Source organism: Tateyamaria sp. LSS28, from assembly GCF_059611725.1.
This window is the reverse complement of record NZ_JCAPFI010000002.1, coordinates 173,015-403,700: the sequence shown is the minus strand read 5'-3', so window position 1 is coordinate 403,700 and position 230,686 is coordinate 173,015. Positions and strand designations below refer to the sequence as shown.

The 230,686-nt window shown below is 58.4% G+C and carries 210 protein-coding genes and 2 tRNA genes (2 of these 212 cut by a window edge); 102 read left to right on the top strand and 110 right to left on the bottom strand.

Features of this window, described 5'->3' with window-relative positions; genetic code table 11:
• From hmuQ to AC53L6_RS06535, 7 genes are all read left to right on the top strand, one after another.
• A protein-coding gene (gene hmuQ / locus AC53L6_RS06565; RefSeq protein WP_299605366.1) for a heme-degrading protein HmuQ crosses the window boundary here: on the top strand, positions 1-107 show its 3' end. 217 nt of this gene lie to the left of the window's left edge; 107 of the gene's 324 nt are visible here — the last part of the coding sequence; its start codon lies beyond the left edge, outside the window; it ends in the stop codon at positions 105-107.
• Between the two features lie 170 nt (positions 108-277).
• Positions 278-2,170 (top strand): serine hydrolase domain-containing protein, encoded by a 1,893-nt coding sequence (locus AC53L6_RS06560; RefSeq protein ID WP_496907254.1) that lies wholly within the window; start codon positions 278-280, stop codon positions 2,168-2,170.
• A gap of 126 nt (positions 2,171-2,296) precedes the next feature.
• The gene (locus tag AC53L6_RS06555) at positions 2,297-3,337 is read left to right on the top strand and encodes a helix-turn-helix domain-containing protein (RefSeq protein WP_496907253.1); all 1,041 of its coding nucleotides are present in this window, start codon (positions 2,297-2,299) and stop codon (positions 3,335-3,337) included.
• A 90-nt stretch (positions 3,338-3,427) separates the two neighbouring features.
• Positions 3,428-4,516: an efflux RND transporter periplasmic adaptor subunit gene (locus AC53L6_RS06550; protein WP_496907252.1), complete on the top strand. Its 1,089-nt coding sequence runs from the start codon at positions 3,428-3,430 to the stop codon at positions 4,514-4,516.
• Positions 4,516-5,226 carry an ABC transporter ATP-binding protein gene (locus AC53L6_RS06545; RefSeq protein ID WP_496907251.1) on the top strand — a complete coding sequence of 237 codons (711 nt, stop codon included), beginning with the start codon at positions 4,516-4,518 and terminating at the stop codon, positions 5,224-5,226. The genes AC53L6_RS06550 and AC53L6_RS06545 overlap by 1 nt, the downstream gene beginning before the upstream one ends.
• Entirely contained in the window at positions 5,223-6,365 is a 1,143-nt protein-coding gene (locus AC53L6_RS06540; protein ID WP_496907250.1) for an ABC transporter permease, read from the top strand. Before AC53L6_RS06545 ends, AC53L6_RS06540 begins: the two co-directional genes overlap by 4 nt.
• 71 nt (positions 6,366-6,436) lie before the next feature.
• Complete coding sequence (locus AC53L6_RS06535; RefSeq protein ID WP_496907249.1) at positions 6,437-7,573, top strand: ABC transporter permease; 1,137 nt, start codon at positions 6,437-6,439, stop codon at positions 7,571-7,573.
• Positions 7,574-7,609: 36 nt separating this feature from the next.
• On the opposite strand, the gene AC53L6_RS06530 is transcribed toward AC53L6_RS06535, so the two are convergent.
• From AC53L6_RS06530 to AC53L6_RS06485, 10 genes are all read right to left on the bottom strand, one after another.
• On the bottom strand, positions 7,610-8,575 hold the full coding sequence (locus AC53L6_RS06530) for an energy transducer TonB family protein (RefSeq protein WP_496907248.1): 966 nt from the start codon (positions 8,573-8,575) through the stop codon (positions 7,610-7,612).
• Positions 8,576-8,613: 38 nt separating this feature from the next.
• Complete coding sequence (locus tag AC53L6_RS06525; RefSeq protein WP_496907247.1) at positions 8,614-9,000, bottom strand: ExbD/TolR family protein; 387 nt, start codon at positions 8,998-9,000, stop codon at positions 8,614-8,616.
• On the bottom strand, positions 9,000-9,386 hold the full coding sequence (locus AC53L6_RS06520) for an ExbD/TolR family protein (protein WP_496907246.1): 387 nt from the start codon (positions 9,384-9,386) through the stop codon (positions 9,000-9,002). The genes AC53L6_RS06525 and AC53L6_RS06520 overlap by 1 nt, the downstream gene beginning before the upstream one ends.
• Positions 9,379-10,032, bottom strand: a complete 654-nt coding sequence (locus AC53L6_RS06515) for a MotA/TolQ/ExbB proton channel family protein (RefSeq protein WP_496907245.1) — start codon at positions 10,030-10,032, stop codon at positions 9,379-9,381. The genes AC53L6_RS06520 and AC53L6_RS06515 overlap by 8 nt, the downstream gene beginning before the upstream one ends.
• Positions 10,032-10,463 carry a hypothetical protein gene (locus AC53L6_RS06510; RefSeq protein WP_496907244.1) on the bottom strand — a complete coding sequence of 144 codons (432 nt, stop codon included), beginning with the start codon at positions 10,461-10,463 and terminating at the stop codon, positions 10,032-10,034. The genes AC53L6_RS06515 and AC53L6_RS06510 overlap by 1 nt, the downstream gene beginning before the upstream one ends.
• Positions 10,464-10,598: 135 nt before the next feature.
• Entirely contained in the window at positions 10,599-12,233 is a 1,635-nt protein-coding gene (locus AC53L6_RS06505; protein ID WP_496907243.1) for an ABC transporter ATP-binding protein, read from the bottom strand.
• A complete protein-coding gene (locus AC53L6_RS06500) occupies positions 12,230-13,096 on the bottom strand; it encodes an ABC transporter permease (RefSeq protein ID WP_496907242.1) in 867 nt (288 codons plus the stop codon). Before AC53L6_RS06500 ends, AC53L6_RS06505 begins: the two co-directional genes overlap by 4 nt.
• Entirely contained in the window at positions 13,093-14,067 is a 975-nt protein-coding gene (locus AC53L6_RS06495) for an ABC transporter permease (protein WP_299706441.1), read from the bottom strand. The genes AC53L6_RS06500 and AC53L6_RS06495 overlap by 4 nt, the downstream gene beginning before the upstream one ends.
• Before the next feature lie 64 nt (positions 14,068-14,131).
• Positions 14,132-15,712 (bottom strand): ABC transporter substrate-binding protein, encoded by a 1,581-nt coding sequence (locus AC53L6_RS06490; protein WP_299605329.1) that lies wholly within the window; start codon positions 15,710-15,712, stop codon positions 14,132-14,134.
• A 117-nt stretch (positions 15,713-15,829) separates the two neighbouring features.
• Positions 15,830-16,762: a LysR substrate-binding domain-containing protein gene (locus AC53L6_RS06485; RefSeq protein ID WP_496907241.1), complete on the bottom strand. Its 933-nt coding sequence runs from the start codon at positions 16,760-16,762 to the stop codon at positions 15,830-15,832.
• 107 nt (positions 16,763-16,869) lie between these two features.
• Here AC53L6_RS06485 and AC53L6_RS06480 point away from each other — a divergent pair, with 107 nt between their 5' ends.
• On the top strand, positions 16,870-18,507 hold the full coding sequence (locus AC53L6_RS06480) for an amidohydrolase (protein WP_496907240.1): 1,638 nt from the start codon (positions 16,870-16,872) through the stop codon (positions 18,505-18,507).
• Positions 18,500-19,363, top strand: a complete 864-nt coding sequence (locus AC53L6_RS06475; protein ID WP_496907239.1) for a CobW family GTP-binding protein — start codon at positions 18,500-18,502, stop codon at positions 19,361-19,363. Before AC53L6_RS06480 ends, AC53L6_RS06475 begins: the two co-directional genes overlap by 8 nt.
• 22 nt (positions 19,364-19,385) lie before the next feature.
• On the opposite strand, the gene AC53L6_RS06470 is transcribed toward AC53L6_RS06475, so the two are convergent.
• The 13 genes from AC53L6_RS06470 to AC53L6_RS06410 form a co-directional block, all read right to left on the bottom strand.
• Positions 19,386-21,233: a V-type ATP synthase subunit A gene (locus tag AC53L6_RS06470; protein WP_496907238.1), complete on the bottom strand. Its 1,848-nt coding sequence runs from the start codon at positions 21,231-21,233 to the stop codon at positions 19,386-19,388.
• Entirely contained in the window at positions 21,230-21,922 is a 693-nt protein-coding gene (locus AC53L6_RS06465; RefSeq protein WP_496907237.1) for a hypothetical protein, read from the bottom strand. Before AC53L6_RS06465 ends, AC53L6_RS06470 begins: the two co-directional genes overlap by 4 nt.
• A 2-nt stretch (positions 21,923-21,924) precedes the next feature.
• Entirely contained in the window at positions 21,925-22,602 is a 678-nt protein-coding gene (locus AC53L6_RS06460; RefSeq protein WP_496907236.1) for a hypothetical protein, read from the bottom strand.
• Positions 22,602-23,045, bottom strand: coding sequence for an ATP synthase subunit C (locus AC53L6_RS06455; protein WP_299206065.1), 444 nt, complete (start codon positions 23,043-23,045; stop codon positions 22,602-22,604). The genes AC53L6_RS06460 and AC53L6_RS06455 overlap by 1 nt, the downstream gene beginning before the upstream one ends.
• On the bottom strand, positions 23,042-24,835 hold the full coding sequence (locus AC53L6_RS06450; protein WP_496907235.1) for a V-type ATP synthase subunit I: 1,794 nt from the start codon (positions 24,833-24,835) through the stop codon (positions 23,042-23,044). Before AC53L6_RS06450 ends, AC53L6_RS06455 begins: the two co-directional genes overlap by 4 nt.
• The gene (locus AC53L6_RS06445) at positions 24,832-25,428 is read right to left on the bottom strand and encodes a V-type ATP synthase subunit D (RefSeq protein ID WP_299706416.1); all 597 of its coding nucleotides are present in this window, start codon (positions 25,426-25,428) and stop codon (positions 24,832-24,834) included. Before AC53L6_RS06445 ends, AC53L6_RS06450 begins: the two co-directional genes overlap by 4 nt.
• Positions 25,406-26,767 (bottom strand): V-type ATP synthase subunit B, encoded by a 1,362-nt coding sequence (locus AC53L6_RS06440; RefSeq protein WP_496907234.1) that lies wholly within the window; start codon positions 26,765-26,767, stop codon positions 25,406-25,408. The genes AC53L6_RS06445 and AC53L6_RS06440 overlap by 23 nt, the downstream gene beginning before the upstream one ends.
• Entirely contained in the window at positions 26,757-27,740 is a 984-nt protein-coding gene (arcC, locus tag AC53L6_RS06435) for a carbamate kinase (RefSeq protein WP_496907233.1), read from the bottom strand. Before arcC ends, AC53L6_RS06440 begins: the two co-directional genes overlap by 11 nt.
• 2 nt (positions 27,741-27,742) lie before the next feature.
• The gene (argF, locus tag AC53L6_RS06430; protein WP_496907232.1) at positions 27,743-28,744 is read right to left on the bottom strand and encodes an ornithine carbamoyltransferase; all 1,002 of its coding nucleotides are present in this window, start codon (positions 28,742-28,744) and stop codon (positions 27,743-27,745) included.
• Between the two features lie 21 nt (positions 28,745-28,765).
• The gene (locus tag AC53L6_RS06425) at positions 28,766-29,995 is read right to left on the bottom strand and encodes an arginine deiminase (RefSeq protein ID WP_496907231.1); all 1,230 of its coding nucleotides are present in this window, start codon (positions 29,993-29,995) and stop codon (positions 28,766-28,768) included.
• On the bottom strand, positions 29,995-31,356 hold the full coding sequence (locus AC53L6_RS06420; protein WP_496907230.1) for an amino acid permease: 1,362 nt from the start codon (positions 31,354-31,356) through the stop codon (positions 29,995-29,997). Before AC53L6_RS06420 ends, AC53L6_RS06425 begins: the two co-directional genes overlap by 1 nt.
• Before the next feature lie 4 nt (positions 31,357-31,360).
• On the bottom strand, positions 31,361-32,761 hold the full coding sequence (locus AC53L6_RS06415; RefSeq protein WP_496907229.1) for a YfcC family protein: 1,401 nt from the start codon (positions 32,759-32,761) through the stop codon (positions 31,361-31,363).
• 186 nt (positions 32,762-32,947) lie between these two features.
• Positions 32,948-34,060, bottom strand: a complete 1,113-nt coding sequence (locus AC53L6_RS06410; RefSeq protein ID WP_496907228.1) for a porin — start codon at positions 34,058-34,060, stop codon at positions 32,948-32,950.
• A 211-nt stretch (positions 34,061-34,271) separates the two neighbouring features.
• Here AC53L6_RS06410 and AC53L6_RS06405 point away from each other — a divergent pair, with 211 nt between their 5' ends.
• The 8 genes from AC53L6_RS06405 (at position 34,272) to repB (ending at position 44,577) form a co-directional block, all read left to right on the top strand.
• Positions 34,272-35,306 (top strand): AraC family transcriptional regulator ligand-binding domain-containing protein, encoded by a 1,035-nt coding sequence (locus AC53L6_RS06405; RefSeq protein ID WP_496907227.1) that lies wholly within the window; start codon positions 34,272-34,274, stop codon positions 35,304-35,306.
• A gap of 140 nt (positions 35,307-35,446) precedes the next feature.
• The gene (locus AC53L6_RS06400) at positions 35,447-36,520 is read left to right on the top strand and encodes a replication initiator protein A (RefSeq protein WP_299206043.1); all 1,074 of its coding nucleotides are present in this window, start codon (positions 35,447-35,449) and stop codon (positions 36,518-36,520) included.
• Positions 36,521-37,027: 507 nt separating this feature from the next.
• Positions 37,028-38,743: a PHA/PHB synthase family protein gene (locus tag AC53L6_RS06395; RefSeq protein ID WP_496907226.1), complete on the top strand. Its 1,716-nt coding sequence runs from the start codon at positions 37,028-37,030 to the stop codon at positions 38,741-38,743.
• A 3-nt stretch (positions 38,744-38,746) separates the two neighbouring features.
• A complete protein-coding gene (gene fabI, locus AC53L6_RS06390; protein WP_496907225.1) occupies positions 38,747-39,520 on the top strand; it encodes an enoyl-ACP reductase FabI in 774 nt (257 codons plus the stop codon).
• Positions 39,510-40,919 carry a bifunctional enoyl-CoA hydratase/phosphate acetyltransferase gene (locus AC53L6_RS06385; protein ID WP_496907224.1) on the top strand — a complete coding sequence of 470 codons (1,410 nt, stop codon included), beginning with the start codon at positions 39,510-39,512 and terminating at the stop codon, positions 40,917-40,919. Before fabI ends, AC53L6_RS06385 begins: the two co-directional genes overlap by 11 nt.
• Positions 40,916-42,091 (top strand): acetate/propionate family kinase, encoded by a 1,176-nt coding sequence (locus AC53L6_RS06380; protein WP_496907223.1) that lies wholly within the window; start codon positions 40,916-40,918, stop codon positions 42,089-42,091. The genes AC53L6_RS06385 and AC53L6_RS06380 overlap by 4 nt, the downstream gene beginning before the upstream one ends.
• Positions 42,092-42,323: 232 nt before the next feature.
• Positions 42,324-43,541, top strand: coding sequence for a plasmid partitioning protein RepA (repA, locus tag AC53L6_RS06375; protein WP_496907222.1), 1,218 nt, complete (start codon positions 42,324-42,326; stop codon positions 43,539-43,541).
• 52 nt (positions 43,542-43,593) lie between these two features.
• Positions 43,594-44,577, top strand: coding sequence for a plasmid partitioning protein RepB (repB, locus tag AC53L6_RS06370; RefSeq protein ID WP_496907221.1), 984 nt, complete (start codon positions 43,594-43,596; stop codon positions 44,575-44,577).
• 27 nt (positions 44,578-44,604) lie between these two features.
• Here repB and AC53L6_RS06365 read toward each other — a convergent pair whose 3' ends face one another.
• Positions 44,605-45,573: a tyrosine-type recombinase/integrase gene (locus tag AC53L6_RS06365; protein ID WP_496907220.1), complete on the bottom strand. Its 969-nt coding sequence runs from the start codon at positions 45,571-45,573 to the stop codon at positions 44,605-44,607.
• A 192-nt stretch (positions 45,574-45,765) separates the two neighbouring features.
• Here AC53L6_RS06365 and AC53L6_RS06360 point away from each other — a divergent pair, with 192 nt between their 5' ends.
• From AC53L6_RS06360 to AC53L6_RS06350, 3 genes are all read left to right on the top strand, one after another.
• The gene (locus AC53L6_RS06360; protein ID WP_496907219.1) at positions 45,766-46,728 is read left to right on the top strand and encodes a DUF1403 family protein; all 963 of its coding nucleotides are present in this window, start codon (positions 45,766-45,768) and stop codon (positions 46,726-46,728) included.
• A complete protein-coding gene (scpB, locus tag AC53L6_RS06355) occupies positions 46,725-47,339 on the top strand; it encodes an SMC-Scp complex subunit ScpB (protein WP_496907218.1) in 615 nt (204 codons plus the stop codon). The genes AC53L6_RS06360 and scpB overlap by 4 nt, the downstream gene beginning before the upstream one ends.
• A gap of 165 nt (positions 47,340-47,504) precedes the next feature.
• A complete protein-coding gene (locus AC53L6_RS06350; protein WP_299605271.1) occupies positions 47,505-48,731 on the top strand; it encodes an ATP-binding protein in 1,227 nt (408 codons plus the stop codon).
• Between the two features lie 881 nt (positions 48,732-49,612).
• On the opposite strand, the gene AC53L6_RS06345 is transcribed toward AC53L6_RS06350, so the two are convergent.
• The 4 genes from AC53L6_RS06345 to AC53L6_RS06330 all read right to left on the bottom strand — a co-directional run bounded on the left by AC53L6_RS06345 (position 49,613) and on the right by AC53L6_RS06330 (position 54,815).
• Positions 49,613-50,809 carry a glycosyltransferase gene (locus tag AC53L6_RS06345; RefSeq protein WP_496907217.1) on the bottom strand — a complete coding sequence of 399 codons (1,197 nt, stop codon included), beginning with the start codon at positions 50,807-50,809 and terminating at the stop codon, positions 49,613-49,615.
• Entirely contained in the window at positions 50,806-51,915 is a 1,110-nt protein-coding gene (locus AC53L6_RS06340; protein WP_496907216.1) for a glycosyltransferase, read from the bottom strand. Before AC53L6_RS06340 ends, AC53L6_RS06345 begins: the two co-directional genes overlap by 4 nt.
• A gap of 76 nt (positions 51,916-51,991) precedes the next feature.
• On the bottom strand, positions 51,992-53,302 hold the full coding sequence (locus tag AC53L6_RS06335) for a polysaccharide pyruvyl transferase family protein (protein ID WP_496907215.1): 1,311 nt from the start codon (positions 53,300-53,302) through the stop codon (positions 51,992-51,994).
• A 1-nt stretch (position 53,303) separates the two neighbouring features.
• Positions 53,304-54,815 carry a lipopolysaccharide biosynthesis protein gene (locus AC53L6_RS06330; RefSeq protein WP_496907214.1) on the bottom strand — a complete coding sequence of 504 codons (1,512 nt, stop codon included), beginning with the start codon at positions 54,813-54,815 and terminating at the stop codon, positions 53,304-53,306.
• Between the two features lie 353 nt (positions 54,816-55,168).
• On the opposite strand from AC53L6_RS06330, the gene AC53L6_RS06325 reads away from it, so the two are divergent.
• The 3 genes from AC53L6_RS06325 (at position 55,169) to AC53L6_RS06315 (ending at position 59,956) form a co-directional block, all read left to right on the top strand.
• Positions 55,169-58,369 (top strand): glycosyltransferase, encoded by a 3,201-nt coding sequence (locus AC53L6_RS06325; protein ID WP_496907213.1) that lies wholly within the window; start codon positions 55,169-55,171, stop codon positions 58,367-58,369.
• 173 nt (positions 58,370-58,542) lie between these two features.
• Positions 58,543-58,791 carry a hypothetical protein gene (locus AC53L6_RS06320; protein WP_299206018.1) on the top strand — a complete coding sequence of 83 codons (249 nt, stop codon included), beginning with the start codon at positions 58,543-58,545 and terminating at the stop codon, positions 58,789-58,791.
• A gap of 154 nt (positions 58,792-58,945) precedes the next feature.
• A complete protein-coding gene (locus AC53L6_RS06315) occupies positions 58,946-59,956 on the top strand; it encodes a glycosyltransferase family 2 protein (protein ID WP_299706347.1) in 1,011 nt (336 codons plus the stop codon).
• Here AC53L6_RS06315 and AC53L6_RS06310 read toward each other — a convergent pair.
• Both AC53L6_RS06310 and AC53L6_RS06305 read right to left on the bottom strand, forming a co-directional pair.
• Complete coding sequence (locus AC53L6_RS06310) at positions 59,936-61,219, bottom strand: glycosyltransferase family 2 protein (RefSeq protein ID WP_472726006.1); 1,284 nt, start codon at positions 61,217-61,219, stop codon at positions 59,936-59,938. The two genes, AC53L6_RS06315 and AC53L6_RS06310, sit on opposite strands and share 21 nt — an antisense overlap.
• Positions 61,220-61,365: 146 nt before the next feature.
• Positions 61,366-61,965 carry a sugar transferase gene (locus AC53L6_RS06305; protein ID WP_496907543.1) on the bottom strand — a complete coding sequence of 200 codons (600 nt, stop codon included), beginning with the start codon at positions 61,963-61,965 and terminating at the stop codon, positions 61,366-61,368.
• Between the two features lie 717 nt (positions 61,966-62,682).
• Between AC53L6_RS06305 and AC53L6_RS06300 the strand changes: the two genes are divergently transcribed.
• Complete coding sequence (locus AC53L6_RS06300; protein ID WP_496907212.1) at positions 62,683-63,798, top strand: glycosyltransferase; 1,116 nt, start codon at positions 62,683-62,685, stop codon at positions 63,796-63,798.
• 17 nt (positions 63,799-63,815) lie between these two features.
• Here AC53L6_RS06300 and AC53L6_RS06295 read toward each other — a convergent pair whose 3' ends face one another.
• From AC53L6_RS06295 to AC53L6_RS06265, 7 genes are all read right to left on the bottom strand, one after another.
• Positions 63,816-65,162, bottom strand: a complete 1,347-nt coding sequence (locus AC53L6_RS06295; protein WP_496907211.1) for a polysaccharide biosynthesis/export family protein — start codon at positions 65,160-65,162, stop codon at positions 63,816-63,818.
• 49 nt (positions 65,163-65,211) lie between these two features.
• Positions 65,212-67,389, bottom strand: a complete 2,178-nt coding sequence (locus tag AC53L6_RS06290) for a GumC family protein (RefSeq protein ID WP_496907210.1) — start codon at positions 67,387-67,389, stop codon at positions 65,212-65,214.
• A 100-nt stretch (positions 67,390-67,489) separates the two neighbouring features.
• Complete coding sequence (locus tag AC53L6_RS06285) at positions 67,490-68,770, bottom strand: O-antigen ligase family protein (RefSeq protein WP_496907209.1); 1,281 nt, start codon at positions 68,768-68,770, stop codon at positions 67,490-67,492.
• A 46-nt stretch (positions 68,771-68,816) separates the two neighbouring features.
• The gene (locus tag AC53L6_RS06280; protein WP_299747986.1) at positions 68,817-69,605 is read right to left on the bottom strand and encodes a family 16 glycosylhydrolase; all 789 of its coding nucleotides are present in this window, start codon (positions 69,603-69,605) and stop codon (positions 68,817-68,819) included.
• Positions 69,606-69,788: 183 nt separating this feature from the next.
• Entirely contained in the window at positions 69,789-70,721 is a 933-nt protein-coding gene (locus tag AC53L6_RS06275; protein WP_496907208.1) for a sulfotransferase family protein, read from the bottom strand.
• Between the two features lie 301 nt (positions 70,722-71,022).
• On the bottom strand, positions 71,023-72,786 hold the full coding sequence (locus tag AC53L6_RS06270) for a glycoside hydrolase family 9 protein (protein WP_496907207.1): 1,764 nt from the start codon (positions 72,784-72,786) through the stop codon (positions 71,023-71,025).
• A gap of 407 nt (positions 72,787-73,193) precedes the next feature.
• The gene (locus AC53L6_RS06265) at positions 73,194-73,733 is read right to left on the bottom strand and encodes a hypothetical protein (RefSeq protein WP_496907206.1); all 540 of its coding nucleotides are present in this window, start codon (positions 73,731-73,733) and stop codon (positions 73,194-73,196) included.
• 582 nt (positions 73,734-74,315) lie between these two features.
• On the opposite strand from AC53L6_RS06265, the gene AC53L6_RS06260 reads away from it, so the two are divergent.
• Complete coding sequence (locus tag AC53L6_RS06260) at positions 74,316-75,410, top strand: MATE family efflux transporter (protein ID WP_496907205.1); 1,095 nt, start codon at positions 74,316-74,318, stop codon at positions 75,408-75,410.
• 625 nt (positions 75,411-76,035) lie between these two features.
• Here AC53L6_RS06260 and AC53L6_RS06255 read toward each other — a convergent pair.
• On the bottom strand, positions 76,036-76,443 hold the full coding sequence (locus tag AC53L6_RS06255) for a hypothetical protein (protein ID WP_496907204.1): 408 nt from the start codon (positions 76,441-76,443) through the stop codon (positions 76,036-76,038).
• 52 nt (positions 76,444-76,495) lie between these two features.
• A complete protein-coding gene (locus tag AC53L6_RS06250) occupies positions 76,496-76,936 on the bottom strand; it encodes a hypothetical protein (RefSeq protein WP_496907203.1) in 441 nt (146 codons plus the stop codon).
• A 673-nt stretch (positions 76,937-77,609) separates the two neighbouring features.
• Here AC53L6_RS06250 and AC53L6_RS06245 point away from each other — a divergent pair.
• From AC53L6_RS06245 to AC53L6_RS06220, 6 genes are all read left to right on the top strand, one after another.
• The gene (locus AC53L6_RS06245; RefSeq protein ID WP_496907202.1) at positions 77,610-79,286 is read left to right on the top strand and encodes a tetratricopeptide repeat protein; all 1,677 of its coding nucleotides are present in this window, start codon (positions 77,610-77,612) and stop codon (positions 79,284-79,286) included.
• A 113-nt stretch (positions 79,287-79,399) separates the two neighbouring features.
• Positions 79,400-80,098 carry a winged helix-turn-helix domain-containing protein gene (locus AC53L6_RS06240; protein ID WP_496907201.1) on the top strand — a complete coding sequence of 233 codons (699 nt, stop codon included), beginning with the start codon at positions 79,400-79,402 and terminating at the stop codon, positions 80,096-80,098.
• A 492-nt stretch (positions 80,099-80,590) separates the two neighbouring features.
• Entirely contained in the window at positions 80,591-81,466 is an 876-nt protein-coding gene (locus AC53L6_RS06235; protein WP_496907200.1) for a lysophospholipid acyltransferase family protein, read from the top strand.
• 1,166 nt (positions 81,467-82,632) lie between these two features.
• Positions 82,633-83,895, top strand: a complete 1,263-nt coding sequence (locus tag AC53L6_RS06230; RefSeq protein ID WP_496907199.1) for an ABC transporter substrate-binding protein — start codon at positions 82,633-82,635, stop codon at positions 83,893-83,895.
• 130 nt (positions 83,896-84,025) lie between these two features.
• On the top strand, positions 84,026-85,066 hold the full coding sequence (locus AC53L6_RS06225; RefSeq protein ID WP_299605197.1) for an iron-containing alcohol dehydrogenase: 1,041 nt from the start codon (positions 84,026-84,028) through the stop codon (positions 85,064-85,066).
• 138 nt (positions 85,067-85,204) lie between these two features.
• Entirely contained in the window at positions 85,205-86,035 is an 831-nt protein-coding gene (locus tag AC53L6_RS06220; protein WP_299205942.1) for a helix-turn-helix transcriptional regulator, read from the top strand.
• A gap of 157 nt (positions 86,036-86,192) precedes the next feature.
• Here AC53L6_RS06220 and AC53L6_RS06215 read toward each other — a convergent pair whose 3' ends face one another.
• The 3 genes from AC53L6_RS06215 to AC53L6_RS06205 are packed head-to-tail and all read right to left on the bottom strand — an operon-like array spanning position 86,193 to position 87,346.
• Complete coding sequence (locus AC53L6_RS06215; RefSeq protein WP_496907198.1) at positions 86,193-86,528, bottom strand: hypothetical protein; 336 nt, start codon at positions 86,526-86,528, stop codon at positions 86,193-86,195.
• 35 nt (positions 86,529-86,563) lie between these two features.
• Positions 86,564-86,899 (bottom strand): hypothetical protein, encoded by a 336-nt coding sequence (locus AC53L6_RS06210; RefSeq protein WP_496907197.1) that lies wholly within the window; start codon positions 86,897-86,899, stop codon positions 86,564-86,566.
• A 24-nt stretch (positions 86,900-86,923) separates the two neighbouring features.
• Positions 86,924-87,346 carry a hypothetical protein gene (locus AC53L6_RS06205; protein WP_496907196.1) on the bottom strand — a complete coding sequence of 141 codons (423 nt, stop codon included), beginning with the start codon at positions 87,344-87,346 and terminating at the stop codon, positions 86,924-86,926.
• A 112-nt stretch (positions 87,347-87,458) separates the two neighbouring features.
• Between AC53L6_RS06205 and AC53L6_RS06200 the strand changes: the two genes are divergently transcribed.
• From AC53L6_RS06200 to AC53L6_RS06125, 16 genes are all read left to right on the top strand, one after another.
• Positions 87,459-88,211: a helix-turn-helix domain-containing protein gene (locus AC53L6_RS06200; RefSeq protein WP_496907195.1), complete on the top strand. Its 753-nt coding sequence runs from the start codon at positions 87,459-87,461 to the stop codon at positions 88,209-88,211.
• A gap of 270 nt (positions 88,212-88,481) precedes the next feature.
• Complete coding sequence (locus AC53L6_RS06195) at positions 88,482-89,540, top strand: S1 family peptidase (RefSeq protein ID WP_496907194.1); 1,059 nt, start codon at positions 88,482-88,484, stop codon at positions 89,538-89,540.
• Between the two features lie 793 nt (positions 89,541-90,333).
• Entirely contained in the window at positions 90,334-91,404 is a 1,071-nt protein-coding gene (locus AC53L6_RS06190; RefSeq protein WP_496907193.1) for a hypothetical protein, read from the top strand.
• Positions 91,405-91,506: 102 nt separating this feature from the next.
• Positions 91,507-92,016, top strand: coding sequence for a DUF6985 domain-containing protein (locus AC53L6_RS06185; protein WP_496907192.1), 510 nt, complete (start codon positions 91,507-91,509; stop codon positions 92,014-92,016).
• Positions 92,017-92,787, top strand: a complete 771-nt coding sequence (locus AC53L6_RS06180; protein WP_496907191.1) for a DUF6683 family protein — start codon at positions 92,017-92,019, stop codon at positions 92,785-92,787. It begins immediately after the preceding gene.
• A 33-nt stretch (positions 92,788-92,820) separates the two neighbouring features.
• A complete protein-coding gene (locus AC53L6_RS06175; protein ID WP_496907190.1) occupies positions 92,821-93,270 on the top strand; it encodes a YrhA family protein in 450 nt (149 codons plus the stop codon).
• Between the two features lie 635 nt (positions 93,271-93,905).
• The gene (locus tag AC53L6_RS06170) at positions 93,906-94,850 is read left to right on the top strand and encodes a Bug family tripartite tricarboxylate transporter substrate binding protein (protein ID WP_496907189.1); all 945 of its coding nucleotides are present in this window, start codon (positions 93,906-93,908) and stop codon (positions 94,848-94,850) included.
• 74 nt (positions 94,851-94,924) lie between these two features.
• On the top strand, positions 94,925-95,365 hold the full coding sequence (locus tag AC53L6_RS06165) for a tripartite tricarboxylate transporter TctB family protein (RefSeq protein WP_496907188.1): 441 nt from the start codon (positions 94,925-94,927) through the stop codon (positions 95,363-95,365).
• A 4-nt stretch (positions 95,366-95,369) separates the two neighbouring features.
• Positions 95,370-96,866 carry a tripartite tricarboxylate transporter permease gene (locus tag AC53L6_RS06160; RefSeq protein ID WP_496907187.1) on the top strand — a complete coding sequence of 499 codons (1,497 nt, stop codon included), beginning with the start codon at positions 95,370-95,372 and terminating at the stop codon, positions 96,864-96,866.
• 2 nt (positions 96,867-96,868) lie between these two features.
• Positions 96,869-98,044 carry an L-rhamnonate dehydratase gene (locus AC53L6_RS06155; protein WP_496907186.1) on the top strand — a complete coding sequence of 392 codons (1,176 nt, stop codon included), beginning with the start codon at positions 96,869-96,871 and terminating at the stop codon, positions 98,042-98,044.
• Positions 98,041-98,952 carry a dihydrodipicolinate synthase family protein gene (locus AC53L6_RS06150; protein ID WP_496907185.1) on the top strand — a complete coding sequence of 304 codons (912 nt, stop codon included), beginning with the start codon at positions 98,041-98,043 and terminating at the stop codon, positions 98,950-98,952. The genes AC53L6_RS06155 and AC53L6_RS06150 overlap by 4 nt, the downstream gene beginning before the upstream one ends.
• A gap of 1 nt (position 98,953) precedes the next feature.
• Positions 98,954-99,667, top strand: coding sequence for a GntR family transcriptional regulator (locus AC53L6_RS06145; RefSeq protein WP_496907184.1), 714 nt, complete (start codon positions 98,954-98,956; stop codon positions 99,665-99,667).
• Entirely contained in the window at positions 99,667-100,671 is a 1,005-nt protein-coding gene (locus AC53L6_RS06140; RefSeq protein WP_496907183.1) for a 4-hydroxythreonine-4-phosphate dehydrogenase PdxA, read from the top strand. Before AC53L6_RS06145 ends, AC53L6_RS06140 begins: the two co-directional genes overlap by 1 nt.
• Positions 100,668-101,537 carry an NAD(P)-dependent oxidoreductase gene (locus AC53L6_RS06135; RefSeq protein WP_496907182.1) on the top strand — a complete coding sequence of 290 codons (870 nt, stop codon included), beginning with the start codon at positions 100,668-100,670 and terminating at the stop codon, positions 101,535-101,537. The genes AC53L6_RS06140 and AC53L6_RS06135 overlap by 4 nt, the downstream gene beginning before the upstream one ends.
• A 31-nt stretch (positions 101,538-101,568) precedes the next feature.
• A complete protein-coding gene (locus tag AC53L6_RS06130) occupies positions 101,569-103,074 on the top strand; it encodes an aldehyde dehydrogenase (NADP(+)) (protein WP_496907181.1) in 1,506 nt (501 codons plus the stop codon).
• Positions 103,075-103,812: 738 nt separating this feature from the next.
• Positions 103,813-104,151 carry a hypothetical protein gene (locus AC53L6_RS06125; protein WP_496907180.1) on the top strand — a complete coding sequence of 113 codons (339 nt, stop codon included), beginning with the start codon at positions 103,813-103,815 and terminating at the stop codon, positions 104,149-104,151.
• Positions 104,152-104,270: 119 nt separating this feature from the next.
• Here the strand turns inward: AC53L6_RS06125 and AC53L6_RS06120 are convergent, their stop codons facing one another.
• Together AC53L6_RS06120 and AC53L6_RS06115 are read right to left on the bottom strand one after the other, a co-directional pair.
• Complete coding sequence (locus tag AC53L6_RS06120; RefSeq protein WP_496907179.1) at positions 104,271-104,900, bottom strand: class I SAM-dependent methyltransferase; 630 nt, start codon at positions 104,898-104,900, stop codon at positions 104,271-104,273.
• Positions 104,897-106,348 (bottom strand): MFS transporter, encoded by a 1,452-nt coding sequence (locus tag AC53L6_RS06115; protein WP_496907178.1) that lies wholly within the window; start codon positions 106,346-106,348, stop codon positions 104,897-104,899. Before AC53L6_RS06115 ends, AC53L6_RS06120 begins: the two co-directional genes overlap by 4 nt.
• Before the next feature lie 85 nt (positions 106,349-106,433).
• Between AC53L6_RS06115 and AC53L6_RS06110 the strand changes: the two genes are divergently transcribed.
• Positions 106,434-106,847 carry an Rrf2 family transcriptional regulator gene (locus AC53L6_RS06110; RefSeq protein ID WP_496907177.1) on the top strand — a complete coding sequence of 138 codons (414 nt, stop codon included), beginning with the start codon at positions 106,434-106,436 and terminating at the stop codon, positions 106,845-106,847.
• Positions 106,848-106,964: 117 nt separating this feature from the next.
• On the opposite strand, the gene AC53L6_RS06105 is transcribed toward AC53L6_RS06110, so the two are convergent.
• Genes AC53L6_RS06105 through AC53L6_RS06095 form a run of 3 tightly spaced genes read right to left on the bottom strand, consistent with a single transcriptional unit; the run spans position 106,965 to position 109,098 of the window.
• Positions 106,965-107,903: a DMT family transporter gene (locus AC53L6_RS06105; RefSeq protein WP_496907176.1), complete on the bottom strand. Its 939-nt coding sequence runs from the start codon at positions 107,901-107,903 to the stop codon at positions 106,965-106,967.
• Positions 107,904-107,928: 25 nt separating this feature from the next.
• The gene (locus AC53L6_RS06100; protein ID WP_496907175.1) at positions 107,929-108,621 is read right to left on the bottom strand and encodes a type 1 glutamine amidotransferase domain-containing protein; all 693 of its coding nucleotides are present in this window, start codon (positions 108,619-108,621) and stop codon (positions 107,929-107,931) included.
• A gap of 42 nt (positions 108,622-108,663) precedes the next feature.
• Entirely contained in the window at positions 108,664-109,098 is a 435-nt protein-coding gene (locus AC53L6_RS06095) for a nuclear transport factor 2 family protein (RefSeq protein WP_496907174.1), read from the bottom strand.
• A gap of 110 nt (positions 109,099-109,208) precedes the next feature.
• Here AC53L6_RS06095 and AC53L6_RS06090 point away from each other — a divergent pair, with 110 nt between their 5' ends.
• Positions 109,209-110,075 carry a LysR family transcriptional regulator gene (locus AC53L6_RS06090; RefSeq protein ID WP_496907173.1) on the top strand — a complete coding sequence of 289 codons (867 nt, stop codon included), beginning with the start codon at positions 109,209-109,211 and terminating at the stop codon, positions 110,073-110,075.
• A 270-nt stretch (positions 110,076-110,345) separates the two neighbouring features.
• Here AC53L6_RS06090 and AC53L6_RS06085 read toward each other — a convergent pair whose 3' ends face one another.
• Positions 110,346-110,783: a MarR family winged helix-turn-helix transcriptional regulator gene (locus tag AC53L6_RS06085; protein WP_496907172.1), complete on the bottom strand. Its 438-nt coding sequence runs from the start codon at positions 110,781-110,783 to the stop codon at positions 110,346-110,348.
• A 133-nt stretch (positions 110,784-110,916) separates the two neighbouring features.
• On the opposite strand from AC53L6_RS06085, the gene AC53L6_RS06080 reads away from it, so the two are divergent.
• Together AC53L6_RS06080 and AC53L6_RS06075 are read left to right on the top strand one after the other, a co-directional pair.
• Entirely contained in the window at positions 110,917-111,378 is a 462-nt protein-coding gene (locus AC53L6_RS06080; RefSeq protein WP_496907171.1) for a (2Fe-2S)-binding protein, read from the top strand.
• A gap of 2 nt (positions 111,379-111,380) precedes the next feature.
• A complete protein-coding gene (locus tag AC53L6_RS06075; protein ID WP_496907170.1) occupies positions 111,381-113,615 on the top strand; it encodes a xanthine dehydrogenase family protein molybdopterin-binding subunit in 2,235 nt (744 codons plus the stop codon).
• Between the two features lie 246 nt (positions 113,616-113,861).
• Here the strand turns inward: AC53L6_RS06075 and AC53L6_RS06070 are convergent, their stop codons facing one another.
• Both AC53L6_RS06070 and AC53L6_RS06065 read right to left on the bottom strand, forming a co-directional pair.
• On the bottom strand, positions 113,862-114,503 hold the full coding sequence (locus tag AC53L6_RS06070; protein ID WP_496907169.1) for a hypothetical protein: 642 nt from the start codon (positions 114,501-114,503) through the stop codon (positions 113,862-113,864).
• Positions 114,500-115,156, bottom strand: a complete 657-nt coding sequence (locus tag AC53L6_RS06065; protein WP_496907168.1) for a hypothetical protein — start codon at positions 115,154-115,156, stop codon at positions 114,500-114,502. Before AC53L6_RS06065 ends, AC53L6_RS06070 begins: the two co-directional genes overlap by 4 nt.
• A gap of 195 nt (positions 115,157-115,351) precedes the next feature.
• Here AC53L6_RS06065 and AC53L6_RS06060 point away from each other — a divergent pair, with 195 nt between their 5' ends.
• Together AC53L6_RS06060 and AC53L6_RS06055 are read left to right on the top strand one after the other, a co-directional pair.
• Positions 115,352-116,869 (top strand): DUF4403 family protein, encoded by a 1,518-nt coding sequence (locus tag AC53L6_RS06060; RefSeq protein WP_496907167.1) that lies wholly within the window; start codon positions 115,352-115,354, stop codon positions 116,867-116,869.
• A 75-nt stretch (positions 116,870-116,944) separates the two neighbouring features.
• A complete protein-coding gene (locus tag AC53L6_RS06055) occupies positions 116,945-117,409 on the top strand; it encodes a hypothetical protein (RefSeq protein WP_496907166.1) in 465 nt (154 codons plus the stop codon).
• A 221-nt stretch (positions 117,410-117,630) separates the two neighbouring features.
• Here AC53L6_RS06055 and AC53L6_RS06050 read toward each other — a convergent pair whose 3' ends face one another.
• The 3 genes from AC53L6_RS06050 to clpB all read right to left on the bottom strand — a co-directional run bounded on the left by AC53L6_RS06050 (position 117,631) and on the right by clpB (position 123,608).
• Positions 117,631-118,182 carry a hypothetical protein gene (locus AC53L6_RS06050; RefSeq protein ID WP_496907165.1) on the bottom strand — a complete coding sequence of 184 codons (552 nt, stop codon included), beginning with the start codon at positions 118,180-118,182 and terminating at the stop codon, positions 117,631-117,633.
• 59 nt (positions 118,183-118,241) lie between these two features.
• Positions 118,242-120,260, bottom strand: coding sequence for an AAA family ATPase (locus AC53L6_RS06045; RefSeq protein ID WP_496907164.1), 2,019 nt, complete (start codon positions 120,258-120,260; stop codon positions 118,242-118,244).
• Between the two features lie 732 nt (positions 120,261-120,992).
• Entirely contained in the window at positions 120,993-123,608 is a 2,616-nt protein-coding gene (clpB, locus tag AC53L6_RS06040; protein WP_496907163.1) for an ATP-dependent chaperone ClpB, read from the bottom strand.
• 442 nt (positions 123,609-124,050) lie between these two features.
• Between clpB and AC53L6_RS06035 the strand changes: the two genes are divergently transcribed.
• The gene (locus tag AC53L6_RS06035) at positions 124,051-124,362 is read left to right on the top strand and encodes an orotidine 5-phosphate decarboxylase (protein ID WP_496907162.1); all 312 of its coding nucleotides are present in this window, start codon (positions 124,051-124,053) and stop codon (positions 124,360-124,362) included.
• Between the two features lie 196 nt (positions 124,363-124,558).
• Positions 124,559-125,275 carry an orotidine-5'-phosphate decarboxylase gene (gene pyrF / locus AC53L6_RS06030; protein ID WP_496907161.1) on the top strand — a complete coding sequence of 239 codons (717 nt, stop codon included), beginning with the start codon at positions 124,559-124,561 and terminating at the stop codon, positions 125,273-125,275.
• Positions 125,276-125,496: 221 nt separating this feature from the next.
• Here pyrF and AC53L6_RS06025 read toward each other — a convergent pair whose 3' ends face one another.
• A complete protein-coding gene (locus AC53L6_RS06025; RefSeq protein WP_299203727.1) occupies positions 125,497-125,931 on the bottom strand; it encodes an NUDIX hydrolase in 435 nt (144 codons plus the stop codon).
• 54 nt (positions 125,932-125,985) lie between these two features.
• On the opposite strand from AC53L6_RS06025, the gene AC53L6_RS06020 reads away from it, so the two are divergent.
• Positions 125,986-127,239 carry a DNA polymerase IV gene (locus AC53L6_RS06020; protein ID WP_496907160.1) on the top strand — a complete coding sequence of 418 codons (1,254 nt, stop codon included), beginning with the start codon at positions 125,986-125,988 and terminating at the stop codon, positions 127,237-127,239.
• 3 nt (positions 127,240-127,242) lie between these two features.
• Here the strand turns inward: AC53L6_RS06020 and AC53L6_RS06015 are convergent, their stop codons facing one another.
• Positions 127,243-128,103 carry an N-formylglutamate amidohydrolase gene (locus AC53L6_RS06015; protein WP_299704611.1) on the bottom strand — a complete coding sequence of 287 codons (861 nt, stop codon included), beginning with the start codon at positions 128,101-128,103 and terminating at the stop codon, positions 127,243-127,245.
• A gap of 149 nt (positions 128,104-128,252) precedes the next feature.
• Here AC53L6_RS06015 and AC53L6_RS06010 point away from each other — a divergent pair.
• A tRNA-Val gene (locus AC53L6_RS06010) sits at positions 128,253-128,327 on the top strand.
• Positions 128,328-128,435: 108 nt separating this feature from the next.
• On the top strand, positions 128,436-128,561 hold the full coding sequence (gene ykgO, locus AC53L6_RS06005; RefSeq protein ID WP_005850168.1) for a type B 50S ribosomal protein L36: 126 nt from the start codon (positions 128,436-128,438) through the stop codon (positions 128,559-128,561).
• A 106-nt stretch (positions 128,562-128,667) separates the two neighbouring features.
• On the opposite strand, the gene AC53L6_RS06000 is transcribed toward ykgO, so the two are convergent.
• A complete protein-coding gene (locus AC53L6_RS06000; protein ID WP_496907159.1) occupies positions 128,668-129,162 on the bottom strand; it encodes a GNAT family N-acetyltransferase in 495 nt (164 codons plus the stop codon).
• Positions 129,163-129,490: 328 nt separating this feature from the next.
• Between AC53L6_RS06000 and AC53L6_RS05995 the strand changes: the two genes are divergently transcribed.
• The 6 genes from AC53L6_RS05995 (at position 129,491) to AC53L6_RS05970 (ending at position 135,983) form a co-directional block, all read left to right on the top strand.
• Entirely contained in the window at positions 129,491-130,810 is a 1,320-nt protein-coding gene (locus AC53L6_RS05995) for a tyrosinase family protein (protein ID WP_496907158.1), read from the top strand.
• An 18-nt stretch (positions 130,811-130,828) separates the two neighbouring features.
• A complete protein-coding gene (locus tag AC53L6_RS05990) occupies positions 130,829-131,137 on the top strand; it encodes a hypothetical protein (protein WP_299601711.1) in 309 nt (102 codons plus the stop codon).
• A gap of 304 nt (positions 131,138-131,441) precedes the next feature.
• Positions 131,442-131,660, top strand: a complete 219-nt coding sequence (locus AC53L6_RS05985; protein ID WP_299203745.1) for a hypothetical protein — start codon at positions 131,442-131,444, stop codon at positions 131,658-131,660.
• A gap of 65 nt (positions 131,661-131,725) precedes the next feature.
• A complete protein-coding gene (locus AC53L6_RS05980; RefSeq protein WP_496907157.1) occupies positions 131,726-132,889 on the top strand; it encodes a radical SAM protein in 1,164 nt (387 codons plus the stop codon).
• Positions 132,886-134,007 carry an aKG-HExxH-type peptide beta-hydroxylase gene (locus tag AC53L6_RS05975; protein ID WP_496907156.1) on the top strand — a complete coding sequence of 374 codons (1,122 nt, stop codon included), beginning with the start codon at positions 132,886-132,888 and terminating at the stop codon, positions 134,005-134,007. Before AC53L6_RS05980 ends, AC53L6_RS05975 begins: the two co-directional genes overlap by 4 nt.
• 221 nt (positions 134,008-134,228) lie before the next feature.
• Positions 134,229-135,983, top strand: a complete 1,755-nt coding sequence (locus AC53L6_RS05970; protein ID WP_496907155.1) for a helix-turn-helix domain-containing protein — start codon at positions 134,229-134,231, stop codon at positions 135,981-135,983.
• A 78-nt stretch (positions 135,984-136,061) separates the two neighbouring features.
• Here the strand turns inward: AC53L6_RS05970 and AC53L6_RS05965 are convergent, their stop codons facing one another.
• The 3 genes from AC53L6_RS05965 to AC53L6_RS05955 all read right to left on the bottom strand — a co-directional run bounded on the left by AC53L6_RS05965 (position 136,062) and on the right by AC53L6_RS05955 (position 139,987).
• Positions 136,062-137,291, bottom strand: coding sequence for a glycosyltransferase family 4 protein (locus AC53L6_RS05965; RefSeq protein ID WP_496907154.1), 1,230 nt, complete (start codon positions 137,289-137,291; stop codon positions 136,062-136,064).
• Positions 137,292-137,336: 45 nt separating this feature from the next.
• The gene (locus tag AC53L6_RS05960) at positions 137,337-138,701 is read right to left on the bottom strand and encodes a hypothetical protein (RefSeq protein WP_496907153.1); all 1,365 of its coding nucleotides are present in this window, start codon (positions 138,699-138,701) and stop codon (positions 137,337-137,339) included.
• Positions 138,702-138,928: 227 nt separating this feature from the next.
• Positions 138,929-139,987 (bottom strand): sodium-dependent bicarbonate transport family permease, encoded by a 1,059-nt coding sequence (locus AC53L6_RS05955; protein WP_496907152.1) that lies wholly within the window; start codon positions 139,985-139,987, stop codon positions 138,929-138,931.
• A 96-nt stretch (positions 139,988-140,083) separates the two neighbouring features.
• Between AC53L6_RS05955 and AC53L6_RS05950 the strand changes: the two genes are divergently transcribed.
• From AC53L6_RS05950 to AC53L6_RS05940, 3 genes are all read left to right on the top strand, one after another.
• On the top strand, positions 140,084-140,947 hold the full coding sequence (locus AC53L6_RS05950) for a LysR family transcriptional regulator (RefSeq protein WP_496907151.1): 864 nt from the start codon (positions 140,084-140,086) through the stop codon (positions 140,945-140,947).
• A 95-nt stretch (positions 140,948-141,042) separates the two neighbouring features.
• Positions 141,043-141,918, top strand: coding sequence for a glutathione-dependent disulfide-bond oxidoreductase (gene yghU, locus AC53L6_RS05945; protein ID WP_496907150.1), 876 nt, complete (start codon positions 141,043-141,045; stop codon positions 141,916-141,918).
• A gap of 222 nt (positions 141,919-142,140) precedes the next feature.
• Complete coding sequence (locus AC53L6_RS05940; protein ID WP_496907149.1) at positions 142,141-142,620, top strand: aggregation factor core; 480 nt, start codon at positions 142,141-142,143, stop codon at positions 142,618-142,620.
• A 193-nt stretch (positions 142,621-142,813) separates the two neighbouring features.
• On the opposite strand, the gene AC53L6_RS05935 is transcribed toward AC53L6_RS05940, so the two are convergent.
• Positions 142,814-143,725 carry an AraC family transcriptional regulator gene (locus AC53L6_RS05935; protein ID WP_299203776.1) on the bottom strand — a complete coding sequence of 304 codons (912 nt, stop codon included), beginning with the start codon at positions 143,723-143,725 and terminating at the stop codon, positions 142,814-142,816.
• A 128-nt stretch (positions 143,726-143,853) separates the two neighbouring features.
• Here AC53L6_RS05935 and AC53L6_RS05930 point away from each other — a divergent pair, with 128 nt between their 5' ends.
• Positions 143,854-144,693, top strand: a complete 840-nt coding sequence (locus tag AC53L6_RS05930; protein ID WP_299704649.1) for a cysteine hydrolase family protein — start codon at positions 143,854-143,856, stop codon at positions 144,691-144,693.
• Between the two features lie 103 nt (positions 144,694-144,796).
• Positions 144,797-144,919, top strand: coding sequence for a hypothetical protein (locus tag AC53L6_RS05925; protein WP_299203782.1), 123 nt, complete (start codon positions 144,797-144,799; stop codon positions 144,917-144,919).
• 78 nt (positions 144,920-144,997) lie between these two features.
• Here the strand turns inward: AC53L6_RS05925 and AC53L6_RS05920 are convergent, their stop codons facing one another.
• A complete protein-coding gene (locus AC53L6_RS05920; protein ID WP_496907542.1) occupies positions 144,998-146,599 on the bottom strand; it encodes an ABC transporter permease in 1,602 nt (533 codons plus the stop codon).
• 204 nt (positions 146,600-146,803) lie between these two features.
• Between AC53L6_RS05920 and AC53L6_RS05915 the strand changes: the two genes are divergently transcribed.
• Positions 146,804-147,160, top strand: coding sequence for a DUF1428 domain-containing protein (locus tag AC53L6_RS05915; RefSeq protein WP_299552172.1), 357 nt, complete (start codon positions 146,804-146,806; stop codon positions 147,158-147,160).
• Here the strand turns inward: AC53L6_RS05915 and AC53L6_RS05910 are convergent.
• From AC53L6_RS05910 to AC53L6_RS05885, 6 genes are all read right to left on the bottom strand, one after another.
• Positions 147,157-148,362 carry a phenylacetate--CoA ligase family protein gene (locus tag AC53L6_RS05910; RefSeq protein ID WP_496907541.1) on the bottom strand — a complete coding sequence of 402 codons (1,206 nt, stop codon included), beginning with the start codon at positions 148,360-148,362 and terminating at the stop codon, positions 147,157-147,159. The two genes, AC53L6_RS05915 and AC53L6_RS05910, sit on opposite strands and share 4 nt — an antisense overlap.
• 5 nt (positions 148,363-148,367) lie before the next feature.
• The gene (locus AC53L6_RS05905) at positions 148,368-148,655 is read right to left on the bottom strand and encodes a DUF6958 family protein (RefSeq protein ID WP_496907148.1); all 288 of its coding nucleotides are present in this window, start codon (positions 148,653-148,655) and stop codon (positions 148,368-148,370) included.
• Position 148,656: 1 nt separating this feature from the next.
• Positions 148,657-149,037 carry a cupin domain-containing protein gene (locus tag AC53L6_RS05900; RefSeq protein WP_299601669.1) on the bottom strand — a complete coding sequence of 127 codons (381 nt, stop codon included), beginning with the start codon at positions 149,035-149,037 and terminating at the stop codon, positions 148,657-148,659.
• Between the two features lie 12 nt (positions 149,038-149,049).
• Positions 149,050-149,874 (bottom strand): ABC transporter ATP-binding protein, encoded by an 825-nt coding sequence (locus AC53L6_RS05895; protein ID WP_299203797.1) that lies wholly within the window; start codon positions 149,872-149,874, stop codon positions 149,050-149,052.
• A gap of 68 nt (positions 149,875-149,942) precedes the next feature.
• Positions 149,943-151,217, bottom strand: a complete 1,275-nt coding sequence (locus tag AC53L6_RS05890; protein ID WP_496907147.1) for an ABC transporter substrate-binding protein — start codon at positions 151,215-151,217, stop codon at positions 149,943-149,945.
• A gap of 90 nt (positions 151,218-151,307) precedes the next feature.
• Complete coding sequence (locus tag AC53L6_RS05885) at positions 151,308-152,384, bottom strand: branched-chain amino acid ABC transporter permease (RefSeq protein WP_299203803.1); 1,077 nt, start codon at positions 152,382-152,384, stop codon at positions 151,308-151,310.
• Between the two features lie 126 nt (positions 152,385-152,510).
• Between AC53L6_RS05885 and AC53L6_RS05880 the strand changes: the two genes are divergently transcribed.
• Positions 152,511-152,840, top strand: a complete 330-nt coding sequence (locus AC53L6_RS05880) for an SHOCT domain-containing protein (protein WP_299203806.1) — start codon at positions 152,511-152,513, stop codon at positions 152,838-152,840.
• Positions 152,841-152,852: 12 nt separating this feature from the next.
• Here the strand turns inward: AC53L6_RS05880 and AC53L6_RS05875 are convergent, their stop codons facing one another.
• From AC53L6_RS05875 to AC53L6_RS05855, 5 genes are all read right to left on the bottom strand, one after another.
• Positions 152,853-153,884: a branched-chain amino acid ABC transporter permease gene (locus AC53L6_RS05875; RefSeq protein WP_299203812.1), complete on the bottom strand. Its 1,032-nt coding sequence runs from the start codon at positions 153,882-153,884 to the stop codon at positions 152,853-152,855.
• 3 nt (positions 153,885-153,887) lie between these two features.
• Complete coding sequence (locus AC53L6_RS05870; protein ID WP_496907146.1) at positions 153,888-154,430, bottom strand: hypothetical protein; 543 nt, start codon at positions 154,428-154,430, stop codon at positions 153,888-153,890.
• Positions 154,427-154,885, bottom strand: coding sequence for a hypothetical protein (locus AC53L6_RS05865; protein WP_496907145.1), 459 nt, complete (start codon positions 154,883-154,885; stop codon positions 154,427-154,429). The genes AC53L6_RS05870 and AC53L6_RS05865 overlap by 4 nt, the downstream gene beginning before the upstream one ends.
• 118 nt (positions 154,886-155,003) lie before the next feature.
• Positions 155,004-155,447 (bottom strand): hypothetical protein, encoded by a 444-nt coding sequence (locus AC53L6_RS05860; protein ID WP_496907144.1) that lies wholly within the window; start codon positions 155,445-155,447, stop codon positions 155,004-155,006.
• On the bottom strand, positions 155,440-156,258 hold the full coding sequence (locus AC53L6_RS05855) for an ABC transporter ATP-binding protein (protein WP_496907143.1): 819 nt from the start codon (positions 156,256-156,258) through the stop codon (positions 155,440-155,442). Before AC53L6_RS05855 ends, AC53L6_RS05860 begins: the two co-directional genes overlap by 8 nt.
• A gap of 82 nt (positions 156,259-156,340) precedes the next feature.
• Here AC53L6_RS05855 and AC53L6_RS05850 point away from each other — a divergent pair, with 82 nt between their 5' ends.
• Positions 156,341-156,505, top strand: coding sequence for a hypothetical protein (locus tag AC53L6_RS05850; RefSeq protein ID WP_299203827.1), 165 nt, complete (start codon positions 156,341-156,343; stop codon positions 156,503-156,505).
• Positions 156,506-156,705: 200 nt separating this feature from the next.
• Here the strand turns inward: AC53L6_RS05850 and AC53L6_RS05845 are convergent, their stop codons facing one another.
• A complete protein-coding gene (locus AC53L6_RS05845; RefSeq protein WP_496907142.1) occupies positions 156,706-158,676 on the bottom strand; it encodes an AMP-binding protein in 1,971 nt (656 codons plus the stop codon).
• Between the two features lie 193 nt (positions 158,677-158,869).
• On the opposite strand from AC53L6_RS05845, the gene AC53L6_RS05840 reads away from it, so the two are divergent.
• From AC53L6_RS05840 to AC53L6_RS05830, 3 genes are read left to right on the top strand one after another with little or no spacing between them, the layout of a single operon-like run.
• Positions 158,870-160,762, top strand: coding sequence for a PAS-domain containing protein (locus tag AC53L6_RS05840; protein WP_496907141.1), 1,893 nt, complete (start codon positions 158,870-158,872; stop codon positions 160,760-160,762).
• Positions 160,759-161,460, top strand: coding sequence for a response regulator transcription factor (locus AC53L6_RS05835; RefSeq protein ID WP_496907140.1), 702 nt, complete (start codon positions 160,759-160,761; stop codon positions 161,458-161,460). Before AC53L6_RS05840 ends, AC53L6_RS05835 begins: the two co-directional genes overlap by 4 nt.
• 27 nt (positions 161,461-161,487) lie before the next feature.
• Positions 161,488-161,709 (top strand): WGR domain-containing protein, encoded by a 222-nt coding sequence (locus tag AC53L6_RS05830; protein ID WP_496907139.1) that lies wholly within the window; start codon positions 161,488-161,490, stop codon positions 161,707-161,709.
• Here the strand turns inward: AC53L6_RS05830 and AC53L6_RS05825 are convergent.
• Both AC53L6_RS05825 and fdhF read right to left on the bottom strand, forming a co-directional pair.
• Positions 161,706-162,893, bottom strand: coding sequence for a hydantoinase/carbamoylase family amidase (locus AC53L6_RS05825; RefSeq protein ID WP_496907138.1), 1,188 nt, complete (start codon positions 162,891-162,893; stop codon positions 161,706-161,708). The two genes, AC53L6_RS05830 and AC53L6_RS05825, sit on opposite strands and share 4 nt — an antisense overlap.
• Positions 162,894-162,994: 101 nt before the next feature.
• Positions 162,995-165,760 (bottom strand): formate dehydrogenase subunit alpha, encoded by a 2,766-nt coding sequence (fdhF, locus tag AC53L6_RS05820; protein WP_496907137.1) that lies wholly within the window; start codon positions 165,758-165,760, stop codon positions 162,995-162,997.
• A 150-nt stretch (positions 165,761-165,910) separates the two neighbouring features.
• On the opposite strand from fdhF, the gene AC53L6_RS05815 reads away from it, so the two are divergent.
• From AC53L6_RS05815 to AC53L6_RS05800, 4 genes are all read left to right on the top strand, one after another.
• On the top strand, positions 165,911-166,954 hold the full coding sequence (locus AC53L6_RS05815) for an AbrB family transcriptional regulator (RefSeq protein ID WP_496907136.1): 1,044 nt from the start codon (positions 165,911-165,913) through the stop codon (positions 166,952-166,954).
• Between the two features lie 102 nt (positions 166,955-167,056).
• Positions 167,057-167,710 (top strand): histidine phosphatase family protein, encoded by a 654-nt coding sequence (locus AC53L6_RS05810; protein ID WP_299601635.1) that lies wholly within the window; start codon positions 167,057-167,059, stop codon positions 167,708-167,710.
• A 24-nt stretch (positions 167,711-167,734) separates the two neighbouring features.
• Positions 167,735-168,346, top strand: a complete 612-nt coding sequence (locus AC53L6_RS05805; protein ID WP_496907135.1) for a glutathione S-transferase family protein — start codon at positions 167,735-167,737, stop codon at positions 168,344-168,346.
• Positions 168,343-169,395, top strand: coding sequence for a saccharopine dehydrogenase (locus tag AC53L6_RS05800; protein ID WP_496907134.1), 1,053 nt, complete (start codon positions 168,343-168,345; stop codon positions 169,393-169,395). Before AC53L6_RS05805 ends, AC53L6_RS05800 begins: the two co-directional genes overlap by 4 nt.
• A gap of 75 nt (positions 169,396-169,470) precedes the next feature.
• Here the strand turns inward: AC53L6_RS05800 and AC53L6_RS05795 are convergent, their stop codons facing one another.
• The 6 genes from AC53L6_RS05795 to AC53L6_RS05770 form a co-directional block, all read right to left on the bottom strand.
• Entirely contained in the window at positions 169,471-169,797 is a 327-nt protein-coding gene (locus tag AC53L6_RS05795) for a DUF3775 domain-containing protein (RefSeq protein ID WP_299203860.1), read from the bottom strand.
• Positions 169,798-170,056: 259 nt separating this feature from the next.
• Positions 170,057-170,794, bottom strand: coding sequence for an SDR family NAD(P)-dependent oxidoreductase (locus AC53L6_RS05790; protein ID WP_496907133.1), 738 nt, complete (start codon positions 170,792-170,794; stop codon positions 170,057-170,059).
• Positions 170,791-171,372 (bottom strand): DUF3833 family protein, encoded by a 582-nt coding sequence (locus AC53L6_RS05785; RefSeq protein ID WP_496907132.1) that lies wholly within the window; start codon positions 171,370-171,372, stop codon positions 170,791-170,793. Before AC53L6_RS05785 ends, AC53L6_RS05790 begins: the two co-directional genes overlap by 4 nt.
• Position 171,373: 1 nt before the next feature.
• Positions 171,374-172,609 carry an MFS transporter gene (locus tag AC53L6_RS05780; RefSeq protein ID WP_496907131.1) on the bottom strand — a complete coding sequence of 412 codons (1,236 nt, stop codon included), beginning with the start codon at positions 172,607-172,609 and terminating at the stop codon, positions 171,374-171,376.
• Positions 172,606-173,367, bottom strand: a complete 762-nt coding sequence (locus tag AC53L6_RS05775; protein ID WP_299749277.1) for a DUF1365 domain-containing protein — start codon at positions 173,365-173,367, stop codon at positions 172,606-172,608. The genes AC53L6_RS05780 and AC53L6_RS05775 overlap by 4 nt, the downstream gene beginning before the upstream one ends.
• Positions 173,364-174,665, bottom strand: a complete 1,302-nt coding sequence (locus tag AC53L6_RS05770; protein WP_496907130.1) for an NAD(P)/FAD-dependent oxidoreductase — start codon at positions 174,663-174,665, stop codon at positions 173,364-173,366. The genes AC53L6_RS05775 and AC53L6_RS05770 overlap by 4 nt, the downstream gene beginning before the upstream one ends.
• Positions 174,666-174,871: 206 nt before the next feature.
• Between AC53L6_RS05770 and AC53L6_RS05765 the strand changes: the two genes are divergently transcribed.
• The 5 genes from AC53L6_RS05765 to AC53L6_RS05745 all read left to right on the top strand — a co-directional run bounded on the left by AC53L6_RS05765 (position 174,872) and on the right by AC53L6_RS05745 (position 180,518).
• Positions 174,872-175,420, top strand: a complete 549-nt coding sequence (locus AC53L6_RS05765) for a sigma-70 family RNA polymerase sigma factor (protein ID WP_496907129.1) — start codon at positions 174,872-174,874, stop codon at positions 175,418-175,420.
• 5 nt (positions 175,421-175,425) lie between these two features.
• Complete coding sequence (locus AC53L6_RS05760) at positions 175,426-176,082, top strand: ChrR family anti-sigma-E factor (protein WP_496907128.1); 657 nt, start codon at positions 175,426-175,428, stop codon at positions 176,080-176,082.
• A gap of 121 nt (positions 176,083-176,203) precedes the next feature.
• On the top strand, positions 176,204-178,018 hold the full coding sequence (mutL, locus tag AC53L6_RS05755; protein WP_496907127.1) for a DNA mismatch repair endonuclease MutL: 1,815 nt from the start codon (positions 176,204-176,206) through the stop codon (positions 178,016-178,018).
• The gene (locus AC53L6_RS05750; RefSeq protein ID WP_496907126.1) at positions 178,015-179,253 is read left to right on the top strand and encodes a DNA recombination protein RmuC; all 1,239 of its coding nucleotides are present in this window, start codon (positions 178,015-178,017) and stop codon (positions 179,251-179,253) included. Before mutL ends, AC53L6_RS05750 begins: the two co-directional genes overlap by 4 nt.
• Positions 179,250-180,518: an adenylate/guanylate cyclase domain-containing protein gene (locus AC53L6_RS05745; RefSeq protein WP_496907125.1), complete on the top strand. Its 1,269-nt coding sequence runs from the start codon at positions 179,250-179,252 to the stop codon at positions 180,516-180,518. The genes AC53L6_RS05750 and AC53L6_RS05745 overlap by 4 nt, the downstream gene beginning before the upstream one ends.
• Before the next feature lie 37 nt (positions 180,519-180,555).
• Here AC53L6_RS05745 and AC53L6_RS05740 read toward each other — a convergent pair whose 3' ends face one another.
• The 4 genes from AC53L6_RS05740 to AC53L6_RS05725 form a co-directional block, all read right to left on the bottom strand.
• Positions 180,556-181,764, bottom strand: coding sequence for a urate hydroxylase PuuD (locus tag AC53L6_RS05740; RefSeq protein ID WP_496907124.1), 1,209 nt, complete (start codon positions 181,762-181,764; stop codon positions 180,556-180,558).
• A gap of 120 nt (positions 181,765-181,884) precedes the next feature.
• Positions 181,885-182,895: a cytochrome d ubiquinol oxidase subunit II gene (locus AC53L6_RS05735; protein WP_496907123.1), complete on the bottom strand. Its 1,011-nt coding sequence runs from the start codon at positions 182,893-182,895 to the stop codon at positions 181,885-181,887.
• A 5-nt stretch (positions 182,896-182,900) separates the two neighbouring features.
• Positions 182,901-184,289, bottom strand: a complete 1,389-nt coding sequence (locus tag AC53L6_RS05730; RefSeq protein ID WP_496907122.1) for a cytochrome ubiquinol oxidase subunit I — start codon at positions 184,287-184,289, stop codon at positions 182,901-182,903.
• A gap of 635 nt (positions 184,290-184,924) precedes the next feature.
• Positions 184,925-185,803 carry a LysR family transcriptional regulator gene (locus tag AC53L6_RS05725; RefSeq protein ID WP_496907121.1) on the bottom strand — a complete coding sequence of 293 codons (879 nt, stop codon included), beginning with the start codon at positions 185,801-185,803 and terminating at the stop codon, positions 184,925-184,927.
• 223 nt (positions 185,804-186,026) lie between these two features.
• On the opposite strand from AC53L6_RS05725, the gene AC53L6_RS05720 reads away from it, so the two are divergent.
• Positions 186,027-187,268, top strand: a complete 1,242-nt coding sequence (locus AC53L6_RS05720; RefSeq protein ID WP_496907120.1) for an MFS transporter — start codon at positions 186,027-186,029, stop codon at positions 187,266-187,268.
• Positions 187,269-187,370: 102 nt separating this feature from the next.
• Positions 187,371-188,129, top strand: a complete 759-nt coding sequence (locus tag AC53L6_RS05715; RefSeq protein WP_496907119.1) for an aspartate racemase/maleate isomerase family protein — start codon at positions 187,371-187,373, stop codon at positions 188,127-188,129.
• Between the two features lie 327 nt (positions 188,130-188,456).
• Here AC53L6_RS05715 and AC53L6_RS05710 read toward each other — a convergent pair whose 3' ends face one another.
• From AC53L6_RS05710 to ectA, 7 genes are all read right to left on the bottom strand, one after another.
• A complete protein-coding gene (locus tag AC53L6_RS05710) occupies positions 188,457-189,875 on the bottom strand; it encodes an aspartate kinase (protein WP_496907118.1) in 1,419 nt (472 codons plus the stop codon).
• Positions 189,876-189,933: 58 nt separating this feature from the next.
• Entirely contained in the window at positions 189,934-191,217 is a 1,284-nt protein-coding gene (gene ectB, locus AC53L6_RS05705) for a diaminobutyrate--2-oxoglutarate transaminase (protein WP_299749314.1), read from the bottom strand.
• A 184-nt stretch (positions 191,218-191,401) separates the two neighbouring features.
• Positions 191,402-191,806 (bottom strand): ectoine synthase, encoded by a 405-nt coding sequence (locus tag AC53L6_RS05700; protein WP_299203914.1) that lies wholly within the window; start codon positions 191,804-191,806, stop codon positions 191,402-191,404.
• Between the two features lie 40 nt (positions 191,807-191,846).
• Positions 191,847-192,116 carry an acyl carrier protein gene (locus AC53L6_RS05695; protein ID WP_299601591.1) on the bottom strand — a complete coding sequence of 90 codons (270 nt, stop codon included), beginning with the start codon at positions 192,114-192,116 and terminating at the stop codon, positions 191,847-191,849.
• Entirely contained in the window at positions 192,109-193,635 is a 1,527-nt protein-coding gene (locus AC53L6_RS05690; RefSeq protein ID WP_496907117.1) for a class I adenylate-forming enzyme family protein, read from the bottom strand. Before AC53L6_RS05690 ends, AC53L6_RS05695 begins: the two co-directional genes overlap by 8 nt.
• Positions 193,632-195,359 (bottom strand): hypothetical protein, encoded by a 1,728-nt coding sequence (locus tag AC53L6_RS05685; RefSeq protein ID WP_496907116.1) that lies wholly within the window; start codon positions 195,357-195,359, stop codon positions 193,632-193,634. Before AC53L6_RS05685 ends, AC53L6_RS05690 begins: the two co-directional genes overlap by 4 nt.
• The gene (gene ectA / locus AC53L6_RS05680) at positions 195,356-195,910 is read right to left on the bottom strand and encodes a diaminobutyrate acetyltransferase (RefSeq protein WP_299203925.1); all 555 of its coding nucleotides are present in this window, start codon (positions 195,908-195,910) and stop codon (positions 195,356-195,358) included. The genes AC53L6_RS05685 and ectA overlap by 4 nt, the downstream gene beginning before the upstream one ends.
• Positions 195,911-196,380: 470 nt before the next feature.
• Here ectA and AC53L6_RS05675 point away from each other — a divergent pair, with 470 nt between their 5' ends.
• Positions 196,381-197,271, top strand: a complete 891-nt coding sequence (locus AC53L6_RS05675; RefSeq protein ID WP_299601583.1) for a LysR substrate-binding domain-containing protein — start codon at positions 196,381-196,383, stop codon at positions 197,269-197,271.
• 239 nt (positions 197,272-197,510) lie between these two features.
• Here AC53L6_RS05675 and AC53L6_RS05670 read toward each other — a convergent pair whose 3' ends face one another.
• Complete coding sequence (locus tag AC53L6_RS05670) at positions 197,511-198,860, bottom strand: aminotransferase class III-fold pyridoxal phosphate-dependent enzyme (protein ID WP_496907115.1); 1,350 nt, start codon at positions 198,858-198,860, stop codon at positions 197,511-197,513.
• Positions 198,861-199,073: 213 nt separating this feature from the next.
• On the opposite strand from AC53L6_RS05670, the gene AC53L6_RS05665 reads away from it, so the two are divergent.
• From AC53L6_RS05665 to AC53L6_RS05655, 3 genes are read left to right on the top strand one after another with little or no spacing between them, the layout of a single operon-like run.
• Positions 199,074-200,081, top strand: coding sequence for an ABC transporter substrate-binding protein (locus AC53L6_RS05665; RefSeq protein ID WP_496907540.1), 1,008 nt, complete (start codon positions 199,074-199,076; stop codon positions 200,079-200,081).
• 20 nt (positions 200,082-200,101) lie between these two features.
• Positions 200,102-200,884: an ABC transporter ATP-binding protein gene (locus tag AC53L6_RS05660; RefSeq protein ID WP_496907114.1), complete on the top strand. Its 783-nt coding sequence runs from the start codon at positions 200,102-200,104 to the stop codon at positions 200,882-200,884.
• On the top strand, positions 200,881-201,642 hold the full coding sequence (locus AC53L6_RS05655) for an ABC transporter permease (RefSeq protein WP_299203937.1): 762 nt from the start codon (positions 200,881-200,883) through the stop codon (positions 201,640-201,642). The genes AC53L6_RS05660 and AC53L6_RS05655 overlap by 4 nt, the downstream gene beginning before the upstream one ends.
• Before the next feature lie 75 nt (positions 201,643-201,717).
• Here the strand turns inward: AC53L6_RS05655 and AC53L6_RS05650 are convergent, their stop codons facing one another.
• Genes AC53L6_RS05650 through puuE form a run of 3 tightly spaced genes read right to left on the bottom strand, consistent with a single transcriptional unit; the run spans position 201,718 to position 204,423 of the window.
• On the bottom strand, positions 201,718-202,209 hold the full coding sequence (locus AC53L6_RS05650; protein WP_496907113.1) for an ureidoglycolate lyase: 492 nt from the start codon (positions 202,207-202,209) through the stop codon (positions 201,718-201,720).
• The gene (locus AC53L6_RS05645; protein WP_496907112.1) at positions 202,196-203,005 is read right to left on the bottom strand and encodes a bifunctional allantoicase/(S)-ureidoglycine aminohydrolase; all 810 of its coding nucleotides are present in this window, start codon (positions 203,003-203,005) and stop codon (positions 202,196-202,198) included. Before AC53L6_RS05645 ends, AC53L6_RS05650 begins: the two co-directional genes overlap by 14 nt.
• Positions 203,002-204,423: an allantoinase PuuE gene (gene puuE / locus AC53L6_RS05640; protein WP_496907111.1), complete on the bottom strand. Its 1,422-nt coding sequence runs from the start codon at positions 204,421-204,423 to the stop codon at positions 203,002-203,004. Before puuE ends, AC53L6_RS05645 begins: the two co-directional genes overlap by 4 nt.
• Positions 204,424-204,485: 62 nt before the next feature.
• Here puuE and uraH point away from each other — a divergent pair, with 62 nt between their 5' ends.
• Positions 204,486-204,845, top strand: coding sequence for a hydroxyisourate hydrolase (gene uraH, locus AC53L6_RS05635; RefSeq protein WP_496907110.1), 360 nt, complete (start codon positions 204,486-204,488; stop codon positions 204,843-204,845).
• Positions 204,846-204,897: 52 nt separating this feature from the next.
• Positions 204,898-205,194, top strand: a complete 297-nt coding sequence (locus AC53L6_RS05630) for a hypothetical protein (protein WP_496907109.1) — start codon at positions 204,898-204,900, stop codon at positions 205,192-205,194.
• Between the two features lie 52 nt (positions 205,195-205,246).
• Here AC53L6_RS05630 and AC53L6_RS05625 read toward each other — a convergent pair whose 3' ends face one another.
• The 10 genes from AC53L6_RS05625 to AC53L6_RS05580 form a co-directional block, all read right to left on the bottom strand.
• Positions 205,247-207,580, bottom strand: coding sequence for a hypothetical protein (locus tag AC53L6_RS05625; protein WP_496907108.1), 2,334 nt, complete (start codon positions 207,578-207,580; stop codon positions 205,247-205,249).
• A gap of 15 nt (positions 207,581-207,595) precedes the next feature.
• Positions 207,596-208,444 carry a SagB family peptide dehydrogenase gene (locus tag AC53L6_RS05620; protein ID WP_496907107.1) on the bottom strand — a complete coding sequence of 283 codons (849 nt, stop codon included), beginning with the start codon at positions 208,442-208,444 and terminating at the stop codon, positions 207,596-207,598.
• Positions 208,445-208,458: 14 nt separating this feature from the next.
• The gene (locus AC53L6_RS05615) at positions 208,459-209,784 is read right to left on the bottom strand and encodes a YcaO-like family protein (protein WP_299601559.1); all 1,326 of its coding nucleotides are present in this window, start codon (positions 209,782-209,784) and stop codon (positions 208,459-208,461) included.
• A 1-nt stretch (position 209,785) separates the two neighbouring features.
• A complete protein-coding gene (locus tag AC53L6_RS05610; protein ID WP_496907106.1) occupies positions 209,786-210,973 on the bottom strand; it encodes a TOMM precursor leader peptide-binding protein in 1,188 nt (395 codons plus the stop codon).
• Complete coding sequence (locus tag AC53L6_RS05605; RefSeq protein WP_496907105.1) at positions 210,963-212,306, bottom strand: B12-binding domain-containing radical SAM protein; 1,344 nt, start codon at positions 212,304-212,306, stop codon at positions 210,963-210,965. The genes AC53L6_RS05610 and AC53L6_RS05605 overlap by 11 nt, the downstream gene beginning before the upstream one ends.
• A gap of 123 nt (positions 212,307-212,429) precedes the next feature.
• Positions 212,430-212,801 carry a hypothetical protein gene (locus AC53L6_RS05600; RefSeq protein ID WP_299601551.1) on the bottom strand — a complete coding sequence of 124 codons (372 nt, stop codon included), beginning with the start codon at positions 212,799-212,801 and terminating at the stop codon, positions 212,430-212,432.
• Between the two features lie 1,279 nt (positions 212,802-214,080).
• Complete coding sequence (locus tag AC53L6_RS05595) at positions 214,081-215,094, bottom strand: sulfotransferase (protein ID WP_496907104.1); 1,014 nt, start codon at positions 215,092-215,094, stop codon at positions 214,081-214,083.
• On the bottom strand, positions 215,081-215,464 hold the full coding sequence (locus AC53L6_RS05590; protein WP_496907103.1) for a hypothetical protein: 384 nt from the start codon (positions 215,462-215,464) through the stop codon (positions 215,081-215,083). Before AC53L6_RS05590 ends, AC53L6_RS05595 begins: the two co-directional genes overlap by 14 nt.
• A complete protein-coding gene (locus AC53L6_RS05585) occupies positions 215,461-215,688 on the bottom strand; it encodes a hypothetical protein (protein ID WP_496907102.1) in 228 nt (75 codons plus the stop codon). Before AC53L6_RS05585 ends, AC53L6_RS05590 begins: the two co-directional genes overlap by 4 nt.
• On the bottom strand, positions 215,676-217,040 hold the full coding sequence (locus tag AC53L6_RS05580; RefSeq protein ID WP_496907101.1) for an arylsulfotransferase family protein: 1,365 nt from the start codon (positions 217,038-217,040) through the stop codon (positions 215,676-215,678). Before AC53L6_RS05580 ends, AC53L6_RS05585 begins: the two co-directional genes overlap by 13 nt.
• A 146-nt stretch (positions 217,041-217,186) precedes the next feature.
• Here AC53L6_RS05580 and AC53L6_RS05575 point away from each other — a divergent pair, with 146 nt between their 5' ends.
• The gene (locus AC53L6_RS05575; protein ID WP_496907100.1) at positions 217,187-217,648 is read left to right on the top strand and encodes a hypothetical protein; all 462 of its coding nucleotides are present in this window, start codon (positions 217,187-217,189) and stop codon (positions 217,646-217,648) included.
• Positions 217,649-217,942: 294 nt separating this feature from the next.
• Here the strand turns inward: AC53L6_RS05575 and AC53L6_RS05570 are convergent, their stop codons facing one another.
• Together AC53L6_RS05570 and AC53L6_RS05565 are read right to left on the bottom strand one after the other, a co-directional pair.
• Positions 217,943-218,074: a hypothetical protein gene (locus AC53L6_RS05570; protein WP_496907099.1), complete on the bottom strand. Its 132-nt coding sequence runs from the start codon at positions 218,072-218,074 to the stop codon at positions 217,943-217,945.
• A 223-nt stretch (positions 218,075-218,297) separates the two neighbouring features.
• Positions 218,298-218,384 (bottom strand) — tRNA-Leu (locus AC53L6_RS05565).
• A gap of 202 nt (positions 218,385-218,586) precedes the next feature.
• Here AC53L6_RS05565 and AC53L6_RS05560 point away from each other — a divergent pair.
• Positions 218,587-219,567 (top strand): complex I NDUFA9 subunit family protein, encoded by a 981-nt coding sequence (locus AC53L6_RS05560; protein ID WP_496907098.1) that lies wholly within the window; start codon positions 218,587-218,589, stop codon positions 219,565-219,567.
• On the opposite strand, the gene AC53L6_RS05555 is transcribed toward AC53L6_RS05560, so the two are convergent.
• Positions 219,564-220,367, bottom strand: a complete 804-nt coding sequence (locus AC53L6_RS05555) for an undecaprenyl-diphosphate phosphatase (protein WP_496907097.1) — start codon at positions 220,365-220,367, stop codon at positions 219,564-219,566. The genes AC53L6_RS05560 and AC53L6_RS05555 overlap by 4 nt on opposite strands.
• Before the next feature lie 212 nt (positions 220,368-220,579).
• On the opposite strand from AC53L6_RS05555, the gene AC53L6_RS05550 reads away from it, so the two are divergent.
• The 4 genes from AC53L6_RS05550 (at position 220,580) to gltB (ending at position 227,906) form a co-directional block, all read left to right on the top strand.
• Positions 220,580-222,022, top strand: coding sequence for an NAD(P)-dependent oxidoreductase (locus tag AC53L6_RS05550; RefSeq protein WP_496907096.1), 1,443 nt, complete (start codon positions 220,580-220,582; stop codon positions 222,020-222,022).
• Between the two features lie 195 nt (positions 222,023-222,217).
• Positions 222,218-222,670 (top strand): GFA family protein, encoded by a 453-nt coding sequence (locus AC53L6_RS05545; protein WP_496907095.1) that lies wholly within the window; start codon positions 222,218-222,220, stop codon positions 222,668-222,670.
• The gene (locus tag AC53L6_RS05540; protein ID WP_496907094.1) at positions 222,667-223,380 is read left to right on the top strand and encodes a hypothetical protein; all 714 of its coding nucleotides are present in this window, start codon (positions 222,667-222,669) and stop codon (positions 223,378-223,380) included. Before AC53L6_RS05545 ends, AC53L6_RS05540 begins: the two co-directional genes overlap by 4 nt.
• Positions 223,377-227,906 (top strand): glutamate synthase large subunit, encoded by a 4,530-nt coding sequence (gene gltB / locus AC53L6_RS05535; RefSeq protein ID WP_496907093.1) that lies wholly within the window; start codon positions 223,377-223,379, stop codon positions 227,904-227,906. The genes AC53L6_RS05540 and gltB overlap by 4 nt, the downstream gene beginning before the upstream one ends.
• Here the strand turns inward: gltB and AC53L6_RS05530 are convergent, their stop codons facing one another.
• Entirely contained in the window at positions 227,907-228,140 is a 234-nt protein-coding gene (locus tag AC53L6_RS05530; RefSeq protein ID WP_299204005.1) for a hypothetical protein, read from the bottom strand.
• Positions 228,141-228,305: 165 nt separating this feature from the next.
• Between AC53L6_RS05530 and AC53L6_RS05525 the strand changes: the two genes are divergently transcribed.
• The 4 genes in view from AC53L6_RS05525 to queG are tightly spaced (at most 60 nt apart) and all read left to right on the top strand, a layout consistent with a single transcriptional unit that may run on beyond the window.
• Positions 228,306-228,956: an SGNH/GDSL hydrolase family protein gene (locus AC53L6_RS05525; RefSeq protein ID WP_496907092.1), complete on the top strand. Its 651-nt coding sequence runs from the start codon at positions 228,306-228,308 to the stop codon at positions 228,954-228,956.
• A 36-nt stretch (positions 228,957-228,992) separates the two neighbouring features.
• Positions 228,993-229,718, top strand: coding sequence for a monofunctional biosynthetic peptidoglycan transglycosylase (gene mtgA, locus AC53L6_RS05520; RefSeq protein WP_299704828.1), 726 nt, complete (start codon positions 228,993-228,995; stop codon positions 229,716-229,718).
• Between the two features lie 55 nt (positions 229,719-229,773).
• The gene (gene fzlA, locus AC53L6_RS05515) at positions 229,774-230,439 is read left to right on the top strand and encodes an FtsZ-binding protein FzlA (protein ID WP_299204014.1); all 666 of its coding nucleotides are present in this window, start codon (positions 229,774-229,776) and stop codon (positions 230,437-230,439) included.
• Positions 230,440-230,499: 60 nt separating this feature from the next.
• Positions 230,500-230,686: the 5' end (the start) of a tRNA epoxyqueuosine(34) reductase QueG gene (queG, locus tag AC53L6_RS05510; protein WP_496907091.1), read on the top strand. Its footprint extends 857 nt past the window's final position; the window shows 187 of its 1,044 coding nt (coding positions 1-187); it begins with the start codon at positions 230,500-230,502; its stop codon lies off the right edge, out of view.

Here is a 230,686-nt window from a genome sequence, read left to right as displayed (position 1 = left end):
CCTTCCGTGCAGCGCACAAGGACGCAGGCAACACGGCCAAGCTGCACGAGGGCGCACCAACGTTCGAAGGCTTCTCAGTGATACAGGAAATCTCGGCAGACGCCTAAGTAAACGCGTCCGCTTTGACGCAGACCGCGTATGCTTTGAGCTGCCTCAACATAAATCGCTTTTTGCGCTTGGGTCCGCTTCAAAAAACGCAGACAGCACCGATATTGGTGACTGCCGGCATTGTTCAAATCTGTCGGCGCAAATCGCCAATACAAATGGGCTCCGTGACATGATCCACCAGCTCTGGCAGAACGTCCTGTCTGCTGTCCTGCGCCTTCTGTTGATCGCACTCGTTTGCGCCAGCTCGGCCGGAAACGCTACCTCGAACGAGCAGTGGCAGGAAACGCTGGAAGGCTTTGTAGATGGGTTGGTAACCACCGGTCTGGATCAGGATGCCGTTGCCGGGGCTGTTGTGGTTGTTGTTTCGGGCGACAACGTCATCCTGTCACGTGGCTACAGGCTGTCGGATGCTAGGTTCGGACGCACGATGACCCCCGAAGCAGACATCATTCCACTGGCATCTGTTACCAAGGTTTTTACAGCCCTGGCGATCCTACAATTGGCAGATGACGGGCGGCTGTCTTTGGACGACCGCATTACCCGACACCTTCCCGGACTGCAACTGAACCAGCGTTTCGGTGATATCACGGTTGCTCATCTGCTCAGCCATACGGCGGGGCTGGAAGAGCGCTACTCGGGATACTTCGCGGTGCATGGCGAACGGGGCAACACACCCGCAATTGAACAGATTTCAAAAATCCTGCCACGGCAGATTCGTCCACCCGGAGATGTCATATCCTACTCGAATGCCAGCTACGTTTTGCTGGGTGAAATCATTGCTCAAGTCTCGGGCCAGCCGTTCGAAGAATATATTACCGATACCATCCTGTCCCCTTTGGGAATTGACAACGCCCGCTTCATGCATGAGCCATCCGAACTTCGAGGGACCAGCCCGTTTCATGTTTGGGACGCCGGTCGCTATGTCGCCATCGATCCAGCCCCTTTTCACGGGATACATTTGAGCTCGGGCGGTCTCGCGCTAACGGCCGAGGCCATGGGCCGCATCATGCAAATGCTACTGTTGCAAGGCACCGGCGATGAAACGCCTGCCGTGACCTCAACCAGCATTAAAAAGATGTACGAACCCGCGTGGCCGGACGCTGCAGAGTTTTCCGGGCGCGCACTTGGGTACTGGACCGAACGCTGGGCCGGTCACACGGTCTACCACCATGGCGGCAGCCATTTTGGGTTCCACACCAATATGGTGCTCGTCCCGTCCATGGACCTGGGGTTCTTTGTTGCCGCAAATGGTCCCAGTGGCAGTGCGCTTACGGGGTTGCCACGCCGTGTACTCAGAGAAGTGATTGCACCGCATGAACGTCCGGTTGCGGCGCGTTCCGACTGCGACACCGCCTGCCTGCGCGATTTCACTGGTCATTACATCCCCACGCGGCGCAACGAGACTGGTCTGGATCGATTGCGTGCCCTCAATTCCCATCGCATGGACCTACAAATCGCCGATGACGATATGCTTCTTTTGTCCGGCCTTGGCCATTCCCGCCTGTTTCAAGCAATAGCGGAGGACCAATTCGAAACGCCAGAAGGCGATTTTCGTCTTGGGTTTCGACGCGATGTATCCGGCGGTGTCATCGGCGCTCACTTTAGCGGCGGGATGCACACATTCGACCGCACAGGGTTTTGGCACAGCGCGGCTTCACTAAACTCAGCGCTTTGGGCGGCTTTGGCCGGTTCTCTGCTGTGTTTGGTGGGCGCAGTGATAACGTGGCGCTCAAAAAGCCGCCTGACAGGTATGGCTTTCTCGCTGGGTGTGGGCTGGATAGTGGGCGTCGGTATTTGCATGGTTGTCCTGGTGCCACTGCTGAATGGTCGAGACCTTTCTTCTCATGCCTCTGCGGGTATCGGTCTTTGGACTCTAACCTGCCTCTATGCGGCTACCGTGGGGACCCTTGTGTGGTCCGCAGCATGGCTTCTACGCCCGCTGCAAAGCGCAAATGCAATGCGAACGGAGCGGTGTGTGGTCTTCGCTGCTATGCCCCTTTTTGCGTGGGCCCTTCTCGCCGCTTGGATTTGGAATTTACCAACCGCCGCCCTGACATGGTGAAACTCAAAAACTCTTTGGCGGTTGGAACAGAAAGCAAACGATGACACGCCCCTAGACCAATGGCGGTGTGTGGCGCATCTTTCGGTCAGATGCAGGATGTAACAGCCATCAGGTCGATATGAGTCCATGATATTTATCCCGCTGCCTTTTGTCGTTGCGCTTCTGCTGGTGCTCCTCTTCCTCAGTTTGGTGCAGCGGAACAATGAACATCCGACAAACTTCGCATTTCTTGCACTCATCGCCTTGGCCGCAATGCAATCCGCTCTCATCGGCTTGCGCTTCGGTTATGGGGTTGAGTGGTTGCGGTTTCTCTCGCCCCTCATTGCAAGCGTGATGGCCCCAGTGGTGTATTTTGGGTCTTTGCATCTCGCCAAGCCAAGCCCTTATGCAAATATCCTGACAGTTGCGCCTCATGGTATTCCACTGCTGCTTGTCTCGCTCTCCATGCTGGCTTGGCCGCTTGCGCTTGATGTCATCATCATCGGCACGTTCACTGTCTACGCAGTCCTGCTGCTGCTTCTTCTGCGGTCGGGCGAAGACTCGCTCAGATTGGTTGCGCTTGAAGGCGTGGGGACCGTTCACCGCGCTCTAGTCTTTGCAGCGCTCGTCCTGCTGTTCTCGGCAGCAATCGACACCCTGATCACCTTAGATATTGCCTTCATGGACGCGCGCCACGTGCCGCAACTGGTTTCGGTTGGGAATGTCGCGACCTTGCTTTTCCTCTCCATAGCCGGTGCTGTTGCAAGCAGAGGCCGAGCACCGGAAGATCACGCACCCCCGCCGGTTCGGATGCAGCCGGAACCAGAGGCCCCGGATGACCCGGTGATCATGAACAAGATCGAAGAGCTGATGACAAAAACCCGTATTTATCGGGATGCTGACCTGAACCTTGATCGGCTCGCACGACGGCTGATCATCCCGGCCCGGCAAGTCTCCGGGGCCATCAATCGAACGACCGGAAAGAATGTTTCGCAATACGTCAATGATTTCCGCATCAGCGAAGCCTGCGAACAGTTACGATCTGGCACCAAGTCGGTGACGGAAATCATGTTCGACGCCGGGTTTCAGACCAAATCGAACTTTAACCGCGAGTTCCGTCGCGTCACCGGCATGACCCCTTTGGAGTGGCGCAAAGCCAAAGGATTGCAACAACAGTTTGAAGCCTGACAGCCACCTGAAGTGACTAAATCGCGATTTTGAACGTCCCGGATCGTGATCTAGGTCGCGGACAAACAGCACGCCGCCGATCCTGGTGGCATGAACACATTCACCGATCACAACCGCCAGATGGCAGAGACATTGCGAGAGCTTTCAATGTCTCCAGTCCCATCACCCGACATGGTGCCAACACCGCTCCGGCGCTTTCCTCTGAAATTGGCCGCCGTCCTCGCCGGTACTGCACTGTTGCTGGCCGGTGCCGCCTTCGGCCTACGATCAGAAGGGACCCAAACGCCATTCCAAAGCGCGCCGGCAGCGAAAGATCAACTTCCACCTTTGTCAGAGGCCTCGCCCTCGGTAGCCGCACCTATGGTTCGGGAGATTACCGGATCAGGTTACGTCATCGCCCCGGACATGGCCGTCATCTACGCCGAACGCGGTGGCACAATCACTGACATCTTGGTCAAACCCGGAGATCAGGTGGTTGCAGGGCAAGCTCTGCTTCTGGTCGAAGAGTCGAATGTGCGCTTCGCCGCCCAAGAGGCACAGCTCGCGCGCACCGCAGCAAAGCTGACGCTCGCAGCCGCACGCATATCCGAGGCGCAGGCCAAGAACATTTTGAACCGGCGGACGGAGTTGCGCCAACGCGGGGTGATCGCTAGCGAACGACTTGAAGACGCAGAACATGCCTTCCTCATCGCAGCCAACTCTGTCGAGCAGGCCAAGACCACGCTCGACGACGCGGAGCTGGCGCTGCAAATCGCCGAAGACAGGGTTGCCGACCTAACCGTGCGCGCGCCGATCCCGGGCACGGTGACCCAACTCTCGGCGCATGTCGGCGACGCAGTGCTCGACCGCGTTGACGCTATCCACGACGGGATCGGCCTGATGACAATTGCCCAACTCGACACCTTGGCGATCGATGCTGATGTGGCCGAAAAGGCAATCGGAAGCCTTCAGGCGAACCTCGTTGGCGAGGCTGTGCTGGACGCCTTTCCAGATCACACCTTCAAATTCGAACTCCACCGGGTCGCACCACACGTGAACACAGCCAGAGGAACTGTCGCGCTGCGACTTGCACCCATCGCGCCGCCGCCGGGTATCCGGCCCGGTATGGCCGCCCGCATCCGCATTGCGCTGTCCCCTTCCTCCTCGCACGACACACAAGAAACCGGAGCCAGAAACTGATGACGACATTAAAAACCGAAAGCCCGTTCATTGCCCTCAGCGGCGTCAGCAAAAGCTACCGAACCGGCAATGAGAGCTTACCAATTTTCACAAATCTCGACATGACCATCCAAGGTGGCGATTTCGTCGCCGTGATGGGCCCTTCCGGCTCCGGCAAATCAACACTTCTCAATTTGCTTGCCGGCATCGACCACGCCGACACCGGCGACATTCAAATCGCCGGCCAAAGACTGGACCACATGGGCGAGACGGCCCGCGCAGCCTGGCGCGCGCATCACCTGGGCATCGTGTTCCAGTTCTACAACCTGTTGCCGATGCTCACGGCGGCAGAGAATGTCGAACTACCGCTGCTGCTCAAACCAATCCCCGCATCCCTGCGGCGTGAGCGGGTCGCCAAGGTGCTCGACCTGGTTGGTCTTGGCGGACGTGGCAAACAGAACCCCACGCGGATGTCGGGCGGTCAACAGCAGCGCGTCAGCATCGCCCGCGCCATCGTGGCCGACCCAAGCCTACTGCTCTGTGACGAACCGACCGGAGATCTCGACCGCAAATCCGCCGACGACGTTCTGGCCATGCTCTGCTATCTGAACCGCGAACTGGGAAAGACCATTGTCATGGTGACCCATGATCCCGAAGCGGCCAACGCTGCCAATCGGACACTGCATCTGGACAAAGGAGTCTTTGTCGAAAAGGAGCAGGTGGCAGCATGACTTTTCTTGGCCTCATCCGAAAGAGCGCGGTGCGCAAACCGCTACGAGGCGGTCTTCTGATCGTTTCCGTCGCCATGGCTTTCCTGATCTACGGGCTGACAGCCAGCTTCATTGCCGGATCACAGGGTACTGCCGCCGCCAGCGATGATCTTCTTGGCGTGATGAATGCGGCTGGTCGGGCACAACCCTTGCCGCTGGCATACTTACCTCGGATCACTGAACTGCAGGGCGTTGCCGCAGTCAGCCCGATAACGCGCCTACGCGGCAGTGTGGGCGACGCACGCAACGTCGTGGCAGTCAGCGCGGGCAACCCAGACAAGTTACTTGCAGTCAGCGGCAAAGACCTCGGGCTGACAGACGCCATGATCGATGCGCTCGATGATGGGCGCGACAAGGTTCTTGTTGGCCGCGCACTGGCCCAAGCACAGGGTTGGAGCATCGGCGACACACTGACCGTGACGGCCTTTCGCACCAGAAAAGCCGATGGAAGCCGAGACTGGCGTTTCGAAATTGCGGGCATATTCGATGGCAAAAGCCCCAGCACCGACACCTACTTCATCCTCGCCCAGTATGATTACATCAACAACGCACGAGGCAAAAACAGGGATACAGTATCCACCTTCGCGCTGCGCCCTGAACCGGATGTCTCCCCACAGCAACTGGCGCCGCAGATCGATGCGCTCTTTGCCAATTCGGCGGCGCCCACGCGCACGCTGTCCGAAAAGCAGTTTCTGAGCGCGTTCCTCAGCCAATACGCCGATGTCAAACGCGTGGTCACGCTGGTTGTCAGCGTCTCATTCGTGACGCTCTTGATGATTGTCGTAAACACGTTGGTTTTTGCGCTCCGCGAGCGCCGCTTTGAAATTGGCGTTTTGAAGGTTTTGGGGTTTCGGTCATCCCGGATCATGATGATGGTTCTTGCCGAAGCGCTCTTCGTGTTCCTGGTTGGCGGCACCATCGGCATTGGCCTGGCCAAGCTGGCCAGCCTTGCCGCCCCACCCGCGCTTGGGCTGGTTCTGGACACAAATGTAGCCCTCCGGGCCTTTGCACTGATTTTCTTGCTTGGTCTTACCTCCGGAGCACTTCCGGCACTTTCGGCCATGCGCACGCCAATCCTGTCAGCTTTCAGAACGAGGTAACACAAATGATAGCTTCCATACGACAAACCATGGCAATGAGCCGGGCCACGTTGCTCAGTGTGCCTCGGCGCATGGCCATCTCGCTCTCGATGGTGGGATCAATCATGCTGGTCGTGTGCGTCCTGAGCGGTTTCCTGTCCATGGCGCGCGGTTTTGAAATCACGCTCCAAAGCGCCGGATCACCCGACGTTGCCGTTATCCTGGGCGGCGGCACGCGCGAGGAAGTGAACTCCGAAATCCCCTCTGACATCGCACGATCCATCATGGCAAAAGGCAATGACATCGGCGTCCTGCGAGATGCGTCAGGCACACCGCTCCTGTCACGTGAACTTGTTGTCCCGGTTGAGTATCGCACGCAGCTCGACACATCGGGAACGACGCTGGCCCTCCGCGGAATGGAGGCCTCTGGTCTGACGATCCGATCAGGCGTGACGCTCTCATCAGGTCGCCTCGTATCACCAGGCGCGCGCGAGATTCTGGTGGGGGAACAACTGGCAACCAAATATCCGGGCCTCAACATCGGAGACGACATCCGATTGGGCCCGGTCGTCTGGACGGTGGTCGGCCGTTTTTCCGCCGGTGGAAGTGCATTCGAGTCCGAGATCTGGGGAGGTTTCGACGCGGTCGCTTCGGCGTTCAACCGCATGGGAGAGGTGCAAAGCCTGCGGCTGAAGCTGACCGAACCTACCACAATCGACAGGCTCAAATTGTCCATGTCCGAGTTTGCCGACGCACAGCTCATGGCCTTCACCGAAGCCGATCTTTACGCCGGGCAATCCGAGGCAACCGCCCAACTGATCCGAATGTTCGGCTGGCCCATTTCGTTGTTGATGGCGATCGGTGCCACCGCGGGCGCGCTCAATACCATGATGAGCTCGCTGTCGGATCGGACGGTCGAAATCGCTACGGTTCGTGCGCTGGGTTTCAATCGCTTTTCTGCTTTTTTCTCTACCTGGCTGGAAGCGTTCCTGCTCTCTGCGGTTGGTGCCAGTCTTGGTCTCACCCTCTCGTGGCTGGCACTGAACGGCTGGCAAACCAGCACGATGGGGGCCAACGGCACCCAGATGGCCTTCCGATTTGTCGTCAACGCCGATGTGATGACGATCACCGCTTTGGTGGGCGTTGCCATCGGAGCGGTAGGCGGGGCTCTACCCGCATTTGCAGCTGCCCGGCTTCCCGTCGCAACCGCACTAAGGGCGCGGGGATAAAGCGTTGTCATTCCCAAACCAACCGCTGCGAACTTCTTATCGCCCCTTGATCTGAATGCTGAACGACCGCTGCGCGCCCGGCGGAGGGGCAGGAAACGGCGCGGCACCCCGGATCACCTGCAAGGCCGCGTTGTCCAGATCGCGAGAGCCCGAGCTGCGTGCCACCGACACGGCACTCAATCCACCATTCGATGCGATGCGGAAGCTGACGGTGGCCACACCACGATCCCCGACACGCGGGCGACGTGCACGTTGCAGCTTTCGCATGATCTCGCCGGGATAGTTCGATGCTGCCGCGTTGCCTGCCTGCGCCGCTCCCGCGTTCCCCGTTGCCCGCGGTGCCGCACGCACCGCCGTGCCGTCTGCCGCCCCAGCGCGCGTGTTCGTCCGCGCCTGATTGCCACGCGGCGCAGGGGGATCAGGGGTTCGGCTTGCCGTCTGCTGTGTTGTCTGACGCGGCGCTGGCGGCGGATCATCCGGCTTGTTGCGCTCTTCAAAGGCACGGCTACGGACCTTGGGCCGCAGCGATTGTGTCACGTCCAGCCGGTCAGGATCCACTGCGGTCAGGGTGTCGGGTGGTGCAGCCGATTGCAGCGCGGGCGGTGTCTCAGGAACAGAGGGCGTGACTGGCAGAGTGGGTTGTGGGACCGGCGTTGTATCAATCGCAGACGCGCTGGCCGTCACCTGATCTGGCTCAACGCGGCGCATTGCGTCATTCACGTCTTGCTGGTCGATGCGCGCACCTGTCTCCGCCGCCGGACTCTCTGCGGGGGGTGTCGGATCGATCCTCTGCTCAGTCGGTTCAGCGGTCTCCACTGTCTGCTCAACCGGGACAGGTTCCGTCACATCGGTGGTTTCGATGCCGGTCAACGTGCCCTGGGCCAGATCGGCAAAGGCATTGCCCAGTGACGCTTCGGTCGCACCGGCCCGCCCGTCTTCCATTTCGACAGGTTTGATAAGGTCCATGCGCATCAACCCACCCACATGAAGGGTGGCAGCCATCAGAACGGCCAGTGCTGCGACGGAACGTGACCCGGCAATCATTCCAGCCCCCGTTCCGTTACGATGATCACCTTTCCAGCACCGGCACGGCGCAAGTCTCGGCCCAAAGCGACCAATTGGGCGGCGGGCAGCGCGCGGTCGGGCACAATGCGCACCTCGTCCCGCGCTTCGGGGTCAAGCCCGGACACATACATCTCGGCATCCGCTTGATCAGTGCCGCGAAAACTCAAAGTCCCATCGGCACGTATGACCAGCGCATCAGGCGGTGGCCGCCCCTCCAGATCGGCCGTGCTGACAAGGGCCATGTCGCGATCCAACGGCGGTGCCAACGTGCCAGCCACCATGAAAAACACCAGCATCAGGAACACGATGTTGATCAGGGCAATGGTCGGCTCTCGCCGCGACCTTGGTGCACGCCCGCGCATCACGCATTCCCCAACACTGTGACGTGCAATCCCTGAACGGCACGCAGGACAACCAGCACATCGGTCAGCCGCTGTGCGGTCACCCCACCCTGCAAGCTGACAATCAGTGGCTGCACCTCTGCCGCAGGCACAGTGTCACGCAACGACGCTTCCAGCAGCGCGATCCCGACACGTTCACCATTCAGCGCCAACATCTCCTCACCGACCTGCAAAAACAGCGGTATTACGTCTGCGGGTGCCGCTGCCTGCCCTGGACCTCCAGCAGTCAACTCGACCTCGGCAAATTTCGAAAAGGTCGACGTAAGCATAAAGAACAACAGCAATAGAAAGATCACGTCGATCAGCGACGTCATCGACAGCCGCCGCACCCGTCGCGTTCTAGCCATGGGCGGGCATCATGTTCGCGCCCGGGTCGGATGCACCCACCCGATTGGCAGGGGCAAGAGCCGTCAGAACGAAGGTGTCGGCCACAACCCGCTCCGCCTCCATCCGCGCCTCAAACCAGGACAGCAACAGTGCTGTCGGCATAGCGACGACCAGCCCGACAGCCGTGGTCAAAAGCGCCACCCATATCCCACCCGCAAGAATAGAGGGGTCCACCTGTGCCCCGGCGGCCTGCAATGACTGGAACGCCTCGATCATCCCCAAAACAGTGCCAAACAGCCCCAGCAGAGGGGCCAATTGCGCCACGGAATCCAAGTATCGGAATCCCCGCTCCAACTGGGAAAAACGCTCCTCCGCCATGGCCAGCAGCCGGTCCTTGTCACGCCCTTCAAATGCTGCGGCCACAACGGGCGCCAGATAACTCTTTGATTGCTCAAGCGCCGTCCGCGCACTTGTCCGATCGCCCGCGTCCCAAGCCGCCACAGCCGTGCGCAACGCCGCATGGTGACCCACATGCGCCACCGAAAACTGCCACAGTTTGTAGAGAACAACAGCGAGGGTGACGACCGACACCCCGATCAGCACCATAACCACGGGGCCGCCCAGATCGAACACGGCCATCAATTGTGCAAAGATCGCATCCAACATCAGCCCAGCACCTCAATCTCGACCCGGCTCGACGGCAGCAGGCCTTTGGCGCAGTCGCCCTGCGCCAGACCCTCGGCCGTGCAGGTATGCAGACCATTGAACAGCACGCGACCCAAGCCCTCGCAGGACAATTCCGGCACGGCAAATTGGCGGACACGCGGGCGACCCACCGGCAAGGCTCCGAAGTCGAACAGGGTCAATCGGTCCACGCGACCGGCGGCATCAAACAGCACGGTTTCATAGACAAGCTTGTCGATATCAACAGGATGGCCGTTGGTGACCATGAAGGTAAGGGTACAGGTCCCCTCCCCGTCCGATACGGTGTTCAACTCGACGGCCACCTTGCCGGTCACGTCGGTCTCTTGGGCAGCACCTGCAATGGGCGCCAGTATCAAGATCAATGCAAAAAGACGTGCAAACGTCGTCCCCATGTCATGCTCCTCGGTCGAGAGTAAGGGCTGACCTGGCAAGCGGCTGGGGACCCGGGTTACGGTCTTAAAACCACTAATATGGCCGTATCGCAATACCTGATTAAAACACTCGGCGGGCAGGACGTTTGCAACCAGTCACTGCGCCGGATGTTCTCTTACACTCTCCACAGATGGAACGGCGGCAAGCAGGTTCCGCGTATAGTCCTGCTGCGGCGATGCAAACACCGCGTTGCGCGTACCGTATTCAACGATATCGCCCATATACATGACCGCCACGTCGTCACACATCTGCTGCACAACGCCAAGGTCATGACTAATGAAAAGATAGGTCAGGCCGAGATCTCTTTGCAGGTCGTGCAGCAGATCCAGAATCTGAGCCTGTATGATCACATCAAGGGCGGACACCGCCTCGTCGCAGATGATCAGACTGGGATTGGTGGAAAGCGCCCGAGCAATGCTGATCCGTTGCCGCTGCCCACCCGAGAACTGGTGCGGAAACAGGTGCATCTGCTCGCGCTCCAGCCCCACCTGTTCAAACAGTTCCGCGACCCGCGCATCACGTTGCGCAACGGGCAGATTGCCCAGATTGTCCATCGGTTCACGCACGATGGCCCCAGCGCGCAGGCGCGGGTTGAGCGACGAATAGGGATCTTGAAAGATCACCTGCACATTCGCACGCGCCTGCCGCAGCGCTTCGCCTTCAAGTGACAGCATGTCCCTGCCTTCAAGCGTCACCTGCCCCCCCTGTGCCGTAACCAGCCGCGCAACGGCAAGCGCAGCAGTCGTCTTGCCCGACCCGCTTTCACCCACGATCGCCAGCGTCTTGCCCCGTTCCACGTCAAAGCTGATCCTGTTCACTGCGGTGAACATCTCGCGCTTGCCCCAGCGTTTCTTGACCGGGAACTGCACCGTCAGGTCGCGGACACTCAGAAGGGGCTGCTCAACCTCTGCCTTCTGTTCGTTCAGGTCGCGCGTTTCCGGCGTCAGATGCGGCACGCTGGCGATCAGCGACCTTGTGTATCCGTGCTGCGGCCGGTTGATCAGGTTGGCGACAGTGCCATCCTCGACCTTCCGCCCTTTCAGCATGACCACGACACGGTCTGCCATTTCGGCCACCACCCCCATGTCATGGGTGATCAGGATCGTGGCGGTCTGCGTTTCGGTTGCCAACTCGCGCATCAGGTCAAAGATTTCGGCCTGCACCGTCACGTCCAGCGCGGTGGTGGGTTCGTCCGCAATCAGGATTTGGGGCCGACACGCCAGCGCCATGGCAATCATCACGCGCTGGCGCTGCCCGCCCGACATCTCGTGCGGATAGGTGCCCGCGCGGCCCTTGGCGTTGGGAATGCGCACGGCATCCAGCAGGTCAACAGCATTGGCCCAGGCTTGTGCAGCCCCTTGGTTCTGGTGATGGCGCAGCACCTCGGCGATCTGTTCCCCGACCGTGTAGACCGGGTTGAGCGAGGTCATGGGTTCCTGAAAGATCATGCCGATCTGGTTGCCACGAATACGGCGCAGGGCGGCGTCCTCCATCTGCGTCATGTCCTGCCCTTCGAACATGATCCGGCCCTGTGCGACACGCCCGATACGGGGCAACAGCCCCATGACCGCAAGCGCCGTCATGGACTTGCCACTGCCGGATTCCCCAACGATGCTCAAGGTCTCACCGGGGTTCAGCCACAGCGATAGGTCGTCGACAACCGGCACCATTCCGCCCCGCGTGGCCAGCTCGATGCGCAGGTTTTTGACGGAAAGAAGCGGTGCGCTCATCGTTCCCTCAGCTTTGGGTTCAGGGCGTCGTTCAGGCCGTCACCCACAAGGCTGATGGCCAGAACGGTGATGAAGATGGCGATACCCGGCACCGTGACGGTATAGCTGGCGTCGAGGATGTATTGCCGGTTCGACCCGATGATCTGGCCCCAACTGGCGACGTTCGGATCGGTCAGACCCAGAAAGCTCAAACCCGCCTCGAACAGGATGGCGGACCCGACCATCAACGCCGCCTGCACGATGATCGGCGGCAGCGCGTTTGGCAGGATCACCCGAAACATCAACCCGCCATTGCGCACACCCCCGGCACGGGCAGCGGTGACATATTCCAGCTCGCGGATACGCAGGAACTCGGCGCGCGTGATCCGCGCTACGGCGGGCCAACTCACCAGACCGATGGCTATGGTGATCATCAGCAGCGACGCGCCGAACAGCGCGACAATGACCATGGAAAACAAAAGCGTCGGCAAGACCTGAAAGAACTCGGTCAGGCGCATCAACACCTCCTCGACCCAGCCGCGATAAAAGCCGGCGAGCGCACCAATGGTGATGCCGATGGTGACGGTGACAAAGGCGGCGGCAAGGCCAACCGTCAGCGACACCCGCGCACCGTGGATGAGTAGGGACAACAGGTCCCGCCCAAGGTAGTCGGTGCCAAACAGATACCCTTCTGTCCCAGGCGGGGTGAACGGAGCCCAGACCATATCAAACGGGTTGCCGGGGTACAGGACCGGCCCGAGGATCGCCACGGCGACAATGGCAAGCAGAATAACCAGCCCCGCCACCGCCGCATGGTTGCGCCGAAACATCTCGAACGCTTCGGCAAAGGGCGACCGAGCCTTGAGTTGCGTTTGCTCGCTCATGCCTTCCCCCTGACCCGCGGATCAATCAGGCGCAGCACAAGGTCCGTCAGCAGGTTGCCAACAATCACCACAAGTGCGGAGAAAAAGAGGATACCCAAAATCGTCGGGGTGTCCCGCGCAAGGATCGAGGTCAGCGCAAGCTGCCCCAGCCCCGGCCATGAAAACACCGTTTCGACCAGCACAGCGCCCGAGATCACGGCCGAAAACTGCAAACCTGCCAACGTCACAACCGGCGGCAGTGCATTCTTCAGCGCATGTTTCATCGTCACGTCACGTGGCGACAGCCCTTTGGCCTTGGCCGTGCGGACATAGTCGGACCCCAATACCTCCAGCATCGAGGCACGGCACAGCCGCGAATAAAGCGCGATGAAGATCGACCCAAGCGTCAGCATCGGCAGCACCAGATGGTGCGCGACCGAAAGGGCTTGGGGCAGGAAGCCCTCAACCGTTACATCCCGCATCCCTGCGACCGGGAACAAAGGAATTTTCAGAGAAAAGGCGATCAGCAGCAGGATGCCTGTCCAGAACACAGGCGCGGCATAGCCGAACAGCGCAAAGAGCGTCACGATATGGCTGAGAATGCCGTTTGGGCGCTGCGCCGCGAACACCCCCAATAAGATACCCACCACAAGGGCAAAAATCTGCGCTGAAAAGACCAGAAGCAGCGTGGCGGGCAAACGCTCAAAGATCATCTCGGTCACGGGGCGATTGTAGAAATACGATTGGCCCAGATCGAACTGGAACACCCGCCAGATGTAGTTGCCCAACTGCACGATAACGGGTTGATCCAACCCGTACTCGGCCCGGATTTGAGCCACCAGCTCGGCACTGGCACCGCCCATATCAGCGGCAATGGTGTCCACCACATCGCCTGGTGCCAGATTGATCATGGTGAAATTCAGCACCAGGACAGCCAGCAACAGCAGCACCCCATAAAGAGTGCGTTGCGCCAGTACGACCAGAAATCCCATGCACCACCACCTCAATGAAAACCTGCCCCGAACATCGGGGCAGGAAGGTCTTTCTCAGGACAACTTACTCTTTCAAGAAGACAAGGTCATAGGGAGAGGAGGATGACCAAATGCCCAGAGGCGGGTTACCGACCTTTTTGTTGTAGATCGTGTGATACGGAAGCGTATTGGTCCAATAGACCGGCAGGTCATCTGCCAGAATCTCTTGGAACTCCTTGTAAAGCGCTGCACGTTTATCGGGGTCAATCTCCTGCCCTGCTGCCGCCATCAGCTCATCGATCCGTTCGTTGGCGTATTGCTGCGTGTTGGACCATATGACGCCTTCCTTGATGTTCTGGCTGTCATAGGTGCGGTGCACCCCGATCACCGGGTCGCCCCAGTTGAACACAGTGTCCCAGGTCATGTCGAAATCGTGGTTCGAAATTTTGTTGGCCCAGGTCGGGAAGTCGACAAAAGAATTCACGCTGACATCAATACCAACCTTGGCCAGCGACGCCTTGGTGAACTCCGCCTGCGGCTTTGTTGTCGGGTTGCCGTGGTCGATGGTCAGTGAAAAGCGGATGCCGTCTGCGCCCTTTTCATACCCCGCCTCGTCCAGCAGCGCGTTGGCCTTGTCGATGTCCAGATCATACCCGTTCACATCCGGGTAGTAGAGCGGTGAACCGGGGTGGATACCCGTCTTCGACTCCTGGCTCAGCCCCAGCATGATCGCATTCAGGATGAAATTCTTGTCGATGGCGTAAGCAATCGCCTGACGCACCCGCTTGTCGGCCAGCGGCCCGTCCGACCCGGTGTTGAACGCCAGCCAATTGATCGGACCGATGGCGGCATAGCCTTCGTCCGTGGCAACCAGATCATCGTTCTCGGACATCCGCTTGATGTTGCGCACGGTGTTCTCGAACGTCGTCATATGCAGCTCACCGTTTTCCATGCCGATGGCACGGGCCGACGCGTCCTTGATGATGCGATAGACAATGCGGTCCAGATACGGACGCCCCTCGATAAAGAAGTCGTCGTTGCGCTCCAGGATCACCTGCTGGTCTGCCGTGAACTCCACGAACTTGAACGGACCAGAGCCAACCACATCCTTCCCATTGCGGGGATGCGATTTCGGATCCTGACCATCGCCGTAGATATGCTTGGGAATGATCGGCATCAACTGCGATGACATGGCCAGGAGCAGCGCCGGGTGCGGCTGTGACAGCTTCAGGATGGCAGTGTGATCATCCGGCGTCTCGACCGCCTCAACCACGCCGAACATTGTCTTGAACGGGTGGTTCGCCTTGATCGTCTCGACCGAGAAGGCGACGTCCTCGGACGTGATCGGTTCGCCATCATGGAAGGTGGCGCCCTGCACAAGGTTCAGGGTCATCGACAGGCCGTCATCCGACCACGCCCAGCTTTCTGCAAGGTAAGGCTGCGGCGTCCAATCCTCATCATAACGCAGCGGCGCTGCGAACAGTTGCGCACCCGGCGCACCCGTGACGATGCCTGACTGGACTGCCGGGTTCAGGTGACGCGGGGTCTGCGGAAGGGTCGTGATCAGGGTTCCGCCGCGCACGGGGTCTTCGGCCATGGCCGTCGTCCCCAGCAGGGCGGCAACCCCCGCGGCAATGGCCAGGTGTCTCAACACAGCGATCTTCATCGGTTCTTCTCCCAGGGTCTCATTTTTTGTTGAGAGAAGGTTAGGCGGCGACCATCATTCGAAAAAATAGTTTTAATACGTGTGAAAGCGCTAAAAAATAGCTCTTATCATCTCAACTCACTCGGCACGTACAGCCAGGTTTTCAAACACCCCATCGTCGCGAAGTGCATGGCAACGCTCGATAAACCGCTGCACGGGATAGGGCAGCGTGACCCGCGATTGGGTCACCAGGCCAAAGCGCCGGGCCGGGATCGGGTCGGTGATGGGCAAAACGGTGATGCCTCGACTGTCGAGCGCCGCGCTTACAGGACGGGCATTCAGAATGGAAAAGCCAAATCCTGAGGCAATCAGCGTACGGATCATCTCGACCGATGACGTGGCATGGGCCACGCGCACCGTCAGACCCGCATCAGCAAACAGGTCCGAATAATAGGTGCCCGACCGCTGCAATTGCAGATTGATCATCGGCTGGTCCTGCAAATCGGCAAGGCTCACCGACGTGCGCTGTGCCAGCGGGTCCTGCGTGTTGACCATGGCATAGTGCGGCAGCTCGACCATCAGGTCAAAATCATGGTGGCTCCCGATCACTTCATCATAGGTAAAGGCGATATCGGCCGCACCCGTGTCCAGGTACTCGGCGACATTGTCCATGTCGCCCTCGACCAGCTCGAACTGCACATTGGGAAACTCCGACTGGAACTGCTTGATCGCAGGAGGCAGGAACGTTGCCGCCGCCGTTGCGAAACAGGCCAACCGGATCGTGCCCGTCACGGCCCCACCAAGCGCATAAAGCTCCGCCTCGAAATCCCTGTAGTCAGCCAGGAAGCGACTGATCAGTTTCAGCGTGTCGGCCCCGCCGGGGGTTTTCTGAATGCCCTTGGCCGGCACCCGCGTGAAAATGCCAAACCCCAACTCCGCCTCAAGCGCATCAATGGCCGCCGTGATCGAACTTTGTGAAATGCTCAGCGCTTCTGCTGCAGCCGCAATTGACCCCAGCCGTCCGGTCGCCTCAACGTAACGCATCTGCTTCAACGTCAGACCGACTGCCATCATTCCCCCATAAAATAGTATTTATGCGGCGATTAAATCCAGTTTTTGGCAAAAAGAAAACCGCCTAGCCTTGCACGACAGACGTTTTCAGCCGCAGGCCCCCACACGTGATCAAAATACTCTCCGCCCGTAAAATCCTGACGATGAACCCGCAAAAGCCGCACGCAACCCATGTGGCCATACGCGATGGCCTCATCCTTGGCGCAGGATCACTGGAAGAGCTTAAGGGTTGGGGCGACTATGAACTCGACACCCAATTTGCAGACAAAGTGCTGATGCCCGGCCTTGTCGAAGGGCACTGCCATCTGCAGGAAGGCGCGCTTTGGTCCCACACCTACGTCGGCTTCTTCGACCGCATGTCGCCCGAGGGGGACATGCAGGCCGGCTGCAAAAACCTCGACGCCGTCCTGTCCAAACTGGCCGCGGCAGAGGCCAAGCTGGACGACCCCGACGCGCCCCTGCCCGCCTGGTCGCTCGATCCGATCTATTTCGACAACCAGCGCGTGGACCGCACGCAGCTCGATACGATCTCGACCACCCGCCCCATCGGGATCATGCATGCCTCGGGCCACATCATGAACGTCAATTCCAAAGCGCTGGAACTGGCGGGCCTGCTGAAACCCGGAATCAATCACGAGGGCGTGCCGCTTGGGCCAGACGGCCTGCCCTCCGGCGAACTGAAAGGCCCCGATGTGATGAGCCCCGTCTCCATCCACGTAGGCTTCGACCGCGACATGCTCGCCTGCGACGAACAGGGCATGTGGCGCTTCGGCAAGCTTTGCGTGCGGGCTGGGGTCACAACGGCAACTGACCTCGCCGCGCGCCTGCCCGAAGAGGCCGTGACGCTGATGCACAAAGTCACCGGCAACACCGCCTACCCCGCCCGCATCGTCCCCTTGCGCTTTCACCACGGTGTCAGCCCCGAGGATCTGATCAAACATGTCGAGGCGCTCGCCCCGCAAAGCACAGAAAAGCTGCGCCTGGGCCGGATCAAGATCGTGGTCGACGGCTCGATCCAGGGGTTCTCCGCACGTCTGCGCGCGCCCGGCTACTATAATGGCGCGCCCAACGGGCTGTGGTACATCGCGCCCGAGCAACTGGCCTACATCCTCGAAACCTCGCTCGCCAAAGGCATACAAGTGCATTGCCACACCAACGGGGACGAGGCGACGCAACTTGTCATCGACACCATGCGCAAGGCGTTGCGCAAAACCCCGTCATCCGATCACCGGTTCACATTGCAACATTGCCAACTGGCCGACACGGCCCAATTCCGACAAATCAAGGAACTGGGCCTGTGCGTGAACCTCTTTGCCAATCACCATCACTATTGGGGCGACCAGCACTACGAACTGACGGTCGGCCCGGAACGGGCCGAACGCATGAACGCCGCAGGCACCGCCGCACGGGAAGGCGTGCCCTTCGGCATTCATTCGGATGCGCCCATCACGCCACTTGGTCCCCTGTTCACCGGGTGGTGCGCCATGAACCGCAAAACCGCATCGGGGCGGACATTGGGCGAAGCGGAAAAGATCACGCTCGATCAGGCGCTGTACGCTATCACTCTCGGCGCCGCCTATACCCTCCACATGGATGGAGAGGTCGGCTCGATCGAAGCCGGCAAACGGGCGGATTTCGCCGTGCTCGAAGACGACCCGGAAGAAATGGGCACCGAACGGCTGAAAGACACACGGGTGTGGGGCACCGTCCTTGGCGGAAAACCCTTCGCAGCCGCCAATGTCTGACACCCTGCCCATGACAATCATTGCCGGCTATCTGGGGGCTGGCAAAACAACCCTGATCAATCGGATCCTGCGGAACGCAAATGGGCAACGGCTGGCCGTTTTGGTCAACGAATTCGGCGCACTGCCGATCGACGCCGATCTGATCGAAGCGCAGGACGAGGACCTGATTGCGCTGGCGGGCGGATGCGTCTGCTGCTCCTATGGCGATGATCTCATGCTGGCGCTCAGCAAGATGCGTACCCTTGATCCCAAGCCCGATCACGTGCTGCTGGAAACATCAGGCGTCGCCCTGCCCGGCAAGATCGCAGCCTCGGTGGGCCTTTTTGGCAATGACATTCAGATGCAGGGTATCGTCGTACTGGCAGATGCCGAATGCCTGCCTGACCACTTGGCCGACAGCTACCTGGCCGACACGATCATCCGTCAACTCGCAGCCGCCGACTTGACCGTTCTGACAAAGACGGATTTGGCCACGTCGGATCAAAGGCAAAACAGCAGGGACATTATCTGCCAACACGCTACGCGCGCGACCCTGCTCGAAAACGGCAGCGAACACTTGCATGAGGTGCTGCTACAGGACACAGCAGTGATCCCCCCCATCCAGCACAACAACGATCCGCACCGCATCGCCCTGACAACGCGGACCATTATACCGTCCGAACCCGTCGATGCACAGGACTTCGCGCAATCTCTGGCCGATCAAAACACCGTTGTGCGGGCGAAGGGGCACCTGATCGCCAAACCGGACAACACAATGCTGACGCTGCAAGTGGTCGGCAAACGGTACAAACTGACCAAGGCGGACGCCACGACAACACCCGGGATCGTGATCATCGAACGACACGACAGCGCGTGAGGCCACAAAAGGGCCTTCGGTTTCACAGCTCCGATATCTTTGCTTCGATCTGCGCCAGCAGCGACTTGTATTCCGGCGTGCCATCCGCCGCGTAGTGGAAGTTCTTAAAGAGGCCGGTGATCTCGGTGAACCAGCTGCGGATCGCACCCTTGTCCTCAAGCGTCATCGTGGCATCCACGACCCGCTGCATCAGCCCGAACACACGTTGCTGCCGGTCAAGCGGCGCGCAACTGTCCACGTCGTCAAACGCGTCTTGTTGAAGAAAGATCATGTCGACGAACAGTGCCTTCTGGAAGGTCACGTAGTCGCCAAGGGTCACACCCTCCTCACCCGTCACCTTCATCATCTGGCTGATCTGCTCGCCCTGCTCCAGCAGGGCTTGCAGCGCCTTCACCCTGCCCGTCCAGCCCGGTTCGATATGGCGGTCATACCAGTCCGCCATCTGGTCCAGATAGCGCGACCACGAAAGAAGCGGGTCAACCGCCGGATAGAAGCGTTTGTAGGCGCGCTCCGACGACAGGCCGAGGAAACACTTCACCGTGGACAGGGTGGCTTGCGTGACCGGCTCGTCAAAGTTGCCGCCCGCCGGCGACACGGTGCCAATCATCGTCAGGCTGCCCGTGGCTCCATCCGCCGCCTCGATCACACCCGCCCGTTCGTAAAGACCTTTGATTGAGCTTTCGAGATAGGCGGGGAACCCTTCCTCGCCCGGGATTTCCTCCAACCGCCCGCTCGTTTCGCGCATGGCCTGCGCCCAGCGGGACGTGCTGTCGGCGATCAGTAGCACGTCCAGCCCCATCTGGCGGTAATACTCACCCAAGGTGATCCCGGTGAAAATCGACGCTTCACGTGCAGCCACAGGCATCGACGACGTGTTGCAGATGATGATCGTGCGATCCATCAGGCTCCCGCCCGAGGTCGGGTCGGTCATCTCGGGGTATTCAGTGATGGTCTCGACCACCTCGCCCGCGCGTTCCCCGCAGGCCACGATGATCACGATATCCACCTGCGCATTGCGCGCGATCAGGTTCTGCAACACGGTCTTGCCCGCCCCAAAGGGTCCGGGAATACACGCCGTTCCACCCCGCGCGATGGGAAAGAATGTGTCGATCAACCGTTGCGAGGTCAGGATGGGCGTATCGGGAAACTTGCGCTGCACAGCCCCGGATTTCAGTAGATCACCCGCCATGGGTCGCCGCACCGGCCAGCGCTGTGACAGGGGGATCACATGCTCTTGCCCGCCATCCGAGGTCAGGCGCGCGACAGGGTCATTGACGGTCACAGCCCCCTTCTGCACCCAGTTGACGGTGTAGGTGCCCGTCCAGTTGAACGGCAGCATGATCTTGTGGGTAAAGCGGCCCTCGGGCACCGTCCCGATGGTCTGGCCAGCAGTCACGGTATCCCCAAGTTTCACCGACGGCGTGAACGACCATTTGGCTGCCCGATCCAGCGGGTCCACATCCGCACCCCGCGGCAGGAAAATGCCATAGGCATTGGCCACCTGTTTCAGCGGCGCCTGCAACCCGTCATAGACCTGCCCCAACAATCCCGGCCCCAGCGCCACCGACAAAAGCTGCCCGCTCTGCACCACCGGATCGCCCACGGCGACGCCTTGGGTGCTTTCATAAACCTGCGCGTCAGCGGTGTTGCCCCGCACGCGCAAAATCTCGGCCTTCAACCGCTCCTGCCGACCTCCCGCCGCCGGACGGCTGGGCAGGATGTAGACCATCTCATTCTTGACCAAGGCCCCCGGCGTTCCGTCAGGATTGTCCATGGATTCGATCCGCACCAACCCTTCCTGCACGGCGACGATGCGCGCAGTGGCGGCTTCGGCCTCGGGGTGTTGAACCTTCTTTGCGGCGGCGGTCATGCTGTGGCTCCTTCCGCTTGCAAGTGGGGGAAATTCTTCAGCGCGTCTTCGGACAGTTCGGTAAAGCGCTGTGCCGCGGCCACGCTGTCGGCCTTGGCCCAGCGGTCAAAAATGTTCCACTTCAGCACGTAGATGACGACCGCTTCGAAATCGAAGTGATGGCGGCCTGCATGACGCTGCAACTGGCGAAAGGTGACATCCAGCAGATGGCGTTGCAGCCCCAGCGGGTCCCCCTGTTCCAGCAACTGCCCCGCCTGCCGCAACCACGGCAGTGACCGCTCAAGACCAAAAGCAGGCTCCCGCCAATTGGCCGCGATCTGAGACGTCCAGACGCCATAGCCCCACGCCCCCTCCGGCGCCCCGGCCCCGCCATGCCGCATTCGCAGCGCGGCCACAGCAGTGCGCAACTCCATCCGTTCGTCCACGATGCGCCGCAACGTGCGATACGGCAGATCGGACATCAGAACCTTTGCCCGGCCAACCAACGTGTCCAGGTTCGACCCCGGGTCATAGGCCGACCAGCTCAACAACCGCTCGATCCGCGCAAGCGTCTGCGCATGTGTTTCGCTCAGCGCCGACAGGCGCCTGTTAAGCCGCAAGCGCGACAACGGGGGCCGCTTGGCCACAAACAACCGCTCCGAACTCGGCAGGCTGGACACGAGCGCGACGTAGGCATCGGGATCAGACATGGTTACTTGATCACCCCCTCAAGCACGGCACGGAAACGCGGTTGCAAGTGCTGCATCAACAGCGCAGCAATGGCCTGATCTGACAGGTCCAGCGCCACGCCATCTTCACCCGCCTGCGCCCGGATACCGGCGTGCAGATCGCTTGCGGCATACAGCGTCACACCCTCTTTCAACTTGTCCTGTGCCAGACCCAGAACATATTGGGTCAGCGCGCCCGACTGGATGTCATCGGCATTGGCCGTGATCGCCTCTGGGCCGACCACCTCGGCGGGCAGGATCACACTTGCCCCCTCGCCCATCGACGCCGCCTGCCCCGCCCGACCGACAAGCTCCAGCACCATCTGGCGCAGCATCTCGGGCTCGGACATCTCGGTGCTGACCATGCGCTGCACGTCCTGTTCGAACTGCGCCATCATGGTCGATTTCATCGTCAGCACTGCATCGCGCATGGCGGTGTTCAGTGCCTCTTCGCCCGCGCGCACGTAGCGGTCTGCCGCCTTCTTAGCGTCGGCCTTCGTGTTCTCAGCGGCAGCCTCCGCTTCTGCCACGATCCTTACCGCCTGCGCCTGCGCGTCGGCCACCAACCGCTCCGCCTCTGCCGTGCCTGCGGCCACACCATCGTGACGCAACCGCGCGATCAGGGCATCCACCCCTCTGGCTGTCTCCTGCTCCGCTGCCATCACGCAATCCCCGCGCTGATGACGAGGGCAAAGACAAAGGCGAAAACGCCAAAGCCTTCGATGATGGCAGCGGGCGCAAGGGCCAGCCCAAAGATCTGTGGCTTCTCCTTGGACGCATTGATCGCCGCGGCACAGGCACGCCCCTGCCAGATCCCGGAATACAGCAGCGCAATGCCCGACAGCAGACCGACCCCAAACAGGCCCCCCGCATTCTCAAGCGTCACCTCGCGGTTCAGCGTGAACATGATGACAATGCCATAGATCACAAAGGTCGACGGAAAGGCCGAGATGCCGACGAACCGGCCATAGCCGCCCTCGGTCTCCAGCATCGCCCCGATACTCGCCTGCCCGGCAATCGAACAGCCGATGGAGCTGGCCACCGCGCCAAGGGCCATGGGGGAAAAAATACCGACCCACCCCAATGCGATTACAAACTCATTCATTCCTGAACCTCCTTGCGGGCAAAGGCCCGGAAGACGATGCCTTCCTCGGGCAGACCCCATTTGTAAAACTCGATGAAATTAAGCCGCAGCCCGTGCACAACACCGCTCATCATCGCGAGCGCGAAGTTGAGCACATGACCGATGACAAAGATCAGCAACCCGCCCAGCACAGCAAGGCCGGAGCCGGACGCCATCACATCCGCCGCGAGATCGTTGAACCTGATGGCCAAAGAGGCCGAGGCGAGGCCAAGCGCGAACAGGCGCATATAGGACAGCACGTCGCCAAACATGCCCATCAAGCCCGCAGCACCTTTGAGACCGTCAAACCCGCGCCACAGCCAGTCCTTGGGCTGCCGCACGGACCGGTCACTGGCATAGGCCATGACCAAAAGCAGACCCAAGCCCATCAGCGCCGCGCCAACGTCGCGGGATGATCCCTCCAGACCGCCGATCCACAAAACCATCCCGCCCACCAGCAGAGCGATCCAGCCCAGATTGGCATAGCGGCTGCGCGTCCTCTTGGCCTGAAACGCCATCGCGTTGGCAAAGCAGATGTGCAGCACACCGATCAGGATCGACAGGGTCATCATCGTGTCGAAATCATTGAGATCAAGGAACGCAAGGCCGCCCAGCACACCTCGTTCCGGCGGAGCAAAGCCAAAATAGCTGCCCACGATCACGCCAAACGCCACGGCCGCCACGGCCAGGTACAACCCCATCCGCCGCCACGCCCGCATATGCGCACTGACGCCCAATCGCCGCCAAAAGGCCAAAACAAGCAGGCCCACCACGATGCCATAGCCCGCATCCGCCACGATCATGGCAAAGAACAGGGCAAAGGACAGCATCAGCATCCGCGTCGGGTCCCACGCGCGGTAATGGGGCGGCTGATAGAACGTCGCCAGATCGACCCCTGCGCCCGCCTCATCGGGTTGCTCCAGCAAGGTGGGCGGCGTGTCCTCGGGTCCCGGCGCTTCGATCAACACGGCCAGTCCCAGATGGGCACAGGCCTCCTCGACCTCCAGCACGCGCGCCTCGGGCACCCAGCCCTGCACGGCAAAAAGGTCCGGATCGCGCAAGGTCTGACTGTCGGCAAAGGCCCGTTCGGCCAGCGTTTCGGCCTCGGACAGCTTGCCGCGTAGCAAGGTCAGATAGCGGGTCAACGCCATCCGCTCGCCCAGCAGGGTTTCAATCTCGATCTCGGCAGTTTCCAGATCGGCTTCAAGCACTCGGCCGGGTTTCGCCCCCAAATGCACCCGGGGCACAGGCAGCAGATCACTCGGCGGCTCCTCCGGGCTCAGAACCACAACAAAGAGATACCGCGCATCTTGCCCGACAATCTGCCAGGGCAGGTCCACCGATTGCAGCGCCGCGCGGTGCTTCACCGGCAGTTGCCAGAACCACAGGCGCTGACCTGCAAGGCTCTCGAGCGGTGGGAATTCGAAATCTCCCCACGGCTCCATATGCTGCAACCGGTTGGCCAGCGCATCACGGCGGTCCCGCGCCCCGCGCAACCTGTCCTTCAACGCCAGCACATCCGCGACAAAGCTCTGTACATCGAAATCGGGATCGCTGCGCACCTGCCGCCGTGGACCCGGTACAACCGCCAGAAAACGCAGTGCTTTATAGGCCTCCTCCGCCTCGCGGCTCACCCGCTTCTCCACCCGGGATTCGACCGGGGCAAGCGGCAGGATATGCATCACACCCATATCCTGCAGGCGTGTCAGGGCCGCGTCCTGCGCCGCCACAGGCCCCACAAGGCTCAGCTTTTTCAAGGGCGCAATGCTCATGCCGCCCCCCGCTTCCGTTTGGCGATCTTAGACCGGGTCACGGCACTGGTCTGCTCGTCGCTCAGGTAAATGCGGATTTTCTTGATGTTGGCGCGGGCGGTGGGGATCAGCACCTTGTCAAACAGGTTCAGCCGCTGGGTCACGGTCTGGACAGCACGGTCCAGCACCTCGACCCGCTGGCGCGCCACCTGAACACGCAACCGGACGGTCAGCATGTCGTGCAACAGGTGCGTCACATGATCGACCCAATGGGGCAGCACCATGGGCGAATAGGGGCGCACCGTCACCTCGATCCGGTCGAGCACGGGCAGGCGCGTGCCCACCACATTCTCCTCACCCAGATGATAGTCGGTCAGCTCTACCAACCCGCTCAGATCAATATCGCGATTGCTCAGCATCGGCACATCGCGCCCGACCTCCGCCGCCAGCCGGTCGACTTCCTCCTGCAAGGCGGCCACCTCGGCCACAGCCTTGGCCCGTTCCGCCATCAGCTGCTGACGCTTCAGATCCAGCGACGGCAGAAACCGTTCATAGGACCGTAACTGCGCCGCCTCGCGGGCGAGCGATGATTTATTCAGCTGCAACCGCGCCATGCGCCACCTTGGGGAAAAATTTGTCGATCAGGGTTTGCTTCATCAGCAACTGTTCTGCGGTGAAGCATTCGGCCAGCGTCTGCCAGCACAGGTCCAGCGCTTCCTTCAGCGGCATGGACACGTTGATGTCCATGAACCGCGCGCGGAACAGGTCGCCAAACTTCAGCACCTGGTGGTCATAGTCCGACAGCTCGAACGCCATCGCCTGTTTCTGGGTCGCATCACGGGCCTCGGAATAGAACCGGATCATCGTGTTCATGATCTGGCTGTGATCCTCGCGCGTGGTCTTGCCCACTACGTTCTGCTTGAGGCGCGACAGGCTGCCGAACGGGTCAATCACACCGGAATGCAGGTAAAACTGCCCCTCGGTGATGTAGCCGGTGTTGTCAGGCACAGGGTGGGTCACATCATTGCCCGGCATGGTGGTCGCGGCCAGAATGGTGACCGACCCACCCTTAGCATAGTCGCACGCTTTCTCGTACCGGCGCGCCAATTCGCTATAGAGATCGCCCATATAGCCGCGCTGCGACGGCACCCGCTCCTGGCTGATACCCACCTCTTTCATCGCGTCGGCATAGGCGGTCATGTCGGTCAGCAGGACCAGCACGCGCTTGCCCTCCTCCACAGCGAACTTCTCGGCCACGGCCAGGGCGAGATCAGGCACCAGCAACCGCTCCACCAACGGGTCCGAGGCCTGATTGACGAACATGACCGTGCGCGAAAACACACCCGCATCCTCGAACGACTGCCGAAAGGTGTAAAAGTCGTCAAAGATCAGGCCCATGCCGCCAAAGACAACAATGTCCGCATCCGCCTGAATGCCGATCCGGGCGAGGAAGGGATTGTAAGGCTCTCCCGACACCGAAAAGATCGGGATCTTCTGGCTCTCCACCAGGGTGTTGAACACGTCGATCATCGGCACATCGGTGCGGATCATGCGCTTGGGCACGATGCGCTCTGCCGGGTTCACCGACGGCCCGCCAATATCATAGCGCGGCTCACCGCTCAGGTCCGGGCCGCCATCCACCGGTGCCCCCGCCCCGTCAAAAACGCGACCCAGAATGTTGCCGGAATAGGGCGCCTGCATCGGGTGGCCCAGAAAGGTCGCCGTGGCTCCAGTTGAAATCCCCTTGGTGCCGGAAAACACTTGCAGGGACACGATATCGCGCTCAATCCGAATGACCTGCGCCAGCGATGTCGCACCATCCACGCTTTTCACCACGGCCAGATCGCCATAGCGCACCACGCTGTCCGCCTCGGCCCTCTCCGGCACATGGACCTTGAGCGTATCGCCCACGATTTCCAGAACCTGCGAGTAGCGGATCAGTTCACGCACCATGGCGCACCTCCGTTTCAACCGCTACACCCTCATCCGGGGATGGGTCATGGAATGTGATGCCTGTCGCATCGGCTGAGATCAGCGTGCCGCGCTCTCCCGCGACCATCGCCTCCACATCGGCGAGCATGCCGATGGCCGCTGTCTTGCCGGTCTTACGGGCGAACTGGCAGGCCGCCGCCACTTTCGGTCCCATGGACCCGGCGGCAAAGCTGTGCTTTTCCAGCGCCTCAGGTGATGCCAGCTTGATCACGCGCTGGTCGGGCGTGCCCCAGTCCAGAAACACCCCTTCGGTGTCCGTCGCGGCAATGAACAGGTCCGCACCGATCTCCCGCGCCAAAAGTTCCGAGGCGAAATCCTTGTCGATGACGGCTTCGATCCCTTCCAGATCGCCCTCAGCATTGTAAGCGGTGGGAATGCCGCCGCCACCCGCGCAGATCACCACGGTGCCCTGCTCGACCAGCCACTTGATCGGGCGCAGTTGAAAGATGCGCTGGGGCAACGGCGAGGGAACAACACGCCGCCACTTGTCGCCATCGGCCCGCATCTGCCAGCCCTTTTCGGCGGCAATCCGGTCCGCCTCGGCCTTGTCATAGACTGGCCCCACGAACTTCGTCGGATCGGCAAAGGCGGGATCGTCCCGGTCCACTTCAATCATGGTCAGCAACGTGGCCAGCGGCTTTTCGAACGGCAGCCGGTTGCCCAGCTCCTGTTCAATCATGTAGCCGATCATGCCGTCGGTCTGCGCGCCCAGCACATCCAGCGGATAGGCTTCGTCCGGTTTGTAGGCATGGCCCTGCAAGGCCAGCAGCCCCACCTGCGGGCCGTTGCCATGAGTGATAATCAACTCATGATCCATCGCAATCTGCGCCAGGGCCTCCGCTGCAATCGCGGTGTTCGCGCGCTGGTTCTCTGCCGTCAGCGCTTGGCCGCGCCGCAACAGGGCATTGCCACCCAGGGCCGTGACAATCCGCATGATCAGCGCCCCAACGTGGCCACGAGCACGGCCTTGATCGTGTGCATCCGGTTCTCGGCCTGCTCAAACTGAATACCTGCCGGGCTTTCGAACACCTCCTCGGTCACCTCCATTTCCGAGATGCCGAACTTCTCGTAAATCTCCTGTCCCACCTTGGTCTCTGTGTTGTGGAAGGCAGGCAGGCAATGCATGAACCGTGTGCTGGATTTGCCGCTCGCTGCCATCAGCTCGGCATTGACCTGGTAAGGGGTCAGCTGCTTGATCCGCTGCCCCCAAACCTCATCCGCTTCACCCATCGACACCCAGACATCCGTATGGATGAAATCAACACCCTTCACGGCCTCGGCCGGGTCATCGGTGATGGTCAGGGTCGCACCATACTTGGCCGCGGCTTCCTCGGCCGGGCCGCGAAACTCATCCGTCGGCCACAGCTCCTTGGGCGAGGCGATGCGCACATCCATGCCCATCAGACAGCCCGCGATCATCAGCGAATGGCCCATATTCGACCGGCCATCGCCCACATAGGCATAGCTGATGTCATGTAGCGGCTTTTCCGCGTATTCCTGCATGGTCAGCAGGTCGGCCAGCATCTGGGTCGGATGGAACTCGTCCGTCAGCCCGTTGAACACCGGCACGCCCGCGTGCTCCGCAAGTGTCTCCACCAGATCCTGACCAAAGCCGCGATACTCGATCCCGTCATACATCCGGCCCAGCACACGGGCCGTGTCCTTCATGCTTTCCTTGTGCCCGATCTGCGACCCGGACGGCCCAAGGTAGGTCACCCCCGCCCCCTGATCCATCGCCGCCACTTCAAAGGCGCACATCGTCCGGGTCGAGGTCTTCTCGAAAATCAGGCAGATGTTTTTGCCCCGCAGATGCTGCTGCTCGGTCCCCGAATACTTTGCGCGCTTCAAATCACGCGACAGGTCCAGCAAATAGCGCAGCTCACGCTGATCGAAATCCAGCAGCTTCAGGAAACTGCGCCCCTTGAGATTGAATGCCATGGGCCTCGTCCTTTCGATAAATCAGTAATCCACCGGGTCACGCCAGATCGGGCAGGTCATGCAATGCCCCCCGCCCCTGCCCCGGCCCAGCTCGGACCCGGCAATGGTAATGACCTCGACCCCCGCCTTGCGCAGCAGTGTGTTGGTGTAGGTGTTGCGGTCGTAGGCCACGACGACACCGGGCTCGATGGCGACAACATTGTTGCCGTCGTCCCATTGCTCGCGCTCCTGGTTGAAGGCATCGCCCCCGGTCTGCACGATGTTCAGAGCCTTGATGCCAAGGCACTCGGCGGCCACGTCGAACAGGTGCTTGTCCTCGTGGTGAAAGTCGATGCTGCCCTCGCGATTGCCGGGGCGCAGGCTGACGCATTTGATCTCGTTGCAGACCTCGACAAAGGCGGTTGCGGTCTCGCGGTCGCAATGGCTGAACACCGTGTCCAGATGCATCGCCGCACGGCTCCGCGGCATCTGGCAGGCCACCACCCGCTCCGCCGCCTCCTTGGCAAAGAGCGCCTTGGCCACCTGCCCCACGGCCTGCGGCGTCGTGCGCTCACCCATACCGATCAGAACGGTGCCCTTGCCCCATGGCATGACATCGCCACCTTCAACCGTGGCCGGGCCATAATCCGTGTCCGGATCACCCCACCAGATGTCGAAATCGCCCCCTTTGAAATCGGGATGGAACGTGTAGATCGCCGTGACCAGCAAGGTCTCGGGCTTGCGCGCGGGCCAATACATCGGATTGACCGTGACACCGCCGTAAATCCAGCAACTGTTGTCGCGGGTGAACTGCGTGTTGGGCAGTGGCGGAATGACAAAGCCCAAGGTGCCCAGATAGCTGCCGAACATGCCCGACGGGGTAAAGGGCAGGTCCTGCACTGAAATCCCGCCAATCAGGAACCGGGCCAAGTCCTTGGCGGCCATCTCGTTCAGCCAACTGCGCAACTCGCCCAGCATACCGACGCCCACCTGGTTCTGGGTGATGCGCCGGTCCAGCACCCACTTGCGCGCCTCCGCGTCCTTCAGCGTTTTGGCCAGCAGGGCCTGGAACTCCAACACCTCGACCCCGCGCTCCTCCATCTTCATGCGGAAATCGGCGTGGTCCCGGCGCGCCTTGTTGACCCACAATACGTCATCGTACAGTAGTTCCGCCGCATTGCCCGGGGTCAGCCGCGCATGGGCAAGCCCCGGTTCACAGACCATGACCTTGCGCAGCTTGCCGATCTCTGAATGCGCACCAAATCCAGACATCAAATTGATCCTTCCTGTGTGAAATCAGTTCCCTTCATCCAGCTTTGCCAGACGTAGACAGGCACCCCCGCCATCAGCAGCAGGAAGCCGTAGAACACGACCTCCGCCCCCGATCCGAAAATTGCCCAAACGGAGTAGATGAAGCCCAAGACGGCCAGCAGAATGACCTTGCTCATTTCACCCGGCGACGGGCCCACCACGCCACGTGCACGCAGCGCCAGCTCAGCCAGCGCGCAAAGGAGGTAGGGAAACAACGTCGACAGGGTCGCCAGCAGGACAATGAACTCGAACTGCTCGGCAAGGTTTTCGCTGAAACTCATCAGGATCAGACCGCTGGCCAGCACATTCGACACGACCAGACCAAAGGCGGGCGTGCCGGTGGTGCTAAGACGGGCAAAGGCTTTGGGGAATACGCCATCCTGCGCCGCACCCAACGGAACCTGCCCGGTCAGCAGGGTAAATCCGTTCAACGTGCCAAAGGTCGACACGCAGGCGCCCAACGCAATGAACATGGCCCCACCCGCACCCCAGATCGCCCCGGCGACCAAGGCCAGCGGCGCGTTCGATCCCACCAACTCGGCGGATGGGATGACGCCCAGGGCCACGACCGTGACGCCGATGTAAACAAGGGCGGTCAGGGCCGTGCCGACGATAGTTGCCAACGGAATGGTTCGTTCGGGGTCCGCCACATCACCCGCAGGCACGGTCGCGGATTCAAGCCCCAGAAACGCCCACAGCGTTAGGGCTGCACAGGCCGAAATGGCCGACAGCGCGCCAACCTCACTGGTGTTCACCGGCGTGAAGTTCCCCGGATCAATGTACGCCACGCCCAGCACGATCAGCGCCAGCAGCGGAAACAGCTTCATGCCCGTGGTCAGGATCTGGACAATGCCCGCCTCCCGCACGCCCCGGATGTTGAGCCATGTCAGTAACCAAATCGCCCCAAGCGCCGCTGCCACGCTGGCAAGCGGGCTCGCCCCGATGTCCGGCAACAGAAAGCCAAGATAGCCAGCAAAGGCCACGGCAATGGCGGCATTGCCGGACCACAGCGCGATCCAGTACCCCCACGCCACGAGGAACCCGGCAAAGTCACCAAACCCATCCTGTGCGTAAGCGTATGGTCCACCCGTGCGCGGCGCGATCCGCGCCAGTCGCCCAAAGATCAGCGCCAGCACAAGCGCCCCGGCCGCCGTGACCAGCCACCCCACCAGCGAAATGGACCCATACGCCGCCAACGCAGACGGCAACAGAAAGATACCCGACCCGATCATGTTGCCCACGACCAACGCCGTGCAGGCAATCAGACCCAGACCGGCCCCCCTCCCCGCCCCTTGGGCAGCGATATGCGGCGTGTCAGTCACGGGTTCAGCCCATGGTCGCGATGCTAAGACCCACCATGATGATCGCACTCAGCAGGATCAGCAGTGGCACCATGAACCGAATCCAGCGGTCATAGGGCACCCGCCCCAGCGCAAGCCCGCCCATCACCACGGCAGAGGTCGGGGTGATCAGGTTCACCAGCCCGCTCGCCGATTGGTAGGCCGTCACGACCAGTGACCGTTCGACGCCCGAAAAATCGCCAAGCGGTGCCATGATCGGCATGGTCAACACCGCCAACCCTGACGACGACGGCACCAGAAAGGACAGGCCTGCCTGCAAGCCGAACATGGTGTTGATGAACGCAACCTCGCCCAGCCCCTCCACGGCGTCTTCGGCCCAGAACAGGACAGTGTCGGTCATGTTGCCCGCATCCATGACCACAACGATGCCGCGCGCGATCCCAATGATCAGCGCCACGCCCAAAAGGTCACGCGCCCCGTCGACAAAGGTGGTGACAAACGTCTCCTCCCCCATCCAGTCGATCACACCAATGATCAACGCAGCGACCAGAAACAGCGCCGACATCTCGGCCATCCACCAACCACCCGCGGACACACCCCAGATCATCACACCAAAACTTGCGGCAAAAACGACCAGGATGATCTTGTGACGGCCCGTGAACTCAATCTCGTCACCGATCGAGGCTTTCAGGAAATGCGCCTTGTTGGACTGTTCAAGGTCGGCCACGACCGACCGCCCCGGCTCGGTACGCACCCGCGCGGCATAGCGCATGACATACGCCACGCAGGTCAGCCAACAGGCCACCAGCAACGCCAGCCGCAGATTGATGCCATCCGTGAAAGAAATGCCCGCCGCATCCGACGCAATGACAGTGGCAAACGGGTTGATGGTGGACCCAAGCGTGCCGACACCGGCGCCCAGCATGATGATGGCGACACCTGTCAGCGCATCGTATCCAGCGGCGATCATCACCGGGATGATCAGGGCATAAAAGGCCAGCGACTCCTCGGCCATGCCATAGATCGTGCCCCCGGCGGCAAACAGCGCCATCATGATCGGGATCATCCACTTCTCGCGGCCCCTCAGCCGCCGCATGGCAGTCCCGATCCCGGCATCAATGGCACCAGTCTTGGTCACGACGGCCAGAAAGCCGCCAATCACAAGAACAAACAGCGACACGTCAATTGCCTGCGCCTCATAGCTGCCTGGGTCATAAAACCCGGCAATCGGCGCAAGAAACACATCAATGATCCCCTGCGGGTTCGGCTTCACGGTCTCATAGGTTCCCGGCACGGGCACATCCCGCCCGAGCGCCTCATTGGCGACACGCTCATACTCACCGGCAGGTACAAACCACGTTGCAATCGCAACAAGGGCAATCAGGGCAAAAAGGATGGTGTAGGCAGTCGGAAACTTCAGCTTCATGGCGCGATGACTTCCCCGGAGTTATGGCAGACCTTCAAAGACGGATTGGAACGCTGACCCCAGCCTAGGCAGCCAAAACAGGGCCGCGTTGATATGCGTCAACGGTGTTTCCGATTGTGCGATGGACGGCGAAAAACCGCGGGCGGCGCGACAGGACACCGCCCACAATCCTGCGTTTTCAGTGCGTTAGAACTTCCACAACGCACCCAAAACGATGGTCGAGTTGTCCTGGAAATCACCCGTACTGTCTGAATAATCGTATTCCTGGTAAGTCAGGTACAGATCAGTGTTCAGCCTTTCGACCCTCTGCACCACGCCGACGCCCCAGACATCCGAATCCGACCCATCGACGTTAAAATCGGAACCGTCCCAGTAGTGCAGCCCGATGCCGGTCTTGCCCATCGGCAGCCAGTCGGCCTCGTAACTCACCTTGGCATAGTAGTATCGCGGGTCGCTGGCCCCGCTGGCATCGTCATCGCGGTCACCAATGGCCGCGGTAAAGCCCAGCCCGCTTTGCAGCAGAACCGACGCAGACGCCACGATGTCAGAACGATCACCCTCGGTCCCGTTGCGCTCCTGGTACGCCAGACCGGCCGACATCTCTGCACCACCGCCAATCGATGCATTATAGAAAACGGCCACGTCGTAATATTCGTTCTCATCCTCCTGATCGAGGATGTTCTCCCCCGCCGCCGCACTGAACGAGAAGCCCGAGAAGTCGGGTGAATCGTAGCGGATACGCCCACGGCGCGACCCATCGAAGTTGTCCGTGGTGTCGCCAATGGCCGGACCGCTCAGCACGTCAAATCCATCACGAAACAGAAAGCTCGGGTTGGCATCCGCGGTAAAGGAATACAGCGCCGTGCCCACATAGGACAGGTCAACCTCGGCAACACCATCGGCCGCCATGCTGCCCTGACCCAATGACACCTGACCCCAGGCACCCTCCAGCGAAAAGTCGAAATGGCGGATGTCATCGCGGGTAAAGCGGCTGTAATCCGATCCGCTCTGGCTCACCTCGGAGGAGTTCGGCAGCCCAAGACCCGTCTCCAGCCGGAATTGGAACGTGTTGTTTCCGAAGGGCGTTGAATACCGCAGGCCAATCCGGCTGTTCGACAGGTCATTGTCCAGCAGGTTGGTTTCGCTGTCCCGCCCATCATCGACCGAGATGATGGCGGGGTTCAGTTGACCATAAAAGGTCAAGGTCGCACCGGACCCCAAGTTGTATTCCAAATCTGCCAAAACAGGCGTCGCCAACGCGGTCAGCCCGGCGGCGGTTGGGATAAGTGCCGTTTTCATTTGAACCCTCGTGTTTGTCCGCTGCGCGACCCGTTTGCACCCCGCGCACGCGGGCCAAAACAAAAGCATTGCCCGCAGGGCAACACTCCCAACATGTGAAGGAGACGCACAAAAAATCATTCTTTTCCAATGATATAGAGACTATACTTGGAAGAAATGGCATCTTCGGACAGATGCTTGATAATTCCGGCCAAATACATACCTGCCGGATATGAGAAAGCTGTCCAACATGCGCACTGCGACAGGCATCCGGGCGGTGTGCGACGTTGCGCAGGACATGGGCATTGATCCGGCAGAGGTGTTGAAAAACACCGGATTGCAGCGCCAGGATCTCACCGGCACAGACAGCCAAGTGACTTGGCTGCAAGAGGTTCAGACGATCAGGAACATCGTTCGCCTCGCCCCGCACGACATCGGACTGGGTGCCAGGGCGGGCCGCAAGCTGCACCCCTTTGCCTACGGGGTCTACGGGTTTGCCCTGCTGACCGCGCCCACGCTGCGGGTCTCGGCCCAACTCTCTCTTGACTACATGCAACTCTCAACCGGCCTGACCACCTACACGGTGGAAGACAGCGGTGATCGGGTGCTTATCAAACTGGATATGACAGAACTGCCCCCCGAGGCCCACACCTTCGCGATCGAGGCCCAGTCGGTCATCAGTTTGGATTTCATTCGCGAAATGTTGGACGCGCCCAATTTCAACGACATGGTTGTGGAGACGCCCTATACCGATGCGCGCTATGTTCAGGATATCGCCAGCGCAATCGGCGTGACGGTCAAAGGGGCAAGTCCCGGCTTTGCCCTGTCCTTTTCCTCCGCATTGTTTGACCAACCTTTGCCAAAATCGGATCCGGCCACGTTCCAGTACTGTGTCGACCAGTGCCAGATCCTGTTGGAACAGCAGAACGCGCAACCGGACCTCTGGTCGCAAAAGGTCAGACACACGATCCTCGACAACATCGAAGACGACCTGAACATCCAGACGGTCGCCGGGATGCTTGCCACAACAGAACGCACCTTGCGTCGGCGGTTGTCCGAGGAAAAGACCAGCTTCCGCGAGCTGTACCTCGACGCAAGACTGTCGCGGGCCCATCACCTCCTTGAGATCTCCGGTCTGCATGTGGACACGGTGTCGTGGCGTGTCGGCTATGCGGAACCCGCCAGTTTCACACGGGCCTTCACCAAAAGGTTCGGCAGGTCGCCCGGTCAGGTGCGGCCCCAAAAAACACCTGTTGGATCAAACTGAGCACGCCTTTTGACGACGCGGTCAAACGCGACTTGTGCCAAAATCCACCGCTACCGCAACATCTTGAAAATATCGGTACATCGGGAACACAAAACTCGGTATAACGGGAACACGCGAGATTCGGTACATCGGGAACGGACGTGTCAGACAAACAAGTAGACCTCTTCTTGGACCAACTCGCCGACGCGCCCGTCAAGGACGAGCGCGCGCTGATGGAATTTCCCTTCTTCTCCCTGCAAAAGCGCCCGCGCATGACCCCCTTCGTTTTCGACGATGGCACGGTCAAGATCGAGATCCAGCCGGGGCACAAGGGGATCGCCACGATCTGGGACAAGGACATCCTTATCTACCTGACATCATTGGTAAATGAACGGATCGAAAACGGCCGCTTCGACGCGGACACGTCCAACACAATCCAAGACCGCACAATCACCTTCTCCGCCTATGACTTCCTCAAGGTCACGGGCCGCAGTTCCGGAAAACGCGCCTACGAGCTTTTCCTCGACGCGCTCGACCGGCTCCGCTCGACCAACATCCTGACCAACATCACCGCAGGCGACGAACGCGAACGCCGCGGTTTCGGCTGGATCGAAGACTGGCGCGTGATCGAACGCACGAACCGCCGCGGACAAAAAGTCATGGGCGCCGTCGAAGTCACGATGAACCGCTGGATGTTCAACGCCATCGTCAAGGATCGCCGCGTTCTGACCATCAACCGCGATTACTTTCGCCTGTCCAAAGGGTTGGAGCGCCGCCTCTACGAACTGGCCCGCAAACATGTGGGCCGCCAGCCCGAATGGTACATCGGCATCAAACGCCTGGCCGAAAAATGCGGCTCCATCGACACCGAGCGGAAATTCAAGTTCCGCATCAACGAGATTTGCGAGGCCGGCACCATCCCCGACTACCATGTCGAGATCGTGGACCCCTCCTCCGTCTCCACCCCGTTCAAGACCAAGGGAAAACAGGCGCTTGTGCGGTTCCAGCCGAAATTCGACGATCTGACTGTTCCCGATGTACCGAACGCGCTGAACCTAGACGTCGCCCACTCCGTCCTGACCGAAGTCAAACACGCAAACCCGGAATATGACATCCAATATATCCTCAACGCATGGCGCGAATGGGCGGAAAAAAAGGACGAACCGGTCAAAAACGCCAATGCAGCGTTCCGTGCCTTTGCAAAAAAGTACATCGAAGCCAACCCGATCTGGTGACTCGGTACATCGGGAACATTCTATCGGTACATCAGGAACACACGACTCGGTACATTAGGAACGCTAGTTCGGTACATCGGGAACACATGTTCGGTACATCAGGAACGCTAACAATCCTCAAGGACCTGAATTCCCTGAGTCTTTCCAATGTCCTAACATCGTAACAAACCTAACCAGATTTCTAACAGAAATAACCAAACACCCAGCAAGCAGGCACCGTCAGCCTCTGCCATAAACGTCTTTTTTGCTTAGAAATAGCGGCCCTGAAGCAAACTCAGATGTTCCTGATGTACCGATAACGCCCTGATGCACCCCAACGGTTCACCTCAAGGCCCGACATTCACAGGAAAACGATAAATTCTTGTGCACCTCCCACCCCGCCTGAACGCCAAACAGGCATAGAAACCCACCGGCACATTCCCGCTTACGGGTTCGACAGTCGCATGCTTGTGATGTGGGTCAGCCATTCTTACCTGCGAGCAGGATCGACAACCGCAGGTGTGCAAGATGAAAGACTTCAACAACCAACCATCCGAACTCTCCACAGACCACACCTTTCGCAAACTCATCGCAACAATGACGCGCGGCACCTCCCCCGTTTCAACGATCAACATGTGGAACGACTGGGCGTTGCATCTCGCGACATCACCGGACAAGCGACTGACCCTCGCCAACAAGGCGCGGGACAATTGGACAAACTGGCTCAGCTTCGTTGCCAATGGATGCCCAGCAGAACCAGAGAACTGGCCTGCCCAGCCCAAAAAAGGCGACCGCCGGTTCACCGACCCCGGCTGGACCAAACCGCCTTTCGCCGCTTGGGCGCAGGCGTTCCTGCTGACCGAAGACTTCTTTGATGCGGCCACATCGAACGTCCCGGGATTGAACCCGGCAAATGACGCAAAAATGACCTTCATGATGCGCCAGTTGCTGGACGCCATGTCGCCCAGCAACTTTCTGGCCACCAACCCCGAAGCCATCGCACGCACCGTTGAAACAGGCGGGCAAAACCTCATTGATGGCGCAGCGCACGCCTTTGCCGACATGCAAAAAGGGCTGAAAGGCGATCGCAAACAACCCACGAAAGTGGTGGGACGGGACGTTGCCATCACCAAAGGCAAAGTCGTCTATCGCAACCGCCTGATGGAGCTGATCCAATACGCCCCACTTACCGACACGGTACATCAGGAACCGGTTCTGATCGTGCCCGCCTGGATCATGAAGTATTACATCCTCGACCTCAGCCCGGACAACTCGATGATCCGCTACCTGACGGAACAGGGGTTCACCGTATTCGCGATCTCGTGGCGCAATCCGGGCGCCGAAGACGCCAACCTCGGAATGCTCGATTACCTGCATCAGGGGCCCATGGCAGCGCTTGACTACATCGGTGAGGCAACCGGGGCTCAACAGGTGCACGGCACCGGCTACTGCCTTGGTGGCACGCTTCTGTCGATCGCTGCGGCCAGCATGGCCCGGGACAAAGACACCCGGCTTGCCAGCCTCACCCTGCTCGCGGCCCAGACCGATTTCAGCGAGGCCGGTGAACTGATGCTGTTCATCAACGAAAGCAAGGTGTCCTTCCTCGAAGATGTCATGGCCGAACAGGGCTACCTCGAAGCGGATCAGATGATGAGCGCGTTCCAGATGCTGCGCTCCAACGATCTGATCTGGTCGCAGATGGTCCGCAAATACCTGCTGGGCGAAGGCGAACCACCGATGAATGACCTTATGTCGTGGAACGCCGACAGCACCCGGATGCCTGCACGGATGCACGCGGAATACCTGCGCCAGATGTTCCTGAACAACGACCTCGCGGCCGGGCGCTACCACGTGGACGGACGTGCGGTGTCGCTGCGTGACATCCGTGTCCCGATCTTCGGTGTCGGCACGGAAACCGATCACATCGCCCCTTGGAAATCCGTGTTCAAGATCCACGATCTGGGGCATGCCGATGTCACCTTTGCCCTGACCAATGGCGGCCACAATGCAGGCGTCGTTTCCAAACCTGGCCACCCTCGCCGCCACTTCCGCCTCCACACCATCCGCGACGATGAAAACACCCTGAGCCCCGAGGATTGGTGCGACGTGGCCGAGCTGCACCAAGGCAGCTGGTGGCCCGCCTGGACGGCATGGTTGTCCGACCGGTCCGGCAAAATGGTCAAACCTCCGAAAATCAAGAATGCGTTGGCGGATGCGCCGGGAACCTATGTCAAAATGGAGTAAGATATGCTGCCCAACACCGACTTTCTGGCCGGTAAGAAGGGGCTTGTCGTTGGTGTGGCCAACGAAGAGTCAATTGCAGCGGGTTGCGCTCGGGCCTTTCGTGCCTCACGGGCCGATCTGGCGCTGACATATCAGACCGAAAAATCGCGCAAATTCGTAGAACCCGTCGCTCAGGCCGTCGACGCAGATATTTTCATGCCACTGGACGTCACCGATGATGATCAGATGGATGCTGTGTTCGACGCCATTCAGACACGCTGGGGCCGGCTCGATTTCCTTGTCCACTCGATTGCCTTCTGTCCCCGCGATGACCTGCACGGGCGGGTCGTCGACTGCTCAAAGGACGGGTTCGGGCTGGCCATGGACATTTCGGTCCATTCCCTGATCCGACTGGCCAAGCGGGCCGAACCCCTGATGACCGATGGCGGTACGATCCTGACGGTGTCCTATCACGGCGCTGAAAAGGTCGTGGACAACTACAACATCATGGGCCCGGTCAAGGCCGCGCTCGAGGCCACCACCCGCTATCTTGCGGTTGAGTTGGGGACCAAGCGTATCCGCGTCAACGCCATGTCCCCTGGCCCTCTGCAAACCCGTGCGGCCTCTGGCATCGATCATTTCGACGCGCTGATTGACGATGCCAAAACACGCGCACCACTGAACCAACTGACGACCATAGACGAGGTCGGCGCGATGGCTGCCTGCCTCGTCTCGGACTTCGCCCGCTCGGTGACGGGAAACACCGCCTATATCGACGGAGGCCACCATGTCGTCTGACATCGCCCCCAGCATGGGCTACATAGAAAATCGTCCCTTCGAAGACATCGCGGTGGGCGACAGCGCCGATTTGGTGCGCACGCTGACGGCGCAGGATATCGATGCCTTTGCCGTGGTGTCGGGCGATGTGAACCCCGCCCATGTGGATCAGGAATTCGCACAGGAGGAAGCCTTTCACAAGGTCATCGCTCACGGCATGTGGGGCGGTGCTCTGATCTCGAACGTGTTGGGCACGCAATTGCCCGGACCGGGCACGATTTACCTTGATCAGACCCTGAAATTCCTCAAACCGGTTGGGATCGGCGACACCGTGACAGTGCGTGTCACAGTCACCGCAAAGGACCCCGAAAAAAAGCGCCTGACACTGGATTGCATCTGCACCAACGGCGATGGAAAACCCGTCATCACCGGGCAAGCCGTCGTCCTAGCCCCCACCCACAAGATCAGGCGCCCGCGCGTTGTCATGCCGGATTTGGTCATGCATCGGCGCGGAGCGGGGCATGACCGTCTGCTGGAGGCCGCGGGCAAGCACCCTGCCCTGCCCACGGCCGTCGTGCACCCCTGCGATGCGACCTCTTTGGACGCCGCTTTGCAAACCTTCGAACTCGGTCTGATCCATCCTCTTCTTGTTGGTCCAGAGGCACGCATCCGGTCGGTGGCAGAGAAAGCAGAACTGGACATCAGCGCGCTCGAAATCATCGACACCCCGCACAGCCACGCCTCTGCCGAACGGGCCGTGGCGCTGGTTCGTGAGGGCCGCGCCCGGGCCCTGATGAAAGGCGCGCTGCACACGGATGAAATCATGTCCGCCGTCGTGTCCAAGGCCACCGGCCTGCGCAGCGAACGTCGGATGAGCCATGTCTACGTGATGGACGTGCCCACCTACCCCAAACCGCTGCTGATCACCGATGCCGCGATCAACATCGCCCCAGACCTGCAGACCAAGGCCGACATTGTCCAGAACGCCATCGACCTGGCCCATGCCATTGGGATTGAAGCGCCCAAGGTTGCCCTGCTCTCTGCCGTGGAAACCATCACCCCGCGCCTGCAATCGACGGTCGAGGCTGGTGCCCTATGCAAAATGGCCGACCGGGGTCAGATCAAGGGCGGTGTGCTGGATGGACCGCTCGCTTTTGACAACGCGATTTCGATGCGGGCTGTCGCCAGCAAAGGCATCACCTCTGCCGTCGCAGGTCGGGCCGATATCCTCGTGGCCCCGGATCTTGAGGCGGGCAACATGATCGCCAAACAGCTCATGTATCTGGCGGGCGCAGAGGCGGCTGGCATCGTGTTGGGCGCGCAGGTTCCGATCATCCTGACCAGCCGCGCCGACGATCGCCGAACCCGTGTTGCCTCCGCCGCGATTGCATCCCTGTTCAGCGAGGCGATGGGTCGATGAACACTGCCATTCTGACCCTCAATACAGGGTCGTCCTCGCTGAAATTCGGGCTGTACCGAGACGCCGCTGAACCCGAGATGCTGCTGACCGGACAGGTGGACGGGCTGGGTGCGGATGCCCGGTTGGTGCTGGAACGGGCAGGGGAGAAAACCACCCAAACCCTCAGCGCCCCGACGCACGCCGCCGCCCTTCGACACGTCATCGAGACGGTGAAGCCGCACATGACGGGTCTGGCAATCTCCGGCATTGGGCACCGCATCGTGCACGGGGGGCCACACTTTGCCGAACCCATGGTGCTGACCCCGGATGTTCTGACGGCGCTGGACGCGTTCTCACCCCTCGCTCCGCTGCATCAGCCGCACAACCTTGCCGGTGTTGAGGCGGCCCGTGCAGCCTTTCCAGACGCGGTGCAAGTCGGGTGTTTCGATACAGCCTTTCATCGCGGCCACCCGTGGGTGAACGATACCTTCGCGCTGCCCCGCAATTTCTATGACGAGGGGGTTCGGCGCTATGGGTTTCATGGGTTGAGCTACGATTACATCACGGGTGTCATTGCCCGGGATGAACCGGAGCTGCACAAGAAACGGATGGTGATTGCCCATCTCGGAAATGGGGCCTCCATGTGTGCTGTGCGCGAGGGGAAAAGCGTTGGCTCCACCATGGGGTTTTCCGCGCTCGACGGTCTGCCGATGGGCACCCGCTGCGGGCAGATCGATCCGGGGGTGGTGCTGTATCTGATCCAGCAGAGGGGCATCGCGCCAGACGATGTGATGAAGATGCTGTACCAGCAAAGTGGTCTGCTTGGGCTGTCGGCTGAGACGAGCGACATGCGTCATCTTCTGGCCTCAGACCGGCCAGAGGCGGGGCAGGCGATCGACTATTACGTGTTCCGTGCCCGGCGCGAGATCGGGGCGTTGACAGCCGTGCTGGGCGGGATCGACGCGTTGGTGTTCTGTGGTGGGATCGGGGAGAATGCGGCTGTGATCCGCCAACGCATTGTTGAGGGGCTGGAGTATCTCGGGATCTCAATCGACCCGACCCTCAACCAACAGAACGCGCGTGATATCAACACCGGTGCAACGCGGGTCATGGTCATCCCCACGGATGAAGAGCGCATCATCGCGCGGGCTGTCAATGTTGAGCTATCTGAGCGTGTGCGGCGCGCATCATGAGGGGGTAGGGGCGGTGGCAAGGCTGCGGAGAGAAGTTTTGACAGCCGTGCAAATCCTAAAAGACAATATATAACAATGAGATAGCGGAAAAGTACCACTTGGAAAGCCTTTGCCAATGCCGCCCTTTGTACGACTGCACGTTGAGAAAATCGTTGTGGATAAGTCCGTTCCGCGTTAAGCACAGTTTAACGGTAGAAATCGCGCAAAAAGCGATATTACACGAGGCGGCAGCATGGGAAATCCCCAATTAGAGCCTGATATGGGCGATATGTCCTTTGATGAAATCATCCTTCGGCAAGGGGAATTGATTTCTGACAGGCTGAACATCCTGCGTCAGGAGCAGTACCCTCCAAACGCTCAGAAAGGCTTGCGGCAGTTCTCATTGGCCGAGGTCGCCTATTTCCTGGGTGTCACGCAATCCACGATCAAGAAGCTGCACCTTGAGGGCAAAGGCCCGGAACCAGAAACATCCCCGTCAGGGCGGCGGTCCTATTCGGCCGAACAGATGCTGGAGCTGCGCGCCTATCTGGATGCGCATGGCCGCCCCGGCAAGCGTCAGTACCTGCCGCACCGGGCCGAGGGTGAAGAATTGCACGTCATCTCGGTCGTGAACTTCAAGGGCGGCAGCGGTAAGACGACCACGGCGGCGCATCTGGCGCAGCACCTCGCGCTCAAGGGGCATCGGGTGCTGGCCATTGACCTGGACCCGCAGGCGTCGCTGACCGCGTTGCATGGGATTCAGCCCGAGTTAGACTCTGTTTCGTCGCTTTACGAGACGTTGCGCTATGACGCTGAACGCCAGCCGATCAGCACGGTGATCCGGCCCACGAATTTCCCCAACCTTGATATCGTCCCGGCCAGCCTCGACCTGCAGGAATACGAGTATGACACGCCTGTCGCGCTCACCAGCCGCGACCCGTCCGAGGGGCGCGCATTTTTTACCCGCATCTCGAAAGCGCTTGAGGAGGTCGAGGACCAGTATGACATCGTGGTCATCGATTGCCCGCCGCAGCTTGGCTATCTGACCCTGACGGCCCTGACAGCGTCGAGTTCCGTGCTGATCACCGTGCATCCGCAGATGCTGGACGTGATGTCGATGAGCCAGTTCCTGTTGATGCTGGGTGGCATTCTGCAAACCATCCGCGAGGCGGGGGCGGAGATGCGGCTGAAATGGTTCCGCTATCTGGTCACACGGTTCGAACCAACTGATGGGCCGCAGAAGCAGATGGTGGGTTTTCTGCAAGCCATGTTCCCGGAGCAGATGCTGGAGGCCCAGATGGTGAAGTCCACTGCCATTTCCGATGCGGGCATCACCAAACAGACGCTTTACGAGGTCGAACGGGCGCAGTTCGTGCGGTCCACCTATGACCGGGCGATGGGGTCGCTGAATGCGGTGAATGACGAGATTGCGGGCCTTGTGCACCAGGCCTGGGGCCGGGATGTGCCATGAGTTTTGACAGCCGTGCAGATCGGATTTTTGAGCGTGTGAAAGGGAGGATGACATGGCCAGAAAAGACCTGTTGAAATCCGTGATTGGGCAGCCAACCGACACGCCAAGCGGGGCAGGGCGGTCGAGTTATGCCATGCGTGGTGCGTCGAAATCGATGAAGGTGTCGATTGACAGTCTGGCCGAGCATTCCAAGCGGTTGATGGAAGGCGAAACCATTGTCGAGATCGATCCCGATCTGGTCGATGTATCCTTCGTCAATGACCGTCTGACGGGTGATGACGAGGCCTATGATGAGCTTAAAGCCTCGATCAAGGCCAGCGGTCAGGACACGCCTGTGCTGCTGCGCCCGCATCCCGACGTGGCGAACCGGTACATGGTGGTCTTCGGGCATCGCCGCGTGCGGGTGGCGCGGGATCTGGGTCGTCCGGTGCGCGCGGTCGTCAAGGAGATGGACGACGAGGCCCATGTGCTGGCGCAGGGTCAGGAGAACACGGCGCGGGCGGACCTGTCCTTTATCGAGAAGGCGCTGTTTGCGCGGAACCTGTTCGATCTGGGGCAGGGCAAGGATGTCATTCAACGTGCCTTGACCATTGATGGGACGTTGCTGTCACGGATGCTGGCCGTGGCCCAGACCGTGCCCGAGACCATCGTGACCGCCATTGGACCCGCCAAGCAGATCGGGCGGGACCGGTGGGAGGGGTTCAAGAAGCTGATGGCGGATGAGGCCAATCAGGGCATCGCGTATCGCATCCTCAAGACCGAGGGGTTTGAGCAGCTCGACAGCGACACGAAGTTCGAGATCATGCACAGCAAGGTCGAGGAAGCGGGGAAAGGGCCCAAACGCCGACGGGCCAAGGCCGCGCCGCCCAAGCGGACCTGGACCGCTGGCGAGGGTCGGATCAAGGGTGTGATTGGACGTGCAGGGCGGGCCTATAACATCTCGCTGACGTCCAACGATTCCACGGCGTTTGGCGAATATCTGTCCGAAAACCTTGATCAGCTTTATGCGGATTTCCTCAAGAAGCCGGACCCGTGACTGCCGTGGTTTTATTGTGCCGGGCCGTCACAACCCTGCGGCTTTTGTGAGGTTGACGCGGAATCGGTCGCGGCGGGTCACTTTGGCGGAGGCGTGGCCTGCACGCAGGGAATGACCGGAGAAGAGGGCGAGGCGTTCGGCCTTGGGCAGCTCTGCGCGGATGCCGCTTTTGAGGACTGTTGCCTTGATCAGCCGGGCCACGTGCTTGTCGTTGAGCCGTGTGTCGAGGGCCCGTGTGCCGTCGCGCGACGTGCGGACGAATATCGGCCCGACGTTGATCTTGGCGAAGTGCAGCCACTGTTCCAGTGCATGTACCGGACAGGTTTGATCGCTTGAGCCGCGCCCGATCTCGACCTCCCGCCAGCCGGTCTTGGCGTTGAGCGTCAACACCGCGCCATCATCAAGGATTTCGATCCAACCACCGGAATCCAGAGTGTCATCCTTGCCGATATCCAGGCTCACGATTTCGCTTCGGCGCAAGCCGCCGGCATATCCGATGAGTAGGATGGCCCGATCCCTCAGCCCGCGCAGATCATGAGGCAGGGTGGCCACCATGGCGCGGATGTCTTCGCGCAGGATCGCTTCCTTTTGCGCTGGCGGACGGGCGTGTGTGCGTTTGATCCCAGCCATGATGGCGGCGATGTGCCGGTCCTTGCGATCAAGGGTGAAGCCGCGTTGTGCATAGTTCCATGCCAGGCCGGAGAGGCGGCGGTCGATCGTCGACACCGACAGGGCAGGGGCCTTTCCCTGTGGGGCGGCGAGCTCTGTCAGATATAGACCAATCACCTCGGGTGAGGGGGGTAGGGGATCGGTGCCTTTCAACCGGCACCAGCGGGCAAAGTGTTTCCAGTCGACGGCATAGGCCTTGTTGGTATTTTCGGCGGTGGAGGCCTGGGCGTAGGCGCGCGCTGTGTCGACAATTCGATCAAGGGCACCGGATGCGGCGATGCCATCGCTGTCTGTGGGTTTCGTTCCGCTGGGTTTGTCGACGTTCATTGCATCTGTGGATGCCGCGCTTGATTTCCGGGGTTTCGGGCGGTGGGTTTCAGATGGTTCGCTCATATTTTTGAATGCAGCCCAGATATGTCCGATAAGGCAACATTATTGGACATAAAGACGAACTTCAAGGTGGGGCGGTTTATACACTATCTGGTAGCCAAAAGCGCCGTTGCTAGATAGTCTTGTGGCATGACCTACCAACCCGCAGCCATCGATGACGACTTGAACACTCTACCGAAACTCCCGGGTTGGGTCACCTCCCTGCGTGCGGAAACCCTTGAAACTGTGGCTTTTCGATCCGGGGCAGCGCTCATGGCGCTGGACGCGCTGGTGAGCGATCCGCGTTATGGCGTGCCGGTGAAACTGCTTGCCAATTGTGTTGCGTTGAAAGCGGCCGCCGCCACCTCGAAACTACAGGGGCGGATGGCGCGAGAGGGTGATATCCGCGATGCGTTCCATCTGACGCCACCCGGTGAGGCGCGGGGACCGGATGGCGATCTCCTGGCCTTCTGGCGCGAGGCAGCGCGGATGCGACTGACCGGACGCGATTGGCAAGTGGTGCTCAAAGGGTTTGTTGGGTCCGAATTTGAGATGGACGTCGATGTTTGGCTGCAATCGGCTGTGGCCCATAGTCGGACCCATGGGCCACTAGCTGGATGTGTTGCGGTAGTGCGCGCGGTTTTGGCGGTGGACGACCGGGCGGAGCGGGCGGCATGTCTGTTGTCGGATATCGTGTTAGCACGTTGCCTGAATTGGCCGATGATCCTTCCCGTCTCTGCCCTGAACCTCACCAAAGCAGTATTGCGCGATCTCGTCGGGAACGGGCAGGGGGCTGACCTCGCGGTGCAGCAGCGTCTTTTGCAGTCCACTGAAGAGGCGATCCGACTGGCACGAGACCTGGCACAGCGCGGGGCGGCGCTTCAAGTGGTTGCTCCAAAGCTACGGGCCAAAGGATCGGACGCGGCGGTCGCGCTGTTCCTGTCTGAGGATGCGGTTGCGCCGTCAACTATGTTGTCGCCGCTGATCCAGGGCACCGACATTCCCATGACGGACCGTGCTGCGCGGCGGTTTTGTGATCGGCTGATGGAAATGGGAGTTGCGCGAGAGCTGACCGGACGGTCGACGTTCCGCCTCTACGGGATCGCGCCATGACAACTGCAACCAAGAAACGGAAACCGGCGGACGAGCGCGGCGCCATCTTTGACCGGGACCTCGAGGATCTGCCGCAGGAGCTGCGCTGGCGCGAATGGATGGGGCGGATCGAGGCGGTTCTGTTCGCGAGCGCGACGCCCGTCGGGCGCGAGGATCTGGCACGCGTGGTGGGGAACGTTTCGGTCGAGATGCTGATCGATGACATCCAGGCCGAGCTGACCGGTCGTCCCTATGAGTTGGCGCAGGTTGCGGGCGGCTGGATGTTCCGCACCAAGACGCATTTTGCCGAGGCGATCAATGCCGCCGCCGATTTGGGCGATCAGTCCTTGGCCTTCAGCGAAATGGAGATGGGGGTGCTCTGCGCCATCGCCTATCACCAGCCGATCGATCGGGCGGGGCTCAAGGACATCTTCGGCAAAGAGGTCAGTCGCGATCTGCTGGCCCGGCTGCGCTATAAGGATCTGATCGCGAGCGGCCCGCGCGCCCCGCGCCCCGGCGCGCCACATACATTTGTGACGACTGAGACGTTCTTGGTGACGTTTGATCTGGAGACTCTCAGAGATTTGCCTGATCTTGGTCTTAGCGTTGGCGGTGAAGCTGAAGACGTCTAAATTCTGCGGTCAGGGCCGGTGCGCTTTCAATTGGTCGAGCTTTGACTTTCAATCAGTCAGCAGTTCGAGTGCCAACCAGACAGTATCTCGCTTTCAATTGGTCGGATATTGACTTTCAATTGGTCGGGCGCGTACTTTCAATCGGTCGAGAGGAGTCGCGCGGCAATGTACCCAAGATTTACCAAGGCCAGAGTAGAAGAGGCGCTGTCCGACACCCGCGTGGTTCTCATCTCGGGGCCACGTCAGTCCGGCAAGACGACGCTTGCAACCGACATTGCGTCGGACAAGACGCCCTTTCTGACATTGGACGATGCCAACGTTTTGCGGTCAGCGATCGATGATCCGGTGGGGTTTGTCCGCGGATTGGACCGCGCCGTGATCGATGAGATCCAACGCGCGCCCGACCTTCTGCTCGCCATCAAAAACCTTGTCGATGACGACCAGACTCCGGGGCGGTTCCTCCTAACGGGTTCGGCCAACCTCATGACCATTCCAAAAGTGGCGGATTCCCTTGCCGGTCGCATGGAGGTCGTTCGGTTACTTCCTCTCTCACAGGCAGAAATTCTGGGTACGAAATCAGAGTTCATTGATCGAGCCTTTGCTCGGGAGAAACCGACAGCCGAGCATATGATCGTCGGTGATGAGCTCGTTGAAAACGTCCTTTCCGGCGGGTATCCAGAAGCGCTCGGTCGGACGAGATGGTCCCGGAAGCAGGATTGGTATCACGGCTATCTTGATGCGATCGTTCAGCGGGACGTCCGTGATGTCGCACAGATCGAAAAACTCGCCATCATGCCAAAACTAATGTCGGTGCTTGCCGAGCACTCGGGGCAGTTGGTCAACTACACGGGTATCGGTGCTGGCCTCGACCTTAATCATGTCACCACACAGAAGTATGTGAGTGTCTTCGAGAGTCTCTACCTTGTTCATACCCTGCAGCCCTGGTTCACAAATCGACTGAAACGTCTGACCAAGTCACCCAAACTACATTTTTATGATGCGGGCCTTCTCGCAGCGATGCGGGATGTTTCACCCGAAGTGGTCCGCAAGGACAAAACGAGTTTCGGTGCGATCCTGGAGACGTTCGTGTTCAGCGAACTGCGGAAGATCGCGACCTGGAGCGAACAGAGGTGCACGTTCTCGCACTTCCGGGACAAGGACAAGAACGAAGTCGACATCGTATTGGAGAACCGCCGCGGCGAGGTCGTCGGAATCGAGGTGAAGGCCTCTGCTACCGTTTCGGCGAGTGATTTTTCTGGCATGCGCAAACTTGCAGAAGCATGCGGGAAGAAGTTTGTCCAAGGTATGGTGCTCTACGATCACGACCAGGTCGTTCCATTTGGAGAGAATTTATTCGCCGCACCGCTTTCATGTTTGTGGAGTTCACCATGAGGATTGTCAGCGCCAGATGCATCGAAAATATGACCGATTGTGCGTATTCCGACAACGTACGGCACCCATCGCGATTCTGATGCAGCACTAGTTACAGAACCTTGCAGCGTTTGAAAGCATAGCCAAGGTGAGCCGCGCGTAACCGACAAATGCTGTAGCGAGTCTCACCTTGTGATAGAAGTGGATGTTGACATCTAACTGACGCAGAAATCCCAACCGTGTTCCTGAGCCACCATAGCTCGATTCCCGCCTTCGGGTGACAGGCGCTTCGGTTTCAGTCGGGCAGATTGCCGACATTCGCTGTGCGTGTGAGAGGAACTTTACACAGAGCGGATTGCAGACCTTCGCTGCAGACGCGACCTGAAATCAACTGCCCCCAAAGCGGACGTTGAAGCTGGCAGGCGGGATGTTCTGGTCTTGGAGGGCGGAAGGCGGTTGTTCGCTGCGGGTGCCAACGCCACCTATCCGAACGAATGAACGTCGGCACGCCGCGCATGATGAACAGGTCACTCACAACGTCGATGACATTGCCTGAGTTGAGCTTGCGGTGTTTAGGAAAAACGGAAGACCCAGGATGGTTATCAAAGAACTGAAGCCAGGGAAGATTGCACGAGTTTACGGCAAACTTATCTGCTCAAAGGGCAAGGTATGCCGTACCTTGATGCAATACGGCAGATTACAAACGCAAAGTAGGTACATTTGTCAGGCTTTCGGAAATCAGATGGCTTCCAGCTCGGTTGTTACGAAGCTTTCCAAAAATGCACAAAAGGACGAAACAAATACCACTTGAGGCTTCGCTTGCTGTAACCCCGAACCGGCGCGCAAACCGATACCACAGAGGGCAAGCGCTTGCTCTGCACATCGGACTGTGGTGTTCCAATTCACTTGACGACAGGTACTGACATCTTGATCGCGGCGTTTTGGGGCACAGCCGTCAGCATTTCGCATCGTCCTATAAGACGTGCATTTTGTCGATCCTCGTTGAATTCACTCTCAACCTTTCCCCGCGCCGCTCTAGCCATCGTGGCAGCCATCTGCGGGGTCTGAACAAGTGAAAGGATGTTTGCGTAAAGCCCTTCCACATCCCTCTCGTCCGAAAGCAAGCCAGTTTCGTCGTGGGAAACAAGCTCTGGAATTCCAGAGTGGCGGGTCGCGCAGACCGGAGTGCCAAGCGCCATCGCTTCCATCAGCGTCACGGGGATACCCTCCTGATCGCCATCGGCTGCGGTCAAACTTGGCGCCAGCAACGCATCGGCCTTTGACATGCGTTGCAACACCTCTTCATGGGGCAGGGCTCCCACAAAACTCACACGACTCTCGAGCCCTGCCAGCGCGACCTGAGCTTTCAGTGCAGCCGTCAGGGGGCCTTCACCGCCTATGTCATAACGCCAATCAATCTCGGGATGGCGGTCATGCAGAAGAGCAAGTGCATCAATGGCAACATCAAGGCCCTTCTTTTCAACCAGTCTGCAGACACTGAGAAACCGCAATGCGCCCTCGCGGTCTGGGATCGAGAACTGATATCGCGAAACTGGAATCCCGAGATGATGGCTTTCAACGCGCGCGTCAGGGGCTCCGCAGGAGATCAGCTGTTTTGCGAAGGGAGTGTTGACCGTCAGATGAAGATCACCTTCGGCAAAGAGGTCCTGGTAGCGTGCCATGCGGTCTCGGCGTAGCTCGACACTGACATCGCGACCGTGAAAAACGGTCACCAATGGCGGTCGCTGTCGCCATCCTCGCTGTGCCCTTGCCACTGCAGCCCCCCGATAGCCGAAGTGGGCGATGACGACATCAGCGTCGATCTGGCGGCGCCAGGTGTCCCGATCCAGCCGCGCCACGAGCCGATTACGAAGCGCGGTCGGAAGAAGTGTCAGAAGACTTGCCTTTGGCGATGGCCAGATCACGACACGCACGCGGCGAAGCGCTTCCCAATCCTCGGGCGACAAGAGGGTATCCGCTTCCATGGCTTTGCAGATCACGGTGACATCATGCCCGTTGCGCACGGCATGAAGCACCTGCGAGGTCACGAAAGTCTGCGACAGCGCCGGAAAGCTAGAGACGCAGAAGCTGATCTTCAAAACAGAGCTCCGTATCCCACCGCGCCGTCCGGGATCGGCTGTTGCGGCAAGGCTGTCTCGAGTGTTTGGATGAATGTCCTATACTGCTGCTCGAAATCCAGTTCGGGTCGGCGCGCATAGGTTACCGCCCGTTCGGATAGGGTGGTGTAGGCGTCCGTATCGGACCATAGTTCTCGAAGCGCTGACACCCAATCTTCAATCGGTGCATCGTGTGGCAAGACCACACCGCCCGGCCCGATCGCCTGGGGCAGACCGCCCCGGTCGGAGCCGATCACTGGAATGCCGCTGCAATGTGCCTCTGACGCAACCCGGCCCCAGGCCTCTTCCCACTGGCTTGGCGCTAGAAGGATCTTTGTCCGCCCATAGACTTTGGACATGTCAGAGGTTCGGCGCATGAAAGTGACGTTCGGAAGGGCGTCGATTTCAGTCATGATTTGCTTGAACTGCTCATCCCAGAGCGTCCAGGCTTCTACGAACAGGAAGGGGATGTCCGGGCAGGCGCGGGCCATGTCCCGCGCTATCTCGTAGCCCTTCTTGGGGTGGATATTGATCAGTGTCACAAACTCGCGCGTGGTATTGCAGCGATACTTCTCAAAATCTATTGTTGGGGTGATCACCGTGCAGTCAATGCCGTAGGCGTCGCGATATGCCTGTGCCGTGAAATCGGAATTGGCGATGAAACGCGCGCCTGGAATGGTGCTGACATCTCCATCGTTCTCATCAAATTCTACATTCCGCAGATAAAGAACAACAGGTACGCCCAAGCGTGCAAAAGCGTGCCCAAGTGCTGCTGACCGCCGGGTCTGGATCACCACGACATCGGGCCTGAATCTTGCCACCGCGGCTTCGATCCGCACCGGATCCAACGGCTCCCATGTGCGCATGACTTCGTAGCCTTGCGTACGGTCGATGCTGAATGGCCGACCTGTCATTTTCCGCTGCACCTTCATGCGGAACCCAAACACACCGCGCCCGGAAAACCCGCAATAGACGGCGGCGGTGTGGCCCTCGGCCATGCTCTGTCGAATAAGATGATCGGTGCTGTTCTGTGTGCCACCGCTGGCTTCCGGCAGCCATCCGTTTCCACCAGCAAAGAGAATACGCATGACGACTCCTATGTTGTGCGGGTCGCGACGACCCCTGAATGGCAAATGGGGGGCGGTCTGTAGCAGTCTTTCCAAGTCACCCCAGACCCACCCCGCGTTTGGCCAGCGCGCGCTTAAGCGCTTCGCCAGCGGATTTGGCGGATGCCTGAAGCCGCGGAGCGGCCTCTTCCTGTTTGGCCGCGACCTCGTCAAGGGAGACGAGCCAGTCCAGCACCTGGTTGCTAAACGACGCCGGCTCAATCTCTCCGATTGGGGTCACGAGTTCCGGCAAACCCAGTTCTTCGAAGGTTTCCTCGAATTTCGGCTCGTAGGATATCGGCAGGACCGGGGTGTTCGCGCAAATCGACAGAATTGCCATATGCAGCCTGCAAGCAATCAGACCGTCAAAGGTCTGCAAGACCTGGATCAACTCGTGTGGCGTATGAAAATCGCGGTTTACCCTGACATGGGCGGCAACATCAGGTGGTAGCTCGGCAACGAATTCGGCGGCAACCGCGGAATCGTCCGTCCAGTATTCGGGGATGCCCTGACAGGTCGATATGAAGGTAATTTCGGCACCCTTGTCGCGGACCAGGGTGGTGATTGCCGCAAGAATGGATTGCCTGAAATGGGCAGCCCCTGTTTCGGTGTCGCGGGCACCATAAAACTTGAGTTTGCGAACCGCCACGGCGATGCGCAGCCGATCATCCTCTCTGCGACCTGACCGCTGGCGTCGGGCCGCAAGTGAGGTCGGACCTGATGTCCAAAGGGCAAAGACTGAATCGGACACGGTTTTGATGTGATCCGAACGCCCGATCAGGGCGTGCACATGCGCCTTCGACGTGTCGTGACGCACGAGGATCAGTTCCATCTTGTCCAATTGCGGCGCCAGATGCCTTGATCGAAAGTCATCGGCAAAGGCCTCGAAGGACTGGGTGAATGCGGCGACCGGCTTGCCCAGCTGATAGTCCTTGTGAAACTCAACTATTCGTCGACCGTAGTCATATTTGCTCAGCAGATATGTGCCGCCGGTGGTAAGAACGAAGTCGGCATCGAGATAGGGTTGGATGGCGCGCATCACGGGTGTCGGCAGCGGCAGTCCCACCGACGCCAGTATCCGCGTTAGGGTTACGGACGCCGACATGTAGAGCTTTCGCACCACCAGATATCGGCGGTACTTCCCGAAGAGGGCCGCCGCGAGTCGAATGGACGGAGCGCGGTCCATTAGAAAAGATGGCAACGGGATGAAGTCGATGTCCGGGTAGTAGCGTGCGATGCTTGGCATGCCGGAGTCGGCAAACCTAAGCTCTGCATTCGGGAAGCTTTCAGTGACGATTTCGCGCAGGGCAATGCCGATCGCACTGTCGCCACCGTTCATGAAAACACAGTTCTCGATGATGATACGCATGTCAGATCGCGCCTTTCTCGGCACGCATGCGCTGTGCCATCGCGGAAAGGCCGCGTACTTCGGCAAGAACCTCACGACCGAAGGGGGTGAGGGCCAAGAGACCCGCAAACATGGCGTAGCAAAGTGCAGTGCCGCTCAGAAGCCGCAACACGGCAGTCTCGGGTAACAGGTCCTGAATGAGCAGCATCGCTACATAGGTCAGCATGCCCGCACAGAACAGCGGGGCAATGCGGCTGCGGATGCTGTCAAACCCGATCGGGCCCTTGCGGCAGATCAGGACCCAAAGCGGGATCAGTTTGGCCATACTGGCTGCCGCATAGGCCGAAGCCATCTGTACCACGCCGTACTGCACGCTCCACAAGAAGACTGCGCAACTGATCAGCGCTGATGTGAGCCCCCACCAAGCCATCTCGGTGGTCCGTCCCTGGCTGATGAACAACCATCCTGTCGGATTTGCCAAAGCCTGTGACAGACCCGCGATCCCCAGAGCAGCGAAGATCGGCGCGCTTTCCGCCCATTGCGCGCCCAGAAGAAACGGGACTGCCGTATCCGCCATTGCGGTCAGGGCTGCGACAGCGGGTAGAACGGCGAGTTGCATCAATCCGAAGACGCGGAAAAACATGTGGGCATAGCGCTGCGGTTCGTCTTGTAGTCGGGACAGAACGGGCACCATGACCTGCGACAGTGGCTGTGCGACGCGGTTCAGGGGAAACAGCAGCAGCTTGTAGGCCCGGTCATAAAGCCCGAGGGCCGCTCCGCCCCAAACCCGCCCGATCAGGATGCTGTCGAGGTTGCGCGAGAAGAAATTTGCCAGCTTGAAGCCGGTTACGCCTGCTCCGAAGCCAACCAGATCTCTGGTGCCTTCGGCGAGTGCCGGGCGGGACGGGGTCCAGGGCACCCATAACCACACCATGACCGTGCCGATAAGCCCGCCTGCAATCGTGCCGGCAACCAATGCCCAGGGGCTGGGATCAATAAGTGCCCAACAGATCGAGACCGACAGGGTCGTGACCGCAACTACACCGGCGTTTATTGCAATACGGCCAAAAGCCATTTGGCGGTTCAAAAGAGCGAAGTGCTGGGCGCCCAGGGCCGTGACGACCATATTGAGCGCCAGGGCCCGGATAAGCCATGTCAGGTCCGGTTCGTTGTAAAACTGCGCCACGAGCGGTGCCATGAGCATCAGGAAAACCGTCAGCGCGACGCTCAAGCTCATATTGATCCAGAAGAGCGCATTCAGTTGTCCATATGTCAGGCTGCGCCGCTGAATGACCGCTTGCAAAAGACCCATGTCCCTGAACATCGAAAGGAACGCGATTATTGGGCCGATCATTGCAATCAGACCGATGTCCCGAGGCGTCAGTAATCGGGATAGGACAATCACTGATCCGATCTGACACCCTACGGTGACCCCTTGGCTGAGCGCAGTATGGAACGTGCCGCGTGCGACGGTGCTACCGTAGCTGCTCTGCTTCGCGGTTTTGACAATCGTCTCGGGCGGATGTTGTGCCATGCCGTGTCTCAAATGAACCGACTTTGTGCCGTTGGCTCGACCTGATCACAGTACGCCGCTGGATACCCGCCCTTTTGCAGTTGCAGCATTCCTTTCAGCAGCTTCTCGCCCGCCCGCGGTCGGCAAGAGCAAGATCCTGCAAGAAATGTAGACTCATACCTGTCCAGCTGCTTCTCAAACCGGCAACGCTGACGTGTTGACGTGAGCGTGACCGGATTATCCTGCGATGCTCGTTTTCTTGCTCATAGTGGGGCAGGGAATCGGCTGGCCTTCGCCTCCTCCGGGGATCACCTTTGACTTGTTCCAAGCGCCATGGGTACTCCGAAAACGCTCCGCTAGCGCTAGGTGGCAGAATGAAAAAGACGGGTGTTGTACCCCAAAGCAGTGCACGAGACCACTCGTCGGATCACGGGCCCCGGATCTTGTATCTGGCGCACGACCTAAGCGATGCAGCCATTTGGCGACGGGTCGAGATGTTGCGCTTGGGCGGTGCGCAGGTGACGCTTGCCGGTTTTCGGCGCGGTGAGGGCGCGTTGCCCGGATATGCGCTGGTTCTGGGGCGGACTCACAATGCGAGAATGCTGCAACGTGCGCTCCAGGTGCTGCGTCAGCGTTTGCGACCGCAGCGAAACTTGGCTGGGGTCGGACCCTACGACATCCTTCTTTGCAGAAATCTTGAGATGCTGGCCTTGGCGGTCCCGCTGCGGAGATTTTCACCGAGCGGGCATCGCGCTACGCTGATCTACGAAGTCCTCGATATCCACCGGCTCATGGTTGGGTCCGGGTGGGCAGCGCGCGGCCTGCGATGGCTGGAACGTCGCCTGTGTCGGGATGTCGATAAGCTGATCGTGTCGTCTCCCGGTTTCTTGCGGGAGTATTTCGACGTGTATCACCGCCCCGGGGTCCCGGCCTTGTTGGTCGAAAACAAGGTCATGACCCAAGACCTCGGGGAAATGCCCATCGTCCAGCCACGCCCACGACTCTCGCCTGCTGAGCCCGTTCACATCGGTTGGTTCGGTATTCTCAGATGTGCGTTTTCGCTGCGATGCCTCGATGCGCTGACCCGCGCCTGTCCGGGGCGGTATCGGGTCGTGTTGCGCGGTCGTCCGGCGCTCGACGAGCTGACTGACTTCCATGATGTTGTAGCGCGAAATCCTGACCTCATTTTTGGTGGCCCCTATCGATACCCCGAAGATCTGAGCCAGATCTATGGCGAGGTCGATCTGGCTTGGCTGGTCGACCGATACGACGCGGGAAGCAATTCGGATTGGCTGTTGCCGAACCGACTTTATGAAAGCGGCCTGAACCAAGTGCCCGCAATCGCACTCGAAGGAACCGAGATCGCGACGCGGCTGCGCATTCTCGAAATTGGGCTGATACTTCCCGAGGCCAGTGAGGCTGCTGTTACAAAGGCATTGAATGCGATAGACGACGAACTGCTTGCTGGCCTTCGGGCGCGGCAGCGGTCCGCCCCATCTGACACCTGGCGCGCTAGCGAAGTCGAGGCTCGCGCACTGGTGGAGGAAATCGCCCCGACCAGCGAGGCCACGGTGGAAACTACCACCGATCTTGATCGCGGCGGCGTTCTAATCGTCATACCGACGCTGAATGAAGCCGCGTATATTGCGGGCGTCATTGACGGGCTCAAACCTTTTCTCGACCGGCGTCTGAGTTGCGATGCGCCGACCCGCCTCGTCATCGCCGATGGTGGTTCTACAGACGGGACCGTCGATATCGTGACTGATCAGATTGCCTCCGTGTCGCGGTTCGATATTCATTTGCTGCACAACTCGGCCCGCTTGCAAAGCGCGGGCGTCAATCGTGCTTGCGAAGCGTTTGGCGAGGACATGCGCTGGCTCGTACGTCTCGACGCCCACTCTGCCTATCCCCAGGACTACGTGGATGTGCTTCTGGAGGAGGCGGAGCGCACCGGTGCGCAGAGCGTCGTTGTCGCCATGCATGCGACCGGAAACACACCGTTGCAGCGCGCCATCGCTCTCACTCAGAACGCGCGTCTGGGCAATGGTGGGTCGGCGCACCGAAGCGCTGGCTCTGGCACATTTGTTGATCACGGGCATCATGCACTGATGCAGCTCGCGGCTTTCCGCACGGTCGGCGGCTATGATGAGAGCTTCTCGCACAATGAGGATGCGGAGCTGGACATGCGCCTGACCAAGGCAGGCTATAAGATATGGCTCACGTCAAGGACTCGGTTGGACTACATGCCGCGAAAGACTCTTCTGGCACTGGCGCGGCAGTATCTGAACTTCGGCAGCGGTCGCGCCCGCACGGTACTGAAACATCGCTTGAAGCCACGGCTACGGCAGATGCTGATGATTGCCGTGGCACCTGTAGCTGCGGCCTCCGCTCTTGCCTTCGCAGCACCTGTCTTCGCGCTGCCTGCTGCGGTTTGGGTTGCGGCTTGTTTGATTGGTGCATTCGGACTGGCCTATGCGCGCCGTGGTCCACTTGCTCTGGCAGCAGCGCCCATCGCCATGATCATGCATTTTTCCTGGTCGCTGGGTTTCTGGCGGCAGCTGCTGGTCCCCAAAGTGACCCCGCACCTGCCAGAGCCGATCACGGAGGTGCCCGGTGTAGGTGCCCCGCTCGACGTTACCGTTGCCGTTGGCATTTGTACCTTCCAGCGTCCCTCTTTGATTGAGACGCTTACCTCTCTTGACGCACAGGCTTTGCCCGATGGCCTGAGGTTGTCCATCATCGTTGCCGACAATGACATCACGCCAAGCGCGAAGGAGACCGTTGCCACGTTCTCGAAGCAGACAAGTCACCTGATCACCTATGTGCATGCGCCGTCCGGTAACATCTCGATCGCGCGGAACGCCATACTGGATAAGGTTGACCGTCAAGGTCTGCAAATCTGCGCGTTTATAGACGATGACGAATTGGCGCATCCGAAGTGGCTGGCCAAACTGTTTGAGCGGCTGTCGACCGGAGGGGCCGACGTGGTGGTTGGGCCAACCCGCGCTGTCTATGCCGTTGAGGCGCCGGAGTGGATGCGGCACCTTCGGATCCACGACACCCAGCCCGAACTCGGGCCCGATGGCCGGCCAATCGCCGGGCACAGTTGCAATGTTCTGATGGATCTCGGGCATCCAGCGCTGGCTGGTCGTCGTTTTGATCTCGACCGCGGGGTCTCGGGTGGCGAAGATACAGCGTTTTTTGCAGATGCCATGCGTGCTGGTGCGCGACTTGCCTTTGCGCCCCTGGCCCATGTCGACGAGACGGTACCTGAATCGCGGATGACGTTTTCCTGGTTGTTCCGGCGCCGCTTTAGAATGGGCCAGACCCATGGCAGTCTGCTGCGCAGAGCCGATGATCCGACGAAGGGCTGGGTGGCCTTGCCGTTGGCGGGTGCAAAAGTCGCGTATTGCGCCATGCTTGCCCTTATGACTTTGCCCTTCGACAGATATAGAAACGCCAACCTGCTACGGGGTGCATTGCATCTTGGGACGATGTCATCCTTGCTGGGTTTGCGCACTGTCGCGATCTACGGTCACACACAGCGTGACCGCGACGGGCTACCTTCAAATTGAAGGCGGAAGGTGATCGGCTGCTTCAGCTGACATGCCTCAAGTGGGGTGGCCGGTAATCTTCTTGCGCGAGAGCCGGCAAAATGTAATTGGTTGGAAACCTCTGTTCGTCAAAAACACGAAACGATTGATGGCTGTGCCTCAACCGTATCGCAAATTCAGCATCTGGAGCGTTGATGCGAATATCAGTTTTTTTGATAGCTCTCCTTGTTTCAGGCCTCGCTGCGACAGTTCTGGGTATCCTGGCTGGATTCAAAGCCATTACCCTCGTTCTGTTTGTGATTGCGGTCGTCGTGGCGGTGCAGTTGGCTTATCTCGGGTTGATCGCGCTGCGCGTCGCGGAACGAAAACACGAGATCTCGCAGAGCGGCAAAGTGACTCGAAAAGCGTCCTCGAAACACGCATCGTCAGAAAGCGATCTCTGACGCGGCAAACTGCTAAATTTGCCATCATCAGCGGCGGTTAGATGCCTGTTGATCGCCAACGCCCTTTATCTGTTATAGACATGGTTCACGCGTAGATTATTGTTTTTATGGCGTCCCGGTGGGCGTTACTCCAAGATTATCGGACAGAGGGCCTATGCAACGAAGCGTAACGGTCATCATTGCCGCGTATAATGCGCAAGACACGCTTGCACGGGCTATCCGATCCGCATTGTCCCAACCCGAGACCCTTGAGGTCATTGTGGTAGACGACAAGTCGCTGGATGCGACCGCCGCCGTCGCATTTGAAGAGGCCAAGGCCGACGCGCGTGTCCGGCTTCTCACTGCGGAAATCAACCAAGGGCCGGCGGCGGCGCGCAACCGGGCTTTGGACGCTGCCACCGCCGACTTTGTCGCAATTCTGGACGCTGATGATGTGTTCCTGCCGGGAAGGCTCAGCCGCCTCATGGCCTGTGATGACGCTGAGATGCTGGCGGACAATATTGCTTTTGTCACAACCGACAGGATCGGCGGGCTGATGGATCGGACATGGCCTGACATCACACCCGATTTCCAGACGCTGGGGATCACGCAGTTCGTCCTCGGGAACCTGCGCAGAAAGAATGTCGCCAGAGGTGAGCTTGGTTTTCTCAAGCCTGTGATGTCACGCAAGTTTCTGAACCGTCACGGTCTGCGATATGATACCCGCCTGCGGCTCGGAGAGGACTACGATCTTTATTTGCGTGCGTTGCTTGCTGGCGCGCGGCTGAAATTTACACGTCGCCCTGGATACGCAGCCGCGATAAGAAGGACCTCGCTCAGCGCGCAGCACGGTGCGGCAGAGCTTTCTGAAATGCATGATCGGCTGGTTGCTCATTTGCAAATGGATGGGCTGTCTCCCGCTCTCACTCAAGCCATGCAGGCGCATCGTGATGAGGTTCGGCGCAAACGCGACCACCGTGTGTTTCTGGATCTGCGCCGCGAAAAGGGGGCTTGGGTCGCCTTGCGTTACCTGTTTGGTGCCACAAACCGGATCTGGCCGATCGCACGCCAAATCATGTCGGACAAACTCGGATGGACTGCGATGGCCGGTGATGCGGCACCGGCCATTGATGTCAGGTTGCTCTTGCCGCCAACAGGACAGCCGTCAGTGGCGGTCCACCAATAGTGCGACCTCGGCGCCGGGCGGGACAGCTGCGTGCCTAGCATTTTCACGTTTGAGCCGTACGTGGGCTGACTTCCAGAGCGGGACATACCCAAGGGCGTCCAGACCTGCGGCACCATCAGCGATAATATCGGATTGACCAACGCTGGCGAGACGTGCGAGGCGGCTGGCCAAGGCCCGATGCGCGCTCCAGTCTCGTTTGGAACTATCTTGCGCGGTCACTGGAATGCGCAATGCACCCGGGGACGCTGGGATCTGCTCAACCATATCGGTTTCGGCGAGCACAATCGTGTGCGGAAATACCCGCCGATCCATATTATTCTCTGACCGCTTGCGCCTTTTCCGATCCAAAAGACTGGTTACGAGATCGCCGATGAGCACTGGATCGCGCAGGACCCGCCCCGCAGCGTCAAACACCTTACGCGTCTTGATCGCATCGACAAGCCTTTGATACCGAAGCGCACGATCCAGTGCCGCCCCACGTGCGCGCAGGGCCTGCTGCAGATCGGGAGTATTGGTATGGAGTCTGGCAGCGTCGGCTGCCAACCGCTGATGGGCCTTCAGAAGACCCAACAGGACGGGCATCGACAGACGATTGGATATCGATTTTCCGTGCTGACGATAGAGATAGAGCGGCGCCGGGATGACCAAAAATCTGGCATCTGCCAACAGCAGTCGCGCGTACAGGTCGAAGTCTTCGCCAACCCTCAGTGTTTCGTCATAACGCAGCGAACCAAGTGTCTGGCGATGGATCATCGGCTTGAGATAGCCAAATGATCCGAGGCCCGAGGTAACGCCGTCGCTCCGCACCAGTTCAGCAGGCGTCAATTGCAAGGACCCGGTCAGATGCCTGCCATCAAGCAACGTGCGCCCGGCCAGCGGCGCCGATCCGAAGCTCACCAGATCATCAGCGATGACATTGGCCCCAAGCGCACGTGCGGCCGCCAGCAGCCGTTCGATCCGCCGAGGATGCAGGAGGTCATCGGCATCCACCACGGCTACCCATGTTCCCCGCGCGGCATCAAGGGCTGTATTTCTGGCACCGGCCGGGCCGACATTGTTGTCCCTGGCGATAACTCTCAGCCTTTTATCGCCGGATTTCAGTCGCTCCAGGATCGTCAGGCTGTCATCATCAGAAGCATCATCGGCCACGATCAGTTCGAGGTTCCGGTACGACTGTGACAGAACGGAGGTAACCGCTGCCTCCAAATAGCGCGACCCATTGAAATTCGACATGATGACGGACACCAAAGGTGCCTGCGCCATATGTTGAGACGGAGCAGCATCCGAACTGTTGTCGGGGACACAAGCCCGTTTTCCGGTATCTGTGGAGCACGTCTCGGCTCGCGTTACAGTGCCGCTGGGCAACGTCATTCCCCGGTCCGGCAAACTCGCGTGACCGGATTTTTCGATCATGAAGTCTCGCTTGAACGCATCGCCGCAGGTAGGGTCTTGGCAAGGATCGCCATATCAGATGCATTGCTGAAACGCTCGACATACAATCGATCGTAAGCCACACGGCGCCTGTAAGTGGTGCTGTTGCGTCCACTTACTTGCCAAAGGCCCGTGATGCCGGGACGGGAGCGCAGATAGAAGCGTCGTGATTTTCCGTACAAGCGTAGTTCGTCTGCCGGGACCGGCCGCGGACCAACGAGGCTCATATCCCCGCGCAGGACATTAAAAAGCTGTGGAAGTTCATCAAGGCTGAGTTTCCGCAGCACGTGGCCGGTTGCGGTGACCCGCGGATCGTCTTGTAGTTTTCTGGTCTCTTCCCACTCACAACGTACATCTGGATACCGCTGGAAATGCCTCTCCAGAACGTCATCGCCGTTGACGACCATCGTTCGAAACTTCAGACAGTTAAAAGGTCGATTGCCATATCCAACACGCCGATGGCGATAGAGAACCGGCCCCGATGACGAGGCATAGACCAACAGCATCAGCCCGAGGAGTAGTGGGGACAGCACAACCAGCATGGTGAGTGCAACTGTGACATCCATACCCCTCTTTATCGTTCCTCCGAGGGGCGTATCTCTGTTCCGGAAACCAGCCCACGCTGCGGTAGTTGCACCTCCAGCAGACGGGACGCGATGTTCAGGGTGGCCAGGTTCTACTTCGATCGATTTCATCATCTAGCATCCTTGTTTCTGGTCATCTCCGCGGTACGCCACCAAAACAAAATCGGATGAGGGGCCACTACCTTTTCCCCTCAACGTGTCCGCCGGTATATGCTGTTTTGCACAAACTGAGATTCAGACTGCTCGTCCCGACAATCCATGGGATTCGCGCAAAAAGCGTACGACAATTGCTGCGGTTGCAGTATGTCGGTTGTTGGTACAGGCGAGGCACCGCCGACGTTAACCTGCGCTTTCGCATGGTTTTCGCACATTCGGGCCATGTGCTCGGGCATCTGTTGCTTTTCAATCGATCACACTGCACGACACATCAGCACATTGAGAACCTGGGAACGCTCCTGATCGGGCCTTGTGACCGTATTTGTGATGGCGACCAAGCTCATCCGCACATTGTAGAATCAGTTGGCTGCCGGATGCGAAAAATGCCTTGAAAACAGCGCCATATGTGATTTTTTCAGCGGTACGCCTGTCTCCGAGGGGCTCTTGCGCCAGGATCAGGACGTTCGGTTGTCCAAGACCCGGCAGCACACTACGAGATGTTGTATGCCGTCCTAATCCACACGTACCGATATCTCCTGGCCCCGCCACCCAATCATGGATGTTCCGATGCACACTGCAGGTACAAAGACTGATCGCCCTCTACGCATTCTCTTTGGCAGCGCCCATCCGCATTTGCCCCAAATGTACGGCGGCGCACAGTCCAGTACGCATGAGCTTGTCAAACGGCTGCGGGCGAAAGGTCACGATGCGGCGGTGCTGGCTGGACTAACCGGAACAGGTTGGTTGGGTGTGCGGGGTCGCGTTCTCCTGAAGCTGACACGCGATGGCTATGTGCGCGACGACAGCCTTGGTTACCCGGTTTTTCGTGCTTGGTTTGCAGACAGGGTCGCGCGACGGGTTGTCCGGGACTTCGGTGCGGATGCGGTCATCTTCCAGTCGCGGCTTCCCGTTCCGATGGCACAGGCCATCGACCGTGAGAAAACCCGCACATTCATCTATCTCCGCAATGTTGAAAAGGAAGACCTTGGCGGCTCTATCCGCAGTCTGGCAAATCTTGGGTTCATCGCCAATTCCCGATTTACCGCGGAGCGCTTTGCCGAAACCGACGGTGTGCATGCCGACGTTATCTATCCGATGATCGAGGCCGAGAAGTATAGGGTGAACTCGACCCGCCAGAATGTGACGTTCATCAATCCGCATCCCTACAAAGGTGTCGACATTGCTCTCGGTGTTGCTGCGGCCTGTCCTGAAATCCCCTTTGTCTTCGTGCGCGGCTGGCAACTTCCGCCGGATCAGGAAAAAAGCCTGACCGCTGCTCTGGCCAAGCTACCGAACGTCACATTGCGACCGTCGACGAATGACATGCGCACTGTGTACGGCGAGGCTCGGATCGTTCTGGCACCCAGCCAGTGGCAGGAAGCTTTTGGTCGCATAGCCGCCGAGGCGCAGGTCAGTGGGATACCGGTGCTGGCTTCTAGGACCGGCGGTCTGCCTGAAGCGGTGGGGCCGGGCGGCATTATTCTGGACAAAGATGCGCCGATCGAAACATGGGCTGACCAGCTTCGGCATCTTTGGCACGACACCAGTGCCTACGAGCGCGCATCGAAAGCTGCCCGCGATCATGCCGCACGTCCCGAAATGGTGCCCGGCTGGCAAATCAATCAGCTTGTCGACATTCTTCGAGCGCCGGTGCCGGAACCTCAGCACTGACCAGCCCTCCGGGGCGTTCAGGACGGCGGAAGGCCTTTCTTGACGCTTTCGGCTTGGTCCAGTGCGGTTTTTGGATCAGCAGATGGGGCCGCCTCGACGCTCGGTGATGAGGTTGCCGGTTCAGAGAGCCTGCGCATAGGAATCGCGTCGTTTGGACTCGGTACGTCCAGCACGACCTCCAATACGTCACCGCCTTGGATGAAATCGCCCCGTCCAACAGGGAACGTCATCGGCCCCTCCGCCCCCTGCCGGGTAATCTGCAACTGCGGCGCAACGAGTGCGGAAAGCTGCACAAGTCCCGTGCCCGTTCGAGTGGCGTCAGCGAACAGCGCAGCGTCAGTTTCCATGCGAAGCCTGAGTTCTCCGATGGCCGCACGCTGATCCTGTAGTCCCTGTACCAATTCGCGACTGCGTTCGTTAACCAGATCAAGGCGGTCGCGGCGCGCTTCGTTGAGGCGCTGCTCAGCATTCAGTCGGGCGGTTTCCACTTCGAGCAGCCGCACCTGCTGATCCGTCACTTGGCGCTGAAGCGCGCTCTGGCGTGAGGTGGTCGACAGACCGCGTTCGACAAGACTTGCAGCGTCCCGAAGCTCGCCTTCCAGCAAGCCAAGTTGCTTTTCACGCAACTCTGCCTGTGCGTTCAGTCGAGCGATGCGTTCCCGCAGCAAAACGTCTAGATCGTCGATCTGCGCAAGGCTTGAACTAAAGGCCGATTGCCGCGCCGCCATAATTCTCCGCTCCTCCGCGATCAACTCAGCACCCAGCGACGAGGCCGTAAGCTCTTCGGGCGGGGTCATCTCCGTCTCGGCTTCCTCGGCTTGCAGACGGGAGAGTGTCGCCAGCCGCCGCAACAGTTCAAGCTCGCGAACCCTGTAGTTGCCTAGCGCATTCAACGCACTGCTTTCACCTTGTACGAAAGAGGTTCCCGGGCCGTCGATGCCTCCGGCCAGGCTGAGCGCCTGCAAAACGGTCAACTGCGGCGCATGGAGGTAGACACCTGGGGCGCGCACATCGCCCAGCACGTAAATCGGGGCAAATTCCGCAATGTTAACCACGACCTCAACATTACCGCGCAGACCGATACCCACCTGGAGCTGATCAGAGATCTGCATCGCCAGATCATCGGGTGTCATACCGGCCACTGTCAAAGTGCCTACAATGGGAAGCGTCACGGTTCCGCTTGTGCTGATTGGATAGGCCCCACCGACTGCAGGCCAGTCACTATAGGTCTCCTGAACCGGATCCCAGCGCCCGATCCGGATATCAATGACCTGTTGCGGTGCTAATGTATGGCCCTCGACAACCTCGGTCCCGGTCTGTGCACGCGACTGCAACGGCACAATGAGAGAAAGAGCTGTGATCATGAGGGTCGCAGCCACCGCCCGCAACTTGGTGCGCCAGAAAACCCGCACCTCACGCATTGATCTCAAGCTCCTCATAGCTGCCCGAGCTCATGTACTTCCGCGCGACCGTAAGTTCGGCATCCTCCAGCACTGTGGTGGAAAGCGCGTCGCGAAATCTCGGATGATCCGCCAGTGCATCGGTGACGAAATCCGACGACACCTTGCCCCAAGGTATCCGCAGCAACGTCGTATCATAGGCCCAGGCATGAGGATCTGACCGATATGCGTCTGCAATGGGACGCAGTGCAAGGAGGACCACATCGAACTCCTCGCGCAGACGGCGGGCGATCAGGCTGAAATCGCCGTCCGAAACATCAATGCCATCCACCACGCTACGAAGTGCCACAACCTCAAGACCTGTCTCGGCATGTGTCGCCGGCGATATCTGTGCCTCGTCTTCAAAGATCAGCAAAACGCGCCGCGCTCCACTGCGCGACAGATGCGCTGCAAGTTCGGCGGGCATAGCGCTTGGCTTTTCAAGCCCGGGCAGCAATGGCGCTATTGCCACCAGCCGCCCCTGGTTCTGTATCACGGTGCTATCGCAGGCTTGGGCCAGCCGCTCCAACGTGCGTTTGCGGGCATTCAGCGCGCCTTTGTCCTTGACGCTGCGGCGCCGGGGCAACAGCCCGGCGCAACGTAGCCCGGCATTTCGGCGCAGTTCAGATACCGTGCGGGCAGGCTTGGGCGAAATTTCCCGCAATGTCCCGATCAGGACACCGATCAAACCACCCAGAAAAATGCCTGCGGCCAGCATCATTTTCTTTCTCGGGCTCGAGGCATCGCGTGGGATTTCCGCGGGCGAAATCACCTTGATCGAAGCGATCGGGAAGCCCTGTTGCTGCATGGTGACTTCGAGACGCTGGAGGTAGTCGCGATAAACCTGTGCGTGGGTTTCCGCGATGGCTTCAAGCTGTTGCAACTGACCGCGCAGGGCAAGTGTCGACTGCGACCCGCCCGTGGCCAATTCAAGATCGGTCCGCAGGGATTTTTCCCGGCTGCGCGCGATATTGTAAGTGACACGTGCGGCTTCCGTTGCCTGCTCAAGTTGCACCTTAAGAGCGTCGCGCAGCAATTGCATCCGCTCGTTGATGTCCTGTGCCTGTGGGTGCTCACTGCCAAACTGAGTCACCAGTCGGCTATACCGCAAACGCGCATCAAGGTACTCGCTCCGAAGTGCTTCACTCGATGGCTCCAGCTGTCCATTCAGGCCAGGTACAGTGACAATCTCCTCCCCCTGTTTGGACCTCGCCAGAAGCGACTCCATGCTTTCAAGCTGTGCCTGCGCTTCGGCAGCGCTGGCCGAAGCGCTCACAAGCGCGCTGGCCAACTCCGATTGCTGCTGCTCTGTCAGCAAATCGCCGCGCACCTGAACCAAGTCGTTGGCCGCGCGAAATTCCTGCACAGCGGCGGCGGCTTCAATGCTTCGCTGTTCCAGAACATCCAACCGATCACGGAGCCACTCCTCGGCTTCGGCGGCAATTGCAGTCGATGTCGACAACTGAAAGCTTTCGTAAGCAATGCCATAACCACGTGCGATCATTGCGGCGCGGCGTGGCTCGAAATCGGAAAAACCGATCTGGATGACAAGACTGCGTCCCGCACGGGATACTGACAGGCGGTCCCGCAGTATCCGCACAGCCCGGTCGCGGTCAGTGACGGCAAGGTTGAAATCCAGCCCGCCTTCCTCAGCTGTCCCTCCATCGGCAGAAACCGAGCTTGACGGTGCGGGTGGTTCAGGTGTCAGCAGGTCCGCGAGGGTACCTGTCGCCTTTGAGACGAGCCCAAGCACCCGTTCGGTTATGCCGACTGGTGGCGACAGAAAATCCTCGTCCTTATCAAGTTCAAGCAGATCGACTACGTTCAGCGCCAAAACTCGGGAGCGAATGATCTCTATCTCGCTCTGTACGGCGGTGTTCGATCTGACGGCATTGGGAAGTGGCGAAACCTGGTTCAGCAGTTCCCCGCGCTCTTCGTCAAGAAGGACAGTCTCTACGGCAGTGTAGCGTGGCAGCGTACCCAGGATCATGAGGACTGCGACAATGGCGCCCGCCGTCGCCCACAATATCGTTAACCGGGCTTGTCGGCGAACGGCCCGCGTGATCGCACCCAGATCCAGACTGGGCTCCTCGCGGTCGCGGCTGAAGCTCCGCGCCGCTTCCCTTCTCCATGTGATATCACGTTCTTTCACGGGATGCGTCATCGCAGGTTCTCCAAAACCACTGGCTGTGCACGACTAAGGCAGGCAGTCGTGCAGGACTTTGTCGGAGCTTTTCGATACAGGCTCATGTTCATAGCACCACACTGCGCTGGGAAACGAAGTGCACCTCTGTGACCGACGGGAAAGCCCGTCGATGAACAGGCTGCGGGCGATCAAGAAGCCGCATCAGAATGAAGCTGACAAGGAAGGTGCCCACTGTGTGAGGCGTTACGAAATCAACCTCCGCCACGGAGCGGACCAGGAAAAGCACCGAGAGACCGAAAATCAACAATAGGGAGGCCGTGTTTTCGGGCCGCAAAGCTGCGCGCAACGGCAGTACAAACAGCAATATGCACATTCCCACAACAAGAGCGAGACCCACCAAGCCAACGCCCACATATGTCTCGATCAGCGCGTTGTGGAAATGAAACCCCGTGCGTGCGGTGATGTAGAATTCTTGCCAAAGCATTTCTGCTTCCGGGCGCCCGTGGGTCCAGAACGCGTTGTAGCCAAGGCCAAAAAGCGGTTGCTGCCCACCGATTTCAAGGGCCTGGTTCCACAGGTAAGTGCGCCCGGTCAGGCTTGTGTCTCGGCCGAACGCCGATAACACCGCATCAAATCCGCCAAGCAATAGACCGGCAAGGCCAGTTCCGAGACCGCCGATCACAATGATGAAAACGGCAGCGCGACGCAACCGGGGCGGCAAGAGCACGACACCTCCGATCAGAGCAATCGCACCAAGAGCAGCCATCGCCGACAGCAAGGATGTCGCGGAATCCGACATCCAGAGCATTGCGAATCCAAGCCCGGCACTGAGAAGAGCAACAAGCTGAACACTGCGTATGCTCTGAAAGATCCAGATCAGCGAGAGCGAGAAGAGAATTGTGAGCGTCGCGAAATAGCCCAGCTGGTTCTTTGACGAAAACGCGCCGCGAAACGCGAAATCACCGTCGATATAGTCGTATGAATAACCACCTTGCATGATCGAATAGATCAGCACCAGCATACAACCAATCATGCTGCCTAGCGCCAGGTTCCCAAGCGACACGATCCGCGCCGCAATCAAGCCCGCACCGAAGGTGATGGTGTATTGGATTGCGGCGCGCAAGGTGGCCCCGGCCGCGTCACTCCAGAGTGTTGAAAGCCCGAAAAAGAACGGCATGATTATCAGCAGCATGACTGGCCTGGGCTGGGCGAGCAGGATTCTCGGTGCGATTACGAAGGGCAGCGCCCAGCAGCCATAGAACGCGAGGATCGAGATCGCACCGAAATTCACCGAATAGGCAAAAACGAGCATGGACAGCACGACCGCTGGCACCGCGAAAAGCGTGTTCTCGGCTGGATTCACAAGGCGCGCCTGAGAGATCATCATGCACTTGGTGCTCCAATGCGCCAAAGCCAGGTGAGACAGGGTCTGCTCACAGCGATGCGTCCACGTCGGGATTGCACAGCACTGACTCATCGAAAGCACAGCCGCTGCCCAGCTCAGTGAACCCCATCCAGTCCACTTGTAATGTCTGCGGGGCAGACGCCGGATCGAACCGCCCCATCCAGTCGATCAGAGTGTCAGTGGACCATAGGCTAAGATAAATTTTCTGTGGCTCGTCCGGTAAAACACCGCCGCGCTGATCGCGGATCAGGGAGCCGTCGATAAACCAGCGAATACGGTCCGGTTCCCAGATAAAAGAGTATGTACGATACCCGTCGTCCTCCGATGTGCGATGCACCTCCTCGTTGGTGCTGCTCTCGGCCGTGTGGAAGTTCGTTTGCAAGGCGGGCTGGCGGGGCGCGATGAACTCAAAATCAATCTCATTATGCGGGCGCTCCTGCGGCGCACCGATAAAGGTAAAAAGATTGGCGTTCATCCCCTCTGCGTATGGAACCTTCATCCGTGCCTCGTAGGTGCCATATCCAAACCGATCGCGGGTCTGGATTTCGGCACAGCTCAGATCCCGGTCTTCCTTGGGATCCGCAGTCAGCGACAACAACAGCTTGCCGTTTTCAATGGCAACTCGATCCCGGTGCCATAGACAGCTCTGGTGGTCTCCATTGGCCCAGCCGCTGGAAATGAACCACCGGCTCTTTGCCAAGGTATCGAATGGCTCGAAGAAGGAGGTGTCCTCTTGCGCCGACCCGGCAAAGGGCATCAGCAGACAAACGGCAAGAGCAGCTTTTGACAGGAAAACCTGCCCTAGACGTCGACGCATTGCTCGCATTTTTCCACATCCATAAAAGCGCAGGGATCGCAAGGAAGTGCTCAAAAAATACCGTCCAGAGGTGGCGCGAACAAACACCAACCCCGGACATACGCGGCGGCTTGCCGACCTGAACACGATTTGGCCGCCTGTTGCCGCCAAGGGGCATTTGTTGCCTAGGTTTTAGGCATTCCCTTATTCCGTGAACCCCTGCCAGTACTGGCTCAAATCCTTGCCAAGAAGATCAGAGAGCCCCGCATTGCGGTCTGAAAGATGCTGACACAGATATGCGCGTGTTTTCGCTCGCATGTCTGAAGGCGGGTGATCTTGGGTAAGCACTCGTTCTGAAACAAAGCGAAACCAGCGCCGATATGCCTTGTGCCCGATACGCGATGACAACGGCACGTGCCGTTTGAAGTGCCGCGCATACCGATACCGGACCAGTAGCCTGCCCACACGGTTGAGACGCTGCAACGTCTCCGCTTTTGCCGGGTATCTTGTCCTGTTGTGCCAGGTCTCAACTGACTCCACCGACATGGGGGACAGGCCCAGAAATGTAGTCAAACCGTCAAGTGTGGCCTGTTGATCGGCTTTGAATTCCTCGAACAGAACGACATGGACACGCTTCTCCCCAAGAGCTGCGTAAAAGTTTCGCAAGCGTGGCGCATAGGTCGATCCCATAACGATGGACATCTCGCTGCTCAGGGCGGCTTCGAAGGAGTCGCAGGTGCGCCCGCTGCGCAGCAGGTGCCAATACTGCGAGAACGCCCGCTTGACCGGATCACGCAGCATGAAGATCACCTTCACCTTGTCATCGGCCGCTTTGATACGGAACGGGGCCACGTCGGACATAAGGTAGGTCGTGGTATCCTCGCCGATCAGCGCATCCTGTGGCGCGTCGGCAAAGCGGCTCTCATACATCTTTCGCATGGCCGGATCCCTTGGATGGCGCCATGATAAATCGTCCCCGTCAATGCCGAGGAAATCGCCATGGGCGACCGGATCGTCGGCATCGAAGAAATAGATCTCGTTTCTTGCGACCCAGGCGTCCGGATGCTGGTCCAGGATCTGATGAAGCGATGTGGTCCCGCACTTCGGTGCGCCTGCGATGATAAAGTCTGGCGTCATGAAAACTTCCTCGCCCAGCGGATGTTGCAATAGGTTGTTTTCACTGGTCCATGCACCAAACATAGGTGCAACCCCAACGATATCAGGTCGGCAGCAGACCGCCGGACAGGCCGCGCATATGCTAAGATTTCAGCCATTTCTGTAGTGAGAGACTGAAAACAGATTTGCGACCCTGTCCGTCCCAGCATGTTCCATGCTCACAGATCGGCGGACGCATCCGCAAAAGCGAACAGGGATCGTAAGTCACGTCTGATAAGGCCAGTGTGATGACAAATCCTTGATCCGGGTATCTTGAACGGCGTCACATCCAGATGTCGTAGACCTGGCTCTCATAGACGCCTGCCAATGCACCCGAAAAACCAGCGTTGTAGTCCGTTGCAGCCTCGTTTTCGACGTAGTTGGTGCGCACATCGTCATAGTCGCCATTCCGGGCCGGGCCGCCGACCAACGCCCCATGGAGGATGTAGGCGTTCGGCGCGGGGTCATCCACATGCGTTGTGCCTGATGCACCGCGATGGTGCGGATTCAGCGGAAAGTCTTCGCCGAAGCCGACAACAAAACTCTGCCCATCCGGATTGTCGCCCATCATGAAATCCAGTTGATCGGAGGCGAAATCCAGCAAATCCTCGACACGATCCGCATTGCCCTCGGGACCAACCTCAGCCAGGTGCTTCGCGTGCACTGTGGCCAGAAGCGATGTATTAGCCGCATAGCGGTTTGAGCCCCACTGATCGATCCAGGCCAAGCCATCATTGGTGTCCGTCCCGGGCGTGGTCGCGATGTCGTTCATCCAGTAGTCCAGATGCCGGTCCAGATCATCAATATAGCGCGCATCCCCTGTTTGCTGCGCCAGCAAGAGCGTGGTGCCGTTGCTCATATTGTCCCAGCCATAGGCAAAGTGGGTGTTCGGCTCCACGTAGTAGTCTATGGATTTCTGCAGATAGGCCTCATCCCCGGTCGCCTGATACAGCCAGTTCGCAGACCATGACAATTCGTCCTCATAGCCGCTCCAAGAATAGTAGAACTGCGCGGCATCGGTCACGGTGTCCGTGTATCTTCCTAAATATGTCTCGGAGAATTCGAACAATTGAACGGCATTTTCGAGTAACTCATCGGCGTAGGCCGTGTCGCCTTGCGCGCGAAAGAACATGGACGCAGAGGCCATCGCGGCGGCCGTTTGGGCGGTGACCTCTGTTCCGGGGTTTTCAGCATCAAGAGAATAGACGGGACGGTCCATCAACATGTCCTCTGGGGCGCCCCAGAAGGCATGGTCGTCGTTGCCATCCCCCACCTGTGCGTAGAACACGTCGTCCGACAGATCCGCGGTGCCTTTGTCGTCATAGGCACTCAGGAAATAGTCATTGAGCTGGCGCATATGGTCACTGAGCGCGTCATAGGCGTCTGTGTCTTTGTATCCGTCCTCAAACTCGAGCCCGCCCCATGCAAGGGTCGTCGCGGTGCCCGCAATTGGCAAACCGAACTTCACGTGATCGCCCGCATCAAACATGCCGCCCGACAAATCGCGCCCGACTTCCGCTCCGTCATCAAGCGTTGAATCCCAACGCCATGAAATAGGGTGATCGTCCGGCAATTCGCCCGCATAGTTGGCGTAGTAAAACTGCATGGACTTGTTCAGAACGGCGTCGTAGTCGGCTGCACCAAAGGGCGCACCGTCGTTTCCACCGACTGGAAGTGTGACGCCGTCATCATCCGTTGTCGGTATCTGGCCCGCGGGATCGGCGTCTTCAGGCACCCTGACCGTGCTGCCATCTTCCAAATTCGCATCAAAAACCAGGCTTCCCAGTTCCGAGGGTTCTCCGCCCACGGCCGAAAAGCCGAAAGTGATTGATTCACCGGGGGCGATATCGGTCGTCCAGCCCTTGGCCTCAAAGTTGGCCATATTGCCATGAATAGTCAGATCACCACCCCATGCACCACGGATCGAATACCCAGTGGTGTCAAAATCCAAAGACCAGTCTTCTATGATCTGGTCGGTTGTGTTGGTGATTGTGATCTTGCCCAGGAACCCGCCTTGCCAGCGATCGCCAACCTCGAAACTGATCATTGGGGACCCTCGCCTGATTCTGTTGCTATCACTTCACTCTGGTCGTCGCTGTCAGCGCCTGGCATGTGGCCGGGCACCATTTTGGTGTAATGCGCTGCCATACACATCTCCCCTATAGGTTGTATCACCAGTTGGCTTGTGTATGTCTTCAACGTTGGTGCTTAGCGACCATTAATTCCGCTCCTGACGCGGCTGCGCAAAAAGCCGCTGCTATGATTGATCATTCCCGCCCAAGTGGCTCAGTTTTTGGGCAGAACGTCAGGTCGGAGCTCGGATCGGCGCGATCCAATACCAAATGGCCCACGACCCAGTCTAGCAACGTGACCATGGCGCGTCGGTCTTATGCCTGTTCTGGGCGTGTGCTCACTCCAACTGTTGTGCGCCTCGAAAGGTTGGGGACATCAAAACTAGACACGGCGGAAGATCAGCAAAGCCCAGACAATCGTCACCGATGCGGTGAACTCGACAGCTTCCTCCAACAAAGAGACTTTGCGAGACGGCACGAGGTCCAAAAGAACGCCACAGGCCAAAAGAGCCAAATGAAGCAAGAGGGCGAAATGGAAGTCATCTTGCAGGAAGCGCCGGATGGGATCGCGTGCCTTGTAGATCACGGCCAGAAAGCCAATGAAGCCAAGCAACAGGCAAAGCGCGACGACAAGCGATGTCGCATCGCCTTTCAGCATCATCCTCAGCAGGATGATGGCAATATCATGCCCGCCATCAAACTGCCCGCCACCCTCCATTGGCGGCATCTCGAAATCAAAAAAGCGCGCCCCAAAACTCACTTCACTCAAAAACAGAAGAAGCGAGAACAACGAGACCCCGAGAAGCATCCGCACATCGCGTTTGAACGCCATGTCCCGGGTTGCCAAGGTCCAGAAAGCAAGCAGACTGGCAAATAGGAAAAGGGCCGCCGAGGCAGATTCGACCAAGCTATCTTCGCGCATGATCGAGGGACGGACCAACGCTGCGAAGAAAAGCAGACAAACGATTGCAGTTATTGAAAGCAGCAACACAAGGGACTGCGGGACGTGCTTGGCTCGCGCGACCATCTCCCCTCGCCATAACGTCACATAACTGTTTCGTTGGTGTGCTTTCATCACCTTACTCGAAGTGAATGCACTGTTGGAATTAAAGGCATGTGCCCTTGCGCGGAAGGCGCGGGCACTTTTGTATGTGTGTTTGGGCGGTTAACCGCGCTCAATTTTCTTGTCTTGCGGTCTTTTGCTCATCTGCCAGGTTTGCCGCGGGCTGGAAGCTCGACACTTGGTCACCGACGCTGTCATGAGCCTCCCCAAACTGAATTGGTCCTCCGCCATGATTAGGAAACGGGGGACCAAGAATGGCGAACAAGCGACCAAAGCCCGAAGAGACTGTCTCGAAGTTACATCGAGCAACAATAGACTGTCATCCTTCACGCGGTGTGGCGTAAGAAGGCGTTTGCGTGTTTTAACGATGACTCACGTTAGGAGATGCCTTCGCTAACTTCGGGCCATTGCAAGGCCAGCTCAACAACGTCGCTCCATCTCATGGGGTCAGTCCCGATACTGGTCTTGGGTCGATATCCACCAGACCATGCCATTTCCGTCGGCTATGCCGCCGCGACAATCACCATCACCGGAACGACGCAGTTCTTGCACGACACTCCCACCGGCGGATATGATACCGAGCTGATCGCCACCTTCGACGCCTATGCTCGCGTTCTGGCCTGGGTGCTACTCCCGGCACTGGTGTTCGCGGCGCTCAAAAACGTCCTGAACGCTGTCAGCCGTACCGGAGCCATCACATTGCTGTCGGTAGGCATCGTGCTGGGGAACATCGTGGGCAGCATCGTGCTAGTCCACGGGATTGGATCCAGGGACGGTTTGGGTGTGGCAGGCGCGGCCTGGGCCACTGTCGGCGTAAACACCATCGCGGCGGCAGTCCTTTTGGTCCGTGTTGTTCGCGCGGGCCTCGTACGCTTCGATGCGGTCCGTATGCGCGCAGTGCCGCGAACCGCGCGTGAGATCGTCCGCCTTGGCTGGGCCGCAGGTGCCCAACAGGCATTGGAAAGCGTCCTCTTCGTCGTTGTCCTCTATATGTTCGGCCTCCATTCGACGATCTGGCTGGCAGCGGGGACAGTCGTCTTCGCAGTGATGGAGCTGAACTACGCGGCTGCCGGTGCCGTGGGTGAAGTCCTGTCGGCTCGGCTAGCCGCCATTGGTACGTTAGGTGGCGACGTGCGCCGTCTGCTGCGCCTCGGGGCTGGGCTGGCCGGGGTGGCCGCCGCAGTCCTCAGGCTGACGGCAGCAGTATTCGCGGACGCGACCGTCACGCTGTTCTCTGGGGCAAAGACCACGCCCAAAGCGCGCGAGCTGATGCTTGCCCTGCTCCGTTGGACCGCGCCATTCTTCCTGTTCGACGCTTGGCAGATCGTGTTCGTCTACGCCCTGCGCGGGCTTCGCCGAACGGTTCTGCCGATGGTGCTCAGCACGACGTGCTATTGGGCCGTAGGGTTGGACGGCGGGATCGCTCTGGCCGAGTCGATGGGTCTTGGGGCCTCCGGCATCTGGGTTGGATTCTGTTCCGGACTAACCTGCGCTGCAGGCCTCCTTGGAATTATGGCAATCCGCAGGACGGGGTGATGTGTGTGGGTAGCGGGCCGAAGCCCTGCTGCAGAGATACTATCGAATGGGCACATCCAAAGGCGGACAATCAACTCGAAACATGGAACGGCAGCTCTGTCCTGCGAACTGTGGGTTGGCTTGCGCAAGGTTTCGTACCTGCGGCGAAAGTCCGGTCTGACGGGTCGCGCTGCAGCATCCGACACCCAAAACGGACGGCAGCTTTGGGCCGTTCGTGTCGCCAACAACCCCCGATGTTGAGCGGATGCTGCGCCGCACCTGAGGTCGGCACTGAGCCCAGACCTCCTGAATGCTGCGCTTTGCCCGAAAAGAAGCAATTGCGCCGAAAGCTGACATTGTCGCCTGGAAGGACGGCCCCAAGCCGACCTCCATCGGACGATCAAGCGCTGCAATGCCGCTTCCCGAAAGCAGACGTTGTTACACTGCTGTTTTCGGAGCGCGATGTTGAGCGAACGCCTGACGAGTTGGTCGGCTTGACAAACAAGCTTAGGATACAGTGGTCGGACAGTAGCTAGAAACCTAACAGGCCAGTAAGAAATTCCGGTTCCAGGCGCCCAGAGTAGCCATTGACCGAGTGACTTCGCCGCCGCGGTGTGGCCAGTTCAACCGGACTTTAAGCGACCAATCATGGATCAGTTGAGCCGGTCCAATCGGTGTGCCCTCTACCATTCAGCATAGAAGACATGCGGAAGTGATCGTTTTGCAAGATTAAGAGGGCGGTGGAGGTATATGGCGCAGTTGCCAGAATTTGGTTGCTCAACAGGCGGGTTTGAAATGTACCAAGCCAAGTACCGTCGTCGCAGTCCTCCAGTGCAACGACAGACCGAACAATGAGATCAAGGCGCATAACCTCGCAAGCCTGTAGGTAGTAGCCAAAGTTCTCAATCACGGCTTCTGGTGTCTCCAAGACATTAGGCCCGTCCCTCGTGATAATCGTAAACGGAAGTGTTAGACGGGACATCCACAGCTTAACATTCTGCTGAATGAAGCAGCGAGAGATGTCATCCAGGAAGCTCTCGAATTCCGTCAGCATAATCTTTCGCTTACCGCATGAGTTGGACTGATCACAATACAGTCGGCCCAATTCAAATCGCTTTCCCGATGCTTTGTATTCGCAAGGTAGCGGCGCGTGTAAAGTTGATCATATATAGCTTTGGGTCACTTGGTCTGCTAATTACCAAATCTGTGCCGGACCGCAAAAGTTGTTCTTGGACATCTCGCAGAACGGAAGTTTCTACGGCCACTATCGTTGCGTCAGAAGAAAGGCCACCCGCACGTCGCAAACGTTTGATCAAGTGGGGCGCTGACACTTCGAGATGCTCCGCATCGATAGCTGTTACATCAAAACGACGGGCAGAAAATGCTTGCTCAATTTCAGCTTCCTTCTGCAGGTTGAGTGTTTCCCATCCCATCTTTTCGAAAGCGAGCGAGATTTCATCTGCTTCGTCCGCCAAAAAACCGGCAAGTAGCACCATTGGTGCATCCGAACGTCCTCTAGCTGAGGAAACATGTAGTTTTTGTTCCATCGATGTATCTTTCCGCCGAAACGGCGCCCGGCCGCGTCGGGTTGTATCTATTTTCTGTGTTCGCAGAGTTGGGTCGCGAGAGCCTCCGCCATAGCCTGCGGGTCCTGACGTCGAGATATACACGCGTCAGCACCGCGCTGTTCAACAAGGTGCGGAAATGACCCGGGCGCAAAGCTTGCCGCTGCCACGATCCGTGTAACAGGTCCCTCCCCAAAGTGAGTGCGTAGCAGAAGCAGGTTGTCCAGTGTTTGTGGATCCATTGCGTCGACTTCCAACGCAACAAGATCGACCCGCGCGCGACAGCTTAAGTCCAGGAAGTCGTCAACTGTGCGAGCATGTTTGGCGCAGATGCCACGTGCTCGAAGTGCGTTCACTACATGCGCACCAAATTCGTCGTCGCGGTCAACAACGAGGGCGTGAGGCTTTTGGCAGTCCCAATGTGGGGTCTGATGGTCGACAGTTTCTAGCACGAGGAGGACCTGTGTTTTTGGTGTGGAAAACGACGCATCCGATGGCGCCAACTGTGATGCGCACTTCGCGCTTTTCTCTGGCGTGGGGTAGTACGTACGCCGAAGTCACATACATTGTTCTCGCTTGGACGGCGCCGACAGACGTGAAACGCACTTTGTACCTACGAGCACGCACGCTAACTTTCACACAAGGAGTGTTGGTTATGGCGACTCAATCCGGTGAGAATTCCGAAGTTTTTGCTTGGCTTGAAAAGGCCAGAACGCAGTCTTTGTTGAAGGGAGGCAAACGGAGATACGATCTCCTTGCGTATCTCGTAAACGAGGAGCTTCAAGGCCGTGGCGAAAACGTCAAGGCCTATGCAATCGCACTGGATGTCTTGGGTCGAGGCGCAGACTTTGACCCTGCCACAGACAGCATAGTCCGGGTTGAAGTTGCTCGACTAAGGGACGCGTTGGAACTCCACTATGCAAGGTCGCAGGATCCACATGAACCTAGGATTACAATCCCCAAAGGGAGCTATAGGCCGAAGATCGAGCTAGCGGCGCCCGCCGATCAGGCCGTCGTCTCGCTTCGTGCAAAAAACAAAAAGAGGCTGGGATACACAGCAGCACTGGTCGCCGTATCTGGCCTGGTTTTCCTAGCACTGTTATTCTTGATCGATGACCGAGACCCCGATGTTCGACAGGTTGATCGTCCAGTCATCGAAGTAGCACCGATTTCCGTACCCAAAGGTTCAACTGGTGCAAATTTCGCATTGGGCTTCAGACAACAGCTTTTGGCTGATCTGTCACATCTTCCAACGGTGATCGTAAGAGATGGTCCTTTAAACCCAGATGATCTGCGAAGCGCAGCGGTCTCTTCACCGAGCTATCGGCTGGCTATTACTCCCACGTTTGAAGGCCGGTCTGGAATCATCGGACTACAACTCACCTCAATCGAGTCTGAAACTGTCGTTTACGCCCGTACAATAACAATCGCCGATGGCACCTCAGACTTCTACAAAAGCTTAACCGACGCCACCATTGGCATTGGACAAGAAGTTGCAGGCCCCTCCGGAGCAATCACAATGGAACAAGCGGCTCTTGCCGTCGCTTCGCAGGGCGAGGTTAATGTGGCCACCAGCGAGTACCAGTGTCTCATTATCTCTCTTGTGTTCGACGCCACGAAAGACCCTCAAACAGAAGAAGCCTCCAGAAGTTGCCTAGCAAAGGCGATCGCGGGCGGAACCAAAAACACTACACTTTTGTCGGCCTACGCATTGAACCTCTTTTTTGACAGCAGCAGAGACCGTGGGCTGGAACAGAATGCCATTTTACACAAAGCGAAGACCTACGCGCTGGAGGCGATAAGGATCAAGCCATCAGACTCCTTCGCGCACGAGGTATTGGGTAACGTTCTCTCCTCGCTTGGTGATCGCTCTGGCGCGATTGAACGGTATCAAAGAGCTGTAGAACTTGCTCCTTCGCGCCCTGCGCCGCACTTTCTGCTCGGATGGCAAATGGCACTTGCTGGAGATTGGGAAAATGGGGTGGTTGCCATGCAAGAGGGTATCGACATGCAGCCCAATGTGCCCGGCTACATGATCATTCCGCTCGCATTAGATGCATTCAGACGGTCTGACTACGCTCTTTCCTTGCGCCGTGCACAGACCATCATCGACCGCGGTGATCCCCGGGGTTACTCACTCGCCTTTGCTGCAAGCGTCGCGCTTGGAGACATGGAGATGGCAGATCAATTCTTCACGCACCCCAACGCTCGTACAGCCAACGATCCATCCGATCCCATGCGCGAAGTTCGGGTCACGTTCAGCAACCCGGATGTAATGCCCCGCTATCAGGAAGTGATTGAACCTTACCTCAACAGGCGAAGAACGCAGTAAAAACAGTTGCTTACTCGCAACTTAACAGCAGGTACGTAACGCCCGAGTAACATGGATGTACGTGATTCAGACACACGTTGAGGGTTTCTTTCGCGCAATTCGGAGGAATCACTATGAACGTATTATTTCTTGGATCAGATGAACTCTTTGCAAGAGTAAAGCGGCAGGTGGTTGGCCAGGCTTGGGATGTTTTCCGTGCGGAAGATCCGGAACAACTCTTGGATTTTGAAGGCACACACTCGTTTCAAGCCGCTTTGATTGGCCTTTGCGCGAAAAGCGGAGAGGTTCGAACTGCCACACAAAATGCAAGGGCAGCGTTGGATGTTCCCGTCGTGATCGGTCTGGCATCACAAGAACAGGCTGCCAATCACACTGAATGGTCACGGGTCGGACCGGATATTATCATACCGGAATGCGGCAACGATCACCTGACGAAATTGCAGTGCGACACAATTCTCCGCATGGCGAATGGTGCCGCGTCGGAAACATTAGTCTGTGGTGGAGTGGCTTTTAATACTTCAAAGGGCACGTTTTCTGTTAGCGGCAACGACATCTATCTACCGTACAAGAAGCACAAGCTTCTTGAGCTGCTCTTCCTCAAGCGTGGACGAACGGTGAGTAAAGAAATGGTGTTCAATCATCTCTATGGGTGGGACGAGCCACCAGAAGCAAAAATCGTGGACGTTTTTGTTTGTCAGATTAGGCGGACGTTGCGCGAGGCTGGTTTGAAGCAAGACTGCATACAAACCGTGTGGGGCCAAGGATATCGAGTTACGGACAGCGGGTCCTTTGAAAACAGGCGAGCGGCTTGAGCGAGCGTGGTCAAAAAATTCCAGCTATGTGCAACCGTTCAAGTGACGCTTCTTGCGGCATGACTATTTCTTGTGCGATTGTACAATGTCAGCTTTGATTAAGTTGAATGAGCCATGTTGCAGCCGCAAAGGATGACCGCGTTTCGCCCTAGGTGGTTTTCGCCGTAGTCGCGAAGCGAACGAAGCAGACCTTAGGTTCGTTAAAGCGAACGGCGGGTTTGTCCGCGAACCGTCCGTTCAGCGTGCCTTGGATTTCGCGCCTGCGGCGAATGGCGGGTTCGACGGACCGCACTGCGACGTCAGCAAGTCCGTGCCAATGACTGCTTTGGGCCGTGAGGGACTGAAGACTGATGTAACGACGTCTTGTTTGCGCTGTAGCGCCGCAGGATCGGTGAGAATCGCCGTACAAACAATCCGCAATTTAGACGGACCGGGGTCATAGGCTCTATTGTTTTCAGTTGGTATTGCGGCTGGGACCGGTCATAGAGAACAATGCTCTCCGTATCGTTGAAATCAGTTCTACAGCACGCAAGATACTTCCCACTGTGGTCGGCGCTGACCGCTGTGAGGTGGCGCTCCTTTGACTCTCGTTCTGCTGGATTGGGAACGACATTCAGAGCCGTCATGCGTTGGTTCCCCCCAGCAAGGAGCCGATTTGACCGCGAAGCCAAACGGGTCTTTCCCGATATGAAGCGCAGTACACGCGCCAAGCTTGGCCAAGATATGGGCTGGCATATGGGCAGAACGCTGTTCGAGATTTATCATGACGCCGATTTTCAAACCCAACACCATAAGTTCAGGGTCTCCGGTCCTGGCATGGCTGCTCTCGAAGAGGCTCAAAGGGCTGGCAGGGGAGCGATCATTGTTTCCGGCCATTTTGGACAGTGGGAAGCTATTCGCGCCGTGATCAAAATGCATGGGCTCGAAAGCGGAGCTGTGTATCGGCCACACAAGAACCGCCACTACGAGCGTCGCATTCGTGCTGGAATCGAGGCAGGTGGGAAGCCGATCTTGGCGACCGGCCGCGTTGGAACCAGAGCCCTTGTGCGGCATTTGCGGAATGGTGGCATTATTTCAATTTTGCTCGATGAAAAATATTCAGAAGGTGTAAGGATACCGTTTCTCGGACATGACGCTCTCACATCTCTCTCGGCGGCGCATCTTGCACTGAAATACGAACTGCCCATGATCCCTGCATTTGGCACCCGCATTGGCGATGGGAACGCATTTCGCGTAGAGTTCGAAGCCCCAATCCCCCACACCGACACCATCCAAATGACGCGTGCTTTCAACGACAGTTTGTCTGCGCGGATCATGGCGAACCCAGAACAGTGGTACTGGATGTTGAGACGGTGGGATGGTGTTTGAAGGAGTGCAGTTCGCTAGCCGATCGTCCTAGTTTGAAGGATGTTGCGCCTTCCACCAATGACCGGTTTGGGGAGGTTGCGCTGCAGCGACGGGTAGCCAACTGAAGGTCAGGTCGGGGCCGTTATCTTGGCAAATCAGAGCTAGTTCGTGGGATTCTGCGGTGGCTGCAATGGCACCAAGGAGCCTAGACTTAAGAATGCTGCGCCCTAAACTAGAAGCCGCTTTCTTTTCCAAATCTACATGAGTTTGCACAAGGGTTTGGGTAGGTACTGAAACGGGTTAGGTTACTCCAACTATCTGCGATGTATCGCTGCACTCCTCCGTGGTCGTCGCGCGTAGAGGGCACGACGGCGGAGCGCAGGCGTTGGCAACTGCCACAATGCGCTGCGCAGATCGCGAAGAAGCAGGGAGACAAGCCGAGGCAGGAGTCGGAAAACCTAGCGGCGAGCTCAAACGGTTGCAGTGTAAACAGATGCCGAAGCGCGACTTTGCTATACGTGCCGCCGGTTAGAACCCCATCAGCTATCGAAAAACAGTGTCTCCGCCCGTTGGGGTGGACGACAAAAACGGCTGAGCGGTTAGCCTGATCAACGAGGCGCTCTTCAATGTCGCCAGACGGTGTAGATCCCCGATATGATGTCTGCAACAACACTCATACCGCCACGCTAGAGGATTTCGGGTTGAGTGACTTGGACTCAAATGGCAACTCCTTTTTTGCCACCCGGACACGTAGGGCTTAGAGTGGAAATCGTTCAAAGAGACATCGTTTGCGATGAGATTGCGCTACCCGATGTGTCTCCAATCAGAGCCCAATTTTGCTCACGTTGATCACACATATCGGCTGGATGCGTCTGGCCGTTTCGTCGGTGCTGTCGGGTCCACGTTTCCGATAGCGCTACGCGGCAATTCTTCATCGAAGCCTTTACGCCAGGCTACATTTTTTCATCTGTGACCTCTCGTCTTTCAATTTGCAACGCCGCTTGAGTGATGCCGACAACATGTCAGATACAAAAAAATGAGACTATTGGATATGTCGGCGCACTCCGTGTGGTCTGGATTTTGGCGAAAGTCGCGTAGCCTTTTGGCTCCGCCACGTTTTGATCTGCAGGCGTCCGGGCGGAATTGAATCAACGCTGTAGCCTGTGCCAAAATTTGGGAGGAAAACCATGAAAAGATCGTTGATCGCCTCGGTTTCTGCGCTCGCGTTTATGTTGCCCGCAGCCGCCATGGCGCAGGATGGGACGGTGAAAATCGGCATTCTGGTCGCACTTGAAGGCGCATTTGCCGAAGGCGGCGCGGACGGTGTGCGCAATGTCGAACTTGCGGTTCAGCAAGCAGGGGGCATGGCCGGTGGCATGAAAATCGAAACCGTTGTCGCACCCACGGATACCACGCCCGACACAACCGTGCGCCAGGCGCGCAAGCTGATAGAACAGGATGGAGTGGATATAATCCTTGGGCCACTTTCCGGCTCTGAAGGCATTGCGATGCGGGATTACGCCAAGACGGTTCCGGGCAATACGGTGATCAATGGCATCTCAGGCGCGCTGGAAACGACCTGGGTGGATCCTGCGGACAACTTCTTTCGCTTCAACCTTGATGGCGCGCAATGGGGTGCAGGTCTTGGGTCGTATGTTGTGAATGAAAAGGGCTGGACCAAGGTCGCGACGGTCGCGGCGGACTATTCCTTTGGCTACACGAACTTCCTTGGTTTTGCTGTCGATTTCTGCCGGTCGGGTGGTGAGATAGTTGAACGGTTCTGGGTGCCGCTTGGCTCCTCTGACTTTGGTGGCGTCATTGCAGCGCTGCCCGATGACGTGGACGCGATTTATCTGGGTGTGGGTGGCACGGACGCCATCAACTTCCTCAATCAGTATTCGCAGGCGGGGGCCGAAACGAACCTCATCGGCGGTACGATCATGGCGGATCAAACGGTTCTGACGTCGCGTGGCCGTGCCAAAGACGCGCTGATCGGTACACCGACATCCGGCCCAATGGCCGATGACAACCCCGATGCGGCTTGGCAGGAATACGTTGCTGCCTATCAGGACGCCTTCCCGGAAGGCGAGCGCTTTCCGTCGCCATCGCTCTTTGGCGTTGGTTATTACGTTGCCGCACTTGCGGCGATTGAGGGTCTGAACGCGGTTGAGGGCGACCTGTCCGATGGTCAGGCAGCCTTTCAGGCGGCACTTTCCAGCATGACGCTGGACACACCGCTGGGTCCCGTCACCTTGAATGAAAACCGACAGGCAACGGGATCGGTCTTTATCAACGAAGTGGTCGAAGACGGTGAAGGCGGGCTCAAAAACGAGTTCAAGTCGCGCACAGACGACGTCAACCAGACCCTTGGGATGACGGTTGAAGAGTTTACGGCGATGGGGCTTCCGTCGCGCGATACACCGGATTGCGCCGCTTTGGGCGGCGGCTGAAATCTCGGTTTTAGAAAACTCCCGACTGCGGGGCCAAAGACTGTTTTTGGCCCCGCCTTTTAAAGACCAGACCAAAAACCAACGCTCGCTCTGATCTTGCTCGAGACAGTTCGCAATGGGGGTACGGCTCGTGTCTCTGATCACCTACCTCACACGCATCCATTTTGCGGATCGTGCGTTGGAAGACGCTCTTCCATCTGAAATGACACGGCATCAGATTTCGCGGCCTCTGTTGATCGCAAGCGAAAGCACAACACAGTCCGACGCGCTTGACAGGCTACTGGATACGATACCTGCAACCATCGCGCCGGCTACGTTTGTCCTGCCCGATACAAGCGAAACCACCGCAGATCGCGCCCGCGTCATTGCGCTGTTGGCGGAGGCCGAGAGCGACGGCATTGTCGCCTTTGGAGGCCTGCGTGCATTGGATTTGGCGCGCACCGTGTCGCGCCGACAGGTCCCTGTGATCACCATTCCCACGCGCACAAACTCGGTTGGTCTGGGTCCGCTGGGTCAAAGCGTCAAAGGCGTGCCAAGTCTGCGCGCAGATTTGCCAGTCGCGGTGCTTTGTGATGCCACGCTGACGCTTGATGCGGGGCCATTGACCACGGCGGCGGCCGGGATGGACGCGCTGGTGCACTGCCTCGAAAGCTATCTAAGCACGACCTTCAACCCGCCTGCCGATGGCATAGCGCTTGATGGTTTGCGGCGTGCGGTGGTCAACCTCGAGCAGGCTGTGCAAGACGGCACTGACATCGCCGCGCGGCGCGAAATGCTGATTGCGGCTTTGGATGCAGGGCTGGCTGGTGAAAAGGGCTTTGGCGGGATCGAGGCTGCGGCTCATGGTCTCGAAAGCGTGTTTGACGCGCGCCATGGTGTTCTGCACAGCGCGCTTGTGTCTGAGTTTCTGGCTTTCAACGCCCCGGCGGTTTCGGACAGGTTCACCGTTTTGCGCGAAGTCCTGGGATTGCCAGAAGGTGCCGATTTGGCGGATGCGCTCAGCCGTTTGGGCCATCGCGTCGGACTGCCTTTGCGGCTTTCCGAGATCGGCGTTGACGCAGCGCTTGTGCCCACCGCCGCCCGCACTGCCGCAGCAGACCCGTCAAGCCGTACCAATCCGCGCCATGTGACCGAACGGGACTACGAAAGAATAATGCGTGCAGCGCTGTGACGTCTAACTTATGCGGTTCCGTATGGACCGAGGCGTTTTGTGTCTGCCAGTTTATAGGTTAACGTCAGAAAAGCCAAACGGGACCAAAGACGTCCGGGCAAAATAAAAATAATAAAAACAAAAAATTGGGAGGAAACAATGAGTGAATCATTGGCCGTGTACCATGGGCATTTTGGCCGTGTCTGCTTGTACTCAATGGATCGCAAGATGGTGCCACACGGGCATCGCGAAGGACATCTCATCTTTCACTTGCAAGGACCGCCGGGCGAAGTTGTGGTGAATGACACCGCCTATCCGCTATCCGCAGGGCAGGCCGTCGCCGTCAGCCCATGGCAAGGTCATTACTATAAACCACTGCATGGACATGAGCCAACTCTGGCTGTGGTCCTTTACATACGCCCGGCGTGGTTTCTGGAGGCCGCGCGGCGGGCGTCAGCTTCGCTTTGCTTTGGCCGTAATGGCGTCGAGATGACTGAACATCTGTCCCGTCTTGTCTTTGGCACAGCGCAGGCGATGCTAGACGGGGATCGCGAAGATCTCTTGATCGAAGACCGGCTGTGTGATCTGACGCAGTCCGCGTTTGATCAATCCTGGCAATGGACACCGCGCGGCGCGCAATTCACAGGACCGATCCTGCCGCGCCGGGATTTCCGCATTCGCAAGGCCTTGAAGTACCTGCAAGACAACGTCGGTGCGCCACTTAAGTTGAACAATGTCGCACGCGAAGTGGGCTTGTCCCGCCCGCATTTCTTCAAGCTGTTTCGCGCACAGGTCGGGTTGACACCAAACCTCTTTTGCAATGCCTTGCGGATGGAGCGTGCGATTGAACAGCTGGCGAATTCCGAGAACGCTGTGGCGGACATCGGCTTTGACCTCGGCTTCTCCAGCCAGGCCAGTTTCTCGCGATTTTTCATCAGCAATGGTGTTGTTCCTCCGTCGGCTTATCGGCGCAGTGTTCACGTGACGTGAAAGGCCGCTATCGTGCGCGGGGTCCCGGAAAGGCCGCTTGGCGGACAAAACGGTCATTCGTTGTCGCGATCCCGACGTCAGCTTTAGTTAGAGGCTAACTTCGAGCGTCGGTTACCTACGTCTGATATACGCAGTTACTAAGCGTTTCTGGAAAAGTTCAGCGTCGGGATCCCATAAGCATAGCTTGCACATCGCCGCCAGTGCGAACGCTGAGGAACAATAGATAGATTGTCAGGAACGGCGTTCCGAAGAACAACGCCAGTAACGCCAACCCAAATCCGACTGCAGAGAACTCATTACGCCATGCCGTCCAGAAAGCCGACAGAAGCAGGAACCCGAGAAAATCGAGATTGAACTGACCCGGCCACTCCATTTTGAGAATGTCGCCAAAAAAGACGGGCAGCAGGTTCAGGCCATGATTGGCAACCACCACAGCCGTGTAAACCACAATCACCGACACCATGGCTGCGAGGAATATCCTGAATGTCATCATCTTGTTTCACCTTGGATGTTGTGGGCGGTGGAAGATCAGGCATGAACGCCAAGCAGGAGCCGGCGTGGATCGCCGTTCGATTTGCCAATCAAATAGATCAGGTAAGGTGCGAAAAAGAGGATACCCAGTGACGGTGTGCAAACACCAAGGATTATGCCGCCGCTTGTGAAACCGCTGCGCCAAGCCATCCAGATGCCGGACAAAACAAGGTAGGTTGCGAAGTCTACGTTGAATTGCCCCTGCCAGTTCATCGCAAAAATGGGACTGAGAAACGGCGTGAACAAGTTCAGTCCCCCATTCGCAATTGCCGTGGCCGTAAACAGGATGATGATCGCCGTCATCGCGATCAAAATAATACGAAGTTGCGCCATTCTTTTTCTCCTTTTTGGGTATTTCTAATCGGTTGCCGGTCGCCACATCGGGCCAATGACAAGCAAGAGAACACCGATATTCCAAAGCGCGTTTGGCCAGTTTCCTGATGTGATTGATCCCGCACTGTCCAGCACAAACCACGAAAGCGTACTGACCACCAAGGTACGTCGCACGCCTTCGGGTGCTTCATCGTAAACCCAGATCGAAAGGCACCAGACCATGACGCCCCAGCCCAATAGAAAACCACCAGTGAGTGCCGACAAAAACCAGATCTCTTCAGATTGGTAGGACGGGAAGCCGTCAAGCGGCCATGACAGAAGATCCAGCCCCCAACGCGCGGGTTCGTTCAGCGCAGGCATTGTTCCTAAAAACAGGAACGGCCCGAAGCCCGCGATGACGAGCGCCGAAATCTTGAGCCAGAATTTGTGAAAGGCCTTGGTTGCCATGATCGTCGCCCTGTTTCCGTTCCTTTGCGGAAAGTCCTACGATCTCGCGTTGCATCGAAGCAATTACCTCAGAGGTAAGTGAAATCAACAAAGGCCTGTGTTAAAAAACGGAATGACAGAATTCACAGAGACGTTGAAAGTTTGGCGCAAGATACGCCGCTACAGCCAGCTTGACCTTGCCGCCGAGGCCGACATTTCCGGGAGGCATCTGTCATTTCTCGAGACCGGGCGGGCGCGGCCAAGTCGCGGGATGGTGCTACGGCTCAGCGAAGCGCTGCAAATGCCGCTTGATGCAAGCAACCAGTTTCTGACCCAAGCCGGATTTGCGGCCAAATACGGAGATCATGAATGGTCGGATGACCAGATGGCGCCAATTCGCTCGGCCGTTGAGCGAACACTGTCCAATCACATGCCCTACCCAGGGCTGGCCTTGGATCGTATGTGGCGCATCGTACAGGCCAACAAGACGGCCACAGGTCTCTTTGGCCAATTTGGCATTGGTGTTGGAGATAGTTTGATTGACCTTTTGGTGTCCGACATTCTGCCTGAAATAGTGGAAAACTGGCCAGTTGTGGCGCAGGCTGCTGCTGCACGACTGCGCGTGGAAAGCCTAGCTCAAGGCGGCGTTCCGGAATTCGACAGGGCGTCGGCACATCTCGCGCAGTTTGGCACACAGTCTGTGCGTGCCAAAAGCCCGGTAATCCCGACCATCGTCAACATCGCAGGTCAGCGGCTCTCAATGTTTGCGACCATCGCTCAGATCGGTACGCCAGAGGACGTCATGCTCGATGACTTCAAGATCGAGCTATATTTTCCAATGGACGACGAAACAGGAACAGTTTTTGAAGCAATGAGCGTTGGTTAGACCAAGAGCGGCCATTCGTACAGAGCGCAGCATCGGTCAAGTTGGGCTCACTGCTGACCTTTGCCGCGCTTGGCTTCCAGGTCACCCCGCAGCCCGAAGCGGACGTTACCAACAAAAGCTGCTTCGCTGGTTGAAAGTGTCATCGCTTCCGAACGTAGCAGTTGTCATATTCTCCAAAAGTACCATACGTCTGGTTTCAGCAACCAACCGCGAAGCATCCGGAGAGTCAGTCTGAGTTCCATCTTCTTCACATCGAGCCCACCGAAAGACTTGAGTGACCTTGTCTACCCTTTGATTACGTTCATTGGCGAAAATACGGGGCCACCAAAGACCGAAGAGCACCGCGCGCGACGTCAATCCTTGTTTGAAGAGTGGCGAGGACTTGGACGACAAGAACACACCTTTTTTGTCGAGGCGGGGCTGTTCAATCCGGAAATCCTAGACGCTTACATGAGATCTTATGCCGCGAGGAAGAACTGCGTAGTGCCCCTGGGATTTCCTGATCATGTACTTCAAAGGCTTCAATATTTTGGCTTGGCTGAACCAATTAGGCTCCCCGGATTCAGTGTTCCGTTGTTTCAATTTCTGACAAAGAACCTTGGCGTGACCGTCCCAACTGCCAACCTCCATGACATGATTTTTGGCTTGCCGCATGCCGTCGAAACTGTTGCGAAACAGACGTTTCGAATATCAGTTGAAAGCGCTGATGGCGCTGGAGCGGGTACTGCCTTTCTCACGAGCAAAGCCCATGAAAATCATACATTTCTGTTTTTGGCGACAAACAAGCATGTTGTTGACCCCAGAAAATACAGGATAACGGAAATAACCGGACGCCACGGCAAACAACTGGCTGCAAACGACGTTAAAGCAATTCACTGTAGCGACGTTCACGACTTGGCTGTTCTAACCTTGGGAATCTATGACAGCGACAAATTGTTTGGCCTTGCAATAGCAGACCGAGATGTTGGATTTTTGGAAAAGATCATCACGGTTGGATATCCGGATGTTGCGCATACAATTGATCGAGATCTCTTGGTTCACTCAGGCGAAGTGAACGGCTACGTCAAGCACTACGACGGTCAGAGATCCATGATAATCTCAGCCGATGTTGCGCCCGGCAATAGTGGGTGCCCCGTTACAAATGAACTAGGCGTAGTGGTTGGGGTGGTGACCCAGGACCTTGAGAGGTTTCGGGCGTCCGAAGGTGCAACCTCAACAGGTCAACAGAATTCCATCATCTACTCGAGCACTCACCATTCAGCCGTTCCTGCGGAATACATTACTAAGCTGATTGATGAAACATTGGCGGCTCTTTTGTCGAACACATGAGGACCATAGATGGCTAAATCGTGTTCGCAGCAGCTATCCGAACAAACTTTGCAAAGTCCGCTTTTTGCGCTTCGAACCTGCGGCTATGACGGATCCCGTTCCGCCTCAAGCTTGGCGATCAGCGCACGTTCTACGCGGGCCTTATCGCTGTCTCCGGACTGCTCATACTGCTCAAGGTTCGGCGATAGACTACCAACTTTTCCTCGATTGAAAGAGCCATCAGCTCTGACCCTCCTTTAAACGAAGTCCTGCCAATCTTTATCCTCGCCTATTTGCAGCTTGTGATACATGGCCGCTGTCGCTCTTTGTTTTCAGTCTGCGCAGCAACATTTTTCAAGTGCAATGCCAAAGCAGACTGCGTTCCGAGTGCCAATGTTGCCATCCGACAATTTTTTAGACAGTATCCGCGAGTTTGATAATCTAGGTTATGTTAAATAAGTCAGTATTGCTGACATTGTTTGATCGTTTTCATACTCGATGTTTCGAGAACTCTACGCAATTGATAGCGCGCTTTCGCTGCATCCCCAACGGACAACTCAGACGCGGACAATGCACCAATTCACCGCGACCGCACGAATGTCCGCAAAGCCACCGCTTCGTGGCATCCGGCAAGCCAATTAGTGAAGAAACATACGGACGAGTTGGGAGGAAACCTTCCGCCGAACCTAGACAATCAAGAAAAGATGGCTTGTCAGGACTCACCCAGGCGCGGCTAATGAGGGCATCGTAGGCTTTCTGGAGATAATGCGTGTCTAGCCGGAAGTACCGCTTTGCAGCTCTGTTAGTCTCCGTAATGGGTTTGGCTAGCATTCTGGTCGCCACGGATAGTCCACTCGCCGGCCGGATTCTGACACGGATCGAAGCGCACCGTCTGATGGATCGCTTTGACGAGACTGCTCTTGAGCTTCACTCCATTGAGGGACGTGGCGAAGAAACTCGGGTCATCTTTTCGCGTGCCGGTGACCCAGTTCAGCTGGAACCTATTTTTGTTAGTGGATGTAACAAACTCCAGTGTGTACAAGATCTCGCGGCTGCACTCTGGTCACGAGATGTGCAATACGAAATCGCTGATTACCTTTTCAGCAGTTTCGACAAATGCGACCTGCCGCCGATTGCCATCCCCGAGATCATTTTGCCTTGGCCCAAAGCGCAATCCTATGATCAACGCCCGGTTGGCAGGATCTTCAACCTCCGAGCAGAAATATTTCTAGACACGGCGGACATTAGCGATGACGTTTCACGGTTTCAGAAGACCGCAGAAGCGTGCATCAGATCCCTTATGCAGGAGCCGACAGAAAACCCGGGTTGGGCGCTTGTCACGGACAATGTGGGATTTGAGATAATATCCGTGCCCTTGTTTAGCGGACTGAAGCGGCCTGCGGTTCGACCAGTATTGGAGCATGGGCCTTACATACTCAAAAGAGATGGCGGTTCCGCGATCAAACATTACGGCAGAACAGTTCATTACCGCCTCGTTATTGAAGGAGAACAAACGATCAAATCTCTCCTGACGGTAGCGGAACATCCTGCCATTGCGGAAAACGACATACGCATGGCGTTGAAACAACCTCTTACCGCCTGGCTGAGAGAGGTCGAACCAAATCGCAAAACCGGCGATCTCTCATTTAAGGCCAGCGATGTGCAAGACGTTCCAGGGTCAGACGTGATGGGCCGCATGTTCATTGAAATTACCGATCCTGCAACATCTGAGAAGGCGGTTGTGGCCGCGAGCATTGATCTTGAGGCAGTGGAACAAGAGGCTTGGCAACCCTCCGGTTTTGATTTTGTTGCGGAGTTTGGCCGAGAGACTGTTATGGATACACCGCCCACGCACTACGATCTCGAAGAGCTGCCCAACGAGTAGTTGAATCAGTGACGACCCCGGTCTCGGCGAAGTTACGCCGTTGTGTCGCGCCATCAACCAACCGTTCTTGACCATCCAACCGTGCCGCGAGTGAATGCTTTCATGCAAGCTACGATCAGTCTGCCCCTGTTTGACGGTGCATCGGTTACGCTTTTGAGTGATTTGACAGCGATGCCATCCGCTGCCGGAGACGCGTTGCACAATCTGGAGCAACTGACACCGGCTGACCGGTTATCAATCACACAGCATGTCTACGCCTACTACCTGGACATGCTCAGCCATGCCGACACGCGTTGGGTCGATGAGGCAATGCCGCGCCCCGATCAACCCTATGACATCTGGCAACACGTTCGACCACTGTCGATAACGATCAAATCCCGACCTGCGAAGCCAGGCGTTGCTGCGAAGGCTGATCCGCTGTTCTACGTGATTTTGGAAGCGAATTGTGATTGGGAAGATGAGCACGGACTGTTGCTGTCCTGGAAGGACGGCCGAGAGCTGGTGAAAGTCAGCGACTACGATGACAAACCCGTACATGCCGACACTGTGACTTCCGAGGTCATCTATCACTCCACTTACGATGACAGCTTCAGCACATACCGCACGGCCTAGATGATCACCGTGCTCCTAAAAAGCTGGAATTTTGGACTTTCAAACAAGGAATTCTGGAAGATGAGACGTTTTTTAACCTACCTGTTTGCCTTGACGCTTATCACAAGTCTTTTGCCGCATGTCGCGGGCGCTCAGGGCTTAACCATGCAGATTGCCCCAGACTTCGCTATGTCCAATCTGAACAGAGAGCTTTTGGACAGGCGTAACAAAAACCAAAATCCCAATGTTCAGGCACCAGCACTAGCCGATGACTCCGTCCTGAGATTTGACGTCGATCGGGCCCGCCGTGCTGAAAACCTTCGCGGTTTTGTTGATCGGATGAATGAAACCGATCCGGAAGGGGCAGCGCGGCTTGGCACGATTTTGGCTTCCGCAGATGTGATGGGCATGATCTCGAACGCCATGACATCAGTGGGTCTTGAGGCCAACAATGTTGCGGACGCCTATGCGGTTTGGTGGATCAGCGCCTATCAAGCCAGCCAGGGTGTGACAAACACGCCTTCCCGTCAGAGCTATCAGGCTGTTCGCCGGCAATCTGCAAACATATTGTTGTCTGCGCCTTCGTTGGTGAACGCAACGCAGGCAGAGAAACAGCAATTCGCGGAAGCGTATCTGATCCAAGCTGCATTGATCGACTCTGCTATTGGGGAGCTGCAGTCAAATCCCGGTCATTTGAACGCCCTGAAAGCTGCCGTAGCTGAAGGCGCAATGGCATCTGGATTGGACCTTGAACAGATGGAGCTGACGACGGAGGGGTTTAGGTTGCGCTAGACACCAGCGTGCCGACCCTCGTCCTGGAAAGCGATGAAAGACCTTTTGAGAAGAATTGCTGATGAACAGGCGGCCGCCTCAGACGTCCTTCAAGGCGCTGCCGAGCCGCAGCGTATCGAGACCTTGAAATTGGAAGCTGAATCCCGACTGGCAGCAAAGCTCCCAGATGATTTCCAAACCTACCTGTCTCTTTCGAACGGCACGGACTTCAATGGGTTGGTACTATATGGGTGTAACCAGTCTCCCGATGCACCGGGTCCGGGCGGCTTCTGGCAGGGCCTGATCGCGGCCAATCTGGCATGGCGTGAAGGTGGGGACCATCGAGATTGCGTTATTCTGGGAGAAACCGGAATGGATCTTTTGACAGCAGATTTGGACGGGGAGAAACCCGCCAGTCTCGATCGAATATCAGGCGACATAGTAGAGGAGTTTCCATCCGTCGCGGCGATGATCGAGGCCTATCTCTTGTCTCACTATGAGTAGCAATCGCAAGTCTTTTTTGCTGTCCCTGATTGTCCGCTCTGAGGGCGGATTTACCAAATCGGTAGAAGATCACAGAGCAGTTAAAAAGAGATCTGATAGCTTGCCGGCGATCTAAGCTGACGAAACAGCAGAACTGACATCAAATCCGACGTTCGTACACAGCGCAGAATTATGCACTTTGGGCTCGCTGCAGGCCTCCGCCGCGTCGGGCCCGAAGGGCACCCCCAGCCCAAACCGGACATTCACCCTGAGCCCTTTGGTGACCGCTGCGCGGACAAACCGGACTTGTGCAGTTGCGGCTGTTGCTAACGCAGCATTTACTCGCATTTGCAACATCATTGATGCTGAGGTGCAGGCTATGTCGTCAGACCGGCCATTTGTGGCAAGGGCAAATCCCTGCTCAAGAACCAGGCTTTCACCGCAACCGGTACCTGAAGCTGGGATGTAGCAAGAACCGCTTTAGAAAGTTCTGGATTAGCTAACCTAAAAGGTAGGGAGGCTTCAAGAATGTTTGATTTACGGTCCGGGGATCACGTTGCAAACAGCAGTTAAGGTATTTTGGTATTCCAAAATATCAACTTTGATGTTAGTTGATTCTTGAGCGCGGCATGAGCGCTAAGCACTGGGAGGAAACTATGAAGAAATTTTTCGCTTTGGCGGCAGCTGTCGCAATTGTTGGTGGCGAAGTCGCTGCACAGGAATACCCATCCAAAACGATCGAAGTTATCACCCACGCCGGGAACGGTGGTGGAACTGATGTGACCACACGGATGATGATGATCAGGGCCCGCCGCGAACTTGGCACCGATATGGTTGTCGTAAACAAGCGCGGCGGCGGCGGGGCCTCTGCGATGGACTACTATTTAACGCAAGATGCAGACGGGCACAGCATTTTGACATTCACCATTGGGCACTCAGCTACCGTGGCTCTGGGCAAGACCGATATGGAACTGGAGGATGTGCGCCCGATTGCACGTGGAACCGATGACCCGCAAATCCTAATGACGCGCTGCGGTGTATACGACTCGGCGGAAGCGTTCGTCGCGGCCCAGAAAGACGATCCTCTGACCTATGGCACGACCCACCTTGGCGGCATCGATGATGTGTCGGCATTCATGTTTGCCCGTCGCGGCGAGCTGGCGACACCAAAAATCGTGCCTTTTGAGGGTGGCGGCGAATTGGCCACGCAACTGGTTGCTAGCGCGGTTGATGTAGCTGTTCTGAATCTTGCTGAAGCTGGCTCACAGATCGAGGCGGGCGACATTTGCCCGATCGTCGTGCTGGCACCGACACGCATGAGTGGCCTGCCGGACGTATCCACAGCGCAAGAACTCGGCATCGATGCCAATTTCTCCACTGTTCGCGGCTTTGTCGTGCATGCGGATACGCCCGATGATGTCGCAGCCAAGATCGAAGAATCGTTACTGAATGCGATGAATCACACGGTTTATCAGGGTTTCCTGACGTCGGTTGGCCTCGATTCAACCTCTGTTGCCGGATCCGACGTCTGGGGTGGTCAGTTGACGTCCATGCAGGCTGATATGGATGCGGCCCTGCGCGAACTTGGCTTCATCGAGTAATTTCTCCCGCCTGGCCGGCCCGCTGAACCATTTTGTCGGGCCGGCCATTTTGCTCTCATCAAGGAACCATCGCAATGACGCGTTATGCTGTCCCGTGCGGTACGATTGTGTTTTGCCTCATCGCCTATTGGCTGAGCACGCAATTTGACCGTGTTCCGCCAATCTTGCTGCGTGGCATGCAGCCTGAAGATTTCCCGCAGATGATCTTGCTGTTGATCGTGGCTTTGTCAGTCCTTGTGATGGTGTTTGACAAGCCGGTTGAGCATGACGCCGTCGGGATCAACGTCTGGACCAGCCTTGGCTTGTTCGTCGTCTTCGTACTGCTGGCGCAAATCGACCTCTTCCTTGGGCTGGGCGTGTTTGCTGCGGCCCTCGCCCGGAGCTGGGGAGAGCGTCGCTATTGGGGCCTGGGACTTGTCGGATTTGTTAGCCCTGCCTTGATCTTTTTCCTTTTTGACTTGGTGTTCCGCATCCGCTTTCCACGTGGCCTACTCACCAACCTTTGGTACGGATAAGACGATGGAAGCTTTTCTTGGCGGATTGCTAGTACTTCTGGAACCCGGCCTACTTGTGCTATTGTTTGCCGCGACGCTCGGCGGGGTTATCATCGGCGCTCTGCCGGGTCTGAACGCAACGACCGGGGCTGCGCTTTTGCTGCCCTTTACCATTACAATGGACCCAATACCCGCTATTGCGATCCTAACCACAATCTATTGTGCCGCCACTTTTGCAGGGGCGATCACAGCGATCCTAATCAATACGCCCGGCACATCGGCCAGTGCTACGACCTGTCTTGACGGGTATCCTCTGGCGCAACGTGGCGAGGCAGGACGTGCTTTGGGAATGGCGACGGTTTCGTCAACGATTGGTGGGATCATCTCTGTTGTCTGCCTGATGATGGCCGCCCCCCTTCTGGCACGCATGGCCTATAACTTTGCCCCGCCTGAATACTTCGCCCTGACCGTCTTTGGCATCTCGATGCTGGCCACAATTGGGGACGGCACGCCAATGAAGAACATCATTGCCGGATCGCTTGGCATCTTGTTGGCAACAGTGGGCAAGGATCTTTTGACGACGGTTGAACGCTTTACATTCGGGTTCAACGAGCTTTCTGAAGGCATCGGCTTTGTGCCTGTAATGATCGGGATTTTCGGAATTTCAGAGCTTCTCGTTCAAGCAGATCGGCTTAATGTCGAGCGCAAACAGGTCTTCATGAAAGCGATCAAGCTCCCAACAATGCAAGACTATCGCAAAGTCTGGAAGACAATCCTGCGCAGTTCCGGGATTGGCACTTTCATCGGTATTCTGCCGGCCGAGGGCGCAACCGTCGCTTCGATGATCGGCTACAACGAGGCGCGGCGCTGGTCGGACACGCCCGAGGAATTTGGCAAAGGCGCGATCGAAGGCATTGCCGGATCAGAGGCGGCAAACAACTCTGCCACGGGGGGCGCGATGGTGCCGACACTGGCGCTTGGCATCCCGGGCAGCCCGACGGCGGCCGTGATCCTTGCTGGCCTGATGGTGCATGGCTTGCAGCCCGGACCGACTATGTTCACGGAACAGGCCGAATTCGCCTATGCAATTTTCTGGGCGATGCTTCTGGTGAATGTGACCTTCATCTTTGTGGGGCTGTTTGGCGCTAAACTGTTCGCACAGGTCACCTTTGTCCCGGTGCAAATCCTTTGGCCCATCGTATTTACATTCTCGATTGTTGGGGCCTATGCCCTCGATCAGTCGATGCTGGATGTGTATATCGCGCTGGCGTCGGGCGTGATCGGTTATTTCATGCGCCGCTTCGGTTATTCGGTCGTGCCGCTGGCCATTGGTTTGATCCTCGGGGGGATGCTGGAAAAGCGCCTTGGTCAGTCGCTGATCATGCTTGACGACCAATGGTGGCTGATGTTCGCCCGCCCGCTCAGCCTGCTGTTTTTTGTCCTCACCATCCTTGCGTTGTTCGGTCCTTATGTCTGGCGCCTTTTCAAGCAGCGCGACCCGATGGCTTCTACCGGAGAGTAACTATGACGAAAATCAAATCTGTCCGCACGCGTGTCTGGAACTGGAAAGGTCCAACCGTGCCACCTCACGGGAATTTCTGCACCAATGCGTCTGATGCCTTGTGGATCAAAGGCGATGCGATGGCGTCATTCCGGTTTCATCAGTGGTTGACCTGCGAAGTGGAAACCGAAGACGGCACAATCGGCATCGGCAATGCAGCCCTTGCGCCCACGGTGGTCAAACAAGCAATCGACGATTGGTATGCGCCGCTAGTGATCGGCGAAGACCCTTTCGATTACGCCTATATCTGGGAAAAGATGTACCGCCGCACCCATGCCTGGGGCCGCAAGGGTATCGGCATGACTGCCATATCGGCCATCGACATCGCAATCTGGGATCTGATGGGCAAACTGGTGAACAAACCGGTGTTCAAACTGCTTGGCGGGCGCACCAAGGAGAAGATCCCAGTTTATTATTCCAAGTTATACGCCGACAGCATTGAGGCGATGCAGAAAGAAGCCGAAGAGGCCCAGAAAAACGGGTATCAGGCCTATAAATCGCGCTTTGGCTATGGACCGAAGGACGGCATGGCGGGCATGCGAGAGAACCTCAAGCGGGTCGAGGCCTTGCGCGAAGTGTTGGGCTATGATGTAGACCTGATGCTCGAATGCTACATGGGCTGGAACCTGGATTATGCCAAGCGGATGCTGCCCAAACTGGCCCCGTTCGAGCCGCGCTGGCTCGAAGAGCCAGTGATCGCCGACGATGTGGAAGGCTACGCCGAACTGAACGCCATGGGCATCGTGCCCATCTCTGGGGGTGAGCACGAATTCTCGGTCATTGGCTGCAACGATCTGATCCAGAAAAAGGCCGTCAGCATCCTGCAATACGACACCAACCGCGTGGGCGGCATAACCGCGGCGCAAAAGATCAACGCCATTGCCGAAGCCGCGCAGATTCCGGTCATTCCGCATGCCGGTCAGATGCACAACTACCACTTGACCATGGCCAACACGAATTGTCCGATCAGCGAATACTTCCCGGTTTTCGACGTCGAGGTCGGCAATGAGCTGTTCTATTACATCTTTGACGGCGATGCTGAAGCGGTCGACGGCTACTTGCAACTGGATGACGACACACCGGGCCTCGGAATCAGCATCACTGACGAACACCTGAAGCATTTCGAGATCAGCGAATGACCAAATATACTGGCATATGGCCCGTCGCGCCCACTCCCTTCAATGACAATGGAACTCTTGATCTTGAGGGGATGAAGCGCGTGCTTGATTGCCTGATCGATCAGGGCGCCGACGGCATCTGTATCCTTGCCAACTTCTCAGAGCAGTTTCTGATCTCGGACGTTGAGCGCGAAGAGCTAGCGCGGTTGAGTGTTGAACATGTGGCGGGGCGTGTTCCCTTAATCGTCACCATAAGCCATTACGCCACCCAAATCGCCGTTGAGCGGGCGAAGTTCGCCAAAGACCTTGGTGCGGATATCGTGATGATGATGCCGCCCTATCATGGGGCGCTTCTCAAAGGCACACCCGAGCAGAGCTTTGAACAATTCGCGGCCGTCGGCGAGGTAGGCATCCCGATTATGGTACAGGACGCGCCCCTTTCAGGTGTCGATCTGCCGGTGCCTTTGTTGGTGCGGATGGCGCGCGAGATCGAAGCGGTCAAGCTCTTCAAGATCGAATGCCCCCGCGCTGCCAATAAAATCAGGGCATTGATCGAGCAGGGCGGCGATGCCATCGAGGCTCCGTTTGACGGCGAAGAAGCCATCACGCTTCTGGCCGATCTGGATGCAGGGGCCACAGGCTCAATGACTAGCGGTATGATCGTCGATCAAATCAAGCCGGTGATCACCAAATACCACGCCGGTGACATATCCGGAGCGACGGAGGCATATGGTCGGGTGGCGATGGCGATCAACCACGAAAACCGGCAATGCGGATGGCAATCCTGCAAGGCCGCGATGGTCGAAGGGGGCGCAATAGCCTCGGAATTCTGCCGGCATCCAATCCCGCCCTTGCATCCCGCCATCCGGTCGCGCTTGATTGACCTTCTCAAACCACTCGATCCAATGGTGTTAAGCTGGGGGAAATAAGATGAGCAAAGCTGCCTGGACCAATGAACTGCGTGATTTCGCAGAACTGAAGCCGCGCAAGTCGCTTGCTACGGATGCAGCAGACAATTTGCGCGAGTTCATCATGTTGGGCAAGCTTGCACCGGGGATGCCAGTGCGGGAACGCGATCTGGCCGAAGCCTTTGGCATCAGCCGGACTCCTTTGAAAGAAGCACTTCGTATCCTCGAAGCCGAGGGCTTGATTGTCTACGGTGTCACCCGCCGCCCAAGTGTGGCGAACCCGTCACTGGACGAGATCAACGATTGGCTGCGGGTTCAGGGTGCGCTGGAATCTCTCGCAGGTGAAATGGCGTGCGAACGCGCCACTGACGCGCAACTTATTGAGATCGAGCGCATCAATGCTTCGATCAAGGAAGCCCGGAATTCAGAAGGAAAACTCGAAGCGTTTCGACGGGATATGGCCTTTCACGAGGCCATCGTCGCGGCCGCTGGCAACGCGGCCCTAGCTGAAACTCACGCCACGTACAATGCCCGTTTGTGGCGTGTGCGGTTCCTGTCCTCGCAACGCGAAGCTGGACGTGATGCGACGAAACAGGAACATCTTGAGATTGTCGAAGCCCTGAAAAATCGAGACGCAATCGCCGCGCGCCGAGCATTGAAAAAGCACCTTCGGACAGCCGAAACCAACATCGCCGCGGCAATGGAAGACCACCAGTCTAAAGAGGAGAACGGTTGATGCGCCCAAGACTTGCAATTGTGCCCGGTGACCCATCGGGTATCGGGCCGGAATTGATCGCCAAACTGCTTGCCGAAGATGGCGTATGTGACGCTGCCGATATCTTGTTGGTGGGAGACGCCCACATTTGGCAGCAGGGCGCGGATCAGGCGGGATGCGAGATTGAACTCAACACCATCGCAGAAGGAGACGTGCCCGGTTTCGAGGGTCTGGCCCATCTCGATATGGAAACCATCGATCCTAGTGCGGTAGAGGTCGCCAATGTCACGGTGGCAGGCGGCACTACATCGCTGCGCTGCCTGGACAAGGCTTTGGACCTTGCTGTGGAAGGCTATGTGGATGGCGTTCTGTTCGCGCCGTTCAACAAGGCTGCGCTAACCTCTGCCGGTTTGAATGCCGAGGATGAGCACCGCTACATGGCGCGCTATCTGAGTTTCACCGGGTATCACTCAGAAATCAACGTGCTGGACGATCTGATGACGACGCGCGTGACCAGCCACATCGGGTTAAAGGACGTGGCAAAAAACATTGACTGTCTCGGCATCCAACGCGCAATCGATCTGGCGCATGCCACGCTCGCCCGATCCGGTAAAACGCGACCACATGTGGCTGTTGCGGCGTTGAACCCGCATGCAGGCGACAATGGCAAATTCGGGCGCGAAGAGATTGACGTGATCGAGCCCGTCGTCAAGGCCTGCCAAGACAAGCAAATGAACGTCACGGGACCATGGCCTTCGGACACTGTGTTTCTGAAAGCCAAACGAGGCGAAGTGGATGCAGTGGTCACGATGTACCACGATCAGGGCCAGATCGCGATCAAACTCATGGGGTTCGAGCGTGGCGTGACCGTGGCAGGCGGTCTGCCGATTCCGATTGCCACGCCGGCCCATGGCACGGCTTTCGACATCGCCGGCAAGGGACTTGCCAACGTTGGTGCCACCCGTCAGGCCTTTGACCTGCTCGTGCGCATGGCCCGGACTGCCATGAAAGAGGCCGCTGCATGAGCATGCCCTCAATCGGCTTTATTGGCGCGGGAATGATGGGCGCAGGCATGGCTGATCGCCTGTTGTCCGCTGGCCATCGCGTTGGGGTTCTGTCCCATCAAAATCGCAAGCCGATCGAGATACTGGTGCAACGCGGAGCGGTTAAAGCTGTCGACGTCATCGCGTTGGTAAATGCCTATGACGTGCTTATCACCTGCTTGCCAAACGCGGACATCGTCGAGGATTTGGCGAGGGCAATTGTCCCCAAACTGCGCGACGGTCAATTCTGGATCGACACGACCACCTCGCGCCCTCAAACCAGCGAACGGATTGCTGCCGACGTTTCTGCACACGGTGCCATCTTTGCCGATGCCCCGGTTACGGGCGGTCCGCAACAAGCACAGGATGGAGCGCTTGCCTCGCTCGTGGGCTGTTCTGAGGAGCATTTTTCAGCCCTTGAGCGCATCATTGGCACCTATTCCAAAATCGTGCGCCGGTTGGGCGGGCCGGGTCGCGGTCATGCGGCGAAACTTCTGAACAACCTCGTTACCCAAGGGACGATGGTGCTGCTGGCGGATGCGTTTCACGCCGCTGACCGGTACGGTATTGATGCGCAGACGCTCTATGACATCATGCTGAGCGGTGCCGCGCGGTCGGGCACGCTTGAAAAGGCCGTTGGTCCTGCCCTTGGTGGCGATTTCGGTGGGTCACAGTTCTCCATTGCCAACGCATCCAAAGACATGGGGTATGCCCACGATCTGCTTTGCGACATTGCGACGAAGCACACAGACATCGCCGAAAGTCTGTCGGCCTGTCTGGCCGCGCATGTTGGCAATGGCCAAGGGGATGAATTCGTATCCGCCATGCTCGATCCGCAGTTTTGTTAACATCCGATACTCAAGAAATGGACCTTTATACATGACCTTCCAACCACACGGAAAACACCTGATTGCAGGAGACTGGGTTGCTGGCGAAAGCACCTTCACGTCAAGCCCGGCGGAAGGTCCTGCGCATAAATTCAGTGTCGGCACCCCTGAGAACGTCGATGCGGCATGCCAGGCCGCCGAAGAGGCTTTTTGGAGCTACGGCTACGCCAGCCGCGAAGACCGCGCGGCGTTTCTTAACCGGATCGCTGATGAAATCGAGGCGCGTGGGGATGCGATCACACAGATCGGTACGCAAGAGACTGGGCTGCCCGCTGCCCGGCTTCAGGGCGAGCGCGGCAGAACCACGGGCCAGCTGCGGCTTTTTGCCGATCACATCCTGAAGGGCGCGTACCTTGATGCGCGCCACGATCCGGCACTGCCAGACAGGCAGCCGCTACCGCGCCCAGATCTGAAGATGGTACAAAGGCCGATTGGACCAGTCGCCGTCTTTGGCGCATCAAACTTCCCGCTCGCCTTTTCAACGGCGGGCGGCGACACGGCCGCGGCCCTAGCGGCGGGCTGCCCTGTCGTCGTGAAGGGCCATTCGGCCCATCCTGGCACCGGCGAGATTGTCGCCGAAGCGATCCACGCAGCGATTGAGGCGACCGGATTGCACAGTGGCGTCTTCAGCCTGATCCAAGGTGGCAAGCGCGATGTTGGGACCTCTTTGGTCCAGCATCCGCTAGTCCGGGCTGTTGGTTTCACCGGCTCGCTTGGCGGTGGGCGCACATTATTTGATCTGTGTGCAGCCCGGCCCGAGCCCATCCCGTTCTTTGGCGAGCTGGGATCAGTCAACCCGATGTTTTTGTTGCCAAATGCGGTAACCGCACGCGGCGAAGATATCGGCACCGCTTGGGCGGGATCACTGACGATGGGTGCCGGCCAGTTCTGCACCAACCCAGGCATTGCCGTAGTCATTGACGGGCCAAACGCGGATGCCTTTGTAACACAAGCCAAAGCCGCTCTTGGCGAAACTGGACCGCAAACCATGCTGACGGACGGTATCGCTCAAGCTTACCGCGAGGGCCAAAAACGGATCGCCTTGTCCGATGGCGTACGCGAGGTTCTGACCAGCATGTGCGACCAGAGGCAGGCGACGCCGTATCTTTATGAAACCGACGGAACGACCTGGCTGTCTAACCACGCGCTTGGCGAAGAGGTCTTCGGTCCACTTGGCCTTGTTGTTCGGGTCGCGGATATGGATCAGATGTTCGAGGTCGCAAAAAGCCTTCAGGGACAGCTGACCTGCACGCTTCACATGGATGATCCAGATACCGCAGCAGCGCAACGGCTGATGCCCGTGCTGGAACGCAAAGCAGGCCGCCTACTGGTCAACGGGTTCCCGACTGGTGTTGAGGTCGCCAAAAGCATGGTGCATGGCGGGCCTTATCCGGCGTCAACCAACTTTGGCGCGACGTCGGTGGGAACGCTTTCGATCCGCCGTTTTCTGCGGCCTGTCTGTTACCAAAACATGCCGGACGTGCTTATGCCGAACTGATTTTACAAACGAAAATAATAATCTAACTGGGAGGAAAGACAATGCTGACGAAGCTCGAGACGCGGTTTTTCACCAGACCGCATGCAAGGTTTGCGACCTTTCAACCGACAGCTAGCGGTTCATTGGCATATTTTTCTTGAGCTAAAACTCAGGCGCAGTTTTAGTGACACGCCGCCGCCGTTTCGCAATGGTGCTAGGGCCCATCGTTTTGCCTCCTTAGGGCTTGTTCTGCTGACCATAGCGCAACTGTAGTAAATTCGCACTTTGTCCCGCGACTTAACCCTTGACCGAAACGGCCTCGCTGCGACTTGCCTAAACGGCCGGTTTTGCAGCTACGTTGTAGCAGTGGATTTTCTAAGTCTGTCACATTTTTCTCGCCACGTGCGCACGCGGCGAGAAAACCGAATTCACCGATTGGGCTCAAAGCCGACTTCGGAGCACGCGCAGCATCTTCGTCGGCGAGCCTCCTTGTCACCGTTGAGGCCGGCCCAATCCTGCCTTTGACCAAGGGATTCCATCGCTGCGGTGCGGCTCACCAAAGCGGACCTCTATCGGGCGCGGAGCATTCGGACTTCATGAATAGGAAAGTCGCGTAACAAAAGAAAGTTGCGTAACAAAAGAAAGTTGAGTCTTCGGCTTCTGCTGATATAGCGCAACAATATCAGACAGAAGACTTGCCACGTATGCACCACCCGTGTTTTGTGATCTCGGACCCCGCAGACTGCGAAGAACACACACATGAACGACCGCCGTAAGATGAAAATCGGTGACTGGTTCGTCTGGTTTGCGCTGTTGGCAATGGGAGTGTTGCTCGGGCTGGCAGTTGTTGCACTCGTGGGTTTCGAAGAGCCTGCCTTCTTTCTATCGATTATCTTCTACTTTATCCCGATTGGCTTTGTTTTTGTTTTCGCGTTCTTCATGTTCGAACTGGCGGGTCTTCATTCGTTGGATGAAGTTGACGCATCGTCCGGAAGAGAAACGACGAAACCCAAGCCGCTCTTTCTGCTCGCTAGTCTGCCAGCAGGCTTCATCATCGGGGTTATCGAGGCAACGTTTGGTCTGAGTGGCGTATTCTAACAACTCTGATGATCAGCCGCGAGTTCGGCCCTTACCAGCCATTTGCAGTACTCAACAACGTCGTAGTGCGGCTTCCCAAAAGCAGACATCCAGTCCTGTGTTTCAAAGTAACACCTTGCTCAAATTTTGGTTAGGGCAATGACGTTGTCTAGCACTTCCGCCCTTTGCCCATCAGGTCCTTTTGCGGTTCTGGACTCTGGGCCGACAAAGACGACCTGCGGATCGGATTTTGAGTATCCTAACTCCGCCAGCTCTTCTTCTGGCGTCGGGAATTTGTGATCATGCTTGCTCCAAGACCAAGGTGCTGCGGAACCATGTGTCACCACCAGCAGTAGGCCATTGGGCTTGAGGTGGTCGTAGGCTCGCTCAAAAACCTCTCGCCGCGGGAAATCAAACGGTGTCTGTAGGAACATCGCGGAGATAAGGTCAAACTTTCCAGCGGGGAACGATTCAGTCAGGTCGTGACGCGCAAATGAGATGCAGTCTTCGACGCCGCGCCGGGCGGCATTCGCGCGCGCAATATCAAGGGCGGGTTTTGCTATGTCGACAGCGACAACATCCCAGCCTTGCAGTGCCAGCCAGATGGCATCGTCACCTTTGGCGCATCCCAGATCCAGCGCGCGACCCGGCACGCGGTCAGTCGCAAATCGTTCGAGATGTGCGGATGGCAGACCGCTCGTTTTGTGGCTGGCTTCGCGATATCTGTCATCCCAAAACGCTTGCGGGGATTGTCCGGGGGTTGGATTCATGTTGTCGCCTTTCGCGAATGAAAAACTGCGGCCAGCACGCAAAGCAAGCTGGCGAGCGCAAAGATGATGGTTGGAAAGAATAGGGCCGTTGCCACGGCCTGCGCGGTTGTTTCCTGTACTATCTCGAAATACAGGCCACCGACGATGGCGATGCTCAGCGCAATACCGATCTGTTGCACAGTCTGGATGAGACCCGCCGCCGCGCCAGCGCTGTCCTTCGGCGCGAGCGCGAGCGTGTTGGACATAAGGGCGACGTTGCTGAGGCCCATGCCAAACCCGATCATCGCCAGAGGCGGAACTAGAATTGGCGCGCTGATATCATCGCCAACAGTCCAAAAAGCCAGAATGACCAATGCAACGCCGCCGCAGGTCAGGACCGAGCCCATTGTTGGGAGTATCCACGGGTTTGACGGTGCAACACGTCCGGCAATGGATGCCCCTGCCACAGCTAACACTGGATGTGCTGCAAGGGCGACGGCCACCGCACCGGGGGAAAGCTGCGGCCCCGCCTGCAGTGCGATTGCCAGCAGAAAAGGAACACCGGCAATGCCGCAAAAGACCAACAGGATCATCGCGGCCCCCGTTAGAAAGGGGATGGATTGCAGCAAGGCGTGCGGCAACAGCGGCTCGACCCCATCTAACAATCTGTGTGATTGTGCATAGGCGACCCAAGCAAGCAGTAGTAAACTGGTCGGGATCAGGGCAGTGATCCAGATTGGCCACTCCAACGTCCGGCCTTGGGCGATCCCGAAGACCAATCCTGTGACGGCCAAGGCGACCAAAGCGGCGTGCCAAGTATCTAGCGATTTCGATGAGTTTTGGTTGTCGCGCTGGAGAAACAGCGCAACGATCGCCATCGACACCAAGCAAGGCGGAGTCACCAGAAGGAAAACGACGCGCCATCCCAACCCAAATGGGTCGAGCGACAGAACGGCTCCGCCAATGATCGGACCCGCGATGGCCCCCAATGCGCTGATCATCCCGAAATATCCAACAGCGCGGCGTCTCTCCTCAGGGGGCAGGATCACTTGTGTCAGGGCAAGAACTTGCGGCATCATCGTTGCCGCCCCGATCCCCTGAATGATCCGGGCGGCGATCAGAACATTGATGCTCTGTGCCAATCCAGCCGCCAGCCCGCTTATCGCGAAGGCAAACACACCAAGCAAGAACAGACGCCGACGGCCAAGCGCATCCCCAAAGCGACCAAACGGTAAAAGCAGTGCCGCGAGCGGTATCAGATAGGCCAAGAGGATCCACTGCGATTGCGATCCCGTTGCACCAAGCTCCTTAGCTATGCTTGGAACAGCAAGGTTGACGACAGTGACATCTAGCAGTGACACGAACGCCGCAAGCAAAAGCGCCCAAACCGCCGTCCATTGTGCCCGGGGTACAGAAATCGGTTCAGCGTTCAAAAGTGTCATCAAATACGTCCGATCAAGATGATTCATGTGACTCTTAATGTCACGTGAGTGACTTTGTCAATCTCTCGTGCTAACAATTGTCACAAGAAGCCGTGTCGGCTACATAAGGTGCATGAGAACTGACAACCGGCTCCCGAGGGTGCTGCACATATTGCTTCATCTCGATGAGATTGATGGGCCTGTTACATCTGAGCGCATGGGCGAGATGTTCGGGATGGATCCCTCTTTGGTTCGCCGCACTATGGGAGGACTCCGAAAGCACGGTTTAGTGGCGTCTATCAAAGGGCACGGTGGTGGATGGCACCTGCAAAGACCCACGGCCGACATCAGCCTTTTGGACGTCTATACTGCGCTTGGCTCGCCGAACGTATTTGCAATTGGTGCCCCCGAGCCATGTTCGCCATGTCTTCTTGAACACGCTGCAAGCAGAGCAACGCAAACAGCGATGCGACGGGCGAGAGATTTGTTTGAAGAAGAGCTCAGAAGTGTTTCCGTGTCAGACTTGGCTAGCAACGCCAGTATTTGACGGCCCTTACCGGCCATTCACCGACCCTTCGCCATGCTGCGGTCGCATCCCGCATTGCCGCCATTCGCTGCAATCGCTACTTCCGATGATGGACGAACTCGCAAACTGCGGACGAAGTTACCGTTCGCTTGGGAGATCCGAATGGCCGCCTTTCAGAGCAAAGAGTAAACCAAGTGCCGCTACAGCGAGCCCCAAGACTTGAACCAAACTCGGGAACTCCATCGTCAGCGGAATACCAATCAGCAGCGCAAATCCAGGGACCAAGGCCGGGAATGTGGCGGCTTTGGCCGCTCCAAGGAGTTTGACGGCCTCAGCGAATGCGATCATCGCAACGATCCCGGACAACACACCCTGGACAACGATTTGAGTCACAAACATGGACGTGGGCAGGATGACAAAGGCATCCGGGCCTCTGACCCAAAGATACACCGGCACAACACTTATCAACCCGGCTATGGACACAACCAAAGTGACGTCAACGGCGTTCAATTTCCATCGTTGCTGCAAGACACTGAATCCGGCCCAAAGAAGCCCTGCTAAAACGAACATCACATCACCACGCAATGCCAGGAAAGACCCCGCCAGCGCGCTTGGCCCCGCGATCAGCAGCAATCCGGCAAGGATGCCAACGGCACCTGCCACTTGTCCCTTGGTCAAACGTTGCCGCAAGAAGACCCGTGATAGCAGGTAGCCGCCAAGTGTGAGTGTTGTAGGCAGTATGACTGCGCCATGGGCCAGCGGCGCATAGGCATAGCCACCAACGCTGAGCAGAATGAAGGGTGGGCCCAAAAGAAATGCTACGGCCATGGCCTGAACGGGTCGCATAGTCGGACGTGCCTCGGGTTTGAAAGTAACCCAGGCAAGCCCCATGACAGGCCCGGCAACGGCGTAGCGCAAGAAGGCAACATCGAACCCGTCGAGTCCGGCCGAAACCCCGGCACGGGAGAGTGACAGATAGGCCCCCCAGATTACTGCAGCCGCCAGCCCTGCAAGCATTCCGTATTGAACGGGGGAAAGGTTTACACCGCGTGGAACAACTGTGACTGCAAGTGACATGGGAAGGTCTCCTGTCCGGGATGCCTTAGGCGGCGTTGAGTATGGCGAGGATGCCTTGCGCACCCGCTGCTGAGGATTGTGGGTTTTGGCCGGTGACAAGATTGCCATCCGTCACCACGTTGACGCTGAAGTCGTCGGCATTGCTAATGGTGGCGCCGAGATCACGAAGACGGTCTTCCAAAAGGAAAGGCACGACATCGCTCAGAGCTACGGCGTCTTCTTCACCATTGGTGAAACCGGTGACGCGTTTTCCAGCAACCAGTGGGGTGCCATCGACCTTTCGCGCGGCGACCAGAGCCACGGGACCATGACAGACCGCGCCGACCGGTTTGCCTTCTTCATCGAAGGCTTCGATCAGGTGGGCCAACGTTTCGTTTTCCGGGAAATCCCACATGGGTCCGTGCCCGCCGGGGAAAAAGATCGCGTCAAAGGCGCCCGCGTCGAGATCAGCAATCGCTGTGGTGTTGGCCAGCGCCTGGCGGGCGTCGGTGTCGGCATCGAACCGGCGCGTTTCATCCGTCTGCCATTCGGCCAGTGCGCTTTTGGGGTCGATTGGGGGCTGGCCCCCGGCAATGGAGGCCAGGGTTACCTCTGCGCCCGCATCGCGGAACACATAGTAGGGCGCGGCAAATTCCTCCAGCCAGAAGCCGGTCTTGTCGCCTGTGTCGCCCAACTGATCGTGCGAGGTCAGGACGATAAGAATACGAGGATTGGTCATGTGAGTGTCCTTTCGAGGTGTGTTTGATTTGACGAGGTGGCGTTAGTCGATGGTCTCTTTGCCCAACTGGCGGAACCAATCCACGTTGTCCCAGAACGCGGTCATATGGGTGATTTTGCCGTCTTCGTTTGTATCCAGAATGAACAGATGTCGGACGGTGTAGGCATGCCCTTTGCTGGGGACGCCAAAGGCCTCTTTTTCCTGCGTACCGGACACATCCACGTCGATGAACGCTTTGCGCCCGCTGGCATCCTCGGTGATCGAATGCACGGTGTTGGACAGGTCGGGAAAGCTGTCGATCAGCACACCCCAGCTGCCGGGGCCAACCTGCTCAACAGGTCCTGCGAGCGCGAATGGGACGTATTCGACAACGCCTTCGGGTTGGAACATTGCGACCATCGCGGGCACGTCCTGTGCGCGGTAGTGGTCGAACAGTTTTGCGGCAATTTCTGCTGTGGTTTGTGTTTGATTGGTCATTTCCAGCTTCCTTGTTTCAGGGTTCGTTTGTCTGATGAGAGGAAGCTATCTATCGTCGGACGAGGGATTAAGATGGTATCTGGTTCAGGGATTATTGCTCAGGAGAAATAATGCGCCACCTGGATGGGCTTGCGGAGTTTTGCGCTGTTGTGACTGAAGGGGGCTTTACCCGCGCCAGCGAGACGCTTGGAGTGTCGGCCTCCTTCATCAGCAGACGGGTTGCCGATCTTGAGGCCCGCCTTAGCGTACGCCTGCTGCACCGGACCACCCGCAGCGTGAACCTGACGGACATCGGTGCGCGGTATTATGAGCGGGCCACAGCCATCCTCGATGATATCGAGACGTTGGAGGCTGATCTGGCCGAGCAACAAAACCTTGTCAAAGGCCGGATTCGTATCGCGGCGGGGGGATTGTTCGGGGAAACCTGGGCCAGTGCTCAGCTGGCAAACTTCGCGGCACTACATCCGCATGTCGAGATTGAGCTGGATATCACCGATCGGCGGGTTGATCTGGTCCGCGAAGGGTTCGACCTTGCGATACGGCATGGGATGCCGAGTGACCCCGATCTGGTTGTCCGCAAAATCGGAACGCGCCGCATGATGGTATGTGCATCGCCCGGCTATCTGGCGGATCATGGAGCGCCTGAACATCCAAACGGGTTGTCCGAGCATGCTTGCCTCACAGCGCCAGGCCAACGGTGGATGTTCTGTGAGGGTGCAGATGCATTTGAAGTCAAGGTGCAGACAAGATGGTCCAGCAACAATGGGGTTGCTCTGGCGACCGCTTGTGCAGCGGGCCTTGGAATTGTGCGGCTCGCCGAAAACTACCTTAGTGAGGGTATGGCCGATGAACGGCTGGTCACACTGCTTGAAACGTTCGAAGTAAAGCCGCAAGAAACGGTTTTGGCCTACCCGTCCCGAGATCGCCTCCCGCATCGAGTCAGGGCGCTCATCTCGTTTTTGACTGAAGTCACATAGCGTCGACGGAAGATGCATGCGTAGTGTGCAAAGATCCAATTTCGCCAATGGTCTTTCTCCTGCCACAAGCAAATCCTAGGCGAGAATGCAGCACTAGGTAACGGGTTCGTTGCAAGCCTAGGAGGCCGCGCAGCATTCGTCGTAAGTGGATCACGGAGCACAGAGGTTCATGGTCCATGGTGGGCATCCATCAGCTCTATGCATGCTGAGTTGCGGAACGCTCGGAGGAGACATTCTCTGCGAATGTAAAAGATCACAGGTCAGCCCAACCTATTCACCACCGACAGTCTTAGCGATTTTCATCATCGATTCCACAAACTGAGGCCGATCTCCATCTGGTAAGGCTTCAAGCATAGTCTTCATCGTCGCAAGCTCTTCGCTCTCCAGCCTGGCGAATGCAGTGTGCCCCTCATCAGAAAGGGCCAGTGCGATAGCACGGCGGTCCGTTTCAGGCCGCTCTCGTTGGACAAACCCACGCTCGACCAAACGATCCACGATGCTGCTGGCCGTTGTCGGAACAACGCTGAGATGTAGCGCCAGATCGGACAGCTTGCAGCCTGCATGGGAAGAGACAAAGCGCAATGTCTGAATATCGGCAGGCACAAATGCCAATTCGCGATGGGCGATCTGCACATTTGTCTCCGCGATCTTGAGCGCACGAAGAATAGTGGTTACTGCGGCGTGCAGATTTTGAATGTCTTGATCCATTTCGTGACCTTAGTTTTTCATCACCCTTTCTGAAAGACCCACACGACTGTAGCTAATAATTATTCCGCATACTGGAAATTACGATCATCGTACCTATTTGATGAGGCATGTTATCCGATACCGAGGAGGTTTCATGGCCATTTCATTCAGTCTGAACGGAAAACAAGTGTCGGTGGACGTCGATCCAGAGATGCCGCTGCTGTGGGTGGTCCGCGAGACCCAAGGCCTGACCGGAACGAAGTTCGGGTGTGGGATTGCCGCCTGCGGCGCCTGTACAATGCACGTCGATGGCGTTGCGACGCGCACCTGTATCCTGCCGATCGAAGCTGTAGAAGGAACGGAAATTCGCACGATCGAGGACATCGGCGATGCTGCACCAAGTGCTGTGCAGACCGCATGGCTGGAGCATCAAGTACCGCAATGCGGCTATTGCCAGTCCGGGATGATCATGGCGGTTGAGGCGCTGCTGGATGAAAACCCCTCCCCTACCGATGCGGACATCGATAACGCCATCACCAACATTTGCCGCTGTGGGACCTATGACCGCGTCCGCACCGCCGTCCACACGGCGGCAGACCTGCGCAGGGAGGGTTGAGCATGACTGAAGAGACGCACATCAAAAAGCCGTCGACCCTTCGCAAGTGGACCCGCCGCTCTTTCCTCGCCACCGCCGGCGTTGTTGGTGGGGGTCTGGCACTGGGCTTCACCCTGTCGCCCAACCGACTCAAAATGGCTGCCGAAAGTGCGACAACGGGCGACGAGGTTCTTCTCAACACCTGGGTGAAGGTCACACCGGACAATCAGATCACCATTTTTTTCCCGCATTCCGAGATGGGACAGGGTGCAGGGACCGGTCTGGCGCAGATGCTGGCCGAGGAGATGGAGGCCGATTGGGAGACCGTCTCAATCGTACAGGCGCCTGTGACGAACGACTATGTCAACAGCGATCTGGGGCGCGGCTACATCGTTGGGGAAGGTGCTAACATTCCGGCCTTCATGTATCCGATGCTCGACTTTGCCTTCTTGCAGATTGCAGGCGGCCTCGTAGGTCAGATGACGGGCGGAAGCACGGCCATCCGCCTAACCGGGCATCATGGGATGCGGCGCGCGGGTGCTGCGGCCAAGGAGATGCTACTCCAAGCTGCCGCGGCCGAATGGGATGTGCCGCTCACCTCCTTGACAGCGCGGGACAGTGTCATCACGCACAAGGCGTCGGGGCGCACAGCGACGTTCGGCGCACTTGCTGCCCCTGCGGCAGAGTTCACACCCAACCTGAAACCTGCGCTGAAAAACAGTTCTGAGTACCGGATCGTGGGCACGGCGAAGCCTCGGCTGGACTTGCCCGAGAAAGTCAACGGAACAGCAGAATTCGGTATAGATGTCACATTGCCGGGCATGGTCTACGCCGCAGTTGCCCTGCCGCCGGTTCGCAATGCCCGCGCCGCATCCATCGATGACAGTGCCGTTCAAACCCGCCCCGGATTTGAACAGATCATCAACCTTGGTGACGCGGTCGCTGTCACCGCAGCCAGCTACTGGACCGCGAGCCGCATTCTTGAAGACCTCGACATCACGTGGTCCGGCGGTCAAACCGAACTGTCCTCTGCTTCCGTGCGGGCCCAACAGATCAATGATCTGGAAAATGGTGACCACGAAGAAATGGACGCGGAAGGGGCAGTCGGTGACGTGCTGGCAGCGGGCAAAACGGTGAAGACAGAGTACGAGGTGCCCTACCTTGCCCATGCCACGATGGAACCGATGAATTGTACGGTTTCTCTGGCGGCGGACAGTGCCGACATCTGGGTCGGTCACCAAAACCAACTTTTTGCTCGCAATGCGGCGGCGGAAACCTTGGATATGGACCCTGACAAGGTGACGATGCATCCAGTCTATCTTGGCGGCGGCTTTGGACGCCGCGGCGAAATGGATTTCGTCACCCTTGGCGTTCGGATTGCACAAAACACTGATGCGCCCGTCAAGGTGATCTGGTCGCGCGAGACTGACATGGCGAATGACACCTACCGCCCGGCCATCCTAAGCAGGATGGCGGCCGCTGTAGACAACGGTCGTATATCCGCCTTTCGCAACCGGTATATCGACGCCCTCTCAGGCATGCCGGATAGCGAACGCCCTTTTGCGTTTCAGTACGATGTCCCGAACCGGGACATCGCTCGGGTCATCTGCCCCAGCCCGATCCCGGTCGGCACCTGGCGTTCCGTCGATTTCACGCAAATGGGCTTCTTCCACGAAAGCTTCATGGATGAATTGGCCGAAGCCGCAGGGGCCGATCCCTTGCAGTTTCGTCTCGATCATACCAGCAACCCGCGCATCCGTGCCGTGCTCGAGCGCCTGCGTACGGAAAGCAAGTGGGGCAGTGACCTGCCCGAAACCCACGGGATGGGTGTCGCAATGGTCGAAAGCTTCGAGTCCATCGTCGGCCAGGCAGTCCACGCCAGCGTCTCTCCTGACGGCGGCGTACGCGTCCACCGTGTGGTCTCAATCGTTGACTGCGGTCGCGTGATCAACCCGAGTGCCGCAGAGGCACAGGTGACCGGTTCGGTGATCTACGGTTTAACATCTGCTCTTTACGGCGAGATCACGCTGGAGGGCGGCGAGGTTCAGCAAAAGAACTTCCCCGACTACGACATGCTGCGCTTGTCAAACGCGCCCGAGCAAGACGTCCATTTCATCGAGAGCGACGCGCCACCGGGTGGGCTCGGCGAGCCGGCAGTGCCGCCGATTACACCGGCCTTGACCAACGCGCTGTACCAGATCACAAGAAACCGCATTCGGACGCTGCCGGTGTCGACGGCCGGACTGTACGCGGTCTAGAGAGCGGGGTTCTGACTGAAGTTCCAGTTGAATGGGGATTTTCCTGCTCAACACTTTCTGGTGCGGTCGGATCAAAATGAATACAATCGGCCCAAATCGGACCTTGCCTGGCAAGACAGTTGCTGCACCGCAGCTTCTCAGAAGCGGACATTTGGAAAGTTTAATCGTCTCCTAATGTTCGCCGAAAATCATACCGCCTCTTTATGCCGTCGGCTCCCCAGCCGCTAAAGTTTTTTCACGCCCTCACTATGTCACCTTGGGCAACAGATCACGGAATCCTTCTTGCAGCGATTTCTCTCCATCAGCATCGGCGGCAAGCCGCATAACCTCGATCTCGGATGGAATAAATCGGTCCATATCTCTGATCGCAAGGCTCAGTAGTCGGCTCGATTCACTCTCAAGGTCTTCGGCGACTATGTTGAGCGATCGGGCCACCCTGCCTAAAGCGCGGGCATCGGCGCGCATGACCCTTTGGCTGGCATCGCGACCGGGAAAGTCTACGACACCATCGGGATCAGCCGCCTTGTCGCGTTGCCAAGTTGCATCCAGCCTAGCCGCTTCTGAAAGCAGGCGTCCCCTTTCCGCTTGCCTGTCTTCGATCTCTTCCAAAACGCGATATTGTTCGCATATGATACGATGGGCCTCCAGGATCAGTTCCATCGGCTTGATGTCAGCTGCCCCGACTTGAGAAAAAGTGGCTTGCCGTTCGGCAAGTCGGCTGCGACAAGCGTTCTCGTCGTCAAATCGGTTTTCCTGTCTGAAACGCTCAGCAAAACTCTCTGCAATTTCCAGAATGCGTTCCTGCTGCGCAACGGCGGCATCAGATGCGCTCTCGGCCACCGCTGGGCCGCCAAAAAACAAGGCCAAGATAAAAACTACCCGTCTCACGAGTTATTCCCTTCCATTAAATCAATAACGTTTTCGCCAAGCAGCTTCGCCACACGTTCACCATAAAGCCGCTCAAGAATTCCAAGCGAGCGAATAACCTTTGTGTTGTTTCCGAAGCGGCGCAGAAAACCATACTCACTCAGAAGAATGACAAGATTCCGCGTTGTTGCGGGTGACATGACTTCAATCAAGAGGCATCCTAACGACGTCTGATCATATCGCAGACCGAGATCATCGGCTTCGTTGACCATCAGATCAATTTGGTAGTCTTCAAGCAAACCTTTTTGCAGGCTGCTTAGCGGCTTGCCCGAGGCCGTGTAGCGACGGTTTCCATTGCGCATGCCATCAATCCGGGTTTTCAGTTTGCTATTGTGACCCTCCAGGTAACTGCGCAAACGGTCCGCATCACTGTTAAGCCGAAATAGCTTCATCAAGAAAAGAAACTGCGCCAGTGTTTCGACATTGCTGTGGTTCAGCTGCTTGACCTTTGCTGGACCAATTTTGTCCATGACCGTGTTTTGATCGAACTCTTCCAAGCCTTCTTGTTCGGAGACATATCGGCACGCCTCTTCAATGACGCTACTATAAAAGTCGCCTCGCGCTGCCCCTGCGGATGCCACGAACTCGAAAATTTCTCCCAGTGTTAACGACACAACGCGCCATTCTCAATTCTTGAAAGTACTTTGAAAGCCTAAAAACAACGTTCGATTCGAACAAGCGTTTTGAGCGATCAGGCACGCTCCATATCAAAATTAGCCCTTTTGAGAATGCCTGATGCACAAGGCCGTCATCAACAACAGGTGGCGATGGAACGACAAACAAAAGCCACCTCAAACTGGAGTAATCCCATGCGGAAGTTTCTTAGCTCTGTAGCTGTAATTGGTGTTCTTGCAATGTCCCCAAGCGTTGCCCTTTCGGGTGAGGCCACGGGTGCACTTTTGTCTAACCATGCGTCGGTGTCGGAAATCTCGGTCCCGCTCAGCATTGACCTTGCCGCAGTTCAGGCGGCGCTAAATGCGCAGGTGCCAAAGCGTCTGGAAACAATCAACCAGAACAATGTGAAATGCGTGGAAGCGACTTGGCTCAAAACAAAAGTTCCTGAGTTTCGTGGGTTGAAGATCTACTCGCGCACGCTCAAAACGAAGATCACGCCCGACATTTACTGCGATCTTCGCGGTCATGTGGATCGCCGTGGCGACATTTCTTTGACTGGCGATGGAAACACGATCCGCTTTTCTCTTCCGGTGCATGCAAGCGTGACTGCCGATGCCGACGTCGTTCAGGAAACGGCGAAAGCCGACGCAATGGTCTTTGTTGACGCGACACCCGGCATTTCGTCCGACTGGACGCCCACTTTGGATGTCAAAACCAACTTTCGTTGGGATAAGCGTCCGACAATCAAGCTGCTCGATCTGATTAAGATCACTTTTGGCAGCAAGGTCGAACCAAAGCTGAAAGAAGAGATCGCTAAACTGGAAGCTCAAATCCCAGACATCATGGCGACGCTTGACGTGCGCGGTGAAGTCGAAACGCTTTGGATGCAGGTTCAGGAGCCGGTTCAGATCGCGGAGGACCCTTCTGTCTATGCCGTCTTCAAACCAACCGGTGTGGGCTTCTCCGGCCTGAACGTGGTGGGCGATGAACTGAAGGCGCAAGTGGCGATCAAGGGCGAGACGTCTGTGGTCGTGGGTCCCATGCCTGTGGTCGAAACGGTGCCGCTGCTTCCCTTGGAGAGCATCGAGCCATCGGACGGTCACTTTGCCTTCGCAGTGCCTGCGGTTGTCGAAGAGGCTGAGCTTCAGTCGATTGTCGATACTCACGTCGGCGACGGCATCACGATCGACATTGAGGAAGAGGCCCTCGGCGGGCAGTTCTCCGCCTCGAATGTCACTGTCGAAGTGGACAAAGAGAAAGGTCTGCGCGTGTCGGCGGATGTGGCGTTCGACAATCGCTCGGGCTGGCTCAAAACGATCGATGTGTTCGACTGGTTTGACTTCAGCGGCTCGGTTTCCTTCGAAGTTGTGCCGGAAATCGATCTGGAGACAAACCGCATCTTCGCAAAGTCGGTCCGCGTTTCGTCCGAAACGACTAGCGGTTTGGCGGATGCCTTGATCGAAGTGCTCGACATGCCAATCGTCCGCGATGAGCTCGCAAAGCTGATCGCTTATGACTACTCATCCGAATTGGACGCGGCACTTGTCGCTGCGAACGCTGCGATCGCGGAGGAGCTCGTGCCAGGTGTCGTAATCGACGGCGCGATTGAAGCCGCGGGTGTCGAAAACCTGGTGGTGTCGGAAGGCGCGTTGTTGGTTATCGCGAACGCGACAGGCCGCGTGTCGGTCCAGGTCGAAGAACTGTCGAACTAAGGCCGCGTGCACTTGGGCGCTCCCGATGATCGGGGGCGCTCTTTCAGTAAAATCTCCAAATCGAAGGTAGATGATATGAAAGGCATCCTTGTTGCAGTCCTTTTGTCTTTTGCGGCATCCCACGGAACCGCAAGCGGTGTTCTTGATTGGATGTTTCCGGCACCCGTTGAAACGCCGGTCAACCGTGCCCACCTGACCTTGCCAGACGCCGAATTGCGTGGAGCGCCCGGTGACCCGCGTGTCAGCGACCCAAGATGCAAGTCTGTTCGTAATGACTGGACATGGTTCTCAGACCACTTAAGCGCAACGGTCAGCTACGTTGTCGAAGGTGAACCAGGGCGAAACTACGAGGTTGGCACTGGCGTTTCCATGTTTGGAAAACCGCGCGGCGGAACCTATGATGCTACGGGCAAATCTGAGGTAACCGCATTTGGATTGGGCGCCATCCATGTCAGGGCACGCGATGGCATGGGGCAGATGGTTGTCTGCGTCGCGGTCGGAGACATCCGCGAGATCGAATTCTTGAACTTTCAATTTTAGCTAGTCCGCGACCAAGGCTCAGCCATTGGGGATGTTTACCATGTTTGTATAAGGGTCACTTTCAGGCGGGTGGCAAAGACGGCTCGTCCGCAAGAACTCCTTCAGGGAGGCTTCGTATCGCCGCGGCCCAGAGCTGCCCTTAGCGCATCAGGCAGCGCCGCTTCCTCAAAACGGAAGTTGGCTCTGTATGCAAAAGATGGCTTTCACGAAGAGAGATGACACTAAACCAACTCCTTAGCGTCGACGACACCGCCTAGCAGGCCATTCAGCGCTGGCAATGAACGCTTCACAGCACTGAGCATCTTTTCTCGGCGGAGAAAGTTTGCGGTTTGCATATTCACCCAATTTCGAAACTCACCCGGTTCTTCGGGACCAGTCTGAGCGCATTCCAGGGCCAGATCACCGATGCGCCCAATTACGTCGAGAAACTCTGCCTTCGTTCGGTGCCCAAGCTTCAGAAAGTAGTAGTCTTCGCCTAATGCTCGAAACACGATGCAAGGCAGTTCAGAATGCTTGATTTCAAGGTGATTTATGACTGCCCTTGCAAGCTGAATTCCATACACATACTCGTTGGTGTGGTTGACTGTGTATCCGTTGCCCTCGTGAGGTATTAGTAGATGGAATGAGCTCCCAACGTGCGCGTCAAACCCTCGTCGGGCCGCGAGGACCCAATCAAGTTTTTCTCGACTATAGCTATGATCTATATAGGTTCCGACCAATGCCCTTTGGCGCTCGAATTTTTCGATCTGTTGCTGTGTTTCAATCAAATACATCTATCAACATATCCTTGGTAAATCGCTTCACCTCGTCGAAAACTCTAATCCCGCCGTACTCACTTTAGGGCTGCATTTACAGCACCTATGAGCTTCGTCCACTGTTCCCGCTCGCGTTCACTCAAGTCCGAAGCCTCATGATCGCGAGACCACCGAACAAATACCTTCGCGAGTCGATACTTGGAGAAATCTTTGATTTCGCTCTCTAAGATACTGACAAGTGGCCTCTGTGGCTGCTTACCCGCTGTATCGGAAACATCCCAACCGAGTTCCGATTTTGCGATACTCATCAAGGTATCTCGCAGAAGGTCTTCTACTTCGGCGGCTTTGATCTCGTCCGGCAAGTAGTCTTTCGTTCTAAGAATGCCCTTGTTTCCAAGCGTATGAACAAGAGTATCTTGTTTCGCGGCCTGATCTCCGGCGCTGTCAGAATCGAGAAGAGCTGCCACTTTGAAGCCTTGCGCGTGAAGGATCGTTGCGAAATAGACGACCTTTCCCGCTGTGTTTGCAGGAACTAAGGCAATCTTCTCGTTAAGGTTTGCGTCCTTCGAGGCGCGTAAAAGCTGCGAGACCGCTTCGAGATACCAGTAGTCTGTCAGACCCTCCAAAACGAGGTTTTGCTTCTGTGTGAAAAGGCTCTGCGCGAGATCGTATCCAAGCGCTTCTTGCAACGGAAGCAACGCTGCCGGATCATTTGCCGTGATCGAGGTATGAACCTTCGTGCCCTCCTTACGGCTACTCATTTCAACCACGCGAACCAAATCGAGCTCGTCCGGACCGACAAGGAATGGCGAATGTGTCGTGTAAAGTGTCTGATTTCCTTCTGCCAAGCGCGTAATTGTCTTGCGAAACTCTCTCTGCTTGAGCGCATGCAAGCTCATGCCTGGCTCATCTAGCAGCAAGACAGCATTCTTATGTTCGCCTTGGGCTTCAGCAAAGAACACAACGAAGAACGAAACGAGCCACTGAAACCCTTCGGAACGCTGATCGAGCTCAACTTCGACACCAAGGTCGTCTTCAACTGTAACCTTGAGATACTGCCCATCGGCGCGGAGCCGAAGTTTTGCCGCCTCGCCCTTGCTTTCATCCGGTTTCCAAACAGATCGAATTTCTCGAGTTAGACTGACCTCGGCAGCATTCAACTGATACTGCCTCTCATCTAGCTTCTCTCGGAATGCCTCCAAGGCCTCCGGATCGTTCGCATCTGGGTCAACCGAAGCACCCATTTCAGAGAGCTCCGATGCGTCGAAGCCCAATAGCTTCAGAAGGCAAACATTGCCATAGTCGTAACGCTCATCATCGAGTGTGCCGTTGGTGATCCTAGTAGCAAGTTGCTTCAAGTGAATGAGCGGGCGGACCCGGAAATAGTTGCTGAACAGGACGAATACAGGAACGCGCTTCCGAAGGGCCTGAACCGCCGCGTTGCGCGCATCACCAATCTCGATTTCATCCTTGAGGCTATCGAAACGCGCCTCCTCTTTCTCATTGTCTTCATCAATGAGCGGGACAACAGACTCCAACCAACTTCGTAATGCCTGGGCCTTTTCCCCTTCAATCGTTTGGAAGCCATACCATGCCGCCGTCGCCGCCTTAAGTGTCTCTGTCGGAGATTGCTCCGAGCTATCTTCCGAAGGAGTGAACTGCTTGTCTGCGTGGGCGGCGAGGCGGAGCAAATCCTTTTCTAGGTCCTTATAGGCCTTCTTGGCAGGCGCGCCGATTAGCCTATGGCCGGTCGTGTTGTCTAAATTGCGCCAAAGAGCATAGTTCGCGTCCTTCATGCCTTCCGGGAGATACATACGATCATCATCGTCCAGCTCAAACTCTGCCTCGACCACCCGAACATTCGGAGGATCGACCTCGCCCAAAGTGATCTTGTTGTAGTGCGCTCGCGGATAGTCCCTTAGTGCACTGAGAGGCTTGATGCCTTCCGGGGGATTGAGATGCTGGATCGCTTGAAGCAGCGCTGTTTTTCCCGCCTCATTTGGACCGACCAAAATAGTCTTGTCGCCATCAACCTCAAATTCTTCGCTGTCTATAACCGACCGATAATTTTGGACGTGAACTTTCTTGATCTTCACAATTGTTCCTCGGTGAATTGCACCCATCGATTGAAAGTATGCCCCTTATTCTCGAAATGAAACAACCTTCACCTGAGAGCGCCTACAAACTTAAGCGTTCAAGTGTCGTTTTTTGGGGGGTTATAACGGGTGCTGTTCCAAAGTCCGGTTTGCGTGAGCAGTATTCCGTTTCGCACATGCAGCGAAGGACCGCTTCCCGCCCCGCCTGCTGATGGCCAGTTCAAGCCGGAGCAATTTTAATGTGTCCGCTTTGGGCTGGGAGCAGTCATTTCACAGCACAGGGGAAACGCAACTCCGTCCCTTGAGCCGGCCCAATACAAGCCCGTGGGGTGGTGTCGCACCGTACATTTGGTAGCGCTTTATGGTCGCCAAGCACATTCCACAGAAGTTCTGTTCGAGGCAGCACCCAAAACACCAGCCCGCCGGGACGGGCTTGTGTTGGGCCGGCGCCTTCGGCTTGAATCCGGTCTGGGCAGTGATTTGAATGAATGCGGTTTCGTCCTGCCGATCTAACGCATGGGTCGATCCAGCAGCGTCGGCTTTGGACTGGCAACTGCCACTAAAATGTCCCGCACGAAAGGCCACCACAAGTCAGGCAAGTCACGCTGGTGTGACGCTCCAAAACCTAACAAATCCTAAACCCACCCCTGTAACCCATTGAAGTCTATGGGGGCGGGGGATGTCCCAGCGTGGGACACCCCCCCAAAAGGCCCCATCCGGGGCCCATCAAGATCAGTGGATCACCGCATCCTCGGGACGGGGTCGATTGGTCCCCGAAACCCGGTCCCCGATGATCAATCCATCGGATCCAGCGGTCACTTCGACCGTGTCTCCATCCTTGATATCACCGGCCAGCAGCATCTCTGCCAGCGGGTTCTGGAGCGCCGATTGGATGACCCGTTTCAAGGGTCGCGCGCCGAAGACAGGGTCATACCCCTCATCGGCCAGCCACGTCCGGGCCCCCTCATCCAGCAACAGCTCGATTTTCCGGGCCGCCAGCCGTTTGAGAAGCCGGGCCATCTGGATGTCCACGATCCCGTCCATATCGTCCCGCCCCAGCCGATCAAAGATGATCGTCTCGTCCAGGCGGTTCAGGAACTCGGGCCGGAAATGCGCCCGCACCGCATCCATCACATCCCGCCGCGCATCGCTCGCATCCGCCCCATCCGGCAGCTGGCTCAGCGCCTGCGCCCCCAGGTTCGAGGTCAGGATGATCAGCGTTTGCTTGAAGTCGACCGTCCGGCCCTGACCATCGGTCAGCACCCCATCATCCAGAACCTGCAACAGAACGTTGAACACATCCGGGTGCGCTTTTTCGACCTCATCGAACAGCACCACCTGGTACGGTCGGCGCCGGACACTTTCAGTCAGCGCGCCACCTTCATCATACCCGACATACCCCGGAGGAGCCCCGATCAGCCGCGCGACCGAATGCTTCTCCATGTACTCCGACATGTCGATCCGAACCATCGCGTGCTCGTCATCAAACAGGAACTCGGCCACCGCTTTGGTCAGCTCGGTCTTACCCACACCGGTCGGCCCGAGGAACAGGAACGAGCCCAGCGGCCGGTTCTCATCGTTCAGACCCGCCCGCGCCCGACGCACCGCATTGGCCACCGCCCGCACAGCACTGTCCTGACCAATCACACGGTTGTGCAGCTGCTCTTCCATGCGCAACAGCTTCTCGCGCTCGCCTTCGAGCATCTTGGAGGTTGGAATACCGGTCCAACGTTCAACAACACTCGCGATCTGCTCGGGCCGTACAGCCTCCGCCACCATGGCATCGGTCTCGGCCCCTTCGGCCTCGCCCAGCTTGCGCTCAAGATCAGGGATCACGCCGTAGGACAGCTCACCCGCTTTCGCCAGATTGCCTTCACGCTTGGCGATATCCAAAGCCGCCCGCGCATGATCCAACTGCTCTTTGATGTCCCGGGCCGAGGCCAGCTTGTCACGCTCGCCCTGCCACTGCGCCGTCATCTCGGCGCTGCGTTCCTGCAGATCGGCCAAGTCCTTTTCAAGCGTCTCAAGCCGATCTTTCGAGGCTTGATCATCCTCAAGGCGCAGCGCCTCAACCTCGATCTGCATTTGCAGGATCTGACGGTCAAGTGCGTCCAATTCCTCGGGCTTGGAGTCGACTTCCATCCGCAAGCGCGACGCAGCCTCATCCACCAGGTCGATGGCCTTGTCCGGCAGGAACCGGTCCGTGATGTAGCGATGGCTCAGAGTCGCGGCGGTCACCAGCGCACTGTCAGACACGCGAACACCGTGGTGGAGTTCATACTTCTCTTTGATCCCGCGCAGAATGCTAATCGTATCCTCGACCGTTGGTTCGGCAATCATGACCGGCTGGAACCGGCGGGCCAGTGCCGCGTCTTTCTCGACATACTTGCGATACTCATCGAGTGTTGTGGCGCCCACGCAATGCAACTCACCCCGCGCCAAGGCCGGCTTGATCAGGTTCGCCGCGTCCATCGCGCCATCCGTTTTGCCCGCGCCCACCAGCGTATGCATCTCGTCGATGAACAGGATGATCTCGCCCGCGGCTTCGGTCACTTCGGTCAGAACCGCCTTCAGCCGCTCCTCGAACTCTCCGCGATACTTCGCACCAGCAATCAGGGCGCCCATGTCCAAGGCCAGCAGCCGCTTGTTGCTCAAACTTTCGGGCACGTCACCATTCACGATGCGCAAGGCAAGCCCTTCGGCAATGGCCGTCTTACCGACACCGGGTTCACCAATCAGAACCGGGTTATTTTTGGTGCGGCGACTCAACACTTGCATCGCACGCCGAATTTCCTCGTCCCGGCCAATGATCGGGTCAATCTTGCCCGCCTCGGCACGTTCGGTCAGGTCCATCGCGTATTTCTTCAACGCGTCATACCCTTCTTCGGCGCTTGCGCTGTCAGCGGTCCGTCCCTTGCGAATGTCGTTGATGGCGGAATTCAAAGCCTGCGGGTTCACCTTGCCCGCCGCAAGCGCATCCTTCGCACCGGATTTGACCATGCCAAGCGCCATCAAGATGCGCTCGACGGGCACAAAGCTATCACCTGCCTTCTTGGCCAGCGCCTCGGCTTCGGCCAATACCTTGGCCGTTGCGTTGTCCAGATAGACCTGTGCGGCATCGCCCGTCACCTTGGGCATCTTCGCCAGCGTCTGATCCACATGCGTCAGGACGCGGGCAGGATCGCCACCGGCACGCGTGATCAGGTTGGATGCAAGGCCCTGCTCGTCATCCATCAATGCTTTCAAGATATGTTCGGGGGACAGTCGTTGGTGGCTGTCTCGTGCAGCGATCGTCTGAGCTGCCTGTACAAAGCCGCGCGACCGCTCCGTGAACTTCGACAAGTCCATGGGTTATTTCTCCTTTGTCAGCGCCCTTTTCAAGCCGCGCCCTCCCGGAGGCACGCGGCCCAGCGGGCCTACGAAAACAAGATGGGGAACCGCCAAACGTTGCACAAGTGCCACAGGTGGAATTCCTACGCGTTTTTCAGGGCCGCTATCGGTCGCGCTTCTACGCGTCAGCATCACGTCAATCCTTCACATTCGTACGGCACATTCACAACTTTTGGCAAAACCCCGCCGATTCAATGAGTTAGCCAAAGGGCCATTTTCCATACGCATCCGTTGCGAAAAAGTTAGCAATTTCAGAATCTTGCTTAAAATCAGCTGCTTAATCTGAAACTTTGGGCACAGGTCTGTGAATCAACGTGACGGGAATTCCCCCTTAAATCCTGAAATCTCTCACCCATTTTGAATGGCACACGAGCAGAACCACAACATGTAGGTGACCCAAATGCAGACTGTTCCGTTGCAACTGAGCGATGTGATCTACAACGCCGCCACGCAGTCTTTCGAAGCCCTCGTAACCGTGCATGACGCAACGGGCGCGCGCAGCTATGCCTGCGCCATCAATGCGCCCATCACGATGGAGTTCGCGGATGCCGCAGATGGCCTCGCAACCCAGGCGATGCGCCGTCACACACGGGGCCGGTCCGATCTGATACACATGCCCGCCGCCATGGCACCGCGCCGTCCCAATCGGCTTGCCGGGTTGCGCCGCATGACGATCGACACGTTTGCCGCGCTGCGTCCACGCGCAGCCTGATTTCCCTCGTTCCGTTGCCCCACGGGCTTTGCGCAGCTTCTGTCCCCGCGCAAACCCCATCGCAACGGAACCAAACAGAGACAGGTGCCTGCCTGCTAAGTCTCTGAAACTGGCCCGGGTGCGTCCTGCATCCGGGCTTTTTTTCGTCTTCAACCTGCCCTAAGACCATCCAAACGCCAGATGCGGGGGACCAGACATGGCAGACGACAGGTTGATCGTGGCAATGGACGTGCCAAACGCTGTGGCCGGGTTAGAACTGGCTGACCAACTGGGGGACAGCGTAAGTTTCTACAAGATCGGGCTAGGCATGCTGACAGGTGGCGGCCTTGCCCTCGCGAATGAACTGAAACAGGAACGGGGCAAGCGCATCTTTCTGGACATGAAGCTGTTCGACATTGGCGCCACGGTCGAGGCTGCGGTCCGGGGACTGGCACAGTTCGACCTGGACTTCCTGACCGTGCACGGTGACCCTCACGTGATACGCGCCGCCAAGGAAGGGGCCGCGGGCAGCAACCTCAAGATCCTTGCCGTGACCATTCTCACATCCCTCGACCGGACGGACCTGGACGATTGCCTGATCCAGGCGGGCGACATCTCTGATCTGGTGACGGAACGGGCCGGGCGCGCCTTTGGTGCCGGTGCGGACGGTGTTATCGCCTCGCCCCAAGAGGCACGGGCAATCCGCGCCTTGCCCGAGGCGGACAACCGGCTGATCGTTACGCCCGGAGTCCGTCCAGCAGGCGCAGATGTGGGCGATCAAAAGCGAGTCGCAACGCCCGCAAACGCCATTGCCGACGGCGTCGATCATATCGTGGTAGGTCGCCCGATCTGGAAAGCACCCAGCCCAAAGGCCGCAGCCGAGGCGATTTTGTCAGAAATGCTTAGTCCGCAGGCATCTGCGCCAAACCACTGAGTTCACGCAGCTTTTCTTAACCTTTGGCAGTCGCCATGCGGTGGCTGCATCAACAGTTTGTGCCTTTTAGGCAACGCACCACAGGATATTGGAAAGGTCAGGAAATCCGGACTCGGAAAACTCCCGTAAAGGTGGTAACTTGACTTTAGGTGATACTCCCCGACGAACCGGCTCTTCCTGAGGTTCGTCACCTCCCCCCGCTCCGCGCGGGGGGCTTTATGTCAGGGTCTTTCGATCGTCGCAGACATGACACCGGCCAAGTAGTCGCGCAGGCGCGGCTTGAATTGCGGCACGACCCATTCGTGGTCCAGGAACGTCTGTACATCCATCAGATCCCACGCCTGTCCTTCATCCCCAAGAGAGATCTGGCTGGCCATGTCCGCAGGCACATGCGCCGCGAAAAACCATGAAATCTCTCCACTGCTGGACCCATAATCGCGGCCCCAGCGTACCAGGTCAGGATTGATCCTCAGGTTCAACTCCTCCTGGGTTTCCCGCAAGGCACATTGCAAGGGCGTCTCACCCGCTTCCCAGCCACCGCCCGGCAAATCCCAGTGACTGGGCCACAGCAGTCCGGGCTTGTCATCGCGCAAGAGTGTCGCCAGGCGATCGCCCACAAACAGGGCGAGTTTCGCCCCGATCAACCGTCCAGCCATGTTCAACCCCTCACCAGTTTGCTACAGGAAAAGGACTAGCCACAAAGCCGCCCCATGCCCAGCCTATGCCGAGATTGCCTGACGACCTTTGAAGCGGGTTCCCGCTGCCCGTCCTGTGGTGCGCCGCGCGTGGTCAGCCATCCGGAACTCTTTGATCTCTCCATTGCGCATATGGATTGCGACGCGTTCTACGCCTCGGTTGAAAAGCGGGACGATCCCAGCCTCGAAGGCAAGCCGGTGATCATCGGCGGCGGGCGGCGCGGCGTTGTCTCGACCGCCTGTTACGTGGCCCGCATTCGTGGCGTCCGATCCGCCATGCCAATGTTCCAGGCACTCAAGCTGTGCCCCGAGGCCATCGTGATCAAGCCGCGGATGGAGGCTTATGCCGAAGCCTCGCGCGCCATCCGCAACATGATGGAAGAGATGACACCGGCCATCGAACCCTTGTCCTTGGACGAAGCGTTCCTTGACCTCACCGGCACAGCCCGCCTGCACGGAGCACCGCCAGCGGTGATACTGGCACGGCTCATCAAACGTATGCGGGATGAGCTGGGTCTCACGGGCTCCATTGGCCTGTCCCACAACAAGTTCCTTGCCAAGGTCGCCTCAGACCTTGAAAAACCGCACGGTTTCTCGATCATCGGAGCCGCTGAAACCGCCGACTTTCTGCGGGACAAGCCTGTGCGGTTGATCTGGGGCATTGGTCCGGCAGCACAGGCCTCGCTCGACAAGGCGGGCATACGTACGTTCGCCGACCTCCTTCGCTGGGAACAGACAGATCTGGTGGCGCGGTTTGGATCCATGGGCGACCGTCTCTGGAACCTTGCGCGCGGACGGGACGCCCGCCGGGTCACACGCAATGCGCCGATGAAATCCATCAGCAACGAAACAACCTTCGGCGAAGACACCAGCAACCCTGACATTCTGGACGGGCACCTTTGGCGCATGGCCGAGAAAGTGTCGGGGCGTGCCAAGGCACGCGGGCTTGCAGGCCGGGTGGTAACACTCAAACTCAAGCGGCACGACCATTCATCGCTGACGCGGCGGGTGTCCCTGCGCGACCCGGCGCAACTGGCCGACACGATCTACCGCACAGCGCGTGGGTTGTTCGACCAAGTGGGGGACGAGGGGCCTTACCGGCTCTTGGGTTGCGGTATCTCTGACCTCGTGGATGCAGACAGCGTACAGGCATCTGGCGACCTGCTGGACCCAGACGCGCGCAAACGCGGACAGGCAGAACGAGCAACCGACGCGATTCGGGATCGCTTTGGACCTGATGCCATCGTCAAAGGGCGCGCGCTGCGCTGAACGCTATTCCGCGGCGAGCGGCAAACGGCTTTGGCCGACGCGTGACACCTCGGCCACCACCGCACGCAACTGATCTCGAACCGCATCAAAGTCAGCGTTGGGCTCGATCAAACGCTCGTTCATATAGAGGGATCGATCAATCTCGACCTGAATGGCATGCTGATTGCGGGACGGACGGCCATAGGCTTGCGTCACATAGGCCCCTGCAAAGGGCGCATTGCGGGCCACGGTAAACCCGGCAGAGGCAAAGGCAGCTTCGACAACATCCATGATGTCGCCACCAGCCGCTGCGCCAAAACGATCCCCCAACACCACGTCGGGACGCTTCCGCGCGCCTTGGGCAATGCCGTCCATCGCCTCGTGCGGCATCGAATGGCAATCAATCAAGACGGCCAAACCGTGATGCTGGTGGGCACTGTCCAGCAGCTTTTGAAGCATCTGATGATAGGGGCGCCAATAGAGATCAATCCGCCGCTCGGCCTCGCGCATGGGCAACTTGCCACGATAGATCACACGGCCATTGGCCACCACGCGGGGGATAACACCCAAACCGCTGGCGATACGTGGGTTGTGCCCCTGGCGACGGACCCCTTCGATCAGGGCCGGGTCCAATTCATCCGCACTGCGGTTCAAATCCACAAAGGCACGCGGCGCACCTGCCTTGAGCAAGGGCGCACCGTGCTGCGGCGCCATGTCGAACAGCTTGTCTACAAAGGCATCTTCGGATGACCGTATGATGCGTTCGTCCAGCACTGTCCGGCGCAGGAAACTCCACGGGTAGTCGCGCCCGGAATGGGGCGACGCGAACACCGCGCATGACGTGCGGCGCTCCGGGTGCAGGACTTCGTACGCAACCTTTGGCATGGACCCTCCTCTGGTTTCCAACATAGCCTGAGAATTGGGAAAGCCAAAAGCCCTTGATCCTCTCTTCGACTCCTTTTATACGCCCCTCACCCGGCGCGGATTTCCGCGCCCGCTTTCTTTGTGGGCAGGCAATTCGGGACGGTCACAGTGGGCGATTAGCTCAGCGGTAGAGCACTTCGTTGACATCGAAGGGGTCACAAGTTCGATCCTTGTATCGCCCACCACCTATTCCGCCAACCGGGGCAACCCGCACGGCACCAAAACACCGGCACGCATGTGCCAGAACGCAACCCGGCGCTGCTTCGCGCCATGAAACATGAGGAAGAAGCGCCATGAAGGTTCGCAACTCGCTCCGTTCGCTGAAAAACCGGCACCGTGATTGCCGCGTTGTGCGTCGCAAGGGCCGCGTATACGTCATCAACAAGACGCAACGCCGGTTCAAAGCACGCCAGGGCTAAGACCCAAGCGACAGAATGTCAGAAGGCCGTTCCGTTTTGGAGCGGCCTTTTTCTTTGGCAAGACGTGTGACGTTTGACCCTATCGGCGACCGGTGGTTTTGCGGCCCTAGCTGACGCCACCCGCGCCAACATGTTTCTCAAATCGCCACACATCCAATGGGAAAGCCCCTTCAGATGTATCAAGGTCGACCCTCCGCTGACCCGCGTTGATCCAACCGGATTTCTCGTAAAAGCGACCGGCCCGATGATTGCCGACAGCACAGGCGAGCCATGCCAGGTCGTACCCATTCGCCGCTACGCGAACCTCTGCGTCACCTATCAGCGCCTGGGCGACACCGGACCCACGCGCGACTTGCGAGACATACATCTGATAAAGCTCGTCATCCTTGACCATGCAAAATCCAAGCACGTTCGAACCATCAACAGCGATCCGAGTGCAGGCAAGGTTTTCCAAAGCACGTTCCCGAAAGCTGTTCTCGGTGCGTAACTCACACAGCCTGCGCGGAACAATATCAGCATGTGCCTCGTGCCAACCAGACGTCCAAACTGCGCAAATCTGCTCTGCATGGCCTTCTGTCGGTCGCTCGAGTGTATAGTGCATGTGGCAAAGCTATCTTTGCGCTCTGGTGTGAGCAACGGATATTCCCAACACATCATCACCCGAACGGGACGATCAAAGCCAAAATACATTTGAGGCGACCAAGGTCGATTGGAGAAACTTAGACGTTCGCAGCACAGTGAATCACGGCTGCGATCAATAGCACTTTTGGCCCAAGCTCCTTTTTATGGTACGCTATTCCACAGTTGATTTAAGACTTTGGAGTTTCATTATGACAACAATCGCGAAATTAAATTACCTTAGAAAGCAATCCGGACTTCCCCTGATACGGTTTGACCTGACGCGTCTGAGGGGCGAAGACATTCAAGATTTGCGTGATGCGTATGCGGCGATGTACGAAATTTCCGATATCGCGCAAGGGGATAATCGTGGGTATTATATATATGCGCGCGGACATGGGTATGATCTCGACCTATGTCACAATGACAACCGTATCTTTCTCACTTGGCACAGATCTTACGTCTATTCATTCGAGAAGGCGCTGAACAGTGCCCTTCAATGGAAACGGCAGGACAACGAGCTTGAACTGACGCTGCCGTATTGGGATTGGACCCAGTTTTTGACAGCGACCCATGCACCGAATGGCTTGCCCAAGGTTGTCGATGACGAAACCTATATGAATGCCGAAGGCGACGAGGTGCCCAACCCGTTGGCCCGTGCCAAAAGCCTGTTCCGCATCGTCGGCCTGGGTCTGACCGGCGACGACCAGTACACAAGCCGTCTGCCCACAAGACTGCGAAACGACATACCCTTGCTGAGAAACGAGGTTGCCCGATACCTGACCAACCCCAGCTTTAGCGCCTTTCAGGACGACTTCAATTTTGCCGCTCACGGGCATGTTCACGTGGTGGTCGGTGGCAGCGATCCGGCGTCACCTCTGCCCTTCCCGGCACGCGATATGGGGCGCACGGTGTCTGCGGCGTATGATCCGGTTTTCTGGCTGCACCACGCCATGTGTGACAAGGTTTGGGCTGACTGGCAGCAAATTTGGCCCAACGCCAACATCCCCCAGCACGTGCTCGACACGGTGGTCTACGACGGCAGGCTTGGCGCTGACCTGATCGATAACGAAAATTCGCTTCGTTACATCTACTCTGAGGATTCCGTGGAAGCGGCCATCGGCGCTTTGGGCACGTCCGACACAGCACCTGCCGCCGCACTGTCAGCAGCGGCCAGCCAAGTAAAAGAGGTTCAACTTGGCACTGTCGAGGCAGGGTTTGTCCGCGCCGAGATGGAGTTCCACAAACTCCGCCCACCACGCGACAGCTTCGAGCTTCGGGTCTACATCGACAACCCATCTTGCGACGCCTCGACCGGCTACAAGGACGATTCATATGGCGGGCGCATCGTCTTTTTCGGGCACGGCCCATGTCATGGGGCGCCCGGACATTGCAATCCGGACCTTGCGATACGGGATGAGTATGACTTGCGCGCCAAACATCCCCTCAGGCATGAACATACCCGCTATCGTGTGGATATAACCCGCGGATTGCGCCGCTTCATTGGTCGGAAGAAGTCTGTGAAGAACTTGAAAACCTATCTTGTCATTGTGGATGATGCTGGCAAACGCGTCTCGTCCGAGGCTGTCAGTTATGATCAATGTTCTCTCAGGACTTTCGCCAAGGATTGACTTCAGTTTGGACTGATCATGGAACTTGCACTGACAGAAAACGCGTTAAAGGAGGGGGTGCTGAGGGTTTGGCTCCGCAGGATCCCCGACGAAGGCGGGATCGTGCACGCCTATGCGGTCAACAACCCAAACATCTCAACACCCGTGGCGTCTGCGACCCTCTATGGCCGTGGATCAGGTTCCACGGCCAGCGAGCGCACAATGTTGGTGTTCCGACTGAACATGGATGAGCTTGCTGGTCTGATATCTGTCGGCGACGCGTTGGAAATTCGGCTTGAGGGCGATGAAAACGGAGCCTTCAAGTTTGATGTTCTCGAGATCGAGTAAAGCGTCCCGCAATCGCCATTGAGCGCCGGTCCATGATGCTAGAGTGGATCGGTGATGGGCGGTTGGCCGCCCCTCAGCAACGCAGCGTTTCAAGCGAATCATCTGGCAGCAATCGGCGCACAGAATCACCTTTGTAACGTCGGGTGAGCGCCTTCGTGTGACAACTACAGGATAAAGATGCGTGGCAGGCCCCAAGCGGTTGGGCTGCTTTACAAATCCGGCATCACGCCCCGGCCCTACAAAAAAGGCCAAAAATGTGTTAGGATACTGGTATTGATATACCTATTTTAAAGGAACTGATGACATGGCTGAGCTTGATCGTAAGAACCTTAAATTTGACGTTGATACCGCCTCTTTGGCAGACCTGCAAAAAATCCAAAGCATGATTATGGGCCGTATTGTACAGGACATTCAGGCAAAGGCTGATCCGACTGCGATGTATGACAGCCACGGCTCCAATCACACAAATCATTCGGATGCAGTCGCGGCCCTTGCTGGAAGAGTGAACCCCGGAAACCGCTAATCGGGCGGGTCGAACCTCATATTCAATTTGGTTCGACCCAATAAATTATTACAAGGTTAGTCGATATGAATAGCATGTCCTTTCGGGCAATGCCTGATCGTGCGCCATTGCGTTGGATTATTTTAAAGATTCATCAGCGCTGTAATCTCAATTGTTCTTATTGCTACGTTTACAATCGCGGAGATGACAGCTGGAAATCGCGACCCAAACAAATGGGCAACGATGTCATTGATCGCGTTTGCAAACTCATTGTTGAACACTGTGCGCAATACGGCATTGACGAATTTGTCATCGAACTCCATGGCGGCGAACCCATGCTCGTCGGGAAGGCAAGGTTTGTTGAGATTGTTGAGCGGATCCGATCCGCCTGCGCGCCGTTGCCCATCAAGTTCTTGATGCAGACCAATGGCACGCTGCTGGATCAGGAGTGGAGCGACATCTTGGCAGAACACGCGGTTGCCGTAGGCATCAGCGTTGATGGCCCTGCCGAATTCGCGGATCAGAAACGGTTTTATCACAACGGCAAAGGTTCGACCAACGATGTGCTGCGACGCCTGTCTTCGGTAAAATCTCATCCCGACAGGCCATTTACGCACGGCTGCCTTGCCGTCATCGACCCATCTATCCCCGGCGCGGACATGATAGATTGGTTTGTGGACAACGACATCATGTATGCGGACCTTTTGCTGCCGCTTGGCAACCGGGCCAACCCACCCGAAGGATGGACCGGCCCCGCGCCCTATACAAAATACATGCTCGACGCATTCGAACGGTGGTGGGCGCTGGACGGCGATGCGCCGCATATTCGTTTCTTCGAAATGATGATCCGCGCGCATTTGGGATACAAACCCGAACTGGATGCCCTTGGTGGCGATCTTGGCGCGCTGTGCGTCGTGGAAACCAACGGTGCCATCGGCATCTCGGACGTTATCAGCGTGTGCGGCGGATACAGCGGCACCGATCTGATAAATGTCTGGGACACCGGCCTGGATGAGCATGTCGAAAAACTGGACGTCGATCTGGTTCAGAAACCCTGCGCCACCTGCACCTCTTGTCCCGAGTTTTCAGCCTGCAACGGAGGCTACCTGCCGCACCGCTGGGACGGGGCCGGTTTCGACAACACATCGCTTTACTGCGAAACACTGTTTGCCCTGTCAGCACGCATCAGGGAGGCAATTGCCTCTTCCCTGCCCGCCAGCATGATCAAAACCAAGGAGGTTGCCGCATGAGATCCCCTGACTTCTCTGCGTTCGATTGCTTTGCCCGTGCGGACAGCGCCGGCCCCAACCCCCTATTCGGGCTGGTTGCCCAAGGTTACGCAAATTCTGTGATCTCCAAGGTAATCGAAGAGACAGGGCGCAATGGTCTGACCGCAGCGCTTCAGTGCTGGATGGGCCAATTGCAGCCTTTGACCACGACGTGGCAGGCAAGCGTGTCAAAGCTTGGCCGGCGTATCTTTGACGAAGGTCAAAGGCCCGATCCCGAGCGTGCGGGCAGGTTGCTGCTGGATCTAAGCAGCAGCTTGGACAGTGCGGATTATGTTTTTGAGCTAAGCAGCGGGCTACCGGTCGTTTATGACGGTCGCATACACACGGCGACGGAGCCGGTGCATTTGATGAAAGAGAACGATCGGTTCACCGTTCATGGCCTGGATGATGGCCTGGCACTGTCCATCGATGGCGCGATTGCAATGGTCGAAACGAAACAATCGGTGGATTCGCTGTGTAATGATGGTGAGCCAGCGGTGCCTCTGGACATGTCGAAGGTCGACAACTTTGGTTGGGCAGCCGAAGTGTCCGAAGGCATCAACCTGATGGCCACCGTTAACCCAAACTACGAAATCTGGGTACGGCGCCTTCTCAATACCTTGATCCTGACCGAGCGGCTTGAAAACCGCACGTGTTCAGGCAGCTGGTCCGACACATCAGGGACAGTCTACATCTCCCAACCCAATTCCCTGCTCGAGGTCGGAGAGGTCCTGATACACGAATGTGCCCATCAGCATTTTCACCTGGCCTGCCGGGTGTTCCCCATGAAAACCGATACCGAGAATGGTCGGTACTTCTCGCCCCCGGTTGGCCGCGACCGTCCGCTGGATATGATACTGATAGCCTATCACGCATTCGCCAATGTCCTCACATATTACGAATGCGCGTTCGACATGTCGCTGGGCGATCAGCTTTCTCACAATCGCTACAAGAGCTTCAGCCAAGAGGTGGCTGTCCTCGAAAGCTATCTCGACAACAACAAGGGCCTGTCTGAACTGGGGCGCACCATTTTCACGACATTGCGCCAAAGCAGACAGGAACGGATCAGCACCTTACCGGACATCGCTGCTGATGCTTAGGCGCCAACGCCTGCTCTGTGTCAGACTGGCGTAGCCGCCAGATGACATACGATGCGCGCCATGGTTGAAACTCAAGCCCATTTCATGCATCCAGAAGACAATTCTGAAATGCAATAAACGGCGGATAGACCGGGTTTTTCCAGCACCGTTCAATTCTGGCTCGGACGGATGCAACCGAATGCTGCGAACACCCATGCAACCCGCGCTTTGATTGGGTTCCGATGATCAAGACATGTGTTCTCGCGTGCGCGCTGCTCGTGCTGTCACTCAGTATGACTTTGCTCGGTGCTAGGGCTCATGCGCAAGGCGCTGTGTGCGGCGATGCGGATGATGGGCTGGCGCGGATCAATACGCTTACGTCCGAGGCGCAGGATCAGATGCGCCCGTTGATGGCCGAGTATTTTCTGGACCAAACCGGCACAGTTGGCACGGACGACATCACCGCCCAAGTGTTTCAGCCCGGCACGTGCAGCGGGATTTTTGACGCGCCCACACCGTCCCAGACGCTGTGGTTGCGCTTTGTCATCTCCAATCCGCACGCGCTGGACGAACACCGCGTTCTTGGTTTCGTGGAGTATATTCTGGACGAGGTCGTCTTGTTCGAACTGCACGACGGAAAGCTCAGGGAACGCGCCCGGAATGGGCGCACCCAGCCGTCTCCGGCAAAAGCAGATACTGCGATCAAGGTCGGGTTTCCCATCATCGCGAAAGCGGGCCAAGACATGGAATTCTACCTGCGCATTCGCGGCACGTTTGCACCAACCGTAACGGCGATGATCATGTCCCCGGGGTTCTTCGACGATTGGACCACGTTGGAATTCTCAATGTCCGGGCTGACGCTCGCCTATCTGAGTGTCATAGCGCTCGTCAGCCTGATTGTTTTTCGACACATCGCGGTGCGATTTTACAAGTATTACACGCTCTACATGCTGTGCCTGTTCATATTCACCTTCCTCTATGACGGATGGTTGACCAAGCTGTTTGACGTGACCCTGCCGGTGACGCTCGCAGCACCCGTGTTCCTGTTCTTTACCGGGTTGGGCAACTTCGCCAATGTTCAGTATTGCCGTATTCTATTAAACGCAGATGCCGCCCCACGGGCGTGGCAGGTGTCGTTCAAATGCCTTTCCGCTGTGGTCATCTTGGTGACTGGTCTGGCTGTACTTGATCCTTGGCGACTGACGATCGGGCTGCACTTGATCTATTTCGTCAGTCCCATGATCCTCCTGGCCTTTGCCATCCAACAGATCAGGGCAGGCCTCCCTCAGGCTTGGCCTGTATCGGCATCACTGCTAGCCCTCAGCGTCGGCCTTTTTGTTGCCTTCTACTCCTTTCTGTTTCCAGCAGGCATTCCGCAGGCGTCATTCGCCTACGAACTGATTGTCTTGCGCCCCCTCGCGCTGTCCTACTCCCTCGCAATAATGGGTGAAACGCTATTCATGATGCTGGCCATTTCGACAATGGTGCGCGCGATGCAGACCGAACGGCAAGCCGCAGTTGTTGAACTGGCGGCACTGGAACACCAGTTCGAAACGATCAAGAAAGAGCAAAACGAAGTGCAAGAGGTGACTTCGGCCCGCCTTGAAGCCCTGGAAGCTGCGTTGGCCAATGATCCCAACAACCGGCAGCATCTGTCGGTCAAGCAGCAGTTCCTTGAACGCGCAACGGAGAGCGTTTTGGACAACATCAGCGATCAGGATTTTGGCGTGATGGAACTGGCATCCGAGCTTGCCGTCAGTCACAAAACACTCGGTCGCAGGCTGAAGGAAGCCAACGGACATTCTCCCGCGTCATTCATCAGATCCGTCCGTCTGAGTTTCGCACGCAATCTCATTCTGCTGCATCGTTACAAAACGGTTTCAGAGGTATCCGCCGCTGCCGGGTTCGCAAGTGTCAGTCACTTCTCGAAACTCTACCGAGAGGAGTTTGGAGAGACGCCAGGAAAATCAATAAGTCTGTTTCGAAGCATTCAGTGACCGCGAACGGCAGGCTGCCAATCAAGGTTTTCTTTGCGCTTACCCACGTGCTTCGCAAATCCCGACGTGACAACGCGTCTAAGACGACGATGACACGAGCGCGGGTTCGATCAGCTGGGACAGCGCCATATCAAAGGCCTCGGCCACCGCTGACCAGGAAAACCGGTGTTGCAACGCATGGGCGCGCGCGTTGACCGACATGATCGCCAACTGAGCCGGATCACCAAGAAGACTGATCAACGCTTCCGCAATGTCCTCGGGGCGGGACACGTACATCTCAGCGCTTTCATGCTCCATGTAGAACGTCTCTGCCGCCGGAAAGAGCGTGGCGGCACCCGCCCAGTTCTCGCGAAACGAACTGTGATCCGGCACAACCTGCGCAGCCCCAGTCGCTGCATGTTCAAACGTCCCCAAACCCCAACCTTCACCCATGGCCGTTGTCAGGCCAATGTCAGCCGCACGCATGAGCTCCACCAGCCGCTGAAACGGGAGTGTTTCGCCCAAGGGATTCAAAACGTTCCAATAGACGTGATGCTCGATCCCAAGGGCACAAATCTGGGCTTCAAGGCGCCGTTCCTCGTATCGTGTCAGGCCGGGAAGATGCAGATACAGATTTGCAGGGTGCGAACACAGAGCGATGGCAAACCCTTCAAGCGTAAGATCAATGCGTTTTCGGGGATACAGCCGGTTTGCATTCAGGATCAGCGGCAGATCAACAAGGTTTTGCCAATCAGAAAACAGCGCCTTCCGCACCATTCGTCTGTCGATCGGTGGCGGATAGCGCAGGGTGCGATCGGGCTCCAATCCATGCGGTATGGCAATGGTATCAATCGGCTGCGGCGCGGTCGCAACCAAATGCCTGCGGACAAAGTCGGTATAGGTGATACACAGATCGGCGGGCATCAGAGCGTCATGAATCCTGTCGCCGACCGGTCGCCCTTCAACGGCCATGTAAACGGCCAGTTTTGACCGCGGCGCGTGTTTGCGAAAACGCTGCAGCACATCCCGGTATTTCCATGGCTGATCCACAAGAAGGATAACGTCCGGATCAGCACGCCGCAGCGCATCCACCAGATGCGGGTCCAAAGCAGGGTCGCTCAAGGACGGGTGCGCCCCGACCACAGATACAGCGTCGATAGACGGAGGTGCTGTGACGCGGTCATACTGAAACAGTGTAACAGACCACCGCGCACGCAGTTCCTCTGCCAGACGCACGGCCACACGGCACAGACCTGTACCACCGACGCCAAGACCGGCCACAAAAAGCCGCCGGTCCCTGGTCTTGTTATCTCGTATGGATACGGTCACGCAGCCCATCGATCCATGCGGCAGTCATGGTTGCTCCGGCACATCTCAAGTCCAGTAGACAAATCTTTTCATATCGGCGTAGATCGAGAAATCCAGGCAAGCCCCCTTTACCGTGCCGTTCAGTATCATCTGATGGGTAAGGTACTGTGGCGCCTGAAAGTAATCCGTCTTTTGGTTCGACCCGGAAACTGGATCAAGCCCGTCCTGCCCATTCTTGTCCTTCATCACATAGCTGCCACCGGGCAAATCCTCGAACACCATGCGTCGCGCATAGTGGGCCTGCTTGAAGTAGTCCGACGGGTTGTTGATGCCCGGCACGGGATTGGTCACGATGTCGTTGATGTAGGCCGGTGGATATGACGCACCGGCCTCGTTGCCCGCGACTTGCACCTCGACCGAGACGTTGTTGAAATCGACCGATTTGGGGGTGTTCTGACCACCAGTGTTGACGGGCGGATAAATCATCCAGATCACCAATCGGTTCTTATCATCGGCAAGGCACATGGAATTCGTTATGATGCGTTCCGCTCGGGCGCGCGTCGCCGACGGTGTGTAGGCACCTACCCAGAATCCGCTGCTCGAATACTCCTGCAGGGCTTTGACATAGTCAAAGTCATAGGTTTTGTCTGAGGATGCCGCATGAACTCCGCCCTGCAACTGCATCCGCAGCATCGTGTCGATACTCTGAACGAACGGTATCTCCTGACTTTTTACATAGTCCTGATAGGTGCGGCGCGCCTCCTGAGCCGCCGGATCATTGCCACTCTGGTGATACGCCTCAATGACCAGATACAGCGCCCGTTGCTGGGCATAGGCCGACGCGACATAGTACTGGAAATATGTTTCAAGCGCCGCGTAACAGGACATCTTGCCAGCCTTGATCAGCGGCTCGGTCATTTCGGACCAAAGCTGAAGAACGCCTTTGCTGCTGCTGTTGCCACCGCCGCCAACAAGTAAGGTATTCACTTCGGCAATCACCACTTTCGCACCTTGATTGGTGTCAAGGATCTCTTCGACCAGGTTGGTGACCTCTTGCTGGCTCGTGCTGTCCGGATTGGCGGCATAGGTTAGGAACGTTTTGTACTGCACATTCAATCTCGAGATGTACTGCTGCAGATCGTTGTCGCGTATTTCCCAAGCCAGATAGAGCTGCTCTTGCTCTATCGCTCTCAACTCCTTCTGGATCATTTTCATGTCTTCAGCGAGCTGATCGGTCAATGCTTCGACAGCGGTCGCAATGCTGTCCAGCTGATCGCCCAAATCCTTGATCGCGTCCGCCTGACTGGTGTCGGGTGTACCGAAAATCTCACCCAGAACCCAGCCAGCGGCGGACCCCCCGGCCTCCTTTGCGGCGCCTGAAACCAACCCCGTTACAACTGCGGTTCCAACGGCAGCAAGAATTCCAACCATCGTTCTATCCTCCAGAGAAATTGCTGTTTGAAGACCCACTCACATGGCGGGATATCTTGGAGTACCCCGCCCCCGTCATTCAGCAACCTGGGATAGAAAGATTGTCTCGGATGCGCATGATTTTGTCCGATCAGGCGCATTCACAACGCGTCATGGCCTGTAGTTGCGCCAGCACATCCGCTCCATATCAAGCTCAGGCCGTCAGCAACGCATCCCTGCGGTGCCCATCAGAATCCGATGAAGTAATCCGCCAGCACCATGAACAGTGGAATGCTCAGAATAGCGACCGGTGTACCAAGCCCAGTCGACGCCCCGACATAGGCCGATGGGTTCGCTTCGGGCAGTGCACCGCGCATGGTCGGCGGACCAGAGATGTCGGAACTCGACGCTGCCATGATCGACAGCAGCACCACACCGCCTGCCGAAAACCCGGTCAGATGGTGCGCGATCAGCCCGGCACCGAACCCAAGTGCACCATGCACAAGCGGCGCCGTCAGCCCATAGAACAGATAGGCATGTGCCACACCCTTCAGCTCCGACAGGCGTGACCACGCCTCGATCCCCATGATCAGCATCAGCACGGACAACAACCCCCGGAACAGCGGCTCGTAAAAGCTGGCATAGACACTCTCGGGCCGTGCAAACAAGCCCAGCGCCAACCCAAGGATCAGGGCAGAGATGGCAGGCGACCGCAGTGTATCCAACAATATCCCCTTGATCAGCCCCCGCTCAATCGCCGGGCCACCGGTGCCGCCAATACCGCCCATCGTCATTGTGCCATCGCCCTGCACATTGGCCGCTTTGCGCGCCGCCGCCAGCCGTGCCAGCACAATCGCCGTCACCAGCGCCGCAACGTCCATGAACGGATAAAGCGCCCCGATAAATCCTTCATACGCGATGCCCTCATCATCCAGCACCGCCATCCCCGCCGCGAGCGTCGAGGCTGACACCGCCCCAAACAGACCAACCGTTGCCGTCGCATCCAGTTGTGACACCCCCCGCCAACGGGCAAGCGTCGCGCGCCCCAGAACAACGATTGCAATCCCGATACCCGCAGCAAGCAGTGCAGGGACCGCCAGCGCAACAAAGTCGGCCTCACGCACCGAGATGCCCGCGCCAATCCCCACCTTGAGCAGCAGCAGGATCACAATGAATTTGTAGATTGGTTCCGGCACTTCGAATTTGCTGCCAAGGGCCGCCAGCATCATCCCCCCGATCAGAAAGGCGAGTGTCGGTTTCTGCATCTGGTTCAAGATGGTCAGAACAATGTCGGTGATGATGTCCATGGCGGGCCCCGCGTGCTTTGCTTCGGATGAGATAGGCCAACCCAAATGAGATAAAAAATATAACTATTGGGCGTAATCGTTCTATATTATGAATGTATGGACACGTTGAACTATCATCATCTCCGCTACTTCCGCGCCGTCGCGCATGAGGGCAACCTGACCCGTGCAGCAGACAAGTTGAACCTGTCTCAGTCCGCTTTATCCACCCAGATCAAGGCGTTGGAGGCGCGGTTGGGTCACGACTTGTTTGATCGCGTGGGGCGGCAATTGAAGTTGACCGAAGTTGGGCGCATCGCCCTTGACCACGCCGACCGCATCTTTGGCACCGGCCAAGAGTTGATGGAAACGCTGAACCGCAGCGCGGACCACGCCCCACCTCTGCGCGTGGGCGCGTTGTCCACCCTGTCGCGGAACTTCCAGATCCAGTTTCTGCGCCCTCTCCTGGATCATCCTGATGTCGACATTGTCCTTAAGTCAGGTCAGAACACCCCCCTGCTGCGCGCGCTTGCTGAACTGGCACTGGATGTCGTGTTGACGACGGATGCGCCGACCAGCGCCGCAGGCTCCGATTTCATCGCCCATCGCCTTGCCGGACATCCAGTCAGCCTGCACGGTACACCTGACCGGATAGGGTATAAGTCACTGACAGAGCTACTTGAATCCGAACCGGTCATTGTCCCGACAGAAAGCGCAATCCGCACCGGGTTCAACCGCCTGACCGCACGGCTCGGGGTCCAACCCCGGATCATCGCTGATGTGGATGACATGGCCATGGTCCGCTTGCTGGCGCGCGAAGGGGTCGGCCTTGCCATCGCCCCCGAGATCGTGCTGGCCGATGAAATTGCCTCCGGGCAATTGGTGACAGCCCCTTTCGACACTGGCATCACCGACACGTTCTACGCCGTCACCACCCGGCGCAGTTTTCCGCACCCTATGCTGGACAGGTTGCTCCCCGACTGAGGTGTCGTTGTGCAGCACGGCACAGGCCCGCCCCTTGCGACCACAGCGCAACGCCATAGGTTGCTGCGATGAACCAACAGAAAGGCTCTTCCCAAATGAGCGATCCGACCTACACGCCCCCTGCCAAATGGACATGGGACGCCGAAAGCGGCGGCCAGTTTGCTTCGATCAACCGCCCTATCGCAGGTCCCACTCACGACAAAGACTTGCCCGTCGGCAGACACCCCTTCCAGCTTTATTCGCTGGCAACGCCCAATGGGGTCAAGGTCACCATGCTGTTCGAAGAGCTGCTGGCCGCTGGCATTACGGATGCCGAATACGATGCATGGCTGATCAACATTGGTGACGGCGACCAGTTCGGATCGGGCTTTGTGGATGCAAACCCCAACTCCAAAATCCCTGCGTTGATCGACCGCTCGGGCGACAGTGAACTGCGCGTGTTTGAAAGCGGGTCGATCCTGATCCACCTCGCAGAAAAGTTCGGCAAATTCCTCCCCGCCTCCGGCCCCGCGCGGACCGAGACACTGAACTGGCTGATGTGGCAGATGGGCTCGGCCCCGTTCCTCGGGGGCGGGTTCGGTCACTTCTATGCTTACGCGCCCGAGAAATACGAGTACCCCATCAACCGCTACGCGATGGAGAGCAAACGGCAGCTCGACGTGCTGAACCGCGAGCTGGCGAACAAACCGTTCGTCGCGGGCGACGAATACACAATTGCCGACATGGCGATCTGGCCGTGGTACGGGCAGCTTTGCCTTGGCCGTCTCTATTCGGCGGCGGAGTTCCTGGATGTAGAGAGCTACACCAACGTTCTGGCCTGGGCCAAGACCATCGACGCACGGCCTGCGACCTTGCGGGGGCGGATGGTGAACCGGGCGTTTGGTGAGCCGGAATTGCAGCTGCATGAACGCCATGATGCGTCGGATTTTGACACCCAAACGCAGGACAAAATCGGGCCTAAGGACGACTGAACCCGGATCTGTCCCCGCGGGGACAAGGCGTGCGATGAGGATACCGAATATCAAGCGGTGTCTGAAACGGGCGGAGAAACAAGGCGCTATCGCACCGCGCGGTGTGGTAGCGCATTTTAACCACTTTGATCGCACACTCGTGCCCGACGGGGCGCGGTCGCTTGCCGGGCGCGCAGGTCAGGCTAGTTCACTGGGATCATACCTGATCCGGAGACCTGACCCATGCGCCTTGCTGCCCTTGCCCTTTTGATCGCCCTCCCCTCTGCTGCCATGGCTGATCTGACTGTCAGTTTCCGTGACAGCGCGCCCAAGGATCGCTTTACGATCAGCTATGACGGGGCCTGTGCATTGGACCAATTGGACGTGCAGATCGACCTTGGGGCAGCGCCGGCCGGGCTGATCTTTGACACCACGAGCGCAGGAGCCGGGGTTGAAGTGTTCCAGCCGCTGGAATGGGTATCCGGCACAGCGCGCACCTCTCAGGTCACGGATGGGGATACTGTTCTGTCCATGTCACTGGATGGGGTGGAACCGGGGGCAAGCTGGGCCTTTACTGCGGATATCGACGACACGACCAGCGCCCGCCAGATCACGGTGGATGGGTCAGAGATGGCCGGAGCCATGCTGCGCGCGGGCGGGCAGGCGGCGGTCTTTGACGCCTCCGGAGCGGCCACGGTCAAATTGCAAAACTGCCTGTCGTAAGGCGGAGGTGTCCTCTGCCCCGTGCGACGGCGCAATCGGCCTTGGGTGAAAAGTGTTGCGTAGCGCCGGTTGTCCTGTCCTTACACCACGTTGCGGTTCATTTCGTCATGCAAGCGACTGCGTCATGATGAAGAGCAATCGGACAGCTGGCATTTGATCTTTTTGATACCGCAAGGCACTGAATAGCCTGCTCTCACTTGTTTTGATGTGAGGCGCGAAAATCGCGCGGTGCCTGGCCGGTCTTGGCCTCAAATGCGCGGGTAAAGGCGCTGCGTGAGGCGAACCCAACCAGATCTGCAACGCGCTTAACCGGCAAATCGGTTTGTCGGAGCAACTGGCCCGCGCGATTCATGCGCAAGTCGCGGAGCAATTCCATTGGCCCTGATCCGTAGGCCCCGGTAAAACGCTTGGCGAACGCCGCCCTGCTCATACGAACATGTCCGGCCAAGCTTTCAACGGTGTGATTGTTACCTGGAGCGTCCAGCATCACCTTGAGCGCGCTCCAGATGGATGGATCGGCCAGCGCCGCCATCCATCTGAACGAGCTTTCATCCTTGGCCAACCGCTTGCGCAACATCTCGATCATACATTGCATCAAAAGCGCACGGATCATTGCACGGCTTCCCAGCCGAGGGGATGAGATTTCGGTCAGCAAGGCCTGCAAGGTCGGGCGTACCTCACTGGGCGAGGGCACGTCTTCGATCATTGGCTCGCGAATGAGGTCAATAATGTCCGCAACTCCGCGCAACCCGACGGTAACGCGGGCGCAAAGAGCCGTGAGTTGGCCCGTGTCCGCTTGGTCCGTGCCAGCCAGCAGGCTGGCCAACTTCAAATCAGCCGGATTGCATTCTGGCACCGGATCATTGATCTCGCCAAAACTGCGCAAGGCATGGCTTTGCAAAGCCGGTACAAAAACAAGCATTCCGCGCGACACCTGGATTGGCTCATGGTCGCGCAAGCTGATTTCACCTTCACCTGACAAGATATAGTGCAAGGTAGCAGAGGCATCGCGCCCCAACCCAAGGTCGCAGGCCCCGCGCAGTTCACATAACGCAAACGGATCCGTAGCGATGTCCAGCTCATCGAAGATGTGGTCATACTTCATGCGGCGTCAGTATCCGGAAACCAGACGAAAAGGCACCTAAAAGTCCCCTCGGGCACGTATTCAAGACGCAAAGGCACGCTCCGTTTCATAGCTATGAAACATCGAAGCGAAACGGAAGGAATGACCCAATGTGCAACTGCAATGATCCTGATCACAAACACGATCGCACCAACATCACGCGACGGGCGGCTCTTCGGGGTGGTGTCGCCGCGACAGCCACTGCGGCGTCTGTGGCGGTCGGAGCGCATTCCGCGAGCGCGCAGCAGGCCAATCCCTATGCCGATCCAGCCGAACCCGCCCTGCCCCCTTCCAATATGAAACTTGATCTGTCGCGCGCAGCGCTTGTTGTGACGGACCCGCAAGTCGACTTCCTGCACCCCGAGGGTGTGACATGGGGTGTCATTGGTGCCAGCGTGACAGAGCACAACACGGTGGAAAATATCGAAACGCTGTTCAAGGCCGCAAAGGCCGCCGATATCACCACAGCTGTTTCGCCGCACTACTACTACCCAACGGATCACGGTTGGAAATTCGAGGGTGCGCTGGAAAAACTGATGCACAAGATCGGCATGTTCGACCGCAAAGGCCCGCTGAACCTGGATGGCTTCGAAGGATCTGGCGCCGATTGGATGCCGCAGTACAAGAAGTATATCGAGGACGGCAAAACCATCGTTACGTCGCCCCACAAGGTCTATGGCAACGACACCAACGACCTGTCACTGCAATTGCGGAAACAGGGCGTGGATCAGGTCATCCTTGCCGGGATGTCGGCCAACCTTTGCACCGAAAGCCACATGCGTGAGTTGCTTGAAGACGGGTTCGAGGTTGCTGTTGTGCGCGACGCAACTGCGGCTGCGATGTTGCCAGAGGGCGACGGTTACCTCGCCGCCCTGATCAACTTCCGTTACATGGCCAATGCGGTCTGGAGCACGGAAGAAGCTGTCGCACAAATCAGGGCTGCGACATAATCACCGCCCCCAATGTGCATCCGCCCCGCTTGAGCGGGGCGGGCATCACGACCATATTAAAGTTAGCGACACAGCCGGTGGCATCCCCAAGGAGTAAGAGAACATGAAGAAGATTGACGTCGACGCTGATCTGAAACGTTCGAAATTCTTGATCAAAGCCATGCTTCTGCAAGTGGTTCTGGTCCTTGTGGCCATGTTCATCTACTGGGCCTATTTGAAGCTCTGATATCGGGCTCAGATCAAAGTTTCTGTGCAATGGGCGCCTAGTCGCCCTCGGCTTCGGAAGGCAGAAGTGTCATGCGCCCTATCGCCGCCCGACCTGGCGGCAGATCAGGATCACGGGCAAGAGGCCCACGGCCACGATGACAAGGCTGGGCACAGCCGCGCCGTTCAACCGTTCGTCTGATGCAAGTCGGTACGCCTGCACCGCCAGAGTGTCATAGTTGAACGGGCGCATGATCAGGGTGGCCGGAAGCTCTTTCATCACATCCACAAAGACGATCAGCAGGGCTGTCAGCAGGCTCGGCGTCAGGATCGGCAAGTGTACCCGACGCAGGGTGGCAAAGGGGCCTTTGCCAAGCGACCGGCTGGCCGCATCCATGTTGGCGTGCACGAGCGCCTGTCCGCCTTCATAAGCGCCCAGCGCGGCCGCGAGGAACCGGACCATGTAGGCAAAGACCAGGAGCCAGATCGACCCGGTGATCAGCAACCCGGTCGAGATGTCGAAGGTCGCCCGCATCCAGGCGTCAAGCGCGTTGTCGAAGGCGGCGAAGGGCACCAGAAGGCCAACAGCGATGACACCTCCGGGCACCGCGTAGCCAAGCCGCGCGATATAGGCTGCTGTTGTCGAGGACCGGCCCGGGCGGCTGCGCATGTAGTATCCAACTGCTATGGCCGCCACGAGCGTCAGGACCGCGGCGGTGGAAGCCAGGACAAGCGAGTTGCGGATGAAGCCGAGATACCGTGTGCTGGTCAGCACCTGCTCGGACCCGAGCCCCATGTTGAACAGGGCGATGATGGGAAAGAGCGCACCAAAGAGCACCGGGGTGCCGCAGAGTGTGATGGCGGCCCCAGCCGACCACCCCGTCAGCGTGAGCGGCGGGTGGTGCCGTTGTCCGCGGCTGGGGTCGTGATACTTGGCCTGCCCGCGCTGCATGCGTTCCAGGATCGCCAACAGCAGCGCAAAGGACAGCAGGCACAGCGCCAGTTGCGCGGCCCCAGCCCGATCCCCCAGAGAGAACCAGCTGGTGTAGATACCGGTGGCAAAGGTTTGCACGCCGAAATAGGCGACGGTGCCAAAATCGGCGATTGTCTCCATCACTGCCAGCAGCACACCTGCGGCGATGGCCGGACGGGCAAGCGGCAGGCTGACCCGGAAGAAGGCCACAAGCGGACGGGATCCCAGCGCACGTGCGGCCATGAAGGTGGACCCGCTTTGCTGCAGGAAGGCGGCGCGGCTGAGCAGGTAGACATAAGGATAGAGCACAAGCACAAGCATGGCCGCCGCCCCGCCCAGAGAACGGATTTCGGGGAACCAGTAGTCGCGTGGTCCCCAGCCCGTTACGTCACGCAAGGTTGTCTGCACGATCCCCGGGTGATCGAGGATATGGGTGTAGGCATAGGCCAGCACGTAAGCCGGAAAGGCGAGAGGCAATACCAGCGCAATTTCGAACAGGCGCGCACCGGGAAAGCGGGTCATCGTGACCAGCCACGCCGCACCCACACCGATGGCGAAGGTTCCGGTGGACACGAGGACTACCAAAAGGATCGTATTGCCCGTGTAGCGCCACAACACTGTCGAGAGCAGATGCGTCAGCGTATCCGTTCCGCCCGTCAGCGCAGCAAGAGCCACCGCAAGCATGGGCAGAAGGCAGATCAGCGCGACGGTCCAACCCATGATGGACAGCGCACGGGGTGCGGCACCTTTTGGTGCGTCGGACTGGAAGAATGAGGTCAGCGCCACGTGATACCCTGCATCTGCGATTGTCGAGTTATCTTACGTTTTCTATCGGGTTTCCAGCCCTTTGGCGTGCCCACCTTGGAGCAAGGCGCCCCGAAACATGCGCAACATCTGATATGCTCAGGGCACACCAAGCAGGAGAGACGCGTTATGTCATACATTGATGGCTTCATGGCCCCCGTGCGTACAGAAGACCGCGACACCTATGTTGCGTGGCTCAAGGACCAGCACGCCCTATTCAAGGAATACGGTGCCGATGTCATTGTCGACGCCTGGGAGGACAATGTGCCCGAGGGCGAAGTCACCTCGATGCACAAGGCTGTCGCCGTGAAGGAAGGGGAAAAGGTGTGCCTTGGCTGGATCATGTGGCCCGACAAGGACACGCGGGATGCGGCCTGGGCCAAGGTCATGGATGACCCGCGCATGTCGCCTGACCAGAACCCAATGCCCTTTGACGGGCAGCGCATGATCTTTGGCGGCTTCGCACCCGTGCTGATAACGGACTAGTCGTAGCTGCGCTGATCCTCGATCACGAGACCGTCCCTGGGCAGGGTGTTCGGGGCGTGCACCTCGATTGTGCCTTTGAGCTTAAGGGTGTCGACCACGGACTGAGAATAGGCTGCCTGATCTCCGCCCGGGCTTTCCAGCTGGACTGTCATTGCGTCCTGTTCACCCTCGCGCCGCGCGATAACGCGGGCGCGGGTGACCTCGGGGTGCTTGGCCACTAGTGCCGCTACCTGTTCGGGTCGCACGAACATACCCTTGATCTTGGTTGTCTGATCGGCGCGGCCCATCCAGCCCTTGATCCTCATGTTGGTGCGGCCACATGGGCTGTGTCCGGGCAGCATGGCACTCATGTCGCCAGTGGCAAAGCGGATCAGCGGGTAGTCAGGATTGAGCGAGGTCACGACGACTTCGCCGACCTCACCTTCGGGCACCGGGTCACCTGTACCGGGAGTGACGATTTCGACAACGACCCCTTCGTCCACGATCATCCCTTCGAGGGCCGAGGATTCATAAGCGATGTTGCCCAGATCCGCTGTGGCATAGGATTGCATGCAGGTGATGCCACGATCTTTGTAGTGCTCGCGCAGCGACGGGAAGAGCGCACCGCCACCTACGGCAGCCTTGGTTATGCCAAGCGTCACACCCATCTCATCCGCCTTGTCGAGGATGATTTTCAGGTAGTCTGGCGTCCCTGCGTAAGCCGTGGTGCCTACGTCGCGCGCGGCCGTCACTTGGAGTTCGGTCTGCCCTGTACCAGCAGGCAACACCTTGGCCCCTACTGCACGTGCACCGTTTTCAAAGATCATACCCGCAGGCGTCAGATGGTAGCCAAAGCAGTTCTGTACCACGTCGCCCGGACCAAAGCCTGCCGCGTGCAGGAACCGGCCCATGCGCCACCAGTCGTGGCTGATGCCGCCCGGTTCGTAGATCGGGCCGGGGGATTGGAAGATATGGGCGACATTGGACACCGGCAGTCCACCAAAGGGCGGCTTTTCCGCCTGCCACTTCGCCAGTTCGGATTTGCGCAGAACCGGCAAGTGGGCAAGGTCGTCTAGGTATTTGAGCTTGCCGATGTCGGGCAGGCAGTTGCCAGCCGCCTCGGCCACGCGGGACAGTTGAGCGTTTACGGCCTCAAGCTGGGCCGTATGCCGCGCGTCGGTCGAGCGTGTTTCCAGATCGTCATAATACACTTTGTCCAGCATCTCTTTCATACCGCTCTGATCTGTTGCGGACCTTTGACATCGAGGCGTTCGATCTCGCCCCGCACTTCCAGTTCCAGTTTCACGGTCACCACGTGCCAGCCAAGTTTGCCGAGGTCAGCGAGGGTCTGGTCATCCAGTCGCGCCTGCACCGCCGCGTTGAGGTCCTTGTAAAGGACCGGGCCACCGTCCAAGGCCCCGAGGATCGCGCCGCGCACCGCGTCGAACTTCCACGCCGGGATGTTCGTGACCCCATCGCGCCCTTCGGCGGGGGTGCGGCAGGCGACCTTGTCCATCTCAGTTGGCCAGAACGGTCAGCGGTTCGCCCTTGCGCACCACGTGGGTAGTGATGGCCACCATGGGTTCGTCGCCCACATTGGTCAGACCGCCATGCACCTGTCCCTCTGGGAAGTAGAGCGGCGTGCCGATGGCGAATTCGACAATGTTCCCGTTGGGCGCTTCGGCCCGGGCGGCTGTCATCACGATGGCATGTTCGTCACCGGGATGGGTGTGCAGCGGGATGGTCGCGCCGACGGGCACAGTCAGTCGTGTCACGACAACTTCCATCGTGTCGGACCCCGGCACATCTGCGCGGCGGAGTTCCTCGCGCTGGATGTCCTGCGCCCAGGCGGCACCTGCCATCAGCAGCGCCACTGCAGACAGAATGACGTGTTTCATCGCAACTCTCCCTTAGCTCAGCCACCGCTTGCGGCGGCGATACGACCGCACGTCGCGGAAGGATTTGCGCCCTTCGTCCGACATGCCGAGATAGAATTCTTTGACGTCCGGGTTTTCGCGCAGTTCGGCGGCAGGGCCGTCCATCACGACACGACCGGATTCGAGGATGTAGCCGTAATGCGCAAAACGCAGGGCCACATTTGTGTTCTGCTCGGCCAGAAGGAAGGTCACGCCTTCATTTTCGTTCACCGACTTCACAATACCAAAAATCTGTTCGACCAACTGCGGCGCCAGCCCCATCGACGGCTCGTCCAGCAGGATCGTCTCGGGCTTGGACATCAGTGCCCGGCCAATCGCGGTCATCTGCTGCTCACCACCAGAGGTGTAGCCCGCCTGGCTTTTTCGGCGCTCACGCAGCCGCGGGAAGTAATTGTAAACCATCTCAAGATCAGCAGCGACGGCGCCCTTGCCGTCGGTCCGGGTATAGGCACCGGTCAGCAGGTTTTCCTCAACGGTGAGGTGCTCAAAACAGTGGCGGCCCTCCATCACCTGTACGACACCGCGCTTGACCAGATCGGCGGGGTCCTTCTCGGCCGTGTTTTCGCCGTGATAGTGAATCGACCCCTTGGTCACTTCACCGCGTTCGGACGCCAGCAGGCCCGAAATGGCTTTCAAAGTGGTGGTCTTGCCTGCGCCATTGCCGCCCAGCAAAGCGGTGATGCCGCCCTTGGGCACCTTGAGGCTGACGCCTTTCAACACGAGGATCACGTGGTTGTAGATCACCTCGATATTGTTGACCTCTAGAACGGTCTCGGTCTGTGCCTGGGCATCCAGCATGGGCCACCTGTCCTGTCAAAATACTCATGGGTCCCGGCGGCGACAGACGCCGCCGCCGGGTCACAGGCTTAGCAGCCCGCTTCGATGTTGTTCTCGCTGGCATAGGATGCGCTGTCCTCGTCGATCAGCGGCTGTATCACATCCATGTCCGTGGCCGAAAACTCGGAGATCAGCGACCATGTGCCCGCCGATGCATCCCACTGGGTCATGCCGATCAGGCCCGGACCACCGTGGTTTTCGCAGGACACGTTGAAGGATGGACCAAAGCCTGGCAGACCCAGTTCGGTCATCTTGGCCTCGGTGATTTCCAACGCTTCCATGCCGTCGCGCATCATCGCGGGCGTGATGTCGGCCTCACCATGGATTTCCTGCGCGGTCTTGGCAGCTTCAGCGGCCAGCATCGCGGCATAGAGGCCACGGTTGTAGAGCACCGTGCCGATCTGATCGCCCGCGCCCGCGGCTTTGCCCGCATCCACAACATATTTCTGGATGTCGTCAAAGACAGGGAAGTCGCTGCCCACACCGTGGAATGTCAGCGCCTTGTAGCCATTGGCCGCGTCACCCGCAGGCAGCACGTCGTTTTCCGAGCCGGACCACCAGATGCCGATGAAGTTTTCCATCGGATACCGGATGTTGGCCGCTTCCTGGATCGCCACTTGGTTCATCACGCCCCAGCCATACATGATGACATTGTCGGGACGCTCACGGCGGATTTGCAGCCATTGCGACTTTTGCTCCTGACCGGGGTGATCGACGGCCACCAGCATCAGCTCAAAGCCGTGCTTTTCCGACAGCTCTTCGAGCGTGCGGATCGGCTCTTTGCCGTAGGCGGAGTTGTGGTAGACCAGCGCGATCTTCTTGCCCGCGATGTCGCCCTGGCTCATCAGGTAGTTGATCGCACCCGACGCCCCGTTCCAGTAGTTGGCGGGGTAGTTGAACGTGTGGCTGAACACTTGGCCATTCGCCGCAGAGGTCCGGCCATAGCCCATGGTGTGCATGGGGATGCCATCCGCCGTAGTCTTGGGGATAAGCTGATAGGTGATACCGGTCGACAGCGGTTGATAGACAAGGCTGCCCTCGCCCTTGGTCGACTCGTAGCATTCCACACCCTTTTCGGTGTTATAGCCCGTCTCACATTCGAGCACGCGCGCTGCCACGCCACCAATGCCGCCATCACGTTCGTTCAGCAGGGTGAAGTAGTCGGCGTAGCCATCGGCAAAGGGGATGCCCCCTGCCGCATATGGGCCTGTCCGGTAGCTGAGCGATGGGAACACGAGGTCCGCCATCACCGGGCTTGCCGCCATCATGGCTGCGACGGCGTAGGTGCCTAGTTTGTATTTCATCGGTAATTCCTCCCTAATTGGTTGTCCGATGCGAGCCCTGAGGCCCATCCGTAGGGCGGGGTTCACCCCGCCATTCTTGGTGGCGTCCCGTCAGTGCGGGAACGGCCACAATCTCAATTTCTCCTTGGCGACGCGCCACAGCTGCGCCAGCCCGTGCGGTTCAAGGATCAGGAACATGATGATCAGTCCGCCCACGATCACAAGCTGGAAGTGTGCCACGATGTCTGTCGGCCAGCCCATCAGGTCCACGCCCACGATCTTGAGGACCACCGGCAGCACGACAAGAAATGCGGCCCCGGCAAAAGAGCCAAAGATCGACCCGAGGCCCCCGATGATGATCATGAACAGGACAAGGAATGACTTGGTAATGCCGAAGACCTCACCTACCTCGACCGCGCCAAGATAGACCGCAAAGAACAAGGCCCCCGACACACCGACAAAGAAGGACGACACGGCAAACGCGGTCAGCTTGGCCCGCAGTGGGTTCACCCCGATGATCTCGGCTGCGATATCCATATCGCGGATCGCCATCCATTCGCGCCCGATCGATCCGCGCGTCAGGTTACGGGCGAGGATGGCCGCGCCGACGGTGAAGACAAGGCAGAACAGGTAGGTCGCCCATGCTTCGGTATTGGGGCCGGTGACTTCGATGCCGAACACGGTACGCTCGGGCGCGTTGATCTGCCCCGAGGCCGAGTAGTTGTAGAACCACGACACCTTGTTGAAGAGCCAGACAAGGAAGAACTGCGCCGCCAATGTCGCCACGGCCAGATAGAACCCCTTGATCCGCAAACTTGGCAAGCCAAAGGCCGTCCCGACAAGGGCCGTAATGCCCCCCGCAAGGATCACGTGGAAGAAAATGTTCACATCCGGGAACGCGGTCATCAGTTTGTAGCAGGCATACGCCCCCACAGCCATGAACCCCCCTGTGCCAAGCGACACCTGCCCGCAATATCCCGTCAGAATGTTCAGTCCGATGGCCGCGATCGCGTAAATCAAAAAGGGCAGAAAGATCGAATTGACCAGATAATCCGTCATCACAAAGGGCATGACCAGCACGGCCACGGCCAACACAAAGTAGTAGCGATAGCGATCGAATTTGATCGGGAAGGTCTGGCTATCCTGCGGATATGTGGTCGAAAAATCGCCCGCCTCACGATAGAACATCAGATGGGTCCTCCCATTGCGCGCATGGTGAATGCGGCTTTAACCACCCTGTTGGGTTTCTGTGTTTTGCCACATTTCGCCCCCGGTCCCATGGCATTCTGAGCGTGGGAAAATGGAGTGGGATCTATGACCGCGATACTTGACGACATCCGTCGTCTGGATGCCGCGCATGCGCGGGGTGAAATTAATGCCGTCGATCTGGCGGCGGCCAAGGCAAAGCTTTTCGAGTCCGTACCGGACGCAGATGAGGTTGCCGTCCATACAAGCGCAGGGGCCGCACGACGCCGCCCTCCCGCGCCACGACTTGGGCCAACGCTGCTGCTGTGCATCTTCGTGCTGACACTATGTGCAGGCTCGACATTGCTGCTGACCGGCGACCTCATGCTGGCGATGACATTGTCCATTACGGTGCTGGCCGCGGTGACGGTGACATTGTACCGGCAGTTGGATGGGTAGCCGCGGGTTGCTTCACACACGCTCAATGATCTTCTCCCCAAACAAGCCCTGTGGGCGGAACACGAGGAAGATCAGGGCAAGCACGTAAGCAAACCAGTTCTCGGTTGCGTTCATGGTGAAGCCAAACAGTGCGCCCGCCAGATCGCCCGAGGACATGAAGAACTCGAACAGCTTCTCGCCCACGCCGATGATCAGACCGCCGACGATGGCGCCGGGGATGGATGTGAACCCGCCCAGCATCAACACCGGCAGGGCCTTCAATGCGATCAGCGACAGTGAAAACTGCACACCCGATTTCGCACCCCACATGATGCCCGCAACCAGCGCGACAAAACCCGCGACGGACCACACGAGAATCCAGATGTAGTTGAGCGAAACACCAACCGACAACGCTGCCTGGTGGTCATCGGCCACAGCCCGCATCGCGCGCCCCTGTTTGGTGTATTGTGAAAAGATCACCAACGCCGTCACAAGCAGGATCGCGATGATCGTCGCCGTGATGTCCAGATTGTCGATAAAGAAGCCGTAGCCGAACAGGTTGAATGTCGCCTCATCGATGGCGAGGTTGATGCCCTGAGGCAGGCACGTCCCCTCGGCCAGACACACATCCAGCTTCTTGATCTCGGACCCCCACATGAGGTCGGCAACGCCTTCAAGCAGATAGGCAAGACCGATGGTCGCCATGAACAGGATGATCGGTTCCTGCCCCACCAGATGCTTGAAGATGAAGCGCTGCACCATCCAGGCCAGCAAGATCATCACCACAACCGTCAGCAGAATGGCGACAACCGAATGCACATGCCATCCGAAGTGGTGAATCTTGGTCCCGAAGATCGCGTTGATCAGGTGCGCGAATGGCACCTGCCCGTTCTGGATACCCACCAAGGTCATCGCGGCAAACAGCGCCATGACCCCTTGGGCAAAATTAAAGATACCAGACGCCTTGAAGATCAGCACGAACCCAAGCGCCACAAGGGCATAGAGCACCCCGGCCATCAGACCGTTGAGGAACACCTCGCTGGCATAGATCAGTTGGTCAGACACGATTTACCCTTTCCATCCCATAGAGGTACAAAACGCAGCGGCAGCCGGTCCAGTCGTTGCGGCAAACACTACCCGATCCCCATCACCTGCATTGAACAAGAAATACACATCCGGTGCCTCAGCCGTGCAATTGGCATAGGCGCGCTGCGGTGGCGGGAACTTCAGTTCGACCAGGCCATTCGAACGCAAGCGCGCATCTGCACCGATCCAGCCAGTGACGTTGAACTGCGGCCATTGAGGCGCCTGTGGCCCTGCCCCACTGCATGTCCAGCTGCCGGGCGTGGTCGAGTTGCCCTTTGAATACGCGAACCCAACGGCAAAATCGAAATTCCCGCCCGATCCCTGCGGATAAAGCACCGTTGCGCTTGTGCCGCCCTCATCCTCGTCCAGCGCGGCTGGCACCGTCTGAAAACTCCAAGGGACAATCGGTTTCGCGGTGATGTAACGGGCGCATTCTCCGAGACCCGCATCAAACGCTGCCTGATCCTGCGCCACGGTCATGTGGGGTGCGGCAAACAGGGCCGTAACAAGTGCAATCGCCCTCATTTCAGTGCAACCCCCATCAGGTCCGCCGTATGATCCCGAAGCGGCTGGTAACTCACCCGCAGACGGGTCAGCCCTTCAAATGTCAGGTTCCAGTTCAGGGTGATCTCGGTCACGCGCCCATCGCGGCGCGGGGCGGCAAGAAATGCCGCGGCAAAAGCACGATCCATGGTCACTCGGCTTACGGGTTCAAAGGCGGTTGTCGACACGAACCGCGCACCGGCCCCGCCCCGCCATTCGTTGAACGCCATCAGCAGATCGGAATAACTGAACCCATGGCTGATGATCTCGCAGGCGGGTTCGTCATACATGAACACCACAAGCGTGTTGGGCAGGTCCGTTTCCTGATAGCCCAACGCATAGGAATTCAGTGTACTTTCAAAGTACCGGCGGAAGGTGCGCGGGATCGGCATGATATCACGCGGTGACAGACTGGCCGGGTCCTCAAGATAGGGCATGCAACGCGTTTCGATCACGTTGCACAGGCCTGCCATCTCAGGCTGAGCCGGATCACAGATCGCTGGTTCCCCCGCCAGCGCAGGACCGGCCCAAAGGGCAGCGCATATGGCCAGCAACCTAACTCTCAAGGTCTGTCTCCACCACTTGATAGTGCAGGCCCTCGGGCCGAATCTCGGCCATCAGGTGCAACTGGGGTTCGATCCATTGGTTACTGACATAGCGCCCGGGCTCTGGCAGATAGCGCCCGCTGATCTTGTTGGCCTCCGCCCAAGACACGAAAGCAGGTTCGAAATCCGTGTTGCCGAGCTTGTACACAGAACAGGTGCGTTCACCGACGGTGGGCGCGGCATCCAGCACCAAAAGATAACCATCGGCGGTCGGGCCATATGCACGCAGGCTTTCGTGCATGCCGTCCACGGGCTGCACGGCAAGGCCATCAACAACTGGTTCTGTCAAATGTTCATAGGGATCAAGACACCGCGCTTCGAACACATCCCATGCCGATCCGGCCCAGAGGGGCCCGGACACGAATGTTCCGACAAGCGCCAGCGCCTTAATCATGTGACACCCCAAGATAGGCGTCGATCACATCCTGGTTGTTGCGCACATCGTCTGGCGTGCCGTCGCCGATCTTTTTGCCATAATCCATCACGACCACCCGGTCGGACAGGTCCATTACCACACCCATATCGTGCTCAATCAGAGCAATGGTGGTGCCAAACTCGTCATTCACGTCAAGGATGAAGCGGCTCATGTCCTCTTTCTCTTCCACGTTCATGCCCGCCATGGGCTCATCCAGCAGCAAGAGTGACGGCTCAGCCGCCAACGCCCGGGCCAGTTCCACGCGCTTCTTTAGGCCATAGGGCAGGCGCGCCACCGGCGTCTTGCGGATGGCCTGAATTTCAAGGAAATCGATAATCCTCTCAGCGACTTCACGGTTGGCTGTCTCTTCAGCCTCGGCCTTGCCTTTCCAGATCGCCTGCCCCCAAAGACCCGTTTTCATATGGGTCAATCGCCCGGTCATGACGTTGTCCAGAACGGTCATCCCCTCGAACAGCGCGATGTTCTGGAATGTGCGCGCAATCCCCTGACGCGCCACTTCAAAAGGTTTCATCTGGGGCCGCGGCGCACCCTTGTAGAAAACCTGACCCTGTTGCGGGATATAGAAGCCCGAGATGACATTCAGCATCGACGACTTGCCTGCGCCGTTTGGGCCGATGATGGCCCGAATTTCGCCTTCGCGGATATCGAAGGAGATATCCTTGATTGCCTCAACTCCGCCAAAACGCAGGGTGATGTTCTTCATCTCCATGACCACGCCACCGATCTTGCGGCCATCGGCGGTGGTGTAGCCTTCGGTCTGATCAAGCATGCGTCACCTCCATCGCCCGCCGTATTGGGGGCATATTAACCAATCTATGCGCAAGCTCAGGACACATTTCGGAGGGTTCCCAATGTTTGATGCACTTGAACGCCGCTACCTGCTGAAACTCGCATTCGATTGCCGCCGAAAGGGGCTGAGTGCGGCAGAAACGAGAAAAACCATGCGCCGGAACATCGGACATTTCACTGGCGACAACCGACTTTCCTGCGCAGTCCGGCACGTGTTTAAAGACTAATTTAAAGACTAAGCTCAAGGGTTCCGCCCACTCAGGTCTCAAACACCGCCCTAAGGCGTTTGCAACGGGATGCTCATTCCCTGTTTCAAAAAAATCCCCCCCGGAGGGCCGGTCTGCCTCACAAGCCCACAGCATGACATGATGCGCCAGACGGGATGGTGGGCGGGGCGATGGCGCAGCCGAGCGTCGAACCAGCATCTTCACTCCGCCGCCATCTTTTGCGCAACCGCGGATGTCACCGCCGCGCGCACCTCAAGCGTTGCCGAAATCGATCCCTTGCGCCCGTCCTCATAGGTCACCTCGGTCACCGTCGACACCTCGGACGAGCCATCATAGAGCGCTGCAATGATGTCCTCGTACTTCTCTTCAATGATCCGTCGGCGCACCTTGCGCGTGCGGGTCAACTCACCGTCATCGGCATCCAGCTCTTTGTGCAGGACGACAAAACGATGCACCTGGCAGCCTGACAGCATCTCGTCCTCAGACACGGACTGGTTCACGTCTTCGACGTGTTCGGTGATCGTGGCCAGAACCTGCGGATGCCCCGCAAGTTCCTGATAAGACGCATAGGCAATGTTGTTACGCTCCGCCCAGTTGCCCACGGCGGTCAGGTCGATGTTGATGAAAGCCGTGCATTCATTGCGCCCGTTCCCAAACACGACGGCCTCAAGAATGTTCGGGAAAAACTTCAGCTTGTTCTCAACATATTTGGGCGCGAATAGCGCACCTGACGCCATCTGTCCCACATCCTTGGCCCGGTCGATGATGCGCAGATGGCCGGTGTCTTCCTCGATGAACCCAGCATCGCCAGTGGCCACCCAACCCTCGGAATCCTTGGTGTCCGCCGTGCTTTCGGCGTTTTTGTAATACTCCACGAACACGCCTGGCGAGCGGTAGAACACTTCGCCATTGGGCTCGATCTTCAACTCGACCCCGGGGCATTTCACGCCCACCGTGTCGCTGCGCACCTCGCCATCGGGCTGCGCAGTGATGAACACTGTCGCTTCTGTCTGACCATAGAGCTGCTTTAGGTTAATGCCCAAAGAGCGATAGAAATCAAAGATTTCCGGGCCAATGGCCTCACCGGCTGTATAGCCAACCCGCACACGGCTGAAGCCAAGCGTGTTCTTGAGCGGCCCATAGACCATCAGCTCGCCCAGACTGTATTTCAGGCGGTCCATGAACCCGACGGACTTACCGTCCAGAATGGCGGGCCCAACCTTGCGCGCATGCGCCATGAAGTAGTGGAACATCTTCTGCTTGAAGCTGCCCGCATCCTCCATGCGGATCATCACGTTGGTCAGTTGCGTCTCGAACACACGCGGCGGGGCGAAATAGTAGGTCGGCCCGATTTCGCGCAGGTCCACATGCATCGTGTCAGCACTCTCAGGGCAATTCGTGCAGAACCCCGACCACAGCGCCTGCCCCACGGAAAAGATGAAGTCCCCGACCCATGCCATCGGTAGATAGGCCAGAATGTCGTCCGACTGCCGCAACCCGTCAAACTCAGATGATGATTTCGATGTCTCAATGACATTTCGGTTCGACAACACGACGCCCTTGGGTTTGCCAGTCGTTCCGGACGTATACAGCATCACGCAGGTGCTGTCGTAATCCAGCGCGGCAATGCGCTTGGCCATCTCCGGCGCCAGTTCATCCCTCTTGGCCCGGCCTGCGTCCTGCACATGGCTATACTGATGCAGCTTGGAATGATCGTATTTCCGCAAACCTCGCGGATCGAGGTAAACCATCTGCTCAAATTCCGGCAGTTGGCCCTGTACCTCGATCACCTTGTCGACCTGCTCCTGATCGCCTGCGATGACAAAACGTGCGCCGGAGTGGTCGAGGGTATAGGCCATCTCTTCGGCCGCAGCATCTTGGTACAGCGGCACTGGGATTGCGCCCGCCATCTGCGCTGACATCATGGACCAGTAGAGGTAGGGACGATTGCGGCCGATGACGGCGATATGATCACCGGGCTGCACGCCTAGGTCGATCAAACCAAGTGCCAGCGCTTCGACCTCGTCGAGCGTCTGGCCCCACGTCCAGCTTTGCCATATCCCGAATTCTTTTTCGCGATAGGCGGGAGCCGATCCAAATTCCTTGGCGTTCCGGTGTAGCAGCGCAGGTACGGATTTCAGCCCGTTCGCGCCCTCAGACGACTTGACCACGTATGTTCCTCCCCAGCGCACCTCTTCTACCGAGAGCCACGCATGATCGCTCAGACGATTCTTTCTACGTCTAAGGATGTCGCCCACACGCTGCGCGTCAACTTTTTCCTGATGTTTTCCCAAACCTTACGAATTGTAACAAGCGGACCGCGCCCCGTTGTGCAGGCCCAGAAACCAGTGCTAGCCATGTGGCATGGCACAAGATCATACGGCATCGCTGACGGCCTCGGGCCTGAACCTGATCGCGCAGGCGCTGACGATCTATGATCAGGATTTGCGGCTTGCGGTCTGCAATGCACCGTTCCAGCAGATGTTTGATTTGCCCGACGCACTCGTCACCCCCGGCTCAACCTTTCGCGAAACGATCACGCATCTGGCCAAGCGCGGTGAATACGGCCCGATCGACGATCTGGACAGCTTTGTGCAGGAACGTGTGGATCAGGCGCTTGCCTTTGAACCGCATTACATGGAGCGCACCCGCGCCAATGGACGCACCATCAGCGTCGAAGGGTCCCCCCTGCCACAGGGCGGGTGGGTCACCGTTTACACCGACATTTCGCATATCAAGGCGCAAGAGGGCCTGCTACGCGCCCGCGCGACGGAACTGTCCGATCAGGTTCTGCAACACACCGAAGCGTTGAGTGCCACGAACCGCCAATTGGCCGCGACCGTTTCCGCGCTTGAAGAAGCCAAACGTCAGTTGACCGAAACCGAGGCCCGCACGCGCCTAACAACCGAGATGATGCCAGCCCACATCGCGCTTGTGGATGCCAGCGGTCACTATACCTACTCTAACAGACGGCTTAGTACGGTCATTCCCAGCCGCCCATCTGACATTGTCGGGCAACACATCTCGGATGCACTTGGTACCTTCGCCTACGGGCGCATCGCATCGAACCTGACCCGCGCCTACAAGGGCGAGGCATCCGTTTTTGAATTCACGGACGAGGCAAGTGCCAGACGCATCCGTGTGGCGTTCACGCCGGAAGCCTCCGGCGGCGTCTATATCCTGTCGATGGACATTACCGAAGAAACACAAGCCCGCGTCGCTCTGCAGCAGAACCGCCGCCGCACACTCGCTGCACAGATGACTTCCGGGATGGCACATGACTTTTCCAACCTGCTTACCATCATCCTCGGCTTGCAATCCAAACTTTCCCGTATGGGCAGCTTGCCAGCAGGCGCACAGGACCTGATCGACGGCACCCTCTCCGCCACCCGCCGCGGCGGCGAACTGCTCAACTCAATCGCCGACATGACTGCAGGCCGTGCCATGCGCCCCGCCGCGACTGATATCGAAACGCTGCTGGGCGATTTGACCACCATGGCGCAATCGACCCTGCCGCCAGGTCTCACACTCAGCACCTTCACCACTGTCACGGGTCCCCATATGCTGGACCCAGGTCTGGTCAAGGACAGCTTGTTGAACCTCATCCTGAACGCCCGCGACGCCTGCGGCACCAAGGGGGACATCACCCTGACGGCGCGCCCTGTCCACGACACATGGCTGGAATTCATTGTCACCGACACCGGCCCCGGCTTTTCCAATGACGCGTTGGAACACGGCTTCGACCCGTTCTTTACCACGAAAGGTTCCGAGGGATCGGGTATGGGTTTGCCTATGGTTTACGACATGACCAAGCGTGCCGGCGGTGATCTGAAACTGGGCAACGGGGAGATTGGCGCACAAGTGCGTCTGCGCCTACCCCTCCGCCCCGCCCCACAGCTGGCAGGCGCGCTCGTCCTGCTGGTCGAGGATGACCCGGATTTGCGCCAACACTACCGCGATCTGTTGATGGGCATGGGCCATGCCGTGATCGAAGCTGCAGGTGTGGACGAAGCCATCGCCCTCACGGCGGACCTGCCCGACATTGGCCTTGTGCTGTCCGACATTAACCTTGGGTCCGGTAGCCGTACCGGCATTGACCTCGCAAACCAATTGCACGGCAGCCTGCCCGTAATTCTGATGACCTCACTTCCGCCGGGTGACACAATGTATCAAACTGCAGCGCTTGCTGCCCCGGTTCTGCGCAAGCCGTTTGAGGCATCTGACCTTGCTGCGCTCCTTCAGGCGGATGCGGCATGACCAAACCACTTGTCACCATCCTTGACGATGAACCGGCGATCCGCACAATCCTTGCCGACGCTTTGGAAGAAGCAGGGTTTCGCACCTTGTCCTTTTCCCGCGCCGCGGCGTTTGAAGCCGCGCTCAAGACTCACAAACCCGATGTCTGCCTTGTCGATCTGGGTCTGCCGGACACCGATGGGTTGACCCTCGTCCACAAACTCGCCCTCGAACAAGGGGCTGCGGTCATCATTATCTCGGGCCGTGCGCAGGTGCAGGACCGGGTGACCGGGCTGGAATTGGGCGCTGATGACTACATCATCAAACCCTTCGATCCAGCCGAGGTTGTCGCCCGCATCCGGGTGCGGCTGCGCACGCCCAAGGCAGCAACCCAAACTGGGCAGATCGCCCGTTTCAATGGATGGGAGGCCTCTTTCGACAGCTATACATTGACCGATGAATCAGGTCAGGAAACGCCGTTCTCTCATGCCGAAGGCGAAGTGTTACGCCTGTTTCTGGATGCGCCAAAACGCTTGATCAGCCGGGCGCAAATGCAGGAAAGCCTGGGCGGTGGTGCCGGTGACAGCTTTGATCGCGCGATGGATGTACGCATCAGCCGTTTGCGCACAAAACTGCGCGAAGATCCCAAAAACCCACGCTTGATCAAAACGATCTATGGCGCCGGTTACATCTTTTTGGGCGATGTGCAGTGGACATGACGATTCAACCCGTGGCAGAATCGAAACATGATTGAAGCACTCCTCTACCGTTCCAGTCACAGCCGGTTCTACCGGGTTGAGATCACACTGAACCTGTTTGCCGAAGCGTCCGTTGTCCTCGAATGGGGATTGATCGGTGGCAAGCCCTGCCAGCGCGTGACCTGCCACAGCGATCTGCGGGCCGCATCAAATGCCGCCGACCGCTACAGGCAACGGGCCATCAAACGCGGATACGCCCGCGCCGCCTAGAGCCCGGCGGCATGGGCCAACACCTTCAGGCCCACCACAAGATCGGCCTCATCCGTATCTTCCTCGAACGCATGGCTGATGCCGCCGATCGAAGGCACGAACAGCATCGCAACCGGCATACACCGGGCCACATTTGTCGCGTCATGCAGAGCCCCTGAAGGCATCCGCCGCCATTTTCCCGGTACGACCATCTCGGCACCTGCTTCAAGCTTCGCGCGCAGATCAACATCCATCGCCACGGGCTCCAATCCCAGCAGCGGTCCTTTCTCGACACCAAGGCCCAATTCCGTTGCGACCTCGGCCAGCGTTTCCTCGATCACCGCCTCCATCCGCGCCAACCGGGTTACATCCGCATCCCGCCATTGCATGGAAAAGCGCACCTGGCCCGGCACGATGGACGACGCATTGGGGCTGACCGCCACATGCCCAATAGTCCAAACGGATTGCGGCGTGACCACATTTCGCAACCGCTCGTTCAGCCGACTGGAAAAGGCAACCAGCCCCTGAAACGCATCCCGCCGTAGCGCCATTGCCGTGGTACCCGCATGGTTCTGTTGCCCGGTCAACGTGATCACCCGATCTCGAATGCCGACGATATCGGTCACGACACCTATCTGCTCGCTCGCGGTGTCCAGCGTCGCGCCCTGCTCGATATGCAATTCAACGAAGCCGGTGAACTGCGCCGGATCGACAGGCGCGCCTGCGCGATCCCCAACCACCTCCCGCGCCTGCCCAAGCGGAACATCGTCATGATCCAGCAACGCATCCGCCTCGGCCAAGGACAGCCCACCCGACCACACATTGGATCCGGTCGTGACGCCATACCGACCTTCTTCATCCTGAAAAGAGACAACCGAAATGGCAGGCCCGCCAACTTCGACGCTTGCCCGTGCCACTTCCAGCGCCGCAACCACTCCCAAGGCACCGTCCAACCACCCGCCCTGTGGCTGACTGTCGGAATGCGACCCAAGCAGCAATGACGGCCCTTCGGCCAATCCAAACAGGTTCCCCATCGCATCAAAGCGCGGCGTCAACCCGGCGTCAGCCAGCCGCGATGCCAACCAATCGCGCGCTGCCATGTCAGCCTTGGAATACGCGGGGCGTACCACCCCCTTGCCAACGCCCGAAGCACCGAACTGGCACAAAGCATGCAAGTCCGTCAAAAAGCGCGCCGTATCAACCATCCCGCATCCTTCATCTTGCCAAACAAACTTTGGGGAGTTTGAGGGGTGAAACCCCTCATTCACAAGATGGAATCATGCGCGCCGTCAGGCGCACATTCGGATCACTCCGCCGCGACGGCCCCGGTTACCGCCTCAACCCGAACGGCCGAGAACTTGAATTCCGGAATCTTGCCATAGGGATCGACAGCAGGGTTTGTCAGGATATTTGCCGCAGCCTCTACAAAGGCAAAAGGCAGGAACACCATATCCGGCGCCACGGCCCGATCCTCACGCGCCATGATCTCGATCGACCCGCGCTTGGTGGTCAAACGCACCATGCCACCCGCAGACACACCCAGCTTGCGCAGAGTGGACGGGTGCAACGAACAGTTGGCCTCAGGCTCGACCGCGTCCAATACAGATGCCCGGCGCGTCATTGACCCGGTGTGCCAGTGCTCCAACTGCCGACCCGTTGTTAGGATCATCGGATAGTCGGCATCCGGCACGTCATCGGGCGGAATGACTGCAGCGGGTGTGAACCGCGCACGCCCGTCGGGACGGGGGAAACCGTCGCCAAAGACAATCGCCTGACCCGGATCTTCGGGTGACAAAGACGGATATGTCACCGCATTCTGCCCCTCCAGCCGCTCCCATGTGATGTTGTTCAGGCTCGCCATGTTCAGCTTCATCTCGGCAAACACATCCGCCGGGCTTTCATAGCTCCAGCCAAGGCCCAACCGCTTTGCCAGCTCTACCTCAATCCACCAATCTTCTTTGGCGTCACCCGGTGGTGGTACGGCAGGCCGTCCCATCTGGACCTGACGGTTGGTGTTGGTCACCGTCCCCGTCTTCTCGGCAAAGGCCGACGCTGGCAGGATCACATCGGCATAATTCGCCGTCTCAGTGATAAAGATGTCCTGCACCACCAGATGGTCGAGCTTCGCCAGTGCATCCCGTGCATGCTCCACATCCGGGTCGGACATTGCCGGGTTCTCACCCAGAATATACATCGCCTTGATCTCGTCTGCATGAACCGCATCCATGATCTCGGTTACTGTCAGACCCTTCTCATTCGAGAAGTCGCCAGAGCCCCACACGTCCGTAAAGGCCGAGCGCACGCCATCATCCGTCACGGTCTGATAATCCGGCAGGAACATCGGGATCAGGCCCGCGTCCGAGGCGCCCTGCACATTGTTCTGACCGCGCAGCGGGTGCAGACCAGCGCCCGGGCGTCCGACCTGACCGGTCATCAAAGCCAGCGAAATCAAACAGCGCGAGTTGTCCGTCCCGTGAATGTGCTGCGACACGCCCATGCCCCAGAAGATCATAGCTGACTTGGCGCCGGCAAAGGTCCGCGCCACATCGCGCAGCACATCCGCCTCGATCCCACAAATCTCCGCCATCTTCTCGGGGGGGAAGCCAGCCAGGTGCTCCTTCTCCGCCTCCCAGTTCTCGGTGTAGGCGTCGATGTACTGCTGGTCATACAGACCCTCTTCGACGATCACATGCATGATCGCGTTCAGCATCGACACATCCGCGCCGGGCCGGAACTGCAGCATGTGACTGGCAAAGCGCTTCAACGCCTGCCCACGCGGGTCCATGACGATCAGCTTGCCGCCCCGCTTGGTGAACTGCTTGAAATAGGTGGCCGCGACTGGGTGGTTCTCAATCGGGTTACAGCCGATGGCAATCGCCACATCCGCATTCTCGATCTCGTTGAAGGTCGCGGTCACTGCGCCCGACCCCACATTCTCCATCAGCGCGGCCACGGACGACGCGTGGCACAACCGCGTGCAGTGGTCCACGTTGTTGTGACCAAAGCCCTGCCGGATCATCTTCTGGAACAGGTATGCCTCTTCATTCGTGCACTTGGCCGATCCAAAACCAGCCACTTCACGCCCACGACCCTTCAAGCCATTTGCGGCGAAATCCAGCGCTTCTTCCCAAGACGCTTCGCGAAAATGGGTCGACCAGTTGCCCGGGTCGACGTTCAACCCCTTCGCGGGTGCATCCTCGCGGCGGATCAGCGGTTTGGTCAGACGATGATCGTGGTGGATGTAGTCAAAACCAAAGCGGCCCTTCACACACAGCCGACCCTCATTCGCGGGACCATTGATGCCCTCGACATATTTGACCTTACCGTCCTTCACTTTCAGCGAGATCTGACATCCCACGCCACAGAACGGGCAAATGCTTTCGACCTCATCATCATAATCGGCGCTGTCTCCAACCTGCGCATCGTCCACGACGGTCGAGGGCATCAGCGCCCCCGTCGGACAGGCCTGTACACACTCGCCACAGGCGACACATGTGCTCTCGCCCATCGGGTCGGCAAAGTCGAAGGTCGGATAAGCATCGTGGCCGCGCCCCGCCATGCCGATCACATCATTAACCTGCACCTCGCGGCAGGCACGGACACAGAGGCCGCATTGAATGCAGGCATCCAAATTCACGGACATCGCCACGTGGCTGTCGTCAAGCAGCGGAATCCGCCCCTCTTCCAGCTTGGGAAAGCGACTCTCGGACACACCATTCATCTCGGCCATGTCCCAAAGATGCGCGGACTTGTCGTGCGCCACGTCCCGCTCGGGCTGATCTGCCACCAGCATCTCGACCACCATCTTCCGCGCGTTCTCGGCCCGCGCGGAATTGGTCGTGACAACCATCCCGTCCGCCGGTTCCCGGATGCACGAGGCAGCAAGAACACGCTCGCCCTCGATCTCCACCATGCACGCCCGACAGTTCCCATCTGGGCGATAGCCGGGCGCAGGTTTGTGGCACAGATGCGGGATCACCAGACCACGCCCATTGGCGACCTCCCAAATGGTCATGCCCGCCTCAGCCTGCACTTCTTGCCCATCCAGCGTGAATGTCACCTTGTCCGTCATCGCGCACGTCTCCCTACCGTCTGATATTATGTAGCGTGCAAGTCACGCGCGTAGGACTCCCATTCCCGACACCAAGCCCCGGTTTTGCGCCACGCAGGTTTCCGATCCGCAACCATTGCCCATCCCCGGCAACACGGGTAGCGATTGCGCATGCTTTCCAGACCTTCCCCCGACAGCTTGCGCGTTACGGTTCAAACTCTGGTCGTCGGAGGCGTCGGGGCTGCATTCGCCGAGCTTCTGAACGCACCTATCGCGGTCTTAACAGGACCCGCGCTCGTCGTCAGCCTCGCCGCGCTCGCGGGGCTGCGCACGGGTATCGACGACACGGTGCGCAACCTCGTCTTCTTGCTGGTGGGCGTGAGCATCGGCAGTGGCGTGGACAGCAATGCAACAGATGCCATGCTGCGCTGGCCGTTGGCCTTTGCCGCACTTGGGGTGATGCTGTGGGCGACGCTCTGGCTGTGCGGACGACTGTTGCAACACGGGTTCGGGTTGGACCGTCGCAGCGCGTATCTGGCCTCCGCACCGGGGCACCTGAGTTTTGTCGTCGGGCTGTCGGCCGGGTTGAACCTCGACACCACGCGCATTGTTGTGATTCAATCGGTCCGTCTGCTTGCCCTCACACTGACAGTACCTGCCATAGCGCTTGCCTTCGGCTTTGAAATGACCGGGCAGGTGTTGCCGCCGGGTCCACCGATGGCTTGGCTGCACCTTGTCGTACTGCTGGCCGCGGGCCTTGCCTTTGGCTTCATTCTGGACAAGATCGGACTGCCCGCGCCCCTGCTGATTGGCGGCATGATCGCCTCGAGCCTCGGCCACGCGGTCGAGGTGACACCGGGCGTCATGGCGCCATGGCTTAGCTACCTGGGACTTATGACCGTGGGCACACTGATCGGAGCCCGGTTCGACGGGATCACGCGAAGAGCACTGGCAACGTCGCTGCTGGCCGGGCTCACAATCACAACGCTGACGGTCCTCATGGCTCTGGCCGCCGCGGTGCCAGTGGCCTATGCGCTCGGCTTCAACCCGACCCACGTGCTGATCGCTTTCGCCCCCGGCGGGTTGGAAACGATGATCGCCATGGGCGTCGTGCTGGGGGCAAATCCTGGCTTCGTCGCTGCCGCGCATGTCTCCCGCCTGCTCTTTCTGACAATCCTGCTGCCCGCATTCGTGGGGCGTCTTAAACGCGCCTGATCCAATCTTCATCTTGCAAAATAAACTTCCGCCGGAGGCTCCCGCACTTCCCAGCATCACCGCCGTGACCTAGAACAAACGAAACACCAACCACAGGCGCCCATGTCCCACATTACCCTGATCCGCCACGGCCAAGCCAACACCCATGCCAAGGATGAAGCCAGCTACGACCAGCTTTCCGATCTCGGCCATCAACAAGCGGCATGGCTGGGTGACCATATGCGGGCCACACATCAAAATCACACACGCCTGTACACCGGCACACTACGGCGTCATCGCGAAACCGCGAACGGCATGGAAACAGGGATGAGGGCCACCGAAGACGCGCGGCTGAACGAGCTGGAATACTTCACAATGGCGCAGGCATTGGAAACCGAACACGGCATTCCCGTCCCGGCAGCACCTTCTGAATTCGTGCACCACTTCCCCAAGGTTCTCACTCACTGGCAGAACGACAAGCTCGAAAATGTGCCCGAGCGGTTCTCCGAGTTTGAGACGCGGATCAAGGACGCCCTGACCGAGATTGGCGAGGGTGAAGGCCCCGCGCTTGTCGTGACTTCGGGCGGGCTGATTGCCATGACAATGCGGTTGCATCTGGGGCTTGAGGTGTCGGCCATGGCCAACGTGGCCCTCGCGATCATGAACACGTCAATGCACCGGCTGCACCCCATCGGCGGCACATGGTCGCCGGTGATGTTCAACGCCGTGCCGCACCTTGAACACCCCGACCGTCATCATGCGCAAACGCATGTCTAACGCTACAGCTCCGAGGATCAGCCCATGAAACTCTACTACGCAACCGGCACCATCTCGATTGCCGTCGCCATCGCACTGGAAGAGGCGGGGCTTGACTACGACACGCATCAGCTCAACTTTGCCGCGGGTGACCAACAGTCGCCCGACTATGCCAAGGTCAACCCCAAGGGGCGGGTTCCGGCCCTTGATGTGGATGGTACGATACTCACCGAAACCGGCGCGCTTCTCGACTACATCGCGGCCCAAGCTCCCGCCATTTTGCCCGCCGATGCCATCGACGCAGCCAAGGCGCGCAGTGTGATGTACTACCTTGCCTCAACCATGCATGTGAACCACGCCCACAAGATGCGCGGCCATCGCTGGGCCGATCAGGAAAGCAGTTGGCAGGACATGACCGCCAAGGTCACCGAAACGATGACCGCCTCCGCCCAGTTCGTTGAGGACGAATGCCTGACCGGTCCGTTCGTCTTGGGGGATCAATTCACCATCGCAGACGCTTACCTGTTCATGGTGTGCTCATGGCTGCCGGGCGACGGCGTTGACCTTGCCCCTTTCCCAAAAATCCGCGCCTTCATGGAAGCGATGGACGCGCGGGACAGCGTCAAAGCCGTGCGCGCCAAGGGCATGATGCGATGACGCATCTTTGGGTTCGGGCCGAGCAACGAGAAAACGAAGACCGCGTCGGCCTGACGCCCGAGGGAGCAGCCAAACTGATCGCTGCCGGGATCACGGTTACGGTCGAAGACAGCCAAACCCGCTGCATACCCACCGACCGATACGCCAATGCCGGGGCCACTATCGCGGCCGAGAATACATGGCCTACCGCACCTGACGGTGCGATCATCTTTGGTCTCAAGGAACTGCCCGACGACGGAACGACCCTGCCGCACAAGCACATCATGTTCGGTCACGCCTACAAGGGACAGCCGGCTGGACAGGTCCTGCTGCAACGGTTCAAGGCAGGGGGCGGCACGCTTTATGACCTTGAATACCTCGTGGACGAGGACGGAAGGCGCGTCGCGGCCTTTGGATACTGGGCAGGTTATGCGGGCGCTGCCGTCGCACTCAAATGTTGGGTTGCACAGCAGAAAGGTCAGATCGCGGGGCCGGTCACGTCCTATCCAAGCTCAAACCACATGCTGGCGGATCTGCAATCAGACCTTGTTTCAACCGGCACAAACCGCCCCACCGCCCTGATTATTGGTGCCTTTGGTCGTGTCGGTGCCGGCGCGGCAGACTTGTGTACAAATATGGGCGTGCCAACGACCCGGTGGGATATGGCCGAAACCGCCCATGGCGGCCCTTTTCCCGAAGTCATGGCACATGACATCTTCTTCAATTGCATTCTGGCGCGCCCCGGCACACCCGTTTTTGTCCCCGCGGGGACACCGCACGCCGCGCGCAAGCTTAGCGTAATTGGGGACATCGCCTGCGATCCAGACAGCGACTTCTCTCCGATCAAGGTCTATGACCGGACGACCACGTGGAACTCGCCCGCGCTGCGCGTTCATGACGCGCCACCGCTTGATGTGACCGCCATCGACAACCTGCCGTCGATGCTGCCGGTGGAAAGCAGCGAGGACTATGCCGATCAACTATTGCCGAGCCTTCTGACACTCACCAACCACGACTCGGGTGTTTGGGGCCGGGCCAAGGCGACCTTTGACGCGGCAGTCGGTCGCTGAAGTGACGGCGGCACTTCAGGGCAGCTCGCATGTAGTTGGACAATCCGCTTATCGCGTCGTGTCTGACATCAACGTCTACCTGCCCAACAGTGACTCTTCATCCTCGCCCAGCGGCAGGCCCAGCGCTTCCATCCCGGCCTCCAGATGGTCGGGGAAATGCGGCGTGCCAAGCAGGTAGTCAACACAGGGGGTGGTCGCCTCAGCCTCTGCCGTGGCAACGGCCTCTGCCCAATCACCCGGCTCAAACGCGCCGCGCCCAACCCACATGACTGCCACGAGTTCGGCTTGTTCGTCTGTGTCCAGACGATCAATCAACCCCCGCAGTTCACCTTCCGCACGTTCCACATCACGGCCCATCAGGACCACTTGTGCAATGATGGCGCGTTCAATCTCAAGATTCATGGTTCAAACCTCCTGAGCTCATCCTGCTCGGTTCGCAAACCTGCCGCCTTGATCCGTATCAAATGGGTATTCGGCAAGCGTACTGACTTTGCCAGGCTCTTCCTTCAGAAATGACGACTGGCCAAAGCAGGGAAGAGCATGCGCGCACCCTAGCATAAACCCGGGTGTTAAGACAGGTTCGCCGAGGTTCACATGTTCACCCGCAAGACCTGAGACTTACGCGGCGATGCCAACGAACATCCCTGAACACGTCTGAGAATTAGGAAAATATCCGGTAGTACAGCCAGTCAGGCAAAAACTGCGAGCCCCGGAAAAGCAATGAAAAGAGGGTCGGAAAGCTCTTCTTGAAATTGTCCGTCAGCATAAGCTCGAACATTTCGCGCGCGGCCGCTTCCGGCTCCATGATGAATGGCATGTTGAAATCGTTCTTGTCGGTCAGCTGCGTCTTGATAAAGCCGGGATTGGCCACCTGCACCCGCACGCCCGTGCGGCGCAGATCAGCATACATGCATTCAGCCAGCGACATCGTGGCCGCTTTGGACGCGGTATAGCCAATCGATCCCGGCAACCCACGAAAACCCGTCAAAGATGAAGTAATGACAATGTGTCCGGCGTCCTTTTTCACGAAGTCTGGCACGACCTGACCCAGCACCCTCATGAAGCCGGTAAAGTTGACGTCTGCCATAGCAACCGCTTGTTCAGCATTCCACTCCCTTGCCGAGAAGGGCCAATAGACACCCGCCAACAGCACCAGCCCGTCGATCTCTCCCACAGCCTCTGCCGCCGCCTTGACACTGTCATCGTCGGCAATGTCGACTGTCTGGTATGACGCCTTGCCGGGCAGCTCCTCCACCAGCTCTTTCAGTTTGTCCGCGCCACGTGACGACACGACCACTTCAACCCCTGCGCGGCTCAGACAGTGGGCTAGCGCACGGCCCAGACCGTCGCCCGCACCCACCAGCCAATATCGTTTGCCGCTGAGGGACATGTCGTTCATGCTGCTTCTTTCATCTCTTGATTGGCAGGGCGCATGGTTGCCACCAGCTCAGCCACCTTGATCCCGTACTTTCGGAACTGCGACCGGTTCACAATGGTCCCATTGGGCGCGAGGTACATCCAATCAACGGTATCCAGTACATGGCCCCCGGATTCTTCGGGCAGGCGGAACTTGTACTTAAGCTGGACAGAGCTGCCGGTCTGCTGCCCGGTGCCATCACCAACGACGTCGTCTGCGCGTGCTACGATATTGCCGTCATTGCCAATGGTCAGCCGCCAGGCGCGGGTTTGCGTCGACCCGTCATCATAGGTGAACACTTCGTCCATGACACCTGTGTTGCCCTCCCACTTGCAGTCGAATTCGCCGATAAACCGTGACGATACGCGGCCCGTGGGACCAAAGATCACGCCCTCGCAAATGATGGGGCCGTTGAGATGCGTCCGAACATCGAATTGCAGCCCGTTTCCTGTGGCATAGTCATCCGGGCTTTGGGCGAGAAAGTCAGCATAGCGTGATCGTGTCCAGCCGCACATCGTCACGACCACGGCGCCCAAAAGTGCAAAAATCAAAGCGTCCATGTCAGGTCTCCTTCAGATCGGTCGTGGCGAGCAGCGCGATCGCCACGACCTTGAGGCCACAAGGCACAGCCGCATAAAGCAGCGTGAGAAGCATCAGAGCTTCGGGCGGGTGAGTGGCCGCCGCACTGTCGAACCCTGCCCGCTCAAGTGCGGGCAACAGGGTGACGGCGGCAAAGGCCAGGGTGAATTTCGAAACAAAGGACCAGAGGCCAAACCCTTCGGCAGCCGAGGGGCTGATGCGGGCCATGCGGCTGGCAAAGACCGCGGGCAGAACTGTCAGATCCGCGCCCAACGTTGCGCCAGACAAGGCGCAAATGACCGCAAAAGCCATCCAGTCGCCAGACCCCAGCGTGACGGCCCATCCGAAGGCGAGGATGGCCAGCACCATCGCGCTCAGCAAAACCGGCTTTGGGCCGTAGCGCTCGGCCAAGCGGCCCCAGATGGGTGCGGCGATAGCGGCACACAGAAAGAACAACAGCAACAACGGCCCCTCGAACCCCGGTGCGTCCAAACGGCTTTCAACGAAGAACAGAAAAAGCGTGGAACTGACCGCAACGGGCGCTGCGTTGACCAAGGCAATCAACAGCAGCTTGCGCGCCAGCGCATCGCCCAGCACCGCCTTGAACCCGACCGAAGGGGGCAAGCCATCACTCACCCATTCGCCGCGCATCATCATGATGGCAGCAAGAGCCAACACGGCAAATCCAACAGCAAACCCGGCAAACGGCGCGCCCATGAATCCGCTAAGCATGACCGGAGTAATGGCCGCCACGCAAACGCCCAGCAACGCACCGGTTTCGCGCCAGCGCGCCAGCATCAAGTGCCCTTGCCCGGGCAAACGGTCCGCCTTGACCACACCCTGGGCATAGAAGTTGATGGTTAGGAAACTGAAGGCCGAAAACACACCGGTCAACATCAGCGCAAACCAGATCAGAGGGGGCAGCAGCGGTGGCACTGCAAAAAGGCCCAACATGGACAGTGCCATGACGGTGCACCCGATCAGCACGGCCACACCGCGCCGGGACCGCAGCGCTTCGGACAGCCGTCCGAAAAGCGGGTCTTGCACAACGTCGAGCAGGCGCAATCCGAACAAAACGGCGCCCAGCGCCGCCAGCGATACCCCGTATTCGTCGACATAGAATTTCGGCGCATGGATATAGATTGGCAGCCCGGCCGCACTCAGCAACGCGGCAAAGACCGCGTAAGCCGGAAGTCGTTGGGGCTGCGCGTTGCTCACCGCGACACCTCCTCGGACGGCGGCACGGGGCGGGCGCGATACGTCGCTCGTTTCCACCACAGCTTTATCGCCTGCCAGTGAATCAGGGCCAGCACACGGCGTGATCCAAACGGGCGGCGCAGGGCGGCGCGCAAAATGGCACGGTTGGTGAGGGCACATCGACGTCCCGTGAGTGTGGCAATCAGCCCGCCCTCACCGTCTCGGGAATAGTCGATCCAGACCCCAATCCGGTCGTCCCGAATATCAAAACGAAACTCGTAACCACCTTCGATGGGTTGGAAGGGTGACACATGAAAAATCTTAGTGGCCCGCAGCCGATCCTCGGGCGCGATGGGGCGCAGATCGGCATGGTTCACGAGGTAACTGTGCCGGTCGCCGAAAGTGTTTGTTACCTCGGCAATGACCGCGATCATCTGATCATCCGCGCGGCGACACAGCCAGAAACTGACCGGGTTGAACACGTGGCCAAGCACCTTGGGCTGGGCCAGGAGTTCGATCTTGGTGACCCCGGTGATCTGGTGGGACTGCAACACCTCGCGCACCCACGGCGCACCTCGACCAGCCTTCGGCGCACCGCCATGATCCTTGTCATCAAGCGCCATTAGCCCACGCCGATTGCGCCCGAACAAGCGCGGGACACGCAAGTCCGCCTCGGCATCCAGCAGCATGTAGTCCACGCTGTAGCGGAAGGCGTTTTCGATGCCTCCCTTGCGCCCGTGAAAGGTCACGCCTGCGATATGATCGACCGTGGCCGTCATTCCGCAGCCACCTGCATCTGCGGTGCGCGCAGCAGGGCGCGGGCCACATCAAGCCCTGCCGTCAGCCCGTCCTCGTGGAACCCGTGGCGCATCCAGGCACCGCAATACCACGTGTTGTTGGCCCCGTTCATTGCACGCACCTGATCCTGCGCGGCAAGTGCGGCCAGATCATAGACCGGGTGGCGCAACACGGTCTGGTCATAGATCAACTCTTCGCGGATCGTACGCTTTGTATTCAGTGTGACGAAATGCATGTCGTCCATCGGGATCGGTTGCAGCGAGTTGATCCAATACGTCAGGTCGATGCGATCCGAATGGACGTTCTTGTCCTCTGTATACACCCAGCTGGACCAGACCTGAGAATGCTGCGGCATAATGGCCGCATCACAGTGCAACACAACGTCATTGGGTTGGTACTTCACCGCTCCCAAAGCGGCCTGTTCCTCAACCGTTGGATCGGCCAGCAGCGACAAGCTGTCATCGGAATGTGTGGCAAAGACCACGTCGTCGAACATCTCCCACTCGCCACCCCAGGCCTTGACCTGTGCGCCACCCGCCGTGCGGCGGACGGATTGGACAGGCACCCCAAGCCGGATGTCGACACCGTTGCCCAGCATTGCAGCTTCGATGCGACGCACATATTCAACCGATCCACCGTCAACGGTGTACCATTGGTGCTGGCCCGAGTGATGCAGCAGGGCATGGTTCTCAAAGAACTGGATCATGGCATGCGCCGGGAAATCCATGATCTTTTCGACCGGCGTGGACCAGATCGCGCCGCTGAGCGGTAACAGGTAATAGTCCCGGAACCAGTCCCCCGTTCCCATGACATCAAGGAACTGGGCAATGGTGCGTGTGCGATCCTCGTTCGCGACGCGCAAGGCATTCTTGTTAAAGCGCATGATGTCACGGAACATGCCAAGAAATTTGGGGTTCAGTGCGTTGCGGCGTTGCGCGAACACGGCGCCCAGGCTGGCCAAGCCATATTCCAGCCGCCCGCCGTCGATGGATGCGCCAAAGCTCATATTGGATTTGACGACCGGCACGTCCAGTTCATCAAACAACCGCGCCATGTTTGGATAGTTCGCATAGTTGAATACCAGGAAACCGGTATCGACCGGTTGATCGCCCCGCTTGCCAGCCATGATTGTACGGGCATGGCCGCCCAGACGCGGTTCGGCCTCGAACAGGGTCACGATGTTGTCGGACGCCAGCGTATGCGCTGCACCCATTCCGGAAATCCCGCCCCCGATGACGGCGATGCGTTTCGGTGCGGTCATGGCGTGTTCAAATGGCATAAGTGGTTTTTGTCCCGTACGTCCCAAGGTTTGATCTGTTTACGGAGGGATGACGCAAACGGATGTACAAAAACCAGACATTTATTTTTGATCCGAGACGCCTTGTGTCGCGTAGACGGAATATGTTTGCGGGTTTAGACACGTCTGAAATAGATGCGCAGTCCGCCGTCGGGGTCTTTCCGAGGGCGGTAACAGGACCGGCACTCATGCAAGAGAGCGATGGAAAACGGATGCAGTGGGTTAGCCACATGGTCCGGATTCGTGACGACAGGGATCAGGCGGCCTTTGCCGCGCTGTTCGCCCACTTTGCCCCACGGGTCAAAGGGTTCCTGATGAAGTCAGGCGCGGATGCGTCGCTCGCAGAAGAATGCGCGCAAGAGGTCATGGCGACCTGCTGGCACAAAGCGTACATGTTTGACCCCGCGCGGGCCTCGGTGGCGACCTGGATATTCACCATCGCGCGGAATCGAAAGATTGACGTGCTGCGCAAGCAGCGCCGCCCCGAGCCCGAAGACCTGGCATGGGGCCCCGAAGAAGAACCTGATCAGGCCGATGTGATGGCCATGCAGCAGGAAAGTGAACAGTTGGGTCAGGCAATCGCAGAATTGCCGGAAGCCCAGCGGGAACTGATACAAAAGGCGTATTTTGGGGACCTGTCCCACAGTGAAATCGCCGCTCAAACCGGTCTGCCCCTGGGCACGATCAAATCTAGGATTAGATTGGCGTTGGAAAGACTGCGCCACGCGATGAAGTGACGGATATGGAACAAAAGATCACACATCACCTGACGGACGAGATCCTGATGGGCTATGCAGCCGGGACGCTGCCAGAGGCGTTCAACCTAATGGTGGCGACGCACGTATCTCTGTGCGACGAGTGTCGCGCGCGAGTGGAAAGTTACGACGCTGTCGGCGGGGCGATGCTTGAGGAAGCATCAGAGCACGACATGGCGCTCGCCCCAGGAAGTTTCGCCGCGACAATGGCCTTGATCGCAGGCGGTGCCCCAGAAGAGATTCGCACCCAGCAGCCTCAAGACGCGGTGCTGCCGCAACCGCTGCAGGATTACGCCGGCGGCGGTATCGACAGCATCAAGTGGCGTGCGGTCGGCATGGGTGTAAAGCAAGCCATTCTGCCAACGTCCAAGGACGCTTCGGCGCGGCTTCTCTACATACCTGCTGGCGCTGCCATGCCCGATCACGGTCACCACGGGATCGAGATGACGATGGTCCTGCAAGGCGCATTCCAGGACGACGACGACTATTTCGCCCGCGGCGATGTCGAAGTGGCTGACAGTGACTTACATCACACGCCAGTGGCCGATATCCACGAGGATTGCATTTGTCTGGCTGTCACCGACGCGCCATTGCGCTTCCAGGGCCTGCTTCCAAAGATTGCCCAACGTTTCGCAAGGATCTGACCGTGTAAGGCGGAGGTCTCCTCCGCCCGTTCTGCGCGCCAACACGTTTTTGTAAGGCGGACGTGTCGTCCGCCAAAACGGCCATGGTCGAATCGCGGGGTCGCATGCTAAGTTTTGTGGCATGAACACCCACACCCCCAATATACGTCCCGTGATCCGGCAATTGGACGATGCAGCGATCAATCGCATTGCGGCAGGTGAAGTGGTGGAACGACCCGCCTCAGCGGTCAAGGAACTGGTCGAAAACGCCATTGATGCCGGGGCCAAGCGCATTTCGGTCGATATCGCCGACGGCGGCAAGACACTGATCCGGGTGACAGACGACGGCTGCGGTATCGCGGCAGAGGATCTGCCGCTCGCCCTCAGCCGCCATGCGACGTCCAAGATTGACGGCAGTGACCTGCTCAACATCCACACCTTTGGTTTCCGGGGCGAGGCACTGCCAAGTCTGGGCGCCGTGGGCCGCCTGACCATCACCAGCCGTGTGCCAGGCGAGGACGCAGCCGAGATCAGCGTCGCTGGGGGAACGGCCAGCGCCGTCAAACCGGCAGCATTGAACGCAGGCACGGTCATCACCCTGCGCGATCTGTTCTTTGCCACGCCCGCGCGTCTGAAATTCCTTCGCACCGACCGGGCCGAGGCGCAGGCGATCACGGATGTCATCAAGCGTCTGGCTATGGCCGAACCCTATGTGCGGTTCGAGCTGCGCGATGTGTCAAACGACCCCCGCACCGTCTTCAAGGTCGAGGCACAGACCGGTGACGTGATGGATGCGCTCAAGGGACGTTTGCGCGACACACTTGGTCAAGATTTCACGGACAACGCCATCCCGATTGATACAGAGCGGGACGGTCTGCACCTAACCGGCTATGCGGCCTTGCCCACCTACTCCCGCGGTGCGGCGGTGACCCAGTTCCTGTATGTGAACGGGCGCCCCGTGAAGGACAAACTTCTGACAGGCGCGCTGCGGGCTGCCTATTTTGACTTCCTCAGCCGTGACCGGCACTCGGCGGCGGCCTTGTTCATCGACTGCGATCCGCAGCTTGTGGACGTCAACGTACACCCGGCCAAATCCGAGGTGCGCTTTCGCGATCCCGGAACCGCGCGCGGGTTGATCGTGTCCGGCCTCCGTCACGCGCTGGCAAATGCTGGTCACCGCGCCTCGACCACCGTGGCGGGAGCGACATTGGGGGCCATGCGCCCAGAGCCAACCGAGCCGCGCGTTTACCAGATGGACCGGCCCAGCCTTGGGCCTCGCGCGCCCATCGAAACCGGCTTTGCCGAAATGGCGCAAGATTATAGCGCGCGGGTGGTTGAACCTGCACCAATGCCCGAGCCGGAGACCGATCCAAGCGACCTCCCCCTTGGTGTCGCACGAGGGCAAGTGCATGAGAACTATATCGTGGCACAGACGGCGACCGGCATGGTGATCGTTGACCAGCACGCCGCCCACGAGCGCCTGGTCTATGAAAAACTGAAGACCCAGATGGCCGAGAACGGTGTCGCCGCGCAGGCATTGCTGATCCCCGAGATCGTGAGCCTGTCGACCGGCGATTGCGCTCGGCTGTTGGAGATTGCAGATGATCTGGCCCGCTTTGGCCTCGGCATCGAAGCCTTTGGTGGGGATGCCGTTGCGGTGCGGGAGACACCCGCCATTCTAGGTGAGGTCGATGCCAAGGCGATGATCCACGACATTCTGGATGAGTTGGCCGATCTCGGGTCATCGCAATCCGTTCAGTCAAGGGTCGAGGCGATCCTGTCCCGCGTGGCCTGTCACGGGTCGATCCGATCGGGCCGCCGGATGCGTGCCGAAGAGATGAACGCCCTGCTTCGTGAAATGGAGGCCACGCCGCATTCCGGCCAGTGCAATCACGGGCGGCCCACTTATGTAGAGTTGAAGCTGGCAGACATTGAACGATTGTTTGGGCGCACATGATCCAGATTGGCGATACGACATTGGACACCAGCGATCCGCTGGTGATGGTGGCCATGATCGGGGCCGCGACCCTGTTGGTGATCATGATCCTTCTGATCATGGCGCTACGGGCCGCCGGTCGTTCAGCCCGTGCCACAGCGCCGCTCGCCCAGCAAATGGGGTATCTCGGCCAACATGTGCAGGGGCTGGCGCAGGGGCAAGAGGGCTTGCGCGCCTCGATCCAAACCGTGTCGGACACGGCCACCAACGGACAGGCACAATTGGCGCAAACCGTCGAACAGCGGTTGAGCGCGGTGCAGCAGCAGATGCAGGAACGGCTTGCGGACAACGCGATGCGCAGCCAGCGCGCAATGACGGACATGCAGGAACGCATGAAGGAATCCCTGCACGGCTCCTCCAAGCAGACCACCACCAGCCTGACGCAATTGCAGGAACGCCTCGCCGCCATCGACAAGGCGCAGGACAACATCACCAAGCTGTCCGGCGATGTGCTCAGCCTGCAGGACATCCTGTCAAACAAACAGACCCGCGGCGCATTCGGAGAGATCCAGCTGCGCGACATCGTGGGCAAAGCCCTGCCAAAGGACAGCTATGCATGGCAGCCCACCCTGTCCAACGGCAAGCGGGCCGACTGTATGGTGCATCTGCCGAACCCGCCGGGGCCGATTGTCATCGATTCAAAGTTTCCGTTGGAGGCCTACGAAGCGCTACGGCGGGCAGAGACCGATCACGAACTGAAACAGGCCGTGGCATCAATGAAAACAGCCGTGAAAAAGCACATCGCTGATATCTCGGACAAGTACATCATCGAAGGGGAAACAGCGGACGGCGCACTGATGTTCCTGCCGTCCGAAGCGGTCTATGCCGAGTTGCACGCTAACTTCCCCGATCTGGTGCGCGAAGGGTTCGACAAGCGCGTTTGGATCGTGTCGCCCACCACCTGCATGGCCACGCTGAATACAATGCGCGCGATCCTCAAGGATGCGCGGATGCGCGAACAGGCGGGGGCGATCCGCAAGGAATTGTCGATGCTGGTGACTGACGTGGACCGGCTTGGCGCGCGGGTTGGCAATCTGGACCGACACTTTTCCCAGGCCTCGAAAGATATCGAGGATATCAAGATCAGCGCAGAGAAGGCTGGCAAACGCGCCCATCGCCTCGACAATTTCGACTTTGAAGAGCTGGATGACCAAGGCACGCTCGCGCTGAACAGCCGCCCACCTGCCGCGGAATGACCCCACAGGCGCAACGCATTTTCTTCGAAGCCGAAGCGCAGGCCGAATGGTTCATCGGCATCCTGCGCATGATTATGTCAACGTCCCTTGCTGTCGTTCTGTTCGTAACTGTTTGGTTCACAGGGCTACCAGAATCCAAGGCTTTGGAGTCGCAGCTTGTGTATGCCGCGATGACCATGGCGAGCTATTTCGCCCTTGGCCTTGTCATCATCTTCGTGATCCGTACGGGCCAGTTCCGCGCCTGGATGGCGTGGCCGTCCGCCCTAATCGACTGTGTGTTCATCCTGTTGGGTTCGTGGCTGAGCCTGTCCAACATGGGGCTATCGGGGCAGTTTGTTGCGGCCTTTCCAACCATCTGGCTGATCCCCGTCGTGTTGGCCTGTGGCGCGCTCCGGTTTAACCCGGCGCTTCTGGCCAGTATGTCACTGGTGTTGATCGCAGGCTTTGCCGCCATCCTGACCATCCCCTTTCTGGCGACCGAGGCCGAGGCACGGGCGGGATTGATCTTTCTTTTTGGGTGGCCACCAAACTTTGTGCGTATCGTCATGATCTCATTGGCGGCGATGGTGCTTGTCTTTGCGTCGATGCGGATCCGCGCGCTGCTGCGTCGCTCGATTGACGAGGCAGAGGCGCGTGGGCAGCTGACCCGTTTTCTACCGTCCGAACTGAATGACCAGCTTTCAGCCCGCGGGATCGAGGCCATGCGCGAAGGCCATCAGCAGCGGATGGCTATTCTCTTTGTGGATATCCGTGGTTTCACCTCCATGGCCGAAAACATGAGTGCGCCCGGCCTGTCCGCCTTTCTGGGGCGCTACCGGGCCCGCATTTCGAAGTCGGCAGACGCGACGGGTGGCATCGTGGACAAATTCGTCGGTGACGGCGCGATGGTGGTCTTTGACGACAGCCATGGTGACGCTGCCACCTGCGCAGTCGCCTTTGCCAATGACCTGCTTGAGCATATCAATGACGTGCGTTTGGGGATCGGCATCCATCTGGGCGAAGTGTTTGTGGGTGTCGTCGGTGATGAGGGTCGGTTGGAGTACACCGTTCTGGGCGACGCCGTGAATGTCGCGGCACGGCTCGAGACGGCAACAAAGACACAAGGCGTGACGTTGCTGATCTCGGACGCGGTCATGAAAGGGCTGGAAAACGTCGGCGCAGGCTGGCAGGCGTTTCCATCGTTGGTGCTGCCCGGACGCCAGGAAACGATCTCGGCCTGGGGGATGACCGCGGCAGCGGCGGACGACACGTCCGCCTTACAGTGAGCATCAGTGCCTAAAAGGGGCGGAGGACACCTCCGCCTTACCCGTCGATCGCAGCACGATACCACGCCACGATGGCCGCCCGTTCCTCTTCTTCCATGTAGCTCAGGTTGGCCGGTGGCATCGCGTGGCTGACGCCTGATTGCAGGTAAACGGCCCGCGCATTGCGCGTCAGGTCAGCTTCGGTTTCCAGCACGACCCCCTTGGGTGCCCAATGCAACCCGGGCCAGCCGGGTTCTGCCGCGTGGCACATGCTGCACCGGCCCAGCACGATGTTGTGCACATCCGGGAATCCTTCGGCTTGTGCAAAGCGTGTCACCACTGCCGCCTCGCGCTCATCTGATGGCGCAACGCTCAGCCACGCGATCAGGATGAACAGGATCACTGTCACGCCCCAAGTCCAGTGCGGATTGCCCTTGCGCGCGTGATGCGTATTGAACCAGTGCCGGATCGTAACGCCCATCAGGAAGACAAGCGACGCAATCACCCAGTTCCACTCACTGGCAAAGGCCAGCGGGTAGTGGTTGCTGAGCATCAAGAAGATGACAGGCAAGGTCAGGTAGTTGTTATGGGTCGAGCGCTGCTTGGCGATCTTACCATAGATCGCATCCGGCGTCCGGCCTGCCATCAGATCGGCCACCACGATCTTCTGGTTCGGGATGATTATGAAGAACACGTTGCCTGACATGATTGTGGCGGTAAACGCCCCCAGATGCAGCAGCGCTGCGCGCCCCGTGAACACCTGCGTATAGAACCACGCCATCGCGACCAACACACCAAACAGCGCCACCATCAGCACTGTCTGGTCCGCGTTCACAAAGACCTTGCAAAGCGTGTTGTAGATCAGCCAACCGGCCGCCAGCGATATCAGCGAAAGGCACACCGCCTGCCATGTGGCAAGCTCCATCACATTGGGGTCGATCAGGTAGAACTCGGCCCCCAGATAATAAACAAGCACCAGCAGGATGAACCCGCTGATCCAAGTCCAATAGCTTTGCCATTTATGCCAGATCAGCCCATCGGGCATATTGTCGGGCGCCACCAGGTATTTCTGGATGTGATAGAACCCGCCACCATGGACCTGCCATTCTTCGCCATCCGCCCCGCTTTTCAGGTTGCGGTCGCGGTGCAGGCCCAAGTCCAACGCGATGAAATAGAAGGACGATCCGATCCACGCGATAGCGGTGATCACGTGCAGCCAGCGCACCGCAAATTCCAGCCACGCGCCCATGGCAGCGAAGTCGTACATGTTGGCGTCCTTTCGTTCCCGAGCGCCAAACTAGACAGGGCGCGCGGGATACGAAAGGGGGACTGGGGCTCTGCCCCAGGCCTTCGGCCTTCCCCGAGGTATTTTTGGCCAGAAGAAGGCCTAGTCGTAGCGCAGTTCCGACGCCTTGCCCTTGAACACCCAATAGGCCAGCGCCGTGTATCCCCCGATCATGGGAATGACGACAATGGCACCGACAAGGATGATCATCAGACTCTCAGGCGCGCTCGCCGCTTCATAGATCGTCAGCCTTTCAGGAACCACGTAGGGGTAGAAGGAATAGGCGAGACCGCTGAAGGCCAGAATGAACAGGGTGATGGCACATGCAAACGGCCCTTTCGAACCCGCATCGGTGGCATTCGGTAATCGCTGCAACGACCGCCACAGCATCATCACCATCACGGCAGACAGGATGGGCAGCGGAGCGAGCAGCAGGATTTCAGGATAGGTGAACCACTTGTCAAAAATCCGCGCGCTGACCAACGGTGTGGCAAGCGATACGGCCCCCAGACCCAAGACCAATCCCCAGATGCCGTCCTTGGCCCAGTCCACCGCCTTGCCCTGCAGGATGCCTTCGGTCTTGATGATCAGCCAGCAGGCGCCGATCATGGAATAGGCCACGGTCAGGAACACCGCCGTGATCATCGCAAAGGCCCAGGTGCCCAGCGTGCTTTCCAGCCCCATCACGTATTTGCCCAGCATGAAGCCTTGGCTGAGCGACGTCATCAACGAGCCGATGAAGAACAGCCAGTTCCAAGTGGCCTTGTGCGGAGTGGGCGCCTTGACCCGGAATTCGAACGCGACGCCGCGCAGGATCAACCCGATCAGCATGATCGCAACAGGCAGGTACAGCGCCGTCAGGATCGTGCCGTGGGCCGTCGGGAAGGCCACAAGCAGAAGGCCAATGGCCAGCACTAGCCATGTTTCGTTGGCATCCCAGAACGGACCGATGGACGCCACCATCATGTCCTTTTCCTCATCCGTCGCAAAGGGGAACAACACCCCGACGCCCAGATCGAAACCATCAAGGACCACATAAATCAGGATCGACACGCCCATGAGCGCGGCAAAGGTGAAAGGCAGCCAGACCGCCGGATCGCCAAAAAGTTCCATCTATCCTACTCCGCAGGAATTTCGCGGGTGACCGCGTGACCAGACAACGGGGTGCGGGGCCGCGGGACATCACCGTCCACCGCCTTGCGCGCCAGGAAGAAGAGCACGCCGATATAGGCGGACAGCAGCAGCGCATAGATTGACAGATACGCGCCCAGCGTCGTGCCCACGAAAGGTGCAGGCACATCCGCCACCGCCATTTCGGTGGTCAGCACGCCCTGCACCAGCCAAGGCTGACGCCCGATCTCGGTCGTGTACCAGCCTGCCAAGGTCGCCACCCAGCCGGAAAAGGTCATCGGCACCATGGCAAGCATCATAAGCTTCGGCACGCCCTCCGGTCCGCGCCGTTTGCGCAGCATGAGGATGGCGGCGCCCCAGCTCAGGAACAGCATGGCAAAGCCCGTGCCGACCATAATGCGGAAGGACCAGAAAACAGGGGCAACAGGCGGGTGCATCACCTCACCCTCTTCGGTGACAAAGTCGTTCAGACCGGGCACCACGCCTTCGGCTTTGTGCTTGAGGATAATGGAGGCCATGTTGGGAATGGCCACCTCTATGCGGTTCTCGCGGGCTTCCTCGTCCGGAAGGGCAAACAGCAAGAGCGGCACATGTGATTGGGTGTCCCAGTTCCCTTCCATCGCCGCAACCTTCTGCGGCTGGTGTTCCAACGTGTTCAGGCCATGCATATCGCCCATGAAAATCTGAAGCGGGATCAGTAAAGCACCCATGTAGACACCGGTTTTCATAGTCACCTGCACACTCTTGCTTCGGTCACCGAGCAGCCAGCGGAAGGCGCTCAACCCCGCGATCAGGAATGCGACGGTCAGGCCCGACGCCAGCAGCATGTGGGACAGGCGATAAGGCATGGATGGGTTGAATATTATCTCGAACCAGCTGGTGGCATGGGCAACGCCCTCGCGCATCTCGAATCCTTGGGGCGTGTGCATCCAGCTGTTCAGCACAAGGATCCAGAAGGCCGACATGGTGGTGCCAAAGGCCACAAGGAACGTGGCCGAAGTGTGCAACCAGCCAGGCACACGGGAAAAGCCGAACAGCATGATGCCCAGGAAAACGGCCTCAAGGAAAAAGGCGGTCATGACCTCATAGGCCAGGAGCGGCCCGGCGATGTTACCAACTGTTTCCATGAAACCGGGCCAGTTGGTCCCGAACTGGAACGACATGGTGATGCCCGACACGACGCCCATGGCAAAGGACAGGGCAAAGACCTTTACCCAGAACCGGTAGGCCTCCATCCACCGCGCATTGCCCGTCGCGTTGAAGCGCAGCTTGAAGAACAAAAGCACCCAGCCCAGGGCAATCGTGATCGTCGGGAACAGGATGTGGAATGAAATATTGGCCCCGAATTGAATTCGGGAAAGCATGAGGGTGTCCATGCGAAGTCTCCGCTTGAAAACGGTTACGTGTTTGATCTTGACCTAATATAGAAACTGCTCGCAACAGATCAGCGGGGGTGCGACAGGGTGCGCCTGCGCGTTTTGTCACACAGACTTGTCCCTGTTTGAGACGTCAGCGTCAGCAGGATGCGGGCCGAATGCCTGCGAGACCGATGGGTTAGGGCAGTGCCCGCTATGCGGGGCGACGCCGCCTTTTCGCTGCGACCTTGATCGACCAACAAGACACGGAACAAAGCGCCAATTCAACGCCAATGCGTCAATGTCGGCTTCAGGTCATTGCATTTGACAGCTCACTGCGGGACTCGCAAGCTTTTGACCCGGACGGATGATGGTTTCTGGCGGCACGTGCGGGGTTCCTTCGAATAGATCGCTGTTCTCGGTCACAGCCAACACTTTCCGCAAGTCATCGCTTCCACTTGGGACCGCCGCATTTTCTACGTCCTGAAAGATGGCTTACCTAGCCGGGTAGTATTGCAACGGATTTCAGATTGCGACTGGCTCAGGCGTCGAACTGCTCCAAACAGCGTTCTAATGAATTGACCGATCTGGTTTGCTTGAAGGAATGTTTAATAGCATCGATGGCTGTAACAGATGCCTAGATTGACCAGCGCCGCCTATTTGAAAATGGCCCTCAATTCCTTAGACAGATGCTCAAGCACAGCCTTTATGCGCGCCGTTTGTTGCAGATCCTTGTGGGTCAGCAACCACAAGTCTGTTGTTAAGGCGGGCACATACTCTCCGATCCTGGCCAGCCTATTTTCACCTTCGGCCAGATAACATGGCAGCGCACACAGGCCCCCTCCATTCCTGGCAGCAGAAAACATACCAAGTACTGTATTGTATCGCTGAGTCACTTTGGAATTCAGGCCCTCAGCCTCCATCCAATCGTCCAAAAGGCTGTAAGACATACTTTCATCTGCAGCAATCCACGGCATGTCAGCGTAGTCAACCTTCCCAGCCGTGTCACCGAAACAGGCATGCGCCCCATAAACTGCCTGCTGGATCCTACCTACCGTTCGGCCGACAAGTTGCTCGGGGTTTATTGATGATGGTCGGATGGCAATGTCAGCCTCCCTCCGCGAAATCCTCAAAAGATTGTTGGAGATCACAACCTCCAACTGGATTTGAGGTAACGTATGGTGAAGATTGGCAACGATCTCAGACAATGGACCGAACAACAGGCTGTCAGTTGTTGTAATGCGAACCTTTCCTGAGGGCGTTAACTCTTGCCCGGTAAGCTTTCTTTCAATCTCAAAGACATATGCTTCCATTTCATGCGCACCGTCCAGCATTGCCTCACCAGCAAGTGTCGGCGTGTAGCCTGTTCTTGTGCGATCAAACAACTTCGTTCCCAGGCGTTCCTCAACATCGATGACTTTCCGATAAATCGTCGCATGACTTACGCCAAGCTCACGGGCGGCTGCCGAAAGTGAGCCGGATCGCGCAACTGTAAGAGTGACTTTCAGGTCATCCCAGTTCAAACGATTGTTCATATTTGCAATCCCATATCTCATTTTTTTGGAATGTACGATCACTGGAGAACATTCTATCTTTGTACCCAGAGTGTGCAAGACCGCAGAAAGCAGAGTGTTGCTTACCATGGCCATAACCGGCGCGCTTCGGATCAAGTGGGACAGACAGCGTGGAGCATGACCAGGAGATCATGGGCCGATGGACCCGAACCTTCGCTGACTAATCGAAAGAGGACTTAGATCGATGACAGAGATTGGAGCGATGAAAGACACGAGCCAGCACACGGGCCAAGCGATTAATTTCGGCTTTTTATCCGTCGCAATTTTCTCTGTTATTGCTGCTGGTACCTACACGACGCTCGCAGGTCTCTTGGCCACGAAGTTCATTGCGTCTGGTATCGAGTGGGACGCCACGAACATCAGTATCGGCATTGCCGTCAACATGGCCCTTTACGGTCTGTTTTCGCCCTTTGCCGTCGCACTTATGAAGACATACGGGGTGCGGCGGGTTTCCGTGTGCGCGCTTGGCGTATTGATCGCCTCAAGCCTGCTTTGCATGATCCCGAACCTGTTGCTGTTCAATGTCGTTTGGGGGGTCTTCATCGGAGCGGCGGTTGGTGCGTTCACTATGTCTTATGCCGCACTGATTGCGACGACGTATTTCTCAAGGAATATCGGTCTCATCTCGGGCGTGCTGACCGCAGCGTCGGTGTTGGGACAGTTCCTGCTGTTGCCCTTCTGGGCAGAGGTCTCGGATGTGTGGGGATGGCGGGCGCCGCTGCTTGGGGCGGGCTCGATCGCGCTGGTCGCTCTGTTGCTGAATCTGAAGTACACGCCACACAGCAAACCGGCGGGCGCCGTGAGTTTGAACACCACGGTTCAGATTGTCGTGGAGCCACTGATCATGGCCTTGAGGCACCCTGCTTTCTGGGCGCTTCTGGCGGTCTTCTTTCTGTGTGGTGCGACGACAAATGGCCTGCTTTGGAGCCACTTTACCGCCTTTTGTGGCGATATTGGTCTGGATGCCACGTCCGCCTCAATCGTTCTGGCGCTGGTTGGGATATTCAATGTCGTGGGGACCACTGCATCCGGTTGGCTGTCGGATCGTTTTTCCGCCCGGGCGATACTGGCCTTCATTTTCTTCGGCCGGGGGCTGACACTCTTTTGGTTGCCGCTTATCATCACAAGCGAATTTGACCCGATGATTGCGACTTTTGGCATCGTGTTCGGCATCCTTGATGTCGCAACGGTGCCGCCTGTGGTCTTGCTGTGCAATCGCGCCTTTGGCGACAATGGACCCATTATCTTTTCCTGGATATCGGCCGGTCACCAGATTGGCGCAGGTTTCATGGCACTGACCGGCGGCATCATTCGGAGCCAGCTCGGCACCTATGACCTAATGTGGATGATCGGCGGAGCCTTCTGCATTCTCGCCGCAACCGTTTCAAGCTTCAGCCGTGTTCGAAAACAGCCCTACCCCGCCTGACGCCCCTGTGCGCCCGGAGGAAGACCAACATCCATGACGCAATCCCCATCTGAACACCACGCTTACACCTGACATCCACATCAAACCCAAAAGGAGGGAATAATGGTATCTCTTGTAGAGCACACCGCCGAGTTGGCCTCGACAGAAGGCATGACACGCTTTGGGTTGGTTGCCCTGTCGACGGATCTGACGACAGAGCGGGATTTTACCCGGATGTTACCCGAAGCCGGTTCCACGTTACATGTCACGCGGGTTGCTTTCGAGAACCCGACGACCCCGGAAAATCTACGGAAGATGGGGCCAAGAATAGCATCGGCGGCCGAACTTCTGGTGCCAGGAGAGGCGTTCGGCGCGATCTGCTACGGATGCACGTCAGCCTCTGTCGAACTTGGGGATGCCGCCATCACCTCTGCGGTCCAAGCCGCTCATCCAAACACCGCCGTGGTGACTCCGACCCATGCCGCCCTGATGGCGTTCTCTGCACTTGGCGTGCGGAAGGTTGCACTGTTGACGCCGTATCTGGTTGAGACGACCAAACCGATGATCACTTATTTCGAGGAAAACGGGTTGGATGTGGTCAACGCCGCTTGCTTTGGGCTGGAAGATGATCGGGACATGGCGCGGGTCAAGCACGACTCGATTGTGCGCGCCGCACGCAGTGTGGACTGTCCCGAGGCCGAGGCGATCTTCTTGTCCTGTACAGCTCTTCCAGCGGTTGGCACGATTGCGGAAATCGAGGCTGAACTGAAGAAGCCCGTCGTCACGTCCAATCAGGCGAGCGCGTGGGCGATGTGCCGTCTGGCCGGGCTGCAAGACTACAACCCTCAAGGATATGGAAGCCTGTTTGAGCGCCAGATTTGACGGAAGGAACCTCCCCTCCTCCGCCTATTTACTCCTGAAATATCTGGTCAAAACGGGACGGCCCGCATGGTGGAAAACACTGTGTGGGCCATTTCAGTTGTGCGCCTCAGAAACTGGCGCCCAGTGCGCGTTTGCCGACTGCGTATAGTTGTAGATCCGCTGTGCCCGCACAGATGTGACCTGGGGTTGGATCGAAGCCTGACATGCAATCTTTCACACCCCGCCAATGCTGAAAGCCCGCGCGGTGCAGGCGCGGGCTCGGGGGGATGGCGTCGATGGTGCACTGGTAGCGTTCCAAGCGTAAGCAACGGCTCGGCACATCACCATCTAGGCGGCAATTGTGGTCTCGTTGGTGACGTCCTCTTTGAATTCTGCGTGCAGGCTTCGGATACCCGTCTCGAGACTACCGGCCGCGAGGATAAGCTGCGTTTCCACGCAGCGAGATCCTTGTAGAACACAAACCGGCGTGATGCTGGACTGAGCAAGAGCCTGCAGCGACCGCGCTGGAACCGACAACCCTTCTAGGTCACGCCCCAGAACTGAAATCAGTACAAATTTGCTCGTCGAAATCTGCGCGTTGGGATAGAGCACCGCCAGTTCTCCCGCGGCACGTTCAATGTCACCCAGCGTGGCGTCTATGTAATGCGTGATCGTATTGGCATTGATCGTTTTCGATACGATCCGAAGGCCATGGTCGCCGATGGCATTCAGTATCGCCACATCAAGGAGGTTTATGTCGACCTCGTCCTGTTCAAAGACTTCCAGCGCGACGACATCCAGTCCTGCGATCATTTCAACGGCTGGCGTTTCGGCGTCTATGTCATTGATCAGGGTGCCTGGATCGTCTGGTTCAAAAACATTGGTGACCCGCAAGGGAACCTTGGCCCGACGTAAGGTCCTTGCGGCTGAGGGGTGTATGGCCTCCATCCCCAAATTTGCCATCTGATCCGCTAGATCATAACTGGTATGGCCGATCTTGCGGGCCTTGCTCGGACCAATGAGGAGCGGGTCGGCCGATGACAGATGGTACTCTTTGCGGATGACAGCTTCCTTAGCGCGTACTATGGCTGCCAACCTTGAAAAGGTGACTTCCGAGTACCCGCGGTCAAACTCGCGCATCAGTCCATTCTGGCATTGTGCATAGCCTGTGATGATGGGCATTTCGCAATTTGGATCAATGCCCTGGATGCCGTTTCGGATCCGGTCATCAAGTTTCAAATCCGCCTTGCCGCGCCAACCAGAGAGATCGACAAATCGCGCATGCACCCCATGGCGACGCAAGAACAGCGTGGCCGAGTAGGCCGAATGCATCTCACCAAGCCCAGCCAGCATCTCCCGAACACGGGAGAGTTGTTGCTCGAGCCGGAAACCACCATAGGAGCACAATCGCTTCAAGTCGCTCAGACAGTTTTGTGTCTCCTGAATCCGGTTCTGAACAAACGCGGTGGCATCCTCGATGTCGTCCTGATGTGACAAGACAGCCTTATGCGCCGCAATCATGGCATTAGATGTTTTGGAGAGTGCGTCCCGCCATCCACGATCATCGGAATTGAGCGCCAATTGCATATAGACCCCCGGCTGGCCCGACTTCTTATGCTCAAGCAAGAGGTTCGTGATGCCACCAAATGCAGACACCACAAAATAGCGACCGTATTGCGGCGTACCGTTCCGGACAAAGAGCGTATGATACAGTTCGTTCAGGCGCGACATCGACGTGCCGCCGATCTTTTCGACGATATGGGTCATGTTTGTTCTGCCGTCTCTGATAGGGTTTCCTTGGGATGCATCTTGCTGGCTGGTGCGCTCACTCAGCCGCAAGCAGGTTTTCGGTGATCACGTTCTGTGTGGCATCGATTAAAATCGCTAGCCCGGCCTCCAGCACTTTGTCTGGCGTCGTCAGCGGGGCCAGAACCTTTACCACTTCATCATTGGGGCCCGAAGTTTCTATGATCAGGCCCTCTTGGAACGCATGACGACAGATTGTGGCCGCAAGTTTGCTTGAGCCGACATCAACCCCCCTCATCATCCCCCGCCCCTTGAGCCGGGCGCCCGGGACCATTTCAGCGACCGTTTCAAGGCCCCGTTCGACAATCTGTGCCCGGCGGCGGATATCCAATTCAAAGCGGTCATCGCGCCAGAACTTCTCAATCGCGATGCGTGCCGTAATGAACGCATGGGTATTGCCACGGAACGTCCCGTTATGTTCCGCTGGCCCCAGAACATCGTGCTCCGGCCGGACAAGAACCAAGCCCATGGGAAGACCAAATCCCGAGATCGATTTGGCGAGCGTTACAATGTCGGGCGTTATGCCAGCGCGCTCAAACGAGAAAAATCCACCCGTCCTGCCGCATCCGGCTTGAATGTCATCGACGATCAACAACGCACCGGCCTTTTTCGCCAGAGCCGCGATATCAACCAGCCAACTCTTGCTTGATACGTTAAGTCCGCCTTCTCCCTGAACCGTTTCCAGAAGGAAGGCCGCCGGTGCATCCAGGCCGGACGATGCATCGCCAAGCATCTGTCGAAGCAGACCAACACTGTCTACCCCGGCAGCATAGCCATCGAATGGCATACGTGTGACATTGCCCAGAGGCATGCCCCCGCCGCCACGGTGATATGCGTTGCCTGTCGCGGCGAGCGCCCCGACGGTGACACCATGAAACGCATTCGTAAATGCGACCACATTCGTCCGCCCGGTCGCCTTGCGTGCGATTTTCAACGCCGCCTCAACGGCATTGGCGCCGGTTGGGCCCGTGAACATCAATCGGTGATCCAATTGGCGTGGCCTTAGAATGTGAGTTTCGAACGCTTGAATGAAGTCGGCCTTGGTGCCTGTTTGCAAGTCGAGCCCATGCGCAATCCCATCATTACAAAGATGTTCGACGAGCGCCGCTTTCATATCGGGATCGTTGTGCCCGTAGTTCAGCGAGGAACATCCCGCCAAAAAGTCGATGTACCGATGGCCTTCACTGTCCACCATTTCCGACCCTTGGGCAGACGCGAAAACCTTGTCGAATGTCCGGCAATAGCTTCGCGCTTGGGACTCACGACGCGTGAAGACAGATTCAGAACTGTGTTGCGTGGTCATTTTGCTCTCCAATTGCAATGTGTGCGCAGGCCAACAGGCGGCGCGACCAGTCGCGCCGGAGCCGAGACGCACCGTTGTCTGATGCCTTTTTGGGGGGTCAGGACGTTACTGCAACTGTCCCCAGGATCGTCGGGTCAGGCGGAGGGATACCGCGCTGCCCCGGGACCGACCTCGCTGCCGACGCCTATTCTGCAGCGACTTTCAACGGCGGCGGATACGCGCCATCCTGATCGTGATCCTCCCGTCCGGTAACCGGTGGGTTGAACACACAGATGGCGCGAAACTTGGTGACCGGCCGCAAAGTGTGCTGATCATGCTTGTCCAATAGATACATGTCTCCCGGTCTGATCATGAAGACCTCGCCCGTGTCACGATTGGTTAGTTCGCACTCGCCCTCGACACACAGCACCGCTTCGACATGATGCTTGTACCAGAGATCGGTTTCGGTTCCGGGATAGACTGTTGTTTCGTGCAGCGAGAAGCCGACACTGTCATCCGCCAGAATCAGGCGTTTGCTGCGCCAGGTGCCAAGGGCTCCTTTGACGTCGCGTTCCGTGTCCGTGATGCTGTTGAGCGATCTGATAATCATACGAGTTTCTCCTCCAGTAGACAAAAGGTAATGGCGCGGCTCAAACCGCTGCCTTGATGGCGACCAGAAAGCCGGAATAGCCAGCCACGGTCTCGAAGTCCTTGATGTCCAATTCCTCGGGATCCACGTTGAACCCCAGCATGTCTTCCAGCTCCATCAACGTCTCAAGCATGCTCATGGAATCCAGCCGAAACTCGCGGAACAGGTTCATCTCGTCGGATAAGGGCGGGATCGATTCTTCGAGAACGGCGGCGAGTGCCTTGCGCAGATCGTCGCGCGCCTCGTTGTGTGTATAGGGATTGTCAAGCATGGGTCATCTCCTGCTTTTGAGTCGGTGCCAGTTTCATTTCGGTTTGGAGACTTTCGATAAGGGCCCGTCGGTCAAACTTGTTGTTTGCCGTGCGCGGCATATCATCGATAAGCCGAATGCGATCCGGTATCTTGTGCGGCTCCAGCCGGTCATCAAGAAAGCCCAAAAGATCAAACTCAGAATCTGATGCACAGATGAAAAGCGTCGAGGGACGACCTGGCGCTGGCGGCACCATTACCGCATGACGGACAACGGGTGCTTCAGAACATGCCGCTTCGATTTCAGAGCAGCTGACGCGGAAGCCGCGTATCTTGAAGATATCGTCCCTTCGGCCTTGGCAGTATAAATAGCCGTCCTCGTCCATCCACCCATAGTCGCCGCTGTGAAGGCGGCGCATTGTTGCATGCTGCGTCTGGTAGGTCTTGTTGGTCAGCTCTTCGGAATTCCAATAGCCCGCCATTACGTTTGGGCCAGATATGACGAACTCGCCAATTTCATCAGGTGGCAGGACCGTCCCGCTTGCGTTGACCACCTCGACGCGCGTGCCGCGGAGCGGGCGACCACATGTACCCGGCTTGAGAATGTCGCCATCCACCGGCGTGATGCTCACACGCTTGCATTCCGTCAATCCATACATGAGCTGGAACCCAAGGTTGGGAAAGGCACTGCGCAAAGTCTTGATGGATGTCGGCGACGGGGCCGCACCGGTATTCGTAACCAGGCGCAGAGCCGGTAGCTCTCCAGGTTTGCGTTTGCCCATGACCGCCAGCGCTTCAATCATCGCAGGCACGGCAGGCAGCACGTTTGCACGGCTTTTCTTGAGCGCTCGGAACAGGCCCAAACCGCCAATCTCCGGGCTTTCCAATCGAAGCATCGCACCACACTCGACCGCGAGAAAGAGCTGATACAGGCCGTAATCGAAGGACAGCGGCAAAGAACAGAATATCACATCCCCGGTCGCATAATCCAAAGCATCGGCTATAGCGCCCACCGCGAACACCATTTGGCGGTGAAGGCATGTCACTCCCTTAGGGCGTCCCGTCGATCCGGACGTGTAGATCATGCAGGCGAGGTCTTCGGGGATGATCCTTGGATTGAACGTGGAAAGAGGTAACTTGCCTGTGCTGGCGTGCAATAAATCGTTCAGGTTTGGCACGTTGATGTGAAGACCACCGACATCTGCCGACCACTCTCCGGCTTTTGCCGAGAGCACCATGACGCCCCCCGAGTTTTCCTTGATGTAAGAGAACTGCTTGGTCGGGGTCGTGGGGTGAACCGGGATGAAGCATCCGCCAATCGCACTGATCGCGTAAATCAGCACCGCTGTCATGGGCTCGTTTTCCGCCTGCACTATTACCCGATCGCCCTGCGATACGCCTGCATCCGACAGCCATCGCGCGAGCGAGCGCGCACAGGTTTGCAGCTGGGACAAAGTCAGGACCTGATCGCGATACTGTATGACCGGAGTCCGTGGACCAGCAGCGGCCGCACGATCGAGACGTTGATGGAGCAAAGTCATTGTATCACCTCTTCTGATTTGGACCGGCGGTTTGGCATCGGAACAACGATGAGACCCGTCGCCATAGCAATGCGTTCTGGGGGGTAAACGGGTTCGACCGTGGATTTTGCAGTATCCAAGGCACGGACCGTCCTCAGCGCCTCGACTTCGACGTAGCGACGAAGGCGTTTTTTCCGGGTCATTCGTGCGCGCACGGTTATGAAGTCTCCGGGCCGTGCTGGGCGTTGGAACTCCACTTTATTCCAGCTTTGCAGCAGGCTTTCGTCGCCATCCTGTAATGCGGCAAGCCCGGTCACTGCGTCCCCGAAGAGCCCCAATATGTGCGCGCCATCGACGATACCGCCGCCATAGTGGGCGTCAGAAGCCGACAGGCGTACCGAGATTGTGAATTCATTTTGGTCGCCCGGAAACGGGAGGTCACCCGGCAGCCGGTAGGCTGATATGATGTCGTTGACACTGTCTGCCGCGCGCACCAGGTGCAGGTCATCTCCATCGACCAAAACCTCGTTGGGATAACCGTGGCTCAGAAAGCCAGTGGGCGATGCACTTGGGCCGTATGCCCCGGAGCAAAGCACACCGATAATGTCCCCTTCCGTAACCTCACCAAGGTTGGTTTTACGCGCCATTGTATCACTTGGCGTGCAAAGTGGCCCGGTGAGCGTGGTTTCCTGGGTGGATTCGGAAGTGCTGCGGGACATGTTTACAATCGGAAAGGATCGTTTGGCGAAACCGCCTACCCCAACCGCCGCCATGTGCAGGTTTGTGCCCCCATCGGCGATGGCAAAGGTTTCCCCGCGTGATACCTTTACGTAGCGAACCGAGGTAAGCAGCGCACCGGACCCTGCAGACAGATAGCGACCAAGCTCGATAATCACACGCGTGTTGGGGTGGGAGGTGCGGAACCGCTCGACAGCGGCGTTGACGCCCTTGGCAAGCTTCGACACATCCAGCTTTTGTTCGTTATCAAAGTAAGGAACACCAAAACCGCCACCGACATCCACTGCTTCGATCTCGATACCAAGATCTCCAGCAAGGCGTTCTGCCAAACTCAGAATGTTCTCGGTGTTCTCAATAATCGGCTCCGCATCGAGGTATCGTGTTCCCATGTAGACATGAAATCCGATCACACGGACGAGACTAAGCATATCCAGTTGCTCGCGTAGGTCGGGCACCTGCTCGACATCGATGCCAAATTGGCGGGGCTTGCCGCTCATCGTCAGGCCGGACCCGCTTGTTTTGAAATCCGGGTTGACGCGAAGCATGACATTCACGGCCTGCTTGGTGCCAGAAGCCTCCGCCTGCCGTTGGATTTCATCCAGTTCTTGCGCGGACTCCGCGACAATCGCAAAAATCCCGAACCGAATACTGTCAGCGATTTCATCCTCGCACTTTGCGGGTCCCACGAAAATGATGTTCTTGGGATCAATCCCCACCCGGATTGCAGTGTGCAACTCCGCACGGGAAGACACTTCGGCACCTGCCCCGCAGGATCGCAGGCAGTCCACAATTGCAGCGTTCGGATTGGCCTTGAGTGAATAGAGAAGATCGATCGCCGGGGACAGTTTCTGACGTAACGCGTTGAAGTTACTGCGCAGATAGTTGGCGTTGTAGACAAATGCAGGCGTGCCGAATTCTTGGGACACCCGTTCCGCCAAACGCAGATCGGGCTGCCACGCTCCGCTTTGTTGATGAACAAGGAGTGTATCAAAGGCCTGGGGGATCATACCATCGCCTCCTCTGCAGCTTGACCGCAGGCAGTCGTGCAGGCACGGTCGTTATCTGTCGGATGGACCAGACAAATCCGCATCAACGTTTCATCATGATGGGCATCGCGCTGGCCAGCAAGAAGCGAGCCGGGGAACAGCAACTCTTCCTCAATTCGGCCCTTGAGGCGCTTGGCGAGGGATTTCATAAGAAGCCGGATCGCCTTGTTCTGGTCATCGACCGACGCTTCTATCCGGCTGGCCCCGCGTTTTATCTCGCGCCGAACCGCGTAATCGATCATGTCCACGCCAAGTCCGGCAACGCCGTGCCGAGGCTTGGTCGCCGTCTGCCACAGAAAGTACGTGTCAGGTCGGCCCGGAGATCGAAAACCCGTTAGAAATCCGATTACTTCATCGTCGCGCAATGCGACAACGGACTGTTCCGCAAAATGCGTGCACCAAAGCGCATATGCATATTCACTGTTCGAATCCAGCGAGGGAGTTTCGTTGACCAGTTCGATGATGCTCGGGGCGTGAACCAAGTTTGGACTTTGAAATCTGACAATACTCACGTCTGTTCCCTTTCTGTGGGCCTCTACATCCGGCCAAGGTCAGGGCAAGTAGAGACAGGTGGTACGAGAGCCTTTGGCGATGGACGCTGCGGCGAACGTTGACCGTGAAATCGGGCCACATCACATCGGCGCGCCAGTCAACTTTTTCGACAAGCGCTGCCGTCTGGAGACGAGCGAGCATGACGAACGCTTCTGCAGCGAAATCGGCCGCCCGTATGCTCACACCCCTATGACTTCAGGCGAAGGGAAATGAGCCGAACCCATTGATTACAAGCGTCGCCGGGGGAACATCCTTGATTTTACCAACTCTTTTTCTGGCGGGAATCTGCCGGATGAAGCGGCTGACTTGTTGACACCAAGAATGATCCAAAGGAGGCTTGTAGCACAAACTATGATTTCTAAGTCATGCGTCAGTTCAACTAATGCGAGTGTAGAGGTGCTTTTTGATTTCCCTACCACCACTGAATTGGTTGAAAGCGTTTGAGGCAGCGGCGCGTCACTCCAGCTTTAAAAAAGCTGCAGATGAGCTGAATGTCACACCTGCAGCTGTAAGCCAACATGTCAAGTCTCTTGAGGACTATTACGATATCAAGCTGTTTGTGCGGCAAACCCGGTCATTGAAATTAACGCGTGTTGGAAAACTGGCCGCTCCATTGATGTCGAAGGCATTGGAAAAATTCACAGAAGCCTGTGATGTGATCAAAGGCGATATGGGGCGAAACTGGCTTACAATTACGGCGCCGCTTTCGTTCTGTATGAAGTGGCTTGTCCCGCGGCTAGAAACTTTCAACGAAAAATACCCAAAACTTGAAATTCGCCTTAACGCTACCGATGAACTCGTGGACATTTGCCAGGGTCAAGCTGACATAGGCATTCGCTATGGTAACGGTGACTACCCTGATCTTGAAGTCAGGACATTGATTGACGGCGTGTACCATATAGTGGCGAGTCCAGAGTTGCTTGAAAGGCATGGTGGCTTAAACGATTTCTCTGAACTGGATAAATTTCCCCTTCTGCATACGGATTGGCGTGGAAGCCCGGATTTAGTACCTGGGTGGGATATGTTGGCAAAAGCAGCCGGAGTAACGAATAAAAAGATAGACCTGCATAAAGGGCATAAATTTTCCAACGAGATGATGTCAATTGATGCAGCAGTTTCTGGTCTGGGTATTGCGCTGGTCAGTCAAGCGAATTCCGATGCCGAACTGCAGGCTGGCCGCTTGGTAAAGGCTCTTGATAATCACAGCTTTCGCAACAGCGGTTTCCAGTACCATCTGGTCCGAGCCAAATCTTCTAAATCTTCCGGAAGTGCGGATTTGCTATACAATTGGTTGAGCGAACAAGGCAGTGTGAAAGACTAGGTGATGAGTTAACGGAATATCGGCATCAGACCGTCGCCTGCTTGCAAGTTGGCTCAGCCTACGTCGCGGCGATCACTTCCGATGGCCGGTTTCCTTGCTTGTTGCATGGCGACGCGCACTCTTACACCCCTGCAGCACATTCCGCGCTGCGTGCGCACGCAACGGGAAAGTCAACTTTACAGGTTGGGCTCATTCCCGACCTTCGCGGCACCGCAAGAACCCTAGTAGACCAAGGCCGATCAAACCGCCGCCAGTCCGGCGTCCAATGCGCTCAGCACTCGGGCAATCTCATCCTCGGTCACGACCAGCGGCGGTGACATCATGATGTTGTTGCCCCCGATCCGCACCATCGCACCGGCATCGTAGGTGGCCTTGTGGATGCGCTTGGTCGCCTCGGCATCCAGTGGTGTCTTGACCGCCCGATCACTGACCAACTCCACACCCGTCATCAACCCGTGCCCACCCCGGACATCCCCGACGATGTCATGTTTCGCCATCAAAGCCACACAGCCCTCGTACAACTGCGTGCCGCGCGGCCCCGCATTGGCCTTGGTATCAAGGCGCAGGGTTTCCTCCAGACAAGCCGTCACCGCAGCAGCCCCTACGGGATGCGCCGAATAGGTGTAGCCATGAAAGATCGCGCCATCAGCATCCGCCTTTTCGAACACGTCGGCCACCGCCTCGCTCATCAGCGCGGCACCCACGGGGAAATAGCCCGAGGTGATGCCTTTGGCGCAACTCATCATGTCCGGCTGCACACCCCATTGACGGGACCCAGACCAATCGCCGGTCCGGCCAAAGCCCGTAATGACCTCGTCTGCGATCATCAGAATGCCATGCCGGTCGCAAATCTCGCGCATCAGCGGCATGAAGGTTTCATGCGGAACAATCACACCGCCAGCCCCCTGAATAGGCTCCATGATAAACGCGGCAATGCTGCCCGGCCCCTGAAACTGAATCTCATCCTCCATCGCCGCAGCAACGTTCTGGGCCAGCAGCGCAGGGTCCGTCTCGTCAAACGGATTGCGATAGGGATACGGCGACGGCAGGTGGAAACATCCGGGCATCAGCGGCTCATAGGCGATGCGGAATCGGTTGTTGCCGTTGACAGACGCGCCGCCAAAATGCGTGCCGTGATAGCCCTTCTTGAGCGACAGGAACTTGGTCCGCCCCGGCTCGCCTTTGATCCGGTGATACTGGCGCGCAAGGCGCAAACAGGTCTCAACGGAATCGGACCCGCCCGAGGTAAAGAACACCCGCGCCATGCCATCTTCTTCGAAAAACGAACGCACGGCATAGGAAGCCTCAATCGCCGTCGGGTTCGATGTCCCAAAGAAGGCCGAGTAATATGGCAAATCATAGAGCTGCTTGGCAATTGCGTCTTTCACCGCGTTGTTGGAATAGCCAAGGTTCACACACCACAGACCACCCACGGCATCGACGGTTTTGTGCCCGTCAATGTCCTCGATCACCGACCCTTCCGCCCCGGTGATGATGGTGGGCGCATGGGCCATCGCCTCGCCCGGGTGGCCCATCGGGTGCCACATATGACGTGCATTGTTGGCGCGCAGGAAATTGTCGTCTTTCATCTCGGGCCTCCCTCTGGGTTCACCACCAGAAGGCCACGAACCGAACGCCCGCACAATGCACATCGAAAGCATTTGCATAATTTTTCAGCACACCGCACAGTTCCGGCCCAGAGAAAACGACGTGGCACGGGGCCACCCGTTCCGTCCCGGAACAGCACCCCCTAACGTCACGCGGTCACCACCTGGGAGAAACCTATGCTCAAACGTACCCTTATGCTCAAACGTACCCTCGCCGCCTTTGCTGCGACCGCCGCACTGGCGGGTGCCGCCATGGCCGAAACGCAAGTGCCCTTCGCGCTCGACTGGAAATTCGAAGGGCCCGCCGCCCCCTATTTCGCCGCCATCGACAACGGCCATTTTGGTGCTGCCGACCTGAATGTTGAAATCTCGGCAGGCCAAGGTTCGCTTGACGCGATCCCGAAAGTGGCCTCGGGCGCGTTCCCCATGGGCTTTGCTGACATCAACAGCCTCGTGAAATTCCTCGACCAGAACCCCGGCGCGCCCGTCACGGCCGTCATGATGGTCTATGACAAGCCACCCTTCGCCATTGTCGGGCGCAAGTCGCTGGGCGTCTCCGAACCCAAGGACCTTGAGGGCAAAGTGCTTGGCGCCCCGCCCCCCGATGGCGCATGGGCACAGTTCCCCGCCTTTGCCACCGCAAACAGCCTTGATGTGGACAAGATCACCGTTGAGCCCGTGGGCTTCCCCACACGCGAACCGATGCTGGCCGAGGGCAACGTGGCCGCTGTTACAGGCTTTTCCTTCTCGTCCTTCCTGAACCTCGTGCGTCTGGGCGTGCCAGAGGAGGATATCTCGACCATCCTCATGGCGGACTACGGGCTTGAGCTTTATGGCAACGCGATCATCGTCAACACCGACTTTGCCAGCGCAAACCCGGAGATTGTCACTGGCTTCCTGACCGCCGTTGCAGCGGGGTGGAAAGACGCCATCGCCGATCCGGCCAAGGCCATCGAAAGCCTGATCGACCGCAACCCTGCAGCCGACGCAGCACTTGAAACGCGCCGCCTGCAACTGGCCATCGACGCCAACGTGCTCACGGACAACGTAGCTGCAAATGGCATGGGCGGGGTCGACGCAGCGCGTATGGAAACGGCCCTCGGCCAGTTGGCTGAAACCTACGAGTTCCAGAACGCGCCCGACGCAAGCCTGTACTTTACCGACGTGTACCTGCCCGCCGCAGACGCACGCAAACTGAAATAAGACACAGGCGCACGCCCCCAATGACGAACCTGATCGACATCAAAGGCGTGCGCCACGCCTACAAAACCCTCTCGGGCCCGTTGCCCGTGCTCGACGGGCTGGAGCTTTCCGTCCCGGAGGGTGGCTTCGCCGCCGTCGTCGGCCCTTCTGGCTGCGGCAAGTCCACCCTGACACGGTTGGTCGCGGGCCTGATGAAGCCGGATGAGGGCGAAGTCTGGCTACACGGCGATCTGGTCAAAGGTCCCAAATCCACCGTCGGCATGGCCTTTCAGAACCCCGTTTTGCTGGAATGGCGGACCATCCTGCAAAACGTCATGCTCCCGCTCGAAATCGTCTCGACCGGCATGTCCAAACGCGAAAAGGAAGCGCGCGCGCGCCACCTGCTCGACCTCGTGGGCCTTTCAGGCTTCGAAGACAAACGCCCCTCGGAACTGTCAGGCGGCATGCGCCAACGCGCCTCGCTCTGCCGGTCCATCGTGCACAAGCCCGAGGTTCTAATCCTCGACGAACCCTTCGGCGCGCTCGACGCCTTCACGCGTGAGGATCTCTGGCAGACCATGCACAAGGTCAAAGCCGAGGAGCCGTTCACAGGCGTCCTCATTACCCACGATCTGCGCGAAAGCATCTTCCTCGCCGATCAGGTCATCGTCCTGTCTGGCCGCCCGGCCAAGACCCAGTACGTCATGGACGTCCACCTGACAGGCGAGCGCGACATCGAAATGCTCTACACCCCCGAAAGTGCCGAGGCGCTAAACATCCTACGCCAGCAAATCCGCATCGCCCAAGGGAGGGACGCCGCATGACCCTCCGCCAGATCGGCGTACCGCTCGCCGCCTTGATCATTTTCGGGCTCTTCTGGGAGTGGCTTGTCTGGGTTAACGGCTGGCCCAACTACAAAATGGCGTCCCCGTCAGACATCTGGCCAGCCTTCTGGAAGTTCCGCGGCTTGTTCCTCGAATACGGCTGGGACACGCTGTGGCGCACCGTTGTGGGCCTGCTTTTGTCTGTGGTCTTCGGCGTGTTCCTCGGCATGATCATGGGCCTGTCCAAAACGATGCGCGACGCGCTGTACCCTCTGCTGGTCGGCTTCAATGCAATCCCCAAGGCCACCGTTGTGCCGATCATCGCGCTGATGTTCGTGGGCCAGCACGACATGAACACGATCCTGATCGCCTTCCTGATTTCCTTCTTCCCCATTGCAGTGTCGGTCAGTATCGGCCTGTCGACGCTCGAGCCAGAATACCGCGACATCCTCGCCTCACTCGGGGCCTCAAAGTTCACGATCTTCTGGAAAATCGCCCTGCCAAAAACCCTGCCGGAGTTTTTCGGCGCGCTGAAAGTGGCCGTCACGCTAGCCTTCATCGGCACCAACCTGATGGAGATCGTGGAACCCCACGGCCGTGGCTTGGGCCATCTGTTCGACAGCGGCAAGATCAGCGCGGACTACCCGCTGATGTTCGCCGTTCTGATCGCATTGGCGCTGATGGGCATCGTTCTGTATTACGTCGTTGTCGCCTTGGAAAAGGTGTTCGCCGGCTGGGCCGAGCGCAACCCGACCTGATCCTGGGGAGCGCTGACGCGCACGACATTTTGGAGGGGGCGCTGCCCCCGTCCTTCGGACTCCCCCGCGGTATTTTCAGCCAGAAGAAACAGTATAGGACGGATTGAGGTGCACTTCTTCGAGGTTGGCACCGTCTCCGATCCGGTCAATCACGGCAAACAGGCCCGGTGCGTGCAATGGCGTGAGGACGCCATGCCAGGTCCCGCGATGCAAGTTGATCGCTTGTCCCGGCACCGTGAGAAAGGCTTGTGGGGTGCCCGGCTTTCCGCCTTCATCCGGGGCTACGATCACCAGAAACGGGTGTTCCGACATCGGTACAAAGCACTGCGACCCTTGCGGGTGCCGTTCCAGCAGGTCAAGCGTATAGGGCAGGCTGCGTGGTTCAGCCTTGAACAGGCTCACACCAGCACGCCCATCACCGAAATCCAATTGCGCAAGATCATGATAGCGCCCGCATAGTCCTGCATTAATGATCTTGTCGGGGTCGCCTGCGCAATCCAGCACATCACCAAAAGGTGCGAATGCCTCCGTTGTTAGCGGCTGCGCCTTGATCTCAAAGCGGGACATGCCTGTTCACATCCTTGTAGAGCAGGTAACGAAACGGCCCATCGCCAGTCGCAATGCAAGCCTGTGGGCAGAACGCGCGTAGCCACATGAAATCGCCGGGGCCCACGCTCACCCAATCCTTGTTCAGCAGGTACTCCGCCGTCCCTTCCAGCACGTAAAGCCCATGTTCCATCACATGTGTCTCGGCAAAGGGGATACGCCCGCCGGGCTGGAAATTCACGATGTTCACGTGGCAATCATAGCGCAGGTCGAGTGGGTCAATGAAGCGTTGCGTCGCCCACAAGTGTCCGCAATCGGGCATCGGGGCGGCGGGCACATCCTGATCATGGGTCACCACCACATCGGGGGGACTCAGACCAGCACCCACCACGTATTTCTTGCGGATCCAGTGCAGGCCACAAGCCTGATCCGACCGGTTCCACAACGTCCATGGCGCACCAGCCGGGATGTAGGCGAAACTGCCTGGGCGCAGCTCGTGCAGATCTGCCCCCACGGTCAGGTGCGCATGCCCGTGCGCCACAAACAGCACAGCTTGGGCGTCTATGTCCGGCTCGGGATCATTGCTGCCCCCCTCGGGCGACAACTCAACGGCGTATTGCGCAAAGGTCTCGGCAAACCCGCTGAGGGGCCGCGCAAGGATCCAGGCCCGCGTGCCGTCCCATCCCGGCAGAAAGGACGTGACGATGTCACGCTGAACCGAGGCGGGGATAACGGCATAGGCGTCGGTAAAGATGGCCGTGCTTTCGGGATTTTCGTTCTGGCTAGGCAAACCGCCGGGGGGAAAGGCATAGGTCATTCCATCGCCTCCAACCGTAACCGGGCGATACGTTCAACCTGACGACAGGCCTCGGACATCTCAACACTCGTCTCATTGCCGATCCGCCGCTCAAACGCGCGCAATATGCCCGCCTTGTCGTGATCCTTGACCGCGATGATGAAGGGAAAACCGTGTTTTTCGGTGTAGCTGGCATTGAGCCGCTGGAACGCCGCCCGTTCCTCATCTGTCAGCGCATCCAGACCCGCACTTGCCTGTTCCTGGGTACTCTCAGCAGTCAAACGTTTGGCCGCAGCCAGCTTGCCCGCCAGATCGGGGTGCGCACGCAAGACGTCCAGTCGCTTGTCCTCGGACGCCGCGCGAAACACCCGGCACAACGCATTGTGCAGCCCCTGCGGGGTGTCGTGGGCTGGCGCTAGTTCGAGCGCATAAACCCCTTCGGCAATCCAGGGCGAATGCTCGAACACGCCGCCAAATGTTTCAACAAAAGCGGCGCGATCCAGATGAATCCACCCACGCTCAGGCTGGGGCGGATGAACCTCAGCCCAATGCGCCGCAATATCCTGCCGGCGTGCGCACCACACACCCTCATGCCCCTGCACGTATTCGATAAACCGGCGCAGCGCCTGGACCCGACCGGGCCGTCCGATCAAACGGCAATGCAGACCCACAGACATCATCGCAGGCCGCCCCGCCGCCCCCTCGGCATAGAGCGCATCAAACGTATCCCGCAGATAGGCAAAAAACTGATCGCCCGCATTGAACCCCTGCGGCGTGGCAAAGCGCATGTCGTTGCAATCAAGCGTGTAGGGAAGGATCAACTGGTCGCGGGCACCGATCCGAACCCAATAGGGCAGATCATCATCATAGGTGTCGCTGATCCAGTCCATGTCCCGCTCTGCCGCCAGCCACACCGTGTTCACCGAACAACGGCCCGTATACCAACCGCGCGGACGCTCTCCCGTCACTTCGGTATGCAGTGCAATAGCCGCGTCCATGTCCGCCGCCTCGTCCTCGACCGAATGATCCTTGTAGTCGATCCATTTCAGACCGTGCGACGCGATCTCCCAATTGGCCTGCTGCATCGCCTCAACCTGCGCAGGCGAACGGGCCAGAGCCGTCGCCACGCCATAGACGGTCACCGGCACATGCGCCTCGGTGAACAAGCGATGCAACCGCCAGAACCCGGCACGCGCGCCGTAGTCGTAAATGGACTCCATGTTCCAATGCCGCTGCCCGGGCCAGGGTGCGGCCCCCACGATCTCGGACAGGAACGCCTCAGAGGCCGCATCACCATGCAGCAGGCAATTCTCGCCCCCTTCCTCATAGTTCAAAACAAAGGACACCGCGATGCGCGCGCCACCCGGCCACGCCGCATCCGGTCTATCGGCCCCGTGGCCATGAAAATCGCGCGGATACCGCGGTGGCAACTCGGCCATGGACTTCCCCAGACAATCAAGGTGAGATGTCGCCAATCTGCGACCAAACAAGGCAGGATGCAATGGCAGCCGGATACCTCACCACCCATGTCCTCGACACCGCGCGCGGCATGCCTGCCCCGGGGATCAAAATCGCGCTCTACCGCGTGTCGGGCAACAGCCACAAAAAGATCGCCGAGGCGGTGACCAACGCCGACGGCCGCACCGACAGCCCGATCCTGCCGCAAGGCAAGATCAAACAGGGACACTACGAGCTCATCTTCTTCTGCGGAGATTACCTCGACCAGCACGATCTGAGCACAGATGAGGTCAAATTCCTCGACCAAGTGCCCATCCGGTTCGGCATCACGGATGACGAGGCGCACTACCACGTCCCTCTCCTGCTTTCCCCTTACGGATACTCGACCTATCGCGGCAGTTGAGTGCTGCGCTGAGCTGGTTCAAAATCTGAGATTTGAAAACGACTTAGATTCGATGAATGGGTTTCGGCTTAGCGGGCAACCTGCCGTTGATGCTCTTGGCTCGAACGACCGCTTTGTGCACTTTGCGTCTGCGACGAAAAACATCTCGGGCGGGAAGTGGACATTCGCTGCGCTCCATCAGAACGACCGCGTTCATTTGCGAAGCGGCTTTAGACAGTTGGAAATGCCGAACTCGAATTTCCTATTGCCTAGCAAGCTCGATGATGTCTTCGCTCAGGCGATCTTCGTCGTGTCGGCCACGCGGCGCCTTGGGCTGTGTGGATCCGTGTGTCCCAAGGTGCGGCGGTGACGGGGGAATTTTCCAGAGGCGGTGGAGCGGAAAAACAGCCCGGCGGGGCCGTTCAGGGGGCCATGCTGGCGAGGAGCCCTGCCCGTTCCAGTCTGTCGATCGCCTCGACCCGGCATCTATCGGTCGCGAGCTGGGCGTGGGGCACGGGGCTTGCCGCCTGCGCGAAAATCCCGGCCTCGAGCCCCCGTAGTGTGAGCGCGCGCAGGTTGCGCTTGAACGTGACATGCACAGCCTTGCCAGGCATCCGCGCCCAGGTGCTTACGCCGAACCCGTGACTGACGTGCCGCCGGGCGAGGAGGGCTGCCTGCTCGTCGGGCGTCAGCGTCATCTCGTGCGCGTCGTAGATCAGTTTGCGCACACCGTATCGTGCGGCGCTCAGCCACGCGTCATCGCGGCTCAAGGGCATTTCGCCGGCTCCCTCGCAGGGCAGCATGGCAAGGCATCGCGCAGGCAGGGTGGCCTGCGGCGCCGCCTGCCGGATCAGCCCCGAGAGCAAGCGGCGCAGCCGGTCATGCGGAGGCGTGGAGACCGCGGGGCCCATCCCGGTATCGGGCATGAGGATCGCCGCCCAGCCCGCCGCGCCGATGAGGAGACCCGTCCCGGCCTCGTTCGGCGTGGGCTGACGGCAAAAGACCATCTCGGGCGGGTCGGCGCCGGGCGCGAGGCCAATCCGGCGCGCCGCGGCGGAAAGTTCCTCTCCAATGACCTCCGAGATCCGGTCGGCGACCGGTTCATAGGGGCCGGTCCGGCGCGCCAGAATACCGGCGGCGACGCGCATGGCAAGCGCTTCGGGAATATCGGCCGCCACCCAGTGCAGCGCGGTGCGGAACCAGCACAGGAAGGCCGCGTGATCCTGCCCGTGCTGGGCATGCAGCTTGGCAAGACAGAAATTGGCGTAGACTGCATCGCTTTCCGAGCGCGCGCCCAGGGTCGTCGCGAAACCGCGCTGGTAGTAGGCGAACGACCGGTCGAAATCCTTGTGGTATTTGTAGAGCCGCGCCTGATTGAGCGAATTCACATAGGTCATCGGCCAGTCGCGGCAGCCGGTTTCCGCCTCCGACGCATCGAGCGAGGCTTCGATTTCTTTTTCGAGCCTGAGCGCCGCGTCCCAAGCGCCGGTGCGTACAAGGCTGAGGGCGTAGATGTTCTTGAAATAGAGAAACTGGCTATCGTCTCCGATATTGCCCCGCAGCATGTCCAGCGCCGTCGCCAGATGTTCACGGCCCTCTTGTGCATGCCCGCTGAGCGCCGCACCCCATCCGCGGGTCAGAATGATGCCGGCGCGGGTTTCAGATGGCAGGGACGGATCGGGGGTGGGGGCCATGCGTGCGTCATCGAATTTCTGGAGCGCGATGCGCATGCCCTGAAGCTCGTAGAGAAACCGGCCCCGGGTGGCAGTATCGGGCGCGCAGGCCACGGCATGCGCCATCAGGTCCAGCGCGATCTCGTGGCCACCGTCGGTGAAGGAGTGCCAAGCCTGCCGGACCAGAAAGACTGGATCGGCATGATAGCCGCTGCCGTTCAGCTGTGCGAAAGCTTTAAGCGCGGGATCCAGTCCCTGGATCGCGCCCAGCCGGTCGAAGAGATGCCGCAGCCGCGCCGAGGGTCGGGCCCTGAGCGCCGGGTCGATCAGGGTCGAGCCGTCGGCAAGGCAGGCGATATGTTCGCACGCGATTTCACCAACCTCGAGACACGCGCCAAGCCCGGCGGAAATGACTGAAGGCATCAGCGCCGCGAGCGGCGGCGGGTCGGCTTGCGTCTGCGGAGAATCCTGCCCCGTGCTCCAGAGGATATCGAAATCGTCCGGAAGGCCCGCCTCATGCCGGCCCGGCGCGACCAGGATCAGCCGGGCCGGCGTAGCCGAGAGGGCGAAGGCCAGAAAGCGCAGGCAGGCGATATCGTCTTGGCGCCAGCCGATGTCGAACCGCGGGGCGATCACCAGTACCGATCTTGGCGGGCCGGACGCAAGCGCTGCCGCGATCATTTGCGCATGGTCGAGTGCGGCGATGATGCCGGTATTACCCCGGCTCTCTGCATCCACAAGCTCGCCGATCAGGGCGGCGCTGCGCATCCGGTCGCGCTGTTCCGGTCCCGGACTGTGGGCTTCCGTTTCGACGCCCTGGGTTCCGGCGGCCTGGCCAAGCTGTAAGCGCAGTGTGTTGCCCAGATGATGGCAGGCCCAACCTCCAAGGCTCAGATCGGCGGCCAGCCAGTGGCGAGGATCAGCCGAGAAATCGGCGGCGGCTAGAGCGCTGCGGATGCCTGCAAGCGAGGCGGCTTCGATCCCGACAAGGGGTGCAAGCGAGGCGCGGGTGATGCGCCGACGCATTGCTGGGTCTTCACCCGGTGGTGCATTGGCCTGCACCATGTCGTCGGAAACTGCCATTCTCCTAAACGACCGTCATGTGCCGCCCTCTCGCGTAAAAAGATGCGGTGCCTCGTGCTTGCCGGTCTGGCCGCCGATCGCGATCATGTAGACCGTCGATTGATGCAGCCCATCGAGTCCGAGGAACGCGTCGACCGTGCGATCATAGAAGCCGCCGAGGTTGTAACAGCCCAAGTTAAGGGCTGTGGCCGCCAGATTAATGTTCTGCGCGAAATGGCCCGCCTCCATCAGCGCGAAGCGATAACCGCGCGCGCCGTATTTGAAGGTGGATCGCTCGAACAGCGCGGTCACGATCAGGATCACCGACGCGTCGAAAGCCAGATCGGCCTGAAACTCGACCAGCGCTTGCGACAGTTCGGGCGCAAGATCGCCCGTCCGCAACTGGTGCAGCCGGTGTTTCGGTGGAGAGAAATGGTACAGTCCCGCCTTCAACCCATCGACATGCTTGCCGGTCAGGTAGATTTCGAGCGGGTACAGCGCGCCGCCTGAGGGCACAGTGCGGAACGGGCGCAGGAAGTCGGTCGTCTCGTTCATGCGCGTCACGCCGTAGCCCGCATAGAGGATCGACGACAATTGCGCGAGCGACAGCGCAACCGGTTCCAACCCTTTGGGTGAGACCCGGCCGACCAGCGCCTCGCCCAGCGGAACATCGAACCCCTCCCCGGGATCGGGCAGATCAACCACCGGGTAGCCCTCGTAGCTCAGGCTATCGGTCATACGGATCATGCGCGACGCGACGCGGTCATCCGGCACGTAATGCCCGTAGCGGCCGGTTTTTGAGTTTTCGTGAAACAGTTCCCAGACGTAATCCTCGTCCGAGGGGGCATCGGGGAAGAGAGCGTTCGACCAGGTTTCGTCATTCATTCCCGTCTCTCCTGTCAGGGATACATATGCGGCGCGGGGTTGTCGCCGGTTTCGGGCGCAACGCCTTTGTGGCCAAGCGTCTGCGGTACCGTCCATAGCCGACGGCTGCCGAGCGAGCGGTTGCCGTAGGACATGAACAGCGGGTGATATCCAGGGATCAGCGCGCGCACCACAGTCAGGCCAAGCTCGCGCACGTCGTCGCTTGTCAGGTCGATCAGCAGGGCCTCGTGATCGGTATCGGCCACCATGCAACACAGCCGTTCCAGATCGCCCGAGGCGTCGCCGGTGGAGAGTTCGGCCATCTCGTCGAAGTCGCGCCGGACGGGCGAGCGGAAGATGAAATCGGCCAGATGCGCGTTCGCCTGATCGGTCCAGAAATTCAGATGCGTCAGCTGGTCGATCACATTGTCGTGGCTGGGCGGGTTCGGTACGATGCGCGGCATCCACGACTTGATTGTGTGGCAATAGCGGCGGGTATGCGCCAGCTCTTCTAGCGCCTTGCGTATGGCCTCCTCAGCGGAAAGCGAGCTTGACGCCGCGAAGACGCGCGCCGGCAGGTCGGGCGCCTCGGAGGAGAGCACGGAAAGCACCGACGGCACGCCCACATCCATAGTGATGTCCAACAGGGTGACGCGCGAGCCGGTCCGCTCGAACCTGCTGACAAGGTCGTAATTGGCATCGCTCAGGGTTTCGACGGCGATCTGCGGCGGGGCGATCATCGCTTGCCAGGTGATCATCAGCGCATCGCGTTCGATCACCTCGCAGACGCCCGATACCGCCGCCTCGGCCGGCGTGCAGTGGCAGGCCATGCCGGTCGAGATCGGCTGCACGATCGGCGTGTCGCCGGCGGCCAGATGGTAGTAATAGGGCATATAGACCATCGAGGCAGGCACATGGATGCGCGCGCCCGTCAAAGGGTTTAGCGCACCGGTCCAGCGCACCGGGGTCGTGCGCATGAAGGGCGCCCATTGAAAGCCCGGCGCCTCGTATTGCGCGTCACTGTAAAGCGCCCACGTCTCGGGCGCGACACAGTCGAATGGGGCCTCGTCATAGCTGTGAAGCGGCAGATCCTCGACCTCGTAGATGGCCGAGCTGTAGCGTTCCACCGCCTCGCCCACCGCTTTGGCCAGCGCCACCTCGCGCGAGGCCGAGGCGCCGCCGGCATTGTTGAAATTCTCGAATTCCGAAAATGCGCTGGTGTTGCAGGCATTGGAAAAGTAATGGAAGAAATCCGGCGCCCCGGGCAGTGGTGGCATCTCGGCGACGTGCCCGATGATGCCGGTCTTCCAATCGACGAGGTCAGCGGTGATTCCGGACAGCCTTGCGAATGCCGCGCTCATGTCACAGCGCCTCCTTCTCGACGGTCTTGCCGCCGAATTTCTCCTCGGGGGTCAGCAGGCCCGAGTCCGGCGCATCGGCACCTTCATAGAACTGCGGCCCGGGGATGAAATCGGCCCGTTCGAGGCTGGCAGACGGGCGCAGGACCGCCGCGGCGCATGTGGGACAGCGGGGGACGCGCAAGACGCGGCGCGACGCAAGGGACGGGCCCAGCAGGTTCACTTCGACCAGAGAGCCGGCTGCCCGCGATGGGATCGCGCCGGTGTAGAACTTGAACAACTCCATCGCCGCCAGATCGCCCAGGATCGAACCCATCGAGGGGAAGAACCCCGACAGGCCTTGAAGTTGCGGCGCATGCGTCTCGCTTTTGCGCACTATGTCGAAATCGTCGATATGCGAATTTTCGCGCGACTGAAGGCAATGATAGCAGGCAGTCTCGCCCGGGATGACCATGGGACCGATATAACCCATCAGCTTGCGCAGCATGATCGGCAGCATCGCGATGCGGTTTTCGACGCAGAACGCATTCCAGTCGCGCAGCACCGAGGCCGCGCCGAAGTCCGATGTGACAATCAGGCAGTCCAGCCCCTTCGGATCGTTGTCGTCCAGCCATTTGTGATAGGCGATCGGGCCGGGGCCCGTGGCTGGCCACGCGGTCAGATCGGGCGCATCGCCCGACCCGAACAGACGCTGGTTTCTCAGCAGAGCGAAATCGACCACTGTCACGTTGGCGATACCGGCGGCCTGCAGCGCTTCGCACAGTCGCCGCGATACGGAGTTCACGCCAATTACAGCGATCCGCTTTTCGTCGATCCGACTGGCCGCTTCGGCCTCGGTCAGGCCGAAATGCCACAGGAAGATCTCCATGCTCGTTTCGCCCTGTGGCGCATCCGTTTCGCCCACATCCTCGGCGGCTACAAGAATCCGGCGCTCAATCAGCTTGCGGGCAAGCTGGGTGATCCCCTCGCGATCCGGTTCGGACGCGGCGGCGGCGATCTCGGCGATGCTCGCCGGCACCTCGGCGGCGTGTGACCAGACATGCCGCACCGCGTCGATGGCCCCATCACCCATTACCTTGATCTCGGTACAACCACGCACGACGATGACGCCGCCATCGATCTCGATAATCTGGGCGGGAAGGGACCGGTAGGCGGCGCTGTCCGATGGATCGGGCATGTGATCATACTGCATGGCGTCGTTCCGTTCTTGATTTGATCATGGCTCTGATGTCGCGGTGTTCGCCTAGCGAGGCGGCGAATGTCTTTTGCAGGTCGCGGTAGTGCCGCATGAACTGCTCTTTCGGCAGGCGCGTTTCGGTGACCGGATGTTGAAGGTCGAACAGTTCCCAGTTGGGGCGACCGTTGGGCTGCAGTTCGGTTACCGCGTCGAAGGTTTCTAGGGCCTCGGTGCCGGGCAGAGGAGTCAGGATGGTGAAGGAGGGATAATCGATCTTGTTGTGCTCGATGAACCGGACCAAGCGGCTGAAGGATCGCTCGGTGAAATCCGGACTCACGATGAAGCCGGCAAAAACGCTGATCCCGATCTCGCGCGCGACGCGCAGCCCATCCTCGACCTGGGCGACGCGCAACCGCTTGTTGAAGGTCGACAATTCATCGTCGCTGACCGACTCGATGCCGATGAACAATCGTTCCAGCCCCAACTCGTGCCATTCCTCGAGCATATCGCGGAACCGGATCAGCGTGTCGATCCGACAATAGGTGAAATACTTCTTGCGGATACCGGCGGCCTTGATGGCGCGGGCCAGCTGCAGCATGTGTTTCGTATCGATAAAGGCCTCATCATCAACGAGAAAAACATACTCCTCTTCGATCGCCGCCAGTTCATTGACCACCTGCTCAATACTGCGCTTGTGATAATGGCCATCCATGATCTTCCAGAGCGAGCAGAACGAACAGCGGAACGGACACCCGACCGAGTTGCGCATGAGCGCGATCGGCCGCATCCAGTCGATGTAATATGAGCTCCGGTCAGCCTGCGCGACCTCGCGATCGGGGGTCGGGATGTCATCGACGGCAAATGGCGGCGCGGGGCCGCCGAACACGAAGGTGTCATCGGCGCCCCGGGTCCAGACTGCCGCGATCTGCGGCCGGCGCTCGGACCGCGAGAGCGCCGAAAGGATCGCCCGGAAGGGTCCGGTCCCTTCGCCCTCGACCACGAAATCTATTTCCGGCTCGAAAAAATCCTCGGCCAGCAGTGTCGCATGGTGGCCCCCGACGACCGTGATAGCTTCGGGCAGGACCGACCGGATCTCGCGACATATTGCCAGATTGCGCAGCACATGCATGGAATAGCCGGTCACGCCCACGACATCCGGGCGATACGTCTCGAGCGTTTCGCGCAGGGTGCCGGGATGCAGGCGCAAATCCAGCAACCGGGGCGCGTGCCCATCGAGTTTCGCGGCCGCCGAAAGATAGCCAAGCGCAAGTGGCTCCGCTATCGCGCCCAAATCCCCCCAGCCGATAAGCTCGCTGGGCAGGTCCGGTTGAACGAGCAGCACTTTCATGGCGGCACACACCCCCAACTCCGTGATCCCGACGGGATGTCCGTTGATCCAAAGCCCTGTCGACCGGTCAGGCCCGACGCTTTCGGCGCCGATCTTGCCGGGAAACGCGCGCTGCGCTCGTCGCTAATGCGTCGCCTCGATCACGACGCTGGCGGTGCAGCTGCAGCACGGGCAGCAGGTGCAGCAGCAGCAGGCTGCGGCGGCGGCCAGTTGGGGTGTCGCGTTCAGCCGGTCCTGCAGATCGTCGAACGCATGCGCGACCGACGACAGATCGCCTACGCGCAGATCGAGCTTAGTGCGCTGATCGAAAACCTCGACGACCTTGTCTTCGCCCTGGGCTCGAAATTCCTTGGCCGTTTCGCGCAACACCACGAGATCGCGCTTGGTAAGCTTGCGCGCCTTTTCGGTCAGCATTCCGATTTCGATCTTGTCCAGCCCCATCTCGGTGATGGAGGCGTCCATCGGATACATGCCGCCTTGTTGTCTTTCGACCATGAGAAGTTCCTCCCGCTAGAATTATCATTATGAATATCACTGACAGAAAAACACTACCTAGAGTTATACACTGTTACCGGTCCGAAATCAAACATTTGCAAGATGTCTTCAGATGTTTGGCAGTTGGCATCCCCAACCCGAACGAGCGGATTGCAAGGCACTAACGTGCGCCGAGGTCAGGCGAGAGCTTCGATCGCAAAGCTGCCGTGCGACCTTCCTCGATCAATCACTGAAAACCAGCCCGAAGAGCTGAAGGCAGAGGCGCAGAAATGGTCAATCCTCCTGTGAAGGATGAATCACAAATCAAAACCACGGGGAATCTCCTGGGAGGCAGGTTTAAAGCCGGACGCTTTAGAAAAGAAGATATTCAAATAGCGGACACGACCGGCAGGCCCGTCCCGCTCCTCGGTTGTAGGACTAGGCCGCGACGAAGGTTAGTATTGAAATCAGTCGGGCTCGGCGCGATTGAACGACTGGTATGGAGAAATCTGCGGCGCCGCCGAAACGGCTTTGCTGCAAGCGCGATAGCTTTCTGCGCAAGCAATAGCCGCGCTAGCAAAAGTCGGCTAGGTCCGGCAACCCGGTCATTGGTGCGTTTGCAGTGAGCGGCCGCAGGGATCTTCAGTGTAAACCATTAGCTCGCAGGCAACTACACTAGGCAGTATCTTGTCTGTTTAGCAGACAAGATATCACCTCATGGGCGCCGGCCAAAACGCTTCTTTATTTATGCTCGTGTACCGGCACGAATCCAATTTGCTTGAATCATCGATCCATGTGATCTTTCTACCAGCGTATTTTCCTGCCTTGCTAGCACGGACTCCCAAGTTACTGGTTGAGAACAGCGAGACACGAAAATGGCAACTGTAGCCGAACAAATTAAAGCGGCGCCAACGGCAACCCAAGAAGCCGACATTAGCTGAACAATTGGCCGCACGCAGCGCGACGGACCAACCTGCCGTAGAGACCCAACGCGTAGGTCGCCAACTCCAAATCGGCACTCAGAGCGCCGGGCGTGGCATCTCCAATCTCGTGAGGCTGGCTCGCTTGGGTCCTCGCCCGGATCGCCAACTACAAAATCACACTTCTCGATGAACTCATGCCATGGCGTTACGCGGCCTTAGCAGCGCAATCGGGAACCCTAAGATCACGCTAGAGCGGCCGGACCAAACGGTTTCAGCAAATGGAGGCGGTTCGCCGAGGAAACCGACCAGATTCGTACCGCCATCCGACCTGAGGACAAAAAGAGCACGCGCTTGTGGGGTCCACTGGTACGGGTTGTTTAACCTAAGTGAGCAAGTGAGGTCATATTGCGGTAAATCGCTTCAAACGCTTCTGGCGCGGCGGCGGGCGGTGACGTCTCTTTCACAGCGAAATGTGACCGACTGCCAGCAGGAAGATCGAGCCAATCAGACAAAGAAGCCCATGCTTGTGGGGCGTGACACATTTGTTCGTAACAAACAAAATGCACGCGCGGGTGAGATTGGTACATCTTGACTAGATACCCGTAAACTGCGCCCCAAGTCTCCAACCAATAGAGGAGCTCTGTTGGCGGCGCGTCGCTATTAGGTTGATCAGAAAACACAGACGGGCGATGCCCTGGTCCAAACTCATGATGTGCGAGCCACGTCATGTATGCCCGCGTGAAGCGGTCTCCATCCTCACAAAACCTTTGATGCTGCGCGAGAAGAGATTGTGCGTGGGGCACTGGGCGGCGAAAGGGCACCAAAATCCTGGCATCTGGAAAAATGTCCAATAGCGCCGCAATGCGCAAAATGTTGTTGTTGTTTTTGGAAAGGTAACGCGTCGTCCCAGACCTCTTGAGTATCAGCTGTACGTATTTCCGAAAATTCTCGGAGACCTCTGATGGAACCTCATGTGGAACCAGACCTCTGGTTTTGTCATTTAGGTAGCGATGGCCCAAAAAGATACGCCAAAATACTTCTTCGAACGCTTCAGGACTGTCGACATCCACTAGAATACCATCGCCATGGGCACGCTCGCTGATTCCGATGTCTCGCCAAGATCGGCGGTGCAGGCGTGCCCACAGATTTGGTGCCATGACGAATGGCATATCGCGGTAGGTTAGAGTGCCAAAGGCTTCGCTGCCATAAATCGATCGCATCAGGACCGTGGTCCCAGCTCTTGCAAGGCCCGTGACAAAGACATGCTGGCCGCCAGCAAAAGGTTTCGGTTTCTCGATCCCACACTCGAGATCAAACTGCATCTCGCCCATGACATTACTGCCCAGTGCGAGGCGATGGAGCATGCGTTCTAGGGCGCTATAGTCCGCCACGACGCACACGATTGCGCAGGAAAAGCCAGAAAAGTCCCAAGGCCATCGACGCCATCGTTCCCCAGATCGTCAAGAGACGGTCCATAACGTGGATATCAAAAAGACGCCCGATCATATCAGTGATCACAAAGGGCATCAAAATCGCCATGAGCATCACAAACAGCAGCATAGACGCGCCGAATATGCGCATAGCATACACAGGCAAGGCCTTTTCCTTCCAGTGGTCAGATATATGGCGTGCGCCAATGATCTGCACGGCCCGTTTGCTGCTCTGGATTGCACGCGGCAAGGCTTTGTCCAGCGGCACACGCAGTGCAACCTCAACCGCCAGGATCGTTGCCAATGCCAAGAGAATTGTGGGCAGCATCATTTATCAGGTATTTGAGCGTCACAGGCGTCCCGAGGCGCGCGCTTGTTTCTTAGCATCCGCTTTATCGGGTAGTACAACACCGCGAAAATCGCCAAGAAAATACTGCCAATCACACCGAAGACGACTGCGACCGCCCCTGCCCCCATCCCGGGTCCAATGTAAGCCATAGCTGGTGTAGCAGCTGTCAAGAAAACAGCGGCTGCCAAGCCAATCAGATATTGCATTGTGCTTCCTTCAACTGCTCAAGTGCGGACTCTGCCGTCGCTGCCGAAATATAACGCGACCAGTTTAGGGTCCAAACACGTCCATCCTCAGATCTGTTCAAATAGGTCCACTGTGGCTTCCCTGTTTCACTGAACTTGATCAGACGGCCTGCATTTGTGTCTTCCATCATGATCCCGTTACCGGGAAGCTGATCAGCAAGACCCTGATTGAGAGTGCGCACATTGGTCTCCCGCATCGGCTCCGCAAATACGGGATCGCCCTCTCGTTCGGGCAGATGATAGCGCACGATCTCGTTGGTGCTGATTGTCATGGAACCCTGCGGACCGGTTCGTTTCCTGTTGTCAAAAATCTGCACTACATCCGGCGCAATGATATCAACATCATGTTGCTGCATCATGTAGTCCTGTGTCCACCAAACAAGCTCGTCCGTTGCTGGGCGATATAGCATCAACATGTTTAAATGGCTCAGGCTCAAATACACATCTCCGCGCCGCGAAAGCTGGCCATCTTCAAAGACGGGCTGCACATCGTTTAGGTGGATCGGGTCGATCTGATATGCGTCATAGTCATTCACGAGATTCAAAAGACCCGCGTTGATGATAATCTCCATGACAGAGCGATCGTAAAGCACCTCACCCTGAGGCGAAAGCTGAATAGCCCGATTGTCTACGAAGTCTGCGTTAAACCCAAGATCGGCGACTTCCGGGGTCATTTGTCCAGAGCCAACGCTCCAGAAGTTCCCGTACGCATCTTGTTCCAGGGCGTGATGGAACATGAAGTCGGAGTTGACCCATTCTACATCCGAGCATGCGCCAACACGATACATGGCACCGAAATGCACCTTTACGAATAGACCGCCATCGTCACCAAGCCAGGGATGAACAGTGCGCATTGTGTGGGACTGGGACGCAATCGGCGTACTGATGAATGGCGCTTCACTTTCAAAGGACATGTCTTCGGCATTGTCGAAAACCCAACGGTGCAAGACGTCCGCCTCGCCTTCGCGTAAAAGTTCCACAACGCTACGGCCAATGTTTCCGTCATAGCGCGAAACCAAAAGGTATTGAGGGTCGACAATACCCTCCTCAAGGATGGAAAAACCGGTCGGTTCGTCGGGAAAACGATCCGGAACGACGTGGTTGTCGCGCTTGAGTTCGCCCCGTGCTAGCTGAACAACAGTGTGGGGGAAGCGGGCAATGTTCAAGGCTGCGGTAGTAGCTAGTGGCAGCCGCTGCCCACCTTCTACTCTGTACAGCACCAATGACGACAACATTACGGATCCAAACAGACCCAAAATTGCCAAAAACAAAACCAGCCAGGCTTTCACATTACCAAAAAGAACGCGCTCCATATGGCTAAAACCTCACTAAGCACATGTCATTAACTTTCACCCATTCGCCTGAGCGTTTCGATTAAAGTACGCTCCATCTGTGGTCTAGGGTTCCAAAGAAATATTGGGGTTTACAAGGTGGTTCTGTGTCAAAATGACGACGCGTCATGCGGTCACTTTCTATTACGGCTGCCCAAGGGTACGTTACTCTCAGTGGTTTGCCACAGGCCGAGCTAAGCGAAAGCGTCGGCTTCGAACTGACTAATGACATTGGCAGCAAACCAATTCTAAAACCTCTTGTATGGACGCGTCACGTTTTGCCGCCAGCGCAATTCAATGCATGGTTTTTGAACGGTATTCCGCGTCCAGGAAAAATACTCCACAAGCTTGGGACGTCGAATGGGTTTAGCGACAGTAGCTCCTGCTGGGAACAGGTCGATTTACAGGTCATCCTGGATGGCTGTTGCGACTGGAGCGACGCGCCCAACTTGAATGGTACCGGCTACGCCGAACAAAAAACCGAAGGTATTGCCCGCCAATTGAATTTTTCGGCCATTTGTCCCGCCTCTGTGATTTTCTTTTTGGGGAAGGATACCGCGTTGCCAAGCTTCGACCAAGCCTCTCAATAGTAGAGAGTGGCTCGGGTGGCGGTGAAACCTAACTGCGAGTCCTTAGCCTCCGATGCTGCGGGTTACGCTAGTGTTGGCTTCTAAGATCAGTTCTGCCAAAGGCGCTTGGTATGGTGGTTTTCTAAGGCGTGTGCCGATTGCGAAGTAGCGGGATATTACTTTCTGTACAGTTTCTCTGGGGTATTCTTGGGTCGCGGATTATCAGCAAGTCCGTCATTTGGTTCGGGTGGCCGTATACGCACGCCAGATCCCAAACAGGATGGATCAGCGCGGATCAGACAGGTGCGCGTGCCGTTACTCAAGCACGGTGATCCTGCGCGCGATCTCATCGTCATCCATGTGCGGGATACCTTCCGTCTGGCCCGGACCGGGCTGGCTGGGCTTATTCCGACGCAGGAAGGTTTCCAGCGTGGTGGGTGCTGCCATAGGTGGAGGGGAACCGCGCGCCTGCTGGCCGGGTGTCCATCCGACACCAGCGGAACGCCGCACTTGCTTCGGCGGCAGTATCGGTCCCAGCGCGGTTAAGGCTCGGGACGACCCGCCCAAAAGGGGGTGTGGATGTTTTCAATTTGCTGGCGGACATTTTGGCGGACATGCCAATACGGTAAATCGCCAAGCATTTAAGACAAAATTGGAGAGGTGGTGTATATGGTGCCCAGAAGAGGACTCGAACCTCCACGTCCATACGGACACTAGCACCTGAAGCTAGCGCGTCTACCAATTCCGCCATCTGGGCACGGGTTGGTGGAGCGTCGTTTAAGCGTGGTGCTTGGGGGTGTCAATCCGATTCTGCATGATCATCGGGCCGTGGCGCGGGTCTTCCGAGCGACGACTGTGAAAAAACCTCAAATCCGGCCTTTGCCGTGCCAATTTGGCGTCTTGTCTGCGCGCCAAGCGGCAGATAGACCCGTTTCGAACCTGTGCGCGAGGAGCAAGACATGTCCCAGCTGGTCACGATCTATGGCGGATCCGGTTTTGTAGGGCGGTACATCGCAAGACGGATGGCCAAGGCAGGTTGGCGTGTGCGTGTCGCCGTGCGCCGTCCGAATGAGGCGATCTTTGTCAAACCCTACGGTGTCGTGGGACAGGTTGAGCCTGTCCTATGCAACATCCGTGACGATGCGTCTGTTGCGCAGGTGATGATGGGCGCCGATGCCGTTGTGAATTGCGTCGGCATTCTCGCCAAACAGGGCAAGAACACTTTTGATGCCGTGCAGGCGGAAGGGGCGGAGCGGATTGCGCGCATCGCAGCTGAGCAAGGCGTCGAAAAGATGATCCACATCTCTGCGATCGGTGCGGATGCAGAAAGCGCCAGCGATTATGCCCGGACCAAAGCAGAAGGTGAAGCGGCTGTTCTACAGCACATGCCGGAGGCGGTGATTTTGCGCCCCTCCATCATCTTCGGGGCAGAGGACCAGTTCTTTAACCGGTTTGCATCCATGTCCCGTTTGGGCCCAATCCTGCCTGTCGTCGGTGCAGATACCCGGTTCCAGCCTGTCTATGTTGATGATGTTGCCAAAGCTGCCGAACGTGCGCTGACAACCAATGTCCCTGCCGGTGTGTATGAGCTTGGCGGCCCGGACGTGCACACATTCCGGGCACTGATGATTTTGATGCTCGAGGTGATCCGTCGCCGCCGTGCCGTTGTGAACATTCCGTTTTGGGCCGCATCCATCATGGGGTTCGGCTTTGACACGCTGAATGCGCTGACACTTGGGCTGGTCCCGGCGCAGATCACGCGCGATCAGGTGCGCAACCTGCGCAATAACAACGTGGTGTCCGATGGCGCCAAAGGTTTCGAGGATCTCGGGATTGATCCGATTGCGATGAGCTCGGTGCTGCCAGACTATCTCTGGCGCTTCCGCCCGTCTGGCCAGTACGATGCGATCAAGGAAAGCGCGCGGAACCTCCGCGTCTAACTGTAGGCCCAGATCAACAACCCAATTCCCAGGATGACGCGGTAGATCACATACGGTGTGAAGCTGACACTGCGCAGCAACCGCATCATCAGAACGAGGGCTGCGAGGGCTGCGACAAAGGCAAACGCGGCTGCTATAGTCGCGTCGCGCATCACGGCCCAATTTGCATCGCTGACGACATCAATACTCAACACCGCACCTGACGCGATGATAACAGGGATCGACATGAGCATGGACAGTTTGGCTGCCCCTTCTCGCTCGTATCCAAGGGCGCGTGCGGCGGTGATGGTGATCCCCGACCGGGACGTGCCGGGGATCAGCGCCAGGCATTGTGCAAGGCCCATCAAGCCCGCGTGCTTGATGGTCCATCGTTCTGCTGTGCGATCGGTCGGGCCGCGTTTGTCGGCCCAGTAAAGGACAAGACCAAAGATCAGCATGGTCCATCCGATCACCGCTGCGCTGCGCATGGCTTCGTCCAACCCGGTCACTTTGATGGCAAGGCCAACTGCCAGTGCTGGAATCGTTGCCGTGATCAGGCACAGGGCCAGGAATGCGCCCTGGGTGTCGACCTTGCGCTGTGCGAGCCGTGTCAAACCATGTGCAGCGGTTTGTACATCGGACCAGAAGTACAGGATAACCGCGAGCAACGTGCCGACATGCACTGCAACATCGATGGCGAGTCCCTGATCTGGTGTTCCGGTCAGCGTTGGCAACAAGATCAGGTGCCCAGACGATGACACCGGCAAGAATTCGGTGATGCCTTGAATGATGGCCACCATCAGAAGTTGAAAAAGAGTCATCTTGCGCCTGGTCCTGTGATACAGTGACGTTACAAGCCTTTGATTCTGAACGTAAAGCAGGAATATAGGTCCGGCTCGGATATATATTGCGTCAAATTTCCCAAACTGACGCCGCGATTTCACGAGAAATCTGAAATAAAGTCAGCAATCCTGACTTTTAATTCTCTTCGCTATATCATAAACGGCGCAGACCGCTTGTTGGAGGATATGTCTTGGCTGAACAACCGATGCTGAAATTCGTGAAGATTGAACGGGACATGCCTGAGAAGCGTGGGGCTGAGGTGCGTCGTGAGGATTTTCGGGAAATTTATGCCGAGTACGCCGATGCGAAGGCGAAGGAGCAGGCGTCGCGCTGTTCGCAATGTGGGGTGCCCTATTGCCAGTCGCATTGTCCGTTGCACAACAATATCCCTGACTGGCTGAAGCTGACCGCCGAGGGGCGCTTGCGTGAAGCCTATGAGGTGAGCCAGGCGACCAATACCTTCCCGGAGATCTGTGGCCGCATCTGCCCGCAGGACCGTCTGTGTGAAGGCAATTGCGTGATTGAACAGTCCGGCCACGGCACCGTCACCATTGGGTCGGTTGAGAAATACATCACGGATACCGCCTGGGAAGAAGGCTGGGTTCTGCCCATCAAGCCGAGCACGGAACGGGCCGAATCTGTTGGCATCATCGGGGCGGGTCCCGGCGGGTTGGCCGCAGCGGACGTGCTGCGCCGCGCCGGTGTGCAAGTCACCGTCTATGACCGCTATGATCGCGCGGGCGGTTTGCTGACCTATGGCATCCCCGGCTTCAAGCTGGAGAAGGATGTTGTCATGCGCCGCAACGAGCAGCTTGAGCTGGGTGGCGTGACCTTCAAACTGAATTGCAACGTGGGCGAAGACATCGCTTTCGATGACATCCGTGCAGAACATGACGCCGTGATTATCGCTACTGGCGTATACAAAAGCCGTGATCTTTCAATGCCTAACGGTGAATCAGCAGGCATCGAGAAGGCCATTGATTTCCTGACCGCATCGAACCGCAAAAGCTTTGGCGATGACGTGGCTGACTTTGATAGCGGCCGCCTGAATGCCGGGGGCAAGCGGGTGGTTGTCATTGGTGGTGGCGACACTGCAATGGACTGTGTGCGGACGTCGATCCGGCAGGGTGCAACGAGCGTGAAATGCCTGTATCGCCGCGACCGCGCGAACATGCCCGGCTCGCAACGCGAAGTGCAGAACGCCGAAGAAGAAGGCGTCGTTTTCGAATGGTTGAGCGCGCCCAAGGGCTTTACCACCGACGGGGAAAAGGTGGCCGGAGTCATGGTGCAAAAGATGCGTCTGGGTGCCCCTGATGCCACGGGTCGCCAAGCGCCCGAGGTGATCGAAGGTGCCGACTATGTCGAAGAGGCAGATATTGTCATCAAGGCGCTGGGCTTTGAGCCTGAGGACCTGCCAACGCTTTGGAACACGGACGGTTTGGACATCACCCGCTGGGGCACGATCAAGGCGCAATTCACCACAGGCAAGACCGCCGTCGACGGTGTCTATGCCGTGGGTGATATCGTGCGGGGTGCGTCGCTGGTGGTGTGGGCGATCCGGGATGGTCGGGACTGTGCCGACGCGATCCTTGAACAGTTCAACGCGGCAACCGAGGTGATCGCGGCAGAGTAAATCGCGTAGTTTCGGATCGAAACTGCGAAGTTTGGTATCCCTGAAAACACGCCGTTTTCCAGCGATTTTGGAAAACTGCACATTTGTCGGCTCAAACCGCGAAGTTTGGGATGGGGCCGAAACCTGAACGAAAGATGAAGGCAACAGGACAGCATCGCTGACCCGAATGACCCAGAAGGTTAAGGACGTCTGAAGATGAACGACATGTTGGACAAAGCGACCGGAGGCTGCCTTTGTGGGGCGGTCCGCTTTGCTGCGCGCAATGTGCCGACCACTTTTAGCATCTGCCATTGCCCGTCCTGCCGCCGCTGGACCGGATCGGCGTTGTTTGAGGTCAGCGTGAAGACCGATGATCTGACCTGGACTGGATCCGAACACATTGCGACCCGTGCCACCAGTGATTGGGCCGAACGGGCCTGGTGCCGGGAATGTGGGGCCAACCTGTATTTCCGTCAAACGAAGCCGGGCAAATGGTTTGGCGGCACTGACCTGCCGCTTGGCATCTTTGACGATCCGGACGTGTTCACGCTGAGCCACGAGATCTTTGTTGATCATATGCCAGCCGGTCTGCGTCTGGAGGACAATGGTCAAAAGCGGCTGACGCGCAACGATGTTGTCGCCATCAACCCGGACGTGGGTGCATCATGAAACTGTGTGCAAGCATCAGCGTTGCCTTGGCGATTGCCAGTGCCGTTCCGGTCTTGGCACAGCAGGATGGATCGCGGTTCTATCCGCCTGCGGGATGTACCGAGGTTTTGACGATCCAGAGCCGTGGGTGCGAGGTGACGCATCTGTATACCTGCGAGGCGGATGCCCAGGGTGAACAATGGGGCATCACCTTTGACGTGGATGGGCCAAGCAATCTGGGCAAGATAGACTATGAAACCCAGTGGGTCGAAAGCTATGAGATGTTTCCGATGCGCCGGTTCGTCCTGGTTGAGCCGCCCGCCGATCCGGCCAACATGACCGAATTGCTGGAGACAGGGGTCGATAGCCTTGATTTTCAGCAGCAGGGACCGGACGGGCTGAACCGCTATGTCGGCTTCGACCGCATTCTGCCGGGTGAGGTTGTGATTGATGGCGAAACGCTTTTAAAAACGCAGTTTTCCATGCGCAGCGAGTTGGCCGACGGCACCGTCTTTGAACTTGAAGGCAACGAATACATCATCCCGCGTCTGCGCCGTTTCATCAGTGGCAACTACACGCGGACCGACACTGACGAGCCCATCTCTTGGGACAATTCACCGATTGATTTTGTGTATCCCGGTGAGCCCGGGTTCTTCACCAAAACGCCGCTATATGAGTGCGAGCCGACGCTGGCGCGTTACGCAAGCCCGAAGAAAGGAACCGACCAATGACCAAATATGATGCTGACTGGGTTCGCCGCGAAGAAGCCAAGCGCACGTTTATGGCCGAGAATGGTCTGTATTCCGAGGCCGAGGAGCATTCGTCTTGCGGTGTGGGTCTGGTTGTGTCCGTGGATGGCACCAAAAGCCGGGCTGTTGTTGAAAACGGGATCAAGGCGCTGAAAGCCATTTGGCACCGTGGCGCTGTGGATGCCGATGGCAAGACCGGCGACGGCGCGGGTATTCATGTGCAGATCCCCGAGGCGTTTTTCTATGACCAGATCGAGCGCACGGGCCACACCCCCAATCGCGATCAGATGGTTGCCGTGGGTCAGGTGTTTCTGCCCCGCACTGACTTTGGCGCGCAAGAGACCTGCCGGACCATCGTGGAAACCGAAGTGCTGCGCATGGGCTACTACATTTACGGCTGGCGCCATGTGCCGGTCGATATCTCATGCCTGGGTGAGAAGGCGAACGCGACCCGCCCAGAGATCGAGCAAATTCTGATCTCGAATTCCAAGGGTGTGGACGAAGAGACGTTCGAGCGCGAGCTTTACGTCATTCGTCGTCGGATCGAGAAGGCCGCTGCCGCTGCGCAGGTGCCTGAATTGTACATTGCGTCGATGTCGTGCCGGTCGATCATCTACAAGGGCATGATGCTGGCCGAGCAGGTGGCCGAGTTCTATCCCGACCTGATGGACGAGCGGTTCGAGAGCGCCTTTGCCATTTATCACCAGCGCTATTCCACCAACACCTTCCCGCAGTGGTGGCTGGCGCAGCCGTTCCGCATGTTGGCCCACAATGGTGAGATCAACACCCTGAAGGGCAACCTGAACTGGATGAAATCTCACGAGATCCGCATGGCTTCGGGTGCCTTTGGCGAGATGGCCGAAGACATCAAGCCCATCGTGGCCAGCGGGTCGAGTGACTCGGCCGCGTTGGATGCCGTGTTCGAGATGCTGGTGCGTGCGGGCCGCAATGCGCCGATGGCCAAGACCATGCTGGTGCCTGAATCGTGGTCGAAGCAGGCGGTGGAACTGCCGCAGGCGTGGCGCGACATGTACTCCTACTGCAACTCGGTGATGGAGCCGTGGGACGGTCCCGCCGCCTTGGCGATGACCGATGGCCGTTGGGTTTGTGCCGGGTTGGACCGGAACGGCCTGCGTCCGATGCGTTATGTCGTGACCAATGACGGGATGGTCATTGCCGGGTCCGAGACCGGGATGGTGCCATTGGAAGAAGCTGGTGTGGTTGAGAAGGGCGCGCTGGGCCCCGGCCAGCTGCTGGCCATTGATATGGTCGAGGGCAAGCTGTTCCACGACACCGAGATCAAGGACCAACTGGCGGCCTCGCAGCCCTTTGGTGAGTGGGTGGGCAAGATCACCGACCTTGAATCTGCCCTGTCCGGTGTGACCGAGAAGGCGCTGTTCGAGGGTGAGGCGTTGCGCCGCCGCCAGATTGCGGCTGGCTATTCGATCGAGGAACTAGAGAGTATTCTGGCCCCGATGGCCGAGGACGGGAAAGAGGCGTTGGCGTCTATGGGGGATGATACGCCGTCGGCCGTGTTGTCCAAGAAGTACCGCCCGCTGTCGCATTTCTTCCGGCAGAATTTCTCTCAGGTGACGAACCCGCCGATTGACTCGTTGCGCGAGTATCGGGTGATGAGCCTGAAGACCCGGTTCGGGAACCTCAAAAACGTGCTGGATGAGAGCAGCGCGCAGACCGAGATCATCACGCTGGACAGTCCGTTTGTGGGCAATGCCCAGTGGGATGAGTTGATCACGCAGCTGAATGCCGATCTGGTCGAGATTGACTGTACATTTGAGCCCGGACAAGGCGCCCTGAGCGCGGGGTTGACCCGTATCCGGGCCGAAGCCGAGGACGCTGTGCGGTCTGGTGCCGGGCATATCGTGCTGACCGATCAGCATTCGGATGCGGACAAGGTGGCGATGCCGATGATCCTGGCGACGTCTGCCGTGCATTCGCATCTGACGCGGCAAGGCTTGCGGACTTTCTGTTCGCTCAATGTGCGGAGTGCTGAATGCATCGACCCACATTACTTTGCCGTGCTGATTGGTTGTGGTGCAACCGTCGTGAACGCTTATCTGGCCGAGGATTCACTGGCCGACCGCATTGACCGGAACCTGCTGGATGGCACCCTGACCGAGGCTGTGGCGCGGTATCGCAATGCCATTGATCAGGGGCTGCTCAAGATCATGGCGAAGATGGGGATTAGCGTCGTGTCGTCCTACCGTGGGGGCCTGAATTTTGAGGCCGTGGGCCTGTCCCGCGCGATGTGTGCCGAGTTCTTCCCCGGCATGACGAGCCGCATCTCGGGCATCGGTGTGACCGGCATCCAGTCCAAAGTGGAAGAGGTCCACGCGCAGGGCTGGACCGGCACCAACGTGCTGCCCATTGGCGGTTTCTACAAGGCGCGGCAGTCGGGTGAGACCCACGCGTGGGAAGCCACGTCGATGCACATGATGCAGATGGCGTGCAACCGGGCGTCCTACCAGATGTGGCAACAGTATTCGGCCAAGATGCGGTCGAACCCGCCTATCCATCTGCGCGACCTGATGGACATCAAGCCATTGGGCAAGCCCGTGCCGCTGGAAGAGGTGGAAAGCATCACCTCGATCCGTAAGCGGTTCGTGACGCCGGGGATGTCGCTGGGCGCGCTGAGCCCGGAGGCGCACAAGACCCTGAACGTGGCGATGAACCGGATTGGCGCGAAGTCGGACAGTGGTGAGGGCGGTGAGGATCCGGCGCACTTCCACCCCGAGCCAAATGGCGACAACCCCAGCGCCAAGATCAAGCAGGTGGCGTCTGGCCGCTTTGGCGTGACCGCCGAGTACCTGAACCAGTGCGAAGAACTGGAGATCAAGGTGGCGCAGGGCGCCAAGCCCGGTGAGGGTGGGCAGTTGCCCGGCATGAAGGTCACTGATCTGATCGCGCGGCTGCGGCATTCGACCAAGGGCGTGACCCTGATTTCACCCCCGCCGCACCACGACATCTATTCGATCGAAGATCTGGCGCAGCTGATCTATGACCTCAAGCAGATCAACCCGCGCTGCAAGGTGACGGTGAAGCTGGTGGCGTCGTCGGGCGTGGGCACGATTGCCGCTGGTGTGGCGAAGGCGAAAGCCGACGTGATCCTGATTTCCGGTCACAATGGTGGCACGGGCGCATCGCCTGCGACCTCGATCAAATATGCCGGTCTGCCTTGGGAAATGGGCCTGACCGAAGCCCACCAAGTACTTGCGATGAACAACCTGCGCGACCGGATCACCCTGCGGACCGATGGTGGTCTGCGTACAGGCCGTGACATTGTCATGGCGGCGATGCTGGGGGCCGAGGAGTATGGCATCGGCACCGCGGCCCTGATCGCCATGGGCTGCATCATGGTGCGTCAGTGCCAGTCGAACACCTGCCCTGTTGGTGTTTGCACGCAGGATGAATCCCTGCGTGAGAAATTCACCGGCAATGCGGACAAGGTCGTGAACCTGATCACTTTCTATGCGCAGGAAGTGCGCGAGCTGCTGGCCGAGATTGGTGCGCGGTCGCTGGATGAGGTGATTGGCCGGGCGGACCTGCTGGCGCAGGTGTCGCGCGGATCGGCCCATCTGGATGATCTGGACCTGAACCCCATGCTGATCTCGGTCGATGGGGCGGCGGACATCGTTTACAACCGCGACAAGGACCGCAACGCGGTGCCGGATACGCTGGACGCGCAGATTGTGCGCGACGCTGCGCGGTTCCTTGAGGATGGCGAGAAGATGCAGCTGCAATATGCGGTGCAGAACACCCACCGGACCGTGGGCACCCGCACCAGCAGCCACATCGTGCGTAAGTTCGGGATGCGCAATACGCTGCAACCCGACCATCTGACCGTGAAGCTGAACGGGTCAGCGGGTCAGTCCTTGGGCGCCTTTGCAGCACCAGGGCTGAAGCTGGAAGTGTCTGGCGATGCCAATGACTATGTGGGCAAGGGTCTGTCGGGCGGCACCATCGTGGTGCGTCCGCCCATGGCATCCCCCATCGTCGCTGCGGACAACACGATCATCGGCAACACCGTGCTGTATGGTGCCACTGATGGTTACCTGTTTGCCGCCGGTCGCGCAGGCGAACGGTTTGCCGTGCGGAACTCGGGCGCGAAGGTGGTGATTGAGGGCTGCGGGTCGAACGGGTGTGAATACATGACCGGTGGTGTCGCCGTCATTCTGGGTGAGATCGGGGCCAACTTTGGCGCGGGCATGACCGGCGGCATGGCCTATCTTTATGATCCGGAAGGCAAAGCCCAAGCGCTTATGAACATGGAAACGCTGGTGACCTGCCCCGTGACCGTGGACCATTGGAAGGCGCAGTTGGAAGGTTTGCTGGAGCGCCATCTGGAAGAGACGGGGAGTGCCAAGGCGGCCACCCTCCTTCAGCACTGGGATGTCGAGCAACACAATTTCCTTCAGATTTGTCCGAAGGAGATGCTGAACAAGCTTGCGCATCCGATCAGCGAAGAAACAGCGGCCATTCCGGCGGAATAGTCAGCTTTCGGAGCGGGCGACCATCCTGGTCGCCTGTTCCTTGCTGCCCAAATGCGTGTTTTCCGCAAGGATGTCCGCGACACGCGTGGGCATTGTCCCCAGCTTGTTTGCGATGACGTGGTTCGCATCACCAGACCATTTCAACACCCAGACAAGTGCTGCGTCGGCTGCGTTGAGCACGCGGTATTGGTGCGCAATGGTCCCCGGTTGGACCCCGGTTGTTGGTTCGATCATCTCCTAACTCCGTGCGGGTTTGAACGCCTCCACCACGGCAAAAATAGCAGACATCGTTAACGCGTCTTAGTGATTAACACTTTGTAATTAAGTTTAATTTTTGATGAATTGGTGAACAGAGTGTTGCGGTCTGGTCTTCGCACGCGCCTGCCATATCTTACACCTATGCGATTGCTTGTTCTTGTTTTTTGGATGCTGGCCGGTGCTGCATCTGCGGAGCCGTTGCGGGTTCTGGCCATCGGCGACAGTATCCTGGCGTGGCACAAGTGGACTGGCCGGGACATTCCGTCCGTCATGGGGGATCTGCTGGATGCACGGGTCGAGAATGATGCCGTGGCGGGCGCGCGGTTTTCCAATGACTCGTCCTTGGGCCGTGCTGCGGGGTTCGATGTGCGTGCGCAGTTTCGAAGCGGTGCGTGGGATGTGATCCTGATCAATGGTGGGGCCAATGATTTCCTGAGCGATTGCAGGTGTCAGGCCTGTGATGCTGTTCTGGACGGGTTGATCGCGCCCGACCTGACGGGCGAGGTGCCCGCCTTTCTGGCCCAGTTGCGTCAAACTGGGACGCAGGTGATCTGGATGGGGTACTACGCCAGTGCCCGGTCCGGGCAGTTCACGGGCTGCCGGCCCTACCTGGTAGAATACGATGCCCGCCTTGCCCGATTGGCTGCCGCTACCCCGGGCCTGCGCTTTGTCGATAGTGAGGACGTGATGGACCCGTCGGATCGCCGGCTTTATGCCTTTGATGGCATCCACCCTTCCCCGTCAGGAGCGCGTCGTATTGGCACCTATCTTGCCCAATCTCTGACGCGATAGTTCACTTGCGATGTTCTGCGCCCTATAGCTGGGCGCATGGCAAGAAAGAGCAGTAAACGTACATCAAAAACCAAGGCGAAGCATCGGTTTCGACCGGGCCGCTGGCTGTTGCGGTGGACATTGCGCGGCGTGAGCGTGGTGTTTCTGGTGGCTGTTGTGGCGGCCTTGCTTTGGTCCGTGATCAACCCGCCCACCACCCTGTACATGATGCAAGAGTCTCGCCGCCTGGGTGGTGTGGACCACGAATGGGTGCCGATGGAGGAGATTGCGCCCATCATGGCGCGCGCGGCCGTCGCCGCCGAGGACGCCAATTTCTGTTTGCATTGGGGTCTGGACGTGGTGGCCATTCGCCGTGCCATTGACGAGGGCAGCAGCCGAGGCGCGTCCACGATCAGCCAGCAGGTCGTGAAGAATGTGTACCTGTGGCATGGTCGGTCCTGGGTGCGGAAGGTGATGGAAGCGGCGATGACCCCTCTGGTCGAGGCGCTGTGGTCCAAACACCGCATTCTCGAGGTCTATCTGAACGTGGCGGAGTTTGATGAGGGTGTCTTTGGCGTCGAGGCGGCATCGCGCCATTACTTCGGTGTCGCCCCCGACGCATTATCAAATGTCCAGGCGGCCCGTCTGGCCGCGATCTTGCCGAACCCGAAGGGACGGTCTGCCAGTCAGCCTTCGCCCTTCGTGCGCAAGCGGACATCGCAGATCCTGAGCGGAGCGGCCACGATCCGCGCGGATGGGCGGGCAGACTGTTTCCAGAGTTGAAAATCATGGGCCAGCCGTGCATGGATGCCAAACGTTTGACCAAACCGGATTGACCATGGCCCGCCTGTTTCACGTTCCCCTGTCCCCATTCTGCCGCAAGGTGCGTCTGAGCCTTGCCGAGAAGAAGATCGAGGTTGAGCTGGTCGAGGAGCGGTATTGGGAGGCTGACCCGGACTTTCTGCGCCGGAACCCTGCGGCCAAGGTGCCGGTGCTGCGTCTGGACGGCGTGATGATGAGCGAGAGCGCCGCCATCTGTGAATACATCGAGGAGACGCGCCCGGAACCATCTCTGCTGCCCTCTGACCCGGTGGCGAAGCTGGAGGTCCGCCGGTTGGTGGGCTGGTTCGACGACAAGTTCCACGATGAGGTGACGTCGAAGCTGCTTTATGAGCGGGTGAACAAGAAGGTGATGGGCCAGGGTTTTCCCGACAGCCGCAACGTCAAGGATGGGGCGAAGGCGATCAAGTATCATCTCGACTACATGACGTGGCTGCTGGATCATCGCCGTTGGTTAGCTGGGGACAACATGACACTGGCCGATTTTGCGGCGGCTGCGCATTTGTCTTCCTTGGACTATATTTCGGATGTGGATTGGAACCGTTCGGAGGTGGTCAAGGATTGGTATGCCAAGATCAAGTCGCGCCCTGCCTTTCGGAGTATCCTGGCCGATCAGGTGCCGGGGTTCCCGCCGCCGCGGCATTACAATGATCTGGATTTCTGAATGCGGCGTCGGACTGGGGCGCTGCCCCAGACCCCGGGATTTTTTTGAAACAGGGAAGAGATGGACCTGAAAGAACGGGTCATAAGGCGTGCTCTGGACGAGGGGTTCGTGAGGGCGCGGGTCTGTCGCCCAGATGCTGTGCCCGACGTGCCGGGACGGCTACAGACCTTTGTTGAGGCTGGGCGGCATGGGCAGATGGGGTGGATGGCCGAGCGGATGCATTGGCGTGGCAATCCGGCGGCGTTGT

Excerpts from the sequence above, each read along its gene's own strand:
- AC53L6_RS06560 (WP_496907254.1), top strand. The coding sequence starts at position 278 with ATGATCCACCAGCTCTGGCAGAACGTCCTGTCTGCTGTCCTGCGCCTT.
- AC53L6_RS06555 (WP_496907253.1), top strand. The coding sequence starts at position 2,297 with ATGATATTTATCCCGCTGCCTTTTGTCGTTGCGCTTCTGCTGGTGCTC.
- AC53L6_RS06550 (WP_496907252.1), top strand. The coding sequence starts at position 3,428 with ATGAACACATTCACCGATCACAACCGCCAGATGGCAGAGACATTGCGA.
- AC53L6_RS06545 (WP_496907251.1), top strand. The coding sequence starts at position 4,516 with ATGACGACATTAAAAACCGAAAGCCCGTTCATTGCCCTCAGCGGCGTC.
- AC53L6_RS06540 (WP_496907250.1), top strand. The coding sequence starts at position 5,223 with ATGACTTTTCTTGGCCTCATCCGAAAGAGCGCGGTGCGCAAACCGCTA.
- AC53L6_RS06535 (WP_496907249.1), top strand. The coding sequence starts at position 6,437 with ATGGCCATCTCGCTCTCGATGGTGGGATCAATCATGCTGGTCGTGTGC.
- AC53L6_RS06530 (WP_496907248.1), bottom strand. The coding sequence starts at position 8,575 with ATGGCTGCCACCCTTCATGTGGGTGGGTTGATGCGCATGGACCTTATC.
- AC53L6_RS06525 (WP_496907247.1), bottom strand. The coding sequence starts at position 9,000 with ATGCGCGGGCGTGCACCAAGGTCGCGGCGAGAGCCGACCATTGCCCTG.
- AC53L6_RS06520 (WP_496907246.1), bottom strand. The coding sequence starts at position 9,386 with ATGGCTAGAACGCGACGGGTGCGGCGGCTGTCGATGACGTCGCTGATC.
- AC53L6_RS06515 (WP_496907245.1), bottom strand. The coding sequence starts at position 10,032 with ATGTTGGATGCGATCTTTGCACAATTGATGGCCGTGTTCGATCTGGGC.
- AC53L6_RS06510 (WP_496907244.1), bottom strand. The coding sequence starts at position 10,463 with ATGGGGACGACGTTTGCACGTCTTTTTGCATTGATCTTGATACTGGCG.
- AC53L6_RS06505 (WP_496907243.1), bottom strand. The coding sequence starts at position 12,233 with ATGAGCGCACCGCTTCTTTCCGTCAAAAACCTGCGCATCGAGCTGGCC.
- AC53L6_RS06500 (WP_496907242.1), bottom strand. The coding sequence starts at position 13,096 with ATGAGCGAGCAAACGCAACTCAAGGCTCGGTCGCCCTTTGCCGAAGCG.
- AC53L6_RS06495 (WP_299706441.1), bottom strand. The coding sequence starts at position 14,067 with ATGGGATTTCTGGTCGTACTGGCGCAACGCACTCTTTATGGGGTGCTG.
- AC53L6_RS06490 (WP_299605329.1), bottom strand. The coding sequence starts at position 15,712 with ATGAAGATCGCTGTGTTGAGACACCTGGCCATTGCCGCGGGGGTTGCC.
- AC53L6_RS06485 (WP_496907241.1), bottom strand. The coding sequence starts at position 16,762 with ATGGCAGTCGGTCTGACGTTGAAGCAGATGCGTTACGTTGAGGCGACC.
- AC53L6_RS06475 (WP_496907239.1), top strand. The coding sequence starts at position 18,500 with ATGTCTGACACCCTGCCCATGACAATCATTGCCGGCTATCTGGGGGCT.
- AC53L6_RS06470 (WP_496907238.1), bottom strand. The coding sequence starts at position 21,233 with ATGACCGCCGCCGCAAAGAAGGTTCAACACCCCGAGGCCGAAGCCGCC.
- AC53L6_RS06465 (WP_496907237.1), bottom strand. The coding sequence starts at position 21,922 with ATGTCTGATCCCGATGCCTACGTCGCGCTCGTGTCCAGCCTGCCGAGT.
- AC53L6_RS06460 (WP_496907236.1), bottom strand. The coding sequence starts at position 22,602 with ATGGCAGCGGAGCAGGAGACAGCCAGAGGGGTGGATGCCCTGATCGCG.
- AC53L6_RS06455 (WP_299206065.1), bottom strand. The coding sequence starts at position 23,045 with ATGAATGAGTTTGTAATCGCATTGGGGTGGGTCGGTATTTTTTCCCCC.
- AC53L6_RS06450 (WP_496907235.1), bottom strand. The coding sequence starts at position 24,835 with ATGAGCATTGCGCCCTTGAAAAAGCTGAGCCTTGTGGGGCCTGTGGCG.
- AC53L6_RS06445 (WP_299706416.1), bottom strand. The coding sequence starts at position 25,428 with ATGGCGCGGTTGCAGCTGAATAAATCATCGCTCGCCCGCGAGGCGGCG.
- AC53L6_RS06440 (WP_496907234.1), bottom strand. The coding sequence starts at position 26,767 with ATGGTGCGTGAACTGATCCGCTACTCGCAGGTTCTGGAAATCGTGGGC.
- arcC (WP_496907233.1), bottom strand. The coding sequence starts at position 27,740 with ATGCGGATTGTCACGGCCCTGGGTGGCAATGCCCTGTTGCGGCGCGGC.
- argF (WP_496907232.1), bottom strand. The coding sequence starts at position 28,744 with ATGGCATTCAATCTCAAGGGGCGCAGTTTCCTGAAGCTGCTGGATTTC.
- AC53L6_RS06425 (WP_496907231.1), bottom strand. The coding sequence starts at position 29,995 with ATGTCTGGATTTGGTGCGCATTCAGAGATCGGCAAGCTGCGCAAGGTC.
- AC53L6_RS06415 (WP_496907229.1), bottom strand. The coding sequence starts at position 32,761 with ATGAAGCTGAAGTTTCCGACTGCCTACACCATCCTTTTTGCCCTGATT.
- AC53L6_RS06410 (WP_496907228.1), bottom strand. The coding sequence starts at position 34,060 with ATGAAAACGGCACTTATCCCAACCGCCGCCGGGCTGACCGCGTTGGCG.
- AC53L6_RS06405 (WP_496907227.1), top strand. The coding sequence starts at position 34,272 with ATGAGAAAGCTGTCCAACATGCGCACTGCGACAGGCATCCGGGCGGTG.
- AC53L6_RS06395 (WP_496907226.1), top strand. The coding sequence starts at position 37,028 with ATGAAAGACTTCAACAACCAACCATCCGAACTCTCCACAGACCACACC.
- fabI (WP_496907225.1), top strand. The coding sequence starts at position 38,747 with ATGCTGCCCAACACCGACTTTCTGGCCGGTAAGAAGGGGCTTGTCGTT.
- AC53L6_RS06385 (WP_496907224.1), top strand. The coding sequence starts at position 39,510 with ATGTCGTCTGACATCGCCCCCAGCATGGGCTACATAGAAAATCGTCCC.
- AC53L6_RS06380 (WP_496907223.1), top strand. The coding sequence starts at position 40,916 with ATGAACACTGCCATTCTGACCCTCAATACAGGGTCGTCCTCGCTGAAA.
- repA (WP_496907222.1), top strand. The coding sequence starts at position 42,324 with ATGGGAAATCCCCAATTAGAGCCTGATATGGGCGATATGTCCTTTGAT.
- repB (WP_496907221.1), top strand. The coding sequence starts at position 43,594 with ATGGCCAGAAAAGACCTGTTGAAATCCGTGATTGGGCAGCCAACCGAC.
- AC53L6_RS06365 (WP_496907220.1), bottom strand. The coding sequence starts at position 45,573 with ATGAACGTCGACAAACCCAGCGGAACGAAACCCACAGACAGCGATGGC.
- AC53L6_RS06360 (WP_496907219.1), top strand. The coding sequence starts at position 45,766 with ATGACCTACCAACCCGCAGCCATCGATGACGACTTGAACACTCTACCG.
- scpB (WP_496907218.1), top strand. The coding sequence starts at position 46,725 with ATGACAACTGCAACCAAGAAACGGAAACCGGCGGACGAGCGCGGCGCC.
- AC53L6_RS06350 (WP_299605271.1), top strand. The coding sequence starts at position 47,505 with ATGTACCCAAGATTTACCAAGGCCAGAGTAGAAGAGGCGCTGTCCGAC.
- AC53L6_RS06340 (WP_496907216.1), bottom strand. The coding sequence starts at position 51,915 with ATGCGTATTCTCTTTGCTGGTGGAAACGGATGGCTGCCGGAAGCCAGC.
- AC53L6_RS06335 (WP_496907215.1), bottom strand. The coding sequence starts at position 53,302 with ATGCGTATCATCATCGAGAACTGTGTTTTCATGAACGGTGGCGACAGT.
- AC53L6_RS06330 (WP_496907214.1), bottom strand. The coding sequence starts at position 54,815 with ATGGCACAACATCCGCCCGAGACGATTGTCAAAACCGCGAAGCAGAGC.
- AC53L6_RS06325 (WP_496907213.1), top strand. The coding sequence starts at position 55,169 with ATGAAAAAGACGGGTGTTGTACCCCAAAGCAGTGCACGAGACCACTCG.
- AC53L6_RS06320 (WP_299206018.1), top strand. The coding sequence starts at position 58,543 with ATGCGAATATCAGTTTTTTTGATAGCTCTCCTTGTTTCAGGCCTCGCT.
- AC53L6_RS06315 (WP_299706347.1), top strand. The coding sequence starts at position 58,946 with ATGCAACGAAGCGTAACGGTCATCATTGCCGCGTATAATGCGCAAGAC.
- AC53L6_RS06310 (WP_472726006.1), bottom strand. The coding sequence starts at position 61,219 with ATGGCGCAGGCACCTTTGGTGTCCGTCATCATGTCGAATTTCAATGGG.
- AC53L6_RS06300 (WP_496907212.1), top strand. The coding sequence starts at position 62,683 with ATGGATGTTCCGATGCACACTGCAGGTACAAAGACTGATCGCCCTCTA.
- AC53L6_RS06295 (WP_496907211.1), bottom strand. The coding sequence starts at position 65,162 with ATGATCACAGCTCTTTCTCTCATTGTGCCGTTGCAGTCGCGTGCACAG.
- AC53L6_RS06285 (WP_496907209.1), bottom strand. The coding sequence starts at position 68,770 with ATGATGATCTCTCAGGCGCGCCTTGTGAATCCAGCCGAGAACACGCTT.
- AC53L6_RS06280 (WP_299747986.1), bottom strand. The coding sequence starts at position 69,605 with ATGCGTCGACGTCTAGGGCAGGTTTTCCTGTCAAAAGCTGCTCTTGCC.
- AC53L6_RS06275 (WP_496907208.1), bottom strand. The coding sequence starts at position 70,721 with ATGACGCCAGACTTTATCATCGCAGGCGCACCGAAGTGCGGGACCACA.
- AC53L6_RS06270 (WP_496907207.1), bottom strand. The coding sequence starts at position 72,786 with ATGATCAGTTTCGAGGTTGGCGATCGCTGGCAAGGCGGGTTCCTGGGC.
- AC53L6_RS06265 (WP_496907206.1), bottom strand. The coding sequence starts at position 73,733 with ATGCGCGAAGATAGCTTGGTCGAATCTGCCTCGGCGGCCCTTTTCCTA.
- AC53L6_RS06260 (WP_496907205.1), top strand. The coding sequence starts at position 74,316 with ATGGGGTCAGTCCCGATACTGGTCTTGGGTCGATATCCACCAGACCAT.
- AC53L6_RS06255 (WP_496907204.1), bottom strand. The coding sequence starts at position 76,443 with ATGCTGACGGAATTCGAGAGCTTCCTGGATGACATCTCTCGCTGCTTC.
- AC53L6_RS06250 (WP_496907203.1), bottom strand. The coding sequence starts at position 76,936 with ATGGAACAAAAACTACATGTTTCCTCAGCTAGAGGACGTTCGGATGCA.
- AC53L6_RS06245 (WP_496907202.1), top strand. The coding sequence starts at position 77,610 with ATGGCGACTCAATCCGGTGAGAATTCCGAAGTTTTTGCTTGGCTTGAA.
- AC53L6_RS06240 (WP_496907201.1), top strand. The coding sequence starts at position 79,400 with ATGAACGTATTATTTCTTGGATCAGATGAACTCTTTGCAAGAGTAAAG.
- AC53L6_RS06235 (WP_496907200.1), top strand. The coding sequence starts at position 80,591 with ATGCTCTCCGTATCGTTGAAATCAGTTCTACAGCACGCAAGATACTTC.
- AC53L6_RS06230 (WP_496907199.1), top strand. The coding sequence starts at position 82,633 with ATGAAAAGATCGTTGATCGCCTCGGTTTCTGCGCTCGCGTTTATGTTG.
- AC53L6_RS06220 (WP_299205942.1), top strand. The coding sequence starts at position 85,205 with ATGAGTGAATCATTGGCCGTGTACCATGGGCATTTTGGCCGTGTCTGC.
- AC53L6_RS06215 (WP_496907198.1), bottom strand. The coding sequence starts at position 86,528 with ATGATGACATTCAGGATATTCCTCGCAGCCATGGTGTCGGTGATTGTG.
- AC53L6_RS06210 (WP_496907197.1), bottom strand. The coding sequence starts at position 86,899 with ATGGCGCAACTTCGTATTATTTTGATCGCGATGACGGCGATCATCATC.
- AC53L6_RS06205 (WP_496907196.1), bottom strand. The coding sequence starts at position 87,346 with ATGGCAACCAAGGCCTTTCACAAATTCTGGCTCAAGATTTCGGCGCTC.
- AC53L6_RS06200 (WP_496907195.1), top strand. The coding sequence starts at position 87,459 with ATGACAGAATTCACAGAGACGTTGAAAGTTTGGCGCAAGATACGCCGC.
- AC53L6_RS06190 (WP_496907193.1), top strand. The coding sequence starts at position 90,334 with ATGGGTTTGGCTAGCATTCTGGTCGCCACGGATAGTCCACTCGCCGGC.
- AC53L6_RS06185 (WP_496907192.1), top strand. The coding sequence starts at position 91,507 with ATGCAAGCTACGATCAGTCTGCCCCTGTTTGACGGTGCATCGGTTACG.
- AC53L6_RS06180 (WP_496907191.1), top strand. The coding sequence starts at position 92,017 with ATGATCACCGTGCTCCTAAAAAGCTGGAATTTTGGACTTTCAAACAAG.
- AC53L6_RS06175 (WP_496907190.1), top strand. The coding sequence starts at position 92,821 with ATGAAAGACCTTTTGAGAAGAATTGCTGATGAACAGGCGGCCGCCTCA.
- AC53L6_RS06170 (WP_496907189.1), top strand. The coding sequence starts at position 93,906 with ATGAAGAAATTTTTCGCTTTGGCGGCAGCTGTCGCAATTGTTGGTGGC.
- AC53L6_RS06165 (WP_496907188.1), top strand. The coding sequence starts at position 94,925 with ATGACGCGTTATGCTGTCCCGTGCGGTACGATTGTGTTTTGCCTCATC.
- AC53L6_RS06160 (WP_496907187.1), top strand. The coding sequence starts at position 95,370 with ATGGAAGCTTTTCTTGGCGGATTGCTAGTACTTCTGGAACCCGGCCTA.
- AC53L6_RS06155 (WP_496907186.1), top strand. The coding sequence starts at position 96,869 with ATGACGAAAATCAAATCTGTCCGCACGCGTGTCTGGAACTGGAAAGGT.
- AC53L6_RS06150 (WP_496907185.1), top strand. The coding sequence starts at position 98,041 with ATGACCAAATATACTGGCATATGGCCCGTCGCGCCCACTCCCTTCAAT.
- AC53L6_RS06145 (WP_496907184.1), top strand. The coding sequence starts at position 98,954 with ATGAGCAAAGCTGCCTGGACCAATGAACTGCGTGATTTCGCAGAACTG.
- AC53L6_RS06140 (WP_496907183.1), top strand. The coding sequence starts at position 99,667 with ATGCGCCCAAGACTTGCAATTGTGCCCGGTGACCCATCGGGTATCGGG.
- AC53L6_RS06135 (WP_496907182.1), top strand. The coding sequence starts at position 100,668 with ATGAGCATGCCCTCAATCGGCTTTATTGGCGCGGGAATGATGGGCGCA.
- AC53L6_RS06130 (WP_496907181.1), top strand. The coding sequence starts at position 101,569 with ATGACCTTCCAACCACACGGAAAACACCTGATTGCAGGAGACTGGGTT.
- AC53L6_RS06125 (WP_496907180.1), top strand. The coding sequence starts at position 103,813 with ATGAACGACCGCCGTAAGATGAAAATCGGTGACTGGTTCGTCTGGTTT.
- AC53L6_RS06120 (WP_496907179.1), bottom strand. The coding sequence starts at position 104,900 with ATGAATCCAACCCCCGGACAATCCCCGCAAGCGTTTTGGGATGACAGA.
- AC53L6_RS06115 (WP_496907178.1), bottom strand. The coding sequence starts at position 106,348 with ATGAATCATCTTGATCGGACGTATTTGATGACACTTTTGAACGCTGAA.
- AC53L6_RS06110 (WP_496907177.1), top strand. The coding sequence starts at position 106,434 with ATGAGAACTGACAACCGGCTCCCGAGGGTGCTGCACATATTGCTTCAT.
- AC53L6_RS06105 (WP_496907176.1), bottom strand. The coding sequence starts at position 107,903 with ATGTCACTTGCAGTCACAGTTGTTCCACGCGGTGTAAACCTTTCCCCC.
- AC53L6_RS06100 (WP_496907175.1), bottom strand. The coding sequence starts at position 108,621 with ATGACCAATCCTCGTATTCTTATCGTCCTGACCTCGCACGATCAGTTG.
- AC53L6_RS06095 (WP_496907174.1), bottom strand. The coding sequence starts at position 109,098 with ATGACCAATCAAACACAAACCACAGCAGAAATTGCCGCAAAACTGTTC.
- AC53L6_RS06090 (WP_496907173.1), top strand. The coding sequence starts at position 109,209 with ATGCGCCACCTGGATGGGCTTGCGGAGTTTTGCGCTGTTGTGACTGAA.
- AC53L6_RS06085 (WP_496907172.1), bottom strand. The coding sequence starts at position 110,783 with ATGGATCAAGACATTCAAAATCTGCACGCCGCAGTAACCACTATTCTT.
- AC53L6_RS06080 (WP_496907171.1), top strand. The coding sequence starts at position 110,917 with ATGGCCATTTCATTCAGTCTGAACGGAAAACAAGTGTCGGTGGACGTC.
- AC53L6_RS06075 (WP_496907170.1), top strand. The coding sequence starts at position 111,381 with ATGACTGAAGAGACGCACATCAAAAAGCCGTCGACCCTTCGCAAGTGG.
- AC53L6_RS06060 (WP_496907167.1), top strand. The coding sequence starts at position 115,352 with ATGCGGAAGTTTCTTAGCTCTGTAGCTGTAATTGGTGTTCTTGCAATG.
- AC53L6_RS06055 (WP_496907166.1), top strand. The coding sequence starts at position 116,945 with ATGAAAGGCATCCTTGTTGCAGTCCTTTTGTCTTTTGCGGCATCCCAC.
- AC53L6_RS06050 (WP_496907165.1), bottom strand. The coding sequence starts at position 118,182 with ATGTATTTGATTGAAACACAGCAACAGATCGAAAAATTCGAGCGCCAA.
- clpB (WP_496907163.1), bottom strand. The coding sequence starts at position 123,608 with ATGGACTTGTCGAAGTTCACGGAGCGGTCGCGCGGCTTTGTACAGGCA.
- AC53L6_RS06035 (WP_496907162.1), top strand. The coding sequence starts at position 124,051 with ATGCAGACTGTTCCGTTGCAACTGAGCGATGTGATCTACAACGCCGCC.
- pyrF (WP_496907161.1), top strand. The coding sequence starts at position 124,559 with ATGGCAGACGACAGGTTGATCGTGGCAATGGACGTGCCAAACGCTGTG.
- AC53L6_RS06025 (WP_299203727.1), bottom strand. The coding sequence starts at position 125,931 with ATGGCTGGACGGTTGATCGGGGCGAAACTCGCCCTGTTTGTGGGCGAT.
- AC53L6_RS06020 (WP_496907160.1), top strand. The coding sequence starts at position 125,986 with ATGCCCAGCCTATGCCGAGATTGCCTGACGACCTTTGAAGCGGGTTCC.
- AC53L6_RS06015 (WP_299704611.1), bottom strand. The coding sequence starts at position 128,103 with ATGCCAAAGGTTGCGTACGAAGTCCTGCACCCGGAGCGCCGCACGTCA.
- ykgO (WP_005850168.1), top strand. The coding sequence starts at position 128,436 with ATGAAGGTTCGCAACTCGCTCCGTTCGCTGAAAAACCGGCACCGTGAT.
- AC53L6_RS06000 (WP_496907159.1), bottom strand. The coding sequence starts at position 129,162 with ATGCACTATACACTCGAGCGACCGACAGAAGGCCATGCAGAGCAGATT.
- AC53L6_RS05990 (WP_299601711.1), top strand. The coding sequence starts at position 130,829 with ATGGAACTTGCACTGACAGAAAACGCGTTAAAGGAGGGGGTGCTGAGG.
- AC53L6_RS05985 (WP_299203745.1), top strand. The coding sequence starts at position 131,442 with ATGGCTGAGCTTGATCGTAAGAACCTTAAATTTGACGTTGATACCGCC.
- AC53L6_RS05980 (WP_496907157.1), top strand. The coding sequence starts at position 131,726 with ATGAATAGCATGTCCTTTCGGGCAATGCCTGATCGTGCGCCATTGCGT.
- AC53L6_RS05975 (WP_496907156.1), top strand. The coding sequence starts at position 132,886 with ATGAGATCCCCTGACTTCTCTGCGTTCGATTGCTTTGCCCGTGCGGAC.
- AC53L6_RS05970 (WP_496907155.1), top strand. The coding sequence starts at position 134,229 with ATGATCAAGACATGTGTTCTCGCGTGCGCGCTGCTCGTGCTGTCACTC.
- AC53L6_RS05960 (WP_496907153.1), bottom strand. The coding sequence starts at position 138,701 with ATGGTTGGAATTCTTGCTGCCGTTGGAACCGCAGTTGTAACGGGGTTG.
- AC53L6_RS05955 (WP_496907152.1), bottom strand. The coding sequence starts at position 139,987 with ATGGACATCATCACCGACATTGTTCTGACCATCTTGAACCAGATGCAG.
- AC53L6_RS05950 (WP_496907151.1), top strand. The coding sequence starts at position 140,084 with ATGGACACGTTGAACTATCATCATCTCCGCTACTTCCGCGCCGTCGCG.
- yghU (WP_496907150.1), top strand. The coding sequence starts at position 141,043 with ATGAGCGATCCGACCTACACGCCCCCTGCCAAATGGACATGGGACGCC.
- AC53L6_RS05940 (WP_496907149.1), top strand. The coding sequence starts at position 142,141 with ATGCGCCTTGCTGCCCTTGCCCTTTTGATCGCCCTCCCCTCTGCTGCC.
- AC53L6_RS05935 (WP_299203776.1), bottom strand. The coding sequence starts at position 143,725 with ATGAAGTATGACCACATCTTCGATGAGCTGGACATCGCTACGGATCCG.
- AC53L6_RS05930 (WP_299704649.1), top strand. The coding sequence starts at position 143,854 with ATGTGCAACTGCAATGATCCTGATCACAAACACGATCGCACCAACATC.
- AC53L6_RS05925 (WP_299203782.1), top strand. The coding sequence starts at position 144,797 with ATGAAGAAGATTGACGTCGACGCTGATCTGAAACGTTCGAAATTCTTG.
- AC53L6_RS05915 (WP_299552172.1), top strand. The coding sequence starts at position 146,804 with ATGTCATACATTGATGGCTTCATGGCCCCCGTGCGTACAGAAGACCGC.
- AC53L6_RS05910 (WP_496907541.1), bottom strand. The coding sequence starts at position 148,362 with ATGCTGGACAAAGTGTATTATGACGATCTGGAAACACGCTCGACCGAC.
- AC53L6_RS05905 (WP_496907148.1), bottom strand. The coding sequence starts at position 148,655 with ATGGACAAGGTCGCCTGCCGCACCCCCGCCGAAGGGCGCGATGGGGTC.
- AC53L6_RS05900 (WP_299601669.1), bottom strand. The coding sequence starts at position 149,037 with ATGAAACACGTCATTCTGTCTGCAGTGGCGCTGCTGATGGCAGGTGCC.
- AC53L6_RS05895 (WP_299203797.1), bottom strand. The coding sequence starts at position 149,874 with ATGCTGGATGCCCAGGCACAGACCGAGACCGTTCTAGAGGTCAACAAT.
- AC53L6_RS05890 (WP_496907147.1), bottom strand. The coding sequence starts at position 151,217 with ATGAAATACAAACTAGGCACCTACGCCGTCGCAGCCATGATGGCGGCA.
- AC53L6_RS05885 (WP_299203803.1), bottom strand. The coding sequence starts at position 152,384 with ATGTTCTATCGTGAGGCGGGCGATTTTTCGACCACATATCCGCAGGAT.
- AC53L6_RS05880 (WP_299203806.1), top strand. The coding sequence starts at position 152,511 with ATGACCGCGATACTTGACGACATCCGTCGTCTGGATGCCGCGCATGCG.
- AC53L6_RS05870 (WP_496907146.1), bottom strand. The coding sequence starts at position 154,430 with ATGAGGGCGATTGCACTTGTTACGGCCCTGTTTGCCGCACCCCACATG.
- AC53L6_RS05865 (WP_496907145.1), bottom strand. The coding sequence starts at position 154,885 with ATGCCCTATCTTGAGGACCCGGCCAGTCTGTCACCGCGTGATATCATG.
- AC53L6_RS05860 (WP_496907144.1), bottom strand. The coding sequence starts at position 155,447 with ATGATTAAGGCGCTGGCGCTTGTCGGAACATTCGTGTCCGGGCCCCTC.
- AC53L6_RS05855 (WP_496907143.1), bottom strand. The coding sequence starts at position 156,258 with ATGCTTGATCAGACCGAAGGCTACACCACCGCCGATGGCCGCAAGATC.
- AC53L6_RS05850 (WP_299203827.1), top strand. The coding sequence starts at position 156,341 with ATGTTTGATGCACTTGAACGCCGCTACCTGCTGAAACTCGCATTCGAT.
- AC53L6_RS05840 (WP_496907141.1), top strand. The coding sequence starts at position 158,870 with ATGGCACAAGATCATACGGCATCGCTGACGGCCTCGGGCCTGAACCTG.
- AC53L6_RS05835 (WP_496907140.1), top strand. The coding sequence starts at position 160,759 with ATGACCAAACCACTTGTCACCATCCTTGACGATGAACCGGCGATCCGC.
- AC53L6_RS05830 (WP_496907139.1), top strand. The coding sequence starts at position 161,488 with ATGATTGAAGCACTCCTCTACCGTTCCAGTCACAGCCGGTTCTACCGG.
- AC53L6_RS05825 (WP_496907138.1), bottom strand. The coding sequence starts at position 162,893 with ATGGTTGATACGGCGCGCTTTTTGACGGACTTGCATGCTTTGTGCCAG.
- fdhF (WP_496907137.1), bottom strand. The coding sequence starts at position 165,760 with ATGACGGACAAGGTGACATTCACGCTGGATGGGCAAGAAGTGCAGGCT.
- AC53L6_RS05815 (WP_496907136.1), top strand. The coding sequence starts at position 165,911 with ATGCTTTCCAGACCTTCCCCCGACAGCTTGCGCGTTACGGTTCAAACT.
- AC53L6_RS05810 (WP_299601635.1), top strand. The coding sequence starts at position 167,057 with ATGTCCCACATTACCCTGATCCGCCACGGCCAAGCCAACACCCATGCC.
- AC53L6_RS05805 (WP_496907135.1), top strand. The coding sequence starts at position 167,735 with ATGAAACTCTACTACGCAACCGGCACCATCTCGATTGCCGTCGCCATC.
- AC53L6_RS05800 (WP_496907134.1), top strand. The coding sequence starts at position 168,343 with ATGACGCATCTTTGGGTTCGGGCCGAGCAACGAGAAAACGAAGACCGC.
- AC53L6_RS05795 (WP_299203860.1), bottom strand. The coding sequence starts at position 169,797 with ATGAATCTTGAGATTGAACGCGCCATCATTGCACAAGTGGTCCTGATG.
- AC53L6_RS05790 (WP_496907133.1), bottom strand. The coding sequence starts at position 170,794 with ATGAACGACATGTCCCTCAGCGGCAAACGATATTGGCTGGTGGGTGCG.
- AC53L6_RS05785 (WP_496907132.1), bottom strand. The coding sequence starts at position 171,372 with ATGGACGCTTTGATTTTTGCACTTTTGGGCGCCGTGGTCGTGACGATG.
- AC53L6_RS05775 (WP_299749277.1), bottom strand. The coding sequence starts at position 173,367 with ATGACGGCCACGGTCGATCATATCGCAGGCGTGACCTTTCACGGGCGC.
- AC53L6_RS05770 (WP_496907130.1), bottom strand. The coding sequence starts at position 174,665 with ATGCCATTTGAACACGCCATGACCGCACCGAAACGCATCGCCGTCATC.
- AC53L6_RS05765 (WP_496907129.1), top strand. The coding sequence starts at position 174,872 with ATGCAAGAGAGCGATGGAAAACGGATGCAGTGGGTTAGCCACATGGTC.
- AC53L6_RS05760 (WP_496907128.1), top strand. The coding sequence starts at position 175,426 with ATGGAACAAAAGATCACACATCACCTGACGGACGAGATCCTGATGGGC.
- mutL (WP_496907127.1), top strand. The coding sequence starts at position 176,204 with ATGAACACCCACACCCCCAATATACGTCCCGTGATCCGGCAATTGGAC.
- AC53L6_RS05750 (WP_496907126.1), top strand. The coding sequence starts at position 178,015 with ATGATCCAGATTGGCGATACGACATTGGACACCAGCGATCCGCTGGTG.
- AC53L6_RS05745 (WP_496907125.1), top strand. The coding sequence starts at position 179,250 with ATGACCCCACAGGCGCAACGCATTTTCTTCGAAGCCGAAGCGCAGGCC.
- AC53L6_RS05740 (WP_496907124.1), bottom strand. The coding sequence starts at position 181,764 with ATGTACGACTTCGCTGCCATGGGCGCGTGGCTGGAATTTGCGGTGCGC.
- AC53L6_RS05735 (WP_496907123.1), bottom strand. The coding sequence starts at position 182,895 with ATGGAACTTTTTGGCGATCCGGCGGTCTGGCTGCCTTTCACCTTTGCC.
- AC53L6_RS05730 (WP_496907122.1), bottom strand. The coding sequence starts at position 184,289 with ATGGACACCCTCATGCTTTCCCGAATTCAATTCGGGGCCAATATTTCA.
- AC53L6_RS05725 (WP_496907121.1), bottom strand. The coding sequence starts at position 185,803 with ATGAACAATCGTTTGAACTGGGATGACCTGAAAGTCACTCTTACAGTT.
- AC53L6_RS05720 (WP_496907120.1), top strand. The coding sequence starts at position 186,027 with ATGACAGAGATTGGAGCGATGAAAGACACGAGCCAGCACACGGGCCAA.
- AC53L6_RS05715 (WP_496907119.1), top strand. The coding sequence starts at position 187,371 with ATGGTATCTCTTGTAGAGCACACCGCCGAGTTGGCCTCGACAGAAGGC.
- AC53L6_RS05710 (WP_496907118.1), bottom strand. The coding sequence starts at position 189,875 with ATGACCCATATCGTCGAAAAGATCGGCGGCACGTCGATGTCGCGCCTG.
- ectB (WP_299749314.1), bottom strand. The coding sequence starts at position 191,217 with ATGACCACGCAACACAGTTCTGAATCTGTCTTCACGCGTCGTGAGTCC.
- AC53L6_RS05700 (WP_299203914.1), bottom strand. The coding sequence starts at position 191,806 with ATGATTATCAGATCGCTCAACAGCATCACGGACACGGAACGCGACGTC.
- AC53L6_RS05695 (WP_299601591.1), bottom strand. The coding sequence starts at position 192,116 with ATGCTTGACAATCCCTATACACACAACGAGGCGCGCGACGATCTGCGC.
- AC53L6_RS05690 (WP_496907117.1), bottom strand. The coding sequence starts at position 193,635 with ATGACTTTGCTCCATCAACGTCTCGATCGTGCGGCCGCTGCTGGTCCA.
- AC53L6_RS05685 (WP_496907116.1), bottom strand. The coding sequence starts at position 195,359 with ATGATCCCCCAGGCCTTTGATACACTCCTTGTTCATCAACAAAGCGGA.
- AC53L6_RS05670 (WP_496907115.1), bottom strand. The coding sequence starts at position 198,860 with ATGAAAGACGACAATTTCCTGCGCGCCAACAATGCACGTCATATGTGG.
- AC53L6_RS05665 (WP_496907540.1), top strand. The coding sequence starts at position 199,074 with ATGCTCAAACGTACCCTCGCCGCCTTTGCTGCGACCGCCGCACTGGCG.
- AC53L6_RS05660 (WP_496907114.1), top strand. The coding sequence starts at position 200,102 with ATGACGAACCTGATCGACATCAAAGGCGTGCGCCACGCCTACAAAACC.
- AC53L6_RS05655 (WP_299203937.1), top strand. The coding sequence starts at position 200,881 with ATGACCCTCCGCCAGATCGGCGTACCGCTCGCCGCCTTGATCATTTTC.
- AC53L6_RS05650 (WP_496907113.1), bottom strand. The coding sequence starts at position 202,209 with ATGTCCCGCTTTGAGATCAAGGCGCAGCCGCTAACAACGGAGGCATTC.
- AC53L6_RS05645 (WP_496907112.1), bottom strand. The coding sequence starts at position 203,005 with ATGACCTATGCCTTTCCCCCCGGCGGTTTGCCTAGCCAGAACGAAAAT.
- puuE (WP_496907111.1), bottom strand. The coding sequence starts at position 204,423 with ATGGCCGAGTTGCCACCGCGGTATCCGCGCGATTTTCATGGCCACGGG.
- uraH (WP_496907110.1), top strand. The coding sequence starts at position 204,486 with ATGGCAGCCGGATACCTCACCACCCATGTCCTCGACACCGCGCGCGGC.
- AC53L6_RS05630 (WP_496907109.1), top strand. The coding sequence starts at position 204,898 with ATGAATGGGTTTCGGCTTAGCGGGCAACCTGCCGTTGATGCTCTTGGC.
- AC53L6_RS05625 (WP_496907108.1), bottom strand. The coding sequence starts at position 207,580 with ATGGCAGTTTCCGACGACATGGTGCAGGCCAATGCACCACCGGGTGAA.
- AC53L6_RS05620 (WP_496907107.1), bottom strand. The coding sequence starts at position 208,444 with ATGAATGACGAAACCTGGTCGAACGCTCTCTTCCCCGATGCCCCCTCG.
- AC53L6_RS05615 (WP_299601559.1), bottom strand. The coding sequence starts at position 209,784 with ATGAGCGCGGCATTCGCAAGGCTGTCCGGAATCACCGCTGACCTCGTC.
- AC53L6_RS05610 (WP_496907106.1), bottom strand. The coding sequence starts at position 210,973 with ATGCAGTATGATCACATGCCCGATCCATCGGACAGCGCCGCCTACCGG.
- AC53L6_RS05605 (WP_496907105.1), bottom strand. The coding sequence starts at position 212,306 with ATGAAAGTGCTGCTCGTTCAACCGGACCTGCCCAGCGAGCTTATCGGC.
- AC53L6_RS05600 (WP_299601551.1), bottom strand. The coding sequence starts at position 212,801 with ATGGTCGAAAGACAACAAGGCGGCATGTATCCGATGGACGCCTCCATC.
- AC53L6_RS05590 (WP_496907103.1), bottom strand. The coding sequence starts at position 215,464 with ATGATGCTGCCCACAATTCTCTTGGCATTGGCAACGATCCTGGCGGTT.
- AC53L6_RS05585 (WP_496907102.1), bottom strand. The coding sequence starts at position 215,688 with ATGCAATATCTGATTGGCTTGGCAGCCGCTGTTTTCTTGACAGCTGCT.
- AC53L6_RS05580 (WP_496907101.1), bottom strand. The coding sequence starts at position 217,040 with ATGGAGCGCGTTCTTTTTGGTAATGTGAAAGCCTGGCTGGTTTTGTTT.
- AC53L6_RS05575 (WP_496907100.1), top strand. The coding sequence starts at position 217,187 with ATGCGGTCACTTTCTATTACGGCTGCCCAAGGGTACGTTACTCTCAGT.
- AC53L6_RS05570 (WP_496907099.1), bottom strand. The coding sequence starts at position 218,074 with ATGGCAGCACCCACCACGCTGGAAACCTTCCTGCGTCGGAATAAGCCC.
- AC53L6_RS05560 (WP_496907098.1), top strand. The coding sequence starts at position 218,587 with ATGTCCCAGCTGGTCACGATCTATGGCGGATCCGGTTTTGTAGGGCGG.
- AC53L6_RS05555 (WP_496907097.1), bottom strand. The coding sequence starts at position 220,367 with ATGACTCTTTTTCAACTTCTGATGGTGGCCATCATTCAAGGCATCACC.
- AC53L6_RS05545 (WP_496907095.1), top strand. The coding sequence starts at position 222,218 with ATGAACGACATGTTGGACAAAGCGACCGGAGGCTGCCTTTGTGGGGCG.
- AC53L6_RS05540 (WP_496907094.1), top strand. The coding sequence starts at position 222,667 with ATGAAACTGTGTGCAAGCATCAGCGTTGCCTTGGCGATTGCCAGTGCC.
- gltB (WP_496907093.1), top strand. The coding sequence starts at position 223,377 with ATGACCAAATATGATGCTGACTGGGTTCGCCGCGAAGAAGCCAAGCGC.
- AC53L6_RS05530 (WP_299204005.1), bottom strand. The coding sequence starts at position 228,140 with ATGATCGAACCAACAACCGGGGTCCAACCGGGGACCATTGCGCACCAA.
- AC53L6_RS05525 (WP_496907092.1), top strand. The coding sequence starts at position 228,306 with ATGCGATTGCTTGTTCTTGTTTTTTGGATGCTGGCCGGTGCTGCATCT.
- mtgA (WP_299704828.1), top strand. The coding sequence starts at position 228,993 with ATGGCAAGAAAGAGCAGTAAACGTACATCAAAAACCAAGGCGAAGCAT.
- fzlA (WP_299204014.1), top strand. The coding sequence starts at position 229,774 with ATGGCCCGCCTGTTTCACGTTCCCCTGTCCCCATTCTGCCGCAAGGTG.